201 protein-coding genes, 4 tRNA genes, 1 other RNA gene, 2 pseudogenes and 1 CRISPR repeat array (1 of these 209 running past the window's edge) are annotated in these 230686 nt (G+C 69.9%); of the genes and pseudogenes, 99 read left to right on the top strand and 109 right to left on the bottom strand.

What is annotated here, in order from left to right; all coding sequences use genetic code 11:
- A protein-coding gene (locus QM779_RS15415; RefSeq protein WP_428536868.1) for a hypothetical protein crosses the window boundary here: on the bottom strand, positions 1 to 317 show its 5' portion. Its footprint begins 16 nt before the window's first position; the window shows 317 of its 333 coding nt (coding positions 1-317); its start codon is at positions 315 to 317; its stop codon lies off the left edge, out of view.
- Between the two features lie 170 nt (positions 318 to 487).
- Here QM779_RS15415 and QM779_RS15410 point away from each other — a divergent pair, with 170 nt between their 5' ends.
- The 11 genes from QM779_RS15410 to QM779_RS15360 all read left to right on the top strand — a co-directional run bounded on the left by QM779_RS15410 (position 488) and on the right by QM779_RS15360 (position 16459).
- On the top strand, positions 488 to 1267 hold the full coding sequence (locus QM779_RS15410) for a HEPN domain-containing protein (RefSeq protein ID WP_428536865.1): 780 nt from the start codon (positions 488 to 490) through the stop codon (positions 1265 to 1267).
- A gap of 233 nt (positions 1268 to 1500) precedes the next feature.
- Positions 1501 to 6927 carry a MobF family relaxase gene (mobF, locus tag QM779_RS15405; RefSeq protein ID WP_428536862.1) on the top strand — a complete coding sequence of 1809 codons (5427 nt, stop codon included), beginning with the start codon at positions 1501 to 1503 and terminating at the stop codon, positions 6925 to 6927.
- An 860-nt stretch (positions 6928 to 7787) separates the two neighbouring features.
- Positions 7788 to 8906, top strand: a complete 1119-nt coding sequence (locus QM779_RS15400) for a sensor histidine kinase (RefSeq protein ID WP_428536859.1) — start codon at positions 7788 to 7790, stop codon at positions 8904 to 8906.
- Positions 8864 to 9589 carry a response regulator gene (locus QM779_RS15395; RefSeq protein WP_428536856.1) on the top strand — a complete coding sequence of 242 codons (726 nt, stop codon included), beginning with the start codon at positions 8864 to 8866 and terminating at the stop codon, positions 9587 to 9589. Before QM779_RS15400 ends, QM779_RS15395 begins: the two co-directional genes overlap by 43 nt.
- Before the next feature lie 102 nt (positions 9590 to 9691).
- Positions 9692 to 9997, top strand: coding sequence for a lactococcin 972 family bacteriocin (locus tag QM779_RS15390; protein ID WP_428536853.1), 306 nt, complete (start codon positions 9692 to 9694; stop codon positions 9995 to 9997).
- 116 nt (positions 9998 to 10113) lie between these two features.
- A complete protein-coding gene (locus tag QM779_RS15385; RefSeq protein WP_428536851.1) occupies positions 10114 to 12375 on the top strand; it encodes a DUF1430 domain-containing protein in 2262 nt (753 codons plus the stop codon).
- On the top strand, positions 12375 to 13067 hold the full coding sequence (locus QM779_RS15380; RefSeq protein WP_428536848.1) for an ATP-binding cassette domain-containing protein: 693 nt from the start codon (positions 12375 to 12377) through the stop codon (positions 13065 to 13067). The genes QM779_RS15385 and QM779_RS15380 overlap by 1 nt, the downstream gene beginning before the upstream one ends.
- A gap of 50 nt (positions 13068 to 13117) precedes the next feature.
- Positions 13118 to 13771: a hypothetical protein gene (locus tag QM779_RS15375; RefSeq protein WP_428536845.1), complete on the top strand. Its 654-nt coding sequence runs from the start codon at positions 13118 to 13120 to the stop codon at positions 13769 to 13771.
- Between the two features lie 431 nt (positions 13772 to 14202).
- A complete protein-coding gene (locus QM779_RS15370; protein ID WP_428536842.1) occupies positions 14203 to 14328 on the top strand; it encodes a hypothetical protein in 126 nt (41 codons plus the stop codon).
- Positions 14329 to 14578: 250 nt separating this feature from the next.
- Positions 14579 to 15382, top strand: a complete 804-nt coding sequence (locus QM779_RS15365; protein ID WP_428536839.1) for a serine hydrolase — start codon at positions 14579 to 14581, stop codon at positions 15380 to 15382.
- A gap of 105 nt (positions 15383 to 15487) precedes the next feature.
- On the top strand, positions 15488 to 16459 hold the full coding sequence (locus QM779_RS15360) for an IS481 family transposase (protein ID WP_428531854.1): 972 nt from the start codon (positions 15488 to 15490) through the stop codon (positions 16457 to 16459).
- Between the two features lie 39 nt (positions 16460 to 16498).
- On the opposite strand, the gene QM779_RS15355 is transcribed toward QM779_RS15360, so the two are convergent.
- From QM779_RS15355 to QM779_RS15285, 15 genes are all read right to left on the bottom strand, one after another.
- Positions 16499 to 16987, bottom strand: coding sequence for a peptidoglycan-binding domain-containing protein (locus QM779_RS15355; RefSeq protein ID WP_428536836.1), 489 nt, complete (start codon positions 16985 to 16987; stop codon positions 16499 to 16501).
- Between the two features lie 178 nt (positions 16988 to 17165).
- Positions 17166 to 17468 carry a hypothetical protein gene (locus QM779_RS15350; RefSeq protein WP_428536833.1) on the bottom strand — a complete coding sequence of 101 codons (303 nt, stop codon included), beginning with the start codon at positions 17466 to 17468 and terminating at the stop codon, positions 17166 to 17168.
- A 105-nt stretch (positions 17469 to 17573) separates the two neighbouring features.
- Positions 17574 to 18101, bottom strand: coding sequence for a hypothetical protein (locus tag QM779_RS15345; RefSeq protein ID WP_428536830.1), 528 nt, complete (start codon positions 18099 to 18101; stop codon positions 17574 to 17576).
- 3 nt (positions 18102 to 18104) lie between these two features.
- Complete coding sequence (locus QM779_RS15340; RefSeq protein WP_428536827.1) at positions 18105 to 19541, bottom strand: type IV secretory system conjugative DNA transfer family protein; 1437 nt, start codon at positions 19539 to 19541, stop codon at positions 18105 to 18107.
- On the bottom strand, positions 19528 to 20004 hold the full coding sequence (locus QM779_RS15335) for a hypothetical protein (RefSeq protein ID WP_428536824.1): 477 nt from the start codon (positions 20002 to 20004) through the stop codon (positions 19528 to 19530). Before QM779_RS15335 ends, QM779_RS15340 begins: the two co-directional genes overlap by 14 nt.
- Positions 20001 to 20474, bottom strand: coding sequence for a hypothetical protein (locus QM779_RS15330; protein ID WP_428536821.1), 474 nt, complete (start codon positions 20472 to 20474; stop codon positions 20001 to 20003). The genes QM779_RS15335 and QM779_RS15330 overlap by 4 nt, the downstream gene beginning before the upstream one ends.
- Entirely contained in the window at positions 20471 to 21601 is a 1131-nt protein-coding gene (locus QM779_RS15325; protein ID WP_428536818.1) for a DUF4192 domain-containing protein, read from the bottom strand. Before QM779_RS15325 ends, QM779_RS15330 begins: the two co-directional genes overlap by 4 nt.
- 51 nt (positions 21602 to 21652) lie before the next feature.
- Positions 21653 to 22753 carry a lytic murein transglycosylase gene (locus QM779_RS15320; RefSeq protein ID WP_428536815.1) on the bottom strand — a complete coding sequence of 367 codons (1101 nt, stop codon included), beginning with the start codon at positions 22751 to 22753 and terminating at the stop codon, positions 21653 to 21655.
- Positions 22754 to 22768: 15 nt separating this feature from the next.
- Complete coding sequence (locus tag QM779_RS15315) at positions 22769 to 24286, bottom strand: ATP-binding protein (protein WP_428536812.1); 1518 nt, start codon at positions 24284 to 24286, stop codon at positions 22769 to 22771.
- A gap of 358 nt (positions 24287 to 24644) precedes the next feature.
- Positions 24645 to 26153, bottom strand: a complete 1509-nt coding sequence (locus tag QM779_RS15310; RefSeq protein WP_428536809.1) for an SCO6880 family protein — start codon at positions 26151 to 26153, stop codon at positions 24645 to 24647.
- 15 nt (positions 26154 to 26168) lie between these two features.
- A complete protein-coding gene (locus QM779_RS15305) occupies positions 26169 to 27551 on the bottom strand; it encodes a hypothetical protein (protein ID WP_428536806.1) in 1383 nt (460 codons plus the stop codon).
- A complete protein-coding gene (locus QM779_RS15300) occupies positions 27548 to 28375 on the bottom strand; it encodes a hypothetical protein (protein WP_428536803.1) in 828 nt (275 codons plus the stop codon). Before QM779_RS15300 ends, QM779_RS15305 begins: the two co-directional genes overlap by 4 nt.
- A 10-nt stretch (positions 28376 to 28385) precedes the next feature.
- Entirely contained in the window at positions 28386 to 28679 is a 294-nt protein-coding gene (locus tag QM779_RS15295) for a hypothetical protein (RefSeq protein ID WP_428536800.1), read from the bottom strand.
- Complete coding sequence (locus tag QM779_RS15290; RefSeq protein WP_428536797.1) at positions 28676 to 29488, bottom strand: hypothetical protein; 813 nt, start codon at positions 29486 to 29488, stop codon at positions 28676 to 28678. Before QM779_RS15290 ends, QM779_RS15295 begins: the two co-directional genes overlap by 4 nt.
- A gap of 45 nt (positions 29489 to 29533) precedes the next feature.
- A complete protein-coding gene (locus QM779_RS15285; RefSeq protein WP_428536794.1) occupies positions 29534 to 30322 on the bottom strand; it encodes a hypothetical protein in 789 nt (262 codons plus the stop codon).
- 363 nt (positions 30323 to 30685) lie between these two features.
- Between QM779_RS15285 and QM779_RS15280 the strand changes: the two genes are divergently transcribed.
- The gene (locus QM779_RS15280; RefSeq protein ID WP_428536791.1) at positions 30686 to 31888 is read left to right on the top strand and encodes an AlbA family DNA-binding domain-containing protein; all 1203 of its coding nucleotides are present in this window, start codon (positions 30686 to 30688) and stop codon (positions 31886 to 31888) included.
- A gap of 177 nt (positions 31889 to 32065) precedes the next feature.
- On the opposite strand, the gene QM779_RS15275 is transcribed toward QM779_RS15280, so the two are convergent.
- The 13 genes from QM779_RS15275 to QM779_RS15215 all read right to left on the bottom strand — a co-directional run bounded on the left by QM779_RS15275 (position 32066) and on the right by QM779_RS15215 (position 42799).
- The gene (locus QM779_RS15275; RefSeq protein WP_428536788.1) at positions 32066 to 35020 is read right to left on the bottom strand and encodes a hypothetical protein; all 2955 of its coding nucleotides are present in this window, start codon (positions 35018 to 35020) and stop codon (positions 32066 to 32068) included.
- 2 nt (positions 35021 to 35022) lie between these two features.
- Positions 35023 to 35394 carry a hypothetical protein gene (locus tag QM779_RS15270; protein WP_428536785.1) on the bottom strand — a complete coding sequence of 124 codons (372 nt, stop codon included), beginning with the start codon at positions 35392 to 35394 and terminating at the stop codon, positions 35023 to 35025.
- 71 nt (positions 35395 to 35465) lie between these two features.
- Complete coding sequence (locus tag QM779_RS15265; protein WP_428536782.1) at positions 35466 to 35891, bottom strand: TadE/TadG family type IV pilus assembly protein; 426 nt, start codon at positions 35889 to 35891, stop codon at positions 35466 to 35468.
- Entirely contained in the window at positions 35888 to 36232 is a 345-nt protein-coding gene (locus tag QM779_RS15260) for a TadE/TadG family type IV pilus assembly protein (RefSeq protein WP_428536779.1), read from the bottom strand. Before QM779_RS15260 ends, QM779_RS15265 begins: the two co-directional genes overlap by 4 nt.
- A gap of 54 nt (positions 36233 to 36286) precedes the next feature.
- Positions 36287 to 36493, bottom strand: coding sequence for a hypothetical protein (locus tag QM779_RS15255; RefSeq protein WP_428536776.1), 207 nt, complete (start codon positions 36491 to 36493; stop codon positions 36287 to 36289).
- Positions 36494 to 36506: 13 nt separating this feature from the next.
- On the bottom strand, positions 36507 to 37403 hold the full coding sequence (locus QM779_RS15250; RefSeq protein WP_428536773.1) for a type II secretion system F family protein: 897 nt from the start codon (positions 37401 to 37403) through the stop codon (positions 36507 to 36509).
- On the bottom strand, positions 37400 to 38281 hold the full coding sequence (locus tag QM779_RS15245) for a type II secretion system F family protein (RefSeq protein WP_428536770.1): 882 nt from the start codon (positions 38279 to 38281) through the stop codon (positions 37400 to 37402). The genes QM779_RS15250 and QM779_RS15245 overlap by 4 nt, the downstream gene beginning before the upstream one ends.
- Positions 38278 to 39633, bottom strand: coding sequence for a CpaF family protein (locus QM779_RS15240; RefSeq protein WP_428536767.1), 1356 nt, complete (start codon positions 39631 to 39633; stop codon positions 38278 to 38280). The genes QM779_RS15245 and QM779_RS15240 overlap by 4 nt, the downstream gene beginning before the upstream one ends.
- 211 nt (positions 39634 to 39844) lie before the next feature.
- Entirely contained in the window at positions 39845 to 40645 is an 801-nt protein-coding gene (locus tag QM779_RS15235) for a hypothetical protein (RefSeq protein ID WP_428536764.1), read from the bottom strand.
- 42 nt (positions 40646 to 40687) lie between these two features.
- Positions 40688 to 41287, bottom strand: coding sequence for an SAF domain-containing protein (locus QM779_RS15230; protein WP_428536761.1), 600 nt, complete (start codon positions 41285 to 41287; stop codon positions 40688 to 40690).
- Positions 41288 to 41416: 129 nt separating this feature from the next.
- The gene (locus QM779_RS15225; protein WP_428536758.1) at positions 41417 to 42217 is read right to left on the bottom strand and encodes a hypothetical protein; all 801 of its coding nucleotides are present in this window, start codon (positions 42215 to 42217) and stop codon (positions 41417 to 41419) included.
- Positions 42214 to 42570: a hypothetical protein gene (locus QM779_RS15220; RefSeq protein ID WP_428536755.1), complete on the bottom strand. Its 357-nt coding sequence runs from the start codon at positions 42568 to 42570 to the stop codon at positions 42214 to 42216. The genes QM779_RS15225 and QM779_RS15220 overlap by 4 nt, the downstream gene beginning before the upstream one ends.
- A 40-nt stretch (positions 42571 to 42610) precedes the next feature.
- Complete coding sequence (locus QM779_RS15215) at positions 42611 to 42799, bottom strand: hypothetical protein (RefSeq protein WP_428536752.1); 189 nt, start codon at positions 42797 to 42799, stop codon at positions 42611 to 42613.
- A 272-nt stretch (positions 42800 to 43071) separates the two neighbouring features.
- Here QM779_RS15215 and QM779_RS15210 point away from each other — a divergent pair, with 272 nt between their 5' ends.
- Complete coding sequence (locus QM779_RS15210) at positions 43072 to 43344, top strand: excisionase family DNA-binding protein (protein WP_428536749.1); 273 nt, start codon at positions 43072 to 43074, stop codon at positions 43342 to 43344.
- Positions 43345 to 43872: 528 nt separating this feature from the next.
- Here QM779_RS15210 and QM779_RS15205 read toward each other — a convergent pair.
- From QM779_RS15205 to QM779_RS15180, 6 genes are all read right to left on the bottom strand, one after another.
- Positions 43873 to 44670 carry a hypothetical protein gene (locus tag QM779_RS15205; RefSeq protein ID WP_428536746.1) on the bottom strand — a complete coding sequence of 266 codons (798 nt, stop codon included), beginning with the start codon at positions 44668 to 44670 and terminating at the stop codon, positions 43873 to 43875.
- Positions 44667 to 47903, bottom strand: coding sequence for a hypothetical protein (locus QM779_RS15200; protein ID WP_428536743.1), 3237 nt, complete (start codon positions 47901 to 47903; stop codon positions 44667 to 44669). The genes QM779_RS15205 and QM779_RS15200 overlap by 4 nt, the downstream gene beginning before the upstream one ends.
- 216 nt (positions 47904 to 48119) lie before the next feature.
- Entirely contained in the window at positions 48120 to 48431 is a 312-nt protein-coding gene (locus tag QM779_RS15195; protein ID WP_428536740.1) for a hypothetical protein, read from the bottom strand.
- Positions 48432 to 48757: 326 nt separating this feature from the next.
- A tRNA-Ser gene (locus tag QM779_RS15190) sits at positions 48758 to 48845 on the bottom strand.
- 83 nt (positions 48846 to 48928) lie between these two features.
- A complete protein-coding gene (locus tag QM779_RS15185; protein WP_428536737.1) occupies positions 48929 to 50026 on the bottom strand; it encodes a hypothetical protein in 1098 nt (365 codons plus the stop codon).
- A complete protein-coding gene (locus tag QM779_RS15180) occupies positions 50026 to 50529 on the bottom strand; it encodes a SigE family RNA polymerase sigma factor (RefSeq protein WP_428536734.1) in 504 nt (167 codons plus the stop codon). The genes QM779_RS15185 and QM779_RS15180 overlap by 1 nt, the downstream gene beginning before the upstream one ends.
- Positions 50530 to 50689: 160 nt before the next feature.
- Between QM779_RS15180 and QM779_RS15175 the strand changes: the two genes are divergently transcribed.
- The 10 genes from QM779_RS15175 (at position 50690) to rarD (ending at position 62072) form a co-directional block, all read left to right on the top strand.
- Entirely contained in the window at positions 50690 to 51475 is a 786-nt protein-coding gene (locus tag QM779_RS15175) for a carbon-nitrogen hydrolase family protein (RefSeq protein WP_428536731.1), read from the top strand.
- 48 nt (positions 51476 to 51523) lie between these two features.
- An RNA gene (ffs, locus tag QM779_RS15170) (signal recognition particle sRNA small type) lies at positions 51524 to 51619 on the top strand.
- A 264-nt stretch (positions 51620 to 51883) separates the two neighbouring features.
- On the top strand, positions 51884 to 54097 hold the full coding sequence (locus tag QM779_RS15165) for a DNA polymerase III subunit gamma and tau (RefSeq protein WP_428538462.1): 2214 nt from the start codon (positions 51884 to 51886) through the stop codon (positions 54095 to 54097).
- Positions 54098 to 54148: 51 nt separating this feature from the next.
- On the top strand, positions 54149 to 54460 hold the full coding sequence (locus tag QM779_RS15160) for a YbaB/EbfC family nucleoid-associated protein (protein WP_428536728.1): 312 nt from the start codon (positions 54149 to 54151) through the stop codon (positions 54458 to 54460).
- A gap of 85 nt (positions 54461 to 54545) precedes the next feature.
- Entirely contained in the window at positions 54546 to 55145 is a 600-nt protein-coding gene (gene recR / locus QM779_RS15155) for a recombination mediator RecR (RefSeq protein WP_415154327.1), read from the top strand.
- Positions 55146 to 55157: 12 nt separating this feature from the next.
- Positions 55158 to 56102: an HAD family hydrolase gene (locus QM779_RS15150; protein WP_428536725.1), complete on the top strand. Its 945-nt coding sequence runs from the start codon at positions 55158 to 55160 to the stop codon at positions 56100 to 56102.
- Between the two features lie 270 nt (positions 56103 to 56372).
- A complete protein-coding gene (locus QM779_RS15145) occupies positions 56373 to 56735 on the top strand; it encodes a hypothetical protein (RefSeq protein WP_428536722.1) in 363 nt (120 codons plus the stop codon).
- Positions 56736 to 57225: 490 nt separating this feature from the next.
- Positions 57226 to 60417 carry an isoleucine--tRNA ligase gene (ileS, locus tag QM779_RS15140; protein WP_428536718.1) on the top strand — a complete coding sequence of 1064 codons (3192 nt, stop codon included), beginning with the start codon at positions 57226 to 57228 and terminating at the stop codon, positions 60415 to 60417.
- The gene (locus QM779_RS15135) at positions 60417 to 61079 is read left to right on the top strand and encodes an alpha/beta fold hydrolase (RefSeq protein WP_428536715.1); all 663 of its coding nucleotides are present in this window, start codon (positions 60417 to 60419) and stop codon (positions 61077 to 61079) included. Before ileS ends, QM779_RS15135 begins: the two co-directional genes overlap by 1 nt.
- A gap of 63 nt (positions 61080 to 61142) precedes the next feature.
- Positions 61143 to 62072: an EamA family transporter RarD gene (rarD, locus tag QM779_RS15130; protein WP_428536712.1), complete on the top strand. Its 930-nt coding sequence runs from the start codon at positions 61143 to 61145 to the stop codon at positions 62070 to 62072.
- A 21-nt stretch (positions 62073 to 62093) separates the two neighbouring features.
- Here rarD and QM779_RS15125 read toward each other — a convergent pair whose 3' ends face one another.
- Complete coding sequence (locus QM779_RS15125; RefSeq protein WP_428536709.1) at positions 62094 to 62504, bottom strand: VOC family protein; 411 nt, start codon at positions 62502 to 62504, stop codon at positions 62094 to 62096.
- Positions 62505 to 62564: 60 nt separating this feature from the next.
- Between QM779_RS15125 and QM779_RS15120 the strand changes: the two genes are divergently transcribed.
- Entirely contained in the window at positions 62565 to 63230 is a 666-nt protein-coding gene (locus QM779_RS15120) for a TetR/AcrR family transcriptional regulator (protein ID WP_428536706.1), read from the top strand.
- 355 nt (positions 63231 to 63585) lie between these two features.
- Here QM779_RS15120 and QM779_RS15115 read toward each other — a convergent pair whose 3' ends face one another.
- Genes QM779_RS15115 through QM779_RS15105 form a run of 3 tightly spaced genes read right to left on the bottom strand, consistent with a single transcriptional unit; the run spans position 63586 to position 65226 of the window.
- Positions 63586 to 64545 (bottom strand): Gfo/Idh/MocA family protein, encoded by a 960-nt coding sequence (locus tag QM779_RS15115; protein WP_428536703.1) that lies wholly within the window; start codon positions 64543 to 64545, stop codon positions 63586 to 63588.
- Entirely contained in the window at positions 64542 to 64883 is a 342-nt protein-coding gene (locus tag QM779_RS15110; RefSeq protein WP_428536700.1) for a hypothetical protein, read from the bottom strand. The genes QM779_RS15115 and QM779_RS15110 overlap by 4 nt, the downstream gene beginning before the upstream one ends.
- Before the next feature lie 19 nt (positions 64884 to 64902).
- Positions 64903 to 65226 carry a hypothetical protein gene (locus QM779_RS15105; protein ID WP_428536697.1) on the bottom strand — a complete coding sequence of 108 codons (324 nt, stop codon included), beginning with the start codon at positions 65224 to 65226 and terminating at the stop codon, positions 64903 to 64905.
- A 116-nt stretch (positions 65227 to 65342) separates the two neighbouring features.
- Here QM779_RS15105 and QM779_RS15100 point away from each other — a divergent pair, with 116 nt between their 5' ends.
- The 5 genes from QM779_RS15100 to QM779_RS15080 all read left to right on the top strand — a co-directional run bounded on the left by QM779_RS15100 (position 65343) and on the right by QM779_RS15080 (position 68430).
- Entirely contained in the window at positions 65343 to 65540 is a 198-nt protein-coding gene (locus QM779_RS15100; RefSeq protein ID WP_428536694.1) for a hypothetical protein, read from the top strand.
- Positions 65524 to 65862: a type II toxin-antitoxin system PemK/MazF family toxin gene (locus QM779_RS15095; RefSeq protein WP_428536691.1), complete on the top strand. Its 339-nt coding sequence runs from the start codon at positions 65524 to 65526 to the stop codon at positions 65860 to 65862. Before QM779_RS15100 ends, QM779_RS15095 begins: the two co-directional genes overlap by 17 nt.
- 104 nt (positions 65863 to 65966) lie before the next feature.
- Positions 65967 to 67232: an aspartate kinase gene (locus QM779_RS15090; RefSeq protein ID WP_428536688.1), complete on the top strand. Its 1266-nt coding sequence runs from the start codon at positions 65967 to 65969 to the stop codon at positions 67230 to 67232.
- Positions 67233 to 67512: 280 nt separating this feature from the next.
- On the top strand, positions 67513 to 67806 hold the full coding sequence (locus tag QM779_RS15085; RefSeq protein WP_428536685.1) for a type II toxin-antitoxin system VapB family antitoxin: 294 nt from the start codon (positions 67513 to 67515) through the stop codon (positions 67804 to 67806).
- A gap of 39 nt (positions 67807 to 67845) precedes the next feature.
- Positions 67846 to 68430 carry a LytR C-terminal domain-containing protein gene (locus QM779_RS15080; protein ID WP_428536683.1) on the top strand — a complete coding sequence of 195 codons (585 nt, stop codon included), beginning with the start codon at positions 67846 to 67848 and terminating at the stop codon, positions 68428 to 68430.
- Between the two features lie 67 nt (positions 68431 to 68497).
- Here QM779_RS15080 and QM779_RS15075 read toward each other — a convergent pair whose 3' ends face one another.
- The 7 genes from QM779_RS15075 to QM779_RS15045 form a co-directional block, all read right to left on the bottom strand.
- The gene (locus QM779_RS15075) at positions 68498 to 69976 is read right to left on the bottom strand and encodes a potassium/proton antiporter (protein ID WP_428536680.1); all 1479 of its coding nucleotides are present in this window, start codon (positions 69974 to 69976) and stop codon (positions 68498 to 68500) included.
- A gap of 184 nt (positions 69977 to 70160) precedes the next feature.
- Positions 70161 to 70556, bottom strand: a complete 396-nt coding sequence (dhaM, locus tag QM779_RS15070; RefSeq protein ID WP_428536677.1) for a dihydroxyacetone kinase phosphoryl donor subunit DhaM — start codon at positions 70554 to 70556, stop codon at positions 70161 to 70163.
- Complete coding sequence (gene dhaL, locus QM779_RS15065) at positions 70553 to 71188, bottom strand: dihydroxyacetone kinase subunit DhaL (protein ID WP_428536674.1); 636 nt, start codon at positions 71186 to 71188, stop codon at positions 70553 to 70555. The genes dhaM and dhaL (QM779_RS15065) overlap by 4 nt, the downstream gene beginning before the upstream one ends.
- A 13-nt stretch (positions 71189 to 71201) precedes the next feature.
- Positions 71202 to 72203, bottom strand: coding sequence for a dihydroxyacetone kinase subunit DhaK (dhaK, locus tag QM779_RS15060; RefSeq protein ID WP_428536671.1), 1002 nt, complete (start codon positions 72201 to 72203; stop codon positions 71202 to 71204).
- A gap of 211 nt (positions 72204 to 72414) precedes the next feature.
- Positions 72415 to 72499, bottom strand: a tRNA-Ser gene (locus QM779_RS15055).
- 119 nt (positions 72500 to 72618) lie between these two features.
- Positions 72619 to 73050 carry a tRNA adenosine(34) deaminase TadA gene (tadA, locus tag QM779_RS15050; RefSeq protein ID WP_428538459.1) on the bottom strand — a complete coding sequence of 144 codons (432 nt, stop codon included), beginning with the start codon at positions 73048 to 73050 and terminating at the stop codon, positions 72619 to 72621.
- Positions 73051 to 73067: 17 nt separating this feature from the next.
- Positions 73068 to 73685, bottom strand: a complete 618-nt coding sequence (locus QM779_RS15045) for a tRNA adenosine deaminase-associated protein (RefSeq protein ID WP_428538456.1) — start codon at positions 73683 to 73685, stop codon at positions 73068 to 73070.
- Positions 73686 to 73837: 152 nt separating this feature from the next.
- On the opposite strand from QM779_RS15045, the gene upp reads away from it, so the two are divergent.
- Both upp and QM779_RS15035 read left to right on the top strand, forming a co-directional pair.
- The gene (gene upp / locus QM779_RS15040) at positions 73838 to 74464 is read left to right on the top strand and encodes a uracil phosphoribosyltransferase (RefSeq protein WP_428538453.1); all 627 of its coding nucleotides are present in this window, start codon (positions 73838 to 73840) and stop codon (positions 74462 to 74464) included.
- A gap of 2 nt (positions 74465 to 74466) precedes the next feature.
- Complete coding sequence (locus QM779_RS15035; protein WP_428536668.1) at positions 74467 to 75135, top strand: GNAT family N-acetyltransferase; 669 nt, start codon at positions 74467 to 74469, stop codon at positions 75133 to 75135.
- Positions 75136 to 75245: 110 nt separating this feature from the next.
- Here the strand turns inward: QM779_RS15035 and QM779_RS15030 are convergent, their stop codons facing one another.
- Positions 75246 to 75779 (bottom strand): YbaK/EbsC family protein, encoded by a 534-nt coding sequence (locus QM779_RS15030; protein ID WP_428536666.1) that lies wholly within the window; start codon positions 75777 to 75779, stop codon positions 75246 to 75248.
- Positions 75780 to 76054: 275 nt separating this feature from the next.
- Between QM779_RS15030 and QM779_RS15025 the strand changes: the two genes are divergently transcribed.
- Entirely contained in the window at positions 76055 to 77239 is a 1185-nt protein-coding gene (locus tag QM779_RS15025; RefSeq protein WP_428536663.1) for an AI-2E family transporter, read from the top strand.
- A 12-nt stretch (positions 77240 to 77251) separates the two neighbouring features.
- Here QM779_RS15025 and QM779_RS15020 read toward each other — a convergent pair whose 3' ends face one another.
- The 3 genes from QM779_RS15020 to QM779_RS15010 all read right to left on the bottom strand — a co-directional run bounded on the left by QM779_RS15020 (position 77252) and on the right by QM779_RS15010 (position 80140).
- Positions 77252 to 78253, bottom strand: a complete 1002-nt coding sequence (locus tag QM779_RS15020) for a TIGR00341 family protein (RefSeq protein ID WP_428536660.1) — start codon at positions 78251 to 78253, stop codon at positions 77252 to 77254.
- Between the two features lie 239 nt (positions 78254 to 78492).
- Entirely contained in the window at positions 78493 to 79401 is a 909-nt protein-coding gene (locus QM779_RS15015; protein WP_428536657.1) for a 1,4-dihydroxy-2-naphthoyl-CoA synthase, read from the bottom strand.
- A gap of 4 nt (positions 79402 to 79405) precedes the next feature.
- On the bottom strand, positions 79406 to 80140 hold the full coding sequence (locus tag QM779_RS15010; protein WP_428536654.1) for a glycerophosphodiester phosphodiesterase: 735 nt from the start codon (positions 80138 to 80140) through the stop codon (positions 79406 to 79408).
- A gap of 27 nt (positions 80141 to 80167) precedes the next feature.
- Here QM779_RS15010 and QM779_RS15005 point away from each other — a divergent pair, with 27 nt between their 5' ends.
- On the top strand, positions 80168 to 81862 hold the full coding sequence (locus tag QM779_RS15005) for a DUF885 domain-containing protein (RefSeq protein ID WP_428536651.1): 1695 nt from the start codon (positions 80168 to 80170) through the stop codon (positions 81860 to 81862).
- Here the strand turns inward: QM779_RS15005 and QM779_RS15000 are convergent.
- Positions 81815 to 82534 carry a Crp/Fnr family transcriptional regulator gene (locus QM779_RS15000; protein WP_428536648.1) on the bottom strand — a complete coding sequence of 240 codons (720 nt, stop codon included), beginning with the start codon at positions 82532 to 82534 and terminating at the stop codon, positions 81815 to 81817. The genes QM779_RS15005 and QM779_RS15000 overlap by 48 nt on opposite strands.
- 234 nt (positions 82535 to 82768) lie before the next feature.
- Between QM779_RS15000 and QM779_RS14995 the strand changes: the two genes are divergently transcribed.
- A complete protein-coding gene (locus tag QM779_RS14995) occupies positions 82769 to 84154 on the top strand; it encodes a collagen-binding domain-containing protein (RefSeq protein WP_428536645.1) in 1386 nt (461 codons plus the stop codon).
- A 100-nt stretch (positions 84155 to 84254) separates the two neighbouring features.
- On the opposite strand, the gene dhaK (QM779_RS14990) is transcribed toward QM779_RS14995, so the two are convergent.
- The 6 genes from dhaK (QM779_RS14990) to QM779_RS14965 all read right to left on the bottom strand — a co-directional run bounded on the left by dhaK (QM779_RS14990) (position 84255) and on the right by QM779_RS14965 (position 90561).
- Positions 84255 to 85250 carry a dihydroxyacetone kinase subunit DhaK gene (dhaK, locus tag QM779_RS14990; RefSeq protein WP_428536642.1) on the bottom strand — a complete coding sequence of 332 codons (996 nt, stop codon included), beginning with the start codon at positions 85248 to 85250 and terminating at the stop codon, positions 84255 to 84257.
- Between the two features lie 219 nt (positions 85251 to 85469).
- On the bottom strand, positions 85470 to 86102 hold the full coding sequence (gene dhaL, locus QM779_RS14985) for a dihydroxyacetone kinase subunit DhaL (protein ID WP_428536639.1): 633 nt from the start codon (positions 86100 to 86102) through the stop codon (positions 85470 to 85472).
- Positions 86099 to 86845, bottom strand: a complete 747-nt coding sequence (locus tag QM779_RS14980; protein ID WP_428536636.1) for an HAD-IA family hydrolase — start codon at positions 86843 to 86845, stop codon at positions 86099 to 86101. The genes dhaL (QM779_RS14985) and QM779_RS14980 overlap by 4 nt, the downstream gene beginning before the upstream one ends.
- Position 86846: 1 nt before the next feature.
- The gene (locus QM779_RS14975) at positions 86847 to 87704 is read right to left on the bottom strand and encodes a class II fructose-bisphosphate aldolase (RefSeq protein WP_428536633.1); all 858 of its coding nucleotides are present in this window, start codon (positions 87702 to 87704) and stop codon (positions 86847 to 86849) included.
- 106 nt (positions 87705 to 87810) lie between these two features.
- Entirely contained in the window at positions 87811 to 89583 is a 1773-nt protein-coding gene (locus tag QM779_RS14970) for a GAF domain-containing protein (protein ID WP_428536630.1), read from the bottom strand.
- 63 nt (positions 89584 to 89646) lie between these two features.
- Positions 89647 to 90561: a DNA-3-methyladenine glycosylase family protein gene (locus QM779_RS14965; RefSeq protein ID WP_428536627.1), complete on the bottom strand. Its 915-nt coding sequence runs from the start codon at positions 90559 to 90561 to the stop codon at positions 89647 to 89649.
- Positions 90562 to 90651: 90 nt separating this feature from the next.
- On the opposite strand from QM779_RS14965, the gene QM779_RS14960 reads away from it, so the two are divergent.
- From QM779_RS14960 to QM779_RS14940, 5 genes are all read left to right on the top strand, one after another.
- Positions 90652 to 91779 (top strand): hypothetical protein, encoded by a 1128-nt coding sequence (locus QM779_RS14960; protein ID WP_428536624.1) that lies wholly within the window; start codon positions 90652 to 90654, stop codon positions 91777 to 91779.
- A 26-nt stretch (positions 91780 to 91805) separates the two neighbouring features.
- Positions 91806 to 92927: a hypothetical protein gene (locus QM779_RS14955; protein WP_428536621.1), complete on the top strand. Its 1122-nt coding sequence runs from the start codon at positions 91806 to 91808 to the stop codon at positions 92925 to 92927.
- A gap of 7 nt (positions 92928 to 92934) precedes the next feature.
- Complete coding sequence (locus QM779_RS14950; protein WP_428536618.1) at positions 92935 to 94440, top strand: ATP-dependent DNA ligase; 1506 nt, start codon at positions 92935 to 92937, stop codon at positions 94438 to 94440.
- Between the two features lie 82 nt (positions 94441 to 94522).
- On the top strand, positions 94523 to 95011 hold the full coding sequence (locus QM779_RS14945) for a hypothetical protein (protein WP_428536615.1): 489 nt from the start codon (positions 94523 to 94525) through the stop codon (positions 95009 to 95011).
- Between the two features lie 53 nt (positions 95012 to 95064).
- On the top strand, positions 95065 to 95526 hold the full coding sequence (locus QM779_RS14940) for a hypothetical protein (protein ID WP_428536612.1): 462 nt from the start codon (positions 95065 to 95067) through the stop codon (positions 95524 to 95526).
- A 9-nt stretch (positions 95527 to 95535) separates the two neighbouring features.
- Here the strand turns inward: QM779_RS14940 and QM779_RS14935 are convergent, their stop codons facing one another.
- The gene (locus QM779_RS14935; protein WP_428536609.1) at positions 95536 to 96150 is read right to left on the bottom strand and encodes a LysE/ArgO family amino acid transporter; all 615 of its coding nucleotides are present in this window, start codon (positions 96148 to 96150) and stop codon (positions 95536 to 95538) included.
- A gap of 79 nt (positions 96151 to 96229) precedes the next feature.
- Between QM779_RS14935 and QM779_RS14930 the strand changes: the two genes are divergently transcribed.
- Both QM779_RS14930 and QM779_RS14925 read left to right on the top strand, forming a co-directional pair.
- Positions 96230 to 97117, top strand: a complete 888-nt coding sequence (locus QM779_RS14930; RefSeq protein ID WP_428536606.1) for an ArgP/LysG family DNA-binding transcriptional regulator — start codon at positions 96230 to 96232, stop codon at positions 97115 to 97117.
- Positions 97118 to 97223: 106 nt separating this feature from the next.
- The gene (locus QM779_RS14925) at positions 97224 to 98219 is read left to right on the top strand and encodes a glutathione S-transferase family protein (protein WP_428536603.1); all 996 of its coding nucleotides are present in this window, start codon (positions 97224 to 97226) and stop codon (positions 98217 to 98219) included.
- Between the two features lie 15 nt (positions 98220 to 98234).
- Here QM779_RS14925 and QM779_RS14920 read toward each other — a convergent pair whose 3' ends face one another.
- The 3 genes from QM779_RS14920 to QM779_RS14910 form a co-directional block, all read right to left on the bottom strand.
- Entirely contained in the window at positions 98235 to 99629 is a 1395-nt protein-coding gene (locus QM779_RS14920; RefSeq protein ID WP_428536600.1) for a hypothetical protein, read from the bottom strand.
- Positions 99630 to 99684: 55 nt separating this feature from the next.
- Positions 99685 to 100758 carry a type I restriction endonuclease gene (locus QM779_RS14915; RefSeq protein WP_428536597.1) on the bottom strand — a complete coding sequence of 358 codons (1074 nt, stop codon included), beginning with the start codon at positions 100756 to 100758 and terminating at the stop codon, positions 99685 to 99687.
- Positions 100759 to 100839: 81 nt separating this feature from the next.
- Positions 100840 to 101658 carry a rhomboid family intramembrane serine protease gene (locus QM779_RS14910; RefSeq protein WP_428536594.1) on the bottom strand — a complete coding sequence of 273 codons (819 nt, stop codon included), beginning with the start codon at positions 101656 to 101658 and terminating at the stop codon, positions 100840 to 100842.
- A 200-nt stretch (positions 101659 to 101858) separates the two neighbouring features.
- Between QM779_RS14910 and QM779_RS14905 the strand changes: the two genes are divergently transcribed.
- Both QM779_RS14905 and QM779_RS14900 read left to right on the top strand, forming a co-directional pair.
- On the top strand, positions 101859 to 103508 hold the full coding sequence (locus QM779_RS14905) for an FAD-dependent oxidoreductase (protein ID WP_428536591.1): 1650 nt from the start codon (positions 101859 to 101861) through the stop codon (positions 103506 to 103508).
- Complete coding sequence (locus QM779_RS14900) at positions 103508 to 104914, top strand: ATP-binding protein (RefSeq protein WP_428536588.1); 1407 nt, start codon at positions 103508 to 103510, stop codon at positions 104912 to 104914. Before QM779_RS14905 ends, QM779_RS14900 begins: the two co-directional genes overlap by 1 nt.
- 83 nt (positions 104915 to 104997) lie before the next feature.
- A CRISPR array of direct repeats spans positions 104998 to 107828; the repeat unit is 37 nt; unit sequence GTTGGGACTCCCTGGCCGACGGTACGACGGCCAGCAC.
- Positions 107829 to 107958: 130 nt separating this feature from the next.
- On the opposite strand, the gene cas2 is transcribed toward QM779_RS14900, so the two are convergent.
- The 7 genes from cas2 to cas3 all read right to left on the bottom strand — a co-directional run bounded on the left by cas2 (position 107959) and on the right by cas3 (position 115617).
- Positions 107959 to 108249, bottom strand: coding sequence for a CRISPR-associated endonuclease Cas2 (cas2, locus tag QM779_RS14895; RefSeq protein WP_428536585.1), 291 nt, complete (start codon positions 108247 to 108249; stop codon positions 107959 to 107961).
- Entirely contained in the window at positions 108246 to 109268 is a 1023-nt protein-coding gene (cas1, locus tag QM779_RS14890) for a CRISPR-associated endonuclease Cas1 (RefSeq protein WP_428536584.1), read from the bottom strand. The genes cas2 and cas1 overlap by 4 nt, the downstream gene beginning before the upstream one ends.
- Complete coding sequence (cas4, locus tag QM779_RS14885) at positions 109265 to 109813, bottom strand: CRISPR-associated protein Cas4 (protein ID WP_428538450.1); 549 nt, start codon at positions 109811 to 109813, stop codon at positions 109265 to 109267. Before cas4 ends, cas1 begins: the two co-directional genes overlap by 4 nt.
- A gap of 19 nt (positions 109814 to 109832) precedes the next feature.
- Positions 109833 to 110720 (bottom strand): type I-C CRISPR-associated protein Cas7/Csd2, encoded by an 888-nt coding sequence (gene cas7c, locus QM779_RS14880; protein ID WP_428536582.1) that lies wholly within the window; start codon positions 110718 to 110720, stop codon positions 109833 to 109835.
- A 1-nt stretch (position 110721) separates the two neighbouring features.
- Positions 110722 to 112536 carry a type I-C CRISPR-associated protein Cas8c/Csd1 gene (gene cas8c / locus QM779_RS14875; protein ID WP_428536580.1) on the bottom strand — a complete coding sequence of 605 codons (1815 nt, stop codon included), beginning with the start codon at positions 112534 to 112536 and terminating at the stop codon, positions 110722 to 110724.
- Positions 112533 to 113213, bottom strand: coding sequence for a type I-C CRISPR-associated protein Cas5c (gene cas5c, locus QM779_RS14870; RefSeq protein ID WP_428536578.1), 681 nt, complete (start codon positions 113211 to 113213; stop codon positions 112533 to 112535). The genes cas8c and cas5c overlap by 4 nt, the downstream gene beginning before the upstream one ends.
- 145 nt (positions 113214 to 113358) lie before the next feature.
- On the bottom strand, positions 113359 to 115617 hold the full coding sequence (gene cas3, locus QM779_RS14865) for a CRISPR-associated helicase Cas3' (protein WP_428536576.1): 2259 nt from the start codon (positions 115615 to 115617) through the stop codon (positions 113359 to 113361).
- A gap of 151 nt (positions 115618 to 115768) precedes the next feature.
- Between cas3 and QM779_RS14860 the strand changes: the two genes are divergently transcribed.
- The gene (locus QM779_RS14860; protein ID WP_428536574.1) at positions 115769 to 115933 is read left to right on the top strand and encodes a hypothetical protein; all 165 of its coding nucleotides are present in this window, start codon (positions 115769 to 115771) and stop codon (positions 115931 to 115933) included.
- An 18-nt stretch (positions 115934 to 115951) separates the two neighbouring features.
- On the opposite strand, the gene QM779_RS14855 is transcribed toward QM779_RS14860, so the two are convergent.
- A tRNA-Arg gene (locus QM779_RS14855) sits at positions 115952 to 116024 on the bottom strand.
- Positions 116025 to 116316: 292 nt separating this feature from the next.
- On the opposite strand from QM779_RS14855, the gene QM779_RS14850 reads away from it, so the two are divergent.
- Positions 116317 to 118164: a phosphoenolpyruvate carboxykinase (GTP) gene (locus QM779_RS14850; RefSeq protein WP_428536572.1), complete on the top strand. Its 1848-nt coding sequence runs from the start codon at positions 116317 to 116319 to the stop codon at positions 118162 to 118164.
- A gap of 288 nt (positions 118165 to 118452) precedes the next feature.
- Here the strand turns inward: QM779_RS14850 and QM779_RS14845 are convergent, their stop codons facing one another.
- Positions 118453 to 119367, bottom strand: a complete 915-nt coding sequence (locus QM779_RS14845) for a DMT family transporter (protein ID WP_428536570.1) — start codon at positions 119365 to 119367, stop codon at positions 118453 to 118455.
- 214 nt (positions 119368 to 119581) lie between these two features.
- Here QM779_RS14845 and QM779_RS14840 point away from each other — a divergent pair, with 214 nt between their 5' ends.
- From QM779_RS14840 to QM779_RS14810, 7 genes are read left to right on the top strand one after another with little or no spacing between them, the layout of a single operon-like run.
- Positions 119582 to 120631: a nucleoside hydrolase gene (locus QM779_RS14840; protein WP_428536568.1), complete on the top strand. Its 1050-nt coding sequence runs from the start codon at positions 119582 to 119584 to the stop codon at positions 120629 to 120631.
- Between the two features lie 41 nt (positions 120632 to 120672).
- On the top strand, positions 120673 to 121491 hold the full coding sequence (locus QM779_RS14835; protein ID WP_428536566.1) for a hypothetical protein: 819 nt from the start codon (positions 120673 to 120675) through the stop codon (positions 121489 to 121491).
- Positions 121492 to 121498: 7 nt separating this feature from the next.
- The gene (locus QM779_RS14830) at positions 121499 to 122278 is read left to right on the top strand and encodes an energy-coupling factor transporter transmembrane component T family protein (RefSeq protein ID WP_428536564.1); all 780 of its coding nucleotides are present in this window, start codon (positions 121499 to 121501) and stop codon (positions 122276 to 122278) included.
- Positions 122275 to 123123: an energy-coupling factor ABC transporter ATP-binding protein gene (locus QM779_RS14825; protein WP_428536562.1), complete on the top strand. Its 849-nt coding sequence runs from the start codon at positions 122275 to 122277 to the stop codon at positions 123121 to 123123. The genes QM779_RS14830 and QM779_RS14825 overlap by 4 nt, the downstream gene beginning before the upstream one ends.
- On the top strand, positions 123123 to 123935 hold the full coding sequence (locus QM779_RS14820; protein ID WP_428536560.1) for an energy-coupling factor ABC transporter ATP-binding protein: 813 nt from the start codon (positions 123123 to 123125) through the stop codon (positions 123933 to 123935). Before QM779_RS14825 ends, QM779_RS14820 begins: the two co-directional genes overlap by 1 nt.
- The gene (locus tag QM779_RS14815) at positions 123935 to 124786 is read left to right on the top strand and encodes a DMT family transporter (protein WP_428536558.1); all 852 of its coding nucleotides are present in this window, start codon (positions 123935 to 123937) and stop codon (positions 124784 to 124786) included. Before QM779_RS14820 ends, QM779_RS14815 begins: the two co-directional genes overlap by 1 nt.
- Positions 124787 to 124798: 12 nt before the next feature.
- The gene (locus QM779_RS14810) at positions 124799 to 125737 is read left to right on the top strand and encodes a family 43 glycosylhydrolase (RefSeq protein ID WP_428536556.1); all 939 of its coding nucleotides are present in this window, start codon (positions 124799 to 124801) and stop codon (positions 125735 to 125737) included.
- Positions 125738 to 126224: 487 nt separating this feature from the next.
- Here the strand turns inward: QM779_RS14810 and QM779_RS14805 are convergent, their stop codons facing one another.
- A complete protein-coding gene (locus QM779_RS14805) occupies positions 126225 to 127319 on the bottom strand; it encodes an NADH:flavin oxidoreductase/NADH oxidase (protein ID WP_428536554.1) in 1095 nt (364 codons plus the stop codon).
- Positions 127320 to 127399: 80 nt separating this feature from the next.
- On the opposite strand from QM779_RS14805, the gene QM779_RS14800 reads away from it, so the two are divergent.
- Both QM779_RS14800 and QM779_RS14795 read left to right on the top strand, forming a co-directional pair.
- Positions 127400 to 128011 (top strand): class I SAM-dependent methyltransferase, encoded by a 612-nt coding sequence (locus QM779_RS14800; protein ID WP_428536552.1) that lies wholly within the window; start codon positions 127400 to 127402, stop codon positions 128009 to 128011.
- Complete coding sequence (locus QM779_RS14795; protein ID WP_428536550.1) at positions 128008 to 128247, top strand: hypothetical protein; 240 nt, start codon at positions 128008 to 128010, stop codon at positions 128245 to 128247. Before QM779_RS14800 ends, QM779_RS14795 begins: the two co-directional genes overlap by 4 nt.
- Before the next feature lie 46 nt (positions 128248 to 128293).
- Here the strand turns inward: QM779_RS14795 and QM779_RS14790 are convergent, their stop codons facing one another.
- On the bottom strand, positions 128294 to 128656 hold the full coding sequence (locus QM779_RS14790; protein ID WP_428538447.1) for a winged helix-turn-helix transcriptional regulator: 363 nt from the start codon (positions 128654 to 128656) through the stop codon (positions 128294 to 128296).
- A gap of 116 nt (positions 128657 to 128772) precedes the next feature.
- Here QM779_RS14790 and QM779_RS14785 point away from each other — a divergent pair, with 116 nt between their 5' ends.
- The 3 genes from QM779_RS14785 to rnhA all read left to right on the top strand — a co-directional run bounded on the left by QM779_RS14785 (position 128773) and on the right by rnhA (position 131563).
- Positions 128773 to 129417, top strand: a complete 645-nt coding sequence (locus QM779_RS14785) for an NAD(P)-dependent oxidoreductase (RefSeq protein ID WP_428536548.1) — start codon at positions 128773 to 128775, stop codon at positions 129415 to 129417.
- Positions 129418 to 130079: 662 nt separating this feature from the next.
- Positions 130080 to 131111 (top strand): FUSC family protein, encoded by a 1032-nt coding sequence (locus QM779_RS14780; RefSeq protein ID WP_428536546.1) that lies wholly within the window; start codon positions 130080 to 130082, stop codon positions 131109 to 131111.
- Positions 131112 to 131116: 5 nt separating this feature from the next.
- The gene (rnhA, locus tag QM779_RS14775; protein ID WP_428536544.1) at positions 131117 to 131563 is read left to right on the top strand and encodes a ribonuclease HI; all 447 of its coding nucleotides are present in this window, start codon (positions 131117 to 131119) and stop codon (positions 131561 to 131563) included.
- 19 nt (positions 131564 to 131582) lie between these two features.
- Here the strand turns inward: rnhA and QM779_RS14770 are convergent, their stop codons facing one another.
- The 6 genes from QM779_RS14770 to QM779_RS14745 all read right to left on the bottom strand — a co-directional run bounded on the left by QM779_RS14770 (position 131583) and on the right by QM779_RS14745 (position 140329).
- On the bottom strand, positions 131583 to 133016 hold the full coding sequence (locus tag QM779_RS14770) for an MFS transporter (protein WP_428536542.1): 1434 nt from the start codon (positions 133014 to 133016) through the stop codon (positions 131583 to 131585).
- Positions 133017 to 133423: 407 nt separating this feature from the next.
- Entirely contained in the window at positions 133424 to 134917 is a 1494-nt protein-coding gene (locus QM779_RS14765; protein WP_428536540.1) for a C-glycoside deglycosidase beta subunit domain-containing protein, read from the bottom strand.
- A 25-nt stretch (positions 134918 to 134942) separates the two neighbouring features.
- The gene (locus QM779_RS14760; protein WP_428536538.1) at positions 134943 to 136247 is read right to left on the bottom strand and encodes a C-glycoside deglycosidase beta subunit domain-containing protein; all 1305 of its coding nucleotides are present in this window, start codon (positions 136245 to 136247) and stop codon (positions 134943 to 134945) included.
- A gap of 119 nt (positions 136248 to 136366) precedes the next feature.
- On the bottom strand, positions 136367 to 137548 hold the full coding sequence (locus tag QM779_RS14755; RefSeq protein ID WP_428536536.1) for an ROK family transcriptional regulator: 1182 nt from the start codon (positions 137546 to 137548) through the stop codon (positions 136367 to 136369).
- Between the two features lie 90 nt (positions 137549 to 137638).
- Positions 137639 to 139054, bottom strand: coding sequence for an MFS transporter (locus tag QM779_RS14750; RefSeq protein WP_428536534.1), 1416 nt, complete (start codon positions 139052 to 139054; stop codon positions 137639 to 137641).
- 162 nt (positions 139055 to 139216) lie between these two features.
- Entirely contained in the window at positions 139217 to 140329 is a 1113-nt protein-coding gene (locus QM779_RS14745) for a Gfo/Idh/MocA family protein (RefSeq protein ID WP_428536532.1), read from the bottom strand.
- A 125-nt stretch (positions 140330 to 140454) separates the two neighbouring features.
- On the opposite strand from QM779_RS14745, the gene QM779_RS14740 reads away from it, so the two are divergent.
- From QM779_RS14740 to QM779_RS14710, 7 genes are all read left to right on the top strand, one after another.
- Positions 140455 to 141726 carry an ROK family protein gene (locus QM779_RS14740; protein WP_428536530.1) on the top strand — a complete coding sequence of 424 codons (1272 nt, stop codon included), beginning with the start codon at positions 140455 to 140457 and terminating at the stop codon, positions 141724 to 141726.
- A gap of 282 nt (positions 141727 to 142008) precedes the next feature.
- The gene (locus tag QM779_RS14735; RefSeq protein ID WP_428536528.1) at positions 142009 to 143097 is read left to right on the top strand and encodes a sugar phosphate isomerase/epimerase family protein; all 1089 of its coding nucleotides are present in this window, start codon (positions 142009 to 142011) and stop codon (positions 143095 to 143097) included.
- Between the two features lie 10 nt (positions 143098 to 143107).
- Entirely contained in the window at positions 143108 to 144073 is a 966-nt protein-coding gene (locus tag QM779_RS14730; protein WP_428536526.1) for an ROK family glucokinase, read from the top strand.
- A 9-nt stretch (positions 144074 to 144082) separates the two neighbouring features.
- Positions 144083 to 145099, top strand: coding sequence for a sugar phosphate isomerase/epimerase family protein (locus QM779_RS14725; protein WP_428536524.1), 1017 nt, complete (start codon positions 144083 to 144085; stop codon positions 145097 to 145099).
- A gap of 2 nt (positions 145100 to 145101) precedes the next feature.
- The gene (locus QM779_RS14720; RefSeq protein WP_428536522.1) at positions 145102 to 145485 is read left to right on the top strand and encodes a C-glycoside deglycosidase beta subunit domain-containing protein; all 384 of its coding nucleotides are present in this window, start codon (positions 145102 to 145104) and stop codon (positions 145483 to 145485) included.
- 14 nt (positions 145486 to 145499) lie between these two features.
- Complete coding sequence (locus QM779_RS14715; protein ID WP_428536520.1) at positions 145500 to 147206, top strand: GMC oxidoreductase; 1707 nt, start codon at positions 145500 to 145502, stop codon at positions 147204 to 147206.
- Between the two features lie 112 nt (positions 147207 to 147318).
- A complete protein-coding gene (locus QM779_RS14710; protein ID WP_428536518.1) occupies positions 147319 to 148101 on the top strand; it encodes an SDR family oxidoreductase in 783 nt (260 codons plus the stop codon).
- 785 nt (positions 148102 to 148886) lie between these two features.
- Here the strand turns inward: QM779_RS14710 and QM779_RS14705 are convergent.
- The 6 genes from QM779_RS14705 to QM779_RS14680 all read right to left on the bottom strand — a co-directional run bounded on the left by QM779_RS14705 (position 148887) and on the right by QM779_RS14680 (position 156522).
- Positions 148887 to 150233 (bottom strand): anaerobic C4-dicarboxylate transporter family protein, encoded by a 1347-nt coding sequence (locus QM779_RS14705; RefSeq protein ID WP_428536516.1) that lies wholly within the window; start codon positions 150231 to 150233, stop codon positions 148887 to 148889.
- A 1-nt stretch (position 150234) separates the two neighbouring features.
- Positions 150235 to 151578 (bottom strand): M20/M25/M40 family metallo-hydrolase, encoded by a 1344-nt coding sequence (locus tag QM779_RS14700; RefSeq protein ID WP_428536514.1) that lies wholly within the window; start codon positions 151576 to 151578, stop codon positions 150235 to 150237.
- Between the two features lie 180 nt (positions 151579 to 151758).
- Positions 151759 to 154260, bottom strand: a complete 2502-nt coding sequence (locus QM779_RS14695) for a PKD domain-containing protein (protein ID WP_428536512.1) — start codon at positions 154258 to 154260, stop codon at positions 151759 to 151761.
- 258 nt (positions 154261 to 154518) lie between these two features.
- Positions 154519 to 155265 carry a hypothetical protein gene (locus QM779_RS14690; protein ID WP_428536510.1) on the bottom strand — a complete coding sequence of 249 codons (747 nt, stop codon included), beginning with the start codon at positions 155263 to 155265 and terminating at the stop codon, positions 154519 to 154521.
- Positions 155255 to 155824, bottom strand: a complete 570-nt coding sequence (locus QM779_RS14685; RefSeq protein WP_428536508.1) for an RNA polymerase sigma factor — start codon at positions 155822 to 155824, stop codon at positions 155255 to 155257. Before QM779_RS14685 ends, QM779_RS14690 begins: the two co-directional genes overlap by 11 nt.
- A gap of 47 nt (positions 155825 to 155871) precedes the next feature.
- A complete protein-coding gene (locus tag QM779_RS14680) occupies positions 155872 to 156522 on the bottom strand; it encodes a fasciclin domain-containing protein (RefSeq protein ID WP_428536506.1) in 651 nt (216 codons plus the stop codon).
- Positions 156523 to 156821: 299 nt separating this feature from the next.
- Between QM779_RS14680 and QM779_RS14675 the strand changes: the two genes are divergently transcribed.
- A complete protein-coding gene (locus QM779_RS14675; RefSeq protein ID WP_428536504.1) occupies positions 156822 to 157277 on the top strand; it encodes a fasciclin domain-containing protein in 456 nt (151 codons plus the stop codon).
- 534 nt (positions 157278 to 157811) lie between these two features.
- On the opposite strand, the gene QM779_RS14670 is transcribed toward QM779_RS14675, so the two are convergent.
- Positions 157812 to 157994, bottom strand: a complete 183-nt coding sequence (locus QM779_RS14670) for a hypothetical protein (protein ID WP_428536502.1) — start codon at positions 157992 to 157994, stop codon at positions 157812 to 157814.
- A 228-nt stretch (positions 157995 to 158222) separates the two neighbouring features.
- On the opposite strand from QM779_RS14670, the gene QM779_RS14665 reads away from it, so the two are divergent.
- Positions 158223 to 159437, top strand: coding sequence for an ATP-binding protein (locus tag QM779_RS14665; protein WP_428536500.1), 1215 nt, complete (start codon positions 158223 to 158225; stop codon positions 159435 to 159437).
- Between the two features lie 1077 nt (positions 159438 to 160514).
- On the opposite strand, the gene QM779_RS14660 is transcribed toward QM779_RS14665, so the two are convergent.
- The 3 genes from QM779_RS14660 to QM779_RS14650 form a co-directional block, all read right to left on the bottom strand.
- Positions 160515 to 162284 (bottom strand): ABC1 kinase family protein, encoded by a 1770-nt coding sequence (locus QM779_RS14660; RefSeq protein WP_428536498.1) that lies wholly within the window; start codon positions 162282 to 162284, stop codon positions 160515 to 160517.
- A gap of 79 nt (positions 162285 to 162363) precedes the next feature.
- Positions 162364 to 163137 (bottom strand): polyphosphate kinase 2, encoded by a 774-nt coding sequence (gene ppk2, locus QM779_RS14655; RefSeq protein ID WP_428536496.1) that lies wholly within the window; start codon positions 163135 to 163137, stop codon positions 162364 to 162366.
- Between the two features lie 20 nt (positions 163138 to 163157).
- A complete protein-coding gene (locus QM779_RS14650; RefSeq protein ID WP_428536494.1) occupies positions 163158 to 165953 on the bottom strand; it encodes a cation-translocating P-type ATPase in 2796 nt (931 codons plus the stop codon).
- Positions 165954 to 166253: 300 nt separating this feature from the next.
- Here QM779_RS14650 and QM779_RS14645 point away from each other — a divergent pair, with 300 nt between their 5' ends.
- Positions 166254 to 166904, top strand: a complete 651-nt coding sequence (locus tag QM779_RS14645; protein WP_428536492.1) for a DNA-binding response regulator — start codon at positions 166254 to 166256, stop codon at positions 166902 to 166904.
- Positions 166901 to 169087, top strand: coding sequence for an ATP-binding protein (locus QM779_RS14640; RefSeq protein ID WP_428536490.1), 2187 nt, complete (start codon positions 166901 to 166903; stop codon positions 169085 to 169087). The genes QM779_RS14645 and QM779_RS14640 overlap by 4 nt, the downstream gene beginning before the upstream one ends.
- A 132-nt stretch (positions 169088 to 169219) precedes the next feature.
- Here the strand turns inward: QM779_RS14640 and QM779_RS14635 are convergent, their stop codons facing one another.
- The 3 genes from QM779_RS14635 to QM779_RS14625 are packed head-to-tail and all read right to left on the bottom strand — an operon-like array spanning position 169220 to position 173266.
- Entirely contained in the window at positions 169220 to 171373 is a 2154-nt protein-coding gene (locus QM779_RS14635) for an alpha/beta fold hydrolase (protein ID WP_428536488.1), read from the bottom strand.
- 34 nt (positions 171374 to 171407) lie between these two features.
- Complete coding sequence (locus QM779_RS14630) at positions 171408 to 172184, bottom strand: DUF1269 domain-containing protein (RefSeq protein ID WP_428536486.1); 777 nt, start codon at positions 172182 to 172184, stop codon at positions 171408 to 171410.
- An 11-nt stretch (positions 172185 to 172195) separates the two neighbouring features.
- Positions 172196 to 173266: a zinc-binding metallopeptidase family protein gene (locus tag QM779_RS14625; RefSeq protein WP_428536484.1), complete on the bottom strand. Its 1071-nt coding sequence runs from the start codon at positions 173264 to 173266 to the stop codon at positions 172196 to 172198.
- Positions 173267 to 173418: 152 nt separating this feature from the next.
- Between QM779_RS14625 and QM779_RS14620 the strand changes: the two genes are divergently transcribed.
- From QM779_RS14620 to glsA, 3 genes are read left to right on the top strand one after another with little or no spacing between them, the layout of a single operon-like run.
- Complete coding sequence (locus QM779_RS14620) at positions 173419 to 174861, top strand: amidase (protein ID WP_428536482.1); 1443 nt, start codon at positions 173419 to 173421, stop codon at positions 174859 to 174861.
- Between the two features lie 47 nt (positions 174862 to 174908).
- Positions 174909 to 176102: a hypothetical protein gene (locus tag QM779_RS14615; protein ID WP_428536480.1), complete on the top strand. Its 1194-nt coding sequence runs from the start codon at positions 174909 to 174911 to the stop codon at positions 176100 to 176102.
- A gap of 5 nt (positions 176103 to 176107) precedes the next feature.
- Positions 176108 to 177103 carry a glutaminase A gene (gene glsA, locus QM779_RS14610; RefSeq protein ID WP_428536478.1) on the top strand — a complete coding sequence of 332 codons (996 nt, stop codon included), beginning with the start codon at positions 176108 to 176110 and terminating at the stop codon, positions 177101 to 177103.
- Between the two features lie 31 nt (positions 177104 to 177134).
- Here the strand turns inward: glsA and QM779_RS14605 are convergent, their stop codons facing one another.
- Both QM779_RS14605 and QM779_RS14600 read right to left on the bottom strand, forming a co-directional pair.
- Positions 177135 to 177521 (bottom strand): SHOCT domain-containing protein, encoded by a 387-nt coding sequence (locus tag QM779_RS14605; protein ID WP_428536476.1) that lies wholly within the window; start codon positions 177519 to 177521, stop codon positions 177135 to 177137.
- Positions 177522 to 178048: 527 nt separating this feature from the next.
- Positions 178049 to 178131: transfer RNA gene (locus tag QM779_RS14600), tRNA-Leu, on the bottom strand.
- A gap of 197 nt (positions 178132 to 178328) precedes the next feature.
- Here QM779_RS14600 and QM779_RS14595 point away from each other — a divergent pair.
- From QM779_RS14595 to pknB, 6 genes and pseudogenes are all read left to right on the top strand, one after another.
- Positions 178329 to 179042, top strand: coding sequence for an FhaA domain-containing protein (locus QM779_RS14595; RefSeq protein ID WP_428536474.1), 714 nt, complete (start codon positions 178329 to 178331; stop codon positions 179040 to 179042).
- On the top strand, positions 179035 to 179526 hold the full coding sequence (locus QM779_RS14590; protein WP_428536472.1) for an FHA domain-containing protein FhaB/FipA: 492 nt from the start codon (positions 179035 to 179037) through the stop codon (positions 179524 to 179526). Before QM779_RS14595 ends, QM779_RS14590 begins: the two co-directional genes overlap by 8 nt.
- Positions 179527 to 180912, top strand: a complete 1386-nt coding sequence (locus QM779_RS14585; protein ID WP_428536470.1) for a protein phosphatase 2C domain-containing protein — start codon at positions 179527 to 179529, stop codon at positions 180910 to 180912.
- Positions 180912 to 182234, top strand: a pseudogene (locus QM779_RS14580) (FtsW/RodA/SpoVE family cell cycle protein); the annotation flags it as partial. The gene QM779_RS14585 and the pseudogene QM779_RS14580, both read left to right, overlap by 1 nt.
- Positions 182235 to 182452: 218 nt before the next feature.
- Positions 182453 to 183871 carry a peptidoglycan D,D-transpeptidase FtsI family protein gene (locus QM779_RS14575; protein ID WP_428536468.1) on the top strand — a complete coding sequence of 473 codons (1419 nt, stop codon included), beginning with the start codon at positions 182453 to 182455 and terminating at the stop codon, positions 183869 to 183871.
- Between the two features lie 94 nt (positions 183872 to 183965).
- Positions 183966 to 185711 (top strand): Stk1 family PASTA domain-containing Ser/Thr kinase, encoded by a 1746-nt coding sequence (gene pknB, locus QM779_RS14570; RefSeq protein WP_428536466.1) that lies wholly within the window; start codon positions 183966 to 183968, stop codon positions 185709 to 185711.
- 42 nt (positions 185712 to 185753) lie between these two features.
- Here the strand turns inward: pknB and QM779_RS14565 are convergent, their stop codons facing one another.
- On the bottom strand, positions 185754 to 186392 hold the full coding sequence (locus QM779_RS14565; RefSeq protein ID WP_428536464.1) for an aminodeoxychorismate/anthranilate synthase component II: 639 nt from the start codon (positions 186390 to 186392) through the stop codon (positions 185754 to 185756).
- A 104-nt stretch (positions 186393 to 186496) separates the two neighbouring features.
- Here QM779_RS14565 and QM779_RS14560 point away from each other — a divergent pair, with 104 nt between their 5' ends.
- On the top strand, positions 186497 to 186796 hold the full coding sequence (locus tag QM779_RS14560) for a cell division protein CrgA (protein ID WP_428536462.1): 300 nt from the start codon (positions 186497 to 186499) through the stop codon (positions 186794 to 186796).
- 114 nt (positions 186797 to 186910) lie between these two features.
- Here the strand turns inward: QM779_RS14560 and lysS are convergent, their stop codons facing one another.
- Both lysS and QM779_RS14550 read right to left on the bottom strand, forming a co-directional pair.
- Positions 186911 to 188422: a lysine--tRNA ligase gene (gene lysS / locus QM779_RS14555; protein WP_428536460.1), complete on the bottom strand. Its 1512-nt coding sequence runs from the start codon at positions 188420 to 188422 to the stop codon at positions 186911 to 186913.
- 131 nt (positions 188423 to 188553) lie between these two features.
- Positions 188554 to 190548: a S9 family peptidase gene (locus QM779_RS14550; RefSeq protein WP_428536458.1), complete on the bottom strand. Its 1995-nt coding sequence runs from the start codon at positions 190546 to 190548 to the stop codon at positions 188554 to 188556.
- A gap of 152 nt (positions 190549 to 190700) precedes the next feature.
- On the opposite strand from QM779_RS14550, the gene QM779_RS14545 reads away from it, so the two are divergent.
- The 5 genes from QM779_RS14545 (at position 190701) to QM779_RS14525 (ending at position 196515) form a co-directional block, all read left to right on the top strand.
- Positions 190701 to 191294 (top strand): TetR/AcrR family transcriptional regulator, encoded by a 594-nt coding sequence (locus QM779_RS14545; protein WP_428536456.1) that lies wholly within the window; start codon positions 190701 to 190703, stop codon positions 191292 to 191294.
- On the top strand, positions 191291 to 193021 hold the full coding sequence (locus tag QM779_RS14540) for an ABC transporter ATP-binding protein (RefSeq protein ID WP_428536454.1): 1731 nt from the start codon (positions 191291 to 191293) through the stop codon (positions 193019 to 193021). Before QM779_RS14545 ends, QM779_RS14540 begins: the two co-directional genes overlap by 4 nt.
- Positions 193018 to 194949, top strand: coding sequence for an ABC transporter ATP-binding protein (locus QM779_RS14535; RefSeq protein WP_428536452.1), 1932 nt, complete (start codon positions 193018 to 193020; stop codon positions 194947 to 194949). The genes QM779_RS14540 and QM779_RS14535 overlap by 4 nt, the downstream gene beginning before the upstream one ends.
- A gap of 79 nt (positions 194950 to 195028) precedes the next feature.
- Complete coding sequence (locus QM779_RS14530) at positions 195029 to 196111, top strand: HEAT repeat domain-containing protein (protein ID WP_428536450.1); 1083 nt, start codon at positions 195029 to 195031, stop codon at positions 196109 to 196111.
- A 38-nt stretch (positions 196112 to 196149) separates the two neighbouring features.
- Complete coding sequence (locus QM779_RS14525) at positions 196150 to 196515, top strand: hypothetical protein (RefSeq protein ID WP_428536448.1); 366 nt, start codon at positions 196150 to 196152, stop codon at positions 196513 to 196515.
- A gap of 211 nt (positions 196516 to 196726) precedes the next feature.
- Here QM779_RS14525 and QM779_RS14520 read toward each other — a convergent pair whose 3' ends face one another.
- On the bottom strand, positions 196727 to 197293 hold the full coding sequence (locus QM779_RS14520) for a DUF421 domain-containing protein (protein ID WP_428536446.1): 567 nt from the start codon (positions 197291 to 197293) through the stop codon (positions 196727 to 196729).
- Between the two features lie 72 nt (positions 197294 to 197365).
- Positions 197366 to 197707, bottom strand: a complete 342-nt coding sequence (locus QM779_RS14515) for a BlaI/MecI/CopY family transcriptional regulator (protein WP_428536444.1) — start codon at positions 197705 to 197707, stop codon at positions 197366 to 197368.
- A gap of 58 nt (positions 197708 to 197765) precedes the next feature.
- On the opposite strand from QM779_RS14515, the gene QM779_RS14510 reads away from it, so the two are divergent.
- The 8 genes and pseudogenes from QM779_RS14510 (at position 197766) to QM779_RS14475 (ending at position 207167) form a co-directional block, all read left to right on the top strand.
- Entirely contained in the window at positions 197766 to 199247 is a 1482-nt protein-coding gene (locus QM779_RS14510) for a cytochrome ubiquinol oxidase subunit I (protein WP_428536442.1), read from the top strand.
- A gap of 22 nt (positions 199248 to 199269) precedes the next feature.
- Positions 199270 to 200355, top strand: coding sequence for a cytochrome d ubiquinol oxidase subunit II (gene cydB / locus QM779_RS14505; protein ID WP_428538444.1), 1086 nt, complete (start codon positions 199270 to 199272; stop codon positions 200353 to 200355).
- Positions 200355 to 202004, top strand: a pseudogene (gene cydD / locus QM779_RS14500) (thiol reductant ABC exporter subunit CydD); the annotation flags it as partial. The gene cydB and the pseudogene cydD, both read left to right, overlap by 1 nt.
- 303 nt (positions 202005 to 202307) lie before the next feature.
- On the top strand, positions 202308 to 203852 hold the full coding sequence (gene cydC / locus QM779_RS14495) for a thiol reductant ABC exporter subunit CydC (RefSeq protein ID WP_428538441.1): 1545 nt from the start codon (positions 202308 to 202310) through the stop codon (positions 203850 to 203852).
- A 163-nt stretch (positions 203853 to 204015) separates the two neighbouring features.
- Positions 204016 to 204978: a metal ABC transporter substrate-binding protein gene (locus QM779_RS14490; protein ID WP_428536440.1), complete on the top strand. Its 963-nt coding sequence runs from the start codon at positions 204016 to 204018 to the stop codon at positions 204976 to 204978.
- A complete protein-coding gene (locus tag QM779_RS14485) occupies positions 204969 to 205787 on the top strand; it encodes a metal ABC transporter ATP-binding protein (protein WP_428536438.1) in 819 nt (272 codons plus the stop codon). The genes QM779_RS14490 and QM779_RS14485 overlap by 10 nt, the downstream gene beginning before the upstream one ends.
- Positions 205787 to 206773, top strand: coding sequence for a metal ABC transporter permease (locus QM779_RS14480; protein ID WP_428536435.1), 987 nt, complete (start codon positions 205787 to 205789; stop codon positions 206771 to 206773). The genes QM779_RS14485 and QM779_RS14480 overlap by 1 nt, the downstream gene beginning before the upstream one ends.
- Positions 206760 to 207167: a Fur family transcriptional regulator gene (locus QM779_RS14475; RefSeq protein WP_428536433.1), complete on the top strand. Its 408-nt coding sequence runs from the start codon at positions 206760 to 206762 to the stop codon at positions 207165 to 207167. The genes QM779_RS14480 and QM779_RS14475 overlap by 14 nt, the downstream gene beginning before the upstream one ends.
- Before the next feature lie 329 nt (positions 207168 to 207496).
- Here the strand turns inward: QM779_RS14475 and QM779_RS14470 are convergent, their stop codons facing one another.
- Positions 207497 to 208498 carry an alpha/beta hydrolase gene (locus QM779_RS14470; protein ID WP_428536431.1) on the bottom strand — a complete coding sequence of 334 codons (1002 nt, stop codon included), beginning with the start codon at positions 208496 to 208498 and terminating at the stop codon, positions 207497 to 207499.
- Positions 208499 to 208679: 181 nt separating this feature from the next.
- Between QM779_RS14470 and QM779_RS14465 the strand changes: the two genes are divergently transcribed.
- From QM779_RS14465 to QM779_RS14445, 5 genes are all read left to right on the top strand, one after another.
- Positions 208680 to 209066, top strand: a complete 387-nt coding sequence (locus QM779_RS14465) for a PLDc N-terminal domain-containing protein (RefSeq protein ID WP_428536429.1) — start codon at positions 208680 to 208682, stop codon at positions 209064 to 209066.
- Between the two features lie 224 nt (positions 209067 to 209290).
- Entirely contained in the window at positions 209291 to 210916 is a 1626-nt protein-coding gene (locus tag QM779_RS14460; RefSeq protein WP_428536427.1) for an NAD(P)-binding protein, read from the top strand.
- Positions 210913 to 214479: a pyruvate:ferredoxin (flavodoxin) oxidoreductase gene (gene nifJ / locus QM779_RS14455; protein WP_428536425.1), complete on the top strand. Its 3567-nt coding sequence runs from the start codon at positions 210913 to 210915 to the stop codon at positions 214477 to 214479. Before QM779_RS14460 ends, nifJ begins: the two co-directional genes overlap by 4 nt.
- 3 nt (positions 214480 to 214482) lie before the next feature.
- Complete coding sequence (locus tag QM779_RS14450) at positions 214483 to 215496, top strand: dihydroorotate dehydrogenase-like protein (protein ID WP_428536423.1); 1014 nt, start codon at positions 214483 to 214485, stop codon at positions 215494 to 215496.
- A gap of 120 nt (positions 215497 to 215616) precedes the next feature.
- The gene (locus QM779_RS14445) at positions 215617 to 216654 is read left to right on the top strand and encodes a hypothetical protein (protein ID WP_428536421.1); all 1038 of its coding nucleotides are present in this window, start codon (positions 215617 to 215619) and stop codon (positions 216652 to 216654) included.
- On the opposite strand, the gene QM779_RS14440 is transcribed toward QM779_RS14445, so the two are convergent.
- Positions 216549 to 218162: an MFS transporter gene (locus QM779_RS14440; RefSeq protein WP_428536419.1), complete on the bottom strand. Its 1614-nt coding sequence runs from the start codon at positions 218160 to 218162 to the stop codon at positions 216549 to 216551. The genes QM779_RS14445 and QM779_RS14440 overlap by 106 nt on opposite strands.
- Before the next feature lie 104 nt (positions 218163 to 218266).
- Here QM779_RS14440 and QM779_RS14435 point away from each other — a divergent pair, with 104 nt between their 5' ends.
- Positions 218267 to 219103, top strand: coding sequence for a TetR/AcrR family transcriptional regulator (locus tag QM779_RS14435; RefSeq protein WP_428536417.1), 837 nt, complete (start codon positions 218267 to 218269; stop codon positions 219101 to 219103).
- A gap of 23 nt (positions 219104 to 219126) precedes the next feature.
- Here the strand turns inward: QM779_RS14435 and QM779_RS14430 are convergent, their stop codons facing one another.
- The 8 genes from QM779_RS14430 to QM779_RS14395 form a co-directional block, all read right to left on the bottom strand.
- On the bottom strand, positions 219127 to 220212 hold the full coding sequence (locus QM779_RS14430; RefSeq protein ID WP_428536415.1) for a glycosyltransferase: 1086 nt from the start codon (positions 220210 to 220212) through the stop codon (positions 219127 to 219129).
- Between the two features lie 4 nt (positions 220213 to 220216).
- Positions 220217 to 221251: a phosphodiester glycosidase family protein gene (locus QM779_RS14425; RefSeq protein ID WP_428536413.1), complete on the bottom strand. Its 1035-nt coding sequence runs from the start codon at positions 221249 to 221251 to the stop codon at positions 220217 to 220219.
- 218 nt (positions 221252 to 221469) lie between these two features.
- Complete coding sequence (locus QM779_RS14420; protein WP_428536411.1) at positions 221470 to 223071, bottom strand: carbohydrate-binding domain-containing protein; 1602 nt, start codon at positions 223069 to 223071, stop codon at positions 221470 to 221472.
- Positions 223068 to 223916, bottom strand: coding sequence for a polyphosphate polymerase domain-containing protein (locus tag QM779_RS14415; RefSeq protein WP_428536409.1), 849 nt, complete (start codon positions 223914 to 223916; stop codon positions 223068 to 223070). Before QM779_RS14415 ends, QM779_RS14420 begins: the two co-directional genes overlap by 4 nt.
- A complete protein-coding gene (locus QM779_RS14410; protein WP_428536407.1) occupies positions 223913 to 224485 on the bottom strand; it encodes a DUF4956 domain-containing protein in 573 nt (190 codons plus the stop codon). The genes QM779_RS14415 and QM779_RS14410 overlap by 4 nt, the downstream gene beginning before the upstream one ends.
- A 110-nt stretch (positions 224486 to 224595) precedes the next feature.
- Complete coding sequence (locus QM779_RS14405) at positions 224596 to 226770, bottom strand: heavy metal translocating P-type ATPase (protein WP_428538438.1); 2175 nt, start codon at positions 226768 to 226770, stop codon at positions 224596 to 224598.
- 106 nt (positions 226771 to 226876) lie between these two features.
- Entirely contained in the window at positions 226877 to 227083 is a 207-nt protein-coding gene (locus tag QM779_RS14400) for a heavy-metal-associated domain-containing protein (RefSeq protein WP_428536405.1), read from the bottom strand.
- Positions 227084 to 227135: 52 nt separating this feature from the next.
- Positions 227136 to 227468 carry a metal-sensitive transcriptional regulator gene (locus QM779_RS14395; RefSeq protein ID WP_428536403.1) on the bottom strand — a complete coding sequence of 111 codons (333 nt, stop codon included), beginning with the start codon at positions 227466 to 227468 and terminating at the stop codon, positions 227136 to 227138.
- Between the two features lie 485 nt (positions 227469 to 227953).
- Between QM779_RS14395 and dnaB the strand changes: the two genes are divergently transcribed.
- Positions 227954 to 229297, top strand: a complete 1344-nt coding sequence (dnaB, locus tag QM779_RS14390) for a replicative DNA helicase (protein ID WP_428538435.1) — start codon at positions 227954 to 227956, stop codon at positions 229295 to 229297.
- A 10-nt stretch (positions 229298 to 229307) separates the two neighbouring features.
- Positions 229308 to 230102 carry an alpha/beta fold hydrolase gene (locus QM779_RS14385; RefSeq protein ID WP_428536401.1) on the top strand — a complete coding sequence of 265 codons (795 nt, stop codon included), beginning with the start codon at positions 229308 to 229310 and terminating at the stop codon, positions 230100 to 230102.
- Between the two features lie 3 nt (positions 230103 to 230105).
- On the opposite strand, the gene QM779_RS14380 is transcribed toward QM779_RS14385, so the two are convergent.
- On the bottom strand, positions 230106 to 230615 hold the full coding sequence (locus tag QM779_RS14380) for an asparaginase domain-containing protein (RefSeq protein WP_428536399.1): 510 nt from the start codon (positions 230613 to 230615) through the stop codon (positions 230106 to 230108).
- Between the last annotated feature and the right edge of the window lie 71 nt (positions 230616 to 230686).

Raw genomic sequence — 230686 nt, 5'->3', positions numbered from 1 at the left:
TCCTGCGCGACTGCCACGTCCGAGATCGGACGGGCACCGGACGGTTCCGCATCGAGGTAGGTGCGCTTCAGCCGGGCGACCTCCTTCAGCGACAGCCCGCACCGGTCACTGATCTCGGTCAGGTTGACGTGCTCCTTCGCCATATCAGCGATCGCGTTCGCCGCCGCCTCCTCGGCCCGGTCCCGGGCCACGAGCGCTGTTACCACCTCGACCGCGGCCTCAGCCAGCCGAGCTTCGCGCTCCGCGAACTCACGCTTGCGGGTCGCCGTGGCCTCGTTCACCTGCCTGCGAGCCTGCTGCCGCAACGTCTGCGCCATCACCGTCACCTCCACCGAAAAAGGGGGACCTCTCACTTCCCTAGGCCCACGAGGTAGGGCGATCGGGACGTCGCCTCGAAGGAACTTCGCGACGATCAGTGGGTCGCGCAGTCCCACGCCCGTCTAGGAACCTCTGGCGAGGAAGCGACGGGCCGCCGAGAATTGGCGTCGTGACCGACGAAGAGCCGACCGAACAGCAGAGCTTCGGGTCGACCCTGCTTGAGCAGATGTTCGAGCTGTGGATTGGGCCGGAGCTAGCCCGACGAGGTCTCAACCTCGCGCGAGACGAGATCCGAAAGGTCGTGGCAGAGCTTGACCCGACCGCGAGCGGACCAATCGTCACGATCAATGACGAAGCTGCCGTTGTTGCGAGAGTCAGGGCCACGCGAGCGATCGCCGCCGGCGAGGACGTGACCGAGGACGACTTCGACCAGGTCGACAGTGTCCGTCCGGGCGGGATCGGCGAGAACAGCGGATGGATCTGCTTCGCAGTGATCAAGGGCCAACAGGTAGTGGCATTCGACTTCCGCTACAACAGGGCGCGAGCGGCAGTGTTGGTCGAGCGAGCTCGCGAGTTTCTGAACTCGGCGCGCCGTGACGCTGACGCCGCTCCCGCGGTCGCGTGCGATACCGCCTTCTCGGCGGCTGAGCTTGCGGTGCAAGCGCAGATGCTTCTGCTGCAGCAAAGCACCAAGCGGCATTGGGACCGACAGAGATGGATCGAGACCTGGACCGACAACGAGAACGCGCCGGCGAGCCATGCGATCGCGCTACGTGATCTCCACAGCTACCGAGCCGCCGGACGGTACGCCGATGAGGACCTCGTGCTGCCGGATGGCCGCCTGGACGAGCTGCTCGACGTGGCCGAGGAGATGATCGACCAGGCGGAGGCTGCCGCGGGTCGTCCGGATGACTGGCCGAGAGGCGAGCTTCCGGAGTCCAGCACCTGATGGCCGCCGGGGCTTGCTTTGGTCGCGGCACCTGATGCGCTTCCGGCTGTCATGCCGTTCGATCGCTCCGGATACCGCGACCTTCCCCTGAAAGCCCCCTGCCCAAGGTCAGAGTCCATTGCAAGTGGCACACACCTTCGGCACTGAGCTCTCAACCATCGCGAATAGCCCGTGCCCCACGGGCGACTGGGTGTCCCGATCGGCCACCCTCGTGGGCCTAGGGAAGTGTGACGATGTCTTTGCACCGGATCACTGCCGGGTCGGGATATGACTACCTGACCAGGCAGGTCGCGGCCATGGACTCGACCGAGCGCGGCCATACCGGGCTGGCGTCCTACTACACCGAGAAGGGCGAGGTCCCCGGGCAGTGGGTCGGCTCCGGGCTGGCCGGGGTCGACGGGCTTGACGCCGGCGACATCGTCACCGCCGAGCAGATGCTGGCCCTGTTCGGCTCCGGCCACCACCCGCTCGCCGCCGAGCTCTCAGCAGCGCTGGAGGCCGACCCGAACGCGACCGAGCAGGACGTGCTGGACGCGATCCGGCTCGGCAAGCCGTTCGCCGTGCACGCTGACGACGTCAGCGGTTACCGCATCGAGGTCGCCCGTCGCCTCCACGCGCTGAACGTCGCCGCCGGCCGGCCCAGGGATGCTGCGGTCGGGATCGAGGAGCGTGCCCGGGTGCGCACCGAGGTCGGCCTGGAGTGGTTCCGGCGCGACTTCGGACGCGCCCCGCTCAACCAGCGCGACCTGTCCGGGCACATCGCCCGGCTGTCGCGGCAGAAGACCACTGCGGTGGCCGGGTTCGACCTCACGTTCTCGCCGGTCAAGTCGGTCTCGGCCTTGTGGGCGTTGGCCGACCCACACCTCGCAGCCACGATCGAGCGCGCCCACCACGCGGCGGTGGCGGACGCCCTGCGGTTCATCGAGACCCACGCCCTATTCTCCCGGACCGGAGCCCACGGGGTTCGGCAGGTCGATGTTCAGGGCTTGATTGGTGGCACGTTCACCCATCGCGACAGCCGGGCCGGCGACCCTGATTTGCACACCCACGTCGCGGTCGCGAACAAGGTCCAGACCCTCGACGGCAAGTGGCTCTCCATCGACAGCCGCGTCCTGCACAAGGCCATCACCGCCGCCTCCGAGGCCTATAACACCGCCTTGGAGACCCACCTCAGCCGGACGGTTGGCGTCCGCTTCGAACCCCGCGCCGGCGGCGACCCGCGCAAGCGGCCTGTGCGGGAGATCGTCGGCGTCGAACCGGCGCTGCTCGAGCGCTGGTCGGTCCGTAGGCACCGAATCGTGGCCCGTCAGGCCGAATTGGCCACCGCCTTCCAGCGCGACCACGGACGCCCACCCACCCCCGTCGAGGCGATCGCTCTCGCCCAACAAGCGACTCTCGAAACCCGGGAGGCCAAGCACGAGCCGCGCAGCCTGGCCGAGCAGCGCGCGGCCTGGCTAGCCCAGGCCCACGAGGTGCTCGGCGGCGACGGCGCGATTGCCGTCATGATCCACCGCGCCCTCCACCCCACGCCGGCCGAACAGGCCAGTCTCACCCCGGGCTGGTTCGACCAAGCGTCTGAACGCATCCTGTCCCGGGTCGAACTCGACCGCTCCGCCTGGCAGAGCTGGCACGTGACGGCCGAAGCGCTGCGCCACGTCCGGGCCGAGAACGTGCCCGCTGATCGGGTGGACGAGATCGTCGACTGGCTCACCAACGACGTCCTCGACCGCTTCTCCATCCCGCTCAGCCCCGCCACGGACGGGGTCGAGGAGCCCGAGCCGCTGCGCCGCCTCGACGGCGCCAGCGTCTACACCGTGGCCGGGAACCGGCTCTACACCTCCACCCGCATCCTCGCCGCCGAGCAACGCATCCTCAGCCACGCCGCCCGCCACGACGGACGCACTGTGCCCGACACCGCCGTCGACCTCGCCCTGCTCGAAACCGCCGCCAACGGCGTCCAGCTCAACACCGGCCAGATCGCCCTCGTGCGCGCCATGTCCAGTTCAGCCGCCCGCGTCCAGCTCGCGATCGCTCCCGCTGGCGCCGGGAAGACCACCGCAATGCAAGCCCTCGCCCGCGCCTGGACCAACAGCGGCGGCACCGTCATCGGCCTCGCCCCGTCAGCGGTCGCCGCAGCCGGGCTCGGCGAGCAGATCGGAGCCCACTCCGACACCATCGCCAAGCTCGCCTGGCACCTGACCAACGGCAACCCACCCGCCTGGATGAACCAAATCGGACCCACCAGCCTCGTCGTGATCGACGAAGCTGGCATGGCCGACACCCTCTCCCTCGACGCCGTCATCAACCACGTAATCCAGGCCGGCGGCAGCGTCCGGCTCATCGGCGACGACCAACAACTCGCCGCGATCGGCGCCGGCGGCGTCCTGCGCGACATCCAAGCCACCCACGGCGCCCTGCACCTCAACGAACTCGTCCGGTTCACCGACCCCGCCGAAGGCTCCGCCTCGCTCGCCCTCCGCGAAGGTCACACCGAAGCGCTCGGGTTCTATCTCGACCGCGACCGCATCCACGTCGGCACACCCGACACCATGCTCGACCAACTCTTCGAACACTGGGCCGGCGACCGCGCCGCCGGCCTCGACAGCGTCATGCTCGCCCCCACCCGAGACCTCGTCTCCCAACTCAACCAGCGCGCCCGCGACCACCGCCTGGGCGGCGACACCCCGGACGGCGAAGTCAAACTCGCCGACGGTAACAGCGCGAGTGCCGGGGACGTGATCATCACCCGACGCAACAACCGGAAGCTCGCGCTGAACGCCACCGACTGGGTCAAGAACGGCGACCGCTGGACCATCCAGACCATCACCGCAGCCGGTGTCCGCGTCCGCCACACCCAGACCGCACGCCACATCACCCTGCCCCACGACTACATCGCCGAATGGGCCGAACTCGGCTACGCCACCACCACCCACACCGCCCAAGGCGTCACCGCCGACACCTGCCACGGCATGCTCACCGGCGACGAAACCCGCCAGCAGGCCTACACCATGCTGACCCGCGGACGCCGCACCAACACCTGCTACCTCACCGTCACCGGCGACGGCGACCCCCACACGCTCATCCACCCCGAAGTCGTCCACCCCGCCACCGCCGTCGACCAACTCGAGCGCATCCTCACCCGCGACGAATCACCCCTGTCCGCCACCACCACCCTGCGACACGCCGACGACCCCGCCCTGCTGCTCGGCGACGCCACCGCCCGCTACGCCGATGCGATCGTGTTCGCCGCCGACCACACCACCAGCCCCGCCGACCGGCACACCATCGAAGTCGCAGCCAGTCGGCTGCTGCCCGGAATCACCAGAGCAGACGCCTGGCCTGCCCTGTTCGCCCAACTCCTCAGCATCAACGCCGACCACCGCGACCCCATCCAGGCACTCACCCGCGCCGCCGCCGAACCCATCGTGGCCGGACGCGACCCGGCCGCCATCCTGGCGTCCCGGCTCGACGGCACGAGCCGCCGCAACGGCCCGCTGCCCTGGCTCAACCCCATCCCGGCCAGCCTCACCCGTCACCCCGTCTGGGGCGACTACCTGACCGCCCGCGCCGGGCTCGTCCGCGACCTCGCCGACCAACTCCGGACCCAGGTCGAACAGCGCACGACGCCGCCAGCGTGGGCCACAAACGGCATCCGGCCACCCACCGAACTCATCGCCGACATCGAGATCTGGCGAGCCAGCAACCAGATCCTCGACACCGACCGACGCCCCACCGGCGAACCCCAACCCGGCACCCGCGCCCGACGCTGCAAAGACCGCTTCGACCGGCAGCTCGGCCGGCTCACCAACCCCGCCCTCGACGAATGGGGCAGCCTGCTCTGCAGCCTCGAACCCCTCCTGGCCTGCGACCCCTACCTGCCGGTCCTCGCCACCCGCGTCGGGCAGGTCGCAAGCGCCGGGATCGACATCCAGCAGCTCCTGCGCCGGACGGCAGCAGCGGGGCTGCTGCCCGAGGAACACACCGCAGCCGCGCTATGGTGGCGGATCAGCGGCCAGCTCACCCCCGCTGTCAGCCAAGATCTCGACTCAGACCATCACCTGGTGACGACCTGGCTGCCCAAACTCGGCGAGACCCTCGGACGCCACGCGACCGACGACCTGCAGCACAGCACCTGGTGGCCCGCCCTCGTCACCATCATCGAGCACGCCCTCCAGCGAGGCTGGACCCTCGACCAGCTCATCGGCGAAGCACCCACCGAGCAGGCCGGATCGATCGATGCCTGTCGAACGTGGGTCTGGCGGCTCTCGATCGCCACCCAGAACATGCCCGACGAGCACCACGACGACCCACGCGACGAGCCCCCGCACGACCTCGCCGAAGGCTGGACGCCACCCGAGCGCCTCATCGACATGGTCCAAAGCGTCTCCGCGGCCACCGATCACAACGAGCCCGACCCGGCCGGCTTCCAGGCCGAGTTCGAGGACCCTGACGCCGAAGCCGAACGCATCCTCGCGATCGAAGCTCTGGTCCGGAAGACCATTGGCCCGCCTGAGCCGTCCGCAGCTGAGATCCGCCGCCAGCAGGACCGCGCCGACGCCTGGCGCGAATGCCCCTACACCCCCGAACGGCTTGCCCAAATCAACGAACTCATCACCCAGTTCTACGAAGCCCGCCTACCGGAGAGCTGGGCACAGCCCTACCTCACCGGACGACTCCGCCAAGACATCACCGGCCACCCCCAAATCCGGCCCGGCTACGCCCCCGACGGCTGGACCAGCCTCGTCCAGCACCTCCACCAGTACGGCGTCACCGACGACGAAATGCTCACCGCCGGCGTCGCCACCCGAGCCAGCACCGGCAAGCTAATCGACCGCTTCCGCGACCGACTCGTGTTCCCCATCAGTCACGACAGGCAGATCCTCGGGTTCGTCGGCCGACGCAACCCGGGCTACGAGGACGACACCAAGCACGGTCCGAAGTACCTCAACACCGCCGACACACCCCTGTTCCACAAAGGCGACCAGCTCTACGTCGTCGGACAGACGGAGGCGACACCGGTCCTCGTCGAAGGTCCGATTGACGCCATCGCCGTCAGCCTCGCGACCAACGGCCGCTACATCGGCGCAGCGCCGCTCGGCACCAGTCTCACCCAACCCCAAGTTGTCGAGTTGCTGGGCTGGCATCACGATCCAATCGTCGCAACCGACGCCGACCAGGCTGGCCGAGCCGCAGCCGAACGCGACTACTGGATCCTCACCGTCAACCGACTCAACCCACTCCACGCAGAACTGCCCGATGGCACCGACCCCGCCGGCCTGCTCGCGGAAGGAAGACAGATCCAGCTCATCGAGGCACTGGACGGAGCGGGTTCACTCGCGGACCGCCTCCTGGCCGAACAGCTCGAGACAGGCACAGCACCCGAGGACGTCCTGCGCTGCGCGAGGATCATCGCCGCCGGACCACCCAGGGACTGGAACACTGCCTCGACTGCCGTCGCGCAAGCGGCGGAACTCCCGATCGGCCTGGTCCGGATCGCCCTCGCATCAGCAGTCCAGAACTGGAACGCCGATCCGAGAGCGGCGGCAACCAACACTCCGGAGGCCGCGATCGCCGCGAGGCCGAACGCGCAGCCATCCGCCAGGCCGTTCACAAGACACCCGAAGCCGGTCATGCAACGAGGGCTGCAGCGCGCTCGCTGATCTGCACCGCCGGCTTGGGCCAGCCAAAGCTGGCGGTAGGTGCGCCCGACCCCGGTCAGAGCGAGCGTCGCCGTCAAGGAGCGACCCGCCGGGCGGTTGGCAAGTCGATCATCGAGCCGTCGAGCATCTTGCCGTTCCAGCAGTTGGTCACCTCGACGATTGCGTCGCCGCGGGCGACCCACATCGCCAGATCCGGCTCTGATCTTGGGTCTTTGCGTCGACGCCCGTTCGGAGGCGGTCGGGTTCACCACCCAGTCCTGGCAGACCCGGCTGGGTTCACTAGTCCACGCCGCCGGCCTTCGTGCGCTGTCCGAGGTCGACCGGACCCTCCTGCTCGCCATGGCCCAGGACCAGAGCAGCTCGCGCACCGCCGACATCGCCCAACGGATCGGCAAGGAGGCCCAGTACACCAACGTCCACCGGGCACGCCTCATGGCCGCCGGCCATGGTCACCCCCGCCGGCTACGGCAAAGTCCAGTTCACGATCTCCTACCTGCGCCGGTATCTCGTCGGGCACGCAGCACACCAAGCCATGGCCAGCAACGACCCGCCATGCCTCACATGAACCGCTACCTCGGGGGGCAACCCGGCCACTTGGGCAGGTAGTCGCAGATCGAGGCCGGGGCCGCTGCGGCGTTTCCGGTCCTGGCCGGCCTGACAACAGGGCCACCAAGAGGAATGGCGATCGCCAACGCGATCGCGACGAGAGACCTATACATGCTGTTGACGATGACATTCGCAAATCACCGCCGACGAGCCACCTCTGAAAGTTGGCACTACTGGCCATGAAGTCGGCCCTATGGTCGCATCCTGCGGCCCAATCAGCCACCCTCACCTCATTTGCCGGCAGGATGGTGCCTGTGGCCGGACTACCGGTAGTGAGGGATCGCCAAAGCGGGCTTTCAACGCTGCTTGCCAGTGGGCGACTAGAAGTCGTTCTGGCAGCGCTGCTCGCGATGTTGGCTGTGCTACTGGGCGAGTCTGCGGGGGCCGGTTGGTGGATTCTCCTCGACGTCCTTGCTGCAGTCCTGGCCGGGCTGACTGCCCGCTGTCCGGTGTGGGCAGGGCTTTCGCTCGGGCTGCTCCTCATCGGGTACCTGTTCCTTCCGGACAACGCACCCACGATGGGAGAGTACGCACCGCTTATCCCGATCCTGGGTTCTGGGATGAGAGGGCAGCGGCGGCAACGCGCGTGGATGAGTGCTGGCTTCGGGATCGTACTGGGCGCTCTGACCTATCGCGACTATCCCGCCGACCCACAGTTCTTCCTCGGAGTCATGGTGTGGTTCGCCCTTATCGGAGTGCTGTGGCTAATCGGGAACTTGTTCACCGCATACAAGAGGGCGCAGTTCGACGCCGCCGCCTACGCAGTTCTGCAGGAGCGCCTTGTATTGGCCCGCGAGCTTCACGACACGACTGCACGGACGCTGGCTCGGGTCCTGCTCGACGCCCAACGCGCACAGATCGACGGGACTGGAGGTCCGGCGTTCGAAGAACTCGCGACCGGCGTTCGGTTGGCCTCAGACCAACTGCGGAGGTCACTGGACTTGCTGCGCGCCGCCGAGCCGCTTACCGGGCCAGACCGGGACGATCCCTTCTTGACCGCAACCGAAAGAGCACGCGACTCACTAGAGCGGCGCGGGTTTCCCACCAGCATCACCATCGACGGTGACCTCGGTCTGCTACCCGGATCTGTCCGCAGCACCCTCTCCGCCGCTCTCGGGGAGGCAGTCGCAAACGTGGAACGCCACGGCCTGGTCGACCAACCCTGCGCAATCAGCGTGCGCGTCAACGAGCGCGAGGCTGTCGTCGTGGTGATGAACGAGGTCGGCGATCGGCATGCAGAGCCAGGCCGAGCCCGGCTGGGGCTCGTCGGACTTAGTGAACGGCTGTCACCGCTGGGTGGCGAGTTGGAGGCACAACAGGAAGGCTCAACATGGCTGATGCACATCACGATCCCACTCAACCGAACGCCATGATCAAGGTCTTCATCGTCGATGACGACCTGTACGTCCGCTCGAACCTCTCCGAACTCCTCCCGAGATTCGGTGCATTCGAAGTCACAGGGGTCCTGGCTGACGGGGCCGACGCCGTGGCCGCAGCCGCTGTTGAGCCGCCCGACGTGATCTTGATGGACATCACCATGCCGGGCATGGACGGCATCGAGGCGACCCGACGCATCTTCCGCGACGCCCCACAAGTCAAGATCCTGGCGCTCACCTCGCTGCCCGAACCGGCAATGGTAGCTCGGATGCAGGCGGCCGGCGCCGCCGGCTACCTGTTCAAGGACACTCCCGTTCCGGCGATGGCCCGGGCCATCGAGGCCGCGCACCTCGGCTTGGCCGTGATGTCCCCCCAAGCCGTCGCCGGCCCCCCGGCGGAAAGGCCTGACGGGCTGCCCCACCTGAACCAGATGGAGATGGAGAATCCTCGACCTCATCTGCCTGGGCCTCACCAACCCCCAGATCGCAAAACGGGTCTCTCTCGCGCCGTCCACGGTGAAGCATTACGTGTCGCTGCTGATGGAACGGATGGGCGTCACCAACCGCACCATGCTCGCCATCCACGCCGGGCCCTACCTTCGCTCCAGGAGATGACCCACCGTCGCGCATCAGCCACGCCTGGCACAGCTCCCCCACGGATCGGCCCTGATGGCCGGTGACTTTCGACTGTTGGCCTGCCTACCGTGCCCATAACAGGCCGGAGAGACGCTCCAGCCCGGTGAGGACGAGCCAGTTCTCGCACGACCGAGAGGAACGGTGACATGGGCAAGTTCAAGAAGATGGCGATCGGAGTCGGAGCCGCGTTGGCGCTGTCCATCGGCGCGGCAGCACCGGCCTTCGCGACGGTCGTGAACGTCGGCGGCGGCACCTGGAACTACGGCACCTCGGTGACCGGCAGCTCGAAGTACGTGTGGTCGAACTACGTCCACCCCACCAAGTACCACTCCTCCACGGCAATCATCGGCTCCAAGAACGTGAAGAAGTTCGCCAACGCCACGGTGTGGTCCAACGCCAACGCGACCGACAGCAGCTCCTACACCGGCTACACCTACTGGTCGACCTACTGATCGGTGGTGATCGCCGGCACAGCTGAGACAACAGCCAGCATCACGACGGCACGGGTGACCAGCGCCCGTGCCGTCCCGATGTGTCCCCATCTTCCCCACCAGAGCAGGGCGGCCCGATGCTGTTGAAACGCCTCCTCATCGCAGCACTCATCGGGCTCGCGGCAGCCGCTCTCGCCGTGGGTGTGACCGATGCCGACCGGGCCGAACGCGTCCAGCTGCAGCAAGCCGGGACCAGCATCGGCACCCGCTTCACCATCCCCGTACAGCCCGCCCTGTCCGACCCCGACCTCGTCCTGCGTGTGCTCCAACACGCCGCCGACACCAGCCAGGTCAACGTGCTGCGCACCTCATGGGGTTACGACACCAACGACCAGCCCCTGACCACCCACTACGCCTACATCGCCGCCGACAAGAGCCACCTCTTCGATGTTCTGCGGCTCCGAGACGGCCGATTCCCCACCGCTGCCGAAACCCGCACGGGAACTGCGTTCCTGGCCAGCCGGCCCACCGGGCAACCAGAGCAAGTAGGTGTCGTCGACGACATCGGACACAACGACACGATCTACCTCCGGCCGCTCGCAGCAGCGCTGGCCTCCCTCCCCGCCCCCGGCGAATACGGCGTCGAATGCCCACAACCCGAGGCCTGCACGCGATTCCTCGACCAAGTCGCCGGAGAGTTCACCCGACTCGGCGCGCACCTCGAGCACAACGGCCTCGAGCAAACCACAAACACCGTCCGCGGCGAGATCTCACCCGCAGCAACCCCCTGGACCTGGGCACTGATCTGGGCGATCGTTGCAGCCGTCGCCATCCTGGCCGCGTTCCGCCAGCTGTACGAAGCCAAGCGCACCGCGATCCTCACGCTCCACGGCCACAGCGCACTCCACGCCTGGTTCACCGTCTCAGGGCGACTCACCCTCACTACCATGCTCATCGCTGGTGTGTGTGCGACCATCGCCGCAGCCCTCGTACCCGGCGTCACCACCTCCACCGTGGTCACCGTCGCCGCCAATGTTGCTGGCGCCAGCTCTCTTGCGGTCATCGCAACCCTCGCCTCCACCGCCTACATCAAGGGACTGAACCTCGCCCAGGCCCTGAAGAACCGCAAAGACACCCGGCTCCTCGCCTGGCTCAGCCTCGCCCTCAAGTTCGTCATGGCCGCGGCCCTGATCGTCATGGGAACCGCGGCCGCCGACCGATACGCCACCATGAACGCCGCCCAAGCCAAACTCGGCAGCTGGCAAGCCACCAGCCAATACGGGGTGTTCGTTCCCAAAAGCGTCGGCCTCGACCTGGACGAACTCCAAACCGGCGGACTGGCCTCCACCTCGACCGAGGTGCACGACCTGTACCCCGCACTCGACAACCGCGGCGCCCTCTACGTGGACGCCACCCAGTACGAAACCCAGACATTGGCCGAAGGGCCCGTCGACGGCTACCGATCCATCACCGTCAACCCGAACTACTTGGCGGTCTACCCGATCACCGGCCAAGACGGCAACGCTGTCGCCGTCGACGACCACACCACCGACTGGGTCCTACTGGTTCCCTCCAGCCTCCACGACCAGGCAGCGGCCATCACAACCTCGTTCCAGGCATCACGCACCGGCGGCGCCGACGCCCCCGAATCCGTGATGTCCCTGGAGAAGCGCCTGTTCGGCGTTGACCCGCCTGCAGCGATCCGCAACCAAAAGGTGCGCATCGTGTGGACCGCCGACCACCAGGACATCTTCAGCTTCGACCCCGACGTCGGCCCCGACCAGGGCAACCGGATCACCGACCCCATAGTGGCCGTCATGACCACCTCCAACAGCGTCGGCATCGACCGCATGAACGGCATCTCCGGAAGCCCCGGCGCCGCGGTCAAGGTCAAGCTCGTCGACGCAGACCCCGCCACGACCCTCGCCCAGCTGCAGGGCAGCCTGCGCCAGCTCCGCCTCGACGACAATCTGACCCACCTGGTCACCCTGAACGACTACGCACTCGAGGAACTGCAACTCGCACAGCAAGGGCTCGCCGAAGCCATCTCCACCATGCTGCTCACCCTGTTGCTGTTCGGACTGGTCGCCGTCCAGTCAGCCACCCTGTTGTTTGAGCAGAACGCACGCCGCATCGTCGTCGGCCGGCTCCACGGGCTCGGGTTCGCACGCAGGCACCGCCGATTCTTGCTCATCCTCGCCCTGACCTGGGCTGTGCAGACCGGCGCAGCGACCGTAGCGATGAGCGTCGCGGACGGCCGGTGGGGACTACCCCAGCCGAACCTAAGCCTGATCCTCGCCGCCGCCGTGTTCGCCGGCGCCGAACTGCTGATCGCCGGCGTCACCCTCACCCTGACCGAACACCGCCGTGTGCCGGCAATCCTGAAAGGAGAGTTCTAGTGCACGCTGCAACCCTCGAAGTGGCCGAAGCCGAGACCCTCGGAGAACCAGACGGTACCCCCGTCGTCGAGTTCCTGGACGTGAGCAAGGCCTTCCGGACCCACCAGGTGATCAGACAGCTCAGCTTCGCCGTGCGCCAGGAAGAGATCGTGGCCCTTGTCGGCACGAGCGGGTCAGGGAAATCGACGGTGCTCAACATGGCCGGTCTCCTCGAACACCCCGATTCCGGCCAAATCCGCCTCTTCGGAGCGTCCGCACCCCGCATCGGCAGCCCTGCGGCGCTGCGCCTGCTGCGCACCAAGATCGGCTACCTGTTCCAGAACTCGGCACTGATAGACCAAGACAGCATCGAGGCCAACCTGAAACTCGCCCAGGCCTTCACCACTGCCCCGAAAGCCGAGCAGGCCCGACAGCGAACCAACGCACTCGCCGACGTCGGCCTAGACACCGCCCCCAGCCGCAGGGTGTACGAGCTGTCCGGCGGCGAGCAACAACGGCTGGCGATGGCGCGGCTTATGCTCAAGCCCAGCGACCTCGTCCTCGCCGACGAGCCCACAGGGTCCCTCGACTCGAGCAACCGCGACGTGATCCTCGCCCTGCTCGCCCGACTTCGCGACCACGGCAAGACCGTGCTCCTCGTCACCCACGATCCCGTCGTTGCCGCGGCCGCCGACCGCATAATCGAACTGTGACCAGCCAAACTCCCCAGCCCAACCGGCGAGGCCGCCGGCCGAGCTCCACCATGAGCAGGCTCATCGCTGCCGCACTGCTCGGCCTCTGCCTCGGCGCAGCCAACTCCCTGAGCAACTCCCTCGGCTCCCCCTACAGCCCCGTCAGCCTCAGCTCCGAAGGCATCCTGCCCCTCCAGGTCCTCGCCGCGGTGCTCGGCACCACCTGGGCGTGGTCGATCACCGCATTCCTTGCCGGCTGGCTCGCCCGCCGCATCTGGACGGGCCCCGTAGCCGGCATGATCTGCCTCCTGATCGCCGACCTCACCTACTACCTGGCGGACAGGACCTCCGGCTACACCGGCGGCCTCGACCGCGGAGGGCTGCTCTACTGGGGACTGCTCGCCATCCCGTGCGGCCTCGGCATGGGCCTGCTCGGAGCGCTCGCCGCACAACGACGCTGGTGGAGCCTCGCCCCCAGCCTCGCCGCCCCGGTGATCATCCTGCTCCTCGCCACCCCAACCGGCACCCCAGACATCCAGCCCTGGTCGACCATCGTCACCAACACCACCGCCCTTATCCTCGCCCTTGCCATGGCAGCAACCTGGACCCACCGCGTCCTCCTCACCCTCAACCACAGCCCCCACGCCGGCCCGGAACGCCAAGTGGTTCCCCGCCTGGGCGCACCCCACGCCACAACCAGGGGACCGGGCCAGCCGGAGGGGTAGCGGCTGGCGTCGGGGGGCTTCTAGAACCGGACGGGTAGCCCTAGCCTCGCGCCCGTTCCCACGGCCACTGGAGCACGCCGACGGCCGGCTCAATGGTGCCCAGGTCGACGCTCGACGCGACACCCGCTCTGCGGGACCAGCCAGGTCCCAGCACGCCGTAGTGCGACGAAGCGCACCGATCGGAACGCGGCGCAGCTCCACCGCTCCGGGTCGGCTAGCATCAGGGCCTATCACGGTCAGCACCATCCGCGGATCCCGATCGAAGAACACCAACACCTCCGGGTCGTGACCGTGAGGATCCAGCGCCCACCCGATCCAGCCGACCTTCGCCAGCAGCATGAATCGCCCCAGGCTTCGTACCGCTCATATGCGGGTTACGGCTCTGGGTTCGGGAGCAGCAGCCCGATAAGCCAGGTAGCCGACGATGGCTGGTGTGGATCAGCACCGCAGTGTGGGCCAGCCTCACCGTCAAGGCGAACTCTCCCCCACCCCCATCGGACCTGCTGGCGGTGGAGCCGCTGGCGATCGCCGGGCCCGGGCTCGCCGCCCTGCGCTAGTAGTCCCAAAGACCATTCCGGCTGATCGATCAAGATCGCAGCGCCACCGAGACAGCCACGTCGACTCGGCCCAGCGAGAAGGATGGCCAAACTTCACAAAGGTCGAGACCTTCGGGCGGGCGCTGGGCACCACGGGGCCGGGTTGTGAAGGGTCTGGCGTTGCTAGAATTGGGCCGATCCCTCCCACGACCCGCGAAAAGACACCGCACCTGTGATCAGCCGCCGTAACCTGCTCGCTGCTGGAGGCACCTTGGCTCTGGTCGCTCTCGCCGGCTGCTCCGGCGAGCCGAGCATTCCGCATCCGACCGCTTCCCCCACCGGTCCCATCAAGACGCAACTCGACCAGGTGATGACGATCATCGCCAACCGCAGCAGCACCTTCGGGGTCTATGTGGAGGACGTCCGCACCGGCGGGTCCTACAGCTTCAACGGTGACTACTCCAGCCAGAACGCTTCGATGGCGAAGCCGATGATCGTTGCGATGGCCCTCCGTGCGGCACGGGCCAGCGGTGGGCTGAGCACCGACAGCACCGCGAATGCGGAGAACGCCATCCGGCACTCCGACAACGACGCCGCTCAGGCGCTATGGGACGCCTCCGGCGGCGCCTCGGCGTACGCCGCGCTGGCCCGCGAGCTCCAGATGACCCACACCCACCTCGATCAGACCAGGGCGGATCAATGGAGCTGGACCTGGACCACTCCCGCCGACCAGGTACTGCTCGCAAAGACCCTTGCCACCGGCAAGACCGCTGCCTTGACCGCAGCCGAGTCCACCTTTATCTACGACCTGATGGGCCAGGTCGAGGACGACCAGGCATGGGGAGTTGGCCAACCGAAATCGGCCAACGTCCACGTCCACCTGAAGAACGGTTGGGTGCAGTTCAAGTCCACCGACAACCTGTGGGCGGTGAACTCAATGGGCAGCGTCGAGGGTGACGGACGCAACTACCGGTTGTGCGTGATGACTCGCGTTCCGGATTTCGCCACCGGCCGAGCGGTCACCAGTGAGGTCGGGAAGTGGGTCTTCGCGATTCTCGGCTCCGGTACCCTCTAGGTGTACTCGGCCGGGACGTTGGTGACAGTTTCTGGTTGACGAAGAGGAGAACCCCCACTGGGGTGTGACTTGCGAAGGTTCACTACTCCAGGAAGAGGTTCTCCCGTGTCTCAATGTAGGGCTCATCTGACCGTGTTCGGCAGGAGGCTGCTCGTCAGCCGGGTGGTGGAGCAGGGCTGGCCGGTCGCGCACGCCGCGAAAGCCCAAGGGGTGTCGCGTCAGTGTGCGCACCGCTGGATCGCGCGGTGGCGGGCCGAGGGCGAGGCTGGGCTGGTGGACCGGTCGTCACGGCCGCACACCAGCCCTGGGCGGACCAGCGCCGAGGTGGAGGCCAGGATCGTCGCTGCTCGTGTCGAGCATCGTCGTGGGCAGGACTGGCTCGGTGCCGAGCTCGGGGTGCCGGCCCGGACGGTGTCGCGGGTCCTGCGCCGCCACGAGCTGCCCTATCTGTGCAGCCTGGATCCGATCAGCGGAGCGGTCATCCGGTCCTCGAAGGCGACCGCGGTCCGGTACGAACGGGACCGGCCCGGTGAGTTGGTCCATGTGGACGTGAAGAAGCTCGGCAAGATCCCCGACGGCGGCGGCTGGCGACTCCACGGCCGTGCCGCCGACAAAGGTCGGCGCAAAGGGACCAAGATCGGCTACGACTACGTGCACTCGATGGTCGATGACCACAGCCGGCTGGCCTACTCAGAGATCCACGACGACGAGACCGCACCCACCTGCGCGGCGTTCCTGGCCCGGGCCGGCGCCTACTTCGCCGCCCACGGCATCACCCACATCGAACGAGTCATGACCGACAACGCGTTCGCCTACCGCTACGGCACCGCGTTCCTGGCCGTGATCGCGGATCTCGGTGCCCGCCAGAAGTTCATCCGAGCCCACTGCCCCTGGCAAAACGGGAAAGTGGAGAGGTTCAACCGCACCCTGCAAACCGAGTGGGCCTACCGGCAGCCCTTCACCAGCAACCAGGAACGCCGCGACGCCCTTGCCCCTTGGCTTGAGCAGTACAACACTCAACGCCGACACACCGCACTCGAAGGCAAACCCCCGACCAGCCGGGTGTCACCAACCTGATGGCCGAGTACATCTAGGCACTGCCTTAGCGGTGCGGCGCTACAGCGCCTCAACCTTGGCGCAGTAGGGCCCACCGTCGGCAGTGTCGTCCTCGTAGAACTTCATCTTGTTGTGGGTCTTCACACCGTAGATGCCGTCCGAGGTGACGCCGATCTTGGTCTGGGTTCGCTTGAGCGCGGCTGTGGTCTTCGATCCGAAGACGCCGTCGACGGTCAGACTCTCGCCGTAGCACTTGTTCATGGCGGTCTGAAGGGCCTTGGTGGCCCCCGATCCGTACTGGCTGGCGCTGAGCAGGCAGTTCTCTGACCCCGAAGAGGTCTCCGGCACGTGCATGGGGATACCGGATCCGAGCGCCAGCCCGTACCCGGACTTCGTGCACGTCGCTGTCGACTGGTCCACCGCATGGGCTGGGGTGGCACCTAGCCCAACCCCCACGACGGTGAGCACCAGCGCCGACAGGCCTGCGGCAAATGCTCTTCTGGCGCCCCGCGCGACGCCTCGGAACGATGTGGCTGTGTTGATGCGCATCTCGAACCTCCAGTTCTTGACTCGATGCGACGGGAGTGGCCCCGTGTGGGCCATAGTCATCACGCTGGCACCGGAAGTCTGCAGGCGCTGGAACGGTCACGAGCGAGGCACCTTCGGGCCCCAGGTCGGTCCCATCGGACCGGCCTGATCCAACTGGAGAGGTCTGGCGCGGAAGCGGCTATTCGCCTTCGCAGCCGATCGGCCCGGGTTTGTGGGTGAGCCTGGGGTCGTCAGCGGCAGTCGTGACCAGGGTGTCGCTCACCCAGTCGAGGGTTTGCCCGACCGTCTGCCTGCGGAAGCTGGTGGGGCGGTCGCCGGAACTCGCATTCTCCGCCCAGTAACCCTCGAACTCGCCCGACCCCAGGCGTCCTTCGAACGGCACGATCGCCTGTGCACCGAGCGGAGCCCACGTCGGTGGTGTCGGTTCGTCCTCCGGATCGATCCGGCCCGGGCATCCCCACTCGTACCAGCGCATAGCCATCAGATGGGTGTGACCGGGAAGCAGGTAGGGCCTTCCGGGGACACCGGTGCGGTGCTTCGAGTCCACCCCGTTGCTGAAGGCCCACCCGAAGTCGGTGCCCCCAGGCTAGGAGCTGTCCATAGCGATGTTCTGGGACCTGTTCGGCCGCTGGCTGGAATATCGGGAGAATCTTGCCTTCCCCGGCCACGCCTGATGCTGGTCGTCGCAGTGCTGCCTGACGCGTTCCGCCATGCGCTCGATAAAGGCCGGTACGGAATATCGGTGCCATTCTTCGAGGCTGTTGCTGTTCGTGGCCAGCGCCACGAGGCGGCGTTGGTCGGCGAGGACGCCGATGTCGTGGATGAGGTGGGGATGCTGTGTCCAGCATGGTGGGATCATGCCGGCGTTGGGATCCCAGACGTATTCGTGGTTGAACCAGGTGACGACGGCTTCGTACCACTCCCAGACATCACGGCGCAGGTCGGGGTCGGTGCAGGTGGCGATGTCCCAGGGTCGGGGTAGCCGGTCGGCTTCGCCGAGCCACTTCTTCTGGTTGTCGGTGCCTTCTTCGGACAGGTAGAGATCCCAGTAGGCCGATCGGATCCGGTCGCTGGTCGGCATCGGGAACGACTCGACGAGCGGTTCGGCGTCCATGGTCTATTCCTCCAGCAGGGTGTGGTCGCGGGCGGCCGCCAGTGCGGCGACGGCCCGGGCGGCGTCCCCCGGCTGAGTCGCTCGGCGTTGGGTGAGGACTCGTCGGACGGTCGCCTGCTGGGCGATGAGTAGGCGTCCTGGTCTGCCGTCAACGCAGCGTCGGAGTTTGGCGATGATCGGTCGGGTGTTCTCGGCGATGATGAGGGCGTGTCGTTCGGGGAGTTGGCGGATCTCTTCGGGCCTCAGGATGAGCATGTCGTCGCCGGACGCGGAGCGTCCGCCGCGGGAGCCGAGTTGCCAGGTGGTGCGGGCGACGCGGGTGGTGCCGACCAGATCGCTGACTTCCTTGTTGAATGCGACGTCCTTGCTGCCGCCGAACAGGGCCAGGACGTTGGTGAGTCCGAAGATGGCGCGGGCTTCGGTGTCGCCGAACAGGGAGGCGAGCTGCCGCCAGGTCTGGGTGGCGTAGATGATCGAGATCCCGAGCGCCCGCTCATTCGCCATCCGGGTCCGCAACGTGGGCAGCGGCGCGGTGGACGGTAGCTCGTCCAGGCAGGCCAGCATCGGTGGGCAGAGTCGTCCCCAGGGGCTGTCGTTGGCGAGCCGGAGGGCGGTGTCGAGGATGTGTTCGGTGAGGGCGGTCATCAGCGGAGAGGCGGACGCGTAGGGGTCTTCACGGCCGAGCAAGTAGAACGTGCCGCGGTCACGGATCACCTGAGCGATGTCGGTGGGCGGCCGTCCGGGGCCGGGGACGCAACGGTCTCGGATGGCGGGCTGGAAGAACAGCTCCATGGCCTGCTGGACGGTGGTGATGGTGTTGGCTGCGGTGCGGTCGTCGCCTTGGAGGGCGCCTTGGAGAAGGCCGTGCCAGTGGGGTGCGGCGTGAGGGTGTTCGCGCAAGATGTCGGCCGGCTCGGCCGTGCCGTGGGGGTTGGCGACCCAGCGCAGGACTCGGTCGAGGCGGTGCCCGACGAGGGCTGCGGCATGGAGGTAGCAGGCGACGACTTTGGCGGCCTCGGCTGCGTAGAAGCGGGCGGCGGAATCGCCGGAGCCACCTGTGGTGGCGTTGCGGATGGTGCCGTTGGTGAACGCTTTGGCGCGGCGTTCGGCGGTGAGCGGGTCGACGCAGCCGGCGATCGGGTCCCAGACGAGTTCGGGGAGCCCTTCGGCCTGTCCGAACGGGTCGAGCACGAGGCAGGGCCGTCCTTCGGCGCTGCGGGCGGTGAGGGTGAGGAGCAGGTCGTCGGTCTTGGTGAGGGTGACCAGGGCGGCGCCGGGTGCGGCGAGGAGGGCGGGGGTGAGCAGGTCGAGGGTCTTGCCGGAGCCTTGGGGGCCGATGACGCCACAGGTGCGGTCCCAGGGGCACCACAGTTGCCCCGCGTGGGGTTCGGCGGAGCGTCCGATCGGCCAGCCGAGCTGGCGGGGGTCAGGCCGGGTCATCGTGTTCTCCGGTAGGTGTGTGGTTGGTGTGGTCGGGGCGCAGCAGCGCGGCGCGTTGGCTGCGGAGGCGGCGTTTGGCGCCGGCGGTGGCGGCGGGTGGCCAGTCGGGCAGGCGGAGCGGGTCGTCGGCGTCGGCGCCGACGCCGAGGATGGGGCGGGTCTTGGCCAGGACGATGATGAGGCCGTCGGCCCAGATCTCGTAGCCCTTGATCGGGCCGCGGAGGGTGAGCTGGTCGCCCACGCTCACCTTGCTGGCCCAGCCGCTGCCGACGATGGTCTTCACGCGGACGCCGTGGTGCTCGACCTTGAGGCGCCGGTTGGAAATGCCGCGCTGGAAGCCGGGCAGCCAAGTCGATTCGGTTACCGTGCCGGAGAAGGTGAGAAAGGTGCCAATGCTGCCGATCAGGTCGGGCACCGACCCGCCTCCCGGCTGCGGTTCAGCCGAGTTGGCCTGGCTGGTCATGGGTTCCTCCGGTGCGAGCGGGTTGGGTAGAGGTCGGGGCGGACGATGTGGCGGTGCTTGCGCAGCCGGCTGAGCCCGAGGGCGGCTTCGGCTTCGGCCGGGGTGGCCATCCCTTTGAGCCGGGCCGGCCCCCAGCGACGCAGGCCGAGGATGGCGGCGGCGAACATCAGCAGCGCGAGGACGGCCTCGATGGCGATGATCCAGCCGGTCACTGCCGCGCTGCTGGCCGGGACCGGGGGTGTGGGGTCGAGGCCGGCGGTGGGGTGGCCGGTGAGGACGGCGGGGATGCTGGTGAGCAGGGCGCGTCCCCTCGGCCAGACCCAGCCGACGCCGGCTTGCCAGTGGGCGGCGGCTCGTCCGAGTTGGACGCCGAAGCCGGCGAGCGCGAGCGTCGCGACCAATCCCCCGAGGGGGAGCTCCCAGGTGAACGGGTAAGGGTCGCGGCGGCGTTCGGCCTGGAGGCCGGTCATGGCTGGAGTCCGATCCGGGGCGCGGGCGGGCGTCGCTGGTTGCGCTCGGTCTGCCGCGCGGTCGTGGCCGTCGGGGCTGGGGGCCAGCCGGCACGATCGGCCGGCCTATCGCGCAGTTCGGCTGCCAATGCTCGGCGGGCGACGGGGTCGACGTCAGCGCGGACGGCGGTCCGCAGCGATTCCCACGCGGATGGGGGGACGACTTGGTCGATCAGTCCTTCGAGGAGCCGGGCGGGGTGGGCATCGGTCGGGGGCGGGTCGGCATCCGAGATGCGTTCCAGGGCGATGGTGGCGCTCGCTCCGTCACCGCTGACCCAGGCGGCCATGCCGGCGAGGTAGAGCGGCATGTCGGCACCGTAGGCGGGGCTGGCTCGGACGACTTGCTGCCACAGCTGGAGGTGTTGGGGTGCGTTGTCCCGGCTGATCGACAGAAGCGCGAGGTCGCGGGCGGCAGGGTGCTGGGCGAGGACGGACAGCTGGATCGCGTCCGCGTCGGGCATGGCTCTTCCGGCCCTGGCCTCGGGGACGGCTTCGCCCGGTTCGCGTGCGGGGAGGTTGCGGGCCAGCAGTTCGGCGGTGAAGGCGACGATGGCTGCCTTGTCCTGGGCTGGGGGCAGGGTGGCGAGGGCGGCTCCGAGTCGCTGGTCGAGTTCGTCGCTGTCGGGTGGGCTGGCGAAGGCGGCAGCGAGGTCGGTACGGCGGTTGAGGGGCCGGAGTCCGGCGACGGCGGCCTGGACCGCGGTTTCGCCGTACCGGTCGACGGTGCCGGTGGTGCCGTCGAGGAGGTGCCAGGTGTCGCCGTCGATGAGCATCGACAGGCAGCCGTGGGGCAGGGTGTCCTCGCAGCGGATCAGGGTCTCCCAGCCGGTCTGGTGGTCGGCGGTGTAGACGACGGCGGTCGCTTCGGCGCCGGGGAACCGGCTCCAGATCCGGTCGAGGAGGTCTTCGAGCCTGCCGGGGGCGGTCACCTCGGCAAGGTCGACGCGGGCGGTGACCTGGACCCGTCCGCCCTCGATGGCGGAGACGACCAGGGATTCTTCGGGGGTGAAGCCCACGAGGTAGGGGACGAGTTGGGCGATGTCGCCGGGGCTGGAGACCCGGATCTGCATCGGCTCGGGCTGGTCCATGGTGTGGCTCCTCACTGGTGGGCTGGGTGGAGTGTCGTTCGGGCTGGCGGCTCAGTCGCTGAGGTTGCCGATGCGCCAGAATTGGTACATCCGGTGCCCGGCGAAGTCGGTGTAGTGGTAGATCCGGACGCCGCGTCCGCGGGCTTCCCAGCTGGTGTGTTTGTCGGGGTCGAAGACGAGCATCACGTGGCCGGCTTTGTGGGGTCCGCGCCAGGTGTTGGTGAACACCAGGTCGCCGGGCCGGGCCCGGGAGGCGGGGATCCGGTAGGCGTTCTTGTGGGCCCACAGCCGCATCGATTCGGCGGTACGCGGCAGCCGGATGCCGATCTGGCGGAACGCGGCACCGACGAACCCGGAGCAGTCATAGCCGCCCGGCCCGACACTGCCCCACACGTACGGCTTGCCCTTCTGCTTCGCGGCCCAGGCGAACATGACCGCGACCCGCGCGGAGGTCAGCGGGGGCAGGTCGGGGTTGCCGTCACCGAGGCCGTCGCCGCAGTCCTCATGGTCACCGGCCACGACGATGCTGCCGCCAGCGCCGGCGTAGCTCCACGCGTAGTAGAGGACGTCGTTGCGGTAGCTGATCGAGTGGTTGTAGGCCCACAGCGCCTTGATCACGCCTTGCGTGCCGCGACTCACGCCGGAAGCAGTGAGGTAGTTGGCGGCGGAGAAGATGCTGTCGGCGTCGTTGTGGATGTCGCGGCGTCCGTCGTGGTTGCCGTCGACGCCGTAGGCGGCGAAGGTGCGCGGCATGAACTGCATCAGCCCCTGCGCGCCCACGCTGGAGGTGGCGTTGTTGCGGCCGTGCCTGGTCTCGGCCATCCCGATCCCGGCCAGCAACTCCCACGGCACCTGATACTCGTCGCCAGCGGCCAGGTACAGCTTCCTCACCGCTGCCGGGATCGCTTGGGCGGGGCTGGTCAGCGACTGGTGGCGAGGACTGCCCCACTTGGGGAGTTCGAACCCGACGCCGGCTTCCTCGCCGCCGGTGAGGTCCAAGTTGGCCTGGTCGAGGTAAGCGCTGCACGGGTCGATCCGGACCTGCTCGGCCACGGCCGGGGCGACGACTGCGGTGGCGATGGCGATCGTCCCGATTGGGAGCCCGATGGTGAGGGCGAGGATCGGGCCGAGTAGCAGAGCGAGCGTCTTCATGGTCGTCTCGGAGTTCTAGGAGGCGGCGGCCAGCGCCTGGTTGGTCCAGGTGAGGGCGTGTTCGGCGGGGTGCAGGACGGTCTGCACCTTGTGGACGCTCTCGCCGACCAGCCAGACGGCGCGGCCGGGGGCTTGGCGGCACCAGTCGGTGACCAGCCCGGTGGCGATCGGCGGGAGGCCGAGGAGGGTTTGGAGTTCATCGGCGACCTTCTGGTCCTGGCCGTGGAGGATCTTGGTGTCGGCCAGGTGCAGCAGGTCCTTGGCGATGGCCGCAGCCTGGGAGGTCGCGTCCCCGGCTGAGAGCATGTCGGAGGGTTTGTGGGCGATCGCGAACTGGATGTCGCCGTCGCGCCGGGAGAGGCGCAGGTCGGCGTCGAAGCTCTTCACCGCTTCCACTCCGAGCCGCAGCTGCTTCCAGGATTCGTCGCGGACCACGATCCGCAGGTCGCCGGGTTCGGCGACTTCGCGCATCGCCCGGCCCCAGCTGTTGAGGCACATCAGCGCCATGCCGACTGCCTGGTCGCCGAGTCCCTCGAGCCGGGACAGCGACAGCGACTGGATCGGTGCGTCCCAGTCGAGGTCGATGGTGGTGTGGTCATCGAACAGGCCGCGCAGGCTGCCGCCGACCAGCTGACCGAGCGAGTCGCGCAGAAGCCGGGTCTCGTCGAGGAAGTGGCGGACGGACGCGAACCGGCACTCCTGGGCGAGTAGCGTTGGTGGTTCGTCGAGCAGGTGCCACAGGGCGGGGATGGTGGTCTCGGCCAGAGTGGTGTTGCCGGTGGCGTAGCCGGTGAGCAGGCGTAGGGCGGCGTCGAGGACGGCTTCTTCGCTGGGCCCTACCGGCACTCGATGCTCGCCGACGCGTTGGGAGCCGATCAGGCCGCGGAGCAGGGTGAGCCAACGGCTGAACACGATGGTGGCCCGTTGCCGGGCTTCGACGGGGTCGAGCTGCGCCCAGCCCTTGGCGAGCGGCCCGAACGCAAGCGGATTGATCCGGGCGTTGAGGCCCTGGCCGATGGCGATGGGTTCGACCCCGAGGGTGCGGCACAGGATCTCGTACTCGTCCTTGGGGTCGCCGAGCACCAGCGTGCGGTAACCGAACCCCATCATGCGCAGGCAGAACGCCTTCACCGTGGCGGACTTGCCCATGCCGGGCTTGCCGAAGCAGAACACGTTCGGATTGCTGACGGAGATGTTGGGGTCGAGCACCCACCCGTTGGGGTCGGCATAGAACGAGGTGCGGGAGAACAGGTCGATCCCCATCTGTGCGCCGCGCGGTGGCAGGGCGGGGCCGGCGACCAGTGGCCACAGCACTGGCGCCTGGTCGGCGGTCATCCGCCACACCGACACCGGCGCCGACGCCGGGGACCAGCCGCGGCCGCGCCGCCGGGGTCCGCGCGAGTTGGCGATCGTGAACAGCCTGCGCTCGCGTCCTGAGTCGGTCGGGGTGGGGCGGGTGGGTAGCTCGTGACCGAAGTCGGTCAGCAGCTCAGGTACTCCTCGGCCATCCAAGACCGGGTGCCTCTTCCTCACGATCTCGACCATTCGTGAGTAGGTGCGAGGCCGTCCTCGCGAGGCGACCCATCACCCTCCGAGCGCCAACTCCGGGCTCCAGGCACAGAGCCTGGCGTGAACGACCGATTCGACACCTTCCGGAGCCACGGCGCACGGATCTTGGGCCACTCGATGTTCTGGCTCGCTGAGCACGACACAGCTCTCGCTCGAGTCGAGCAGACTCTCGTAGCTGCTTCGGCACTGGCCGCGGGCACCCTTGTGCAGCCCCTTCTCACCGCGCTGCTCATCGCGGTGAGGCTGACACTATGCTGGACTTCCATCTCGCAGCCCACAGACCTCGCCTCGTAGGACCCGCGTTTCCCTCGCGGCGTGGACCTCACGATTCCGTCCTCAACAGGCTGGCGCCGAGCGGGGTGGCGGTGGCGGCGAACGCTGCGTCCTGGGCGAGGTCGAGGCGGAGTGGAGAGAAGCCGGCGTGGCGGATGGCTGAGTCGAGGCGGCGTCCGTATTCGGCGATGCGTTGGGTCTTGGGGGCGGTGACGGTGGCGACGGCGTAGGGCCGGATGAGCGCGTTGCCGGTGGCCAGGCGGGTGTCGAGGCTGCGGGTGCGGGCCAGCGCGATGCGGTCCTTAGCTCGGGTCTTGACCCCGGCTTTGGCGCGGAGTTCCTCGCCCATGTCGGCGGCCCATTCGGCGCTGGCGGTCTGCTTGTCGGCCGTGCTCTGGGCGAGGATCGGAAACGCGACAAGCAGGCAGCGACGTTCCTCTGGTTCGGTCGGTGCCAGGACCGGAGCGAGCGCGCCGATCACCGCGCCACGGGCGGGGAGCTTGATGGTGGCGCTGATGCTGTTCCACGCGTCGTGGCTGTAGTGCCGGATCGCCAGGTCGGCGCCGGACGGCCCGGCCATCGCCCACGGCACGTCCGGGTTCACATTCGGGTTGGCGGCGTGTGCGGTAAGTGCGTCCACGATCGAGGCCCGGTCGCCGGGGGCGAAGCCGGTGCGGACTGCGGCGGCAAGCTCGGGTGAGGTGAGCCACTCGACTTCGCGGATCCGCAGGCCCGCGCGCAGGTGGTCCTCGACTTCGTCCATCACCATCGCCAAAGCGCGAGCCCGTCCGTCCACGCCGCGGCCGTACTCGCGGGCTTCGCGGGCCAGGCGGCCTTCGGGCACCACGATGGTGACGAACGCTTCGGTGCGTACCGCGGCCCGGGTCAGCAGAGCCGCCAGGCCTTGGTTGACCTGCCGGGCGAGGTCGGGGGCGTGGGGTTGTTGGTGGCGGTTCATCCACTGGTCGCGTTCAGCGCCGTCGTCGGGCACGGAGCGGACGGTGAACAGCAGTTCGTTGACGAGTTCGGTGCGGGCGCACGCGTTGAGCAGTGCGGTGAGCCCGGCTCCTTGGCTGGCGCGCTCTGCTGCGTCGGCGGTGGCCAGGCCCGGGTGGGTGATGGCGGCGGTGACTGCCCAGGTGCGGGTGGCGTTGTGCTGGATGATCGCGACCCGCCGCTGCTCGATGCCTTGGGGCGGTCCGTCGTGGACGGTGATCGCAGCCAGCACCCCAGGCAGGTCGGCCTCATCCAGCTCGCCAGCCTGTCCGGTGGTGGCGCGGGCCCGGAACCGGGTCCAGCCAGCGACCCCGCCGGCTGTATGGCGCAGGGTGGCGGCGAGCCAGCCGATCGCGGTGCGTCCAGCGATCGGGACGAGCACCAGAGTCGCGGCCAGCGCCCAGGCGGCGAGGAAGCCGAGCAGGAGCCCCCACTGCTGGCGGCTGAGCGCCCACACCGCGGGGATGCCGGTGGCGACGGTGACGATCAGCTGCGGCCCGGACAGGCCGAAGAAGTAGCCGGTGCGGTCCTTGGCGTACTCGTCGTACACAACTGAACCCATGATCGGGTCTCCTTCCTAGACTGCAACCGCAGCCGCTTCGGCCGCGCTGGTGCCGCCGGCAGCGGTGCCACCGGTGGTGGCCGAGCCCGCGCCGCTGCCGCCACCCGGGCCCGCGCCAGGCCCGCCCTGGGTCGGGGTTCGAGGAGGTGGTGCGGTAGGCGGCTGGTTGCCGGCTTGGGCTTGCTGGTTGGCGCGGGCGCCACCACTGATGTTGCCGGTCTGGTCGGGGTAGTAGCTGTTGTTCCCGACCCCGGCCTGATTCGTGGTGTCGGCCATCACGGCCGCGGCGGTGGCACCGACCTTGGTCATGGCGCCGATCCCAGCGGCAGCGAATGCCCCGACCGGTCCGAGGACGCCGAGCCCTGACGAGACCCCACCGGCCGCGCGGCTGGTGGTGGTTGCTTCGGCGCTGGCCTCCCCGGCCGAGCGTCCTGAGTCATCGGCCTGAGCCGCGGTCGTATCGCCGCTCGCGGCCGGGTTGCCGCGCAACAGGCCCTGAAGTCCACCCGAGGCGGCCAGCCCGGCCCGCATCGCCGCACCCGACGCCGTCCCGGGGTCGACGAAGGCGAGCAGCTTGAACAGGGCCAGCGGGGCGAAGGAGGCGATGCAGATCAGGATCACCGCGGGGATGGCGGTGGCGATCGAGGCGAGCGCGCCGGCGGATTGGCCGGTGGCGACGCCGGTGGCGAACTTTGTGCCGATGCCGGTGACCATGACGGTGATGACGGGGGCGAGGGCGGCGGCGTGGAACCAGCGCAGCGACTTCCAGAACCAGACCCGGGTGGTTTCGGTGGCTAGCCCGGCGGCGGAGATCGGGGTGGTGGCGACGATCACCATCAGCGCGGCGGCGCGGGTGAGCATCATCACCACGTGGGCGATCGCGGCGATCCAAACCAGGATGCCGAGCACGCCCAGGATGGTGGCGGTCGCGGCGTCGGTGATGTCCTTCGCTTCGATCGGCGTCCAGGGCTGCCAGTCGCGCCAGCTGGTGACGTTCAGCAGCGACTCCATCAGGCTGCGCGACAAGCCACTTGAGGCAGCCACAATCAGGACGGTGTAGCCGATCCAGGCGGCCCACACCAGAGCGAACTGGACCAGGCCGATCAGGGCGCGGGCGAGTTCGCGTCCGTCCCGCTTGGCGGCGGCGATGCCGAGCTGCACCAGGCCGAGGATCAGCAGCAGCGCGGCGGCCAGCCAGAACGTCACCCGGTACAGCTCACCGGCCGGGCCGTTCTCCGAAAGGTCGGGGGTGAGCAGGGAGTCGACCCATCCCAGAATCAGCCGCAGCACCCACAGCCCGGAGTTCCACACCGCCAGCATCGCTGCGGTCCAGCCGTCGACCACGATCCGGCCCGCGATCGACCCCATCGTCTCGAAGGGGTTCGGCAGCGGGATCATCGCAGCGCCTCTTGCTCAGCACTCGACCAGGTCAGCCAGCCAGCAGCGACCGCGGCCTTCGAGCCGGGCCACGCGGACGGGGCAGTTGCGGGTGGTGTGCCGCGGGCGATCTGCCAGCGGCCGTCCGTCCACTGCATGCGGGCGCAGTGGCCCCAGCCCATCCGATAGTCGGCGGCGATGGTGGCGCGGACGTCGAGCAGGACGCAGGCCACCACCCAGTCCGGGCCATCGCTGCCCTTGACCATGCCACCGGCCGGCGCGACGGTGACGATCGTGGCCGCGTCCTTCACCGAGCCCTGCCGGGCGCCCCGCAGGAACCCGGCCACGTTCACGGCCAGATCCCACTCCTCCAGGGCAGGCCCGCCCGCCGTCACCCACGCCTGGTAGGTCTCGGCGGTGTAGGCGACGTCCATGGCCTCGAGGACGGCGACGTCGATCGCGGCGAGCTGGGCGACCGCTCCATCGGGGCTGTGTCCGTACACCGGGACGCCGGCCGGACCGCGACCCTCGACCGCGTTCGGCAGGTGGATCGCCGGCGCTGGGCTGAGGGCGGGATCGGGACGGGTCGCGGCTCCCGGGTCGAGGCTGGGCATCGGTGCGGCGGCGATGTCGTCGCGTGAATGTGCTGACGGCGGCGCACCCAACCCACCCCCAGGTGGCGCGCCGCCGTCAACGATCAGGGTCGGCCGCAACGAACTGGCGATCAGGATAGCCACCCCGGCGACCAGCACGACAGCAATCGCGACCGCTCCGATCAGGGCGCCCTGCAGGCGGGCGCGGCTCCACGGCTGCGCCGGTTCGGAAGGGCTCGTGTGGGTTCGCATGGTGACCAGCTCAGATGCAGCCGTTGCCGACGATGCTGTCGAGGGTGCCGGGCCAGATCATGTAGCAGATCGCGGCCAGCACGACGACGCACAGCCCGATCACGCCCCACTTGGAGGCGTTGTGCATGCTGAGCATCTTCCCGGCCGCGATCGCACCGATCGAGACCAGCCCGGCGAGGGCGAAGATCGCCAGCACACCCCAGGCGACGTTGCCGGTGACCTGATCGACGATGGCCTGCGCGCCGGGCGGCGCCTTCGGGCAAATCTCCAGGGGGATGAGTAGGAAGCGGTCGAGGGTGGTCATGGCAGGAGTCCTTCCAGCAACTGGTGGGCGGTCGCCGCAAAGGCGCGGGGCAACGGTTCGGTGGTGATCCCTGACATCGCCAGGACGGGGTTCGGCGGAAGCGAGAAAAGACGGCCCGAAGCGCGGAGCTGCACGGTCCGGGAGCCGAGCGAGCGCTCGACCGGACTCGGAAGCCGGTGAGGCGAGGCGACCACCACGGCCCAGCAACGTTCCGGCCCGAACGTCGCCAGGACGGCTTCGAGGCGGGCCATGCCGGGGATCGACGCTCGCGTCACCAACACCACCCGCGGGCAGGTGCGGGCCAGGTCGGCGAGCCAGCCTGCCTGAGTCAGGAGTTGGCGGGGCTCCCACCAGGAGTCGACCACGGTGAGCCAGCCGGGGTCGCCAGGCAGGGGCGCCGGGAGGCCTTGGGGTGTGGGCGGCTGGTCGTGGCGGCGCTGGATCAGGGTGGTGTCGCGGCGTCCGGCCAGCCAGCCGTTCGCGGCCTCCCCGAGTTCGGCGGTGCTTGCTCCGGCAAGCCCTGAGTGGGACGCGGGCGCGCAGTCCACCACCCGCGCCCGGTCGATGGCACCGGCCAACAGCAGCGCGACCGTCGAGGCGCCCACCGAGCCACCGCAGCCCACCACCAGGACGGGAACCTCGCCCGGCGCTGGCTGCCACGCGACGGTGGCAGGAGCTGGGACCGGCGGTGTGGCGGTGGAGTGCCGGAACTGGCCGCGCTGGACGGCGAGCCAGGCGTCGAGCAGCTCGCCGATGGGCACCGGGCGGGCGGGCGTCCGGACGCGGCCGCGGGTGATGGGTTGGGACATGTCGCGGAACTCCTCTCGCTTCCCTAGGCCCACGAGGGGGTGCGATCAGGACGCGAGCTGGTCGAGAACTTGAGTGATCTCGCTCGCCCGGGCGGCGAGCGCGTCCAAGGCGTGCCGGCTGCGGCGGCGTACCGTCCGCGGTGAGACGCCGAACTCGGGGCCGACCAGGATCGCCGAACCGAGCAACGGCCGGCGCGGGCTTCGATGCTTCGGGTCGACTACAGAGATCTCGACCAGCTCCAGCAGCAGATCACGGTCGAACGGCTCGATCGTGCCGGAATCCACACCCCAGTCCAGGGCCTGCATCAGCTCCTGCCGAGGGGTCAACACGGTCGCCATTGGCGCGTCGCACAGCTGGGCACGGACATCGATCCCCGCGCCCACCGTGGTTCTGGGCGGGCGGTCGGGGTCGAGGTTCCACTCGCGCAAGACGTTGCGGCGCAGGTTCGCGCAGATCGTGCCGGTGACCCGGGCGCAGCGCCGCCAGTTGTAGGTACGGATCTCGATCCACAGCTGCGAGGCGACCAGCTGGTCGACCTCGCGCGGGTCGACATCGGCCAGGTGGTTCGCGATCCGACAGGCCGACGGCAGCAGGCAGAACGCCAACAGCAGCGCCGCATCGGTGTCGTCACCGCCGTCCTTGGCGGCCAGCATCGCCAGGTCGAGCAGGGCGGCGTTGGCGTCAGGGGTGGGCGCGGCCCGCAACCATCGGCGCAGGTTCGCGTGGTCGGCCAAAGCCAGGCCGGGCCGGCCGGCGACCCAGTCGTTCCAGTGCTGATCGATGATCTGGGCGGCCATCCCGGCCGAAAGCCCAAGGGCTGTCTCGACACTCATGATCGGGTCCTTTCGTGGTCCTGAAGACCACTTCAACCGATCACAAGCACCTCCCCCCAGCGGTCCCCAGAACCCCGTGGAGCGACATTCGTTATCCACAGGCCGCGAGCGTTCGTCCTAGTCAAGCGAACCTCCCCTAACCTCCCTCAACCTCCCCCCGGATCAGGTCGACGAACGCGAGCTGGCTCGATTCGCGCCGCTAGCGAGCCGCCGAAAACGTACGAAACGGCCTGCGCCCAATTGTTCTCATGCGACAGTGGGCGGCCGTCGTCCGGTCCCGCCGCCGAGGTTGAGAGTGGCGACGCGACCACGGCGCCGACAACGGTGAGGTAGGGCCGGACCGAGGCTGGATACGCTTGGGCCGTGCACTACCTCGGCCCTGACCGTCCGCGTACCTCCTTGTCAACGTGGGACGAGGTGGCGGCGGCCGCTCAAGGTGGCCTGCTGGAGGAGAATCAGTGGTGTGAGCTGAAGCTGATGCTCCCCCCGTCCGACAAGAAGTCCAACCTGGAACTAGCCCGCGACTTGGCCTCGCTGTCGGTGTACGGCGGTGTGTTCATCGTCGGGATCGCCGACAAGACCTTCGAAGTCGTCGGTGTCGACTCCGACGGCGTCGAAGGACTGCGATCCCGGATCTCGCAGGTGGCGAAGCTGACTATCACCCCGCCGCTGTCCCCCGTGATTCACGATGCGGTTGGCACCCCTGGAGGCAAGTCGATCGTCATCGTGTCGGTGCCGGCGTCGCCGGTTGCCCCGCACATGGTTGACGGCTTCTACTGGGGTCGATCCAGCGACGGCAAGCGCAAGCTGTCGGACCCTGAGATCCGCGCACTGATGGCGGCGCGCGCATCCAGCGAGACCGACTTCCGTGCCCGACTGACCGACATGGTGAACCGTGACCCCCTTGCCGACTACACCGAGGGGCATCCAACAGGGCAGGGCCACATGTACTTCCTGGCCGAACCGTGTGCGCCACTTCCGCCACGACCCGCTGACCTCGATGTCGGGAAGCTGCGCTATGCGGGGAGTCAGTGGGCCGGCGACTGGAGCGGGACGCTACCTGACTGCACTTATCAAGCGTTCGACCCCGAAGGGCAAGCCTTCATGAGTAGCCGCTCGGTCGCCCCTGCCAAGTACGAACGCAGCCTGTGCTACTTCTCCGTGAAGGACAGGGACGACAGCATCGAAGTAGTCCAGGGCGGGGCGACCTTCATCCACGAAACGCCCTCTGGGCAGACTGGACATGACGTCCTGGACCGGTTGGTCGTCGTAATCACCCGACAAACGCTCGCCATGGTGCGGAAGTTCAGTGCGGAGATGGGCTACTCGGGGCAGTGGCGCATCGGTGCCTACGTGACCAGCCTCAGAGGAAAGCGTCGGAGCACCGGCCTGGCGTTCGGCAACTTCCCCCCGTTCGCCGCAGACACCTACACCCAGGCCATACTCACTACGGCTTCTAGGCTGGAGGACGACCTGGATGAGGCAGCCGACCTGCTGCTCCGGGGCTTCAAGCGTGGATTGGGTGTCGAGCAATGGACCCTCGATGACATCGCCAATCGCGGGTAGAAGCACCTCAGCAAGAGGTCTACGCCCTCCCGCGAGACCTGTCCCTCGTCGGACGGACTCAGGGCGGTCCCGAGAATCCTGGAGCTCCATTCATCACCCGGCGTGGCCGGCTGCGGCGTGAGTGCAACGCGGAGAACCGCGAGCCGCATCGGCGCCCTCAACATGCCCCTGCTCGTTCTAGCCCGTAGGCGATCTTCGTGCCCATCCTCGCGACTCCATCAGATCAACCGCACGTGGGCCTGGATCGACTGGTCCGTCTGCGTCTCTCTCTCGAACTAGATTGGAAAGGGACCCAGCGGCTGAACGAGAGTCGCCCGTGGCATCGCTTATCGCGATCAAATCGAGCTTTGGTATCGCCTCATCGGGTGCTGCTGTTGCGGCGACCGTAGCCGCCCTCCAAGCGAGTTCCATGTCTCCGGTCTGCATCGCCATGCTTACGGTGAGGTGGGCCAGGTCGACGATTCCAACGAGCAGGTTCTCGTCATCGCGTTCGGCGGCCATCCAGATTCCGCCGGTTGGTCGAAGCTCGGCGTACGGCCTGCCGGTCACAAGCCGGAGCGCTTGCAGGTAGTCGTCGATGCCTTGTTCACCGCGTGTTTGTCCGCGGGTTCGGAGGCGGCGGAACAGGTCTGCGTCGTAGAGCAAGTCGTGCAGGTGGTAGCGCCTGCGTCCGTCCTTGGAGGGGGCGGCGTCGGGTAGGTGCCGTTGACCGGTTTCGGGGTGGCAGTCGAGCCAGGCGCGGACGACGGAGAGGTCGCGCTGGATGCGTGCCGGGGTGGTGGCGAACGCGTCGCACAGCTGCTGGGTGGTCGCGCCCTCGGGCTTGGTGGCGAGGTAGGCGACAAGTTCGGTGTAGAACGGCTTGCGTCCGGCCGCTTCGGCGGGCTTTCCGGTAGGCCCGACCCGGACGCGAACTGGACCAAGGACGGAAAGCCTTGGCCGTTGGCAGGTCTTCGACCACCATTCATCCAGATCGGTGTCGAGCGTGGGGTCGGCATCGACGATCTGACGCGCCAGATGTTCGGGGATCTCGGGTGCGAGTACAGCAAGGTCGGCGCTGGTGGTCGCCGCGGTGGCCAAAATGGCGGCGTCGGGTTGGGGCAGGTTGCTCCGGGACGGGTAGGGGCTTCCGTTCGGGTTGCGTGGTTCTGTGAGGATCGGCCGGAGTCGTCCGGCTTGGTCGCCGAACTGGCGCCAGCTTCCGTCCTCGCCGTCGGTGGTCGGGACGTCGGTCTCGCTGAGTTCTTCGGCGGCCTGGATCAGTTGGACGCAGCCGGCGGCTTCGTCGCGGGTGATGCCGTTGGCGATCAGGTCCAGCCCGAGCGCCGGGACCAGTGCCCGGCCGTCGGCGCCGACGGTGATCTGGAGCGCCGGGCCGGAGCTGTCGGTCACGCCGATCAGCACCGCCGCCGTGCTCGTCCGGTGCGGCTGGTCGTGAATCAGCTTGGCGAGCTGGTCGAAGTGGCCGGTGGTGGTGTTGGCGATGAGGACGCGATTGAGCCAGATTTCGTCTCCGGCTTGGCTGGCGCGGGCGGCGGCGAGGTCGGTTTCGTGGAGTCGGCCGAGTCGGTCGATGGTGTCCACGGCGGCGCGGATGGTGTCGTCGATGCCGTTGGCAGTGTGGTGGCGGAGGCGTCGGGGGTCGAGGTCGGTGAGTTCGTCGAAGACGTCGATGAGGTCGACCCGGATGTCTCTGGACCAGGGGCTGGTGGCGAGTTCGGCGGCGAGGTAGCGGCCGAGATCTTCGGCGTAGTCGACGTCGCCGCCGATGGTGGTGATGCCGGCGGTTTCGAGATTGATCAGCCAGCGGTGGCCGGTGTCGTCGGCACCGACGGTGGCGAGGTGTGGCCAGGGAGCGGGCCCGTCGGGTTCCAGCGGTTCGAGGTCGTCTGGGACGTCGGCCACGTCCAGGCTCCACACGGTCGCGGCGTCTCCCTGCTGCCAGGGGTCGGGCAGCTTCGCGTCCTCGGCAAGGTGGATTCGCAGGACGGCCGGGGTGGCTTCGACGGCGAGCAGCACGGGGAGGGGTTGTCCGGCGGCGATCAGAGTGGCGGCGAGGCGGCGGAGGGATTCGTCGATGTGGAGGAGGTGGTCACCTAGGGGCGCTCCTTGGTGCCGGAGGGTCTTCTCGACCGGGATGGTGTGGGGTCGGGGTGGTGCGGTCGCGTAGCCCGGTCGGCGGTGGTGGTGCTGGATGGCGCGGCGGCGCAGAAGCACCAGCCACAGCGATCCGGCCAGCACGGCTCCTGCCCCGGCGAGCCCGGACAGCAGCCACGCCGGTTGGGCAATGCCCTCGTCGACTTCGACCTGGTCCCCGCCTGCGGCGGTGGTGCCAGTCGTGGGTGCGGCTGCCGCGCTGGTCGGCGGCTGGCTGGGAGTGGCGGGCGCGATCGGTCCAGAGGGGACGGTGACGGTTGGGTCGGGCTCGGCCGGTTCTGTTTCCGGTGCCCGGGTTCGTTTGGCGGGCTTCTCCGGCGCCTTGTCGTTGGTGGGAATGTTGAGCTTCCAGCCGATGTCGATGACGTCGGGGTCGGTGAGGTGGGCGCCGCCGGGTTGGCGCAGGTGTTTGGACGCGTCGAAGATCTCAGGATAGCGGCGGGCGTCGCCGAGGTGATCCAGGGCGAGCTGGCTGAGGATGTCGCCCTTCTTAACGATGTGACGCTCATAGGTCGGCTTGGCCTTCTCGACGGCTGCCGGGGCGGTATGGGGCTGGGTGGGCGCGTCAGGTGCGACGGCGGGTGCTGTTCCGTGGGCGGCGGCCGGGGGCGGTGCGGTGAGGGTGGTGTTGGTGTTGAGGAACAGCGCGACCGCTGCCGCGACCAGGGCGCGGGCGAGGCCTTGGGGAAGGCCGAGCCCGCGCAGGGTCGGCGCCGGGTGCTGTCGGATGACGACGGCGAGCTCGGTGAGGACCGCAATCGCCAGCAGCGCCCAGATGATCCAGCCGGCCGCCTTGACCAGAGTGAGGAACAGGGTGCCGTCGTCGGGCCGCAGCAGCGCCGTCCACAGCCCGGACAGCGTCGGTTCGACGTGAGGAAGGCCGACCGGCGCGATAGCGACCAGGACGATGGGGAGGCCGATCAGGAGCAGCGCCAGGAGGAGGATGGCGCCGATGCCGGTGAGGGTTCGTCGCATGGTCAGCGCTCGCTTCCGTCCTGGGCTCGTACGAGGCGAGCGGTCGATGTGCTGGTCACGGTGAGGGGTCCGACACCGATGGCTGCGAGGAAGACCGGGCGGTAAGTGGCGGTGGTGGTGATCTGGAGTTCGGTTCCGCTCGCGGCGATGGTGGCGGTGCCGGTCATGTCGGCACCGGCGATGTAGTCGAGTGCGGCTTGGCGGGCGCGGGTGGTGTCGACGGATACGGTGCGTCTGCCGGACATCAGGGCGTCGGGGTCGATCTGTTGGCCGGCGATCCGGGCGGCTTGGGCGGCGATGTCGGCTGCGTGTTGCTTGGCGGCGATCTGGCCGACCAGGTCGACCGAGATGCCGACGATCAGCGTGAACGCCAAGACGATCAGTACTGCCCAGACGCTGACCGAGCCGCGTTCGTCGCAGCGCAGCTCTCGACGACGTGCGGGTGTCATCGCCGGGCTCTTTCGCGGTAGGTATCGATGGGGCTGGTCAGGGTTGCCCGGATGGTGAGGTCGGGCAGGCCGGGAAGACCCAGGTCTGCGGTGGCGACGCGGCAGGACAGGGTGGCCGAGACTGATGCCGGGGTGCCGGGCGGGGTGGTGAAGCCGTCGAGGTCGAGGTCGAAGGTGTGGCTGGCGCAGGGCAGCTGCTGGTCGAGCCCGGCCTGGACGGCGGCCTGCGCGCTGGTGCGGGCTTCGGCCTGGGTGCGGGCCAGGGACGCGGCGCGGGCGGCGTCGGCGGCGACGGCCTGGACGCTCTGGTGGGTGAGGGCGACTCGTCCGCCGAACACGACCAGCAGGATTAGCAAGACGACGGCCGGGCCGGCGATCACGGCCTCAATGGAGGCCGAGCCGCGCTCATCGCGGAGGTTCATCGGGTGATCCTCTCGACCGGTTTAACGGCGACCTGCTCGGCCCGGGGTTGCCAGCCCGGGATGACGCTGAGGGTGGTGCCGGCCACTCTGACGGTGACGGTGGTGGCGTTGCGGGTACAGTCGATGCTTGGGTCGGTGAGCACGTCGCCGAGCTGGGCGAGGAACGCCTCCGCGGCCCGGTGGCAGGCGGTGGTGGTGCCGCGTTCGGCGGCGGCTGCGCGGGCGCCGGTGGTGGCGGCCGACAGGGCGGCGGAGCGTCCGTAGAAGAACAGCCCGGCTTGCATGCCGGTGAACGCGATGCCGAACAGCAGCGGCATCAGCACGACCATCTGGACACTCATCGAACCGCGCTCATCGAGAGCGCGGCGCCGGAGTGCCCTGGTCGTCATGGCCGGTCAGCGGATCTTGGCGATCTGGTTGTTGAGGTAGACGGTGATCGCGACGACGACGGCGGTGACGAACCCGATGGCGGCGGCGGCCCACAGTGCCTGTTCGACGGTGAACGAGCCGCGTTCGTCCTTCTTCAACTGGAGGAGCCGCTGACGGGTGGTGACGACGAGGGCGTGGGTGCGGGCTGCGAGCAGCTGGGCCAGTTCGGTCATGGTCGTTCCTTCGTTAGGTGGTGAACAGGCGGGCGATGGCGGGGATGATGAGGATGGCCAGGAACACGACGGCGGTGAGGCTGGCGGGGATGAACATGCGTTCGCCGACTTCGTTGGCCGCTCCGAGGTCGGCGGTGAGGATGGCGTTGCGTTCGGCTTCGGAGCGGGCGCGGAGCGTGTCGTAGACCTGTGCGCCCTCTTCGCCGCACAGCCGCATGATGTCCGCCAGGTCGTTGAGGTCGGGGATCGCGAGTTCGTCGGCGAGGTTCCGCAACGCGTCCCACGGCTGTTGCCCGGAGAACCGGGAGCGGGCCAGCTCTTCGCTGATCCGGCGGAACGGCCAACTGTCGCCGACCTCGGCGGCCAGCTCCATCGCCTGCCGCGACCCGGATCCGCCGCCGTGGCGTTCGAGGGCGACCAGGTCGGTGTAGGCGCCCAACGCCCGGCGGAACTCGACCCGGGCCTGGGCGGCGTCCTGGCGGACATTGAGGTCCGGCACGAACCAGCCGGCGACCATCGCGACGAGGGTGACGATCACCGGGATCGGGACTGGGATCGCCACCGCCCAGGAGATCAGCCAGGACAGCAGCGGCACCATCAGCGCAGCCAGGGCAGTGAAGGCCAGCTTGTCACTGAAGAACGACGCCACCGACTTGCGCAGCACCGCCAGATCCTGAACCGGTAGCCGCACCCACCCAGACGGGAATCGGCGCATCGCCCACAGCCCAGCCCGTTCGCCGCCGCTGGCGGGGATTGTGACGGTTGCCGGAGCGGTTGGTGTGCGGCGGGGTGAGAGCCGGTCGAACGCGTTGGCCAGGTCGGGTTCGGCGGGTGAGACCCACCAGATGAAGGTGCCGACGCCGGCCATGATCAGCATCCCGGACAGGATCAGCAGCTGGAGTGAGGTCATCGCCGGGCCTCAGCTTTCGCGAACTCGCTGCTCCCGGAGAGGAACCGGGGCGGGGGTGGCGCCGCGGCCATGCGCCGCATCCACGCCAGGCAGGCGGCGTAGCAGCCGAGCAGTACCAGCAGCACGGCCTGGCCGATCGGGCTGGCGTAGGGGGCGAGGAACTGGCCCGACAATGCCAGGACCGCCAGGACCCCGGCGGACAGGACCGTCACCCAGTGGGCGGTGGCGCGCGGCTTGGCCCGGTCGGCCTCGATCTGGCGGCGGGCGCGGACGTCGGCGGCGGTCGACTCCGCCAGACCGGTCAGGACCGCCGCCAGGCCGGGGCCACGCTTGCTCGCGCCGAGGATGAGCGCGGCGGCGACCAGGTCACCGGTGGCGTCATCGATGTCGGCGGCGAACGCCCGCAGCGCAGCTTCGGTGGGCCAGCGTCCCCTGAGCCGGGCCACCAGAACCGATACTTCCGGGCGCACCGCTTGCGGGGTCGAGCGCAGGCTGGCGATCAGCGCCTGCTCCAAGCCCTGACCGGCCGTCAGCACCCCGGACAGGTTCCGGGTCCATTCCGCGATCCCGTCCAGCCGGGCGATCCGCTGCGTCTCGGGCGAGGTGGCCAGAAGCACCGGCAACCCCAGCACGGCCCCCGGCAGCAGCACCGCCAGCACCAGCCACCCGGTCAGCAGCCCGGCCACCAAGCCAGCGGCCAGCGCCACCAGCACGGCGGCGCGCCGCCTGGCCGGCAGTGCGCGCCAGAAGGAGGCCACTCGCCGGGGCCGCCGCACAGGCTTCGGCGGCGGCTCGGGTGCGGGCCGCAGGCTGAGGATCACGCCGAGGACACCGGCGACGATCAGGGCCCCGGAGAAAGCGGCGAGGACGGCGATCATGACCGCACCCTTGGGTTGGCCTCGGCTTCGGCGAGGAAGCTGGCGTAGTCGAATCCGTGGTCGATGAGCCGGTCCAGCAGCCGTCGTGGCGGTGGGGTGTCGGCGACCCCGCACGCTCCGGGAACGTCCCGAAAGACGGAGGTGAGGCTGTAGCGGCGGTTGTCCTCGCCGGGTTCGACGGCCAGGATCTCGGCGACCTGGCGGACTTTCCGCGCCAGCCCGTCCGGGCTGGTCGGGCGGAGGATCAGGCAGCGGAGATGGACGATGAAGTCGATGGTGTCGGCCAGCTTTGCCGCGGCCAGTTCCATGGTGACGTGCGGCCCGGCTTCCATCGCGCAGGTGATCAGCTTGCGCATCGTCGCGTACGCATCGGCCGAATGGGTGGTCGACAGCGACCCGGCGCCGGACTCCATCAGCTTGATCATGCTCCACACCTCAGGGCCGCGGATCTCGCCGAGGATCTGGCGGGACAACGTGAACCGGAAGCTGTCGATCACCTGCTCAGGAGCGCGACGTTCGCCCGACGAGTGCCCGTTGGCGGTTCGCTCACCGGAGCCGGGGCGCTCCTCCCAGGCGTGGACGATCCGGTGCTGCTCGGGCAGGTCGTGGAGGAACAGTTCGTGTTCGGTCTCGAAGGTGCCGATCGACTCCCACGGGTCGATCTCGGCGCACAACGCCCTCACCAAGGTGGTCTTGCCGTCGCCCTGCCCACCGGACACCACGATCGAGCGGCGGGCTTTCACGGCGGCGGACAGGAAGCTGGCCATCACCGGCGTGATCGCGTGCCAGTCGACCAGATCGGCCAGCGTCACCCGGCGCACGCGGTGGCGCCGGATCAGCACCGACGGCCGGGCTGTGTCCTGGGCGGCGGCCAGCCGGGAGCCGTCCTCCAGCCGCAGGTGCAGGGACGGCTGGGACGAGCTGAACGGGCGCGGGTTGTCCGCCCTGCCGGCCACGAAGGACAAGAAGTCGAGCAGTTCCTCGTCGCTGTCGGCGACCGGCTCGGCGTCCACCAAGGTGCCGTCGGCATGCTCGACCACCACCCGGTCATGGCCGGTGATCACCACGTTCTCCACCGCCGGGTCGTCCAGCAACGGCTGCAACCGGCCCAGCCGGAACAACGCGTCGAACACCGCATCCGCCAAAGCGGCACGCTCTACCAGGGACCGCGCCTGACCGGTTTCAACGATCGTCACGGCGTCCTGGGCGTCCAGCAACTGGTCGATGATCCCGCGGCCGGCCTGCTGCTGCTCGTCGTGGCTCATGCCGGGCTGCCGGGCGATGGCGTCGGTCAGGGCTGCCGCGGCCTCGCCCCGTAACTGGGCGACTTCAGCCCAGTCGCGCGTCGACACCCTCCGTGGTTTCGGATGTAGCTGGGCCGGCACGCCGGATGCAGGCACCAAGGAGCTGGGCACGACAGGTCCGGTCGGCGGATCGGGTGCCGCAGGCTCGGGGACGGCCAGTCGGAAGGTCGATCGCACGCGACCCGGCCGCGGATGGCCGTTGCGGGCGGCTCCGGTGGCGAACATCGGCGGGTCCAGCGGGCCCGCCTCTCGCGCGTCGTCACTCATCACGCCTCCCTCCGGCCAACACCCTCAACTGCTCAGGCACTCCACGGATCGCGGCGTACGACAACCCGACCAGGGCCTCCGCGGTCGCCCGCAGCGACCGAACGTAGGCCGAGCCTGTGAACGCTTGTCCGGCCGCGTCCGGGCCGCGTCCGACGCGGCGCCACCACGGCGGGACCGATGGCGGCTGGCCGTGGGAGTAGACCCGCGCTTGGTCGGGCGCGAACTCCACAGACCCCAGCACTGGCACACCCAGCGACCGAGCCAACTCCTGGCGGCTGTAAGGACGCCCCTCGCCGACGACAAGCAGTCGGGTGGTGTGTCCGGGGGCCTCTTCTGCGGCAAGGGCCGCCGCCCAGGACCGGCTTGCTGCAAGGCAGGGCAGATCGCTGCCAACCAGCAGCAAGGCCACATCCGAACCGAACACCAGCGGCCTGGGCCAACCCGGCAGACCGAGCCGGCCGGCGTCCACGATCACGTCGGCCCCGGTCGCCTCCACCTCGCGCAGCGCGTCCAGCAACGGCTGCCATAACGCGGCGACCCCGCCGGCCTGCTCGTGGGACCGCGAGCCGAACAGCACAGACACCGACGAGTCCGGCACCGGATACAGCAGTCTCGGCAACGCCTCAGCCACCAGGTCGGAACGCTGGGCCAGCACCAGATCGACCAGCCCCGGCTGGTCCAGCTGGCCGCGGAAGAACCCCGCCAACAGCCCCGAGCCGCCCTTCGCGTCCGCCTCGACCAGCACAACCGGACGCGGCCAGTTCAACCCCAGCCCGAGCGCCGTCGCGGTCACCCCGGGAGCACCGGTAGCCGACGCCAGAGACACCAACACGGCTCAGCGCTCCCGCGAATCGAGCACCACCGCTACCCGGCCGGTCGCGGCCCGGGCAGCCACCTCCGCGGCCTTTGCCGACGGCACCACCACATCGACGACCACGAGCTGGCCGTCGGCGGAGTTCGTGACCGATTGCACGGCCGCGTCGATCGTCACCGGGGTCGTAGTCACCTCGGCCTGCTCCGCCGGGGTCTGCACCAGACGCACCCGATCCCCAGCGCGCAATGGCTCAGCCGGCAGCTGGCCCACCGCCAACGCCAGCCCAACCACCGACTCGCCGGTCCGCGGCAGCACGTCCGGCTGCACCTGGGCCGGGCTCAGCAGCGTGCCCGCCGATAGATCGCTCGCCGCCCGCTGACCCACCAGGGACTCCAGCTGGGACGAAGGAACCACCTGCACTGCCGGGTCCACCGACACCCGCACCACCATCAGGTCCTCGGTGGTGATCAGCTCGCCACGATCCACGCCGGCCCTGACCGCGACCACCTCACTGGAGGTCGTCGAGCCCATCCACACCACCACACCCAAGCCCGCGCCGAACAGCACCAGGCTCGCCCAGGCCAGCACCATCAACGGACGGCGGCGCAGCTTGCCCGGCACTGGGTGGGAACCGACAGAGTGCCCGTTCGGACCGGGGGTCGCCGTGACCGGCGCTGAACTTGTGGTGGTGGCTTGCATCAGTCCCCCTGGGGTAGAAGGCCAGCAGATGCGGGAGCTTGTCCCGCGGGGTCAGCGGTTCACGATCACCTGGATCTCGCCGACTTCGAGCGTCCGCTCCTGGGACAGGCTCAACGGGATCGCCCCGGACCTGCCATAACCCGACCACCGCGCAACCCAATGCACCGTCGCCGTCACCCGATACGTCCCCTGCCGCTCATACAGATAGCCGCAGGTCGGGGACGGCTCCGCGCCCATCCCCTTGCGCCACGGCGTGCCCTTGTTCGCACACCGAACCTCGTCACCGTTGCCCATCGACCACGTCACCGACTCCGCCCGCGCGGTCAACGACACCCCCGCCGCACTGATCGTCGCCGGCCCCCACGTCAACCGGCCCGGCTCGGCTACCCACAACCAAGTGGGGACGCCGACGTAACCCATCGCGCCCGTCGTCGTCGGCGTCCAACCCACCTTCGGCGGCTGCAGCTGCAACCGAGCCAGCAGCGTGCGGGCGATCGACTCGGCGTTCTCCGCCGGGTCGAACCACAACCACATCTCCTCACCAGCGATCAAGCAGGTCATGCGGACCCAGCCGGAGTGGTCACTGTCGTCCAACCCGAGGTCGGAGAGCGTCACCCCGAGCGGCGCGACCACACCGTCGGCCGCTATGTCGGCGCAGTCGGGAACGACCTTCTTCCTCGGCGTCCCCGGCTCGCCCGGCTTCGGATCGGACGGATCGCCTGGCTCGACGATCACGATCTCGCAGACGTCCACTTTGTCGTCGCAACCGGGGTCCTCCGCGCGAGCAACGCTCAGTGGCCCGAGCGTGAAGGTCAGCCCCAAGACGATCAGCCAAGCCATGAACCTGGTCATGACGGGCCGCACTCGCCCTTGGTGGGAGCCAATCCGTAGACACGGAACGTCTTGTCGTCCGTCCGCTTCTGCGCCGTGTACTGGCGAAGCAGGAACTGCGGGATCTTGTAGCCGAGTTCCGCCTCGCTCACCCCCTCACCGTCCTTGTCTAGGACTCGGGCCGGGCTCTGATCGATGCAGCGGGTGATCACCACCTCGGTGCCGTAGCCGACATCGGACGCCCTCGTCGCCGTGGTCGTCAGCACCTTCGTGCCGCTGTCGTAGCGGAAGCCCTGCTTCTTGAGCTTGAGGTAGGAGGCCACATTCGACCTCACCACCTCGGGACCCGCCCACTTGCCGAGCAACGTCCGCATCTGACTCTCGGTGAAGCCAGCCGGATTCGCGCCGATCTCGTCACTGGCGGCGCGGTAGCCGTCGACTGCAGCGATAGCTGCACTCTGTTCGGGGCTCCAGCTCGGCGTCGGTGTCGGTGGCGCGGAGACGGTGGGCGAGGGGGCCGAGGTGGACGGCGACGGTGCAGTCTGCGACGGCGCGGTAGAGGGCGTCGGGGTGGTCGAGGTGCAGCCGCACAGCAGAATGCACGTGGCCAAAGCAGCGATGCGCGCTGGGGTTGGCGCCATGGCCGGACTCCCTTCCTTCTACCTCCCTAGGCCCACGAGGGTCGACGATCGGGACATCCGAACGCATGCGATTTCTCGCGGATCTGGTTTTCAGAGTAAGTCGAGCGTCCGGATCTGGCTAGGCCTTGCGCAACCGGTCACGTCCGAGCGGGGCCGTCGTTCTGGCTCCAGGTGACCCGATCGCGACCCTTCGTGGGCCTAGGGAAGTGAAGGCCCGGCGGCGAAAGGAACGTCATGACCAACTTCTCCGAGCGACAGCTCAGGACGCTCCCCCTCTCGAGCCCGTTCTCGGGCCAGTCGACAATGCCTGCTCCAGAGTGGGTCTCACTCCAGCAGGCAGCTGTGCTGCACGGAGTGAGCGTTGACACGCTCAGGCGGCGTATCCGTGAGGGAAGGCTCCCCGCCTACCGCTTCGGCGACCGGCTCATCAAGGTCCGGATCGAAGACCTCGACAACCTCTTTCGTCCGATCCCCGTTGGCCAGCAGCTCCGACGCCGCGTCTCCTGACGCTGGTGCCGCGAGTTGGCCATTGGTGCCAAGCCATAGCTTCGGCGGGTCCATGTCGGTGTTCCCCGTCTGGTGAGGATTTGCCTAGCGGCACGGCGAAGCTGCGATCACTGCGGCGGCGGTCGGTATGCCGATCAGGAACAGATCAGTGATCTGACAGGCCGCGCCAGGATCTGATTGCCACGCACGCGTTTGTCGGTCGACGACAGCGCAAGAGGGATGCCGGTGAGGATGTCGATTGCGAACCCGAGGGCTGTGCTGAGGAAGGCGAGGATGTGGGCCTGGACATGGCGAGTCTTCGGGACAGCCGCGCTCCATCTAGCCGGCGTTGGGTGGGGCCCGCGAGGTCTACCCGTCTATGCACCGACACGGTTCCGCCTTCACGTGCGACGTACCGCACGTAGAAGGCCGGCGGCCATCTCCGTGCACGCCATCCACGCTGGCATCTCACCCATGGGCCTGAGATGGGACGCCGAACTGCTAGTCGGGGCTTTCGCGACTCGCAACCCGAACTCGGGTCTGGGAGCGCTACTTCGCGCCCGTCCATAGCTGCTCAACGCGATCCAGAAACTCGTCCGGACCGAGCCTTGTCGTTTGCGCCAGGCCGAAGGCCAACAGAAGCGCTCCCTTCGCCTCTCGTCTCCCCAGCACGCCCAGCCGGTCGAGCACGTCGTAGTACGCCACCGGGAGTCTCCTCGGCCGCTGAATCAACTCTTCGACCGCGAAGTCCTCAAGTGCCGCATGCACATCGTCATCTGGTCCGAGACGCTTCGCGCGCCTCGAGATGTCGCTGATCTTCATGCTCTGCACGTGAGCAGGCAGGTTGATCGCCATGTCTCGGGCGACTGCTGCGAACACGCTCGCTGGATCAACCACCGTGCGATCGCTCCAAGCCTGCTTCAATCTGCCGTCGATCCGGACCTTGCCACTGACGATTGCCAACGCGGCCAAAGCCGACTCGAGTTCCTGAAGTATCTGGCTCGCCGCACTTGACCAAGGCTTCCGCCGATCCACCCATACGCTCCGGATCTGTTTCGCCCTTGCTGCGCCAGAATGAAAGGAACCATTCCTGAGCGGGTCGATGAGGCCGTCGAAGTCGGTGATCCTGTCTCGCTCCGTGAAGGCGCAGAGTTCGCGCGCGGCGGTGGCCAGGAACGCAACATCGGCGCCGAGTTGCTCATGCCACAGCTGGTAGCACTGATTCACGACCTCGTTGAAGTCGGCCTCCGTCGAAACACTCGACGCCTCGACCATGCGGATGATCGGTCCTAGCCCCACCCCGGTACAGAGATACCGGTTGTGGTCGAGTGCCTCGAGCGGGTTCACTGCGCCGCCCGGCTCGCGAAGTGCCGAGGTTCGGCCACCGCGCCCCCGCGGAGCTTGAACCCGATATGGAACGGCGCCAGCGGCTGGTCTCGCGTGAACTCCTGATTCGGCGAAAAGGTTGCCGGCACAAAGGACACCTCGGTGGCCAGTTCATTCACCCATGCCGATGCCACGTTTCCCCTCGACCAGCGCACGCGGCCCGTGAAGACCCGCGGCTCACCGGTCGCCTGAGCCACCAGGTAGGCGGTGAAGATGCGGCGCTGAATCTGGCGAGTCGCCTGTTCAACATCCTGGAATACGTGCTTCGCCTCTACGAAGCGCCCAAGGTGGAACAACGCGAGACCCTGCATGAACCTCGGCCTGTATTGGTCGGGCATCGGGGTCTCGGCCAGTTCCGCCGCCATAGCCAGCACGCGCTCCCAATCGGCCAGACTGAGGCGCAAGAGTTCCCGCTCCCCGGCGAGGAACTTCGACCCAGTCAAGCTTCGCCAGAACAGGCCCGTGAGGAGTTGTGCGCAACGCCAGTCCGACTTCACCGTGGCTGGTGACTCCAAGAGCCGCTTGAGTGCCGCAGCCTCACCGGAGGGGCCAGCTTGCAGGTCGAATCTGCACAGGAAGTAGGTTGCGGCCGGATCGTCGCTTCTCGACAGGGACTGGAGGTGGCGATAAACCTCCTCCTGATTCCCGAGCAGCTGGTTGAGTTCGACACTTCTACGGTCCAGCTGGGCTGACTGACGTGAGGTCAGGACGCTGCGGTCGATGGAGTCTATGGATGCGACCGCATTCGCCAGTCGGTCGATCTGCTCATCACGACTCAGGGAGCCTGACTCCACTGCGTCCCGCGTCGACCAAGCCAGAACATCGACGGGGTACATGTTCTCTGGGTCGATCGCACGCGCCTCATTCACGACGTCCAGGATGTCGCTGAGCCGGGAGCTGATCTGGCCCTCCGCATCCGCGTGCCCAGCTGCCACCAATTCATGTGTCATCGCTCCGAGCGTGCTACCTAGCTCGACTGCGAGAGACAGCCGCATCGGACCCCTCACAGAAGGATCGTTCAGCGCCTCCTGAACGAGTTCTCTGTTGTCTTCGAGGATCCCCATTCGTTCGTCCAGGGATCCCGCGTGAGTGTTCTGCTGCCAGTGAACGTGGGCACGGGCGAAGTTGGACTCCTGCAAGACGAGGCGTGGGTTCACCACCCCCGAGCGCATGCGCAGATCCCGGAGTGCGTCAGCAATCTCGAGGTAGTGCGCTTGATAGGTTCCGCCGCGCGGGCTCTGGGGGCCAACTCGCTCCAACAGCGAGACCATGAACTGAACCTCGTCCTGGCCCGCACACCACCCCTGCGAAGCCCTCAACTCGCGAATCGCAGAGCAGATGACCTCCACCTCAACCTGTGGGGTCAGGTCCTCTCTGGCGGCGAGTTCGGCCTCCAGGCTCGTTCGGGCCGTGAGGAAGTACTCACCACTGTCGTCCTCCAACCAGCGGAGGATGTCAAAATGGCGGACGGCATCCCGCACCACGAGGGAACCGTTCCCGCCGACCACGCGGAGCGCAAGGTCCACCGGGACAGGTATGCCGTGGCGACCGGCGGTCAGAACCAAGCCGCTGAGTTGCTGCATGGCGCTCCGTGCGCCGAAACTCAACTCCGCAACAGGCTGGTCCGGATCAGAAGCGGGCCGCAAGTCCGCCAGCGAGACGCCCGCGGCCTGAAGCGCCTCGGCCATCGCCGTTAGGCGCTGCTCGGGTCGTAGAGCTGCCGCCTTCACCGCCTTGGCCGACTCCTCCATACTCTTCTCCGCCGCACGGATCTCCAGAGCGAGGCCTCGCTTCAACTGGTGTTCCGTCTCGGGCAGAACTCGGTAGAGAAGCGCCAGGAAGCTCGCGTCGAGCTTCGCGGGTTCAGCGATGCGGATGTCGAAACTAGCGAACCAGGGCACGAGCCCGTGGAGCTCGCCTCGCGTCAACTGCGCGGGCGCCTGAACCCAGTCTCGGGGGGCGTCCTGAGCGGGATAAGTCGACCCGACCACCAGCACTCGCCGACCTCGGGCACGCAGCTGCCTAGAGAGCGCGTCGTACTCGCTCGCCGGCACCATCCCGTCCCACACCAGCACGACCGCGTGGCCGCCATGACTCTCGACCCAATCGGCATAGGCGTCGATATCTTCAAGCGAGGGCCGCTCGCCTCTCCTCGCTTGGTGGAGAACGGCGGCATCGCCGGTCAGTGCGAGACTCGCCGCGAGCCTGGCCAGTGCAACGCTCTTGCCAGTAGCCGTCTGCCCGGCCAAGATGATGGGCCGCGGCAGGTCTGGCCCTGCCAGCGAATCGGCAACGCGCGTCGCGAGTTGCTGCTCGAACTCGCGGCGGTAGGGGATCCCCGCGGCGATCGCCTCCCACGGCGTTGCACCCTCGGAGGCACCCGTGAACTCTCTGAAGATTTGATACTTGGCAGCCTTCGAACCCAACACGGGCGGCTCGAGCAGCGCGATATCGATCGGGCGGGCGGACCGTCGCACCTCGTTCCACGTGTGGACGTCGACCTGCACAAACCCGCTGCCAAGCGCAATCACCCGGGTCCTGGACGACTGTCGGTCAACACTCGATCGCGGTAGGGCGCCTTCCTCGGCAAGGTCGGCCAAGACCATGGCCAGCGACTCTGAGTGCAACGTCAGTCCGCCGGAGGCAACCGCAGCCGCAACGTACGGGTTCTCGCCCAGATCGGGCTCTACCGAGAAGAGGTGCGCCTGGCCCGGCGGAAGACGCCTGATAAGCGGCATCAACTCCTGAGCGGAGAGCCAGTCGTCAGGTCGCCACCCTTCGATCGCGATCAGCCCGCGCGGGGTTACGGTCTCCGTTACGAGCCTCGCGACTGCCGAGCGAACTCTGACAAACCGGTCGCTCTCATCGATGAGGTCGGCAGGTGGCTGATCGTCAGGCGGAAGCGCGGACCCACCGAACAGGTACTGAATCTGAAGCGCGGCCGCATTGCGCGTGAGCACCGAGTCTGCCCCTACCGGGCCTACTGTGCGCCACGATCGTGCAAGGTCAGCGGCGAGTCGGGCATCGGTGCGAGATGTGGCGATTGCGTTCCAAGCGTAGCCGGCCAGCAACTCGTCCAAAGACGCGAACTGCGCGGAATCCAGACTGCCGGACGACTTCGCCCCCCTGCTCGGCAGGCCCTCCGACAGGTCCGCAGCGGCTTCTCCCACGGAGGCTTGCCCGAGTAGCAGCACGGCTGGTCCCTGCGCCAGCCGCGCAGCGAAGGTGCGCCAGCTCTCGCTCGCGAAGCTAGACAAAGGACCCCTCCCGTTCCGCCGTACTCGCCGCACCGTCGCGTCAGGAAGAAACGTACCGGCCCTACCCCCTACGCGGAGGCGAACAGGGCCGCACCTCCCGACGTCAGCACGCGTACAAGGTCAAGGCTCTCCTCATGCGCGGCGCGCGTAGTGCTACTCCTTATACTCGACCGCGGATGACCACACCCGGGCGCGAAGTTCGCGGCCGCCGACCGTGAATCGGATCCCGATCGCGCGTTCGGTCCAACGGCAGGACTCCGCGTCGACCCGAACAGCCGTCGGCCCGAACCGGACCCATGCGCGCACCGCCTGCGGACGTGGCGCAATCATCACCGGCTCGCGGTCCAACTCCAACTCTGCGTCCGTCAGCGACTGCAACGGTCCGGCGGTCGCAGCGATCCGGTCGACAATGCGGGCGTCCATGAGCCGGTCGTAGTGGTCCGCGTAGCGCTTGTTGCTGCCCACGACCGCCTCCTCTCCGGCCATCACCCAGAGTATCCCGAGGCGAACGCTTGTTCGATAACCGCCGCCTTGCGTACCCTCCTCAGCTTCAGCTGAGACTCCGCCCCACCCCAACCGCGCCTTGCACCCGCTCGGCCGCGCGATGCGGATCGGACGCCTCGATTGGGCCGTCCGGGGCCGAGCGCTGGATACGAGATCGGGCCCGCAGGTCGGCCGTCGCCTGAAAGCCGTCAAACTTTCGGGGCACTTTCGGGGCACAAAATCGGCTTCGGAAGCAAAGGGTTAGCCCAATTTCGGTGTATATGCCCTAGTCGGGATGGCAATCCCATTGGCGGAGGATACGAGATTCGAACTCGTGAGGGCGTGAACCCAACCCGCTTTCCAAGCGAGCGCCATAGGCCTCTAGGCGAATCCTCCGCCGAGAAGGATACCGGGTGAGCACCGTCCAACTCCAACCGGGGATCGGGCCTTGTCAGCGCCCGGTTCCCGACCGGGACCACTCACTTGGCCGGGTAGGTGTGCCGGACGCCCTTCGCGTCCGTGTATGCCAGCGACGTGACCGGATCGACGCTGTCATCGTCCGAGTTCAATACGGCGACCACCACGATCCAACCGTCCGGGAGCGCGGCCTGGGCCCAGTCCCCGTCCGCTGACGACAGGGTCACCGCGACATCGGTGGATCCGGGCTCGAGCATGCCGAGCTGGGTCAGCCGCCACTTCGCCTGCCCCGGCCCTCTGCTCCTCGCGATGCTCCCCTGGAGCATGTCGGACGGCTTCGCCCCCTTCACCGCGGTCGACCAATCACCCCAGACACCCTGCGAGTCCAGCGCCTCGCTCCGGAACACGGTGACCTCTTCCCCGCCAAGGTCCACGCTCGCGCTCGCGACCACCCCCACCGTGGACTGCAGGACACCGTTCCCGTCCTCCCACACCAGCTCCGGATCCTTCGACCCCACGGCGTGCTCAGTGAGGAACACCAGCGCCGTCGCCCCCAGCGGGTCCAGCGCGGCGCTGCCACCCTGCGAAGTGTCCGGCCCGTACAGGCTCTGCCCCTTCACCTCACCCGGCACCACCGCCACCACCCCGTGGCTGCCCAGCCGGACGAGTTCCGCACGCGCCTCGTCCAGCTTCCGCGTCACCGTGGCCTCCGCCACCTTCTCTCCGTCGTTCGTCGCCTGAAACCTGGTCGTGATCGTCGTGCCGTCCGACGTCGCCACAATCTCCACCTTGTCGAACGCCGCTGGCTCCCCGTTGAAGCTCGCCCCCATCGGGAGCTCCGCCTGCGCCGACCCCGGCGACGGAGCGACCGACGACGCCCGCGCCGTCGGAATCGGGGCCGTCGCGGACGGCGGGATCGGCGACGGCGTCGCCACCACCACCGCCGGCTGCTGCCCCCGGCCCACCACGCTGCCCACCCCGAACCAGCCGATCACTCCCACCGCCAGCACCGCCGCCACCGAGGCCGTGACCCTACGCGTCGTCCGGTTCCGCCGGACGCGGCGTCCCACGCTCAGCAGCGCCTCCGGATCGAGGTCAGAGTCGATGTCCCTCGTCGCGGTCTGCAGCTCCGCCCGGAGCCGATCCTCCAGCTCGTTCATCACCGTTCTCCTCCCACGCTCGCGTAGCGCGTCCGCAGTGTCGCCAGACCCCGCGACGCCGCCGACTTCACCGCACCCACGCTGATCCCCAGCTGGTGTGCGGTGTCGGCCTCGGTCAGGTCCTCGAAGTAGCGCAGCACGATCACCCTCCGCTGCTGCTCGGGCAACGTGGCGAGCATCCTCACCACCTCGTCCCTGTCGTCGCTGCGCCCGTGCCCGTCCCCCGGGTCGGGGCGGTCGGCCAGCTCCGTCGGGACCGGCGGGCGGCGCCGCCAACGGTCGATGTTCAGGTTCACCAGAACCCGCCGCGCGTACGCCGTCGCCTCCCCGTGGCGCACCCTGCGCCACGCCAGGTAGGTCCGCACCAGCGCCTCCTGCACCAGGTCGGACGCGAGCTCGCGGTCCCCGGTCAGCAGGTACGCCGTGCGCGTCAGCGAGCCGGACGCGACGCGCACGAACTCCACGTACTCCGCGTCCCGGCTGGGGGTGGGCGATGCGGCCATGGCGCCTCTCTCCTCGACCTACACCATGCACTACGCAGTGCCGCGGCCAAAGGTTGCAGGCCGTGAGCGGACTTGCCCTGTCGATGGCGATTCGGGGGCGAAATCGCCCCGGTGGGCGGATCGAGAGGGCAATTCCGCTCAGCCGTGCCACGCTGGGGGCGTGCGGATCGCCCTCGCCCAGTTCGCCGCCTCCACCGAGCCGGCCGACAACCTCGCCCGCGTCCGGTGGCTCGCCGCGGACGCCGCGGCGCAGGACGCCGAGCTCGTCGTGTTTCCCGAGGCCGCCATGTGCTCCTTCGCCCGGGCCAGGGCGGACGCGGCCGAACCCTTCGATGGCCCCTGGGCCACCGGCGTGCGCCAGACGGCCGCGGACCTCGGCGTCACCATCGTCGCCGGCATGTTCACCACCACCGGCGACGACCGCGTCCGCAACACCCTGCTCGTCACCGGCGCCGCCGAGGCCCGCTACGACAAGGTCCACCTCTTCGACGCCCTCGGCTACGCCGAGTCCGCCCAGATCGAGCCCGGCACCGAGGCCGGCGCCTTCACCCTCGGCACCCACATCATCGGCCTCGCCACCTGCTACGACATCCGCTTCCCCGGCCTGTTCACCCACCTCGCCCGCCTCGGCGCCGACCTGGTCGTCGTCCCCACCTCCTGGGCGCCCGGCCCCGGCAAGCTGCACCAGTGGCGGACACTGGCCACCGCCCGCGCCATGGACTCCACCGCCTTCATCGTAGGCGTCGACCAGTCCCTCTCCCCCTCCTCCGAGGGCTCCCGCAGGCCGACCGGAGTCGGTCACTCGATCGTCGTCGACCCCACCGGCGAGGTCCTCCTCGAGCTCGGGGACGCCGACGAACTGGCCCTCGTCGACCTCGACCTCGACCTTGTTGCTGACGTCCGCGAGCGCCTCCCCGTTCTCCGCCACGCCCGCCGCCTCGGGTGACCCGGGCACCCGGCTCGCGCACCAGCGACGCGGCCCGGTAAGCTGGTCCACGGTTCCCCGCGCGGCGGTACCTCGCCCAACTCCCCCAGGGTCGGAAGACAGCAAGGGTAAGTGAGCTCTACCGGGTGCGCGGGGGCCGCTGCATTTCCGGGGTCCACTTCGGTTCTGTCACCGGCTACCCGTAAGGTTCACACCGTGGACGACAGCGACGAAGACCTGTTCGCGGAGGACCCCCTGGACCTCTTCGACCAGGACCGCCCCGACCTCTTCGAGCAGGACGGTCCCGGCCTCTTCGACGAGGACGCGAGCGGTTCTCCCGCCGTCGAGGACCTCCCCTCCGATGCCACCGACACACCGGTCGAGGTCGGCCCCCACCGCCGCTCCGATGAGGAGGTCACCGCCTCCCTGATGGAGGTCGTGGACGCCCTCCGCCAGCCCTCCAGCGATCAGATCACCCGCCCCGAAACCCCGCTCGCGCTGTACCGCCGCTACCGTCCCGACGCCTTCGCCGACGTGATCGGCCAGGAGCACGTCACCGAGCCCCTGCAGCGCGCGCTCACCAACAACCGGGTCAACCACGCCTACCTGTTCTCCGGCCCGCGCGGCTGCGGCAAGACCACCAGCGCCCGCATCCTCGCCCGCTGCCTGAACTGCGCGGAGGGTCCCACCCCCACCCCGTGCGGAAAGTGCCAGTCGTGCCGCGACCTCGCCCGCGGCGGAGCCGGCGGCATCGACGTGATCGAGATCGACGCCGCGTCCCACGGCGGCGTGGACGACGCCCGCGACCTGCGCGAACGGGCCTTCTTCGCCCCCGTCCACTCGCGCTACAAGATCTACATCATCGACGAGGCCCACATGGTCACCCCGCAGGGCTTCAACGCCCTGCTGAAGGTCGTCGAGGAGCCGCCGCCCCACGTCCGGTTCGTGTTCGCCACTACAGAGCCCGACAAGGTGCTCGGCACGATCCGTTCGCGCACCCACCACTACCCGTTCCGGCTCGTGCCGCCGAAGACCCTTCAGGCCTACCTCGCCAAGCTCTGCGAGGCCGAGGGCATCGCCGTCGAGCCGGCCGTGCTCCCGCTCGTCGTGCGCGCGGGCGCCGGTTCGGTGCGTGACTCCCTGTCCGTGCTCGACCAGCTCCTCGGCGGCGCCGCCGACGACGGGGTCAGCTACAGCCAGGCCACGTCCCTGCTCGGCTACACCCCCGACGCCCTGCTCGACGAGATCGTGGACGCCTTCGCCGCCGGGGACGCCCAGGGTGTGTTCGCCGCCGTCGACAAGGTCATCGAGGTCGGCCAGGACCCCCGCCGCTTCGCCGAGGACCTGCTGCGTCGCCTACGCGACCTGATCATCGTCGCCGCCGTCCCCGAAGCCCTCAGCAGTGGGCTGGTGGACGTGGCCGGTGACCAGGCCGATCGCCTCGCCGCCCAGGCCAACGCGCTGGGCCCCGGCGAGCTCACCCGCGCCGCGGAGGTGATCGCCGTCGGCCTCACCGAGATGCGCGGCACCACTGCTCCCCGCCTCCACCTCGAGTTGATGTGCGCGCGCGTCCTGCTGCCCGGCGCCGACGTGGACGGACGCGGCCTGCACGCGCGCCTCGACCGCCTCGAGCGCCGCCTCAGCATGGGCGTCCCCGCCGGCGCAGAGCCAGGGGATCGACCCGTCGCCGCCGCGGCCGCCCCTTCCGCCACCGCGGAGCCGCAGCGGTCGGTGACCCCAGCCCCTTCCACGGTCCCTGAGGAGCCGCGGAACCGAGCGGCCGCGCCTTCCACGGTCCCTGAGGAGCCGCGGAACCGAGCGGCCGCACCTTCCACGGTCCCTGAGGAGCCGCGGGGTGAGGAACGAGCCCCGCGGCGTCACGAAGGGCCGCCGTCACCCGAACCCGCGGTGACAACCACCGACGCCCCACCCTGGGACGTCGACCCCGCACCCGCCGCTGCACCCGAACAATCCGGAAGCGCAGCAGCCACCCCGGCCCCTGAGGAGCCGCGGAGCGAGGAACGAGCCCCGCGGCGTCACGAAGGGCCGCCCGCGTCTCGTCCGGCCGAAGCGACCACGGCTCCCGAACCACCCGCGCCCGCCCCAACCGGCGACGCCGGCGGCCTTGGCACGGCGGACGTCCGCCGGTTCTGGCCGCAGATCCTCGACAACGTGAAGAACCGTCGCCGGTTCACCTGGATCCTGCTCAGCCAGAACGCGCAGGTGGTCGAGGTGCGCGACGGCGTCCTCACCCTGGGCCTGTCCAACGCGGGCGCCCGGGACAGCTTCGGCCGCGGCGGCAGCCCGGACGTGCTCCGCGAGGCGGTGATCGAGGTGCTGGGCGCGGCCCTCCACATCAACCCGATCGTGGACGCGACCGCCGAACCCACGCCCTCGCCCAGCGCTCCTGCGTCCGCACCCGCCGAGCCCCCCGCCTCGCCGGCCAGCCCGCCGCGTTCCGCCGCGGCGGAAGCGGCGCGCGCCAACCTGCGGGCGACCCGGTCGCAGGCGACGCCGACCGAGCCGGAGCCCGAGGAGGAGCCGAGCCGTGACGACGTCGCGGTCGCAGAGGACGCGGCGTCCGCCGACGAGCTGATCAGGAAGCACCTCGGCGCCGAGCTGATCGCCGAGGACGACGAGTGAGCACCCTTCGCGAACTACGATGAGCCACGTTCACCACGACAGGAGCACAGCATGTTCGATCCCGGCAGCATCGACCTCCAGGGCCTGATGGCCCAGGCGCAGGCGATGCAGGACCAGCTGGAGCAGGCGCAGGCCGAACTCGCGGCGAAGACGGTCAAGGGCACTGCCGGCGGCGACCTCGTCGAGGCCACCGTGACCGGCACCGGCGAGCTCGTCGGTCTCGTGATCAAGCCCGAGGCGTGCGACCCGACCGACACCGAGACGCTCGCCGACCTCGTCGTCGCGGCCGTCCGGGACGCCAACCACCAGGCGATGGCGCTCGCCCAGGCCACCATGCCGCCGCTGCCCGAACTGGGCCTGTAGCGGCTCCCCGGCCCCTGAGGAGCGCTCGCGAGAAACAGGCGAGCGCGCCACGAAGGGCCCTTCCGAGAACTGACGAGGAAACACTGTGTACGAAGGCCCGATCCAGGACCTGATCGACGAACTGGGCCGCCTGCCCGGGATCGGCCCGAAGGGTGCCCAGCGGATCGCGTTCCACATCCTCGCCACCGACAAGGCGGACGTGGAGCGCCTCGCCGCGACGCTGCGCGAGGTGACGGAGAAGGTGCGGTTCTGCGAGGTGTGCTTCAACATCTCCGAGGAGGAGACCTGCCGGGTCTGCCGCGACCCGCGCCGCGACCGGACCGCGATCTGTGTCGTCGAGGAGTCGAAGGACGTGATGGCGATCGAGCGGACGCACGAGTTCCGCGGCCTCTACCACGTGCTCGGCGGTGCGATCAGCCCCATCGACAACGTCGGCCCCGCCGACCTGCGGATCCGCGAGCTGTGCCAGCGCCTGGCCGACGGCACGGTGACGGAGGTTATCCTTGCCACAGACCCCAACCTGGAAGGTGAGGCGACGGCCACGTACATCTCGCGGCTGTTGATCCCGATGGGGGTCACCGTTTCCCGGCTGGCCAGCGGGCTGCCCGTCGGTGGCGACCTCGAGTACGCCGACGAGGTCACCCTCGGCCGCGCCTTCCAGGGACGCCGCCAACTGACCGCCTGACCAGAGAGCCGAATGACCTCCACCGCAGACCGCACCCACCTCCGCCTCCCCGACCTCGACCGCCCGATCCGGCTGGTCGCGTCCGACCTCGACGGCACGCTGCTGGTGGACCACCGCACGGTCAGCGCACGCTCGGTCGCGGCGATCGACGCCGCCGGTGCGGCGGGCGTGCCGGTCGTCGTCGCGACCGGACGGCAGGTTCCGCAGGTGCCGCCGCTGATCCGTCCCGCCGCCATCCGCTACGTCGTCGGCAGCAACGGCAGCATCGCGGGCGACCTGCACACCGGCGAGGTGCTGTTCGAGGACCTGCTGCCGGTGGCCACGCTGCTTGAACTCGCCGATTTCCTGACCAGTGCGGCACCCGGCGTCGGGTTCTCCGCGGTCCGTGACCACGGCGCGGGCCACGCCGCCGAACCCGGCTACCTCGACCTCCTCACGCCGCGCGAGCGCGACGGCGAATGGACGGTGGACGTGGCGCCGCTCCCCGACGTCCTGGGCGAGCCCACGTTGAAGCTCACCGCGCGGCACCCGCGGCTCAGTGCCGACGACCTGCTGGCCGTGCTGGCCGGGTCCGGCCTGACCGGCTTCCACGCCACGACGTCCGGCGCACCGTTCCTCGAGATCGGCAACGCCGGGGTGACCAAGGCGTCCGGCGTCGCCCGGCTGTGTGACCTGCTGGGCGTCGACCGGACGGAGGTCGCCGCGTTCGGCGACGCGAAGAACGACATCGAACTGCTCACCTGGGCGGGCCTCGGTGTGGCCATGGGCAACGCGGTTCCCGAGGCGCTGGCCGCCGCCGACTGGCAGACCGCGTCCAGCGACGACGACGGCGTCGCCCGCGGCATCGAGCTGATCCTCCGCGCTGCGCTGACCCGCGGAGGACGCCCTTCCTCCCGTCATCCCGGGCTTGACCCGGGATCTCAGAGAACGACCACTCCACCGTCATCCCGGGCCTGACCCGGGATCTCGGAGGCGAGCTGGCGGCTGGTCGTTGCCGAGATCCCGGCTTCCGCCGGGATGACAAGGAGAGCGTCGGGCGGGATGGCATCGCCGGTCACCCTCAGGGTGACTTCCGGGTGGCTCCTGCTCCGGCGACACTGGAGCCTGGTGTTCTCGGAACCTGAGACCGCACTCACAGTGCCAGCACAGGTTGGGCGGGCACCATGGATGGACTGCACGAACCAGAGGAGGTTTGGTATGCGTCACTTCCCCGGTCCGGGAGGCGGCATGGGCGGCAGCAGCATGCTGTGGGGCTTCATGGGGTTCATCGGCACGCTGGTGGTGCTGGCCCTCCTGGCCCTGCTCGTCGTCTTCCTGGTCAAGAAGGCCAAGCAGAAGAAGTTCGGACCCGGCGGTTCCGGCCCGATGGGCCACCACCCGCACCACCGTCCGTTCCTGCCGCCGGCCCTGCAGATCCTGGACGAACGGCTCGCCCGTGGCGAGATCGAGGTCGAGGACTACATGACCCGCAAGGCCGCGCTGCTGGGGTCCCAGGGGCCCGCCACCAACGAGTGGACGCCGCAGGCGCCCACCCCGCCGAAGCCGGCGGACGAACCGACGTCGGACGCGGGGGACGACCCCGGCATCTGACGACCACCGAAGCGGGTGACGGACGCCACCTCCTCCCCGCCCCCGCCTCGGCGGAAAGGACCCGGACGACTGGACCGTCCGGGTCCTTTCCTTTGCGGAAGCCGGCGTGGTGCACCCCGAGCCGACAAGGTGGACCCTCGAGCCGCGTACTCGCGACCTTCCGTCCACCTTGTTGTGGACTGAACTCGGTCCCCCGCCCTCTCGCGGCACGTTAGGAACCGTCCCCATCGTTCCATGGAACGATGGGGACGGTTCCTGACGTGCCGGCCGACGGCTTGGAGCGGGCTGTGCCGGACGCCTAGACTGGCCGGGTCCGCACGGCGACGATGGGGCCATCACCCCGGAGCTGCCGGAAGAACAGGGCGCGAGCCCCCACTAGAACCGGCGGCGGACGGTAACGAAGTGGGGCGCCTCAGGGCGTCCAAGAAGGGTGGTACCGCGGGCCTCCGGCTCGTCCCTTCGTCGCACGGATCGACGACGAAGGATGACCATGACCACCGAATCCTCCTCCCGCGGCACTGCGGAAGACGCGCGGACGGGCCAGTACCGCGCGGTGCCCGCCATGCTCGACCTGCCGGCGATGGAACACGAGATCCTGGACTTCTGGTCCGAGAACGGCACCTTCGCCGCGTCGCTGGAGCGCACCGCCACCGGCAAGCCGTGGACGTTCTACGAGGGCCCGCCCACCGCCAACGGCATGCCCGGCACCCACCACATCGAGGCCCGCGTCTTCAAGGACGTGTTCCCCCGGTTCAAGACCATGCAGGGGTACCGCGTCGACCGCAAGGCCGGCTGGGACTGCCACGGCCTGCCCGTCGAGCTGGCGGTGGAGAAGGAACTCGGCTTCAACGGCAAGCCCGACATCGAGGCCTTCGGCGTCGAGGCGTTCAACGCGAAGTGCCGCGCGTCCGTCTCGCGCCACGTGGACGCGTTCACCGAGCTCACCACGCGGATGGGCTACTGGGTGAACCTCGACGAGGCGTACTGGACGATGGACCCCGGCTTCGTCGAGTCGGTCTGGTGGGCGCTCAAGCAGATCCACTCCAAGGGCCTGCTCGTCGAGGACTACCGGGTCGCTCCCTACTGCCCGCGCTGCGGCACCACGCTGAGCGACCACGAGCTCGCCCAGGGCTACGAGGACGTCACCGACCCCAGCGTCTACGTCCGGTTCCCCGTCACCTCCGGCCCGCTCGCCGGCCGCGCGTCCCTGCTGGTGTGGACGACCACGCCGTGGACGCTGGTCAGCAACACGGCGGTCGCCGTCCACCCCGACGTCACCTACGTCGTCGCGACGAAGGACGCCGCCGAGGGCGAGACCCTCGTCGTCGCCGAACCGCTGGTCGAGAAGGTCCTGGGCGACGGCTGGGCACTCGGCCAGACGTTCACCGGAGCCGAGCTGGAGCACTGGCGGTACGCGCGTCCGCTGGACCTCGTCGAGTTCCCCGACGTCGTGGGCGGCGTGAACTACGTCGTGCTGGCCGACTACGTGACCACCGAGGACGGCACCGGCCTCGTCCACCAGGCGCCGGCCTTCGGCGAGGATGACATGGCGGTCTGCCGCGCCTACGGGCTGCCGCTGGTGAACCCGATCCTCCCCGACGGCACCTTCGAGGCCGACCTCGACCTCGTCGGCGGCCTGTTCTTCAAGGCCGCCGACGCCGTGATCGTCGACGACCTGACCACGCGCGGCCTGATGTACCGGGTCCTGCCGTACGACCACTCCTACCCGCACTGCTGGCGCTGCCACACGCCGCTGCTGTACTACGCGCAGCCGTCCTGGTACATCCGCACGACCGCGATCAAGGACGCGTTGCTGCGCGAGAACGCCAACACCAGCTGGTACCCCGAGACGATCAAGTGGGGACGCTACGGCGACTGGCTGAACAACAACATCGACTGGGCTCTGTCGCGCTCGCGCTACTGGGGGACGCCGCTGCCGATCTGGCGGTGCGCGAACAAGCACCAGACCTGCGTGGGCTCGAGGGAGGAGCTCTCGGCGTTGACCGGACGCGACCTGTCCGCGCTCGACCCGCACCGTCCGTTCGTTGACGACGTGGTGTTCGCCTGCCCCGAATGCGGCGAGCCGTCGCACCGGGTGCCCGAGGTGATCGACGCGTGGTTCGACAGCGGCTCGATGCCGTTCGCCCAGTGGGGCTACCCGTGGGCAGAGGGCTCGAAGGACGCGTTCGGCGCGGCCTATCCCGCCGACTTCATCTGCGAGGCGATCGACCAGACCCGCGGGTGGTTCTACTCTCTGATGGCCGTCGGGACGCTGGTGTTCGACCAGTCGTCGTACAAGAACGTGCTGTGCCTGGGCCACATCCTCGCCGAGGACGGCCGCAAGATGAGCAAGCACCTCGGCAACATCCTCGAGCCGATCCCGCTGATGGACAAGCACGGGGCGGACGCGGTGCGCTGGTTCATGGCCGCGGGCGGCTCGCCGTGGGCGTCCCGGCGGGTGGGCCACCAGACGATCCAGGAGACCGTCCGGAAGGTCCTGATGACCTACCTGAACACGGTGTCCTTCCAGAGCCTGTACGCGCGGGCGAACGGGTGGACGCCCGCCTCCGGTGCGGCGGCCGCCTCGCACGTGCTCGATCGCTGGCTGGTCAGCGCCCGCAACGTGCTCGTGCAGCAGGTCACCGACGCGCTGGAGGACTTCGACACCCAGCGCGCGGGCGCCCTGCTGGCGAGCTTCGTCGACGACCTGTCGAACTGGTACGTGCGGCGCTCCCGCCGGCGGTTCTGGGACGGAGACCCGGGCGCGCTGCAGACGCTGCACGACACGATCGACGTCGTCACGCGGCTGATGGCGCCGCTGGTGCCGTTCCTCACCGAGCGGGTGTGGCAGGACCTGGTCGTGTCCACCGACCCCGGCGCGCCCGCGTCCGTGCACCTGGCGAGCTGGCCGGTGGCCGACCCGCTGGCTGTCGACGAGAGGCTCGACGAGGCCATGCAGTTGACCCGCCGGATCGTCGAGCTGGGCCGCTCGGCCCGCAGCGAGGCGAAGGTGAAGACGCGCCAGCCGCTGCGGCGCGCGCTGATCCCCTCCAGCGCGTTCGGGCTGCTTGACGCGGACCTGCGCGCGGAGGTGATGGCGGAGCTGAACGTCGAGCGGGTGGAGTCGTTCGCGTCCGCCGGTGACCTCGTCGACCACTCGGCGAAGGGCAACTTCCGGGCGCTCGGCAAGCGGTTCGGCAAGCAGACGCCGCTGGTCGCCGGCGCGATCGCGTCCGCGGACGCCGCGGTGCTGGCCGCCGACCTGGCCACCCACGGCAGGGCGAACGTGCTGGTCACCGAGATCGGCGAGGTGGAGGTGTCGCCGGAGGAGGTGATCGTCTCCGAGCGCCCGCGCGAGGGCTGGTCGGTGGTGAACGAGCAGGGCGAGACGGTTGCGCTCGACCTGGAGCTGACCCCCGAACTGGTCCGGGCCGGGGTGGCGCGGGAGTTCATCCGGGCCGTGCAGGATGCGCGGAAGGCGTCGGGCTTCGAGGTGTCCGACCGGATCCGGCTCGCCTGGTCCGCGTCCGACCCCGACACGGCGGACGCGCTGCGCACCCACTCGGCGCTGATCGGCGAGGAGGTGCTGGCCGTCGAGGTCACCGAGTCGGACGCGGCCGAGGGGTTCGCCGACGACGACCTGGGCTTCCGGTTCTCGGTCGCGAAGGTGGCGCGGTCCTGATGGGCCAGGCCCCGACGCCGGTCGTCTTCCTGCACTCCGCAGGGCTCACGCCGCAGATGTGGCAGAGCCAGGTGGAGGCGGTCGCGACGCTCCTGCAGCCCGACGACGGCACGGACGTGCGCGCGATCGCACCGTGGCTGGCGGGGCTGCGTCCCGGGCGACCGGGGGAGCTGTCGCTGAACCTCGCCGCGGCGGAGGTGGTCAGCACGCTCGACCGCTACGGGATGGAGAGCGCGCGCCTGGTCGGGCACCAGCTCGGCGCGATGGTGGCACTGGAGGTCGCCTCCGCCGAGCCGGAACGGGTGGCCGCGCTCGTGCTGTCCGGGGCGTTCGCCACGCCCGGAAAGGTCGCCCTCGCCCTGCAGAAGTCGCTGATCCGGGTGATGCCGAACCGGGCGCTGGCCGATTCGGGGGCGACCAAGGAGGACCTCGTCCGGGCGCTCGACCTGATGGCGACCGCCGACTTCGGCTCCCACCTGAAGGACATCACGGTGCCGGTGCTGATCGTCGCGGGCGCGGCGGACCCGGGGCTGCCCGCCGCGCGGCAGTTGGCGTCCCAGCTGCCGAACGCGCGGCTGGAGGAGCTGGCCGGCGCGGCGGCGAACCCCAGCCTCGAGGCGCCGGACGCGTACAACCGGCTGCTGGTCGACTTCCTCTCCTGATCCGCGGGACGCGGCCGGCAGACGGCGACCGGCGGCAGCGCCGGCGTCCCTTAGGGTGAGCGCGTGCCAGACCGACCACCCGCGCTCGACTCGAAGGGGTTGGCGCTCGCCTTCTCCGCGTACCTGCTGTGGGGCGCGTTCCCGCTCTACTTCGAGCTGCTCTCCCCCGCCGGCGCGTTCGAGATCATCGGCCACCGCATCCTGTGGACGTTCCTGTTCTGCGTGATCGGGGTCCTGGTCTGGCGCGAGTGGGGGCACCTCCGCGAGGTGATGGCGAACCGGAAGCTCTTCTGGGGGCTCACCGGTGCCGGCGTCCTCGTCTCGGCCAACTGGACGATCTACGTGTGGGGCGTGCTGAACGACCACATCGTCGACGCGGCCCTCGGCTACTTCATCAACCCGCTCGTGACGGTCACGCTCGCCGTGCTGGTGCTGAAGGAGAAGCTGCGGACCGCCCAGAAGGTGGCGGTCGGGATCGGGCTGGTCGCGGTGGTCGTGATCGCGGTCGGGTACGGGCAGGTGCCGTGGGTGGCGCTGTCGCTGGCTGCCACCTTCGGGCTGTACGGGCTGGTGAAGAAGCAGGTCGGCGGCATCGTCTCGCCGCTGGCCGGCCTCACCATCGAGACCATGCTGCTGGCCCCGGTCGCGCTGGTGTTCCTCGGCTGGCTGCAGCTCTCCGGCGCCGGCCACTACCTCTCCGAGGGGTCGGGCCTGACGATCGGGCTGACGCTCGCCGGGGTGGTGACGGCGATTCCGCTGCTGCTGTTCGCGGCCGCGTCCAGCCGGATCCCGCTGAGCATGATGGGGCTGATCCAGTACCTGACGCCGGTGATCCAGTTCTCGATCGGGGTGTGGCTGAACCACGAGGTGATGCCGACGCCGCGCTGGATCGGCTTCGGGCTGGTCTGGGTGGCGCTGGTCGTCCTGACCGTTGACAGCCTGCGGGCCGCCCGCGGTCGCGACCTCGTGATCGAGCCCGAGGTGATGGACTGAGGCGGCCCGCTCCTCAGGCGCTCAGGCGGGCGTGGAGATGTTGAACATCCACTCCAGGCCGTACTTGTCCATCAGGATGCCGTAGGTGTCGCCCCACACCTGCTTCTCCAGCGGCATGCCGACCGAGCCGTCGGCGGCCAGCGCGTCGAACCAGCCGGTCAGCGTTGCGACGTCATCACCCATCAGCGCCAAGTAGATCCGCGTCCCGCCCCAGGTCGACTCCGCGCCCGGCATGGCGTCCGAGGCCATCAGCGAGAAGTGGTCGGTGATCAGCTGGCTGTGCATGACGCCGTCGGCGGGCATGCCCTCCATACCGAAGTCGCCGAACGTCGAGATCTCCAGCTTCCCGCCGAAGATCCCCTGGTAGTAGTTCATCGCCTCCCCGGTCTTGCCGGAGGGGAAGTTGGCGTAGGCGGTGAGTGCGAGCGACATGGACGTCCTCCCGTGTTGACATCGTTCACATTGCAATGTTGACACCGTACACTTCGCTGTGTGGGGCCGACAGGGGACGCCAGTACGCGCAGTTACCACCATGGCGACCTGCGTCCTGCCCTGCTCCGGGCCGGGTACGAGCTTGCCCGTGAGGGTGGCCCCGCGGCGGTGACCCTGCGCGCGGCCACCCGCAGGGCGGGCGTGACCGCGACGGCCGCCTACCGGCACTTCGCGTCCCACGACGACCTGCTTCGGGCGGTCGGTGCCCGCGCCCTCGGCGACCTCGCGCGATCGATGGAGGAGTACCAGGCCCGGGTGGTCGCCACCGATCCCGCCGAGCGGGCGCACGAGCGCCTGGTCGCGGTCGGGGACGGCTACCTCGCGCTCGCCCTCGACGAGCCCGGCGTGTTCGGCACCGCGATGTTCGGCCTCCGCACGCTGGCGGACGCCCGGGATCCCGACTCCGCCGGCGGCAGCGGACGCACCCCCTTCGAGCTCCTCACGGACGCGATCGCCGACCTCACGACCCACGGGCGCATCGACGCGGGCCGGACCCAGGAGATCGCCGTCACCTGCTGGTCGACCGTCCACGGCTTCGCCGACCTGGCCACGCGCGGCCCGTTCCGGACGCTGCCACGGGCGGACCGCGACGCGATCGGACGCCGCCTCGTCCGCGACCTGGTGGACGGGCTGCCGGTGCCGTCCGGTGGCGGCGGCCCTTCGTGACGCGGCCGGGCTCGTCCCTCACCCGCCCGCTCCTCAGGGACCGTTGACGACGGCGGCCCACCGCCCACCTGTCATCCCGGGCGTGACCCGGGATGCCGGTGTAGGTGCGATCAGCGTTGTCGTCGAGATCCCGGCTTTCGCCGGGATGACAGGAAAGGGGAGATGCCATCCCGGGCTTGACCCGGGATCTCGGTGTAGGTGCGATCAGGGTCGTCGCCGAGATCCCGGCTTTCGCCGGGATGACAGGAAAGGGGAGATGTCATCCCGGGCTTGACCCGGGATCTCGGTGTAGGTGCGATCAGGGTCGTCGCCGAGATCCCCGGTTTCTGCGGGAAGAAAGGGGTCGCCAGGGAGTTCAGCGGCCGAGCTGGCTGAGCACCTCGGCCATCACCTGCTGGACGGCGAGGGTGTCGGCGAGCGGCATCACCGGGCTCTCCGTGAGTCGGTCCGCCAGGCACTCGCACACGTGGGCGAGTTCATGGCTGTAGCCGGTGCCCGTCTTGGGGAACACCAGCTCCTGCGCGGGCTCGCCGAGCAGGTGGACGGACAACTCCTCGGCACGATGGAACCGCGGCTTCACCTCCACCCAGCCCTTCGTGCCGGCGACGACCTGGCGTCCCGGGCCGGGCGCAGTGAAGCCGATCGCCTGGGTGGAGTAGCGGCCGTCCGGCCAGCCGAGCAGGATCCCGGCCTCGGCCTCGACCCCGTTCGGGAAAACCCCACCGACCGCGTGCACGACCTCCGGGGTACCGAGGAACTGCTGGGCGAACGAGATGACGTAGACGCCGAGGTCGAGCACCGCGCCGCCGCCGAGCGCGGGGTTGAACAGCCGGTCGGACGGGTCGAACTCACGGAAGGCGAGCAGGTCGCCGTACACCGACCGCACCTCCCCGAGCGCGCCGGACGCGACCAGCCCGCGCAGGTGCGTGATCGCCGGCAGGAACCGCGTCCACATCGCCTCCATCACGAAGACGCCACGGGTGCGCGACGCGTCGATGATCGCTGCGGTGTCCTCGACCGTCGCGGTGAACGACTTCTCAACCAGCAGTGCCTTGCCCGCGGCGATCGCGGCCAGCGCCAGCTCGGTGTGCTGCGCGTGCGGGGTGGCCAGGTAGATCGCGTCCACGTCGGACGCGAACAGCTCGTCGTAGCTGCCGAACGCCCGCGGGATGCCGTACCGGTCGGCGAACAGCTGCGCCCGGTCCGCCGACCGTGACCCGACCGCCACCAGCTCTGCGTCCGGGACGTGGGCGAACTCGGCCGCCATCGTCGCGGCGATGCGTCCCGGCCCTGCGATCCCCCAGCGAACGGTCATCTGAGCTCCTCCTGATCGGGCGGTCGTGGCACGGGTGACCCAGCGCGGGCAAGCCGTTGCCTGCGCAGGTCCCGACGGATGTGGTTCAGCACGAAGCCGGCCACCGTGGCGACGACAACCGTCGCGACAAGGGACGTGTGGATGAAGATCACGAGCGCGATGGCGATCACCCAGACCAACCCGTGAAGTCGCCCCGCGAGCTTTTCGACCGTCCCCGGCGGCTCTGGCGCCACGGGCACCGGCAGCGCCGGGACGGGCTGCGCACCGGACACGGGCTCACCGAACGCGGGCTGCTGCCAGCGTTGCTCGGGCTCCCAGGTCGGAGGTGTGCCACTCACCCCCTCATCGTAGGACCGGTCAGCGCAGGTCCGGCGCCGTCCGCAGCCGCTGCACGCGCAGCTGCCAGAGCCGACGACGCAGGATCCCGCCGACCACGATGGCGAGGACGAGCGGCCCGAGCCAGTTGCCGGTGACGATCGCGAGCACCAGGGCCACTGGCCAGAGCAGCCGTCGGATCGTGGCGATGGTCTGCTCCTCCTGGGTGGGCGGGGCGACGAGCACCCGGGCACCCGCGCCGGGGACACCCTGGACGCCCGTGAGCACGACGCCGGTCACCGGCGGTTCTGCGGGGTCGAAGGTCGGCTGTTCCCAGCGCTGCTCCTCGGTGCGGTCTGCGGTCATGGACCAAGGCTAGGTCGCGGCTCCGTCCCACCCAATGGGGTGGAGCCCGTAGGCGTCCCTGAACAGCGGCCCCATGGCTGTAGACAGCCTTGTCTACACCACCTAACCTGAAGGACATGGGCGACACCACGACGATTCGGGTCAGCCGCGCCACGAGGGATGCCCTCAACGACCTGGCGGCCAGACGGGGCGCGACCCTCGCCGACACCGTCCTGCGTGCGGCGCGGCTGCTCGAACAGGACACCATCGGGCGAGACCTCGCCACCCCGCTGCGCGACGACGAACTCGACTGGCTCGATGCTGACGCCGGGTGACGTGGTCGAACTCGACCTCGGCACACCTGCCGGCTCCGAGGCCGGCCTGCGCAGGCCGGCCGTGGTGATCACCGCGGGACAGCTCCTTCGCGGCGGACCCAACGTCGTCCAGGTCGTGCCGCTGACCAGCACGACTCGCGAGAGCGGCGCGGAGGTCGTCATCGAGCCCGACCCCCACAACGGGCTCAGCGGACCGTCCGCCGCGCAGTGCCAGCACATCCGATCCGTCGCCACGACCCGCGTCAGTGCACGGATCGGAAACGTCGGCCCGGTCGCGCTCCGACAGATCCGGGGCGTCGTCGCGACCATCATCGACGCCTGAGCCCCGAACGGATCCCCTTCCTGGCCAGACGCGGTGCCGATGTCAGCCCTCCCGGTCCGTGAGTCCGTTCGCGGTCCGCGTCCCGACTCTGGCAGAGTGGAACGGTGCGGGTGGTTCAGAAGTTCGGCGGCTCCTCCGTTGCGGACGCCGAGAGCATCAAGCGGGTGGCGCGACGGATCGTCGCTGCCCAGGCCGAGGGCAACGAGGTCGTCGTCGTCATCTCCGCGATGGGCGACACGACCGACGAGCTGATGGACCTGGCGCTCCAGGTGTCGCCGGAGCCCCGTCCCCGCGAACTCGACATGCTGCTCACCGCCGGTGAGCGGATGAGCGCCGCGCTGCTCGCGATGGCGATCAACGACCTCGGTGCGACCGCCCGGTCGTTCACCGGCTCGCAGGCCGGCGTGATCACGACAGGGACGCACGGCAACGCCCGGATCATCGACATCACCCCCGGCCGGATCGTGAACGCCCTCGCCGAGGGCGACGTCGTGATCGTGGCCGGCTTCCAGGGCGTCTCGCAGACCACGAAGGACGTGACCACGCTCGGCCGCGGCGCGTCCGACACCACGGCCGTCGCGCTGGCGGCCGCGCTGGACGCCGCGTACTGCGAGATCTACTCCGACGTGGACGGGGTGTTCACCGCCGACCCGCGGATCGTGCCGGGAGCGAAGCAGATCCCGCAGATCGGCTACGAGGACATGCTGGAACTGGCGGCCAACGGCGCCAAGATCCTGCACCTGCGCTGCGTCGAGTACGCGCGCCGCGAGCACGTCCCCGTGCACGTCCGCTCGTCCTTCTCGGACAAGCCGGGCACCTGGGTGAAGGACATCGACTACGAGGAGACGGGCATGGAGCAGCCGCTCATCGAAGGCATCGCGCACGACCGCAGCGAGGCCAAGATCACGATCGTCGGAGTGCCCGACCGGGTCGGCGAGGCCGCCGACATCTTCACGGTGATCGCGGACGCGGACGTGAACATCGACATGATCGTGCAGAACGTGTCCCGTGAGCACGAGCAGGCCACCGACATCTCCTTCACCCTCGCGCAGGCGGACGGGGCGCGGGCGATCGCCGCGCTGAAGGCCGCGCAGGAGCGGATCGGCTTCGCCGACGTCATCTACGACGACAAGGTCGGCAAGGTGTCGGTCGTGGGTGTCGGCATGCGCTCGCACCCGGGCGTGACGGCACGCTTCTTCCGCGCGCTCGCCGCGGCGGACGTCAACATCGGCATGATCTCCACCTCCGAGATCCGGATCTCTGTGGTGGTCGACATCGACGACGTCGACCGTGCCGTCCGTGCCGGCCACACCGCCTTCGGCCTGGACGCCGACGGCGAGGCGATCGTCTACGCCGGCACCGGCCGCTGAGGCCGCCGTCCGGAGTCGCTGACCAGCTCCTGCCGGGCGCAACCGCCACGTTGCCCGGCTTATCGGGCCCGTGTCGAGGACGCACCAACCTGACCGCGACGTTGCCCGGTTTATGGGGCGTCGGAGCCTCGCCATAAGCCGGGCAACATCGCGGTGTTCTCCACCAGCTCCGGAAACGAGGCCCATAAGCCGGGAAACCTCGCTGTCACGGCGGCCCGGCCGTGTGGGGGCCGAGCGGAGCACCCGGAGCGCAGGCGTGCGCGTCCCGTAGACTCGGGGCGTGATCTTCAAGCGCGTGGGTGACTCCCGTCCGTACCCCGAGCACGGCTATGTGCAGAAGCAGTGGGCGGCGATCGCCCCGCAGCAGGTGCGGCTGGACGAGCTGGTCACCACTAAGCGCACGCTCGACCTGGAGGCGCTGCTCGAGGAGGACTCCACCTTCTACGGGGACCTGTTCGCCCACGTCGTGAAGTACAACGGCGAGCTGTTCCTGGAGGACGGGCTGCACCGCGCCCTGCGCGCCGCGCTCCAGCAGCGCCAGACCATGCACGCCCGCATTCTCGAGCTGGCGTAGGCTGGGCCGGGTTCGTCGCCACCAAGGAGAGGAGTGCCGGTGCGGAAGGTGATCCGGGTCTTGAAGACCCCGGTGACACTGCTGCTGCTCCTGGCCATCCTCGGCTACGGCGCGTACTGGGGCTACCACCAGGTCACGCTGGACACGGCCAGTCCCGAGACCGTCTGTGTCGTGCAGGACGTGGGCGGCGAACTCACCTCGGACAAGGTCTCCGTCCGCGTGTTGAACGGTGGTGAGCAGGGCGGCGCAGCAAAGACGACGCGGTTCACGCTCCTGAGCTGGGGCTACCACATCGTCTCGTACAACAATTCCGACCGAGAGGTCGATCAGGTGACGATCATCGGCAACTCCGCGGACGACCCCGAGGTGAAGCTGGTCGCGCAGGCGTTCAAGGCGCCGGTGGCCACCGAGGGCGACGGCCGCGTTGACCACATCGTCGACGTCATCCTCCCGACCCGCTTCGGGATGGTCGACAAGATCCCGACCAGCATCCCCGTGGTCGGCCCGGTCTGCCTGCCCCCGATCACGGCCTCCGCGACGGAGTCCGCGTCCCCGTCGGCGTCGGCGTCGGAGACCCCAACCGCGTCCACCACGCCGACCGCGAAGTCGACCAAGAAGAAGTAGCCACCGCACGATAGGAACCGTCCCCGTCGTTCCATGGCACGCTGGGGACGGTTCCTGTCGTGCCGCCTCAGCGCGACCAGCCGCCCAGCCGGCCGCCGGAGGAGATGCTGCGCAGCCGTGACTCCACCTTGCGGCGGTCCGCGCCGTTGGTGACGATCAGCAGGTCGTCGCCGGTGCGGACAATCTGGTCGGGCTTCGGCGTGAACGGCTCGTTCTCGCGGACGATCAGCGAGACCACGGAGTTCTTCGGCAACCGCAGCTCGCGGATCGTCACGCCGTGCAGGCGCGAACCGTCCGGGACGTGCACCTGCATCATGTCGGCCTTGATCGTGTCCAGCGGCGCGAACTCGATCTCGACGTCGGTCGCGTCCTCGCCCGTGCTCACCTCGAGCAGCCGGGCCACCCACGGCAGGGTCGGCGACTGCAGCAGCGTGAACACCACCACGAACGCGAACACCATGTCGAACAGCTCGCTCGCCCGCGGCGCGCCCGCGGCCAGCGGCACGGTCGCCATGATGATCGGGACCGCCCCGCGCAGCCCCGCCCACGAGATGAACGCCTGTTCCCGCCACGGCACCTTGAACCACGCCAGGCACAGCACCACCGACAGTGGACGCGCGACGAACGTCAGCACCGCACCCGCCGCGACGCCGGCCAGCACGGCCGGGCCGGACACGTCCACCGGGTCGGCCAGCATGCCCAGCATCACGAACAGGCCGATCTGCGCGATCCAGCCGATGCCCTCGGCGAACGACCGGGTGGCGTGCCGGTGCGGCAACTCGCCGTTGCCCAGCACCAGCGCCGTGACGTAGACCGCAGCGAAACCGGACAGGTGCAGCCAGCTGCCCAGCCCGTAGGCGAGGACGGCCCAGCCGATCGCCGCCAGTGGATACAGGCCGGACGCGGGCAGCGCGATCCGCCGCATCGCCTGCACGGCCACCCAGCCGATCGCGACGCCGACGGCCACGCCGCCGACCAGCTCGAGGATGACCAGCGCCACCATCCACACGGGGCCGCCGTCGATGCCCTGGCCGAGCGACCAGCTCGTCGCGGTCGCGACCAGCAGCACGATCGGGGCGTCGTTGAGGCCCGACTCCGCCTCGATCGTCGCCCGTAGCTTCGCGGGCAGCGGGACGCGCCTCAGCACGGAGAAGATCGCGGCCGCGTCCGTCGGTGAGGTGATCGCGCCGAGCAGGACGGCGGTCGCCCAGTCCAGCCCGAGCACGTAGTGCGCGAAGGCGCCCACGACGGCGACCGAGATTCCGACGCCGATCGTGGCGAGCAGGATCGCACTCGGCAGCGCGCCCTTGATCTCCACCCAGCGGGTCGTGAAACCGCCCTCGGCCAGGATCAGGACGAGGGCGGCGAAGCCGAGCGAGTGGGCGAGGCCCGCGTCGTGGAAGTCCAGTCCGAGCTCCCCGACCAGCACCCCGAGCCCGAGGAACAGCAGCAGCGACGGCAGGCCGAGCCGGGTGCCCAGCCGGGCGGCACCGATGGAGACGAGCAGGACGACCGAACCCAGCAACAACACCTGGTCCAGTTCCACGCGGCCCCCTTTCCCGGGATTCTAACGGCCCGAACTCCGGGATGCGGCCCGGCCCGGAACAGGCAAACGCTCCCGAAACACGCAAACGCTCCCGAAATTTCGGGAGCGTTTGCGTGTTTCGGGAGCGTTTGTGGGAGGGCGCGGATCCCGGACGCGGGCCGAGCTGGACGGCCGCGGTGACCACCTACCCCTGCGTGAACAGCTCCCTGGCCTTGGCTGCGACGACGACGGCGTCGAGGTCGCCCCCCACCTGGGCGGTGACGGCTGCGGCCACGGCGCCCTCGACGAGCGGGCCGTCGGCGAACTTCACGTGCTCGGCCTCGTCCTCGTCGAGGAAGTCGAGGACCGACTCCACCGTCATGGTCGCCGAGCCGAGGTCGGTCAGGATCGCGACGTCGTGACCGGCTGCGCGCAGCTCGGTCATGGCGTCGTTGACCTTGTCGAAGGACGTGCCGATGCGGCCGTCCTCGGTGCCGCCGGCCGCCCGGATGGCGACGTCCTTCGCCATCTGGGAGGCCAGCTCCACCACGCCCTCCGCGAGCTTCACGGAGTGCGAGACGATCACCAGCGCGACGCTCACACTGCCTCCGCCGTGTCTGCGGCCGCGCCGAGGATGTACGCGGTCGACGTGGCACCCGGATCCTGGTGGCCTATCGACCGCTCGCCCAGGTAGGACGCGCGACCCTTCGTGGCCTGCAGCGGGATCGTGTCCTCGGCACCCTTGGCCGCCGCATCCGCGGCAGCCCGCAGGGTCGCCGCGGGGGTCGCCCCGCTGTCGGCGGCCTCCCGGGCCGCCTCCAGCGCGGGCGTCCACGCGTCCACCATGGTCTTCTCGCCCGTGGTCGCCTTGCCGCGGGAGACGATCCCGTCCAGGGCGCCCTCGATGACCGCCACCACCCCTGCCGAGTCCAGATCGCCTTCGGCCGCCTTCGCCGCCCGCAGGAACGCCGTCCCGTAGAGCGGACCGGCGGCGCCGCCGACCTTGGACATCAGGGTGGACGCGACCAGCTTCAGCACGCCCTGGACGTCGGTGATGCCACCCTCGTCCAGCTTGGCCACCACGGCCTTGAAGCCGCGGTCCATGTTCTCGCCGTGGTCACCGTCGCCGATGGCGCGGTCGAGGTCGATCAGCTCCATCCGGTGTTCGGCCAGGACGGCCTGGGCCTTGCGGATCCAGGCCTCGGCCCAGGCGTAGGACAGTGTGTCGCTCACGAGGCTCCTTACCTCACAGCCCGCGACGGAATGCCGGGGTCAGGACAGGAGCGTCCCACAGCTCGGTCAGTTCGTCGTCCAGCACCAGGACGGTGATCGAGCAGCCCTGCATCTCCAGCGAGGTGATGTAGTTGCCGACCAGCGAGCGGGTGACGTCCAGCCCTGCGTCGACGAGGCGCTGACGGGCGTGGTTGTAGACGATGAACAGCTCGGCCTCGGGCGTGCCGCCCATGCCGTTCACGAACAGCAGCACCTTGCTGCCCGCGGCGGGCTTGAGGTCGGCCAGGATCGGGTCGACCAGCTGGTCGGTGATCGAGTCGGCCGGGGCCATCGGGATGCGGTGGCGTCCGGGCTCGCCGTGGATGCCGATGCCGATCTCGATCTCGTCCTCACCGAGCTCGAACGACGGCTTGCCGGCGTGCGGGACGGTGCAGGCGGTGAGCGCGACGCCCATCGAACGCACCTGGGCGTTCACCTTCTCGGCGATCGCGACGACGCCGTCCAGGTCGTCTCCGCGCTCGGCGGCCGCACCGGCGATCTTCTCCACCAGGACGGTGCCCGCGACGCCACGGCGGCCGGCGGTCCAGGTCGAGTCCTCGACGGCGACGTCGTCGTTGATGACGACGGCCTTGACGGTGATGCCCTCCATGTCGGCCATCTCGGCTGCGGTCTCGAAGTTGAGGACGTCGCCGGTGTAGTTCTTCACGATGTGCAGCACGCCCGCGCCGCCGTCGACGGCCTTCGTGGCCTCGAGGATCGGGTCGGGGGTCGGGGAGGTGAAGACCGCGCCCGGCACGGCAGCGTCCAGCATGCCCTTGCCCACGTAGCCGGCGTGCAGCGGTTCGTGACCCGAGCCGCCGCCGGACACCAGGCCCACCTTGCCCTTCACCGGCGCGTCCGCGCGAACCACGTAGTCAGGGTCGAAATGGACGGTGACCAGATCGGCGAATGCGGCCTGGAAGCCGGCCAGGGTCTCGGCGACCACGTTCTCGGGGTCATTGATGAGTTTCTTCACAGGGCTCTCCTTTGAGACGCGTTGTGGGTGGGCAGTGCCAACTCTGCCGCGTCCGGGGTCGGCGCAAAAGGTCTGCCGACGCGCACTTTCGTTCACGCGCACCCCGACCCGTGAACGGGTGACCGGCCACCGCGTGGTGGCCGCGGCACGGGCGAGCCCTGCTCCGGAGACACGAGGACCGGAAGGGGATGATCCCCTTCCGGTCCAGCGGCGGTGGCGGAGGGATTTGAACCCTCGGAGGGTTTCCCCTCACGCGCTTTCGAGGCGCGCTCTTTAGGCCGCTCAGACACGCCACCGCGGAGGAGTGTACCGAGCCGGGGGCGGGCAGGGCCAATCGGGGGCGGCACGGCAGGAACCGTCCCCATCGTGCCGGGCACGGGAGAACCGTCCCCGCGGACCGGGTGCGGGGAGGCCGTCAGCGGTGGCCGGCGAAGAAGTCCCGCAGGACGGCGGCACAGGCGTCCGCCTCGATGCCGCCGACGACCTCCACACGGTGGTTCAGGCGGGGGTCGCGCACCACGTCCCACAGGGACGCGATCGCGCCCGCCTTCGGGTCGTAGGCGCCGAACACCACGCGCTGCACGCGGGACAGGACCAGGGCGCCCGCGCACATCGTGCACGGCTCGAGGGTGACGACCAGCGTGTGGTCGTCCAGCCGCCAACCGCCGGCAGCGTCCGCGGCCCTGCGCAGTGCCAGCACCTCGGCGTGGGCCGTCGGGTCGCCGGTCAGCTCGCGCTCGTTGTGGGCCCGGGCCACCACTGCCCCGGACGCGTCCACCACCACCGCACCGATCGGCACGTCACCGTGGACGGGAGCCAGCGCGGCCTCGGCGAGCGCCGCGGCCATGGCGGCGTCCCAGCGGCTCACTCGAAGGACGCGAGCGCCTTGCCGAACTGGGCCTTGAAGCCCAGCTTCACGGCGATCCGCTCCAGCAGGGTGGCCGAGTCGACGTCGACGTCCTCGGCCATCGCCTCCAGTTCGAAGTCGGGCAGGCCGGCGTCGGACAGGATGTCGGCGTCGCCCAGCGGGTACGGGTCGTCGCTGTCGTCGTCGGGGAGTTCGGCGTCGAGGAAGTCGACCACGTCGTGCACGATCGGCCAGTCGTCGGCTGCCAGACCGTCGGAGCAGAACACCTGCACGCGCTTGCCGCGCACCCGCACGATCACGAACACGTCGCCGGCCACCGAGACCATGCCGACCGCGCCCGCGTCCCCGGGGATCCGCCGCAGCTGGTCGATCAGCCCGTCCAGGTCGTTCGCCAGGTCGAGTTCGAGCGGCACGGCGACCGGCAGCCCGTCCTCGCGGTAGCAGGCGATCACGAGGTCGATGTCGTCCTCGGTCGCGTCCTCGGGGTATTCGTCCTCGTCCTCGGCCTCATCGGCGTCGTCCTCGTCGAGGTCGTCGTCCGCGTCCAGCTCCTCGCCGGTGACCAGGTCGTCGAGATCGTCAAGGCCCGGGCGGTCGTCCCCACGATTCGGCATCTCGAACTCCACCTCATCGGACGTGCTCACCACCGCCTCCTCACCCCGTACACCTCCCCATCGTGTCAGAAGTCGGCGACGGAGCACAGTCCGGGCAGGGCATTCACCCCACCCCGAGGTGTGGGAACCTATCGGACGTGGAACTACGTGTCATCGAGCATCCCCTGGTCGCGCACAAGGTCAGTCTCCTGAGGGACGAGAACACCGCGAGCGCCACGTTCCGCCAGCTCGTCGAGGAGCTGGTCACCCTGCTGGCCTACGAGGCGACCCGCGAGGTGCGGGTGGACGAGGTCAAGGTGAAGACCCCGATCACGACGACGACGGGCGTCGAGCTGAGCCGTCCGCGCCCGCTGGTCGTGCCCATCCTGCGCGCGGGCCTCGGCATGCTCGAGGGCATGATGCGGCTGATCCCGACCGCGGAGGTCGGCTTCGTCGGCATGGTGCGCGACGAGGAGACCCTGCAGCCGTTCACCTACGCCGAGCGGCTGCCGAAGGACCTGTCCGGACGGCAGTGCTACGTGCTCGACCCGATGCTGGCCACCGGCGGCTCGCTCGGCGGCACCGTGAAGTTCCTCGTCGACCGCGGCGCGGACCACATCACCTGCATCTGCCTGATCGCCGCACCCGAGGGCGTGCAGCGGATGCGCGAGCTGGTCGACCCGATCGGTGTCCCGTGCACCCTGGTGTGCGCGGCGCTGGACGAGCGCCTGAACGAGGTCGGCTACATCGTGCCGGGGCTCGGGGACGCGGGCGACCGCCTGTACGGGCTCGCCCAGTAGCCATGGAACTGGCCGACATCTTCCCGCCGATCGGCCTCCGGGTCGAGGCGGGGCCGCTGGTGCTGCGTCCGATCACCGACGAGCTGCTGCCCGCCCTGGTGGAGCTGTCGATGCGCGGCATCCACGACCCCGACGCGATGCCGTTCTTCTACCCCTGGACGAACGCGCCGGTCGAGGACCAGCCGCTGAACTACGCGCGCTTCCACTGGGGCGTCCGCTCGAACTGGAACCGGGACCTGTGGGACCTGGAGTTCGCCGTCGAGCACGAGGGCCGGCTGGTCGGCTGCCAGGGGTTCATGACCGGGTCCTACCTGGTCACACGGACCGGCGAGACCGGCTCGTGGCTGGGGCGGGAGTTCCAGGGCCGCGGGATCGGGACGGAGATGCGCCAGGCGATCTGCGCGTTCGTGTTCGACCACCTCGACGCGGAGGAGATCACGTCGGCCGCCTACACCGACAACCCCGCGTCGAACGCGGTCAGCCGGAAGGTCGGCTACCAACCGAACGGCGTGCTGCGGAAGACCCGCCGCCTCGGCGAGTGGCACCCCAGCCAGCAGTGGGTGCTGACGCGGGAGACGTTCGTCCGCGGCCCCGAGCTCACCGTGACCGGCGTGGAGGCGTTCCGCAGGTTCATCGGCCTCGACCAGGACGGTCCCGCGACGGACAGCTGAGGACGCAACCCAGGGCCGCCAGCTGACGACGCCCTGCGGAAACGCGCGCTGGATGCGTTCCACGGCCGCGGGCCGCCCCCTCCGGCGATCCACGGGGCGATTCCGCAGGCTCAGCCGAGGTCGCGGGCGAGATCGTCCACGCGTTCCGCGGTGGGCAGGTTCAACAGGTCGGCCCCCGGCAGGAGCAGCTTGGCGCCACGGATGCCCGCGCCGATGCAGACCAGTTCGGTGTCGGCGACCGCCCCGTCGACCCACACCGGCCAGTCGGACGGCAGCCCCACCGGCGTGATGCCGCCGTACTCCATGCCGGACACCTCGACCGCGTAGTCCATCGGGGCGAAGGAGGCCTTGCGGACGTCGAGGCGGCGGCGGACGACGTTGTTCACGTCCACCCTTCGGTGGGCGAGGGTCATGCAGCACGCGTAACGGTCGTCTCCTCCGCGGCGGCCCAGCACGAGGACGGCGTTCGCCATCACGTCCAGGGGAAGGTCGTACACGCGGCACAGCGTCTCGGTGTCGGCGTGGGCGGGGTCGACGGGGAACACCTGCGCGGAAGGGACGTGGTCGCGGACCGCGGCGTACACCGCCGGCGGCAGCAGGTCGGGGCGCTCGAGCGCGGGGACGGGGTTGAGGCTGGCGAACATGTCCGGAGTCTAGGCAGCCCCCTGCGGACGCCGGCCCGCTCTCACCGACGCAATGCCATCGGTCACGGCGCGGCAGAACCGGCTTCGCACACCTTCCGGCCGGACTCCGCCGGGCCTAGGGTGGCGCCATGGCCGGCCGCCGCCCCCGTCCGGGTTCACCCCAACCCCTGCGGACGGTGCCCGTGTCGCGAAGGATCGCCACCCCGACCCGTGCGAGGCCAGCACGACCGGCTCTGCGCGGAGACGGGGTAGCGACACCGAAAGAGGACTGACCCATGGACGAACAGGATCGACCCCCCACCGACGACAGCCACGAGTCCGACCTCCCAGCGGCATCGGCACCGTCGGAGGAGCGCCGTCCACTGGCCGTCCTCGCGCGGCTGACCAACCCGTTCGCGTGGGCCTTCGCGGGCACGATCGGCGTGCTGCTGGGGCTGGCGCTCGGCGGCGCGGCCGTGTCCCTCAGCGACGTGTTCGTCACGATCACGGTGTCGCTGTTCCTCGCCCTGGCGCTGGACCCGCCCGTGAAGGGCCTGCAGCGACGAGGCCTCTCCCGGGGCCAGAGCATCCTGATCGTGTCCGGCTGCGTCCTCGCGGTGGCAGGGATCGGGCTGGCCGTCGTGGTGCCCGCTGCCGTCGACCAGGTGATCGCCTTCGCCCGGGCGGCCCCTGGCTACCTGGCGGCTCTCCAGGAGCAGGCCTGGTTCCAGTCCTGGACGGGCGGCATCGGCGGCAGCGAGGCCTACGCCGGCGTCCTCGCCCGGCTGCAGGCCTGGCTGTCCGACCCCTCGCACCTGCTGGCGGTCGGCGGCGGGGTGATCTCGCTGGGCACCGGGCTGATCAACGGCATCTCGGGGACAGCGATCGTGACCGCCCTCACGCTGTACTTCCTGGTCTCGATGGAGTCGATGAAGCAGGCGTTCTACAACCTCCTGCCGGCCTACCGCCGGACGAAGGCCGCCCAGCTCACGGAGCAGATCACGACGTCGGTCGGCGCCTTCATCGGTGGCGGCATCCAGCAGTCCGTGCTGAACGCGGGGTTCTCGCTCATCCTGCTGGCCCTGCTCGGCACGCCCTACCTCGTCCTGCTCACCTTCATCTGCCTGCTGGTGACCCTGATACCGATGATCGGCTCGATCCTCTTCTGGATCATCGGCACCGCGTTCTGCCTGCTGGACTCCTGGGTGAGCGCGCTCATCTTCGCCGTGGTCTATCTGGTCTACACCCAGCTCGAGGCCTACGTGATCACACCGCGGATCATGAGCAAGGCGGTCTCGGTGCCCGGGTCCCTGGTCCTGATCGGCGCCATGGTCGGCGCGACCCTGCTGGGCCTCCTCGGCGCGCTGCTCGCCGTCCCGCTCACCGCGTCCCTGCTCATCCTGCTGAAGAACGTCTACGTCCCGCGCCAGGACGCGAGGACGGCGCCGCCGCCCACCGCGGACGACCCGGTGCCCGAGTAGCGGCGGTCCTCGTCAGCGCCCGCCGGACAGCACGACGCTGCCGCCCAGGACGAGGGTGACGCGGACGTCCACGCTGCGCAGGCCCGCCGCGTCCAGCCGGTCGCGCAGGCCGGCGTCCTGGATGGTCGGCGGGGGGCCGAGCGCGACGATGTGCAGGGTGCCCTGCCGGACGCTGATGTCCTGGATCTGCCAGCCCTGCGCCTCCGCCCACTCCTTGGCGACCGGGGCGGCGCGGGCCGTGATCAACTCCTGCTGGACGACGACCGCGCTGCCGATCCCCAGCGGCACCGTGAGCAGCAGCACCGCGCCGATCACCACCGCGAGCGTCCCTGCCCGGAGGCGACCCACATCCGTGTGCAGCTCGATCGCCGCGCGGCGGACGCCGTAGGCGAGGAACACCACCGTGCCGGTCGCGATGATCGCGGTGACGTTCGTGCCGAACAGCAGCAGCGCGCCGAGCGCCTGCTCGGGGGCACCCGACTCCAGGGTCAGGCCGACCACCGCCAGCGGCGGCACCAGCGAGATCGCGATCGCGACGCCGGGGAGGGTGTCGGAGATGTCGGAGCGGACCATGGCGAACGCGCCCACGACGCCCGTGGCGAGGGCGGCCAGCAGGTCGATCAGCCGGGGCGTGACCCGAGCGGCGATCTGGGAGTTGGTGTCGGCGACGAGGTGCACCTGGTTGGTCATTCCCAGCAGGAAGGCGATCGCCACGACGCAGGCAGCGCCGGCCACGACCATGCCGAGGTTGACCAGGATCAGGCGTCGCCGGGACAGCACGACCGAGAGCGCCGTGCCGAGGATGGGGGTCATCAGCGGGGCGACGATCATGGCGCCGATCACGGTTGCCGTGGAGTCGGCCATCACGCCGGCGCTGGCGATCACCGTCGCGAGGATGATCAGCACCCAGAACGCGGACAGCTTCCGCTGCCGGTCGTCACCCTCGGTGAGGAGCAGCCGGCTCATCATGCGCTCGACGTCCTCCGCCGTCACCCGCGTCAGCAGTCCCGACATCACACGCGCCTCCCACCTCGTCAGAGGCTCGTCAGAGCCTGGCCGATCACAGGGAACCCATCACGAGCATCGAACCACATCGCGCGGCCATCCGAAGCCGCCCCGGCCAGGTACGTGCACCTCACCCGTCCGGCCAGAGATCCGACGAACCTCGGATTTCACGCACGACGAATCCTGGATTTCAGAAAGCGACGGATCCGGGATCTGGCCATGCAGCCAGACCGCCGGCGACCGCCGCTTCAGTAGTAGTAGGGGAAGGCCGTCCAGTCCGGGGAGCGCTTCTCCAGGAAGGCGTCGCGGCCCTCGACGGCCTCGTCGGTCATGTACGCGAGCCGGGTGGTCTCGCCGGCGAAGACCTGCTGGCCGACCAGGCCGTCGTCGATGGCGTTGAACGCGAACTTCAGCATCCGCTGCGCTGTCGGTGACTTCTGGCAGATCTTCGCCGCCCACTCCAGGCCGACGGTCTCCAGGTCGGCGTGCGGGACGACCCGGTTCACCGTCCCCATCTCGTAGGCCCGCTGCGCGTCGTAGGTCTCACCGAGGAAGAAGATCTCCCGGGCCACCTTCTGCCCCACCTGCCGGGCGAGGTACGCCGAGCCGAAACCGGCGTCGAAGGAGCCGACGTCGGCATCGGTCTGCTTGAACCGCGCGTGCTCCGCGGACGCCAGCGTCAGGTCGCAGACCACGTGCAGGGAGTGCCCGCCGCCGGCCGCCCAGCCGCTGACGAGGGCGATCACCACCTTGGGCATGAACCGGATCAGCCGCTGCACCTCGAGGATGTGCAGGCGTCCCCCCTCGGCGGCGGCCCGCCGAGCGTCCACGGTCTCCGCGGTCTCCCCGTCGGCGTACTGGTAGCCCGAACGCCCGCGAATGCGCTGGTCGCCGCCGGAGCAGAACGCCCAGCCGCCGTCCTTCGGGGACGGCCCGTTCCCGGTGAGCAGGACGCAACCGACATCGGAACTCATCCGGGCGTGGTCGAGCGCGGTGTACAGCTCGTCGACCGTGTGCGGACGGAACGCGTTGCGCACCTCGGGCCGGTTGAACGCCACCCGCACGGCCGGGACGTCCACGGCCCGGTGGTAGGTGATGTCGGTGAACGCGAAGCCGTCGACGGGCTGCCAGCGCTCGGGCTGCCAGGGGTTGGTCATGCGCTCAGGCTAGCGACCCGGCGTCCCGCAGCCGCAGCGCGACGTCGGGGACGTCGGTGAACACCGCGTCGACCCCCCAGCGGAACATCTGGGAGAGCCGGTACTCGCTGTTCACCACCCAGGGACGGATCGCCATCCCGTGCTTGTGCACCTTCTTCACCGTCCGTTCCCGGACGACGTAGCGCGCCGGCGGGTGGATGGCGGCGACCCCGAGGTCCTCCGCGTACCGCCACGGGCGGTACAGCGGGTCGGTGTACAGCATCGCGACCTCGCAGGTGGTGCCGAGGTCGAGCAGGTGCTTCAGCGAGTAGTGGTTGAAGCTGGACAGCACCACGCGGTCGGCGATCCCGTAGGCGGCGACCGCCGCCAGGACCTTCTCCTCCAGGCCCGGGTACTCCTCCACCGAGTTCTTCAGCTCGATGTTGAGCAACACCCCGGACGGCGCGACGACGTCCAGCACCTCGGCGAGCGTCGGGATCGGCACGCCGGCGAAACCCTCGATCCCCGCGGAGGCGTCCAGGCGCTGCAGCTGCGCGAGGCTGAAGCTGTTCACGTGGCCGTTGCCGGACGTCGTGCGCTCGACGGTCTCGTCGTGGATCACCACCAGCTCGCCGTCGGCGGTGAGCTGGACGTCGAACTCGACCCCGTCGACCCCCAGCTCGAGCGCCCGGCGGAAGGAGGACACGGTGTTCTCCGGCGCCTCACGCCGGGCTCCACGATGGCCCCAGACCTGCGTCATGGCACTCCTGTCGCCTATGGTCGGACCGTGACTGTACGCCAACCCACCCCTGTCGACGCCATCGCCGACTCCTACACCCGGCGCCTCGCTGAACTGGACCCGCTGGAGGCCACCGGCATGGGGATCCCCGGCCATGACCACCAGATGACCGACCACTCCCCCTCCGGCTACGCCGAACGGGCCGATCTCGACAGGGCCACGCTGGCGGCGCTGGCCGCTGCCGCACCGCTCGACGAGGTGGACCGGGTCACGATCGCCGCGATGACCGACCGGCTCGGCCTGGCCCTCGAACTCGACGAGGCGGGCGAGTCGCTGGCCAGCCTGAACGTGATCGCCTCCCCGGTCCAGGGCCTGCGCGACATCCTCGACATCATGCCGACCGCGACGACCGACGACTGGGCGAACATCGCCGCCCGGGTCAGCCAGGTGCCGTGGGCCGTGCAGGGCTACATCGAGTCGCTGCGGACGGCGGCGGCGCGCGGTCTGGTCGCGGCGCAACTCCAGGTCAGCGAGTGCATCAAGCAGGCGTCCGAGCTGGCCGACCCTTCGTCCAGCTTCTTCGTGACGTTCCTCGCGTCCGCCACACCGGACGGGACTCCCGCGTCCGGGCCGCTGGCGAACGACCTGGCGATGGCCGGACGCAAGGCGGCCGCGGCCTACGGCGAACTGGTCACCTTCCTCGAGGACGAACTCGGCCCGCAGGCCCCCGCCGACGACGCCGTCGGACGCGACCGCTACGCCCTGTGGTCGCGGGCGTTCGTCGGCGCGTCCATCGATCTCGACGAGACCTACGAGTGGGGGCTGGACGAGCTCGCCCGGATGGCGGCGGAGCAGGACGCGGTCGTCGCAGAGATCGCCGGGCCGGGGGCGTCCATCCACGACGCGGTGGCGAAGCTGGAGGCCGACCCGTCCCGTGCCCTGCACGGCAAGGCCGCGCTGCAGGAGTGGATGCAGGCCACCGCCGACGAGGCGACCCGCGCCCTCGACGGCGTCCACTTCGACATCCCCGAGGCGATGCGGCGGATCGAGTGCATGATCGCTCCGACCGAGACCGGAGGCATCTACTACACCGGCCCGAGCGACGACTTCTCCCGTCCCGGCCGGATGTGGTGGTCGGTGCCGCCGGGCGTGACCGAGTTCAGCACCTGGCGGGAGAAGACGACCGTCTACCACGAGGGCGTCCCCGGCCACCACCTCCAGATCGCGCAGGCGGTGCTCAACCGCGACGAACTGAACCTGTGGCGCCGACTGGCGAGCTGGAGCTCCGGCCACGGCGAGGGCTGGGCGCTGTACGCCGAGCGGCTGATGGAGGAGTTCGGCTTCATGGACGACCTCGGCGACCGGCTCGGGCTGGTCGACGGCCAACGGATGCGGGCGACCCGCGTCGTGCTCGACATCGGGGTGCACCTGCGCAAGCCGGCGCCCGCGCAATGGGGCGGCGGCACGTGGGACGCGGCGAAGGCCTGGGACTGCTTCAAGGCCAACGTGAACATGGACGAGGCGTTCCTGCGGTTCGAGCTGAATCGCTACCTCGGCTGGCCGGGCCAGGCGCCGTCCTACAAGGTGGGACAGCGGCTGTGGGAGACCTACCGCGCCCAGTCGAAGGCTGCCGCGGAGGCATCCGGGCGGGAGTTCAGCCTCAAGGACTTCCACACCCGCGCGTTGAACCTCGGGTCAGTGCCCCTGTCCGTGCTCCCGCTGGCGCTGGGGCTGCGCGACTGAGCGCTGTGTCGCCCGGTCGCGCAGCCGGGCGGTGACCCGGCTCAGCGTCACCGGCGAGACATCCAGGAGCAGCGCGAGCTCCTTCTGGCTCACCCGACGGGTGAGGTCGGGGAACTCCGACACGAAGCGCTCGTAACGCTGCTCTGCCGAGCCGGCGCGCAACCACAGCGCCAGCCGGGTGAAGAACGCCAGCTCCGCGTTGAGCGCCAGGTTCACCAACTGGCCCCACGCGATGTTGCGGCCGGCCAGCGTCTCGATCTTCGCGAGGTCCATCCGGAGCGCCGTTGTCGGCTCGACGGCCACCAGCTCCAGCGGCAGGTCCCCGGACCTCCGTCGCGGCAGCGGGTAGTGGCCGTGGGCGAGGTTCAGGTCGAACACCTGCCCGGGCAGGGACAGGGGGTTCGCGCCGAACAGCGTGACCACCTGGCCCTCGGCGGCCAGCCACAGGGTGGACGGGTTCCGTCCGGCCCGGGCGAGCTTCACCAGCCCGGTGTCGATGAGGTAGGCGTAGCGATGGCGCGCGCCGGCCTCGACGATGGTCTCGCGCGCACCGTACGCCACGACATCGCACGCGTCCTCGAACTCGTCCCACCCGTCGTCGACCCCGCCGCCGACCGCTGCCACCGCCAGGGCACGGAGGGTCACCAGCGCCCGCCGCCGGGTGCCGTCCATCTCTCCCCCCACCTTCCGCCGCAGGGCTTCCCGCGGTGACAAACGCCAACGAACCCCGGGCGCGACCCTGCAGCTGTGTGTTTCCTGAGCGCCTCGGTGAACCTCTGATGCTAGCCGCCGATCGGTCCGCGGGCAGCCGCTGACAGGGTGAGTCGGGAACCCGCTGAGGGGGCGGATGGAGGGAGGAGTGTCGTGGGCCAGGCGAATCACGCGAGTGGTGGTGCAGGGAGATGGGTGCGGACGGGGGCGCCAGCGGGAGCTGCGGTCACCCTGGCGCTGCTACTTCTCGTCCAGACCGCGCCGACGGCCAGCGCGGCGGGGACGAACCCGTTCGACGACGCCGGAGCGTTCAGCGTCTACGTCCGCGAGGATGCCGTGCTGAACAACCACGAGACCGAAGGGGCGATCGCCGTCGGCGGCACGCTCACCGTCCGCAGTGACGGCGGCGCCTACGCGCTGGTGCACGTGATCGCTGGAACCGGTGACTACCCGGTGCCCACGGTGGACGGTGACCCCACCCGCCTGCTCATCGGCTCGTACTCTGCCGCGTCCGGCGTGGTCCAGGTCAAGGGCACCGGCGGCACGGCCGGTACGGCGCTCGGGTACGCGAAGATCGTCTCGCCCGACGCCCCGTTCGGCTTCGCGGAGCGTGGTGGATACACGCAGTACCGCGACCTGGGCAACGCGAACTCGGCCGCGCAGGGTCCTGCCATCGACGGGATCAACCAGCCGTGGTCGCAGAACCAGGCCGGCGAGACCTTCCGCACCGCGCGGGACAGCGTCGCCGCCTACGTCGAGGAGGGCCCGGGATTCGCCGCGGGCGCAGCCTGCCTCGCCGGTCTCGCCGACCCGTCCGGTTCCCGGGCGCACCGCGTCCGCGTGACCGAGGACGGCGGAAAGGCGCGCCTCGAGTTGGTGGCGGGCGTCCCCAACGTGGTCGACTACGCGGACCTCCTGGTCGGCTGGCAGGGCGCCATGGCGTCCCAGGTCGTCTACGCCGGTGCGACGCCGGCGGCCGACACGCCGCTCATCGTCCGGGTCGCCCCGGGGACGACAACGGTGGCCGGGTCCACCTTCGGCGGCTCCGGCGAGTACGCGTCCTTCGTGATGTGGGACTTGTCGGCCCTCAGCGGGCCGGTCGCATTCGGCTCGCCGTCGCGGGTGGACGGCTCGGTGTACGGTCCCGAGGTCGACCTCACCGCCAGCTTCGCCCCCCTCGACGGCCAGATCCTGACCCGCAACCTGGTCACGACGCCGGGCTCCGGCGAGACGCACGCGTACCTGTTCCGCGGCCACCTGGACTGCTCCGGCACCGAGCCGACGACCCAGCCCACCAGCGAGCCGACCACCGGACCGACCATCGAACCGACCGATGGCCCGACGACGGAACCCACCGGCGAACCCAGCAGCGGTCCGACGACCCAGCCCACCAGCGAACCCACGACCGATCCCACGGGGACGACCTCCCCGACGAGCGGGGCCGCCGGCTCCGGCGGTGACGATCCCGACGACACCCTGGCCTTCACCGGTGTCGGGGCAGGGGTGGGCGTGGCCGGCATCCTCGGCCTCACCGCCATCACCGCCGGCGCGATCCTCCTCCGGCTGCGCCGCCAGGCCTGAGGCGGGCTCCCCCGTCGCAGACGCTCCCGAAACGCGCAAACGCTCCCGAAATTTCGGGAGCGTTTGCGGCTTTCGGGAGCGTTTGTGGCGGGTCGCCGGATCAGAAGATGCGGTTCACGATGGACGCCGGGGCGTTCAGCAGCTCCTCGATCTCGTCGTCCAGCTTGACCAGCGTCAGGGAGGCGCCGGCCATCTCCAGGCTCGTGCAGTACTCGCCGACGTAGCTCTTCGCCACGGTGATGCCCTGGTCGGCCAGCTTCTCCGCCGCGATGCCGAACAGCAGGTACAGCTCGCTGATCGGCGTACCGCCGAGGCCGTTGATCATCAGGGCGACCCGGTCACCGGAAGAGAACGGCAGGTCGGGGACGACCGCGCCGAGCAGTTCGTCGACGATCTCGTTCGCGCTGACCAGCTTGGCGCGGCGGCGTCCGGGCTCGCCGTGGATGCCCACGCCGACCTCCATCTCGTCGTCGGCCAGCTCGAACAGCGGGCTGCCCTTCGCCGGCGGGGTGCACGCGGTGAGCGCGATGCCCATCGTCCGGGTCACCGAGTTCACCTTCTCGCCGATCGCCTTGACCTCCTCCAGCGACCCGCCCTGCTCGGCCTTCGCGCCGACCGCCTTCATCACGAAGAAGTTGCCGGCCACGCCGCGGCGTCCGACCGTCCACGTGGAGTCCTGGACCGCGACGTCGTCGTTGATGAACAGCGTGTCGACCTTCATGCCCTCGGCCTCGGCCAGCTCCTGCGCCATCTCGAACGCCATCCGGTCACCGGTGTAGTTGTTCACCAGCAGCAGGACGCCCTTCTCGGACTCGACGAGCTTGGCGGTCTGGTACACGTAGTCGGACGGCGGCGCGGCGAACACGTCGCCGGGGCAGGCGGCGTCCAGCATGCCGGGGCCGACCACCATCACGTGCGCCGGCTCGTGGCCGGAGCCGGACCCCTGCACAATGCTCACCTTGTCGTTGTTCGGGGCATCGGCCCGCATGATCAGGTTGTACTCGGGCACGTACTTGATCGTGTCGGGGTTCGCGAGCGCGATGCCCTTGAGCATCTCGGGGACGAACTGCTTGGGGTCGTTGACGAACTTCTTCATTGCACTTCCCTTCGTTGGGTTGGTGTTGTGATGGCGGCCCTTCGTGACGCTCGCTGCGCTCGCTCCTCAGGGACCGTTCGGTGTGACGGCGGCCCTTCGTGACGCTCGCTGCGCTCGCTCCTCAGGGACCGTTCGGTGTGACGGCGGCCCTTCGTGACGCTCGCTGCGCTCGCTCCTCAGGGACCGTTCGGTGTGACGCTCGCTCCTCGGGGACCGTTCCTATTCGGGCCAGGCGTCGGACAGGGACCTGAGCAGGACGGCGACCGCCTTCGCGCCCGCGTCCACGGAGCCGATGCTGCGTTCGCCGGTGTAGGACGCCCGACCACGCATGGCCTGCAACGCCTTGGTGTTCTCCGCCGCCTCGTCGGCGGTCCTCGCCATCGCCGCCACGGTCTCCTTCGCCCCGTGGCCGGCGGCGACCTCCGCCTCGAGGGTGTCGACGGCGGGGACGAGCGCGTCGAGGAGCGTCTTGTCGCCGAGATCGGCCTTGCCACGGGCCTTGATCCCCTCGATGGACGCCCGCAGGGCCCGCACGATGTCGGTCCCCTCGATCTCGGGGTGCTCCTTCAACTGGACGCCCGCCCGCAGCATCGCCGTCCCCCAGATCGGGCCGGACGTGCCGCCGATCCGGGCCGAGGTCGCCGCGGCGATCTTGGTCAGGAAGACCCCGGGGTCGCTGCGGTCGAAGTCGTCCCACTGGTCGAGGACGATCTCGAAGCCGCGGGCGAGCGAGTAGCCGAAGTCGCCGTCGCCGACGACCGCGTCCAACTCCCCGAAGTACTGCTCGTTCGCGACGATGTTCTCGGCGAGGTTGCGCATCACGAACTCGACGTCGGTGATGGATCCGCTCATCTGGCTTCCTCCTGGTTGGTTGCGAGCAGCTGGGAGAGGGTGTCGATCGTGACCATCCCTTCGGGGCGGACACCGGCCGGCGCGGCGACGACCGTTGCGGGTGCGCCCGGGTCGCCGAGGTCGGACAGGACGAGGGCCGCGCCGGTGAAGTCGTCCCCACCGGTGTAGGCGCTGACCGTCACGACCGTGGTGAGGCCCGCCCCCGTGGCCGCCCGGACGCCGATGCCGGAGTCCTCCACGACCACACACGCGGACGGGTCGAGGTGGAGGTCCTCGAGCACCTTCAGGTAGATGTCCGGGGCGGGCTTCTTGCGGGGCACGATGTCGCCGGCGAAGACATGGACGCGGGCGGCGGCGTCCGGCCCGGCGGCGTGTTCGAGCACCGCCCGCACGGACGGCTCGGCCGAAGTGGACGCGACGGCCACCGTCCAGCCGGCAGCGAGGGTTTCCGTGATCAGGCGGTGGATGCCGGGGCGTCCGGGCAGCCGGCCCTCCGCGACCAGGGCCCTGAATCGCTCGGTCTTGGCCAGGTGCATCCGCTTGAGCAGGTCGGCGTCCGCGTCCGGCAGCTCGGAGGCCATCCGCTCCTTGCCGCCGCCGATCTTCACCTTCTCCGCGTACGTGGCGTCGTCCCAGCGGACGGGCAGGCCGAACTCGGCGAACGTTTCGTTGAAGGCGGGCAGGTGGCCGTACTTCTCGGTGTCGGCGAGCACGCCGTCGCAGTCGAAGACCAGGGCGGGCATCTCAGGCCCTGCCCGCGCTTCCGAAGACCTCGGCGAAGTGCCGGGTCATCGCGCGCACGTCCGCGGCGACGTGGGAGAACAGCGAGGGCGGGTCCCACTTGCCGGCGGCCTCGGCGTCCTTCAGGAACGCGAGGTTCGAGCGCATGTAGGTCTCCTTGAGCGCCGTGGAGATGTTCACCTTCGCGCAGCCGCGGGCGATGCAGTCGCGGAACTGCTCGTCGCTCAGCCCGCTGCCGCCGTGCAGCGCGATCGGGACGGGGTGCGCGGCGACGAGGTCGGAGACCCGCTGGAAGTCGAGGACCGGCGCCCGCTTGTAGGTGCCGTGGGCGTTGCCGATGGCGGGCGCGAACACGTCCACGCCGGTCGCCTCCAGGTAGCGCAGCTGGACCTCCAGGGTCTGGCGCTTCGACTCCTCGTCGGAGCCGACGCCGTCCTCCTGGCCGGTGATCGACTCGATCTCGCCCTCGACGTCCGCGCCGTAGCGGCGGGCCTCGGCGACGACCTCGACGGTCTGGCGCTGGTTCTCCTCCACGGGCAGGGCGGACGCGTCGAACAGCACGGAGTTCCAGCCGGCGGCCAGGCAGTCGCTGATCACCTGCCGGTCGGGACAGTGGTCGAGGTGCAGGGCGCACGGGACCTCGATGCCGGCGGTCATCGACGTCCACATCGCGAACAGCACGTCCACCCCGATCTGGCGGACGGTCTTCACCGAGGTCTGCAGGATCACCGGCGAGGACGCCTCCACGGCACCCGCGAGCACGTTCTCGATCGTGAGGTCGTTGACGATGTTGATCGCCGGCACCCCGTAGCGCTGCTCGAAGGCAGGCCGGAGGATCTCCGATAGAGGCTGGACGGCCATCCGTGGCTCCTCTCGACACTGAGGGACGTGCCCACGCTAGGTGCCGTCCCCCGCCCCCGGTATGGGGTGTTCCCCCCACCCCCTCTGGGGGTCGGGGGTGGGGGCGTCAGGCGCGGGCGAGGAGCTCGGTGCGGGAGCGGACGCCGCCCTTGCGCAGGATCGCGCTGACGTGCTTCTCCACCGTCTTCACCGAGATGCCCAGGCGGGACGCGATCTGCTTGTCGGGCAGGCCCTGGTCGATCAGGCGACGCACCTCCAGCTCACGGCCGGTGAGGCGGTCGCCGTCGACCGCCGGCAGCCCGCCGAGCTGGGCGAGCACGCCGCCGAACACCAGGACGTCGCCGCGCGCGACCCCCACCACCACGCGGCCCAGCGTGGTCGCGTCCGCGTCCGCCTGCACGAAGCCGCGGACGCCCGCCGCCGCCCAGTCGCGCAGTTCGGTCTCGGGCGTGCCGGCGTCGATCACGCCCACCACCCCGGCCGAGGGGGACGCGGCGCGCAGCCCTGCGACCAGCTCCGCCCCGCTCGCCCCGTCCACGTGGGTGCCCGCGAGCACCACGTCCGGACGAAGCAGCCGCACGGCCTCCACCGCCTGCTCGAAGCCCGCCACCTCCGCGACCACCTGGACGCCGGGTTCGCTGGCGTCCAGCAGCCGCACCAGGCCCGCGCGCATCGCCGGCAGCGGGTGCACCACGACCACCCGCAGCCGGGGGCTGCCGACGTGGTCGTTGACGACCTCGCGGTACGGGAGGTCGGCCCGGATCCGGGTCCCCCACCCCGCCGTGGAGTCGATCCGTACGCGCCCGCCGACCTGCGCGGATCGGGCGACGAGCCCCGTCAGCCCCACGCCGTGGCCGGCGACCGCCTCCGCGTCGAAGCCGCAGCCGTCGTCCTCCACGATCAGCGCCAGCCCGTCCCCGCCGTAGACCAGGCCCACCCGCACCGAGGACGCCCGCGCGTGCTGCACGACGTTGGTGAGCGACTCCTGGACGATCCGCAGCACCTGGCCCTCCACCGCCCGGGACAGCGGCTGCGGGTCGCCGAACACCCGGAAGGTCGCGGTCAGGTCGGACGTCGCCCGCACCCAGTCGAGCTCGAGGCCGATCGTCTCCTCGATCGGACGCCCGGCCATCCCGGCCGGCCCCAGCCCCCAGACCGCCCTGCGGCCCTCGTTCATCGTCTCCTGGGCGGCGACCTGGGCCTCGATCAGGGCCGGGGACGGGTCGGCGCCCCTGCTCACGGCGGAGTGGGCGTCCGCGATCCGCAGCGCGACCGTGGCCAGGCCGCGTCCGATGCTGTCGTGGACCTCGAGCATCGCCCGTTCACGCTCGGCGGCGACCGCGGCAGCCTTGGCGCGCTCGGACGACTCCGCATGCAGCCGCGAGTTGGTGATCGCGATCGCGGCGTGGGTCGCGAACCGCTGCAACAGCTGGGCGTCCGCGGCGTCGAACCGCTGCTCGTCGGTGGCCGCGAACACGATGCAGGCCCCGATCAGGTTCGTCCGGACGAGGATCGGGACGCCGATCACCGCCCGGTGGTAGCGCGCCTCGTCCGGGCGGATGTGACCCTTGCCGATCCGGGAGTAGCTGTCGAAGACCACTGGCTTGCCCGCCCGCGCGACCGCGCCCGTGCAGCCCTCGTCGAGCGGGAAGATCCGGCCGGCCTGGCAGCCCGCGTCGAGGTCGATCTCCTTGCGGTAGGTCTGGCTGGACGCGTCGATCAGGCACAACGACCCGCTGTGGCAGCCGAGCAGCTCGACCGCGCTGCGCAGGATGCGCTCCAGCAGGGGCTGCAGCCGGAACTCCCCGGCGAGGTCGTTGGCCACGGCGGCCAGCGCATCGTCCACCGATGCCCGTTCCAGGGCGTCCGCCTGCGTCATCGCTGCCCTCCCGGACGTGCCTTGCGCCAGCTTAGGCGCGCCCTTCCGCCCTCCGACAGGCCCTCACGGCAGGTGTGTCCGGGGGGCGAGCCGCGGGCCGCGGCGCGGCACCGCGATCCCCGCCATCCCGACCAGGCGCTGGACGCGGAGGCGGTGCGGACGGTACGGCTCCAGCAGGTCGGCCAGCCCGGCGTCGTCGACGGGCTCCCCGGTCAGCGCCCAGCCGATGTCGCGGGCGATGTGGTAGTCGCCGAAGCTGATCGCGTCCGCGTCGCCGAGCGCCCGGGCCCGGACCTCCGCGCTCGTCCACACCCCGATGCCGGGCAGGCTGCGCAGCCGCGCGTCCGCCCGGTCCGGCTCGGCGGCCAGGACGCGTTCGAGGCTGTCGGCCACCTTCGCCGCCCCGACCAACGTCCGGGAGCGGGCGGGGTCGATGTGCAGGCCCAGCCAGTCCCACGACGGGATCAGCGCGACCGCCCGCGGGGTCGGGAAGGTGCGCAGGCCGAGGTCGGCGCCCGGCCCGGGGGCGGGGACGCCGTGCCGGCCGAGCAGCGAGCGGATCCCGAAGGTGGCCTCCTGCCCGGTCACCTTCTGCTCGATGACGACCGGCACCAGCGCGTCCCACACGCTGGCGGTCCGTCCGATCCGCCAGTGCGGACGCTGCCGGTGCAGCTCCGCGACGAGCGGGTGGACGGGACGGAAGCCCGACGGGTCGTCGTCCGCCCCCAGCAGGACGGGGAACCGTTCGATCGCCCACTCCGCGCCCTCGCCCCAGGCCTCGGCGGCGATCACGCCGGAGGCGCCGAGCGGACGGACGGCCAGCGTCGCCACGCCGGACGGCGTGTTCAGCGCGCGCCAGTGGCGTCCCTCGTGGACCCGATAGGTGGGGTCGGTGACACCGCGCCGGAACGTGCCCCACACCTGGCCGACCGGGCAGGGCCAGTCGGGACGCCAGTCGCGGCGCAGGGATGCGGGCACGCGGCCACGGTAGCCCCCGGCTCCCACAGGCGGATTCCCACCCGTCTGGTAAGCATGAAAGACCACGGGCCAACCACCGAAGGAGAAGCCGTGATCCGTTACGACCTGCCGACCACCGACGACCTGGTCCGCCTGGGCGAACCCCACGCCCACGCGGTGACCATCTATGTCCCCACCTCGCCGACGCCCGCGGGGCGCGCGCAATCCGCGACCGCGCTGAAGAGCGCGGTCGACGACGCGATCCGACAGTTGCGTGCCGCCGGCGCGGACGCGGACGTCCAGGAGGCCGTCCGCCTGCACGGCGAGGTGCTGTCCGCCGACACCCACCTGTGGGGCAACCTCTCGGGCTCGCTGGCGGTGTTCGTCTCGCCCGAACTGGCCGAGGACTGGGTGCTGCCCAACGACCTCGAGCCGCAGACCCAGGTCGGCGACTGGTTCGACATCGGGCAGCTCGTCCGTGCGGTGACCACGCCGCAGGAGGCGTTCGCGCTCACCCTCTCCGGCAACGGCTGGAACCTGTGGCGCGCGTCCGCGACCGCGCGGGCGGCAGAACTCGACCTCGGTGAGGCGTACGCGGAGGACGCCGCCGACGCGACCAACCGGATGACCATCCGCGGCCGCGGGCACGAGCGCCGACTGGTCGGTGACGAGGGCAGGAAGGTACTGCTGGAGCGGTACGCCCGCACGGTCGCCGACGCGGTGAGGACGGAGCTCGGCCGGCTCGACCCGAACGCGGCCCGCCCGCTGTTCGTGTTCGCGACCGAGCCGCTGCTGTCGATGATCCAGGCCGAGAACCTGGCCTGGCCTGTGGTCGCGGTGCCGGGCGCGCCGGACGAGCTGCGACCCGACCAGGTCGACGAGGCCATCCGGGCGCGGATCGGCGAGATCACGTCGAAGCGGCTGAGCGGGCGTGCGGAGCAGATCGGGAACGGGTTCGCGTCCGGCCTGGCCGCGACCGACCTCGCCCAGATCGCGAAGGCCGCGTGCGCGGGCGCGGTGGGGACGCTGATCTACGACTTCACCGTCGACGTGCTCGGCACGCTGGACGAGTCCACGGGCGAGCTGCGCTACGCCGAGGACGGCTACGACCTGCTGTCGCGGATCGCCGTGCTGGTGCTGCGGTTCGGCGGCGAGGCGATCGCCGTCCGTCCCGACGAGGTGTGGGCGGACATCTGGGACGGGCGCGCGCTCGCGCAGCTGCGGCACCCGCTGGTCTGAGCGGCGGCGACCGGTAGCCTGCCGCCGTGCTCCACGTCGGCAGGCCCACCGTCCCGCAACTGGTCGACCTCAGCCGCCCGCAGCCGCAGGCGGTGACCGTCTACCAGCCGCTCGAACCGCACCGCACCGACGGCACTGATGTCGCCGCGGCGATCCGCGAACCCCTGCGGCTCGCCCTGCACCGGTTGGCCGGGACGGGCGTCCCCTCGTCCGCCCGGCGCGCCATCGCGGACCACGTGGAGGCGCTCGGTCGCACCGCCAGCGAGGGCCACTGCGTGGCGGTGTTCGCCTGTCCCGAGCGGGCGGAGGCCTTCGTCCTGCCCGACCACCTCGCCGCCGAGTGGCGCGCCGGCGACAGGTTCGACCTCGGCCCGCTGGTGCGCGCGGTCAGCTCCCCTCAGACCGCCTACGCCGTCACCGTCGGTGAGGAGGACTGGGGCCTGTGGTGGGCCTCCGGGACCGCGCCCGTGCAGGCCGTGACGAGCGGCACCAGGGAGAACATGGCCAGCTTCGCCGGCGGCGTCCGGTACCGGCTGGGCCAGTTGTGGCGCGCGCTCACCTGGAGCAGGGCGTTCCTGATGACCCGTCGGTCCTACCTGTCCGCCGTGGCACGCACCGTCCGGGCACGCCTCGAACCGTTCGACCCCGATTACTCCGCCCCGATGGTCGTGTTCGGCCCTCCGCCGCTCGGCGACCAGCTCGCTGCCCGCCTGCCGTGGCGCGCGACCGTGTCGCCCCACGATCCGGCGACGCTGCGCACCAGCGACATCGGACGGACGCTGCGGGGGTACGCCGAGGCACGAGTCCGCCGCCAGCTGAGCGAGCACCTGGCACGGATCTCGGACGAGAGCCTTCCCGGCCTGCCGAGCAGGGACGTCGACGAGGTGGCCAGAGCCGCGCAGCACGGTCGGGTCGACCTGCTGGTGTACGACAGCACGGCGTCGCTGCGAGACGCGTCCGGGGCGGACGTGCTCGCGCGGATCGCCGTCGACGTCCTCGCCCGCGGCGGCGAGGTGCTGGCTATGGAGCCCGACGAACTGCACAGGGGCGCGCTGGACGGACCGCTGCTCGCGCACCTGCGCGCCGACGTCCCGGACGAGCCCGACGACACCTGGCCGTTGACGGCTCGGCCGGGCCGTCCCGCATAGTGGTGCCGTGCTCTTCGACGAGGTGGTCCGGGCGTCGGCCCGGGTGGCGGCCACGCGGTCGCGGACGGCGAAGGTCGCCGCGCTGGCCGACGCGCTCGCCGCGGCGGAGCCCGACGAGCTGGAGGTTGTCGCGTTCTACCTGTCCGGGTCGCTGAGGCAGCGCCGCACCGGGGTCGGCTGGCGCTCGCTGGTCGACCGGCCGCCGGCTGCCGACGTCCCGACGCTGACCGTGCTCGAGGTGGACGCGGCCTTCGCCGAACTGGCCCAGCTCGCCGGCGCGGGTTCGCAGGTCGCGCGGCAGGGCCTGCTGGCCGAGCTGATGGGCGCCGCGACCGCCGCGGAGCAGACCTTCCTCGCCGGTCTGGTCACCGGGGAGACGAGGCAGGGCGCGCTGGAGGGCCTGCTGCTGGCCGCCGTCGCCGAGGCCAACTCCGTCCCGCTGGACGCCGTGCGCAGGGCGGCGATGTTCGCCGGGTCGATCCCGGTGGTGGCGGTGGCCGCACGGGCGGGCGGCGAGACCGCGCTGGCGGCGATCACCCTGCAGGTGGGACGCCCGGTGCTGCCGATGCTGGCGTCCAGCGCGCCCACGGTCGCGGAGGCCCTCGACCGGTTCGGCGCGGGGACGCCGGTGGCCGTGGAGGCCAAGCTGGACGGCATCCGGATCCAGGTGCACCGCGACGGGGAGGCCATCGCCGTCCACAGCCGCAGCCTCGACGACATCACCGCCCGGCTGCCCGCGGTCGTGGCCGCTGTCGCCGCGCTGCCGGCCCGCCGGCTGGTGCTGGACGGGGAGGCGCTCGCGCTGCGTCCGGACGGGCGGCCGATGCTGTTCCAGGACACCGCGTCCGCGCAGGCGGAGCTGGTCCCGTTCTTCTTCGACCTGCTGCACGTCGACGACCGCGATCTGGTGGACGAACCGACCGCGATCCGTCAGGAACAGCTGGCCCGGGTGGTCCCGGACGACCTGCGGGTCGAGCGGCTGGTGACGTCCGACGTCGCGGAGGCCGAGGCGTTCTCGCGTCGGGTGCTCGCCGCGGGCCACGAGGGTGTCGTGATCAAGGCGCTGGACGGCGGCTACGCCGCGGGACGTCGGGGGGCGAACTGGGTGAAGGTGAAGCCCGTGCACACCCTCGACCTGGTCGTGCTCGCCGTCGAGTGGGGCAGTGGACGCCGCCAGGGCTGGCTGTCGAACATCCACCTCGGCGCCCGGGACCCGGCGACGGGCGGCTTCGTGATGCTCGGCAAGACGTTCAAGGGCATGACCGACGAGATGCTCGCGTGGCAGACCGAGCGGTTCCTCGGCCTGGAGACGTCCCGGGAGGGCCACGTCGTCCACGTCCGGCCCGAACAGGTGGTCGAGATCGCGTTCGACGGCCTCCAGCGCTCGACGCGGTACCAGGGCGGGATCGCCCTGCGGTTCGCGCGCGTGGTGCGCTACCGCGACGACAAACGGGCCGAGGAGGCCGACACGATCGACACCGTGCGCGCGCTCGCCGCGCCGTCCGCGTCCTGACCGGAGGAATCCGGCGCAGCCGGTGCAGGACGCTCGACTCCTCTAGAGTCGTGGGCAGGAACCACCCTCACAGGAGACCCACATGTCCGTTCTGACCCGCGTGGCCACCTGCCTCGCGTCCGCCCTGCTGCTGGTCGGTTGCTCTGCGACCGCGCCCGCCACCGCGCCGACGACGGCCGCGTCGAGCGAGTCGGCGACGCCGACCGCGGCGACCTCCGAAGCGACGTCCGGCACCGGCACGCAGAGCATCTCCGAGGCGTGCAACGCGCTGAACGCCGCGATGGCCGATGCGACCAGCACCATGCAGTCCGCGATGTCCGAGATCGGCTCCGACCCCAGCCAGGCCGTGAAGGCGCTCGAGGCGTTCGAGCAGACCTTCGCCGACTCGGTCGCGTCCGTGGACAACGCCGAGGTGAAGGCCCAGGCCGAGAAGGCGCTCGCCGCGACGAAGAAGATGGTGTCCGCGCTCGAGGCCGTGATCAAGGATCCGACGAAGGCCGCGTCGCTCCAGGACGTCGTGACCGAGTTCCAGTCGGAGATGACCGAGCTCGGCACCGTCTGCACCGGCTGATCGGGGGCGTCCTCGCCTACAGTTGCTCCCGCAGCTTTCGGGGGAGGAGCGCCATGACTGGTCGCAGAGCGTTCGTCGGTGTGATCGGCGTCACGGCGTCGGCCGTCCTGCTGGCCGGGTGCTCGGGGGTCGCGATCCCGGGGCTGGGCAGCAGCCCCACCCCCACGGCGAGCGTCAGTGCCAACCCGCAGGTGAAGGCGGCCTGCGCGGCGATCAGCACGGAGTTGCAGGGCGCCTACTCCGACCTCCAGACCGCGATCTCCGTGGCCGCGACGAACCCCGCCAAGGCGCAGAAGATCATGGAGAAGCGGCAGAAGAGCCTGGCCAAGGTCGCGAAGAAGCTGGACAACGCGCAGGTGCGGGCACAGCTCGAGAAGCTGGCCGCCTCGGTGCAGTCGCTGGTCGACAGCCTGGGCGAGGTGGTCAAGGACCCGACCAAGGTGGGGACGGTGACGAGCGCCGCAGGCGGGCTGCTGCAGGACGTGTCGTCGCTGCAGGCCCTGTGCGCGTCCTGACCGACCGGGTCAGGCCACCGTTCGCAGGCTGAGCAGGAGGCCGGCGGCCACGCTCACCATGATCGCGGCCACGCACAGGTCGAACACCCGCCAGGCGAGCGGCCGGGCGAACAACGGACGCAGCACGCGCGCGCCGAAGCCGAGCAGCGAGAACCACACGACGCTGGCGGCCATCGCGCCGACGGCGAACACCCACGGTGCCGGATAGGTCGAGGCGATCGAGCCGAGCAGGACGAGGGTGTCCAGGTACACGTGCGGGTTGAGCCAGGTGAAGCCGAGCGCGGCCAGCGCCACCGGAAGCAGCCGCGCGGGCTCGCCCGTCCCGTCCGCGACCAGGACCTCTGTACGCAGCGCGCGGCGCAGGGCGGCGACCGCGTACCAGAGCAGGACCGCACTGCCGAGCACGGTGACGGTGACCAGGACGGCGGAGTGGGCGGCGATGACTGCGCCGACCCCCGCGGTGCCGAGGCTGATCAGGATCACGTCGCTCAGTGCGCAGATCGCCACGACCATGCCGACGTGCTCGCGGCGCAGGCCCTGCCGCATCACGTAGGCGTTCTGGGCGCCGATGGCGACGATGAGGCTGGAGCCGAAGCCGAACCCGGACAGGGCGGTGGTGAGCACGGTTCGACGCTACGGGTGGATTCTCGTGCAGTCCAGCGAATGTTTCTTGGGTATCTGTAGCGCTGCTTAAGATGTGAACATGGAGTGGGACCTCGCCCAGTTGCGGGCACTCGCCGCGGTGGCCGACCACGGGACGCTGGAGGCGGCGTCCAGGGAGCTGCACCTGACGCCGTCGGCAGTGAGCCAGCGGCTGAAGGCGCTGGAGCGGTCGGTGGGCGCGGTGCTGCTGCGCCGGACGCGGCCGGTGACACCGACGGACGCGGGGCGCCCGGTCCTGCTGCTGGCCCGGCAGCTGGCCGCGCTGACGACCGACGCCGAGGCGGTGCTGGAGTCCGCGGCGACGACGCGTCCGGTGGTGCGGCTGGCGGTCAACGCGGACTCGCTGGCGACGTGGGTGCTGCCGGCGCTGGCGTCGGTGGCGGGCGAGGTGCGGATCACGTTCGTCCGGGAGGACCAGGACCACACGGCCGACCTGCTCCGGGACGGGTCAGTGATGGCGGCGATCACGAGCCAGCGGACCCCGGTGCAGGGCTGCACGGTGGAGAGCCTGGGGGCGATGCGGTACCGACCGATCGCGTCGCGGGAGTTCGCGGCGCGGTGGTTCGCCGACGGGGTGGGTCCGGCCGCGCTGGCGGCCGCTCCGGTGGTGGTGTTCGACGACCACGACCGGCTGCAGACCGAGCGGCTGGAGGAGGCCGGGGTGGCGTGGGGCACCGCGCCGTGGCACATGGTTCCGGCCAGCACGCAGTTCTCGGAGGCGGTCCGCTACGGGTACGGGTGGGGGATGCTGCCGGACCTCGAGGGGCGGGTGTGGGACGGGGTCGACCTGGCGGCGGTGCCGGGTTCGTGCCTGGCGAACCACGACGTGGCGCTGTACTGGCAGCAGTGGTCGCTGCAGACCGCGAGCCTCGACGCGGTGGCCGCGGCGGTCCGGGCGGGCGCGGCCGCGTCCCTGCGGCATCCGTGACGCGATCCCGCCACTCCTCGCGTCCCACGAGCTTCCTGGTGTCCCAGCTGGGCGGACGTGTGGCCGGATCGCGTCACATCGGGTAAGCAGGAGGAGAGGAGGAGCGATGGCGAAGGGTTATGTGGAGCCGGAGTACCAGCGCGACACGAGGTACATCCCGGACCGGATCACGCGGGACGCGCGCGACGGCTGGCCGGTGGAGGCCGGACGGTACCGGCTGGTGGCGGCGCGGGCATGCCCGTGGGCGAGCCGGGCGATCATCGTCCGGCGGTTGCTGGGACTGGAGGACGCGATCAGCCAGGGCCTGTGCGGGCCGACGCACGACCCACGGTCTTGGACGTTCGACCTGGACCCGGGCGGTGTTGACCCGGTGCTGGGGATCGAGCGGCTCCAGCAGGCGTACTTCGCGCGGTTCCCCGACTACCCGAAGGGGATCACGGTGCCGGCGATCGTGGACGTCCCGAGCGGCGGGGTGGTGACGAATGACTTCCCGTGGATCACGATCGACTTCGAGCTCGAGTGGACGCAGTTCCACCGCGAAGGGGCGCCGCAGCTGTACCCGGAGCACCTGCGGGCACAGATCGACGAGGTGAACTCGTGGGTGTACACCGAGGTGAACAACGGGGTGTACCGGTGTGGCTTCGCGGGCAAGCAGGCGTCCTACGACGCGGCGTACGACCGGCTGTTCGCGGCGCTGGACCGGCTGGAGGAGCGGCTGGCGACGCGGCGGTACCTGGTCGGGGACCAGCTCACCGAGGCGGACGTGCGGCTGTTCACGACGCTGGTGCGGTTCGACCCGGTGTACCACGGCCACTTCAAGTGCAACCGGAACACGCTGGACGAGATGCCGGTGCTGTGGGCGTACGCGCGCGACCTGTTCCAGACACCGGGGTTCGGCGACACGGTGGACTTCAGCCAGATCAAGACGCACTACTACGTGGTGCACCGCGACATCAATCCGACCGGCATCGTGCCGAAGGGGCCGGACCTGTCCGGCTGGCTCGAGCCGCACGGACGCGAGGAACTCGGCGGCCGGCCGTTCGGTGACGGCGCTCCCCCGGGCCCGGTGCGTCCGGGCGAGGAGGTGCCGCCGATCGGGTGAGCCGGGACGCCGAGGTCAGGCGGCGCCGGCCGTCGGTTCGGCGATCGTGCCGTGCGGTCCGACGAGATAGTGGAACCCGGCCGGCGACGTCCACGCGAAGAAGCCGGGAGCCGGCTGGCGCACTCTCCACCCGGTGTGGGTCTTGGCGCGATGGACGCGGCGTCCGAGCGGCCCCAGGTTGTCGGGCCGCGTCTGGCCCGGCGGAGCGTCACGGCCCCACGCGTAGGGCACGGTGTGGTCGAGGTCGAGGCCGGTCGAGGTTCTCGAGGCGTAGGGGAACACCTCGTGCGGGTCCCGCAGCAGCACCGCGGTGCGCATCCGGTCCGGGATCTCGTAGCAGTCGACCGGAGCAACCCTCGAAGGGTCGAAGACCGGGCGAACGGTGAGGCGGGTGTCGCCCAGGAGCGCGCGGAGCCGCTGCAGTGGCACCGGGCCCAGCTTCTCTGCGCGGGCGACCCCCGTTCCGGTCATCAGGGCGGTGTCGCTGAGGTGGACGACGAGGGTGGCGCTCGGTAACAGCCGGTCGGGGTCGACGGTGATCGTGCCGCAGGTGTGCCCTGCGCAGGCGGTCAGGCCGGGCAGTTCGGGCTCGCTCCCGTCCCCGAAGGTGGCGTGCCCGTCGGCCTCGTTCGCGGGCACGGCGGACTGCAGCAGCGCGAGGGCCCGGGCAGGGCTCGCCATGATCCCGAACGCCTGCGCACGCCGGACGTCCACGTCGTCGCTGTCGCCGCGGGAGCCGAGGATCTCCGCCACGCGGGCCACCATGGCCTCGAAGCGGAGCGCGTCGCCCTGGTCGAGGCGGGCCACGATGGTGGACAGGCCGTCGACCGGGTCGGTGCGATGGACGAATCGAGCGCGCGCGTACTCGCTCTCACGACGGGCCGCCGCCTGGGGGTCCTCGGCCACGATCAGGCCCTTCAGCAGGCGCCGGGCGCGCGTCCAGCCGACGCGCTCGACGGCGTCGGCCATCGCGTCGTCGATCCGCCGGGCGGACGCCTGGTCGAGCTCGGCCCGCGCGACGAGCGAGACCACCTCGCGGGCCTGCCAGAACCGGACGCTTCCTTCCTGCACGGCTTGCCACAACCGGGGGTGCCGTGCCCGACAATTCAGCACATCGACGAGAAAGAGGCCTGCTGCCATCGGCGAGAGCCGCAGGATCGGCGCGATCTCCAGAGCGAGGAACTCCGAGATCGGCGGGGTTCCGTCCGCCCCGAGCTGGACAGCCGCGGCCCCGTGCACGGCGAGCCGCTCCAGCCCCGAACTCGCCTCGTCCGCGCTCAGCGGGCCGTACACGTCTGCCAGGTGCGCGATCGCGCGGACCTGCTCGGCCTCGATCGCCGCCTGCGCGCGGACCAGCTCCCCGAGGCGACCCAGCGTCCCCCGCGCATCCGCTCCGCAGAATTCATCCACAAAGACAGGCTAGAGGTCGCCTCTGACACTACGCGTTGGGCCCCCAATCGAGGCGTCAGTACTGGCGCGCGGTCTCCCGGAGCCGGTCGGCGTAGCGGTAGATGTCGCCCACACGATCGATCGGTATGCGCTCCTCGACCTTGTTCTCATCGAAGAGGCCCAGGTACTTCTGCGTCCGGTTGAAGTGCAGCCGGCAGAGAGGCTTCCTGTTGTTGTCGTCGAGAAGAATGCCGCAGTACGACTTCGTGTCTCTGGCCACCACCCGCGCGTAGTCGACGTCGCTCACAACGATGGCCCGGACGATGTTGAAGCCATCGACCTCTTCCATGGTCGTTTCGATCTCGTCGCGCAAGGAGTCCGGAGCGTCGCCGGCTCGCTCGACGGGCGTGGCGGTCACTCCGACGGCGGGCGCATGCCCCTGGAGGGCGGTCTTGAGCCTGTCGTTGACTCGGTCATTGACGAACTGCGCGAGCGACTTGCGGACGATGCCGGTGAACAACTCCCGCACCTTCGCCGTGATCGGTCCTTGATAGACCCTCGAGACAAGAAGGCGGACGAAATCGTCGGGCGGCTCGACGAACATGTCGTTGACCGCCCGCTTGACCGCGCTGACGTACTTGAGTTCCTCCGCCGCCGCGAGAACGGAGTCGAGGTCGAACTCGTCCTTGGTGAGCTTGCGGAGTTCGGGCAGCGCATAGGGGTCGATGTTGAGGAGGTCCAGACGGAGGAACGGTTGCTCGTCCATCAGGTTCGGCCGGTCCAGGTCGGTGTAGAAGTGCCACAGCTGGCCGTTCGTCAGGACGGCGATGCGCGCGTTCGACACGTGAAAGTAGCGAACCAACTGGCCCGCGTGCGCGAGGTTGAGCGGCTCACCGATCTTCTTCGCTTCGACGAGGACCTGGACCTTTCCGTCGCGGACGATCGCGTAGTCGATCTTCTCGCCCTTCTTGGTCCCCACGTCGCAGACGAACTCGGGCACAACCTCGGCCGGGTTGAAGACGTCATAACCCAGCACGCGACTGATGAAGGGCAGGACCACCGCCGTCTTGGTCGCCTCTTCGGTGGTCAGCGTCGCCACATAGTCGGCCACCTTGGTGGACAGGTCGCCCAGTGCATCCTCGAACGCCATCGTTCCTCCTGCATCGTCAACAGAAGGATCATTTCGCGCCATCGCTGACGCCGCAGGAGAAGCCGGACATTCGCCAGCGACTCAGCCCTTGCGCAGCCGCTCGCGCAGCTTCATCAGCTCCTTGCGCTGGGCGTCGGTGAGGCTCTGGATGCCCTTGGCGTTGATCTGGTCGAGCAGGGCGTCCAGCTGCTCGCGGTCGGACAGGCGGCGCATCTCCTGGCGGACCTCGGAGCGGGGGACGTGCCGCGTCCGCGCGGGGGCGGGCTTGCGGGTGACCGGGCGTCCGGGGATCCAGTCGTAGGCGCCGAGGAGGCCGAAGCGGCGGGCCATCACGGCGACGAGGATGAGGCTGAACACGAGGCTCAGCAGGGATCCGAAGTCGCGGTAGGCGATCATGCTGAGCGCCTGGACGGCGACGATCGCCATGCCGAAGACCCACGCGGGGATGCCGAAGAAGAACGGCCGGTTGGGGTACTCCGCGATCCACAGCAGGAGCACGGCGAGCTGGATGAGCCCGAGTCCCGCGAGGACGGTGCCGCTCAGCCCGGGGATCAGGCTCACCAGCGTGGACGCGATCGTCAGCCCGGCCCACGCCCCGACGAGCAGCCAGAGCATGCGCGTGCGTCCGATCAGGCGCTCGAGTTCCGTCCCGAAGTACCACAGCATGAGGGACGTGAACACGACGCTGATCGTGTTGGCGAGCGGCCAGGTGAGGATGCGCCAAGGTTCGCCGGCGACCACGGCGCCCGGCCAGTAAGCGAGGGCGTAGATGATCTCGGGGCTGACCACCCACACGATGCCGGACACCAGCCCGATCGCCGCGACGAGCACGGACGTCGACACGTCCACGCTGCCGATCCGGAACCAGGGATCCTCCGGGGACGCGAAGTGTCGACTCACAGGATCTAGGTTGCCAGATGGCGAGGCGCGGGGCACGGCACCGACTCGGGAGCCGCCCCGCGCACCCGGCGCGGACGCCCGGCGGGCGGCCCCTCGAAGCGGCGGCGACGAGCCACTATGCTCGGCCGAAGTCGGTCACCGGGGGCCCATCGCGGGCCAGGTCCCTCCCGCGGAAGGGCCGGCGGGAGGCGTCCCCGTCCATGGCGAAACCGGTCATCCTCACCGTCGACGACGATGCGGCCGTCTCCTCGGCCATCAGCCGCGACCTGGCCGAACGGTACGGAGAGACCTACCGGGTGATCGGGGTGACCTCCGGCGCGGAGGCACTCGACGTGCTGGCCAGGGTCGCGCTGCGTGACGAGCCGGTGGCCCTGCTCGTGGCCGACCAGCGGATGCCGCGGATGACCGGCACCGAGTTGATGGCCGCGTCCCGCACCCACGCCCCGGACGCGAAGCTGTTGCTGCTGACCGCGTACGCCGACACCGACGTGGCGATCACCGCCATCAACGAGATCGGCCTCGACTACTACCTGCTGAAGCCGTGGGACCCGCCGGAGGACCGCCTCTACCCGGTCGTGGACGACCTGCTGGGCGACTGGCAGGCCGCGCACCCCGACCAGACCTCGGAACTGCGCATCGTCGGCAACCGGTGGTCGGAGCGCGCCCACGACCTGAAGATGTTCCTGACCCGCAACCACGTCCCCTACCGCTGGTACGACGTGGAGAAGGACGACGAGGGCGAACGCCTGCGCGCGCTGGCCGACGCGACCCCCGACGACCTGCCGCTCGTGCTGCCGGCCGGGGGCAGGCCGATGCGCGCCCCCACGCTGGTCGAGCTGGCCACCGCGCTGGGGCTGAACACGACGGCGAAGCAGCCGATCTACGACGTGTGCATCGTCGGTGGCGGGCCGGCCGGGCTGGCGGCCGCCGTCTACGCGGCGTCCGAGGGCCTCTCGACCGTGGTTGTGGAGCGGGAGGCGCCCGGCGGCCAGGCCGGGCAGAGTGCCGCGATCGAGAACTACCTCGGCTTCCCGCGCGGGCTGAGCGGCGGCGACCTCGCGCAGCGGGCGCTCGCGCAGGTGTCCCGCTTCGGCGCGGAGATGGTGCTCGCCCGTTCCGTGACCGCGCTGGAGACGCGCGGGCCGGTGCGCGCCGTCCGGCTCGATGCCGGCGAGATCGAGGCCCGGTCGGTGATCGTGGCGAGCGGGGTGTCGTACCGCCGGCTGGACGCGCCCGGCGCGGGGGACCTGGTGGGACGCGGCGTCTTCTACGGCGCGACGGCCGCCGAGGCCCCGCAGACGGCCGGCGACGAGGTCTTCCTGGTCGGCGCGGCCAACTCCGCCGGTCAGGCGGCGCTGAACTTCGCGAGGTACGCCAGCAGGGTGACGATGCTGGTCCGCGGGCCGTCGCTGGAGGCGACGATGTCGCAGTACCTGATCGCGCGGATCGAGGCCGCGCCGAACATCGACGTCCGGGTCCGGACGGAGGTCGTGGCCGCCGACGGCACCGGGCACCTGGAAACGATCACGGTTCGCCATCGCGACACCGGGGACGAGGCGGCGCTTCCCGCCACCTGGCTGTACGTGTTCATCGGCGCTGTCCCGCGCACCGAGTGGCTGGGCGAGGACGTGCTCCGCGACGAGCATGGGTTCGTGGTCACCGGGCCGGAGATGGCCGCGGTCGAGGGACGGTGGCGCGAGGCGCGGGCGCCGTTCGCGCTCGAGACGAGCGTGCCCGGGGTGTTCGCCGCGGGCGACGTCCGCCTCGACTCGATGAAGCGGGTCGCGTCGGCCGTCGGCGAGGGTGCGATGGCCGTGCACCTGGTCCACCGCTACCTGGCGACCATCTGATGAGCGAGGGCGCGGGGACGTCGGGGGTGACGCTCGCGGACCTGCGTCCGCTGCCGCTGTTCACCGGGTTGAGCGACGAGCAGTTGGTCGAGCTCGCGTCCGCGGGAGAGGCCGTGCGGATCACGGCGGGTGTCGACCTGTTCGTCCAGGGGCAGCCGGCGGAGGCGTGGTGGGTGCTGCTGGACGGCACGATCGAGCTGGTCCGCCACATCGGGCGCGAGGACGTCGTGGTGGCCCGGATGGACGTGCCGGGCCGGTGGGCGGGTGGCTTCCGCGCGTGGGACGAGCAGGGCACCTACCTGGCGACCGGACGGGGCGGGACGCCGGGGCGGGTGTTCCGGCTGCCGGCGGAGGTGCTGCGCGACCGGTTCGCGGCGTGGTTCCCGTTCGGCGCGCACCTGATCGGAGGGGTGTACCACACGGCGCGCTCGATCGAGTCGACGGCGCTGCAGCGCAGTTCGCTGATCACGCTGGGCACGCTGGCCGCGGGGCTCGCGCACGAGCTGAACAACCCGGCGGCGGCCGCGACGAGGGCCGCGGACGCGCTGGCGACGTCCAGCCGAGGGCTGCTGGATGCGCTCGGCCGGCTGGCCGGACGCGACATCACGGCCGCCCAGTTCGCGGCGCTGGAGCAGCTCCGCGGCCAGTTGCAGCCGGGCGCGACGCACCTGGACGCTCTGGAGCTGGCCGATCGCGAGGAGGAGCTGCAGGCCTGGCTGGAGCGGCGCCGGGTGGGCGGGGCGTGGCGGCTGGCGAGGGCGCTGGCCAGGGCACAGGCCGACGTGGCCTGGTGCGACCGCGTGGCGGAGGAGCTACCGGGCGAGGCCACGGAGCCGGCGCTGCAGTGGGTCGTCCACACCGTCGAGGCGGAAGGGCTGCTCGGAGAGGTGCGGGAGTCGACCCATCGGGTGTCGGAACTGGTGGCGTCCGTCCGTTCATACTCGCAGATGGACCGGGCGTCGAGGCAGCGGGTGCTGGTCACCGAAGGCCTCGACAACACGGTGGTGATGCTCGGCCACAAGCTCACGGCGGGCATCACAGTGGTCCGCGAGTACGCCCCCGACCTGCCGGAGATCGAGGCGTTCCCCGGCGAGCTGAACCAGGTGTGGACCAACCTGATCGACAACGCCGCCGACGCGATGGACGGTTCGGGCACGTTGCGGATCACCGCGAGCGCCGACGACACCCACGTGGTCGTCGAGATCGGCGACACCGGTCCCGGCATGCCGCCGGAGGTCGCCGGACGCGCGTTCGAGCCGTTCTTCACCACCAAGGAGGTCGGCTCGGGCACCGGCCTCGGCCTGGACATCGCCCGCCGGATCGTGGTGGAACGCCACGACGGCACGATCGAGATCACTTCGGTCCCGGGTGACACCATGGTGAGGGTGCGACTGCCACGGGGGTAGGAAGGGAGGGATCTGCGCCTTCGGCGGCACCGAGCTTCGCCTCGCCAGCCCGGGATCGTGTAGTCCGAGGGCGCCGTTCCGGCGTCGGGACTCCAGCGCCGACGGTACAACGGCCGGCACGGGCGGCTGCGTCGATCACCCCGCCCACCATCACCGTGTTGGGATTCCCTGGCCGACGATACGACGACCAGCACCCCACGGTGAGGCTGCCGTCCGGGACGGGCACGAGCTTGTTGGGACTCCCTGGCCGACGTTACGACGGCCAGCACCGTCCCGGCTCATCCCCATCGCCGTGGCCGCCTTGATGTTGGGACTCCCTGGCCGACGGTACGACGGCCAGCACGCCCAGGACTTCTTCTCGAGGATCCCGACCATGTGCAGGTTGGGACTCCCTGGCCGACGGTACGACGGCCAGCACCAGGGACGGGCTTGGTGGTCACTGCTCCACCCACGAGTTGGGACTCCCTGGCCGACGGTACGACGGCCAGCACGGGGAAACGGCATGAGCGCAACCGCCGCCACCACCACCACGTTGGGACTCCCTGGCCGACGGTACGACGGCCAGCACTGCTGAGTGGCGGCCGCGTGGCGTTGCGCAGGACGTGTTGGGACTCCCTGGCCGACGGTACGACGGCCAGCACTACGACGGCCAGACCTACACGGCGACCCGCTCTGACGGGTTGGGACTCCCTGGCCGACGGTACGACGGCCAGCACGGCCCGGCGGGGGGTCGGGCCAGCCAACCCCCAATCGTTGGGACTCCCTGGCCGACGGTACGACGGCCAGCACAGCCGACGCACGATCCAGCCGACGATCCCGGCGCCGGGTTGGGACTCCCTGGCCGACGGTACGACGGCCAGCACCGTTGGCGAAGGCGAAAGCTCGCGTCGCCTGAAGTCGAGTTGGGACTCCCTGGCCGACGGTACGACGGCCAGCACTCCAAGGTCGCCGAATGGATCGGCGGGATCAAGGGGTTGGGACTCCCTGGCCGACGGTACGACGGCCAGCACAGCTGCTGTGGATAGCCGACCCAGCCGCCTAAGACAGGTTGGGACTCCCTGGCCGACGGTACGACGGCCAGCACGGTGGGCATCGGCGTGCAGGTCCCCGACTCGTGGATGGGGTTGGGACTCCCTGGCCGACGGTACGACGGCCAGCACGGCGTCAGGCCGTGACCCGCTCGGGCTTTTCGAGGTGTTGGGACTCCCTGGCCGACGGTACGACGGCCAACACCCAGCGCGGCCAGTTCAGCACTCACCAGGTCGGCGGAGTTGGGACTCCCTGGCCGACGGTACGACGGCCAGCACCCCGTCGGGCAGCACGATCACGATCACCCACACCACGTTGGGACTCCCTGGCCGACGGTACGACGGCCAGCACACGCCCAGCACGAGCACGCCCTCGGAGAGCCGGTAGCGGTTGGGACTCCCTGGCCGACGGTACGACGGCCAGCACCCGCCGTCGTGACTTTACGCACCGCCACCCCCTGTTGGGACTCCCTAGCCGACGGTACGACGGCCAGCACTCACGGCAGCCGAGGCGGACTGGGGGCTTCGTGGAGTTGGGACTCCCTGGCCGACGGTACGACGGCCAGCACCAGGACAACACGGGCGGGCCGTCGGCAGGCAAGGTGTTGGGACTCCCTGGCCGACGGTACGACGGCCAGCACGGCAGCGGCGAGGTCACCGATCGGGGTGCCGTTGCGTCCGTTGGGACTCCCTGGCCGACGGTACGACGGCCAGCACCGACGGGCCGACAGGTGGCCGTCGATCGCCCCCGGGTTGGGACTCCCTGGCCGACGGTACGACGGCCAGCACTGGCAGGCCACTGACGTGGAGCTGGCGGCCCTGGCGTTGGGACTCCCTGGCCGACGGTACGACGGCCAGCACCTGCGCGCCGACCGGTACGACTACGGCCACACCTGGGCGTTGGGACTCCCTGGCCGACGGTACGACGGCCAGCACGCAGGCCACACCGCCTAGACCGAGGAGCCCGGCAAAGTTGGGACTCCCTGGCCGACGGTACGACGGCCAGCACGATCGCAGCCGCGAGGGACTGGGTGGCGGTGCGGATGTTGGGACTCCCTGGCCGACGGTACGACGGCCAGCACCGTTGTGGGCGGCGATGGCCTGCTCGAGGTCGGTGCGGTTGGGACTCCCTGGCCGACGGTACGACGGCCAGCACGGCTCATCCGGCAACACTGGTACGCCGTGATCCGTCAAGTTGGGACTCCCTGGCCGACGGTACGACGGCCAGCACATGATCCGGAGGCGTGTGCTCCCCGAGCACCAGCCAGTTGGGACTCCCTGGCCGACGGTACGACGGCCAGCACCCGTCGTGGTCGTGGCTGCTCACCAAGGTCTGCGACCTGTTGGGACTCCCTGGCCGACGGTACGACGGCCAGCACATGCGGAACCGGCGGGCGGTCAGGACGCCGCTGTTGGGACTCCCTGGCCGACGGTACGACGGCCAGCACATGTCGTCGTGCGTCTCGTAGATCATCAGGGCCTTGTTGGGACTCCCTGGCCGACGGTACGACGGCCAGCACGTGCACTGAGGCCAGCCGCCCCGGTTCCGGCCCCGGTTGGGACTCCCTGGCCGACGGTACGACGGCCAGCACCAGCGCGGCCTCGAGCGTCTGGAAGAAGCTCACGTGGGCGTTGGGACTCCCTGGCCGACGGTACGACGGCCAGCACCCGTCCGGGCACCGGTGCGTCATCATGGCGTGGCACGTTGGGACTCCCTGGCCGACGGTACGACGGCCAGCACGGCAGCTCCTCGAACGCCCTGATGTCGTTGGTGGAGTTGGGACTCCCTGGCCGACGGTACGACGGCCAGCACGCCGCAGTAGTCCGCGACCACGTCCATGTCCTCGAGGTTGGGACTCCCTGGCCGACGGTACGACGGCCAGCACGGCAAACGGCTAGGCCGGATGCGCCGGCAAGCTGCTCTGACGAGCGCCGCCTGTGACGCGATAGTACAAGAGCGACGCGAGGGACGTAGTTGGGCGAGCGTGCAGGTGCATCACGGCTGGTCCCCCATCGCTAGACGGTCCACGCGTCGCGTGGTCCGAACGACAACTGCCGGCCAATCCGCACCACGTCGTCGAAGCCATTGCGATCGAAATGATAGATCCGCAGGCTGTCCTCATCTTCCTTCATCGCAGAGCGAAGTGCGCTCAGCAGCCTCAGATAGTCCGCTCTGGAACAACTCACCTCGAACACGGAGTACTGGACCCGCTGTCCATACCCCTCGCATATCTTCGCAACCCGTTGAAGACGACGCTTTCCCGGCTCGTCGGTCGTCCCGACGTCGTACGCCACGAGCACGTTCATGACACAACCAACCTGTGAGCAGCATAGGGCGATCCGTAACGGATAGCGTTCGCCATGGCGTTTGCCTGCACGAGCGGCAGAACGGCACGGGGGACCGACTCAACGATGCCGGAAACCTCCACGTTGGACATGCGGTGGGCGTGCCACGCGTCCATCACAACCTCACGACCCGCCTTGCTCAGCGTCACGGCTCCGAGGGCATCCGACTCGAAATGCTCGTCCCTCAGTTGGCGCTTGTTGAACAGACCGACGACCAAACGATCCACACCAGGCCGAAACTCCTCCATGAGATCCAGCACCAATGACGGCTGGGCGTCGGCGTCGCCGTGCAGGAAGCCACAGTAGGGATCGAGTCCAGCGACGTGGATGCCACCGTGAACTGCTATCCGAGCCATCCCATAGAGGAAGGACAATGCGGCGTTCACAGGATCTGTCGTGGGTCTTCGCCGTCGCCCTGACCACGTCCGATCCCTCAGCGCCCAGCCCATGCCCTCGAAGTAGCTTCGGCTCGCCACTCCCTCGATACCGAGGAGCTGCCCTCGAGAGAGCAGCGAGTCCGCCTTCTCACGATGACCTGCGAGGGCCGTGGCCTGGGCACGAAGCCGCCCAGCCGTCGCGCCGTCATCCATGTCCCGCGCCCATTGGCGGAGCGCCCACGACATCTGCGCAATCTTGCCCGACACAAGCGCACCGCTCATCCGGTCCCGAGCCCCCGGGTCCGCATGGAGGCCGTACTGCTGTCGCCGAAGCCGTCCCCGTCCATCGAATGGCCCCTCAACCACTGCTCGTGGTCTGCCGAACCTGCTGAGGAAGGCCACCAAGCGTCCGTCATCCGCGCAACGGAGCAGAAGCGGGTTGGACACGTCCACCCCCGCGGTGACAACGATCGAGTCGATCGACAAGAGCGGGAGGCGCTTCGTTGGCGCGTCCTCTCGCAGCGCTCTCACCGCGTCGCCGTCGAGAACGAGCCGAGTTCCCGGCGTGTGAACGAAGAGTGTTCGGAGCAAGTACTCGCTCACATCCAGATCGCTCCTTTCGGTTGGCATGCGTTGAGGACGCTGCACGATCGGCAACGCCGCGCCACGTACACGGGCCGCGGGGGTACCCCGGCCAGATCCTTACGTGCCGCCACGATGAGGTTCTCGACGGCGTCGCGGTGCGCATCGACGTCCACCGGCTCGCGGATGCGCTCCTGCACGACGAACACAGCGCACTCTCGGACATGACGCCCAGTCATCTCCTCTAGGCAGAGCGCCTGAGCCACGACCTGGGCAATCGTCGGAAACAGGTCCTTGGCTCCGCGGCCCCATTTGTGCTCGACGGGCGATAGCTGTCCGAAGTCGTCCTCCTCAATGGTGTCGGCGATCCCGTGTATCCCAAGTCTGTGGCTGACGAGTGAAACCCGGTGATGAGCGCGCTTCCCTCGCCGTCGATCCGTACCCAACTGGTCCACTCGCTCGTGTGCCAGGTCACCACTGACCGTCAGGTGGTTGTCGAGCCAGACACCGTCCCGGATCAGAGATGCCTGACTAGGGCAATAGGCGTAGTGCTGAAGAGACGAGATCAGAAGCCACTCGCGCTCATCATGCGAGTCGGACGTATGTCACCCCCGGTGGAAGGTCGGTGGGCTCTGTAATCACGTAGTCCTCGAACCGGGTGGGGGGTTTTGTGTCGGCAAGGTCGACGCGCTGGATTACGACCTTGTCAAGGAGACTCCGAGCAGGGGCGCTGCCCAACGCGCTGTCGTGACTGAACACGAACACGCCTCGCGTGTTGACATCCGGCCGTGCTGCGCTGCGAGTCACCTCGAACAGGGAAATGAGGCTCCGCCACAGGACTTGGAGGTCCTCCGCTGTGACCTGGTTGTTCCGCGTCGGTTGGTAGTGGACTCGAGCAGCGTACAGACCGTAGGGAACCACGGACTTCGAGCCCATCTGGGATGCGTTGTCCTTGGCCTCCTCCTTCGTCGAGGCTGTCCTCGTGATCCCCATCTCCATCGGCAGGACGGGATCGAACGATCGCCCCAGACCCACGGTGACAGGCCCGGTCACCTTCCCCGCTGAAGCCTGGCCCGTCGACATGACGGCACCGAAGCATCGCACGTCGAAGTACCTGTCAATCATGTAGCCCGCAGCATTCTCGATCTGCTCGGCGGAGTTCTTATTCTTGGCGTCGGCGAGCGGCTGCCTCAGTTGGCGATATGCCTCCTCCAACTGCTCATTGAGCGACACTCCGCGCCGAATGAAGATCCCGTAGCGCTCCGGTGCGAGCATGCCCTGATCCACCTGGAACTGAACCGTGTCGCGGATCTTTCGCTTCAGGCTCGCATCCGAGACGACACCCTGGCCGGTATCGAGATCGGTGCGTGGCTTGCCAGCGTTGTCCGGGTCACCGTTCGGATTTGAGTCGATAGCGTCGAACACGAACAGCGCGTCGTGTTTGACCGCCGGGTTCAGGTGTGCGTCAGACATGTCAGCCTTCCTCAATCATGCGGTCCGCGTCATCGCGGCCCTTGGTTTGTGTGCGATCGCTCGCCTTCGCAGAGCTGAATGCGGACTCACGTTGCTGGAAGTACCCCGCGATCCATGCCGCCTGCTCGGCGAGACCGAGTCGACCGGGCGCATCGCCCATTCGGGCTCGCAACTCTCCGATGCGAACCTCGTAGCTGTGCGCGAGGGCACCACTGCCCTTTCTCCGAAGGGATGCGGTGTGCTGCATCTGGAGGGTCGCCAGAACCGCGTCCACGCTTGCCGGGTGCTGGACAGCGCGGGCGAAGTATCGGTCGACAATGGATGCGTTGACGTCGCCCAGAGCCGCGCGCTGAAGACTCTGGCCGATAGCAAAGATCCTCCCGCTGAGGTAGGCAGGATCGCTTCGGGCGTCATCGAGAAGCGCGGTCATTATGTGCCCCTTGTTCGTTGGAGTTCTGTTGAGGATCAAGCGAATGACAGCCAGGCGGTCCATGGCTCGTTGACGTGCTGCCCACGGGTCGTCGCCATCCAGCCGACGCACTTCCGCAACCGATCGTGCGACCGCGGACCGCAGGTACTCGGCCGGGGGAGACGCTCCAGCGAGCGCAGCCATCAGGAACGAAGCGAAAGCGCCGTCGGGCGCGGTCTCGTTGTGGTCGCCCACAGGGAAGGGGCCCAGCGATCGAGCCATCGCCGATGGTGTTCGATAGGGCCGCTCGCGATCGGCCACTTCGACATCGTCGAACCACCTCGCAACATTGGCCTCGAAGCCGCTGAGCTCCAAGCTGACCCAACGTCGAACCACCAGACGGGCGACATTCCCCGAGAACACCAGCAGGAAGAACTCACCCTTCGGCTTGTGCGCCTTGGTTCCGCCATGGATCGACGCCAACAGTTCGCGTACTTGCTGCGGATCACCAACTCCGTCGATCTGACGAATCCAGTCGTCGACTTCAGCGGCCGTCGACCACCAGATCGCTGCCTCACGGTCGCTCAGCCGGAATCGATGAGCAGAGTTCGATGCCAAGTCATTGAACGCAGCTACCGCACGGCCAGCGCAGGACGCACAGATCGGCACCGACTTCAGCCCCGACCCGCTGGCCCCACGCATTGCAGCCGCGAAGTTCGCGCTCACCAGTGCCACCTGCGCGGTGTCTGTTCCTGGAATCCAGCGACCGGAGAGCGCCTGGGGCAGGGTGTCGACAACCGGAGCGACCTGCCCACAGCACAGGCAGACTCTTGATTCGCCACCACCCTTCGCCAATGCCGCCCGGCGAGCCCAGAAGGCCTGGGCTCGCACCTTGTCGACAATGAGGGTGTCCGATTCTTCGGCCTTGACTGCGATCAGGTCTAGGTCCAAACGCTTCGCAGCGTGTGGCGGAAGGGCTTCCACCTGCGCATCGAGCCCCGGCATTCCTCCCTGAACCCACTGGAGATAGGCATCTGCGTCAGCGTCACCGGAGTCATCGCGATACTCCGCAAGCAGCTGGACGAACTGCCCATGCTTCTTGGCTGCCGACTCACGCTGGCGATCAGTGCCCGCGTCTGCACCTGGCTTCGGCCGTCCCAGGACGAACGCCGCATTGTCGCAAGCAAGCAGGGGCGGTGGATTGTTCGACCTGGTCATGTCTGGCACGGCCCTGACATGCGCAGCCCAGCTCTTCTTTCCGTCCTGCTGTTCCGTGTAGAGACTCTCCAGCCTGCAGCCCGCTCCACGGTCCGTGATCACGAGTTGGAACCCGAGCGGTTTCCGCGCGTAGCCCGGTGGGACGATGCCGGTCTCGGGCTGATACCTCGACAGTGCGTTCAGAATCATTGTTGATGTGCCCCCACCGAAATCCCGCGCCGGGGGACACGAAGTACCCCATGGTCGACCTGAGCGTTGAACCATTCGTAGGTCTCGCTGCCGCGCTGGTCGTAGTGGATCGAATGGAGCATGATGCCGAGATCCTCCGTCCAGTCGATCGGCGGAGTGTCATCCACGGGGACGATGTCCGCATGGAACTCGCGCATGCCGAGGAATGGCGTGCGGAAGGTCTGTCCGCGCTGGAGACGCCGGTGGAACTGAGCGCGCCATTTGGCAGGATCACGCTCGGTCGCATCTGGGTGCACCCACACGTGCGCGTGAACACGGTAGTGGACGTCGCGAAGGAGGGTGGTCATGCGTTGCTGAACTGCTCCGTCCACATCGAGGTAGCCCTGTCGGATGCCTTCTCTCGTGATCGGGATCGCCGCCTCGTTGCGGCGAATGCTGACCCAGCGCACGCGCGCCAGGACGTCGATCTGTTCGATCACCCAGCGCATCTGTGGCTTCCAGAAAATTGCCGACAACAGGCCGATTGCCGCGGTTGGCGTGGGCACCGGATAGCCGACCCGTTCGCTTGCGAATTCGGGCCTGGTGAAGGCGGCGTAGTCGCCCTTCACCTGCAAGACCACAGGCGGGTATCTGAAGGTCTTGGGGACCTCCAGCCCGGACCAGTCATGGACGTCCATGTCCATTCCTTCCCTTACTGTGAGTGGAGCCTACATGATCGGTGGACACGAAAGAACCCCGGGCCAGGTCTGACCCGGGGCGTACTCTCGGACACCCACAGATAAGGGTTGGGACTCCCAGCGACGGGCGCTGCGTCCATCGATCTCACCAGATCGTCCCAACCGAATCCAGAACCAGCCCACGGTCGGGATGGTAATCACCGCCCCAGACAGTCACTCCCGCCAGGCTTTCGATCTCCGGCCTCTCGTCAGCGCGGAACCGCGACACCGCGGCGCTGTACCGCTGGAGTAGCTGGCGCTCGGCGGCCCAGAGGACTGTCGCAGGTTGAGTTCTGAGTCGGTTCAGCAGCGCGGCCACCGCCTCACGATCACCAACAGGTCCGTAGTCGGTGACGACGACCGAGATGCTCTTGTCGTCGATCATCTGGAAGTTCTCCCGAACCGTCGGGAAGTCCCAGGCCGGCCGGGCTTCATCCACAAGGCGCGATCGCTCGCTGCCGGCAGCCACTCCGCTGTAGAACTGAATGTAGTACTCGGTGAGGGCCCGCGGATCGGCGAGGCTTCGGCCTCGCCGGGCGAAGAGGTCTCTTGTGATGGTTGTGGCACGTTGGTAGATACCGCCGGGGATCTGCCCGTCGGCCGGGTCGAACACGACGACGCGGCCGCCGCACACACCGAGGGAGCCTTCGCGGTTGCAGCGGCCGGCGCTCTGGACCAAGGACTCCGCTGGCGCCATGGCCCGGAAGACGACGGGGAAGTCGATGTCGACGCCGGCCTCGATCAGCTGTGTCGAAACCAGGATCACCGGTTCGCCCGCCGCCAGAAGGCTCCGAACCCGTGCCAGCACATCGGTGCGGTGCTGCCCACACATTCTCGTCGAGAGGTGGAGAACGTGGGCATGGCGCCCCTCGGCGACCAGTCGATGCAGGAGTTGCGCGTCGCCGGTTGAGTTGACAATGACCAACGCTTGCCTGAGCGAGCTCACCTCTTCGGCGATCGATTCCCATGTGCATGGATCGGGCCTGACGTCATAGGCCGCCCGCTGGCTCACCGCCGCAACCGAGTCCACCGGAAGGATGTCGAGGTGCGGTACGTCCTGCCAGACGGGCAGCTTCCAGAACGCAGGCTGGGTGGCCGAGGCAAGCAGCACTGTGACCCCGAAGTTCTCCGTGAGCTGCCGTAGCACCTGGAGAATCGTCGGCAGGAATTCGTACGGAAGCGCCTGGATCTCGTCGAACACGATGACGGAGTTGGCGATCCGGTGGAGCTTTCGCGCCGAGGCCGGCGTACCGCTGAAGATCGACTCGAACAACTGCACCGTTGTCGTGACGATGAACTCGGCGTCCCAGTTCTCTGAGCTCAGCCGTCGCCACCTGTCCTCAGCGATCTCGGGGTCAACGACGTTGCTGTGGTGTTCGAGCACCACCTGTACGTCCAAGTGCTCGAAAGCTCGTCGATACTCCGCGGCGTTCTGCGTTGTGATGGATGTGAACGGCACGGCGACGATAACCCGGTCTTGGCCCAAGACTGCTGCGTGGTTGAGCGCGAAGGCCGCCGCGGCCATCGTCTTGCCCGATCCCGTCGGGGCCGGCAGCCTGAACACCTTCGCGTCCATTGCTTGCGTCGCAGCGGCAACGCATCTTGCGAACACGCCGGTTCGTAGCTCGTTGAGCGCCGACGCCGGCGCCGACGCGTAGCGGTCCGCGTGCCAGGCCATGAAGTGATCTCTCAGGCACGTCATACCTCGCGGCGACGACACCCGCGGGGTCGACAGACTCGCGAAGTGCGCGGCGGTGTCGAGGAAGTCCGCATCGACGAGAGCGGAGTGAACCATGCGAACGAACAACTCGATGTCACGACGGGTGTCGACCGAGTGGTCACGCGTCAGGAACGCCGGCACAGCTACACCGCTGATAGCCGACGTCAGACAATCGGCCAACTCACACGCCGTGCGGCTCGCGACCGGCTCGAGCCCCGTCGGGAAGGCGATTGCCGCGTCAGCCGCATCGAGTACCTCTGCGCCATAGCGCGACAGAGCGTGGTGATGACCCCAGATCACCTGCTCGACGACGACCCTTGCCACCACGTTCTCTTGCAGGTATCGAGCAGCGAGACCAACACCCTCCCGCTTGTGCGGCACCCCAAGGCGTGGGCCGCCGTCAACGGCTCGACGGCGCAGGGCGTTCTGAACGTCAGCGCTCAACTTGCCAGCATCGTGCAACAGACCGGCGAGGTAAGCGACGCGCTCGCCACCAAATGCCAGGGCGAACTCGGCTGCGAGCTGAGCTGTGGAAAGTGAGTGCGCGGCGAAGTCGTGCCAAGTTCCGTTATGGCCGGGCGTGTGCGCGTAGACAGGCTCGTCCGGCGGCCAGGCCTCTCTCCAGCCCCCTCTGGGCTCCCCCATGACGACATGGTTTCATCCGCCATCCGACTACGTGCTCGAAGTCGGAATCTCGTACGCCATCACTACAACGAATCGATTGGTCTGTTCCGTGGGTCACGATTCGGATTTCTTGTCACGCCGGGCCCGGGGCCGGCGATCGTAGGATTCGACCATGTCAGAGACCACATCCTGGGAGGAACTGCGTGACCAGCGCCTCGCCCAGATGAGCGCGACCGAGAGGGCGGAGTACAACGCCGCCGCGCGCAAGGCCGAATCGCAACTCCGGCACTCTGAAGATCGAGATCGCCGCCGGAATGCACGAAGGGCCGGGCGTTGACGCCCAGCCCTTGCAACGCGCGCCTGGAGGGACTCGAACCCCCAACCTTCTGATCCGTAGTCAGATGCTCTATCCATTGAGCCACAGGCGCCGGTAAGCGTCGTCCAGACTACTCGACTGCGTCGGGGGGCGTCCAACCGGGCCCGGGCGGACGGCCGACGCCGGGTCTGGATCCCCGTCCCTGCCAGAGCTACCGTGGACGAAGCAACCCCCAGAGGCTGACCGGCGACACCGCCCAGCTTATAGCGCATCGACGCGCAAAATGGAAGATGCGCGAGAAGAACTGCACGAATGACCAAAGGCCTGCCACACGGCGTGCACGAATGCGACATTGGCGCATCGAACTCCGCCGCACAGCAGCGGCCAACGCCGAGGAGACGCCCGTGACTCTGCAGGACATCACGATCACCCAGAACGCCCCCGCGAACACCCCCGCCGATCTGCTCGCCTGGGTCTCCGAGATCGCCGCCCTCACCCGTCCCGACGCCGTCCAGTGGTGCGACGGGTCCGAGGCCGAGCGGGACCGGCTGTACGACGAGATGGTCACCTCCGGCACCTTCATCAAGCTGAACCCCGCCCTGCGTCCGGACTCCTACCTCACCCGCTCCGACCCCGCCGACGTCGCCCGCGTCGAGGCCCGCACCTTCATCTGCTCGGAGAACCCCGAGGACGCCGGCCCCACCAACAACTGGGCCGAGCCCGCCGCCATGAAGCAGACCCTGACCGAGCTGTTCAGCGGTGCGATGCGCGGACGCACCATGTACGTCATCCCCTTCACGATGGGCCCCCTCGGCGGCGACATCACCCGGCTCGGCGTCGAGATCACCGACAGCCCCTACGTCGTCGTCAGCATGCGCATGATGACCCGGATCGGCACCCCCGCCCTGGACGCGATCGCCGCCGGCGCCGCCTGGGTGCCCGCCGTCCACACGGTCGGCTACCCGCTCGTCGACGCCGAGGGCACCGCCCGTCCCGACGTGCCCTGGCCCTGCAGTGACACCAAGTACATCACCCACTTCCCCGAGACCCGCGAGATCTGGTCCTACGGCTCCGGCTACGGCGGCAACGCCCTCCTCGGCAAGAAGTGCTACGCCCTGCGGATCGCCTCGGTGATGGCCCGCGACGAGGGCTGGATGGCCGAGCACATGCTGATCCTCAAGATCACCTCCCCCGCCGGCAAGGAGTTCCACCTCACCGCCGCCTTCCCCTCCGCCTGCGGCAAGACCAACCTCGCCATGCTGCGTCCCACCATCCCCGGCTGGAAGGTCGAGACCGTCGGCGACGACATCGCCTGGATGCGCCCCGGCCCGGACGGACGCCTCTACGCGATCAACCCCGAGGCCGGCTTCTTCGGCGTCGCCCCCGGCACCTCCGAGGAGACCAACCCCACCTGCCTGCACGCCCTGCGCCACAACACGATCTTCACCAACACCGCCCTCACTGACGACGGCGACGTCTGGTGGGAGGGGCTCACCGCCGAGCCGCCCGCCCACCTCCTCGACTGGCAGGGCAACGACTGGACGCCCGGCTGCGGCCGTCCCGCCGCCCACCCCAACGCCCGGTTCACCGTCCCGGCCGCCCAGGCCGAGTCGATCGCCCCCGACTGGGAGGCCCCCGCCGGCGTCCCGATCGACGTGATCCTCTTCGGCGGACGCCGCGCCCGCAACGTCCCCCTGATCAGCGAGGCCTACGACTGGGAGCACGGCGTCTTCGTCGGCGCTACCGTCTCCTCCGAACAGACCGCCGCCGCCGAGGGCACCGTCGGCGCCCTGCGCCGCGACCCCTTCGCCATGCTGCCCTTCTGCGGCTACAACATGGCCGACTACTGGGCCCACTGGCTCGACATGGGCGCCACCCTCGGGGAGGCGGCGCCCCGCATCTTCCAGGTGAACTGGTTCCGCAAGGACGAGAACGGCAAGTGGCTGTGGCCCGGCTTCGGCGAGAACTCCCGTCCGATCGAGTGGGCCCTGCGCCGCGTCGCCGGCGAGATCGACGCCCTCGACGCGATCTCCGGACGCATCCCCGCCCCCGGCGACCTCAACCTCGACGGACTCGACATCAGCGACGACGACCTCGCCGCCCTGTTCGCCCTCGACCCGCAGGCCTGGGGCAAGGAGGCCGACCTCACCGAGGAGTACTTCGCCCAGTTCGGCGACAAGGTGCCCGCCGCCCTCACCGACCAGCTCGCCAACCTCCGCGCCCGCATCGCCGAGGCGATGGACGCCGAGTAGCGCGGGACGCTGCGGACGGCGTTCTCCCGGAGATCCCGGGTTACGCGCACCCCCTCCTGTCATCCCGGCGAAAGCCGGGATCTCGCGGACACAGCCGACGGCATCAACACGGAGATCCCGGGTCAAGCCCGGGATAACAAGCCCACTTCACCCCGTCATCCCGGCGAAAGCCGGGATCTCGCGGACACAGCCGACGGCAACCACACGGAGATCCCGGGTCAAGCCCGGGATGACAGAGCAACCCACCAGTCATCCCGCGGAGATCCCGGGTCAAGCCCGGGATGACGATCAGCCGAAGCGGACGAGGGCGACGCCGAGGACGACGAGGGCGGCGCCGACGATGCGCAGTGGCGTCACCGGGCGGCGGGGGACGCCCATCCATCCGCCGTGGTCGAACAGCAGGCCGGTGACCACCTGGCCGAGCAGCGTGATGCTGACCGCCAGCGACGTCCCGATCATCGGGGCGTTGTAGGCGTTCACCAGCACGAACATCGCGCCGAGCAGGCCGCCGGTGAAGTGCCACGGCTTAAACTCCCCCGACCGGCGGACGCGCTGCCGCGTGACGACGCAGATCACCGCCAGGCCCACCGCCCCGACCAGGAACGAGACCATCGCCGCGGCGAGCGCCGACCCCATCGACTGGCCCAGCCGGCCGTTCACCGTCGTCTGGATCGCGCCGAGCGACCCCGCCAGCACGGCCACCACCCACAGCACCACGTGGCTGCGCGCGTGGCCCGGCTGCGGCTGCGTCCCCGCCGGTCGGCCCGCGAGGTTCACCAGCACCGCCCCACCCACCACCAGCGCTGCGCCCAGCGCCCGCACCCACGTCAACGGGTGCACGCCGGCGCCGAAGGCGCCCGTCCCGTCAATCAACAGCCCGCCGAACACCTGGCCCACCAGCGGCAGCACCACCGTCGCCGACGCGCCGATCCGCGGCAACAGGACGATGTTCAGCGTCAGGAAGACCAGCCCGCACAGGCCGCCGACCCAGATCCACCACGGCTGGGACGCGGCCGTCGCCGCCCACGGCACCGCCGTCCCCGTCACCAGCACGGCCGCAGCCAGCGCGAGCGTCCCCACCGTGAACGAGACCAGCGACGCGGGCAGGATCGCCCCCAGCCGACCCGACAGCCGGGAGTTGATCGAGGTCTGCAGGGGGATGACCCCGCCAGCGACCAACCCCAGCACCAGCGCGAGCAGCACGTCCGATCTCCCTTCCGGCTCCGCGCAGCGACCCTAGACCCTCACCGCGGGCGTCTGTATGGTGATCCCGCGGTCGGCGGTGGCCGCCACGATGACAGGGGAGTCATTGTCTGGATAGGTCGGAGCCGACACGCGCGGGACGCACCGTGCGCAGGCCGAGACCGTACAGCATGATCCAGACCATTCCGCTCGCCCTCACGTCCCAGGAGAGACCGTGGCCGAACCCCGCCGTACCCGAGTGCCCCTGATCGCCGACGTCGACACCGGCATCGACGACTCCCTCGCGCTGCTGTACCTGATGGCCAGCCCCGAGGCCGAACTGCTCGCCATCACCTGCACCGCCGGCAACGTCGCGGCCCGCCAGGTGGCGAAGAACAACCTCGCTTGGCTCGAGTTGTGCGACTACGCGGACGTGGAGGTCGCCCTCGGCGCCGAGGTCCCGATCGTCCAGCCGCTGGTGACCACGGAGGAGACCCACGGCCCCCAGGGCATCGGCTATGCCGAGCTGCCCGAGCCGACCCGCCCGCTCTCGTCCCGGCACGCCACCGAGGTCTGGATCGACAACGCCCGCCGGCGTCCGGGCGAGATCACGGGCCTGATCACCGGCCCGCTGACCAACCTCGCGCTCGCCGTGAAGCTCGAACCCGAACTTCCCCTCCTGCTCAAGCGGATCGTGATCATGGGCGGCGCGTTCAACCACCCCGGCAACACCCGTCCCACCACCGAGTGGAACATCGCCGTCGACCCGGACGCGGCCAAGATCGTCTTCGACGCGTTCTCCGTCGTCCCCGAGGACCGGCGGCCCGTGGTGTGCGCGCTGGACGTCACCGAGCGGATCGTCATGACGCCCGCCCACATCGCCGAACTCGCCGAGGTGGCCGGCAGCACGCCGGCGGAGGTCGTCTCGCCGGACGACGAGCCGGGCACCCGCTCGACGGCGTCCAACCCCGTCGTGCGGCACCTCAGCGACGCGGTGCGCTTCTACATGGAGTTCCACCGCGCCTACGACCAGGGCGGCTTCATCGCCCACATGCACGACCCGTTCGCCGCGGCGGTCGCGCTCGACCCCTCCCTGGCCACCACCCGCGCCGCGACCGTCGACCTCGAGCTGGCCGGAACGCTCACCCGCGGCCAGACCGTCGCCGACTGGCGTGGCATGTGGGGACGGGGCCCGAACGCTGACATCGTTGTCGACACCGACCCCGACGAGTTCTTCCGTCGCACCATCGAGCGCGTCGGGGCCCTCGCCCGCAGCATCGCCTGATCCCTGTTCACCCGATCGACCAGATGCAAGGAGGAACACCAATGACCACCACGACTCCCGACCCGGCCCGGACCCGAAACCTCATCCTCGTCACGGCCGGCACGATCATCGTCGTCGCGACCTACCTCTACCTCGTCCTCGGCCAGCCCGCGGAGGTGGCCGAGTCCAGCACCAGCCGCGCGTCGCTGATCGCGATCGCCGGCTACCTGATCGGCGCCGTCCTGCTCGCCGCCGGCTCGATCCACCGGCTGCCCACGACCACGATCGCCATGATCCCGGTCGCGATCGCCCTCAACATCGTCGTCGGCCAGATCGTCGCCACCCTCGGGCTCCCGGTCTACCTCGATTCGATCGGGACGGTGCTCGTCTCCGCGCTGGCCGGACCAGCGGCCGGTGTCGTCACCGGCATCCTCACCAACGTGATCTGGGGCCTCACGCTCAGCCCGATCGCCCTGCCGTACGCGGTCGTCCAGGTCGCCATCGGCGTCCTCGCCGGCAACGCGGCCCGGCTCGGCATGTTCCGCAAGGTCTACCTCGCGCCGATCGCCGGCGCGATCACCGGCGTCGTCGCGGCCATGATCTCCGCCCCGATCTCCGCCTTCATCTACGGCGGCGCGACGGGCGGCGGCACCGGCGCGATCGTGGGCGCGTTCCAGGCGATGGGCCAGTCGCTGCTCGCCGCGACGACCCTGCAGGGCCTGCTGTCCGACCCGCTCGACAAGCTGATCACGTTCACGGTCGTCGCGCTCATCCTCACCGCGCTGCCGACCCGGTTCCTGCAACGGTTCCCGTTCGTCCGCGAGCACAGGGTGTTCAGCAGGAAGGCCGCCGCGCCCGCCGAGACGACCACGCAGGCCTGAGCCGGACGTGGCCTCGACCCTCTACGTCGACCAGCCCTCCCCGGTCCACCGGCTCAACCCGGTGACCAAGCTGGTCGCGCTGCTGTGCATCATCGTGATCGTCTTCGCGATCCCGGTGTGGTGGGCGGCGGCGATCGTGCTGGTCGTGGTCATCGTCCCCGCCGCCGTGGCGTCCCGCTGCGGCGGCAGGCTGGCCCGGATCGGCGGGCAGATCCTGCTCCCGATCGTGCTCGTGCTGGTCATCGTGCAGGGCCTCACGTTCCCCGGCGGCGAGACGCCGGTGTGGCAGTGGGGCGTCCTGACCGTCACCTCGGAGGGGCTGGTCTTCGCGCTGAACATCGGGGCGCGGATCATCTGCCTCGTGCTCGCGTCCGTGCTGCTCGTGCTGACCACGCACCCGGGCGACCTGATGTCGGCGCTCACCGAGCGCGGCATGTCGCCGAAGTTCAGCTACATCATCAGCTCGACGCTGCAGCTGATCCCCGCCTTCCGCGACCGGGCCGACAGCATCCTGCTCGCCCAGCAGGCGCGCGGCCTGACCGTGCCGAAGAACCCCGTCCGGCGGCTGCCGGTGCTGATGCCGCTGCTCGGGCCACTCGTCCTCGGCATGTTCACCGACGTCGAGGAGCGCTCCACGGCCATGGAGGCGCGCGGCTTCGGTTCCACCGCGCGGCGCACGTCCCTCGTCCCCGTCGCCGACAGCCCCGCCCAGCGCGTCGCGCGCTGGATCATGCCCCTGATCGCGCTCGCAGCGATCGTCGTCCCGCTCATCCTGGAAGCCCTGTGATCCGCCTCACCGACGTCACCTACACCTATCCGGACGCCCCCCGGCCCACGCTCGAGCATGTCAGCCTCGAGGTCGAGAAGGGGACGATCACCGGCGTCCTCGGCGCGTCCGGGGCCGGCAAGACGACGCTGGCCAAGATCATCGCCGGGTTCATCCCGCAGGTGGACGGCGGGGACCTGACCGGGGCGATCGAGGTGGACGGACGCGACCTCACCGGGCTGACGCTCGTCGAGGCGGTGTCGCGGGTGGGGCTGGTGATCCAGAACCCCTTCAACCAGATCTCCGGCGCCCGCTACTCGGTGCGAGAGGAGATCGCGTTCGGCCTGGAGAACTTCGGGACACCGCGGGAGGAGATGGCCGAGCGGGTCGCCGAGGTCGCCGAGCTGCTGCGGATCACGCCGCTGCTCGACCGGTCCCCCTACGCACTGTCAGGCGGGCAGATGCAGCTGGTCGCGATCGCGTCCATGCTCGTCCTGCGCACGCCCGTGCTGGTGATGGACGAGCCCACGTCCCAGCTGGACCCCGCCGGCACCCGGCTGGTCTTCGACGTGCTGTCGAGGCTGACCGACGCGGGCGTGACCGTGATCATCTTCGAGCACAAGCTCGAACTGCTGCACGAGCACGCGTCGCGGCTGCTGGTGGTCGCCGACCGCACGATCGCCGCGTCCGGCGAGCCGACCGCGATCCTCGCCGACCCCCGCACGGCCGAGTGGGGGGTGGGCGCCACCCGCTACACCCGCGCCGGACGGCTCGCCCGCGAGCGGGGGCTGCTGCCCGCGTCCACCCCGCTGCCGGTCTCGTTCGACCAGGCGGTGGCCACCTTCTCGCGCGACGGGAGGTCGTGATGAGCATCGGCGTCCGCTTCGAGGACCTGCGCTTCCGCTACCCGAGCGGTGTCGAGGCGATCCAGGGCGTGACCCTGGCGGTCGGGCCGGGCGAGCGGGTCGCGATCGTCGGCCAGAACGGCGCAGGCAAGACCACGCTGGTGCGGCACCTCAACGGCATCTTCCGGCCCACGTCCGGGACCGTGGTGGTCGGGGACGCGCCCACCACCGACCGCTCGATCGCGCAGCTGGCCGCGCAGGTCGGGTACGTGTTCCAGAACCCCGACGAGCAGATCTTCGCCAGCACCGTCCGCGCCGACGTCGAGTTCGGGCCGCGCAACCTCGGGATGAGCGCCTCGGAGACCACCGAGCGGGCGATGGCCGCGCTGGCCACCGTCGGGCTGGCCGCGGAGGCGGAGAACCACCCGCTGCACCTGTCGCTCAGCGAGCGCAAGCGGGTCGCGCTGGCCGGCGTGCTGGCGATGGCGACCCCGGTCGTCGTGCTGGACGAGCCCACCACCGGCCAGGACGCGCGCGGCATCGACATGATCGCCGGCGTCGTCGAGGGCCTGGAGGCCGAGGGACGCACGGTGATCGCGATCACCCACGACATGGACTTCTGCGCCGAGCACTTCGACCGCGTGATCGTGATGGCGCAGGGGCAGGTGCAGGCCGACGGCCACCCCGAGGACGTGTTCGGACAGTCGGGGGCGCTGGCGCTCGCCGCAGTGGAGCCGCCCCAGCTGTTCCGGCTGGCCGACCACCTGGGCTGGACGCGGCGCCCGCTGCGGGTGGAGGCCTTCGTGGACGCCTTCGCCGACGAAGCCGGCTGATGACCGGGGTCCTCCTGCTCGGCCTGCTCGCCTCGGTGTGCTTCGGCACGTCCGACTTCCTCGGGGGGACGCTGAGCCGGCGCGTGCCGCTGCTCACCGTCCTGCTGCTCTCGCAGGTGGTCGGGGTGCTGGTGACGTTGACCCGGCTGGGCAGCGGCGAGGCGCCCGGCGATGTGGGGCCGGCGCTGCTGTGGGGAGTCGTCGGCGGGCTGGCGGTCGCGGTCGGGGTCTCCTGCCTCTACGAGGCGCTCGCGACGGGGACGATGGGCGTCGTCGCCCCGATCGCCGCGCTGAGCGTGGTCGTGCCGGTGGTGGCGGGGGTGGCCGGCGGCGACCCGGTCACGCCGGCGCTGGTGGCGGGGATCGTCGTCGCGGTGGCGGGGACGGTGCTGGCCAGCGGGCCGGAACTGCGGGCGGGAACGGGGCGGAAGGGCTCGGGCGCCCGTCCGATCGTGCTGGCGCTGCTGTCCGCGCTCGGCTTCGGCGTCTCCAACCTCACGATCGCGCTGGGCAGCAGCCACCACGTCACCACGACGCTGCTGGCCAACATGGTCACGACGCTGGTCGTGTACGTCGTCGTCGCGCTCGTCCGGCGGCACGTGCCGCGGGCGTCCGGACGCGACCTGGCCGGGATCGCCGCGATCGGCGTCCTCGGGTTCGGCGCGAACCTGTGCTTCGCGCTGGCCAGCCGGTCCGGGGCGCTGTCGGTGGTGGCGGTGTTCGCGTCCCTGTTCCCCGTGGTGACCGCCCTGCTCGGCTGGTGGGTGCACCACGAGAGGCTGCGCGCCGTGCAGGTGGTCGGCGTCATCATGGTGTTCGCGGGAGTCGGCGTCCTCGCCGCGACGAGTTGAAAGGGGTTCGGGGTGTTCGCACTGCCCGATTCATGGGTCTGGGACTTCTGGACGGCCGACGACGGTGAGCGGTACCACCTGTTCTTCCTTTTCGCGTCCCGGGCGCTGCACGATCCGGACGCTCGGCACTTCCGGGCGGGGATCGGCCACGCGGTCTCGACCGACCTGACCACGTGGACGCGGGTCGAGGACGCGCTCGTCCACGGGGAGGCCGGGACGTTCGACGACGTCGCCACGTGGACCGGGTCGGTGATCCGGCACCCGGACGGCACGTGGTACCTCTTCTACACGGGGACGTCCTTCGCCGCGTCCGGCAGCAACATGCAGCGGGTGGGGCTGGCCACGTCCCCCGACCTGTTCACGTGGACGCGACAGGGCATGGTCGCGGAGGCCGACCCGCGCTGGTACGAGGAGCTGGACGGCGGCTGGAACGACTGGGCGTTCCGTGACCCGTGGGTGTTCGCCGACCCCGGCGGGGACGGCTGGCACCTGCTGGTGACCGCGCGCGGGAGCACCGGCCCGATCGACGACCGTGGCGTGGCCGGACACTGCTGGAGCCCCGACCTGCGCACGTGGGAGGTCCGTCCGCCCGCCTCAGAGGTGGGTCAGGGGTTCGGCCAGCTCGAGGTGATGCACACCGTCGAGGTGGACGGGCAGTGGTTCCTGCTGTTCAGTTGCCTCGGCAAGGACGTCTCCGACGCCCGCAAGGGCACGACCCCCGGCGGCAGCTGGGCGGCGCGCGCGGACGGCCCACTCGGACCCTTCGACCTCGCCGGCGCCGAGGTGATCTCGCCGCCCGGGCTCTACGTGGGACGCCTCGTCCAGCTGCGCGACACCGGGGAGTGGCGGTTCCTCGCGTTCGTCGACCAGGAGCCCGACGGCAGCTTCGGCGGCCGCATCATCGACCCCCTCCCCGTCCGCGTCGAGGACGGACGCCTGGTCGTCGGCTGACGGCGGGCGACGGTACGAGGGGACGGTTCCTTCGTGCCGGGTCCGAGGGGACGGTTCCTTCGTGCGGGCGGCCCTTCGTGACGGCCGGCGGGTTCGTTCCTCACCCGTCAGCCTCCTCAGGGACCGTTGCTTCAGGCCGGGCTCCTCATTGGTGGCGCCTGGCGCGGTGCCGTCCAGAGGCGGGTGCGGGGATGGCGATCTCTCTGGGCGGTCCCTGAGGAGCGGTCGTGAGGGACGAGCGAACGCGTCACGAAGGGCGCCCGCCCGAGACGTCGAGGGCCACCGTTCGTGTCCGAGAGCCCGCGTTCCCGTCGAGGGCCCCGCGTCCAGACAAGGGCCCTCGACGGGAACGGTGGCTCTCGGCGATGTCGAGGTGGAGCCGAACCGGTCGTCGGCTCACCGCGATCCCCCAATGCGGCACGTTAGGAACCGTCCCCATCGTGCCGTCCCGCGTACTGGCACGATGGGGACGGTTCCTAGCGTGCCGTCAGCGGACGGGTTCGGCGGCCGGCCAGCGGCCGCGGAGGTAGGACGCGGGGTAGCGGGCGCCCCGCTCGCAGTCGAGTTCGGCGGCGGCGCGCAGCGGCCAGGACGGCTCGCGCAGCGCGACGCGGGCGAGTGCGACCGCGTCCGCCGAACCCTCGTCGAGGATCGCCTGCGCCTGCGCGGGCTCGGTGATCAGGCCGACAGCGCACACCGGCAGCCCGGCCTTGCGGACGGCGCGGGCCAGCGGCACCTGGTAGCCGGGTCCGGCCGGGATGTGCGCGACCACGTTGCCGCCCGACGACACGTGCACCAGGTCGACGCCGTGGCCGGCCAGGATTCCGGCGAGCTCGGTGGTCTCCTCGACCCCGAGGCCGCCCTCGGTCCACTCGGTCGCCGACAACCGCACGAACAGCGGCTTGTCCTCCGGCCAGGCCGCGCGCACCGCGTCCACCACCTCAACGAGCAGCCGGGACCGTCCGGCGAGGTCGCCGCCGTAGCCGTCGGTGCGGTGGTTCGACAGCGGCGAGAGGAACTCGTGCAGCAGGTAGCCGTGCGCGGCATGGACCTCGACCACGTCGAAGCCCGCCTCGTCCGCCCGCCGTGCCGCCGCGGCGAACCCGTCCACCACGCGGGCCAGGTAGGAGTCGTCGGCCGCGGTCGGCGTCACCAGCCCAGGGAACGGGATCGCCGACGGCCCGAACGTCTCCCAGCCCCCGTCCGACAGCGGCACCGAACCCGACCCGGGCGCGTCGAAGTCGCGATACGTGGACGCCTTGCGCCCCGCGTGCGCGAGCTGGATGCCCATCGTCGCGCCCTGCCCGTGGCAGAAGCCGACGATGCGCGCCCACGCGTCCCGCTGCCGGTCGTCCCAGATCCCCGTGCACTGCGGCGTGATCCGGCCCTCGGGCAGCACGCCGGTCGCCTCGGCGATCAACAGGCCGAAGCCGCCGCACGCCCGCGCGCCGAGGTGGACGAGGTGCCAGTCGGTCGGCACCCCGTCCTTCCCCTCGCACTGGTACTGGCACATCGGCGCCAGGAAGATCCGGTTCGGGATGGTGAGGCCGCGCAGCGTCAGCGGGTCGAAAAGGGACGACATGGTTACAGGTTAGGTACGGCTCTGTTGCAGGAGGCGTGCCGTCCGCTTTTCCCGCCTAGCCTCGCCGCAGGAAGGTGGGCATGACGGACGCAGCGAGCTGGCGGGACAGCCTCGCCGCAGCCGCGACGGCCTGGGAGATCACCCCCAACCCGTTCGTGGTGGCGGCGTGCCGACGCCTGCGTCCGGGACGTGCCCTCGACCTCGGCGCCGGCGAGGGCGGCAACGCCATCTGGCTGGCCGGACGCGGCTGGCACGTCACCGCCGTCGACCGTGCCACCGTCTCCATCGGACGCATCCAGGGCCGCTCCGCGCTGCTCAACCGGCCGGTGGACGCCATCGTCGCGGACGCGCTGGCGTACCAGCCGCGTCCGGACAGCTTCGACCTGATCCTGCTCAGCTACCTCGAGCTGCCCGAGCCGCAGTTGCGCCGCGTCCTCGGCCACACCGTCCCTGCGCTCGCGGTGGGCGGCACCGTCCTGGTCGTCGGCTGCGACTCGGCCAACCTCGAGGGCGGCTGGGGCGGCCCGCAGGACCCCGACCTGCTCACCACGCCCGACCGTCTCGCCGCGATGCTCACCGACCTGGGCCTGGACGTGCGCCGCGCGGAGGTCGTGCGCCGGGAGGTCGCGTCCGACGTGGGCTTCCACACCGCCCTCGACCACGTCGTGGAGGCGGTACGGTCGGCGGCGTGACCGACGAGCAGACGTTGCGGGCGTGGTGGGACAGCCTCAGCGCGGAGCAGAGGGCGCGGGCGGCCGTGATCGCCGCGCGTCCGGCACCCCGCGGGATGGCCGTCGACGACCTGTCCGCGTCCATGATCGTGGCCGGGTTGCCCACCTCGCGTCCGGTGTGGACGGGGCAGCCCGAGCACCTGGTCGAGATGCTCGACGAGGTCGCGGCCTTCGTGGCGCGGGCGTCGGCGGGCTGAGTTGCTGCCGGACGCCCCGCTCTCGCCCGGCGTCCGGGGTGTGGCGCTACCGCTCGTCGTAGCTGCGCTGCGCGCTGAGCACGCCGTCGGCGTGGGCGACCGCCCACTCCTCCAGCGCGTGCAGCGGCTCGCGGAGCGAATGGCCGGCGGCGGTCAGCTCGTACTCCACCCGCGGCGGCACCTCGGCGTGGACAGTGCGGGTGGCCAGGCCGTCGCGCTCCAGGTTGCGCAGGGTCTGGGTGAGCATCTTCTGCGAGATGCCGCCGATCCGACGGGTGATCTCCGAGAACCGCAGTGGTCCGTCCGCGAGCGTGCCGACGACGAGCACCGTCCAGCGGTCGCCGATCAGGTCGAGCAGGCGCCGGCTGGGACATTCGCGGGCGTACGGGTCGAAGGCCGGTCGGGTCATGGTCACCGAACTGTTCATTGGTTACCTTCAGGTGCCTTCTTGCTCACGGTTAGTTGGTTACCTATCGTAAGTAGTGAAGTCACAGATGTGAAGACCACTCGGAAGGAAGCAGCAGAATGGCAAAGATCACCGTCCTCGGAGGCACCGGTTACGCGGGCGCCCACATCGTCGCCGAGGCCGCAGCGCGCGGCCACGAGGTGACGTCGTGGTCGCGCCACGAGCCCGCGCAGCCCGTCGAAGGCGTGACCTACCGCACCGGTTCCGTGCTCGAGGACGGGACGCTGGCCGCTGTCGTCGAGGGCGCGGATGTCGTCGTCGAGACGTTGTCGCCGCGTGGCGAACTGGTCGGGAAGGTGCGCGGGCTGGCTGCGCAGCTGGCCGATCTCGCCGCGCAGGCGGGCGCCCGGCTCGGCGTGGTCGGCGGCGCCGGGTCGCTGCTGGTCGAGGAGGGCGGCCCGCGACTGGTCGACACCGACGCGTTCGCCGAGGAGTACCGTCCGGAGGCCCTGCAGCTGGCCGGCGTCCTGGACGACCTGCGCGCCCGCGAGGACGCGCTGGACTGGTTCTTCGTCAGCCCGGCCGTCGAGTTCGGCCCGTGGGCGGACGGCCCGCGCACCGGCGCGTACCGCAGCGGTGGCGACCTGGTCGTGGCCGACGCCGACGGCCGCTCCACGATCACCGGCTCCGACTTCGCGGTCGCCCTCGTCGACGAGATCGAGACTCCGAAGCACTCCCGCCAGCGCTTCACCGTCGCTTACTGATCTCTGACCCGTCCGCGGCACGATGGGGACGGTTCCTGTCGTGCCGCGCTTGGGTGCCTGTGCGGTCGCGTCCACCACAAAGTGGACGGTTCTGCGGCGAACTCACGACTTTCCGTCCACCTTGACGGCTACCGCGGTCGCGTCCACCACAAGGTGGACCGTTCTGCGGCGAACTCGCGACTTTCCGTCCACCACAACGTGGACCGGGCCGACGCCCCCACCACCGCGGCACCCGTCCACCACAGAGTGGACGCTTCCGCGGTGAACTCGCGGTTTTCCGTCCACTTTGACGCCGCCCCGGCCCCGTCCACTACAAGGTGGACGGTTGTGCGGCGAACTCACGACTATCCGTCCACCACAACGTGGACCGGGCCGACGCCCAGCGCACCTCGAGCCAGCCCCCGTCCACCACAACGTGGACGGGAAGGCGAGACCCCGGGTCAAGCCCGGGGTGACAGTGGCGGCGGCGCCCACCACAACAGGGGCCAGCTCCTGTCCACTACAAGGTGGACGCTTCTGCGGCGAACTCACGACTATCCGTCCACCTTGACGGCGGCCCGGCCCCCGTCCACCACAAAGTGGACCGTTCCGCGGCGAACTCACGAGTTTCCGTTCACCTTGTGGTGGACGGGGCGGGGGCGGGATCTGGCGATAATGGCGGCGTGGGAGCGGACGGGGCGTGGCGGCGGGCCGGTGGGCGGCTGCGGACGGCGCTGTTCACGTGGCGCGAGGCTCCGGGCGCGCACCGGGTGGCGGCGCGGGTGATGCTCGTGCTGCTCGTGGCGCTGTCCACGCTGCTCGCGCTCGGCCGCATCGACCTCGCCCCCTACGCCAGCTTCGGCGCGTTCGCGTCCCTCTACGGCGGAGCCCTTCGCCGCCACGACCGGTGGCCGTTCCAGGCCCGCCAGGGCGTCCTGCTCACCCTCGCCGTCACCAGCGGCTGCCTCGTCGCCACCACGCCGATCGCCGCCTGGCTGGTGATCCCCGTGGCCGGAGCATGGACGGCGCTGGCCGCGGCGCTGTCCGACCGGTACCGCTGGCGTCCGCCCGGCCCGCTGTTCTTCGTGTTCGCCGTCGCCACCAGTGCGGCCATCCCGGTCAGCGCAACCACCGTCGGCCTTGCCGCGCTGGCCTGCGCGGCCACCGCCACACTCGCCGTCCTCCTCGGCGCGGCAGAGGTCGCGATCTGGGGCGGCACCGACGACGACCACCCGGCCTGGGCCATCCGCTGGGAGCGCTGGCGCGTCCAGGCCGTCCGCTGCAGCATGGCGGTGATGGTGGCGGGCCTCATCTCCACGCTCGCCGGCATCGAGCGTCCCTACTGGGCGATGATCGCCGCCGTCGTCCCCCTCACCGTGCCCGGGTTGGGCCACCAGCTCACCCGCGCCCTGCACCGGGTTCTCGGGACGCTTGTCGGCGTCCTGTTGGCCGGCGTGCTGCTCGCCCTGCAGCTGCCCGGGCCGGCCGTGGTCGTCGCCGTCGTCCTCCTGCAGGGCGCCGCCGAACTCCTGGTCGTGCGCCACTACGGGCTCGCGCTGGTGTTCATCACCCCGCTCGCCCTTCTGCTGGGATCGCTGGGGCACACCGGTCCCGTCCTGCCCGTGCTCGAGGCCCGGCTCGTCGAGACCCTGATCGGCACCGCGGTCGGCGCACTGGCCGCGTTCCTCACCCGCGAGCGCGGACGGCTAGGGTGACGGCGATGACTGACCAGACCACCGTCCACATGTGGACCGACGGCGCCTGCAAGGGCAACCCCGGGCCGGGCGGCTGGGGCGTCCTGATGACCTACGGCGAGCACACCAAGGAGATGTTCGGCGGCGACCCGCTGACCACCAACAACCGGATGGAACTGCTGGCGGTGATCCGCGGGCTGGAGTCGCTGACCCGGCCCAGCGACGTGCACCTCCACGTCGACTCGTCCTACGTCATGAACGGCATGACGAAGTGGATCCACGGCTGGAAGCGCAACGGCTGGCGCACCGCCGACAAGAAGCCGGTCAAGAACGCCGAACTGTGGCAGGAGCTCGAGGCCCTGATCGGGAAGCACCAGGTGCGCTGGGAGTGGGTGAAGGGCCACGCCGGCGACCCCGGCAACGAGCGCGCCGACCAGCTGGCCAACCTCGGGGTGGACCAGGTTCGCGGCTGAGGACGCAGCCCCGGACGGCCTAGCCGAGGACGGGCGCGACCGGTTCGCCCACCTCGGCCACGGCCTCGCGGCTGGGCTTGAGCAGCAGCGCTGCGGTGACGGCAGCAGCGACGAAGACCACCGCGCCCGCCGTGAACACCGCCGAATAGCCCGCGACCATCGCCGCCACGCCCTCGCCCGCCTTGCCTGCCACCGCGACGTAGAGCGCCGTGAGCGCGGCCAGCCCGATCGAGCCGCCGAGCTGGTTCGTCGCCGTGGCTGTGGCGGACGCGACGCCCGCGTCGTGCGGGTCGATCCCCGCCAGCGCCAGGTTGTTCAGCGGCACGACGGTGAAGCCCATGCCCAGCCCCATCAGGACGACGCCGGGCAGCACCTGCGTCCAGTAGTCGCCGCCGACGGTGATCCGGCTGAGCAGGAAGACGCCGATCGCGCTGATCAGCGGGCCGAAGATCATCTGGCGACGCGGCCCGAACCGGTCGATGAGGCGGATCGCGAACGGCACCGCGGTCATCAGGGAGAGCGTGAACGGCAGCGTCCCCAGCCCGGCGAGCAGCGGCGGCAGCTTCAGCACGAGCTGGAGGTGCAGCGCGAGGTAGACCATCGCCCCGACGCCCACCACGCCGAGCAGCGCCTGCACGGTGAAGGACGCGGCGCGCGTCCGGTGGGTGAGGATGCGCAGCGGCAGCAGCGGGTGGGCGACCCGTCCCTCGATCACGACGAAGCCGGCGATCAGGACCAGGCCGAGCACGATCGAGCCGACCGTCCACACCGAGGTCCACGACTGCTCGGCCAGCGTGAGCCCGTAGACCAGCGCGCCGAAGCCGAGGGTTGCGGTGAGCGCGCCCGCGATGTCGTAGCGCCGGTCGCCCTGGGCGCGGCTCTCGGGCAGCAGGACGAAGCCCGCGACCAGCCCTGCGATGGCGAAGGGGACGTTGACGAGCAGGCACCAGCGCCACGAGAAGAACTCGGTGAGGACGCCGCCGAGCAGCATGCCGATCGCCGACCCGGCGCCGGCGAGCGACCCGAAGATGGCGAACGCCTTGTTGCGCTCGTTGCCGTCGGGGAACGTGAGGGTGACGAAGGCGAGCGCCGCGGGAGCCATGAAGGCGGCGGCGAGGCCCTGCAGCCCGCGGGCGGCGAGGAGTTCCGCGCCGCTGTGGGTCAGGCCGCCCCACGCGGAGCCGATCGCGAACACGGCGAGGCCGGCGAGGAACACCCGCTTGCGGCCGACGAAGTCCGCGACGCGTCCGCCGAGCAGGAGGAACGAGCCGAACGCGAGCGCGTAGGCGGTGACCACCCACTGGCGGCTCGCGTCGGTGAAGCCGAGGTCGGCCTGCGCGCTCGGCAGGGCGACGTTGACGATGGTGCCGTCGAGCACCATCAGCAGCTGGGTGAGCGAGACGGTGGCGAGCGTCCACCACCGACGCGACGTGGAAGTAGAAGGTCCTGGCATTGTGAAATCCCTTGTCGAGACGGGATGTCAGGCGGGTTTCGAGCCCTCGATCGGCACGCTCACCGCGTCCGACCACCACCGGGATCCGCCCGGCCAAGACATTGAAGATTCTATCAGATCAGCAGGTTCAACGGTCCCTGAGGAGCCCACCCCGTCATCCCGGGCTTGACCCGGGATCTCCACGACCACCATGGCGACCATGACGCCGAGATCCCGGCCTTCGCCGGGATGACAGACCAAGCCCCACTCTGTCATCCCGGGCTTGACCCGGGATCCCCACGACAACCATGGCGACCATGACGCCGAGATCCCGGCCTCCGCCGGGATGACAGACCGGAAGTCGTGGCGGCGGCCCTTCGTGACGCCGGCTCGTTCCTCGCCGGCTCCTCAGGGACCGTTGCCGGAGCTCAGGCCAGGGCGGTGAGGACCTTCTGCTCGAGCTTCAGGTGGCGGGCGAGCTGCTCGTGGGCGTCGTTGAGGTGGAACGCGTGGCCCTCGTACTCGCTCAGCAGGACGCCGGAGAAGCCGGACTCGACGATCGCGGCGAGCAGCTTCTCCACCGGGATCTGCGGGTCGGTCAGGTCCTCGGTCACGTGGTAGAACTTCGAGTGGAAGTACTGGACGCGGTGCAGCAGGGTCTTGAAGCCCTCGATGTCGGCCGGCCCGAAGGACAGGAACCCGAACATCTCGCTGATCGCCCACTTCTCGGCCTCGCCGCCGCCCATCTCGGCGATCTTCGCCTGCATCCCGGCCTCGTCCAGGCCGTCGTGGCGGTGCGCGATCACGTAGTCGAGCAGCTCGGGGCTGGCCCCGTTCGCGATGTGCCGGTCCAGCGCCGGCTGCGCCGGGCGCTCGATGAAGCAGCCGAAGTCCGGCACCAGGCCGAGGTAGGGGCTGTCGATCTCGTCCATCTTCGCCAGCATCGCCTGGACGCTCGCGTCGCTCGGCGTGTGCGGCGCGTGCACCTCGATGCCGATCCGGACGCCGTAGCGCTCGGCCATCGCGGCGGACGCCTCCAGCAGGTGCAGCGGGATGTCCCCCGAGCGCAGGAAGGTCGCGCCGAGGTCACGGGCGGTCATCAGGTCCGAGGTGATGTCGAGGATCAGGTCGGCGTCGGTCGCGTCGTGCCCGGTGATCCGACCCTTGTCGAGGTAGCCGCCGTAGCTGTTGATCTGGACGCCGTACTGCTCCGACAGCGCCCGGACGGCTGCGATCTCGGCCTGGGTCGGGTGCGGGTACTGGCTGAACACCATCGAGCCGATCAGCTCGTACTTCTTCACGCCGAGGGAGTTCAGCTCGGCGAACATGTCGGCCAGCCCGAAGTCGGGGTCGTCGACGAGCCGCTCCTCGAAGCCGTACAGCGACACCGCCTGCTCGATCGTCCCGATCGTGGCCGTCGCGACGCCCTCCTCGCGGGGCACCGTCACGCCGGTGCTCGCCTCGATCACCGAGCGCTGCGGCGCGGCGGGGCCGTGCTCCAGGGTCAGGGTGCGGGTGGCCGACCCGTCCACCATGCCGTAGGCGCCCAGCCCGAACTGCATGTAGACGTTGCGCACGTGCAGCTCCACGCCGACCTCGTGATCGCCCTCGGCCAGGCCGCCGTTGTAGACGTTGACGCGCAGGTCGTGCTTGATGTCCCAGAACTCGGTGAACGCCAGGCTCAGCTGGTCGGGCATGAACAGCTTCTCGTTGTACTCGAACAGCATCAGCTCGGCCGGCACCGGCGTGCCGTCGACGGTCAGCTCCAGCTTCTCGACCGACGACAGCGGCATGCCGCGGTAGTAGTTGAGGCCGATGTCGAGGGTGAACCCGGCCACCGCCTCACCGAGGCGCAGCTCGCGCAGCGACCCGGGGTGCAGCACCTTCTCCTCGTGGGGGAGCTTCATGAACAGCGTGGGCATGGTCTTCTCTTCTCTTCCTTGTGGGTCAGTGCTGGAACAGCTCGCGCTCGAGCTGACCGAACATGGCGTGCTGGCGACGGACCTGCTCGATGCCGCGGTACGGGGAGCGGTCGCCCTCGTACTCGCTGGACAGGTAGCCGGTGTAGCCGGTCTCGGCGAGGACGCGGAACACGTCCCGCCACGGGATGTGCGGATCGACGAGGTCGGTCCCCACGTCGTAGAACTTGGCCTGGATGAACACGACGTACTTCATGATGTCGACCAGGTCGGACGCCGGCACCGAGAGCGGACGCAGCGGCACCGGCACGTCGTCCTCGGACTCCGGAGGCAGCCCGTCCCAGCCGAGGAACGCGGTCTTGGTCATGAAGATGCCGGTGTCGATGAGCAGGCCGAAGTTGGTCGTCCCCGTCCGCTCGATGAAGTCGATGTAGCTGTCCACCACCGGGTGCCGGATCGGGGTCGGGCTGTGGATCTCGGGGCAGATCACGATGCCGAGGTCGTGGGCGAGGTCGAGGGTGCGCTCGACGGCCTCGTCCCAGATCGGGTGCGGCACCAGGTCCTCGGTGATCACGCCGATCTTGGGACGCACCGTGCTGAAGCCGAGTTCGTGCGCGAGCCGCACGTCGTGGGCGAGCTGGGCCGCCCCCTCCTGCGCGGTCAGGTCGCGGTCGAGCCACATCCGGGAGTCGATCCACGAGCCGTAGTTGGTGGGGGTGAGGGAGTACTTCGCCAGCAGCCGCTGCCACTCGTCGATCCAGGCCGGGGACGGGTCGGGGTAGCCGGGGATGTTGCCCTCGCCGAGGATCTCGATGCCGGTCGCGCCGAGGTCGGCGATCTCGGCCATCGCGTCCTCCAGCGTCAGCAGCGTGTACATGTCGCCGGTGTAGCTGTACAGCGAGACGCCGTAGGAGAACGTCGGGGACGCGATCGGGGCCACCAGCGCGAGGTCGCGTTCGGCGTGGGTGATGCCGGGCTGGAACTCGATCGGGATGTACGGCGCCCGCAGCCGGACGTCGACGGCGACCCGGTGGACGCCGGCGGCGAGCCCTCCGGGCAGCGGGACGCGGACGACCATGGCGTCCATCAGCGACCAACGGACGCCCGAGGAGTGCCGCAGGGTGTCGAGGTCGTAGCTGGTGCCCTGCAGGACGAGGGTCGTGTCCTCGTGCGACCAGGTGTGGCCGTCGACGGTCACGTCCACCCCGTCGACGAGGCTGCCGGATAGGCCGCGGTAGTTGGGGTTGCGCAGGACGAGCTGGAAGCCGGTGACGGCACCGTCCTCGACGGTGTTGGTGAAGCCGGTGTTCTGGATGATGTCGCGGTTGAGCATGGGGTTCTCCTTGGGGGAACTCCCCCGGCGGCGTCGCTGCCGCCAGTGGGAGGACGCCGGGTCGGGCGTCGAGTGGTCGGTGGGGTCGGGGAGGGCGGACGGAGTGGTTCAGGCGGACGTCAGCCGACGGCCGCCGGCTCTCTGTCCAGCGCCGCCTCGAGGAACGGGGGTGAGAACACCGCGTCGATCGCCAGGTGGGCAGCACCGATGACGCCGCCGAGCGCGCCGGACTGGGCGACCGTCACCCGGAGGTTGCGGCTGGCCAGCGGCAGCGCGCGCGAGTAGACGGACTCCCGGACGCCGGCCAGCAGCGGCTCGCCGACCTCGACGATCTCGCCACCGATCACGATCACCCGCGGGTTCAGCAGCGCCGTGCACGCGGCGAGGACCTCGCCGAGCGCGCGGCCGGCGTCCCGCAGCGCCACCACGGCCTCGATGTTGCCCGCGCGGACGAGTTCGACGATGTCCCGCGGCGAGCTGGCCGGGACGCCTTGGGCGGTGAGGGTCGCGGCGATGCTCATCCCGCCGGCCAGGGACTCCAGGCAGCCGCGGTTGCCGCACCGGCAGGGACGGTCCCCAGCCGCGGCGGTGTACACGTGGCCGAGGTCTCCGGCCGCGCCCTCCGCGCCGTGCAGCAGGTGGCCGCCGCTGAAGATGCCCGCGCCGATGCCGGTGGCCACCTTCACGTAGATCAGGTCCTGCACGCCGGGCCAGGCCAGCGCCCGCTCGCCGAGGGCGAGCACGTTGGCGTCGTTGTCGACGAACACCGGGCAGCCGTAGCGCTCGGAGAGCACCGCCCGGACGTCGTAGCCGTCCCAGCCGGGCATGATCGGAGGGCTGGTGGGACGGCCCGAGCCCTGCTCGACCGGGCCCGGCAGGCCGATCCCGACGGCGATGACCTCGCGTCCGGCTACCGCCGGGTCGACGCGGAGCGCGTCGAGCCGGGTGAGGACCAGGTCCATGACCCGTCCCGGCCCCTCGCTGATCCGGACGTCGTCCCCGGCATGGGCGAGGACGGTGCCGAACAGGTCGGTGACGGCGTAGGCGGCGTGGTTCGCGCCGAGGTCGACGGCGAGGACGACCTTGTCGGCGGCGTTGAACGCGAAGGCTGCGGACGGGCGTCCGCCGGTCGAGGCGGCTTCGTCCGTCTCGCGGACCAGGCCGGCGTCCTCGAGGACGGCCAGCCGCTGTGCGACCGTCGTACGGGCCTGCCCTGTGAGCAGGGCGAGGTCGCGCTTCGTCCGTGCCCTGCCGTCCCTCAGGATCGTCAGGATCTCCCCTGCGCTACCCGGCTGGTGCATCTGTGGACCCTGCCCTTCCCGTACGTTCGTGTGCACTGCTACTGCAATCGTGGGTCGGGGGCCGGACCGAACCGGCCCCCGACGTTGCGATCAGGCTTCCGCCGCGGCCCGCTTGGCCTCGAGCCGTGCCCGAATCTCCTCGTACTTCTTCTCGGTGATCGGGTACAGCGCCACCGGGATGATCGCGAGGAGGCTGAAGGCCGCCGGCACGATGTTCACGGTGAAGTTGATGCCCGTCGCCGCCAGCGCGGACTGCTCGTGGGCGTTGGCCACGTAGCCGAACGCCCCCAGCAGGATCGCGCCCATCGCCGCGCCGACCGCCGAGGCGATCTTCGTGCCGAGACTGACCGCGGCGTACGCCGTGCCGTCGCTGCGCACGCCGGTGGAGTCCTCGGCGTAGTCGATCGCGTCCGGAACCATCGACATGATCACGGGGGCGGCGAAGTTGCCCAGGCCGTAGAGGGCGGTGAGCACGAACACCATCGGCACGTTCGACGGGTCGACGAAGAACAGGATGATCGTCGGCACGGCAGTCACGATCATCGAGATGTTGATCGTCTTCTTCTTGCCGAGCGTCTTCGACAGCCGGGCGAACAGCGCGATGCCGATGGCTCCGGCGATCGAGGGCAGCATCATCAGCCAGGCGATCAGGTCGAACCGGTGCATCATGTAGATGTAGTAGTAGACCGCCACCGCGAGGCGTCCGAAGAGGCCGGTGAGGACGAAGAACAGCGCCAGGGCCACCAGCATCAGCGGCTTGTTGCCGAGCACGACCTTGAGGGTGGTCGACAGGGGGACCTTGGTCGCGGTGATGTCGGGCTGGATGACCTCCTTGCACTTGGCGTAGACGATCCAGAACATCGGGACGGCCACGAGGGCCATGATCCCCGCCGTGATCGTGTAGCCCATGACGTTGGTGGTCTGGCCGTCGCCCACCCCGCTGAAGTGCAGGATCAGCGGCATCGTGAACGCGCTCAGTGCGACAGCGCCGAGGTTGGTGCCGATCATGCGGAACGAGTTCAGCGAGACGCGCTCGCCGGGGTCGCGGGTCATGACGGTGGAGAGCGCGCCGTAGGGCAGGTTCACCGCGGAGTACATGAAGCCCATGAACAGGTAGGTCACGCCCGCCCAGATCATCTTGCCGACGTCACCGGTCGGGATGGTCATGAAGGTGAGGATCACGCTCACGGCCAGGATCGGGGAGCCGAACAGCAGCCAGGGACGGAAGCGTCCCCACCGGGTCGGGTGCCGCTCGGCGAAGGCGCCGAGCATCGGGTCGAAGATCGCGTCGGCGACACGGGCGACGAGCATCAGGATGCCGACGGACGCGGCCGCGAGGCCGACGTTGTCGGTGTAGAAGAGGACGAGGTAGCTGGACGCGAGCGTCCACATCAGCTGGCTGGCGAAGTCGCCGAGACCGTAGGCCAGCTTGGTGCCGAAGGTGAGCTTGTCACCGGCAGCGACGGAGGTGGCCACCCGGGCCCCCACGGTTTGCTGTTCAGCCATTTCGAGTGTTTCTCTTTCTCGTAACACCACATTGTGTTGCCGGCTCCTGCCGGCCGGATCGAGCGGCGCTGGATCCGTTGGGGTGAGGGCCCGCCACGTCCGTTGCCGCGGACGTGGCGGGTTCGCCGAAGCGACCTCGGGGAGCCCTGGCGGGCCCGTGGACTACTTGGTGAAGACGACCGGCTGGCCGGTCTCGGCGGAGGTGTAGATCGCGTCCAGGATCTCGGTGACCACGCACGCCTGCTTCGCGGTCACGTAGGGCTCGGTGTCGTTGATGATCGCGTTCAGCCAGGACTCGGCCTCCAGGCCGCCCATGTAGGCGAACCCGCTCAGCGGCACGCCGCCCGCGCCGAAGTAGCCCGAGCCGGTGTCCGGCTTGGTCTTGACCAGCTCGCCGCCCTGGACGTTGTTCAGGGTGACCAGCAGGTCGGAGGTGCCGGGGTTCTGGATGGTGTCCGCGCCGCCCTCGGTGCCGCACAGGGTCACGCAGGCCTCGCGGGAGTCCTGCACGTTCAGCGCCCAGGCCGCCTCGACGAACATCGACGCGCCGTTGGTGAACTTCACGAAGCCGAAGGCGGAGTCCTCGACCGTGTAGGTCTCGGGGTCCCACGGGCCGGCCATGTTGCCCTCGGGCTTGTCGCCCAGCTTGTAGTTCACGACACCGGTGACCGACTCGACGTCGTAGTTGTCCATGTACCACAGGGTCAGGTCGATCGCGTGGCCGCCGAGGTCGATCAGCGGGCCGCCGCCCTGCTTGGACTTGTCGGTGAACACGCCCCAGATCGGGACGCCACGACGACGCACCGCGTGGGCCTTCGACGCGTAGATCTCGCCGAACCGGCCCTCGTCCACCGCCTTGCGCAGGAACTGGGACTCGTTGCGGAACCGGTACTGGAAGCCGACCGACAGCTTCTTGCCGGTGCGCTCGGCGGTGTCACGCATCTTGCGGGCGTCCGCACCGGTGACCGCCATCGGCTTCTCGACCAGCACGTGCTTGCCGGCCTCCAGGGCCGCGCAGGTGATCTCGCAGTGCGACACGTTCCAGGTGCAGACGTGGATCACGTCGATGGTCGGGTCGTTGAGGAGGTCGTGGTAGTCGGTGGTCACGTAGGAGTCCGGCGAACCGTGGGAGTCCTTGGCCGCCTGCGCCCGCTCGACGTCGAGGTCGCAGAAACCCACGATCTCGCACTTGTCGAGGTGCTGGGAGAGGCCGACGAGGTGCTTCTGGGTTCCGATGAAGCCCAGGCCCACGATGCCGATCCGAAGTTTCGTCATTGAAGTACCTTCCAAAGCCGTTTCTTATGATCGTTCGGATCATAACGGTGGTAACCATATGCATCCGTCGTGCGTAAGTCAAGACCCTTATGATGAAGTCCCCAGCTGACAGAGGAAGAGGCGACGTGTACCCCGTATCGCCGCAGGACCCGTGGGTGCAGGTGGCCGAGGTCGTCCGGCTGATCCGCACCGGCGAGGCCCAGACCCGTCCAGAGCTCGCCGACGCCACCCGGCTCGGGCGCAACATCATCACGCAGCGCGTCCAGGCCGCCCAGGAGCTCGACCTGGTCCGCCCGTCGGGCACCCAGCGCTCACGGGGCGGGCGAGCGGCGGACGTGTGGGAGTTCAGCGGCCACGAGGGCCGCGTCCTCACCGGGCTGATCGGCCTGACCGGGCTGCGGGTGACCCTGAGCGACCTCGCCAACCGGGTCATCGAGGACCGGCGGATCCCGTCCCCGCTGACCATCGATCCGATCCAGAGTTGCGAGCTGATGGCCACCGAGATGGAGGGCATGCTCGCCCGCCACCACGCCGGCGGACGCGCGTGGGGGATCGGCCTCGGCGTGCTGGCGCCGGTCGACTTCTCCACCGGAAGGAGCGCGGACCCCGTCACGTCGAGCACTCCGAACATCCGCTGGCCGAGGGAGTTCGACGTCCGCACCTGGCTCACCCGGAGGATGCAGGCCCCGGTCTGGGTGGAATCGGTGTCCAACCTCGCCGCGCTCGGGGCGGCCGCCGAGCCGGGAGCGCCGTCGGACCTCGTCTTCGTCCGCCTCGACCGTGGCGTCGGCAGCGGGATCATCTCGGACGGACGGCTGCACCGCGGCGCCGACTGGATCGCGGGCGAGATCACCCACATCGTGGTGAACCCCGACTCCGACCGGATCTGCCTGTGCGGACGCGTCGGCTGCCTGGACGCCTACGCGTCCCGGTGGGCGATCGAGGCCGACGCCCGGCGCGCCGTGGCGGAGGGCCGGAGCCCCCACCTCGCGGCCGTGGACGCGTCCGCCCTCACTCTGGCCGACGTCGTCGCGGGGGCGGACGCAGGCGATCCCACCTGCACCGAGCTCGTGGTCAGGGCTGCGGACGCGATGGGCCGGGCACTCGCCTCGGTCGTCACGTGGTTCAACCCGCGCCGGGTCGTGGTCGGCGGCAACGAACTGGCCGACAGCAGCCTCTTCCTCGGCACGGTGAGCCGCACCCTGCACGCGCAGGCGCTCGCGGCGTCCGTGCAGAACCTCGAACTGCGGCAGGGCAGGTCGGACCGGTTCGAGGAGGTCACCGGCGCGAACACGATGGTGGTCGACGCCCTGCTGTCCCCCGACTACCTCGCGGAGTGGGGTCCCGAGGGCTTCCCGATCGACGTGGAGGTGCTGCTGGCGCGCCAGTCGCGCTGACGCCGGCCGAGGTCGGTCCGTCGGATCGGTCGCGACTTTCGGCACCGAATCCCGGCCGGGCCGGGCCTCCTGGAAGCGAAGTGCGGAGTTCGGCCCCGTCCGCACCCTGTCAGCGCGCCTTCATCGGGGCCGAAAGCCGCGAGTCTGTGGATCGCCCGGCGGGCGGGCCACCATTCGGTGCGGAAACTCGCGGTCGCCGGGCCGCGACGCCCGATCGCCAGGATCCGTCGGGCTCGGGACTTACTTGCGGACCTCCTGTACTTATGCATACTATGTGCACAAGTGCAGGAGATCATCGACCTCTTGCGCCGCAGCAGCAGCCAACATCGGCAGCGCCTGCCGCTCACCGAAGAGTTCCGGAGGTTCCTGATGTCTCGTCCTGTCACCCTGTTCACTGGCCAGTGGGCGGATCTGCCGTTCGAGGAGGTGTGCCGGCTCGCCTCTGAGTGGGGGTTCGACGGTCTGGAGATCGCGTGTTCTGGTGATCACCTGGACGTGTTCGCCGCCGCCGAGGACGACGACTACCTGGCGGCGAAGAAGGCGACGCTGGAGCGGTACGGCCTGTCGGTGTACGCGATCTCAAACCATCTGACCGGGCAGTGCGTGTGTGACGACCCGATCGATTCCCGGCACCAGGGCATCGTGTCGGCCCGCACGTGGGGTGATGGTGACCCCGAGGGGGTGCGGCAGCGGGCCGCGGAGGAGTTGAAGGTGACCGCGGTGGCCGCGGCCCGGCTGGGCGCGAAGGTCGTGACCGGGTTCACCGGGTCGAAGATCTGGAAGTACGTGGCGATGTTCCCGCCGGCGTCGGCGGAGATGATCGCTGACGGCTACGCCGACTTCGCCGAGCGGTGGAACCCGATCATGGACACCTACGAACAGCAGGGCGTGAAGTTCGCCCTCGAGGTGCACCCCTCCGAGATCGCGTACGACTATTGGACGAGCAAGGCCACGTTGGAGGCGATCGGGCACCGGGAGGTGTTCGGGCTGAACTTCGACCCGTCCCACATGAACTGGCAGCAGATCGACCCGGCCGGGTTCCTGGTCGACTTCGCCGACCGGATCTACCACGTGCACTGCAAGGACTCCAAGCGCCGCTTCAACGGCCGCAACGCCCCGCTCGGTTCGCACCTGGCCTGGGGTGACCCGCGGCGCGGCTGGGACTTCGTGTCGGCCGGACGCGGCGACATCGACTGGGAAGCGATCTTCCGCACCATCGAGGGCATCGGCTACACGGGCCCGATCTCGGTGGAGTGGGAGGACGCCGCCATGGACCGCCTCCAGGGCGCCCCCCAGGCCCTCGCGTTCGTCCGCGAACACCTGTTCACCCCGCCCAGCGCGGCCTTCGACGCCGCCTTCTCCCAGCACTGAGGACCCTGTGATGACTGAACTGACCATTGGTGTCGACATCGGCGGCACGAACATCCTGGCCGGGGTCGTCACCCCGACCGGGGAGATCGTGGCGACGACCCGCCGGGCGACCGACCCGTCCGACCCCACCCAGATCGAGGAGGCGGTCGCCGAGGCCGTCGCCGAACTGATGGCCTCCTACGAGGTGGCCGGGGTGGGGGTCGCGGCGGCCGGGTTCGTGTCGGCCGACCGCAGGAAGCTGCTGTTCGCCCCGAACATCGCCTGGCGTGACCACCCTTTGGCTGACCGGCTCGAAGCCCTGATCGGGCACCCGGTCGTGATCGAGAACGACGCCAACGCCGCCGCGTGGGCCGAGTACCGGTTCGGCAACGGAGCGGGCACCACCGAGATGGTGATGCTCACCCTGGGCACCGGCCTGGGCGGGGCCGTGATCAGCAACGGCCAACTCGTCCGGGGCGCGTTCGGAGCCGCCGCCGAACTCGGGCATGTGAAGATCGTGCCCGACGGTCACGTGTGCGGCTGCGGGCAGCGGGGCTGCTGGGAGGCCTACGCGTCCGGCACCGCCCTGGCGAGAGCCGCGCAACGGTTCGCCTACGAGTACATCCCGGCCGCCAAGACCATGCTCGACCAGGCCGCCGGCCAGCCGCTCACCGGCGCCCACGTCGGCGCGGCCGCCCGGCTCGGCGACCCGGCCGCGCTCGGGCTGCTGGCCGAGTTCGGACGCTGGCTCGGCTACGGGATGGCGACCCTCACCGCCGTCACCGACCCCGAGGTGTTCGTGATCGGCGGGGGGATCACCACCGCGGCCGGCGACCTGATCCTGCCGACCGCCCGCGAGCACTACCTGGCCAACCTGTCCGGACGCGGCTACCGCGGCGAACCCGCGATCCTCACCGCGAAGCTCGCCAACAACGCCGGGATCATCGGCGCCGCCGACTCAGCCCGCACCCCCGCCGCCCAACCCGTCCACGCCTGAGGAGCACCCATGAGCCAGATCAAGACAGCGGTCAGCTGCTACAGCCTGCAGGACTCCTACGCCCGCGGCCGGCTCGACCTGCCCAGCGTGCTGGAGTTCATCGCGTCCACCGGCGCGCAGGGCGTCGAGCTGATCAGCGACCAGATGATCCCCAGCACCCCGCACCCGAGCGAGGAGACCGTCCGCACCTGGCGCACGGCGCTGGAGGCGTCCGGGCTGGTGCCGGTCTGCAACGACATCTTTATCAACTCCACCATCTATCGGAACCGGACGCTGCGCGTCCCCGAGCAGGTCGAACTCCTCCAGCGTGACCTGGACGTCAGCAAGCTGCTCGGCTTCGACCTCGTCCGCCTCGTCTCCGACACCTCCGCCGAGGTGACGCTGGCCGCGCTCCCCTACGCCGAGAGCATCGGCGTCACCATGGCGCTGGAGATCCACGCAGGGATGAGCTTCGCCGGCACCCTCACCGCGCAGTGGATCGACATGATGAAGAAGGCACAGTCCGAGCGCCTCGGGCTCGTCATCGACTTCGGCATCTTCTGCGAGCGGCACCCGCGGGTCTCGACGAACTACTTCACGAGCATCGGGCTGACGCCGGCCGTCGCCGACAAGATCGACGAACTGTACGCCGCCAACGGCGACACCCTCCGGGCGTTCGGAGACGGTTCCGACCACGGCATGAACTTCCCGCCCGAGCTGACCAGCCTGTTCCGCGGCGAGGTGGACGGGGAGTACTCCTTCTTCTCCACCGGCTACGAGAACACGCCCCTGGAGTGCCTGGACGAGCACATCAACTACATCCGCCACTTCCACGGCAAGTTCTACGAGATGCTCCCCGACGGCACCGAGTACTCGATTGACTACCCGAAGGTGATCACCCGGCTGAACCAGCTCGGCTACGACGGCTACATCGCCAGCGAGTACGAGGGCAACCGCTTCACCCCGATCGACGTCCCCGTCGACGACCAGGGGCAGGTCCGGTCGCACCAGGCCATGCTCGCCGCCCACCTCAACGACGGGAAGTAACCATGTTCGACAGCTATGTGTTCACCGAGGGCTCGGCCCGCAACACCACCCTGGCCGACGGCAGCGCCGCCTTCCAGCTGGAGACGCTGATCACCTACTACCGCGGCATCCCGCTGTCGATGGTGCACGACGTGCAGCTGGTCATCGACGGCACCGACGTCCCCCGCGAGGAGATCACCATCTCGCCCAACGGCACCGACTGGTTCACGCTCGACGAGGCCACGACCGTCACGACCTACCGTTGGGAGTACGGCACCCCGCTGTCCATCCGCCGGACGGGCGCGCTGCCCCAGGGCGACCACGAGGTCACCCTGCGCCTGAAGATCCGCGTCGCCTACATCCCCGTCCCCTTCGGCGGGGAGCGCACCCGCACCGTCGCGGTCTAGGAAGGAAGAGAGCCATGGCCAACATCGAGCGCCGCTTCGACGCCGTCGTGATCGGCTCGGGGCCGGGTGGCAGCAGTGCGGCCAAGGAGCTCACCGAGCGTGGGCTGGACGTGCTCCTGCTGGACGCCGGCCGCGAGTTGCGCGAGGAGGACTTCGTCCCGCCGGACTACTCGAAGAAGAAGCCGGCGCCGATGGGCATGGACCTGCTGCCGCGGGCGAAGGCGATGGCCGGGGGCCAGTTCCGGCAGGCGTGCCGCCCGTACTTCTCCGAGTCGTCCAACCGCTTCCTCGTGAACGACTTCGAGGACCCCTACTCGACGCCGCTGACCCGGCCCTACCTGTGGGTGCGCTCCAAGCTGCTCGGCGGACGGATGCACAGCTACGGGCGCGTCCTGCAGCGGATGTCGGACGCCGACTTCCACGCCGCCAGCCTGGACGGGTACGGCACCGACTGGCCGATCTCGTACGCCGATCTGGAGCCCTGGTACGACCGGGTCGAGGAGACCGTCGGCGTCTACGGGGACGCGGACGGCCTCGTCCACCCGCCGGACGGCAGGTACCGCGGCCCCGGCTTCCTCTCCACCGTGGAGAAGGACTTCAAGGAGAAGGTCGAGGGTCGCTGGCCCGAGCGGAAGGTGATCTCCTGGCGCGTCCAGGCGCCGTTCCCCGACCGCGTCCCGCCGGGCATCGCGGACGCGAAGGCCACCGGCCGACTGACGATCCGCACCGAGGCCGAGGTCGTCCGGATCACCACCGACGAGACCACCGGCCTGGCCACCGGAGCGGTCTTCGTCGACCGCAACACGAAGCGCGAGCACCGGGTCTTCGCCGACGTCGTCGTGCTCTGCGCGTCCACGATCGAGTCGATCCGGCTGCTGCTGAACTCCGGCTCGGCGAAGCACCCGAACGGTCTGGGCAACTCCTCCGGCATCCTCGGCCACTACTTCATGGACCAGACGATCAGCGTCGGCTTCTTCGATGCCCCGCGGTTCGCCGGCACGTGGGACTCCCCCGACAACATGCCGGCCGACCCCTTCTACGGGGTTCCCGGCGGCATCCTGATCCCGCGCTGGGAGAACCTCGGCGCCGAGCAGTCGGGCCAGTTCAAGCGGGGCATCTCGTTCCAGGGGCTCGGCGGCCGCTTCCCCACCCCGCCCGACCACGGCCCGATGTTCGGCCTGGGCGGCTCCGGGGAGATGCTGGCCCGGTTCGACAACCACGTCCGGCTCGATCGCGTCCGCAAGGACAAGTGGGGCATGCCGCTGCCGTACATCGACCTGTCGATGGGCGAGAACGACCGGCTGCTGCTGGAACGGACCATGACGATGCTGCGGGAGATGGCCGACGAGACCGGCCTGCGGGTGAACTTCATCGGCTCGGCCGCAGGACTGGAGTCGAAGGACGTGTGGCCCGACTTCAACCCGCTGCAGCGCGCGATCTTCAAGCAGGGCATCAAGCTGTCGATCATCCTCGGCGCCGCCATCCACGAGACCGGCGGCGCCCGGATGGGCAACGACCCGAAGATGGCCGTCACCAACGGGGTGAACCAGCTGTGGGACGTCCCCAACGTGTTCGTCCCCGACGCCGCGTCGTTCGTGTCGGGCAGCACCGTCGGGCCCGCCCTGACGATCATGGCGCTGTCCGCCCGCGCGTCCGCCTTCATCGCCGAGCACCACGGTGACGGCACGCTCACGCGTCCGACGGAGGCGGCCTCGCTGTAGGCGGGCGGCGCCCCGACAGGGGTACTGGCAGTCACTCCTCCGCGGCGCGGGAGCGGGTTAGCGTCGGGACATGGAATCGGACCCGAGGGACAACCGAACCCCAGGAGACCCCATGACCCCGCTCACCGTCCTCGTCGTCGGCGCCACCGGCAGCATCGGAGCCCACGTCGTCACCGAGGCGCTCGCCGCCGGGCACCGGGTGCGGGCACTGGTCCGCAGCGCGGCGAAGGCGGGGACGCTCCCCGCCGGCGCGGAGGCGGTGATCGGGGACGTCACCCGTCCTTCGACGCTCGTTGCGGCCGTGGAGGGCATCGACGCGGTCGTCCTCACCCTCGGCTCGGACGGCCAGGGGGCGACCGGCGCGCGGACGATCGACTACGAGGGCGTCCGCAACGTCCTGGCCGCCCTCGACGGGCGGCCCGTCCGGGTGGCGCTGATGACGGCGATCGGGGTGACGAACCGCGAGGGCAGCTACAACCGCTCGACGCAGGCGCACGACTGGAAGCGTCGTTCGGAACGGCTGGTGCGGGCGAGCGGGTGCGAGTACACGATCGTTCGCCCGGGCTGGTTCGACGACAACGATGCCGGCCAGGACCGGCTGGTGTTCCTGCAGGGCGACCGCCGCCAGGCCGGCACGCCCGCGGACGGGGTGGTCGCGCGCAGTGGGATCGCGCGCGTCCTCGTCAGCGCACTGACCAGCGACGCCGCCCGGCACAAGACGCTGGAACTGGTGTCGGAGGACGGTCCGGCCCAGGCCGACCTCGACCCGGCGTTCGCCGCGTTGGCCGCCGACCCGTCCGGTGCGCTGGACGCGGTCTCGGACGCCCCGAACATGCCCCTGACCGAGGAGCCCGCCGAGGTCCGCGCCGACCTGGCCGCGATCTCCGTCCGCTGACCACGCCGCACGCCCGGCAGAGGGCGGACGATCACAACGACCCCTCCCTGTCATCCCGGGCTTGACCCGGGATCTCCGGAAGACAGCTCAGCCACCCTCACCGAGATCCCGGCTTTCGCCGGGATGACAGGACGGGACGACCGCGCACCCGTCACACCCTCGCGCCGAGAGCCCCCCTTCCCGTCGACAGCCCCTGTCCAGACACAGGCCCTCGACCGGAACAGTGGCCCTCGACGCGGGACGGTGGCCCTCGACGAGAGCGACCGGCAGCCCCTCCCTTGTCATCCCGGGCTTGACCCGGGATCCCCGGTAGACAGCCGAGCCACCCTCACCGAGATCCCGGCTTTCGCCGGGATGACAGGACGGGACGACCGCGCACCCGTCCACCTACCCGCTCGAAAGCCACCCTTCCCGTCGACAGCCCTTGTCCAGACACAGGCCCTCGACGGGAACAGTGGCCCTCGACGACAACCCGACAGAGGGCGGACGACCACGGCAGCCCCATCCCCTGTCATCCCGGGCTTGACCCGGGATCCCCGGAAGACAGCCGAGCCACCCTCACCGAGATCCCGGCCTTCGCCGGGATGACAGGAAAGGGCAACCGCACACCCGTCACACCCTCGCGCCGAGAGCCACCCTTCCCGTCGACAGCCCCTGTCCAGACACATGCCCTCGACCGCAACAGTGGCCCTCGATGACCACGACCGGCAGAGGGCGAACGATCACTGATTGCCCCCGAACCGCCCGCCCCGAGCGACGACTCTCCGTCGGGAGCCCGCCCACGCTCAGTGGACGAGCGAGGCGATCCCGATGGCCACGGCGACCGAGACCGCACAGCTGACCAGCGTGGGCACGATGAACGAGTGGTTCACCACGTACTTGCCGATCCGGGTGCTGCCGGTGCGGTCAATCTCGACAGCCGCCAGCTGCGAGCCGTTCGCCGGCAGCGTCATCACCCCGCCCATCGCCGGCAGGTACGCGGCCAGGAACCCGACCGGGATGCCCAGGCTGAGCCCCAGCGGGATCATCGAGTTCACGGACGCCGACTGGCTCGTCGTCATCGCCGCGACCAGGAAGATGCCGACCGCGAGGAACCACGGTGCGTGCTCGGTCAGGTCGCTCAGCCCGCCGATGATGAACGTCGAGTTGGAGTCGATGAACGTGTTGGCCAGCCACGCGATGCCCAGCAGCGCGATGATCGCGGTCAGCCCCGACTTCGTCAGCGGGGCGTCCAGGATGTCGGCCGGCTTGATCTGCCCGACCACCATCACGGCGAGCGCCACGCCCAGCATCACCATGATCAGCAGGCTCGTCATGTCGAGGCGGACGGTCGATCCGTTCACGTCCCAGCTCGGCAGCAGGGACCCGAACGCGCCCAGGACGACGACCAGCAGCACGCCACCGAGGAACACCAGCGACGCCGGCTTCGCGCGCGGGCGCAGCGGCGTGTCCCCGGTCTCGGCGGCGGACGGGGCGTCCAGCTCGCCGCTGGCCAGCCGCTGCTGGTAGACCGGGTCATCGGCGAGGTCCGGACCCCACTTCAGGTAGACGAGCGCCGACACCAGCGTCCCCACGATCGCCGCGGGGAGCGTGATCAGCATGATCTGGCCGAGCGCCAGCGCGCCGTCCGCCCCGGACGTGAGTCCGATGAACGCCGCCATCGCCGCCGACACCGGGCTCGCGGCCAGCGCCACCCCGGACGCCGCGACCGCCGGCCCGAGCACCCGTTCGGGACGGATGCCGCGTCCGTAGGCGACCTCGTAGATCACCGGCAGCAGCGGGAAGACGATGTTGCCGGTCCCCGCGGCCGCGCAGAACAGCAGCGCGGTCAGCGGCGCGAGGAAGTTCACGAGCCTCGGCTGCGAGCGGATCACCCGCTCCGCGACGCTGACCAGGTAGTCGATGCCGCCGGCGGCCTGCATCGCCGACGCCGCCGTGATCACCGCGATGATGACCAGGATCGCGCTGGACGGGATCGAGCCGGGCTGGGCGTGGAACACGAACACCAGCACGAGGACGCCCACCGCACCCCACAGGCCGAGCCCGACCCCGCCGGTGCGGACGCCCATGTAGATCGCGCCGACGACCACCAGCGCCTCGGCGATCATCACGACGAGCTGCACGGTGGTCATGTCAGCGATCCCCGAGCCTGGCCAGCAGCAACGCCTGGGCGAGCGCCATGTGCTCGATCTCGGTCACGTCCACGCTCTCGTTCGGCCCGTGGATCCGGGAGAGTTCGGCGTCCTCGGCTCCGATGAGCAGGAAGTCGGCGTCCGGGCTGGCCTTGCGGAGTTCGTCCAGCAGCGGGATCGAGCCGCCCGACCCGACCTGGCCCACCTCGGTGCCGTACGCCTCGGCCAGTGCCTCGCGCATCGCGGCGAACGCGGTGCCGTCTGTCCCCTGGCTGAACGGCGGCGACTTCTTGTTCGGCGTCACCGTCACCTTCGCGTGCCACGGGACGTTCGCCTCCAGGAAGCCGACCAGCGCGTCCATCGCGGCGTCCGGGTCCTGGCCGGGCGGGATCCGCATCGCGACCACCGCCCGCGCCCGCGGCTGGAGGACGTTGCCGCCCTCGTCCACGCTGGGGGCGTCGATGCCCAGCACCGAGATGGACGGACGGCTCCACAGCCGGGACGCGATCGGTCCGGAGCCGACCAGTTCGACCCCGTCCAGCACGCCGGCGTTGGCGCGCAGCATCTCCTCGCTGTAGTCGGCGCCCTCCCACTCGAACCCGCTGATGCCGGGAATCGCGGAGGCGCCGTCGTCCCCGGCCACCGTCGCGAGCAGCTTGATCAGGGCCATCAGGGCATCCGGGGCGGCGCCGCCGAACAGGCCTGAGTGCACCGGGTCGGCGAGCGTCTCGACCTCGACGATCGCCTTCACGTGGCCGCGCAGCCCGGTCGAGAGCACCGGCTCGCCGACGGTCAGGTTGCCCATGTCGGCCACCAGCATCACGTCCGCGGCGAAGCGCTCGGGGTGCGCGGCGACGAAGGCCTCCAGGTGCGAGACCGTCTCCTCCTCGCCCTCCAGGACGAGCGTGATGTTCACCGGCGGCCGGCCGCCGAACGCGGCCAGCGTGGCCAGGTGGATCGCGATGCCCGACTTGTCGTCGGCGGCGCCGCGTCCGAAGATGCGTCCGTCCTTCTCGGTGGGCACCCACGGGTCGGAGTCCCAGCCGTCGGCCGGCGCCGGCTGGACGTCGTAGTGCCCGTACAGCAGGACGGTCGGGGCTCCCGGCGGCCCGGCGATCTCGGCCCAGACGGCCGGGTACCCGTCCGGGATCTCCTCCAGGTGGGCGTCGACGCCGTAGCGGGCGAAGGCGTCCACGGCCCGTTGCGCCATCGCGAGCACGGGCTCGGAAGGGAAGGCAGGGAAGGCGACGGACGGGATCGCCACCATCGCCTTCAACTCCTCGATGATCTCGGGCATCAGCCCCGAGATCGCAGTGCGTAGCTGTTCGGCAGACGGTGTACCCATGGTCACCTCACTGTGGGATCGTCGGGCACGTGCAACGCCGTGGAGGGTGGTGCGCAACCCGCTCAGCATGAACCTAACCGGACCGGTGCTCCGCGGCAACGGATTCGCCGTCCGGATCACCACAGGTGACGATGACGCGTCTGCGCCGTCGGGCGGGCGCGTTCGCCGCCTGAGCCGGCCTCAGCCCTCCGGCGCGAGCACCACGGTCCAGGTCACTCCGTAGCTGCTGGTAGCCGCGGCCGTGGCCGACTTGCCGCCGTAGCTGCCGGTCGCGACCGACCCGGCGGAGTCGGCCAGCAGCGTGGTCACCCGACCGCCTCCGCTCTGGGTTCCGGTGCTCCGGGGCTGCACGTCCGTCGGCGGCACGAGCGCCGTCGTGGAACCGTCCCGGTGCGCCCAGTACGACACCGCCCAGGAGCCGGCCACCGCGACCGGGGCGTCCGGGGTGGTTCGCACGGCGCTGTCCCCCGCGCTGACCGCACTCCGGAAGAGGGGGGCCCGGGGCGCCACGCCGCGATAGGCCGCCACCATCAGGTTGCCCTTGGCGGACGCCCCGAGCCCGACCGACACGGACGCGCCCGCATCGGACGCCGCTGCCGTCTTCCACCAGACGCTGGTGCGCAGCTTGTCGTTGTCGACCGTGTCGAGCCGCTGCCAGCCCCCGGCCGGGTCGGTGATCGTCGATGCGGAGGCGATCCCCAGGTAGAGCAGGAGGGTGTCCCCTGCCCGCACCGCGGCCGGCACGGTCACGGTGTGGGTGCTGGCGGTCGCGTTCGCGCTGGCGGCGGCCACGAAGTCCACGGAACTCGGCTCCGGCGGCGGGGCGGACACGTCGAAGGTTCGTGTCGTGCCGTCGGTCAGCCCTCCGTCGTCGGTGACCACGAGCCGCGCCTCGTAGCTGCCCGCCGCGGCGTAGGTGTGCGACACGGTGGAGTTCGAGGTCGTCCTGGTGTCGCCGTCGCCGAACTCCCAGGCGTAGGACGCCAGCGCGCCGTCGGGGTCGTTGGAGGCGGAACCGTCGAAGGTGCAGGTCAGGTCGGCGCAGTCCACCTGGAACGACGCCGTCGGCGGCTCGTTCTGCGTCCCGCCGTCGTCGGGCCGCAGGATCACCGTCCACGTGGTGTTGGTCGTGCTGGCGGTCGCCCCCGTCGCGACCTTGCCGCCGTACGGGGCCGTCGGCAGGCCTGCCGCCGTGTCCGCGAGCAGGCCGGTGACCCGCCCACTTCCGGTCTGGGAGCCGTTGCTGCGCACCGCGACGTCGGACGGGGGAGCCAGGCTGGTGGACGTGGAGTCGCCGTGCATCCAGTACGACACCGCCCAACTCCGGGCGTGCGTCACCGCAGACATCGGCGTCACCCGGGCGGCCGAACTCACCGGATCGCCCATCCCCGCGAACGCGTCGACGGGCGCGCCGGGATCGGTGCCGTGGTAGGCGGCCAGCACGACGTTGGCCTTCGAGGTGCTGGAGAAGCTGACCCGGGCGGCGGCCCCGGCGTCACCAGCCGCGGCCACCTTCACCCAGGCGGTCGTGGCCCCGTAGCCCTGCGCCACCCGGTCCAGCCGGGTCCAGCCGGTGACGCCGGTGGGGCCGCTGAGGGTCGCCGAGTTGTTCTGGCTGACGAACAGCAGCAGGGTGTCCCCGGCCCTGACCGCGCCGGGCACGACGACGCTGTGGGTGGTCGCGTTGGCGTTGCTCGTGGACTGGCCGACGAAGGAGATGGTCTCCGCGGCAGGCGCAACGGAGACCTGTCGCGTCGTCGCGGACGACGCGCCCCTGTCGTCGGTGACGGTCAGCGTCACCGTGTAGGTGCCTGCGGACGCGTAGGTGTGCGTGACGGTCGGGACGCTGACGCCGTCGTAGGCGGAACCGTCACCGAAGCTCCAGGCGTAGCGCTGGATCGCCCCGTCGGAGTCGGTGGACGCCGATCCGCTCATCGCGCAGATGAGGCCCGTGCAGTCCACGTCCGAGACCGCGACGGGTGGGACGTTCGCTGTGGTGGCGGCGCCCTTCTCGATCCGCACGTAGTCGATGTCGCCGACGAAGTAGTCACAGGTGACCGTCACCCCGTCGCACTCACCCTTGCCGCCGATGGAGAGGCCCCACGAGTTGGAGATCGTCCCCGTGGATCCGGTGAGACGGCTCTGGCGCACGCCGTCGACGTACATCTCGACGAAGGTCGACGTGCGGTTGCAGTGGATCACGTGCCACTGGCCGTCATCGATCTCGACCGTGGAGTAGCCCGTCCGGGACTCGCCGTTGCTGCCCCGGAACAGGCAGCGCGGCTTGCCCGCCGGGTTCTCCAGCTTCCAGTAGCCGCCAGCGGCCGTCCCCTGGCCCTTCTGCATGATGTTGCCGAACGGGTAGGTGGTGCGCAGTCGCACCTCGATCGAGAAGTCGCCGGTGTCGGGATTGAAGGCTGTGGTCGCCGGGACGCGGTCGACGTGGCCGGGGAAGGCGCCGTCACTGGGCAGGTGCGTGGCGAATCGCTGCGCGGTCGCGCCGGCCACGACCACGCCGGACGTCACGTCGGCGCCGATCGTCCCGTCGCGACCGTTCCCGGACGAGTCGCGCAGCACCGTCGCCCCCCGCGCCTCGTCCATGCTGTAGAACGCGACGGTGCGGGAGGCGATGGCATGGACGGGGGGCGCGAGCGCCACCGAGCCGGCCACGGCCATGGTCATGGCGACAGCCACTCTCGCCGCACCACGACGAAGCCGCCGTCTGCTCGCGGCGGTGGTTTCCCCGGCGACGCCGTTCACGGCCGCCTCCCTCTCCACGGGCTGGTTCCAGCCTAGGAAGCCCGGGCGTCTGGCGGTAGTGGTAAGAAAGGTCAGCGCCGTCATCCCCGGCTACGTCGCCACGACTTCAACGACCACACCGGCCACCGCACTCCCGCCCACGCCGCCGGCATCATCCTCACCCTCGCCACCTGGTCGACGTCAGGCCAGGGTGCCGCGGAGCAGGCTGTCGCCGGAGTGTTGCGGGCGGTCGTCGAACTGCTCGCGAGAGATGTCGATGATCCGGTAGCCCTGGTCCATCATCCCGGGCGCGACAAGGAACGTTGCTGTGGTGTCGTTGTTCGGCAGCACGCCGACCGACACCATCCGGGTGAGATCGGTGTTGATCAGCCAGACCTCGAGGTAGCCCCCCTTCGCGTCCAGGGGTTCCACGCTCAGCCTCAGGGTGAGCCCTGTCGGCTTGTCGACCAGTTCGGCGTCCCCGCCGAGCGTGGCGCCGTCCAGAGTCTTCAGTGGCGCGGACGCCACCACGGTCGGTTCAGGACTCCGCAGGGCGCCCACCACCTGAGTGCCGAGCACGCCGAGCGCTACGCCGGCCGCCGTTCCGGCGAGAACCCAGCGCCGTACCCCGCGTCGGCGGGCCCTGCGGACGGCGAGCTCGTCGCCAGCCACGCCAGGGATCCCGGAATCAGCCTGCTCGGTGTCGTCGCGTTCGAGCCCGGCCGGCTCGGACTGGTCGTTCGCGGTCCTGGCCGCGATCGCCGCCCACACCGAGGTCGGGGGAGCGAGCAGGTCGGCCTGACGGGACGCGCGGGCGAGGGCCGCGGTGTGCCGAAGTTCCGCCACCTCCGCTGCACACGTCGGACATTCGAGCGCGTGCGCGGCGGCCTCGGTGGGTATCGTCTCGCCCAATGCGAGGGCCGCCAGCAACTCTTGATCAGGATGCATCGTTCGCCACCTCCCCCATGATGCCGCGCAACTGGAGCAGGCCACGCCGTACATGGCTCTTCACCGTGCCCAGTGCCATCCCCAGTTCACTCGCTATCTGCTCATGCGTCCGTTCCTCCAGCACCGCCAGGCGCACCACGGTCCGCCGCGGTTCACCGAGTCTGGCGAGCGCGTGAGCGACCACGAGTTGCTGGACGACGGCAGCGTCCACGCCGCCAGCTGCCGGGGAATCTCCCCGCTCCGCGACGACCTGCAGGTTCCGGAGAGTGCGGGACCGCTGCCGGAGGGCGTCCGCGATCACATGCCGGGTGATGCCGACCAGCCAGCCGGCCAGGCTCCCCCGGGTCGAGTCCAGGTGTTCGCGTCCGCGCCACGCAGCGACGAACACCTGCTGGGTGGCCTCCTCGGCGTCGTCGGGCGAGCCGAGGCCGCGCAACGCCAAGCTGTAGACCAGCCGGCTGTGGGCGGCATACGCCTGCTCGAAAGCTTCGTGGTCCCCCGAACGCAGCCGAACGGCGAGGGCCTCGTCGCCGAGGTCCCCGCCGTCGTCGGTCTGCACGCACCCAGCCTAAGGTCCGATGGGGACGACCGGGTCCGTGGCACCGGTCACAGGTCCGACGGGCGCAGGACCAGAGCGATGCCGTGCGCGATCTGGACGTTGCCCCGATTGATGTCGAGCGCCCACGGCAGCACCACCGGGTTGGCGTCGTTGCGATCCCGATCCTTCAGCACGATCAGGGGCAGCCGCTTGCTCACCACGTCCACCGTGATGGTCGGGCCCAGAGCTGTGGTCAGCTTCGCACCGTCGGCGTTGACCGCGTCCTTCGCGGTGATGGTCGCACCCGGGACGACGTGGTAGAGCAGAACGCTCTCGATCGCGTCGATGCCGAGCTTGCCGGCCAGAACGGTGAACACCTTCTCCTCCGAGGTGTACCAGCGGCGGGTGACGTCGAACGCCAGGAGCTGGAACGCCCGGTCGTTCGGGAGAAACGCGGTCAGCGCCACCGAGCCGTCGGTGAGCACCTTCACCGGGCTGTCGGGCTTGGCTGCCAGAACAGCCAGCACGGCCTGGGTGACGATGTCGTAGTCACCCCAATTGCGGTCGAAGGTGCCGTTTCCTTCCGCCAGCAACACGGCCGCCAGGCTTTGCGTTCCCACCGGCTCGGCCGCCCGGGCGGGGGATGCGACCAGCCCGGAGGCGAGCGAGGCGCCCAGTAGCGAGACCAGCAGACCGGCCAGCATGCGTCGCAGTTTCATGGCTTCGTCCCTTCTGTGGTGGCTGCCCGGGTCGGGCAACTCATCCGGTCTTCGTTGTTGGGCTGGCCCACGGATGCACAGGTAAGCAAGATCACGAAGGAACTGGCCTGCGCGCATCTGCGGGGCCACCCGGCGGCGAAGTGCAGGCAAGACCGTCGACCAGAAAGGCTCTCGACATGAAGCGACTCCTCGCCGCTGGGGTTGTTCTCAGCATCACCGTGCTGTCCGGTTGCTCCGGCGGTACGCCAACGCCCTCCGTTTCGACGATGCCTCCGTCCGCGGCATCGTCGACTCCGACGATGACCCCTTCGCCGTCGCCATCGGCGCAGGCCAAGGACATCGTCGACACCACGATCGCGGCCGGCGACTTCACCACCCTGACGAAGGCGCTCACCGCGGCTGGCCTGGTCGACACCCTCAAGGGCCCGGGGCCGTTCACGGTGTTCGCGCCGACGGACGAGGCGTTCGCCACCCTGCCGAAGGGCACCCTCGACAAGGTCCTCGCGGACAAGAAGCTACTCACCAAGATCCTGACCTACCACGTGGTGGCCGGAGAAGTGACCGCGGATCAGGTGATGGGTCTGGACGGCAAGGAGGTGAAGACGCTGGAGGGCGGCACCTTCACCGTCAAGGTCGGCGATGACGGTGTCAGCCTTGTGGACGGCGCGGGCAACACCGTGAAGGTCACCCAGACCGACATCATGGCGAGCAACGGTGTCATTCACGTCGTCGACGCCGTGCTGATGCCCAACTGAGCCGACTTTCGCCGGCCACCGGACGCCGCGAGGCCTTGGCCAAGGTCGACCTCTCTGAGAGCTATTCACACGACCGCCCACCAACACATGGCGGCCTTGCCGAGGCGAGCCGTGGGCGCGACCGTCTCGCGACTACGCGTCGCGCCGGCGCCACCGAACCCGGAAAGAGTCGCAAGCCCCAGCGTGTGAGAGCCCCTGGGTCCGTGCGAATCCGTCCGGCGATGATCCGGGTCAGCCGGACGACAGCATCCTTCTGCCGACAACAGCGCCCCCGGCCCTCAGAGATGTTGAGCGCATGTTGTGAAAGGCCCCGGACATGGCGATGGCCCTGACTGTTTGCCCTAGTCAGCAGCACCTTACGGTGCGCGAGAGAGGAGTTGAACCTACCGCGGGGCACGAGCCAACCTGCGTTTGACTAGGCATTATGTACAGTTCGTCTGCTGTCGGACGAGGCGCGTGGGGCAGACGAGGGGCAGGATTTCGCGGTCGCCGACACGGAGAGTGCTGGCTAGGGTGCTCGTCAACCCGACCCAGCTACGGCACCAGAGCGAGCAAGGCGACATTCTTCACTCGAACCGCCCCCAGCCGCTCGGCGTCAGTATTGCGAACTTCGCGGCCGATGAAGGAGGCGCACTGAACCTGACCGGGAAGCCCCAGCATGTCCCAGGGCGACAGCGGCGAGCGACCCTCGTCGGACTCTGGCTGTTCTTCCGTCATGCTCACCTCCCCGCAGGACAACAACATAGGGGCTGCCTCGGACAAGTCACCCGAGTGCACACGCCGCTCCGCCCGGAACCAAAGAAGCCGCCAGGCCGAGGTATGGGTCCCTGAGGCCCCTCAGCCATCTGTTCAGGCGGGCGCCTCGTGCGACAGAACGCCCTTAACGGCTTTAGGGCGCTTTATCTTCTCTAGATAAAGTATCCTAAGACCTGTAAGGTCTCCGATGTGAAGGCCATCCTCAACCCGTACACGCCGAACGCGGGGGCGCAACCCCAGGCGCTCGTCGGACGGAACGACCAGCTGGAGTCTTTCGACCTGCTGCTGGCCCGGATCGAGAAGGGACGCAGCGAGCAGTCGATGATCGTCAGCGGCCTTCGCGGTGTCGGCAAGACCGTGCTGCTCGGGCTGTTCCGGCAAGAGGCGCTCGCCCGGGACTGGGTGGTCGTTGAACTCGAGGTCAGCAAGCACGACGACACCGAGTTCCGGCGCGACATCGCCGTCCGGATGCGTTCGGCCCTGCTCGAGCTGTCGCCACGCGTCCGGTGGACGGAGCGGGCCAGGCACGCTGCCGCTGTCCTGAAGTCGTTCTCGGTCAGCGTCGATCCGATGGGCACGTGGACCGCTGGGCTCGACGTTCAGGCCGCTGAGGGCTTCGCCGACCACCTCGACCTGACCCTGGACCTGACCGACCTGTTCCTGGCCGTCGGCGAGACCGCAAAGGAGCACGGCAAGGGCGTCGTCCTGCTGTTCGACGAGGTGCAGTTCCTGAAGCCGTCCCAGCTGGAGGCGCTCATCCAGGCCCTCCACAAAATGGTCCAGCGCGCGCTCCCGATCACGATGGTCGCGGCCGGACTGCCCCAGATCGCCGAACTCGCCGGCGACGCCAAGTCCTACGCCGAACGCCTGTTCACCTTCCCCCAGCTCGGCGACCTCGAACCCGTCTACGCCAAGGAGGCCCTCGTCCTGCCCGCCGCCGAGGAAGGGGTCAACTACACCCCGGAAGCCCTCGACGAGGCAGTCAGGATCACCGGCGGCTACCCGTACTTCATCCAGGAACTCGGCTACGCGACCTGGACGGTCGCCGAAGGGCCAGCCATCACCCGCGACGACATCCTCGCCGCCGAGCCGGGGTACGAGGCCAAGCTCGACGCGTCGTTCTTCCGCGTCCGCCTCGACCGGGCGACCGAACTGCAACGCGCCTACCTGCGCGCCATGGCCGAGCTCGGCAGCGCACCACAGAAGGCCAGCGACGTCGCCAACGTCATGGGACGGACCTCCACCAACCTCGGCCCAACCCGAGCCGAACTGATCAACATGGGCCTGCTCTACACTCCCGAACACGGCTACGCCGCGTTCACCGTCCCCCACTTCGACCGGTTCCTCCGTCGCGCCATCCCCACCCTTGAGGTACCACCCCTGCGCCGACGCAAGACGCGGTGAGTCAGAGCGCCACATGCCGTCAACACGGAAACGTCGACGAACGTGTGAACTCGTCCGCAGCACTCGGACGACATCAGACTGCGCATCTGGACGCTCCGTCATTGAGATTCTCGTCGCCAGTCCACGAAGCTCACCGGGCGAGGCCGTAGCAGCGCGATGGCCAGCAACGCCAGCCCTCGATCGCCGGCAAGACAAGGCTCTCCCCGCAGCCAGTGAGCCGTACCAGCCTTCGGCTGGCCGTGGGGCAGACGTGGGGCAGAGCGGCCCGTCCCGGGACGTCCAAACGCCTTCCGCACCTAGTCACAGGCGGCTTTCGCCGTGCCATTCCCGTGGGGTGAGAGTGGTCACGAGATGGCTCACCTGACCCGAGACGGCCAACCACGCCGAGCGAAAGCCCTAGCCAGACAGATTCGGGCCTAGTCAATAATGATCACGAGAGAGGATTCGCGTTTCTGTGTTTTCCCTTGTCAAGGGCACCTTACGATGCGCGAGGGAGGAGTCGAACCTACCGTGGGGCACGAGCCAACATGGCCCTCACTACGTGATTTGTACAGTTTTCGGGTCGCTGCGTCAGGCTCGTGGGGCAGATGAGGGGCAGAGCTTGGCCTCCGCCACCGGAACAGCGCCCGATGGCCCAGAGCGTGGCGGCCAGTCAGATGACGTATCGGTAGAAGAACCCTGCCCCGCGTCGGTTCGGCCACCGTCGCAGCCTTGGCCACCGCAACGCTCAGCTGGCGCTACCTCCGCAGATCCACGCATGCCACCCGCAGCTCCGACGCCCAGCGAGGTCTGCTCCCGAGCGAGCGAGCCGGCCTAGAGTTGTCGGCAGACTCGGGTGCCCCCGGACTGCCTCCACTCTGGCAACAATGAGAGTTTGTGTGCGCCAGAGCGTACGGACGTGCGGGGGACCCGAGACCGTTGGGCCTACTTCTTCTTGCCCTTCTTCTTGTCCTTCTTCTTGTCCTTCTTGCTCTTGCCCATCTTCGTATCCTTTCTGAATCCGCGGGGACCGTCCCCGCGAGACATCTCGGCCGTGAGGTGCGGCACAACAGGCTGGCTGTCAGCTTGTGCCCCTGGTCAGGAGCGCCCTGAGTCGGCCGCTCCGGGCGAATCCATCGGCCTCTTCCGGCGTGCGTGTCGAACTGCGCGGGTCACCGCTATCGGCACCGATGCCGCCTTCGTCCTGCCCTCGCCGCGCTGAGAGATCATTCCGAGCCACGTGCCGACGCCGATCCCGGTGGCGATCAGCCCAGGTAGCGGAAGGCCCTTCAACGTCGGTTTGGCACCGCTCGACCACAGGAACGCACCGGCGAGAAGCGCGCTGGCGGCCACCAGACCGTCGACCACGCGGTCAGCCACCCGGTCCGGGTCATGGAGCCGAATGTCCACCGCCGCCTCGCCACGGCTGAGCTGCCGCAGGACGTTGCTCAGATCGTTGGGGAACGATCGGGCAAGGCTGTGCCAGCTGCGCATCACCCCGGCCAGTTCACCGGCGATCCGGCGCGGATCGAGCCGATGCTGCACCATCCGGCTCAGGTAGGGCTGAAGCGCCCGGTCGATGGTCGTGCGCACGCCCATGCTCTGGGCGAGCCCCTGGAGCCGGACGAGGACCCGGAACACCAGCGCCATGTCCGGCGGCAGCTGCAGGCCGAACTTCCGCAGGATCGCCGAACTGGCGTTGATGGTGGCACGGACATCGCCTTCGCCCATGCCGACATAGACGTACTTGGCGAGCCAGAGATCGATCTCGCCGGCGAAGGTTTCGCGATCGATCGTCGCGGGAGCCTGACACATGGCGAGGACGAGATCCGCAAACCCCCGATTGTCGCGCACGGCCAGGGCGAGCATGACCTCCTCCAGCTGGGTCTGCCGCGTCGAGGTCAGCCGTCCGACGTCCCCGTAGTCGAGGAGAGCGATTCGGTCTGGACGCTGCAGCATGAAGTTGCCCGGGTGTGGATCGGCGTGGAAGACCCCGTCACGGAACAGCATCGTGAGGTAGATGTCCAGGACGCGGCCCACGACGGCGTCCACGTCGAAGCCTTCGGCCTCGAGGTCGCCCCGGTCGCGTACCGGGTACCCCTCGATCAGGTCCATCGTGAGCACGCCCCGGCTCGACAAGTCGGGGTGGGGATGCGGGATGGTGAGTTCGTCTTCCCCCGCGAACGCGGCCTCGAAGTGCTGCATCGAGGCAAGCTCGACCCGCAGGTCGATGGCGTCGCGCATCATGGTGGCGAACTGGGCGATCAGTTCGACCGGATGATGAGCCGCCAACCCGGGGTCGGCACCCGCGGCATACGCCGCCAGCGCGGACATCAGCTCGAGGTCGGCGATCACGTTCCGCTCAGCCCCTGAGTGCATCACCTTGACGACCACGCGGCGCGAGTCGACGAGCATTGCCCGGTGCACCTGGCCGATGGAGGCCGACGCGATCGGTACGGGCTCGAACTCGGCGAACAACTCGGTCACCGGCGCACCCAGTTCGTCCGCGATCCGCTGCTCCGCAGAGCCCGGCGGGTCGGCCGGCACCGATGCCTGAAGGGCCTCGAGCGCCTGCGCGATCTCGGAGCCCACCACGTCCGGTCTCTGTGAGAGCATCTGCCCGAGCTTCACGAAGGTCGGCCCCAGGGCGACCAGCGCTGCCCCAACACGCTCGCCCGGCGACATCGCTGCCACCACCGGGTCGACCGAGGCTGCCAGCCGGCGCTCGACCAGCAGTGTCCGATCTCCGCCGGCGGCGGCTGCGGCCGCGTGGTCAGCCAGTGCGCCCAAGCCGTAGCGGGCCAACACCTCGTAGACCTCACGGATCCGCGCCCTGTTGTCGAGCAGAACACGGGTGACGTCGCTCACCGTTGGCCCTCCCTCGCCGTCAGGCACGCTCTCAACAGACCGGCGTGAGCCCCTCGCAACAGGATGCGGGTACTGCCGGTCATGCTTGGTAGCGAGTCTCGACGAGCCGGCTGTCGACGATGTCGGGGTTGGGATCGGGTATGACCGAGCGCTTGGGAAGCGTGGTGACCGTCCTGTCCAGCGGCTGGTAGGGCACTCGCGAGAGGATGTCGGCAATGATGTTCAGACGCGCCGATTTCTTGTCGTCGCTGCGCACGGTGCGCCATGGCGCCCATTCGCTGTCGGTCTGCGTCAGCATGTCGTCGCGCGCCTTGGTGTACTGATCCCATCGGCGGTAGGAAGCGATGTCCATGTCGGAGAGCTTCCAGATCTTGCGCGGATCGTTGATCCGGCTCTCCAGCCGAAGCGTCTGCTGCTCGGGACTTACGTCAAGCCAGTACTTCAGCAGGATGATGCCGGAGTCGGTGATCAGTTTCTCGACGGACGGGACGAGGCCGAGGAACTCCCGGACCTCCTGCGTGGTGCAGAAGCCGAACACCCGTTCGACGCCGGCCCGGTTGTACCAGCTCCGGTCGAAGATCACCACCTCGCCCCCCGCCGGGAGATGCGGGAGGTAACGCTGAACGTACATCTGGCTCTTCTCGCGCTCGGTCGGTGCCGGGAGGGCCACCACCCTGAACACTCGCGGGCTCACCCGTTCGGTGATCGCCTTGATGACTCCACCCTTGCCCGCCGAGTCGCGACCCTCAAAGACGATGCAGACCTTCGCTCCCGACTGCTTGACCCATTCCTGCAACTCGACCAGTTCACCGTGGAGACGCTTGAGCTGCTTGGCGTATGCCTTGTTCTTCACTGCCGTTCCCTCTGCTTCCGTTACTTGCCGGCGTCGGTGGTCACGAGTGCCCGCTCGGGCAGGATGCTGCCCAGACCTGACGGCGAGTGACCAGCGGGGTTTGCCTTCGCGCGGCGGACCGCCTTGTAGATCTCGATGACCACAGGCAGGATCAGCGACCACCCGAGCACCGCGATCCACTGGTCGCTCGTGAGGGGAGCGGTGCCGAGGAGCCCGCGCAGCCAGCTCCACTCGACGCCTGCCACGAGGAGAAGCGTCGGGATCACCAGGATCCTGAGCGCGCCGACGACGGGTGCGGCGAGCCCGGAGGTCGGGAAGCGACGCAGCACCAGTGCGCTGAACACCGTCCCAAGGCCCATCACCGCGAACGCCATCGTCACCGGCACGTTCGGCTCTGTCGGGCTCATCGTTCCGGGCGTCGTCAACAGCGCCCCGATGGTGACGCCGAAGAGCACAACACCGTAGAACAGCCACTCGCCGATCGCCCGCTTGTTCGCGATGCCCTCTGCGACGTTGCGCGGGGGACGGTTCATGATGTCGTCCGGTGTCGGATCAAGCATGATCATGACGAGCGGTGCGACCGCGACGAAGAAGTTCAGGTAGAGCACCATCAACGGTGTCAGCGGCATGCCCTGATTGATGTTGAAAATGCTGGCGACGAGGAACAGCAGGATCAGCGAGAACAACTGGGTCATCTGAAAGCGGATGTACGCCGTGACCTTCTCGTAGATGCCTCTACCCAGCGTGATCGCGTGGACGAGCGTGCCGAAATTGTCGTCGGTCAGGATCATCTTGGCAGCCTGTTTGGTGACCTCGCTGCCCGATCCCATGGCAACGCCGATATCTGCCTGTTTGAGTGCTGCGGCGTCGTTCACGGCATCGCCGGTCATCGCGACCACCTCGCCGGTCTCCTGCATCAGCCGGGCAAGGCGGAGCTTGTCCTGCGGAGTGACCCGGCCGAAGACGTGCAACCGGGGCAGCGCCGCTTTCACTTCGTCGTCGTTCATCTGCTGGAGTTCGGCGCCGCTGATCGCGCCCTCACCCAGACCCAGCTCCGCCCCGATCGCGCCCGCGGTGATCGCGTGGTCACCGGTGATCATCCGGACGTCGATCCCGGCGGAATGGGCGACCCGGACCGCCTCCAGCGACGAGGGACGCAACGGGTCGATGATGCCCACCATGCCGACGAAGGAGAACTGCTCCACGTGGCCCATGGGATCGGCGGTCACGGCATCGGTCTGGCCGGTCACGTCACGCAGGCCGAAGGCGAGCACCCGCAAGCCCTGCTCAGACATCTCGCGGTTCGCGTCCAGAATCTGGTCGCGGACCTGTTCGATCGCAACCTCGCTGCCGTCGGCCCGCTGCACGTGGGAGCAGCGGTCGAGCACCACGTCCGGCCCGCCCTTGAGCAGTCCGACGAACCTCTCGCCTTCTGGCAGCAGCACGTCGTGGTAGGTGACCATGAATTTGTAGTCGGAGTCGAACGGCACCTCCGCGACGCGCGGGTACGCCCGGCGGGTCTCCTCGGCATCGACGCCCAGCTTGGCGGCCAGGACGACCAAGGCTGCCTCAGTGGGATCGCCGACCACGGCTCCGAGGTCGGAAACCGTCGCATCGGAGTCGAGGCACAGTGCGTACGCAAGACGGGTGAAGTCGGGGACGGGAACGCCAGCGATGCCGGTGATCTGGCCGGACTTCTCGTAGCCGTCGCCCGAGACGTTGAACCACTCCCCGCGGTAGTACAGCTTGCGGACCATCATCTCGTTGAGGGTGAGGGTGCCCGTCTTGTCGGAGTTGATCGCGCTGGTGGCGCCCAGTGTCTCGACGTCCCCCAGGTTCTTGACCACGGCCTTGGCCTCGGCGAGTTTCTTGGCCCCGAAGGCGAGCATCGCCTGCACAAAGGTCGGCATGCCCGTCGGGATCGCCGAGACTGCCATCGAGATGCCGAGCAGCAGCACGGCCTCGAGTCGCTGGCCGCGGACGAGACCGAGGATCACGATGATCGCCACGGCGATCCAGGCGATGATCCCCAGAACCTTGGTCAGAGACGCCAGTTCCCGCTGGAGCGGGGACTTCGACGGTGGGACCGCCGCAAGCATGGACGCGATCTGTCCCATCTCGGTGTTCATGCCGGTTTCGGTCACCACCATGACGGCCGTGCCCCGGGTGACCGAGGTGTTCTGGAACAGCATGGCGGTGCGATCGCCCAGCGCCACGTCACCGGCCGGGTTGGGCGCACTTCCCTTGGGGATCGGCGCGCTCTCGCCGGTGAGTGCGGCCTCCTGGGTCTCGCAGCTGGCGGAACGCAGGATGCGCCCGTCCGCGGGAACCAGGTCACCGGCTTCCAGCTGGACGATGTCGCCGGGCACCAGGTCGGTGGCGGCGATCTCGGCCAGGCTGCCGTCGCGGACGACCCGAACCCGCGGGGTCTGCATCTTCGACAGCGCATCGACGGCGGCGAGCGCCTTCAGTTCCTGCTGTGTCCCGAGCACGACGTTGAGGATGACCAGGACGGCCACCAGAATGCCCACCGGGCGCTGCCCGATGGCCAGGCTGATGACAGCGACTGCCACCAGCATGAGGTTCATCGGGTCGCCCAGCTCGCGGATCGCGATCGTCCAGCGCGTCGGCGGTGGCTCCGATGCGATCTTGTTCTCGCCGGCTTTCGCGCGGCTGGCCTGGACGCCTGCGGCGTCCAGGCCGAGTTCAGGGTTCACTCCCAGCGCGGCGGAAACGTCCTGCGGCGCCATCGAGTGCCACGCCTGACGGGCGACTTCCACGTTGGGAGAAAGGGTGGTGGTCTGGCTTTCGGTCACGCCTCATGGTGAGACGGCTGAGCCGACTTGCCTACCCCCCAGTTATGGGGATCCTCCTAGTCAGCACCGGGTCCCGGCTTCGCGCGCGGATGGGGAGATTCCGCTCTTGGGCGCGGCCGGGTGCCGGGTGCGAATCAGGAGTCTTCGTCGCAGACTGCCGCGGTAGTCCGGCGTCTGAGCTCGTCCGCCTTCGCTGTCAAGGCCGTCTCCGCAATGATCCCTGCGGAGCGGGAACTTCACGCGTCCCTGGGTTGAAGTTGCCACAATGGTCGCACACTGGACGCCCACGAAGACGACATGATGACTGAACCCACTCCCGGCAGCCGCATCGCTGTGATCGACGACCACGAGTTGATCGCCGAGGGGGTCGCCGCTGCCGTCGCCGACCTGGCCGACGTGCACCTGGTGGCCAGCGCACGGACGGTTGACGAGTTCCTCGCCCTCGGTGTGGATGTCGATCTCGTTCTGCTCGACCTACGGCTGGGGGACGCTACCCGTCCCGCCGAGAACGTCGGACGGCTGCGCGCGGCAGGCATCGAGGTGCTCGCCTACACATCGGCGGAGAGCCCGGCGCTGCTGCGCGAGGCCGCCCGGGCCGACATCATCGGCGTCGTCACGAAGAGCGAGTCGCGCGCAGAACTGATCCAGGCAGTCCGGCAGGCACTTCAGGGGTGCGTGGTCGCCTCCACCGACTGGGCTGCCGCTCTGGACGGCGACGGCGAGGTCGCGACGGTGGGGCTGACGCCCCGAGAGACCCAGGTGTTGCAGTTGTACGCGTCCGGGGAAAAGGCCGACCGCGTCGCCCGCCTGTTGGGCATCTCGCGGGACACCGTGCTTGACCACATTCAGAACGTGAGGACGAAGTACGCCGCGGCCTCGCGTCCGGCAGGGACGAAGATCGATCTGTACCGCCGCGCGGTGGAGGACGGCATCCTCGAAGGCCCGCAGTGAGCCTCGACCTCGGGTCGCTCGCCTGGCGGGAGGGCCCGCCGACGGCTGCGTCGGAGGCCGCCGAGACTATCTCGCGCCAGATCGCCTGGATCTTCTCGCTGGTGTACGGACTGCTGGAACTCATCGGCCTCGTCGGGGAGGTTCCGTCGGTCACCGACACGCCAGCCGGGTGGCAGGCCGCCTCCTTGCTGGTCGCTCTGGGCACCGTGGCCATCCTGGTCGGCACCCGCGCTCCGCGGGCGGTTCTGCGCGCCGGCTGGGCGATCTACCCGGTCGGGTGGGCGCTGTCCGCGATCGCGTGGACGGTGCTCGGCCCCTCGCAGGTTCCGGGCGCGTCTCTCATGCCCTGGACCTGGGACCTCGCGCCGCTGGCCATCGCAATCGCCGCCCTCCGCTGGAGCCTCGTCCCGGCCGTCGCGATCGGGATCGCGCCCATCCTCGTGGTGCTGGCCGTCGCCGTCTCCGGCGGCGTACTGACGCCGGGGCTTGCGTCCATGATCGCCCTGGGGCTGGGCAACTCGATCTTCGCCGTGCTGGTCGTCGCCGCCCGCAGCCACCTGCTGCAGACCTGGCATGCCGCCCGACGCCTCGCCGACGAGGAGCGGGCCGCCCTGCTCGAGCAGGCCTGGCGGGCTGAGCGGGATAGGTTGACAGCCCTCATCCACGACCAGGTCCTGGGCACCCTCAGCGCGGTCGGACGGGGTGGCGTGGGCCACGCGGACCTCGTCGCCGCGGCGGAGAACTCCCTCGAACTGCTCGCCGACCACCTGACCGTTACGGATGAGTCCCTCGTCATCCGGGACGATCTGCGGGCAGTGGCGCTGGCCAACCGCTTCGACTTCACGCTCGCCGCGCCCGCTGCCGAGGTGCGGTATCCGGGCGAGGTCGGAGAAGCCGTCATTGCCGCCACTGCCCAGGCTGCGCGCAACAGTGTCGAGCACGCCGGGACGGCAGCCGCCCGCACGATGCGAGTCGACCTCGCGCCCGCAAGCGTGGTGGTCGAGGTTGTGGACGACGGCGTGGGGTTCGACCCGGACGCGGTCCCCGAGACCCGGCTTGGCCTCCAGACCTCGGTGCTGGGCCGGATGCGCGCTCTGGACGGCGGCGACGCCGTGGTGGGATCCGCCCCCGGCGAGGGCACCACCGTGCGGATATCGTGGCGAGCCGCCGACCGGAAGCCGGCTCAGCGGACGCCGTCGCCGGTGGCTCTCCCCCTGCCCGACATCGGCACCGCGACGGGCGTCACCAGCCGCGCGGCCCGCGTGTGCCTCCTGCTCTGCTGGGGTGCCGGTCTGGCGTGGGTGGCGCAGTCCTGGCCCAGCCTGCCCGCACCTGCGTTGACAGTGGCTGCGGTCGCCTGGCTGCTGATCGCGCTGTTCATGGTGACGCGTCCGTCGACGACGCTGCCCGGCGCCCCCACGGTGGTCGTGGCGGCGCTGACGCCCGCGGTGACCGCCGCCTGCCTGCTTGTCCAGTGGACGCAGGTGTTGCCGGAGCAGGTCTGGCTGCTGCAACTCGGTGCGGACGTCGGCGCGCTCCTCGCGCTGCGTGGACGCGTCCGCGCCGGCGCGGCCGGAATCCTGCTCAGCGTCGCGGTCGTACTGCCCATGACCCTCGGAATGGGGCAGGTCGGAGCCGGCGTCGCCGTGCTGGTGTCGCCGGTAGTTGCCGTGATAGCGGCATCGCTGCTGTACCGGGTGGTGAGCCGCACGATGACGGCCACTCTTGCCGCCCGGGACGCTGAGGCGCAGGCGATTGCCGCTCAGCACGCCGCACGGGACGCAGCGGAGCGCGCCAGGGGCCTGCGGGTCGAGGTCGCCCGACTGAGCCTGCCCAGCCTCACCGCGGTGGTTGCTGGCGAGGCCGTGGACGCGGGGCTGGCCGAGTCGTGCCTGATCGCGGCGGCCTCCGTCCGCGACCTGCTGCGGGCCCCCGCCCTGGCTACCGGCAGTCTGGCCCGCATCTGCGCGGACGCCCGTGACCGCGGCGTCCGGGTCAGGCTCTTGGACGACAGTTCCGGGTTGCGTCCGCTGAGCGAGGCCACCATCCGGCGACTGGCCGAGGCGGTGGCCGCCGCCGCCGGCGGCCGCGTCACTATCCGCGTGCAGCCCGACGGACGCCGTCCGGCCGTCACCCTCGTCCTCGACGACGCCACGGTGACCCGGCTCGAGTTCGACGAGTAGTCAGCAGCGGGTCGCGGCTTCGCGCGGATGATGGGGTGAGAAGATCCGCTCTTGGGCGCGGCCGGGTGCCTGGTGAGGATCAGGACTGTTCGTCGCGGATCCCGCTGTCAGATCCTGCGTTCTCTCGGGTGGTCAGGGTGCTGGATCCAGGTACAGGTAGTGACGAAGTCGCGCGCGTGCGGCCCGCCGGCTGCCCGCGAAGGCGGCGAGCCCGGCGATGCCTGTTGCAGCCAGATAGCCGCCGATGGTGTATCGCAGCAGCCGGTTTCCCAGCGGCGGCCAGAAGATCATCGCGACGGCGATGGCGAGGGACAGTAAGCCATCGAGGACCAGGACCCCGCGCCCGACCGGGGCCGACGAGGCCGTTGCCGCCGCGATCAGCTGGGCCAGCCCGCGCAACCCGACGACGACCACCACGATCCACCGTGCGACGTCGATCGCGACCAGGTTGCCGATGGCCAGGGCCACCGCACAGACGACCGCTACGGCAGCCAGGACCGCCCACACCAGCCAGGGCTGGCCCCGACGCAATTCGGCGATCGCCCCGACAAGGGTGTGGACGGCTTCGGCGGCGAGCCAGATCGCGAGCATCACCGCCACCCAGGCGACAGGTATGGTGCCAGGCCAGACCAGGAGGGGGACGCCCACGAGCAGCGGGACGACACTGCGCAACAGCATCCGGACGTTGACCCGGCCCAGCCGGGCCGACAGCGGGTCGCGGCGAGCGGCTGGGAGACGACCGGTCAGCGCCCCCGCTGGCTGTGGCAGAGCCTCGCCCCGGATCGCCGAGACCGCGAAGCGGCTGTTCTCGCCCGGTCCCGGGACAACGGGGCAGCGCTCCAGCGCCACCCGCTCCGGCTCGGACGCCGCCCAGGAGGTGAGCCAGCCGGGCACACTCCCCGGCGCTTCGGGCATCACGAACCTCACCGGTACCGCCAACCGAGACATCAGCTGCCGGGCATCGGTGGCAGCGAGCCGGTCCACCGATCGAACCGTCGCCAGCAACTCGGACTCAAGACGACCGCCCGCCGCCCTGCGGAACCGCTCGTCGCCGGCGGCGGAAACCGCAGCATCCCGGCTCGCCAGCAGGCCGGCATACGCAGGATTGGGGCCAGACGCGTCAGGAGTGGGCAACGGCGGGGCGAGTGCGACCACGCCGGCGACGGCCTGCGGGTCGATGGCGGCGCAGGCGAGCGCGACATCCGCACCGAACCCGGTGCCCGCCACCGTGAACCGGCGGTCACCGAACACGATGCGGGCGGTGGCCAGCACAGCGCCCGCATGGTCCTCGAGGGAGTACGCGTTGGCTGTCGGCGCCGGCGAGTCGCCGAACCCGAGCAGGTCGAGGACGACCACTTCGTGGTCGGCGGCGAGATTGTCCGCCGCGTCCTGCCAGATCCGCCAGGTGTTTCCGAGGTCGGGCAGCAGCACCAACGGCTCGCCCGCGCCGGTGCGGAGCCCGACACTGAGCTGATTCTCCTCGGCCCGCCGGACCTCCTCCGCCACGCGGTCGGGCACGTTGACGATGAGCAGGTGATCGGCCGTCAGGCCCCCGATTCGACGAACGTCCAGATCGGGCTTGAGCCGCTGGAGGCCCAACAACTCGTAGGGCCGCACCAGTGGGTCCTTGACTCCGAGGGCGAAGGTTGTCGGCATGGTCAGCTTCGGGAGATCGTCCACGAGGGTCGTCGCAGTGATGGTGTTCTGCAGCGTCCTGGCCATCACCTCCCAGTGGATGGGGAGTTCCTCGGCCCGGATGTACTCCTCCACCGGTCCACGGAGCGGCCCTGCCGCGAGAGCGTAGAACGGGGTGTTGCGCTGCTTCTGGTCGCCGATGACCCGCCACAGCCACGTCCAGAACACCGCCTTGACATACGACGTGCCGAACCGGTGCTTCACGTAGTTCTCCGGCGGCAGGTAGAACGGCGTCGACAACAGGAAAAGGCGTCGCACTCGTTCGGGGTGGTGCGCGGCGTAGCGCGCCGCGATGTCACCGCCCAGCGAGTAGCCGAGCAACAGGAAGCGCCCCGGCAGATCCAGGTCATCCAGGGTTGCCGCCAGCACAGCCACGTGCTCATCGGTGGTGTAGTCGATGTCCAGCGGTTTCGGCGAACCCCCGAACCCCAGCAGGTCCGGGGCGATCACCCGGTAGTCCAGCGTCAGCAGCGCCACCAACGGACGCATGTCGTCGGCGGTCGAGTTGATCCCGTGCAGGAGCACGACCACAGGTCCGCTGCCCTCATCGATCCGCACTTTCAACCGGAGCTCGGCAACCTTGGTGGCCATCATCCCTACCGCTTCTGATGCCCGTTCCCGACGCTCAGTCGTCCGGCTCGCTCGTGGGCTTCGCCTGCTCGGCGGCGTCCACCCGGGAGGTGATCTCCTCCACCACCGCCCTGTCGACAGCGCGCTGAACGATCCGATCCGCCTTGGCCAGGGCTTTCTGCAACTCGACCATGGCAGGGTCGGAGACGAGCATCATGAGGCCGGAGTGACCGGGCTCGACCGCCGCGGACAGTTCCTCAGCGAGTTCGCCCGCCACCTGGTTGTGGCGCAGGCGGCCGACGCCGGCACCGACAGCGCCGCCCACGGCCAGGCCGGCCAGCAGTGAGGGCGGGAAGAGAAGTCCCACGATCGCACCGGTCACCAGCCCCCAGCGAAGACCGCGGCGGGTCCGAAGATCGGTGGCCTGGTCGATCGTCAGTTCTCCGTTCTGGTCCTTCGCCAGCACGAAGGCACCCTCGATGCGTAGCCGGTTCGCGTCCGCTGCCTGGCGGAGTTCGCTGTATGCCTCCAGGGCGAGGTGCTTCTCGGAGAAGTCCGCGACGAGCAGGCTCCAGGCGCCGTCGGAGAGCAACGCGCCGGCAACACTGGTGTCGCCGTCGGTCGCCTCGGCGACCACGAGATCGAGATCACCGTCCGTGGTCGCGGCGATCGAGACCCGATCGTCCCCACTGGCGGCGCCGAACGCAACAACAGGCACGCCGTCCGCGGTGACGCCGGACACGACCGTTGCGGTCGGCTCCACACCGGTTGCGGAACCAGGTGCGGCGGGGCCGACGGGAGTGGGCTCGGGAGGTGTGACGGCGTCGGACATGGTTGTTCCTTTCAACTCTTGGGGAGAGGTTCTCGTGCTTGGGCGTCGAGCCCGATGAAGGGTTCGTGGACGCGGGAGGCGACGACGACGCGGTGGACGAAGTCGAGTTTCTCGGCGACCGGTTGGGGGATGGTGAAGGGGTACAGGTCGCCTTTGCCCATGGCGTGGTTGGCGCGGTTGAGCAGGTGTGACACCCACGTCCAGTCGGTCAGGGCGTCCGCCATCGGGACGTCGGTGTAGTCGGTCCGCGGACGGATGTCGGACGGTAGCGCGGGCTGGGCCTGTCTGCTCATCAGCAGGCCGCCGTTCGCGGTGATGCCCAGCGTCGCCAGGATGTGCTGGTAGTGCGCGAACGTCTCGGCGAAGTCCTCCCACGGGTGCATCGTCGCGTAGGAGGAGATGTAGTTCTCCGGCCAGTCGGACGGGGCCCCGTCGCGATAGTGCCGTTCCAGCGCCTCCGCGTAGGACGCGCGCTCGTCCCCGAACAGCGTCCGGCACTCCTCCAGCAGCGTCCCGCCCGGCTCCTCGACCAGCTGCCACTGGTAGTAGTGGCCGACCTCGTGGCGGAAGTGGCCCAGCATCGTCCGGTACGGCTCACCCAGGGTGATCCGCAGCCGCTCGCGGTGGTCGTCCAGGCTCTCGGTCAGGTCGATCGTGATCACCCCGTCCGCGTGCCCGATGACCACCGGCACACCCTCCCGGGACGCGAGCAGGTCGAACGCCAGCCCACCGTCGGCCACCCACTGCGGCCGGATCGGCAACGCCAGATCCGCCAGGCCGATCAACAACCGGCGCTTCGCCGTCTCGGTGACCGCCAGCTTCCCCATCGCCACCGTGTCGTCGAGGTCAGGACGGCGGCGCGTCAGCCGGCACGAATAGCACTCCACGTGCGGGCCGCCCGCCCGGACAGCCCAGTTGCAGCCCCACCGCCGGTTGGCGCACGGCTCCAACCCCGGCTCGCCCAGCGCGTACGCCCGCTTCGTCACCGGATCCAGCAACACCGGCTGCGCACACGACCCGCACTCCAGACTCTCGATCCACAACGGGGTACCACACGCCGGGCAGTCCAGGACCGTTCTCACACCGGTCACGGTACCGGCCACCGGCCACCGTGCTGACCCCCCAGATGTGGGGATGGCTCGTCCGTGAGGGGCCTTCCTAGCCTCGGTGGTGAGCAACGTGCCCCCACCCCCGGGCGTCCGGTGGAGAAAGGTGACCATGCCGAGCCACACGAGTGAGGGCGAGGATCTCGCCTACCTGCCCGCATCGCGCCAGCTGGAACTGTTCAGCACGCGCCAGTTGTCTCCCGTCGACGTGCTGGAAGCGCAGAATCTCCCAGTACGAGCATCACAACGGACTGGTCAACGCGGTGACGTTCACCCACTTCGACAAGGCCAGGGCCGAGGCCAGGGAGTCCGAGGACCGCTGGCGACGCGGTGAGGCGCGGCCGCTGGAGGGCATCACCTGCGCGCTCAAGGACGAACACCACGAGGCCGGAATGACGATCACCAGCGGCTCGGCGCTGCTGGCCGACCAGGTGAAGGACTACACCGACGAGGTCACCGCACTCCTCAAGGACGCCGGCGTCGTCACACACCTGCAGACGACCGTTCCCGAGTTCTACCTGATCGGCCTGACCCACTCCGTGCACTGGGGCGTCACCCGCAACCCGTGGAACCTGTCCTTCACCGTCGGCGGGTCCTCCGGCGGCTCCGGCGCCGCGCTGGCTGCCGGCATGACGACTCTGGCGACCGGCTCCGACATGGGCGGCTCGGTCCGGCTGCCGTCGGCGTTCTGCGGGCTGTACGGCTTCAAGCCGCCCTACGGACGGGTGAGTACCGAGCTGCCGCTGGAGCAGTATGCCGGCACCGGGCCGTTGGCAAGGACTTTCGCCGACCTGGTCCGCTTCCAGAACGCCATGGCCGGGCCAACGACGTACGCCCCGATGACCCTGCCCAAGCAGACCTTGCCGCTGGACTACGACGGCGTGAATGGTCTGCGGATCGCCTACTCGCCCGATCTGGGACTGCTGCCGGTCAGCGTGGACACCAGGGAAGTCGCGGGCGCGGCAGCACTCCGGCTCCAGGAGCTCGGCGCAGAGGTGACCGGGATCGAGCTCGACCTTGGCACCTCGATGGACGACCTTGCCGACATGTTCTTCCGGGCGTTCTGGGCGGGCTCCATGGGCGGAGCGTTGGAGCAACTCAGCGACCACACCGAGGCGATGTCGCCGTACGCGGCGGCAATCTTCGACATGCTCAAGACCTCCCGCTACGGTGGGGCGGACAACGCCGCCTTCGAGCTGTGGATGCGCCGGCTCTACACACGTCTCGTCGATCAGGTCTGGAACCGAGGCTACGACGTCCTGGTCACGCCGACACTGGCCGACTCCCACGTGCCCGCGGACTTCGACCCATCACTGCACAGCTTCAGCATCGATGGCGTCCCGGCGCACCCCCAGTTCACCGCGGCCCTGACCGCACCCTGGAACATCCTCAACAGCCATCCGGTGATCTCCGTACCCGCCGGACGTACGGGACGCGGGATGCCGGTCGGCCTGCAGATCATCACCGCTCCGTACGCCGACGAGCTCGCCTTCCGGGTGGCCCACGCCTACGAGCTGGCAACCGAGCCGTTGTTCACGGCAGGTGCACGACCCGACTATCGATCCGCCTGAACCGTCCCCAGAACTGGGGATTCCGGTCGCCGTCTTCGGCTCCTAGTGTGGAACAGCCAGCGGCACCGACCGCCGGCCGCGCCCTGCCCGTCCCTCGGCCCCTGGAGTTCCGTGTGATCCGCTACACCCTGCCCAGCATCGACGACCTGCTCCGGCTCGGCGAGCCCCGGCTCGACGCGATGTCGGTCTACCTGCCCACCGAGCCGACCCCCGCCGGCCGCAACGCGGCCCTGACGGCCGTGAAGAGCGCCGTGGACGAGGCCATCCAGACACTGCGGGACAAGGGCCGGCCTCGGTCGGTGGAGGATGGGCTGCGCGCGGAGTGGGTGGCACTCACCGAAGACACCGGGCTGTGGGGCAACCTGGGACGGTCCCTTGCGGTCTTTCTGTCACCGGGCTTCAGTGAGGAATACGTCGTTGCCAACGCGTTCGACGAGCGCCGCAGCTTCGGGAAGCACTTCGACCTCGCCCCGTTGGTGCGCGCCGTGACTACTCCGCAGGACGCCTTCGCACTGACCCTGTCCAGTAACGGCTGGAACCTTTGGCGCGCCACCGCCGCGGCCCGGATCGCGGAGCTCGAACTGGTCGGCGACTACGCCGACGATGCCGCCGACGCCACCAACCGCATGAGCATCCGCGGACGAAAGCTGCTGCGCCGCCTGGGCGGCGACGAGGGCCAGAAGGTGCTGCTGGAGCGCTATGCCCAGGTGGTCGCGGACGCCGTCCGCAGCGAACTCGGACGGCTGGACCCGTCGGCAGGGCTGCCGCTGTTCGTGTTCGCCAACGATCCTCTCGGATCGCTGATCCAGAACCAGGACCTGCCCTGGCAGATCGAATTGGTGCGTGGCGCGCCCGACGAGCTGCGTCCCGACGAACTGGACGAGGCGGTTCGGGAGCGGATCGGAGCGCTGAACAGCGCCGAGGCGAGTCGGCGGGCCGACGAGATCGGCGACGGCTTTGCGCGCGGACTGGCCTCCATCGACACCGCGCAGGTCGCCCGTGCCGCCGTCGCGGGAGCCGTGGGAACACTGTTCTACGCGGTGGACGCCGACGCGAAGGGCTCGCTCGACCACGGCACCGGGGAGATCCGCTTCGAGCCGGATGGCGACGACCTGCTGACGCAGATCGCCCTCGCGGTCCTGCGCAACGGGGGCGAGGTCCGCGCCGTGCGGCCGAACGAGATCACCGCCGAGATCTGGAACGGACGCCTGCTCGCCGGTCTGCGGCATCCGCTGGCCTGAGGGTCATGTCCAGTCCCGTCCGGCCCGGCCGGTTCGTATCCACCGGCGTACTCCCCGCAGCGACCCATGTTGAGGATCTGATCGCCAGCGCCCGCGAAGAGTTCGCCGCCGTCTCCGAAGGTCAGCTGTCCAGCGTCTATCCAGCGCTGGCCGCAGCCGACCCCGACCAGTTCGGGATCGCGCTGGCCACGGTCGAAGGTGTCGTTCACCAGGTCGGCGACGCCGGAGTGGCCGTCACACTGATGAGCGTCTCCAAGCCGTTCGCTTTCGCCCTGGCGTGTGCCGATCGCGGCATCGACGAGGTGCGGCGTGTGATCGGGGTGAACGCCACCGGTATGCCGTTCAACTCGATCGAGGCGGTCGCCCGGGCGGAAGGCGGACGCACCAACCCGATGGTGAACTCCGGGGCGATCTCCACCACCAGCCTCGCCCCCGGGGCCACCGACGAGGATCGCTGGGCTTGGCTACGCGACGGCCTGGGGCGTTTCGCCGGTCACCCGCTTGACCTCGACGAGACCACGCTGGCCTCCGCCCGGGAGACCAACTTCCGCAACCGGGGGATCGCGACCCTCGTCCGGGATGCGGGAGGCCTGGCCGGCGACCCGCTCGAGGCCGTGGACCTGTACACCCGGCAGTGCTGCTTGCTGGTCAGCTGCGTGGACCTCGCCGTGATGGGCGCGACCCTCGCCGACGGCGGGGTGAACCCGGTCACCGGCGAACAGGTGGTCAGCGCAGATGTGGCGCGGGCGACTCTGGCGGTGATGAGCATCGCCGGAATGTACGAGACCTCCGGCGACTGGCTGCTCGATGTCGGTGTCCCCGCCAAGAGCGGGATCAGCGGCGGCCTGATGGCGGTCTCGCCCGGCAAGGGCGGCCTCGGGGTGTTCTCCCCGTTGCTCGACGGAGCCGGCAACTCCGTGCGTGGCCAGTTGGTCGCCCGACGGCTGGCTGCCGACCTGGGGCTGGACCTGCTCGGCTCGGCCTCGGAGCCGCGCTCATGATCGACCGCCTCGACCACCCTCGCCACGACGATCAAGCGAGGGCTTTGGCCTTCAGCGCGTCGAACTCGGCCGGCGAGATGGTGCCCGCGTCCAGCAGGGCTTTCGCCTGGGCGATCTCGCCGGCGGCGCCGCCCGAGACCGAGCGGATGTAGTCGTCGGCCGCTGCCTTCTGCGCACTAGCCTGCGCCGAAGCCCGCTCGGCCATCCCGGAGCCGCGAGCGATCAGGTAGACCAGAGCGGTCAGGAACGGCACGAAGATCAGGAACAGGAGCCAGACCGCCTTCGCCCAGCCGGACAGCGTCTTGTCCCGGAACAGGTCGGAGATGATGCTGAACAGTGCCATCAGCCACGCGAAGAGCACGAAGATCGTGAAGAACATCCAGATGAAGTCCCAGATGTGGGACAGGAAATCGCCCATGTGAATCCTTTGTCGCTCAGCGTGCAGCTGACACCGTCCGACGGACGCCGTCACGACACACTACGAGCTCGCCGGCGCGGTGCGATATCCCCAGTTCTGGGGAGCTCTGCGCCTGCCGGTCTACTCGGTGAACTCGAGCCTGCTGACGGGACCATCGTCGAGGACGGCGGCCACGGCCAGGCGGCGTCCCGCAGGCAGCATCCGGATGGTCACCTGTCCGCCCTTCGCTTCATCGACTGCGGCGATGATCCGGTCGATGGTGTCCTCTGCTGGTGGTTTCAGCCCGGGACTGTCGTCGACAGACTCACACGCGTACCCCGCGTCGCCTCGCGGCGGCACACGCCTCTGCCAGAGGTTCGTCGACGGATACCCTTGTGGGTATGCCATTTCGTGCCATTTCCGTGGGGCACGTGGGGCAGGAAGTGCCCCCGATAGGCTCTGGAGGGTACGTCTGAGCGGACCCCTGATCGGGGTGAAATCGCTTGTCAGATGCTGTTTGCCCTCGTCAGGGGCACTTGACCAATAAGTGCGCGAGAGAGGAGTTGAACCTCCACGTCCTTTCGGACACACGGACCTGAACCGTGCGCGTCTGCCATTCCGCCACTCGCGCCCGGCTCCCGGGGGAGCCAGCCGAAGAAGGCTAGCACGAGAAGGGGTTGTGCCCCGAATCCGCGGCGAAGGCTGTAGCGGGCGCCCCGGCGGGCACACCGGTCTCGCCACGCCACGGCGACCACAGTCCGTCGCGTAGGCTGGCGATTCGGGGCTGGATAGGCTTGTCCGCGCCGAGCGCATGGAGAGGAGGAGCGGATGGGGGTCTTCGACCGCGTCGAGAAGAAGCTCGAGAATGCTGTCAGCGGTGCCTTCGCCAGGGCGTTCAAGGGCGATGTCCAGCCCGTGGAGATCACCGCCCGGCTGCAGCGCGAACTCGACTCCGAGGCCAAGCTCCTCAGTCGTGACCGGAAGCTCGTTCCCAACGACTTCCGCGTCTCGCTCTCCACCCACGACTACGACCGGCTCACGCCGTACAGCAAGACGCTGAACGCCGAGATCGGCCCCCAGCTCCGCGAGTACGCCTCCGATGCCGGCTACATCTTCAACGGTCCCGTGACCATCGACTACGTCCTCGACGCCAGCCTCCCGGTCGGCCGGTTCACCGTCGCGTCCTCCGCCGTCGCAGGGGTGGACGCGGATGAGGACGCCAGCCCCAGCGAGATCCGCGCGGCGAACCTCGTCGTCGAGGTGAACGGCGTCCGCCACCCCCTCACCCCTCCCGGCCTCACCATCGGACGCGGCACCGAGGCCGACCTGCGGATCAACGATCCGGGCGTCTCCCGCCTGCACGCGCGGATCAACGTCATCGGTACCGGTGCCGGCCAGCAGCTCAGCATCGAGGACCTCGGCTCCACCAACGGGGTCACCGTCGACGGCCAGCGCACCCGGCAGGCGACCCTTGCCCTCGGCAGCCGCATCGAGATCGGCTCGACGAGGCTGGCGATCACCTCGCCGGTGTCCGATGTCTGAGCTGGTCGTCCTCGGCCTCAAAGTCGGGTTCCTGGCCCTGCTGTGGCTGTTCATCCTGTTCACGGGCAACGTGATCCGCACCGACCTGTTCGGACGCAAGGTGTCCGCGGCCGAACTCGCCCGCGCGCAGGCCGCGCCCACGCAGGGTGCGGCGGCGGCCAAGCCCCCCAAGGTCTCCCGACGCACCCTCAAGCAACTGCCGAAGACCCTGACCGTCACCCACGGCAAGCAGGCCGGCCTGCAACTCCCCCTGGGTGAAGCTGTCCTGATCGGACGCGCCAGTGACTGCCAACTGATCCTCGACGACGACTACGTCTCCACCCGCCACGCGAGGATCAGCCGCACCCCCGCCGGTTTCCAGGTCGAGGACCTCGGCTCGACCAACGGCACCTTCGTCAACAACCAGCGGATCAGCGCCCCCACCCCCTTCGGCGTCGACGACACCCTGCGCATCGGTCGGACCCTGATGGGCGTGGAGCGCTAGATGACCCTCGCCCTCCGCTACACCGCCCACTCCGAGGTCGGCCTCGTCCGGAAGAACAACCAGGACTCCGCCTACACCTCCCCGACGATGCTGATCGTCGCGGACGGAATGGGCGGCGCCGCCGCGGGCGACCTCGCCTCCGCCGTCGCCGTCCGCGAACTGCGGGCAGCGGACGCCCCCCGCAGCGGCGAGTTGATGCTCGACACCCTCTCGACAGCGATCGACGCCGCGTCCGACGCGATCAGTGACCTGGTCGACTCCGATCCCCGCCTCGACGGCATGGGCAGCACCGTGTGCGGCGTCATGTTCGACGGCGAGCAACTCGGCCTGGCCAATATCGGCGACTCGCGCGCCTACCGCTACCGCGACGGCCGGCTCACCCGGCTCACCCGCGACCACTCCTGGGTCCAGACCCTCGTCGACGAGGGACGGATCACCGAGGCCGAGGCCCTCGAGCACCCCCACCGCTCCCTGATCCTCAAGGTGATCAACGGCCAACCGCAGCACCAGCCCGACCTCGAACTCGTCGACGCGCTCGCCGGCGACCGCCTCCTGGTCTGCTCCGACGGCCTGTGCGGGTTCGTCACCGACGACGTCATCGCCGCCCGGATGGACGGCGACCGCGACGACGTCATGAACGCCCTCGTCGGCCTCGCCCACTCCGAGGGCGGCCAGGACAACATCACGATCATCCTCGCCGACATCGTCGAGGGAGAACCGGAGGGCGCCACCGAGGTCCTCGGCGCCGCGGCCCTGCTCGACCTCGACAACCTCAGCGAGGCCACCGCCCCGATCCCCGACCTCCCCGCCGACGGCACCCCCCGCCCCGACCCCGCCGCCGGTGAGGTCGCCCGGTACGCCCCGCTCGCCCGACGAAGGGCGTCGGTGTGGGTGAAGCTCACCCTGCTCGTGCTGCTCCCCCTCCTCGCCATCGGCGGGGCCGGCTGGGCGTGGTACGGCTACACCCAACGCCAGTTCTACGTGGGCGCCAACAACGAGCTCCTCGCGATCTTCCAGGGCATCCCGGAGCCGGTGTTCAACCTGCCGCTCTCCCACGTCGTCACCACCGACACCACGCGGGTCGCCGACCTTCCGCTCTACTACCAGGAGCAGGTCCGCGACACGCTGCCCGCCAACAGCTACGAGGCCGCGGAGGACGCTCTCGCCACCCTCCGGGTCAAGGCCGAGGCGTGCATCGCGCAGCGCGAGCAGCGGGAGACCGCCACCGCGACCCCGAGCCCCAGCGACAGCGCGACACCCAGCGACTCGGCGAGCCCGAAGGGCTCTGCGAGCCCCACCGGCAGCGCCTCGGTGACCCCGTCCAGCCCCACCGCGGCCCCGACCCCGTCGGACACCTCCACCCCGGCAGCACCCACGGAGTGCTGATGAGCGACGTCGTCGGTTACCGGAAGCGTCGTGGCGTGGAGGCGTTCATGCTCGCCTTCGCGATCGCGCTCGGGCTCGGCGGGTACCTGATCACCCACCTCAACCAGGACGCGAAGCTTCCCTCGGAGTGGCCGTGGGCGGTCGCGATCCTCGCCGGGATCGGCCTCGTCCTGCACCTCGTGATCCGTTGGCGCACCCCGTACGCCGACCCGCTCATCCTGCCGCTGGTCATGCTGCTGAACGGGCTGGGCCTGGCGATGATCCACCGGCTCGACCTCGCGTCCGACCCCCGCATGCACTCGGCCGAACTCCAGCTGATGTGGACGAGCATCGCCGTCGTCGCCTGCTGCACCGTCGTCATCGTCCTGCGCGACTACCGTGTACTACAGCGTTATACATACACGTTGTTCCTGTTCGGCATGGCCCTGCTCATGCTGCCGCTGGTCCCCGGCCTCGGCCTGGAGAAGAACGGCGCCCGGATCTGGATCCACCTCGGCCAGTACAGCTTCCAGCCGGCCGAGCTGGCGAAGCTCGTGCTCTCCATCGCCTTCGCGTCCTACCTCGTCGAGAAGCGGGAGGTGCTGGCCCTCGCCGGTGGCCGCTTCCTCGGCATCGAGCTCCCCCGCCCCCGCGACCTCGGCCCGATCCTGCTGATGTGGCTGGCCAGCCTGGCCGTCCTGGTCTTCCAGAAGGACCTCGGCACGTCGCTGCTGTTCTTCGGGCTCTTCGTGATGATGCTCTACGTCGCCACGGAGAAGCCCGCCTGGGCGATCCTCGGGACGCTGCTGTTCGCGATCGGCGCCTACCTGGGCTACCTGTTCTTCAGCCATGTGCAGGTCCGCGTGTCGTCGTGGCTGGACCCGTTCTCGAACTACCAGCAGAACTACCAGGTCATCAATGGCCAGTTCGGCATCGCCTGGGGCGGGGCCCTGGGCACCGGCTGGGGCCTCGGCCGCCCCAACCTCACCCCGCTCGCCAAGACCGACTTCATCGCCGCGGCGATCGGGGAGGAACTCGGCATCGCCGGGCTGACCGCGGTCATGCTCGTCTACGGGCTGATCGTCGCACGCGGGCTGCGGGCGTCCCTCGTCGCCAGGGACCCGTTCGGCAAGCTCCTGGCCGCCGGCCTGTCGTTCGTGTTCGCGATCCAGGTGTTCGCGATCCTCGGCGGGGTCACCCGGCTGCTGCCCCTGACCGGCCTGACCACGCCGTTCATGTCCCAGGGCGGCTCGTCCCTGGTCGCGAACTGGGTGATGGTCGGACTGCTGCTCGTGGTCACCCACCAGATCCGCAGCCCGATGGTCGAGGCCGCCGAACCCGTGCAGTGGCTCGGCGCAGAGACCACCCAGCTGATCCCGGTCGGCGCCCCGTCCACGTCGCCCGCGTCCCCGTCTCCCGCGTCCCCCACCTCCCCCGACCGGGCGACCGCTTCGGACGCGGACGAGCCCACCGCCGACGTCCCCTCTGTCGCCCCGGCCGCCGACCCAGACCCCGACCCCGGGGAGACGATCTTCCGTCCCCCGGTGAAGGAGGACCGACCGTGAACCGCCCGATCCGCGGCGTCGCCGTGACCGCGATGGTGATGTTCTTCGCCCTGATGGCGAACCTCAGCTACCTCTACGTCGGCCAGCAGGGCTACCTCAACGAACGTCCGGAGAACCGCAGGGTCGCCGACGCCCGGTTCGGCCAGGACCGCGGCCCGATCATGGTCGGCAACACCCCGGTCGCGCAGTCGGAGGCCGTCAAGGACCGCTACAAGTTCCAGCGCACCTATTCCTCCGGCAAGCTCTACGCCCCGGTCACCGGGTTCTACTCCTACCTGTACCGCACCTCTGCGCTGGAGTCGTCCTACTCGGCCCAGCTCGCCGGGGTGGACGACTCCCAGTTCCTGAACCGGCTGGTCAACACCCTGTCCGGTTCCAGCCAGCGCGGCGGGACCGTCGAGACCACCCTGGACGCCAAGGCCCAGAAGGCGGCGTGGGACGCGCTCGACGGCCGCAAGGGCGCCGTCGTCGCGATCGACTACAAGACCGGGGCGATCAAGGCGTTGGTGACCTACCCCAGCTACGACCCGAACGACCTCGCGACCCACGACCTCGCCGCGTCCACGAAGGCCTGGGACAAGCTCAACGCGGACAGCAGCAGGCCGCTGGCGAACCGCGCGACGAAGGAGATCTACGCCCCCGGCTCCACCTTCAAGCTCGTCACGGCCGCCGCGGCGCTCGACTCCGGCATGGACGCCGACACGATCCTGGACGCGTCCTCGTACAAGCTGCCGGGCTCGACCAAGGTGATCTCGCAGAACTGCGGCGGCACCAAGATCACCCTCACCCAGGCGCTGGAGACCTCGTGCAACCCCGCGTTCGCACGACTCGGCGCCGAGCTGGGGGACGACGCGATCCGCGAGCAGGCGGAGAAGTTCGGGTTCGGCACCGCGTTCCTCTCCGACATCGGCTCGTCGGCCAGCGTCTTCCCCGACGACCTCGACGCCGCCCAGACCGCGATGAGCGCCATCGGCGAGTACGAGACCCAGGCGTCCCCGCTGCAGATGGCGATGGTGTCCGCGGCGATCGCCAACGACGGCGTGGTGATGGACCCCTACATCGTCGACCAGGTGCTCGACAACGACCTGAAGGTGGTCAGCCAAACGCGTCCGCAGCAGCAGTCGGTCGCGCTCAGCTCGGGGAACTCCTCCGAGCTGAAGAAGATGATGGTGCAGGTCGTCGAGAACGGCACCGGTTACCGCGCCCAGATCCCCGGGGTGACCGTCGGGGGCAAGACCGGGACGGCCCGCACCAGCTCCGAGCGGAACCCGTACGCGTGGTTCACCGCGTGGGCCGACGACCCGTCCGTCGCGGTGTGCGCGTTCGTCGAGGACGCGGACATCCCCGCGACGGAGATCGCGGGCGGCGCGGTGGCCGCTCCCATCGCCAAGGCCGTGATCGAGGCGCTCAGGTGATTCTCATTCGGAACCTGACGCGGCTTCGGCCACAATGGGCACGGTGTGCAGCCGGGTGCCCTGAACGGGCCGCCGGGTGGAAAGGAATCGACGGATGACCGAAGAACCCAGGCTCCTCGGGGGCCGCTACCAGCTGGGCCCCGTGCTCGGCCGGGGCGGGATGGCCGAGGTGCGCCGGGCTCGTGACCTGCGGCTCGGACGCGACGTGGCGGTCAAGCAGCTGCGGATCGACCTGGCCTCCGATCCCACGTTCCAGGCCCGCTTCCGCCGGGAGGCCCAGGCCGCGGCCGGGCTCAACCACCCGAACATCGTCGCCGTCTACGACACCGGCGAGGAGGCCGACCCCCACTCCGGGGTCCAGGTGCCCTACATCGTGATGGAGCTGGTCGAGGGCCACACGCTCAGGGAGATCCTGCGCACCGGCCGCCAGATCGTTCCGGCCAAGGCGCTCGAGTTCACCCAGGGCGTGCTGGACGCCCTGAGCTACAGCCACAAGGCAGGCATCGTCCACCGCGACATCAAGCCGGCGAACGTCATGCTCACCTCGACCGGGCAGGTGAAGGTGATGGACTTCGGCATCGCCAGGGCCGTCGCCGACACGTCCGCCACCATGACCCAGACCGCTGCGGTGATCGGCACCGCCCAGTACCTCTCGCCCGAGCAGGCCCGCGGCGAGACGGTCGACTCCCGCAGTGACATCTACTCCGCCGGCTGCCTGCTGTACGAGCTGCTGGTCGGACGCCCGCCGTTCCAGGGCGACTCCCCCGTCAGCGTCGCCTACCAGCACGTGCGCGAGGCACCCGTCCCGCCCAGCCACCTCGACCCCGAGATCACGCCGGCGATGGACGCGATCACCCTGAAGGCGCTCGCCAAGGACCCCGCCGACCGCTACCAGACCGCGGCCGCCATGCGCGCCGACATCGGCCGGCTGCTGGCCGGCCAGGCCGTCGCCGCCACCGTCCCGGTCGTCGCAGCCGTCCCCTTGGCCGTCCCCGCCTCGGCCGGTGACGCGACCGCCGTCCTGCAGCCCGCAGAGCACACCGCCACCCGGGCGGTCGAGGACGAGGAGCCGCGCCGCCGCTGGGGGCTGATGGCCTTCCTGGTCGCCCTGGTCCTGCTGGCCGCCGGCATCGGGATCTATTTCATGGTGAACGCCAACCGGGTGGAGACCGTCGCCGTCCCCAACGTCGTCAACCGCCTCACCGCGGACGCCGAGCAGGTGCTGACCGACGCCAAGCTCCAGCCCGTCGAGGAACAGGTGAACGGCGCGGACGACGAGACCGTCGGGCGGGTCATCGCGCAGAGCGTCGCCGCGGAGACGTCGGTTCCGGTCGGCACCGAGGTGACGATCACCATCAACGTCGGCCCGAGCAAGGGCACGGTCCCGCAGGGGATCATCGGGATGGACGTCGACGACGCGAAGAAGCTGCTCGAGGACAACAGCTTCACCAACGTCCAGACCGCCCCGTCGCCGACGGAGTCCAGCGACGACACCGCGAACGAGGTGCTCAGCGTGGACCCCGGTGAGGGCACCAAGATCACCCTCGACACCGCGATCACGTTGTACTACGCGACCGGCAAGAGCAAGCTGCCCCAGGTGATCGGGTTCACCGAGTCCGCGGCCAGGTCGATGCTCGGTAACGCCGGTTTCTCGAACGTCACGGTCAAGTACGAGGAGTCGACCCAGACGGCGGGGACGGTGATCAGCCAGAGTCCTGACGCGCTCACGATGGTGAAGCGGACGGCGAAGATCACCCTCACCATCGCGACGGCGCCGAGCCCGAGCGCCACCCCGACGGACAGTGCCACCCCGGATCCCACGGACACGGCCACGCCCTGATTCCGGGGGTGCGGATCCCTCGACCCGACGCCCCGCGACGGGTCAGTCGGCGTGCAGCGCCATCAACGGCGTGAGCCCTTCCGCGCGGCGGGGCGCGTCCGCGTCCCCACACGCCGCGAGCCAGTTGGCGAGCAGCTGGTAGCCGCCCTCGGTGAGCACCGATTCGGGGTGGAACTGCACGCTCTCGATCGGTAGCGTGCGGTGCCGGACCGCCATGATCACACCCGATTCGGTGGACGCGCTCACCTCGAGGTCGTCGGGGACGGTGGCCGGATCGAGCGCGAGCGAGTGGTAGCGGGTCGCGCGGAGCGGATTGGGCAACCCGGCGAACACGCCGCGTCCGTCGTGGTGGACGAGCGAGGTCTTGCCGTGCAGCAGCTCGGGCGCCCGGTTGACGACTCCGCCCATCGCCACCGACATCGACTGCAGGCCCAGGCAGACGCCGAAGATCGGGACGCGTCCGCCCTGCTCGCGGACGATGTCGATGCACACGCCGGCGTCCTCGGGCGTGCCCGGACCGGGCGAGAGCAGGATGCCGTCGAAGCCGTCCGCCCAGCCGGGCGCGGCGAACCGCGGGTCGTCGTTGCGCCACACCTCGACGTCCGCGCCGATCTGGCCCAGGTACTGGACGAGGTTGTAGACGAACGAGTCGTAGTTGTCGACCACGAGGATCCGCGCCATGGCGTCCATTCTCCCCCATCGGCCGCGGTGCCCGCCGCTCCGGAGAGTCGGTGGTGCCGGGGTTGTCCGGTATCCTGAGGGGGTTTCCGTCCAGAGGAGTTCCCGTGCCCGAGTCGAAGACCCGCAAGGCCGCTGCCGAGAAGAAGAAGAACAGCGACCGCGCGCAGCTCGCCCAGAAGCGGGACGAGACGAAGCGGACGGTCGCCGCTCCCGGCAGCAGGCAGTGGGTGCCGCCGACCTTCATCACCGTCGGCCTGCTCGGCGTGCTCTGGCTGGTCGTGTACTACATCACGGCGTCGGTGGGCGTGACGATCCCCGTCATGACCGACCTCGGCGCCTGGAACGTCCTGATCGGCATGGGCGGCATGGCCGCAGCGTTCGCGATCGCCACCCTCTGGAAGTAGGCGCGCCCCTCGGGACGACCGCTGCGTCCACGACCACAAACGCTCCCGAAAACCACAGAAGCTCCCGGAACTTCGGGAGCTTCTGCGCGTTTCGGGAGCGTCTGCAGCGGACGGTCAGCCCTGCGGCTTGAGCAGCGGGAACAGGATCGTCTCGCGGATGCCGTGGCCGGTGAGCAGCATCATCACGCGGTCCAGGCCCAGGCCCATGCCGCCCATCGGCGGGGCGCCGAACTCCAGGGCAGCCAGGAAGTCCTCGTCCAGCTGCATGGCCTCGGGATCGCCCGCCGCAGCCTTCAGCGACTGGGCGACCAGCCGTTCGCGCTGGACCACCGGGTCGATCAGCTCGGAGAACCCCGTCGCCCGCTCGACGCCGCCGACGATCAGGTCCCACGCCTCGATCAGGTCGGGGTCGCTGCGGTGCTGGCGCGCCAGCGGCTGCGCGATCGGCGGGTAGTCGCACACGAAGGTCGGCTGCAGCAGCCCCGGCTCCACGATCTCGCCGAACAGCTCCATCACCAGCTTCTGCGCCGGCCACACCGGGTCGTACTCCACGCCACGGGCGTCCGCGATCCCGCGCAGCACGGACGCGTCCGTCGCCGGCGTGATCTCCTCGCCCACCGCCGCGGAGAGCGTCGGGTAGACCGGCTTCCACTCCCACTCACCGTCCAGGTCGATCTCCCCTGCCGGGGTCTGGAGCAGCCGCGTGCCGAGGGCCGCGTCCGCGGCGTTCTGGATCACCCGGCGGGTCAGGTCGGCGATCGAGAACTGGTCGCCCCACGCCTGGTAGGCCTCCAGCATGGTGAACTCCGCCGAGTGCGAGGAGTCGATGCCCTCGTTGCGGAAGATCCGTCCGATCTCGTAGACCCGGTCGGCCCCGCCGACCATCGCGCGCTTGAGGAACAGTTCGAGGGCGATCCGCATCGTCATGTCGATGTCGAACGCGTTCAGGTGGGTGTTGAACGGACGCGCGGCCGCGCCGCCGTGCACGAGCTGCAGGACGGGGGTCTCGATCTCGAGGTAGCCGTCCGCGTGCAGCGTCTCGCGGATGCTGCGGGTGACCGCCGCCCGCGTCCGCACCATGTCCCTGGCCTCCGGGCGCGCGACCAGGTCGGCGTACCGCTGCCGGACGCGGGTCTCCTCGCCGAGTTCCTTGTGCAGGGTCGGCAGCGGACGCAGCGCCTTCGACGCCAGCACCCAGCCGGTGGCCAGCACGCTGAGTTCGCCCCTCTTGGACGAGATCACGCGTCCGGTCACCGACACGAAGTCGCCCAGGTCGACGTCGGCCTTCCACGCGTCCAGCCGCGCCTGGCCGACCTCGGCCAGCGACAGCATCACCTGCAGGCGGACGCCGGAGTCGGCCTGCGTGAACCCGTCCTGGATCGTCGCGAAGCAGAGCTTGCCCGTGTTCCGGATGAAGACGACCCGTCCGCTCACGCTGACGACCTCGGCGGTCTCCTCACCCGCTGTCAGCTGCCCCCACCCTGCGTGCACCTGCGCGGCGCTGTGCGTCCGCGGGACGGTGATCGGGTACGGCGCAGTCCCGTCCGCGAGCAGCCGGGCGCGCTTGTCGTGGCGCACCTGCTCCTGCTCGGAGAGGGACGGGTTCGCGGGCGTCGGCTCAGTCACGGCGATTAGGTTACCGAGTCGCGCCGATCCCCCCGGACCAGGGCGCGGCGGGACGGCACGATAGGAACCGTCCCCAGCGTGCCGTCTTTCGGGTCCGGCACGATGGGGACGGTTCCTGGCGTGCCGCGGGGTCAGGACGCGGCGACCGGCAGGTGGTCACCCCACCAGCGCAGGATGTGCTCGAACCTCGCCCTGCGGTGGTGCGGGGTGCCGGACCGGGACAGTTCGTGGTCCTCGCCGGGGAAGACCAGCAGCTCCGCCTCGACGCCGTTGCGCTTCAGCTCGGTGAAGTAGCGCTGCGACGTGGCGATCGGGCAGCGCAGGTCCTGCTCGGAGTGGATCACCAGCGTCGGCGTCCGGACCCGGTCCACGAGCAGCAGCGGCGACTGCGCGTCCATCTGCTCGTAGCTGCCGTGGCAGCCGTCCGCGAAGTACCAGCCGATGTCGGACGGACCGATGAACGAGCGCGGATCGAGGTAGCCCCGCTCCACGACGGCCCCCCGGAACCGGTGATCGTGGGCGATCAGCCAGGCGGTGAGGTATCCGCCGTACGAGCCCCCCATCACCCCGACCCGGTCGGCGGCCAGGCCCGGCACGGTCGCCAGCGCGTGGTCGAGGAACGCCAGCACGTCCACCATGTCGCGGTCGCCGAACGCCTCGTGGATGGCCGCCGCGTGCGCCTGCCCATAGCCGGCCGAGCCGCGCGGGTTGCACATCACCACCGCATAGCCGGCCCCGGCGTACACCTGCGCCTCGTCGAAGAAGGACGGCCCGAACGCAGCGAAGGGCCCGCCGTGGATCAACAGCAGGACCGGGTGCGGACCCTCACCCTCCGGGCTCACCACCCAGCCGTGGACGGGGTAGCCGTCCGGGGCGGTCGCGACGAGTTCGAGCGGGGTGAGCGGCCTCGCCGACGCTTGCAGGGCGGACGCGAAGCTCGTGAGGGGGGAGATCCCGGCGTTGGCCGGGATGACAGCGTTGGGAGAGTCGAGCAGGAGGAGTTCGCCGGGGCTGGACGCGTCCGCGCAGACGGCGACCCGGACGCCACCGCCTGCGCCCAGGGACACCACGGAACCCGGCAGGTCCCAGCGCTGCTGCGCGCCGGAGGCGTCCACCCGGAACGCGACCCCGCTGCCCCGGACGAGGTCCACCCCGAGGACGCCGTCGCCGTCCGCGACCAGCGTCTCCACGTGCACGGTCTCGGCGTCGGTGAGCCGCAGCACGGGGCCCCCGGCGCGCGGGACGGCGAACACGCCGGGGTTCTGCGCGAAGAACGTCCGTCCGTCCGTGCCCGTGTGCCCGCCGATGAAGAAGAGGTGCTCCCCGGCCACCACCGGAGAGGAGATCACGCTGTCGCCCGCCGCGGAATCCGTGACGAGGATCGGCTCGCCCCCGCTCGGGTCGAACCGGTAGAGGTCGACCCGCAGGTCGGTGTCCCTGCTGTCGTGGCGGGACGCGGCGACCACCACCCGCTCGCCGTCCCACACCGGGCAGTAGTGGTCGACGTCCCCGGAGGAGACCTGGCGGGCCTCGGGCACCCCGCGGAACGGCTCCCCAGCCTTGGCGGCCCGTCCGACTGGCCGGACGGGCGGCTCGGCGCGCGGGTCCGGGACGTCGAGCACGAAGACGTGCGCGCGCCGGTCGGCCAGGAAGCCCGACCCGTTGAACTGGAACTGCAGGGAGCTGGTCAGCCGCGGGTCCTCGTGGTCGGCCGCCACCCCCTCGGTCGTGCCGAACCGCCCCGGCTCGGGCACCGGCGCGGTGTAGGCCAGTCGGGTGCCGTCCCCGCTGAAGGCGAACGAGCACACGCCGAGCCGCGCGTCGGTGACCACCACGGGCTCGCCCCCCTCGGCCGGCACCAGCGCCACCTGCGGCGGCCCATCGGGTTGGGCGCGGAGGAAGCCGAGGATCCGTCCGTCCGGGGAGAACTTCGGCGAGGTGTCACGAAAGCCCCGGGTGATCCGGAGCGGGGCGCCGTCGCCGACCAGCGGGACGCGCCACAGTTGTCCGACGTACGCGTCCGCGTCGAGGTCCGGCCGGACGACCGAGACCACGGCATGGGAGCCGTCGGGGTGGACGGCTGGTGCGGACGGCGAGTTGAGCAGGGGCAGGTTTTCGGCTCGCACGCTGGCAGCGTAACGCCTGGTGAATTCCTCCGGACGCCACGGCCTGTGATCCATACACCCAGGGTGCGAGGCCGCTCATGCCGGTGCGCAGAATTGCCCTGCGAGCCCGGCTCGCATTTGATGAGTGAGTGCTCACTCACTACAGTGGAGGGGTGAGCAGAGCAACACCCATGGCGCCCGACGAACGGCGCCAGGCCATCATCGGGGCCACCCTCCCGCTGCTGCTCGACCGTGGCCCCGACCTCACCACCCGCGAGATCGCCCAGGCGTCCGGGGTGGCCGAGGGAACGATCTTCCGGGTCTTCGAGACCAAGGACGACCTGATCCAGTCCGTGGTCGAGGAGGCGATGCAGCCGACCGCAACGCTCGCGTCGCTCGCCGCGCTCGGCCCGCAGCCGCTCGAGGACAGGGTGTCCGCCATCCTGGAGATCCTGTCCGCGGACCTGCAGCGGGTGCGCTCGTTGTTCGCCCACCTGGCCAAGGCCGGCTTCGACCCCCACCCCGGCGGCCCGCCGAAGCCGAAGCAGCACCACCACCACGACGGTCGCACCCGAGTGATCACGGCTGCGGCCGCGGCCCTGGACCCCTATGCCGACGAACTCGGCGTCCCGACCGCCACCGCGGCCCAACTGCTCAGCGCCCTCTCGTTCGCAACCAACTTCAGTCTGGGTATCGACCAGACCGGACCCGACCCCCACAACCTGGCCCGCCTGGTCCTCCACGGCATCGCCAAAGGAGACAAATGATCCGCCTGCTCATCCGCTACCTGCGGCCCTACGCGTGGCTCCTCGCCGCCGTCATCCTCCTCCAGCTCGTCCAGGTCGGCGCGTCCCTGTACCTGCCGAGCCTGAACGCCTCGATCATCGACGCCGGCGTCGCCACCGGTGACACCGGCTACATCTGGCGGACGGGCGGGCTGATGCTCGCCGTCTCGCTCCTCCAGGTCCTCGGCATGGTCGGCGCGACGTGGTTCGGCGCGCGCACGTCGATGAGCTTCGGCCGCGACCTGCGGCAGGGCATCTTCGACAAGGCGCTCACCTTCTCCGCCAAGGAGGTCAACACCTTCGGCGCACCGAGCCTGATCACCCGCAACACCAACGACGTGCAGCAGGTCCAGCAGCTCGTCCTGATGACCGCGACCATGATCCTGAGCGCTCCGCTGACCATGATCGGCGGCGTGTTCATGGCGTTGCGCGAGGACGTGGGGCTGAGCTGGCTGATCGTCGTCGCCGTCGCCGTGCTCGGCACGATCATCGGCATCCTGTTCAGCCAGATGACGCCGCTGTTCAAGTCGATGCAGGTGCGGATCGACACCCTCAACCGGGTGCTCCGCGAGCGCATCTCCGGCCTGCGGGTGATCAGGGCCTTCGTCCGCGAGGACACCGAGTCCGTCCGGTTCGACACGGCCAACCACGAGCTCGCCGACACCGCCACGCGAGTCGGTCGCCGGATGCAGACCATGTTCCCCTCGGTCTTCCTGGTGATGAACCTCTCCAGCGTCGCCGTGGTCTGGTTCGGCGCGTTCCGGATCGCTGACGGCGACCTGCAGGTGGGCCAGCTGACCGCCTACCTCTCCTACATCGCCCAGATCCTGATGAGCGTGATGATGGCCACGATGATGTTCATGATCGCGCCGCGGGCCACGGTCGCGGCCGACCGGATCAACCAGGTCCTCGACACCGACTCCTCCGTCGCGCCGCCGAGCGCCCCGGTGACGGCGGTCACCGAGCACGGCCGGCTGCGGTTCGACGCGGTCTCGTTCGCCTACCCAGGCGCGACGCACCCCGTTCTCAGCGGGATCAGCTTCGAGGCCCGGCCGGGCGAGACCACCGCGATCATCGGTTCGACCGGCGCGGGTAAGACCACGCTGGTGAACCTGATCCCCCGGCTGTTCGACACCACGGAGGGCGTCGTGAGCGTCGACGGCGTGGACGTGCGCGACCTCGACCCCGACCTGCTGTGGGGCCGGATCGGACTGGTGCCGCAGCGTCCCTACCTGTTCAGCGGGACGGTCGCGTCCAACCTGAGGATGGGCAAGCCGGACGCGACGGACGCCGAGCTGTGGCATGCGCTCGAGATCGCCCAGGCCCGGGACTTCGTCGAACGCATGCCCGACGGCATCGACTCGCCGATCAGCCAGGGCGGGACCAACGTCTCCGGCGGCCAGCGCCAACGACTGGCGATCGCCAGGGCGCTGGTCCGACGTCCGGAGATCTACGTGTTCGATGACTCGTTCTCCGCGCTCGACGTCGCGACCGACGCCGCCCTGCGCGCGGCGCTGGCCGTCGAGACCAGAGACGCGGCCGTCGTGGTCGTCGCCCAGCGGGTCTCCACGATCCGCAACGCCGAGCGGATCGTCGTCCTCGAGGGCGGCCAGATCGTCGGCACCGGCACCCACGACGAACTGCTGGAGAGCTGCCCGACCTACGCCGAGATCGTCGACAGCCAGTTCCGGACCGGGGTGGCGGCATGAGCGAGCAGCGGAAGGACGACACCATGACGACCCCGGCGACGACCGACGGCGCGGCATCCGGCGCGCCGGTCAAGAAGGCCAACGAGCGGCCCAAGTACGCGCCCCAGCACCGCGGGCCCGGCCCGGGTCACGGGCAGGGCACGGGCGAGAAGGCCGTCTCGTTCGTCCCGTCCCTCAAGCGGCTGCTGGGCCACCTGCGTCCCGAACGCACCTGGATCATCGCCGTCGTGGTGATGGTCGCGGTCGCGACCGTGATGAACTCGGTGGGCCCCGCCATCCTCGGCCAGGGCACCAACCTGATCTACGACGCGGTAGTGGTCACGCACACCGCCATCGACTTCACCGCGCTGTCCCGGGTGCTGCTGCTCGCGCTGGCGCTGTACCTGACCTACTTCCTGCTCAGCTGGCTGGCCGGCTTCATCATCAACGCCGTCGTGCAGCGCTCGGTGTACCGGATGCGCAAGCAGGTGAGCGAGAAGATCGACGGGCTGCCACTGAAGTACTTCGACGGCCAGCCTCGCGGCGAACTGCTCAGCCGGGTCACGAACGACGTCGACAACATCTCCCAGTCGCTGCAGCAGACGCTGTCGCAGATCCTGAACAACCTGTTCACGCTGATCGGCGTCCTGGTGATGATGTTCTACCTGTCGTGGACGCTGGCGCTGATCGCGCTGGTCACGATCCCGATCGGGATGGGCGTGACGGTGTTCATCGGGTCGCGGTCGCAGAAGCTGTTCGCCCAGACCTGGAAGTCGACCGGCGAACTGAACAGCCAGATCGAGGAGACCTACTCCGGGCACGACCTGGTCACGGTGTTCGGCCGCCGCCGCGAGGTGGCCGCCCGGTTCCGGGCGAAGAACGACGAACTGTTCGAGGCGTCGTTCGGCGCGCAGTTCATCTCCGGGATCATCATGCCGGTGATGTTCTTCGTCGGGAACCTCAACTACGTGGTGATCGCCGTCGTCGGCGGGCTGATGGTGACCGGCGGGTCGATGACCATCGGCGGCGTCCAGGCGTTCATCCAGTACTCGCGGATGTTCACCCAGCCGATCACCTCGCTGGCGTCCATGGCGAACCTGCTGCAGTCGGGCGTCGCGTCCGCGGAACGGGTGTTCGAGGTGCTGGACGCGGAGGAGGAGACCCCGGACGAGAACGGCACCCTGCCGTCCCCGGTGACCGGGCGCGTGGCGTTCGAGCACGTGACGTTCTCCTACCTGCCGACCAAGCCGCTGATCACCGACCTGAACCTGGTCGCGGAGCCCGGTTCCACGGTCGCGATCGTGGGGCCGACCGGCGCGGGCAAGACCACGCTGGTGAACCTGATCCTGCGCTTCTACGACGTGCAGGGCGGACGGATCACCATCGACGGCGTCGACGTCGCGTCCGTGCCCCGGCGGGTGCTGCGCGACGAGATCGGGATGGTGCTGCAGGACACCTGGCTGTTCGGCGGCACGATCCGGGACAACATCGCCTACGGCAAGGTGGGGGCGACCGAGGACGAGATCATCGCCGCGGCGAAGGCCACCTACGTGGACCGGTTCGTGCACGCGCTGCCGGACGGCTACGACACGGTGATCAACGAGGAGGCGTCCAACCTGTCTGCGGGCGAGAAGCAGCTGATCACCATTGCCCGGGCCTTCCTCTCCGACCCGTCCATCCTGATCCTGGACGAGGCGACCAGCTCGGTCGACACTCGCACCGAGGTGCTCGTGCAGAAGGCCATGGGCAAGCTGCGGGCCGACCGGACGAGCTTCGTGATCGCGCACCGGCTGAGCACGATCCGCGACGCCGACGTGATCCTGGTGATGGAGAACGGCGCCATCGTCGAGCAGGGCAACCATGACGAACTGCTCGCCGCGCACGGCGCCTACTACCGCCTGTACCAGTCGCAGTTCGCCGCCGCGATCACCGAGGAGGACGCCGCCTGACCCGGGCCGGCACGAGGGGACGGTTCCTTCGTGCCCGGCACGATGGGGACGGTTCCTGTCGTGCCGTTAGGCTCGCGGCGTGGGCAGGACGTGGCGGATCGGCGAGGTCGCGGAGCGGACGGGGCTGACCCGGCGGACGCTGCGGCACTACGACGAGCTCGGCCTGCTCGTGCCGTCCGCGCGCAGCTGGGGTGACTACCGGCTGTACGACGAGGCCGACCTGCTGCGGCTGCTGCAGATCCAGAACCTGAAGGCGCTCGGGCTCTCGCTGGCAGAGATCGCGGACGCCCTCGCCGACCCCGACCTCGACGCCGGGTCGACCCTGCGGTCGCACCTCGACCACCTCGAGCAGCGGATCGCCGCCGAGCAGTCGCTGGCCACCCGGCTGCGCCGGCTCGCGGCGGCGTCCGCACCGAGCTGGGACGAGGTCCTGGACGCGATCGCCGCAACCCGCCAGCTCGCCCACCCCGACCCGACCGTCCGGATCCGGGCCGCGTTCGACGCCACCGGGTCCGTGCCCGAGCTCCTCGCTGCTCTGACCGCCGAGCCCGACCCGGCCGTGCAGGAGGTCCTGATCTGGTCCCTCGCCCGGCAGCCCGACTCGGCGCCGGCCGCGGTGGCACGACTCTCCGACCCGAACCCCGACATCCGGTGCCTGATGGTGCGGCTGCTCGCCAAGCTGCACGACCCCACGTCCGTCTCCGCGCTGCTTCCTCTGCTGGCCGACTCCGAACCGCGGGTCGTGACCGCCACCGTCCGCGCCCTCGGGAGCATCGCCGCGCCCGCGTCGGCGTCCGCGCTGGTCGGGCTGCTCGGCAGTCCCGCCGTCCCCGAGGCCGACCTGGTGGACGCGATCGCCGCGGCTGGGTCGGCGGCCGTCGAGCCGCTGGCGATCGCGGCGGCGTCCCCCCTGGCAGATGTCCGATCGGCGACTGCGGACGCCCTGGGACGCCTGGCTGTGGGTTCGTCCACCGAACACGGTGGACGAATCCACAGTGTCCTGGCCGGGTTGCTCGCCGACCCGGAGTCGGACGTCCGGCTCGGCGCGCTCCTCGCGCTCGGAGAACTCGGTCCGTCCGCCCGGCCCGAGCTCGAGCGGGCGCTCGCCGACCCTGCCCTTCACGCCGTCGCGCAGCGGCTGCTTGACCTTCACGTTACGTGAGCCTTTAGCGTCCTTCGTACCGAGAAGAGGAGGACACGATGGACCTGATGACCTATCTGCGCGAGGACCTGGTGCGCCTGATGAAGCGCCGCGAGAAGGTCGCCCTGCGCGCCGTGAGGGACGCGATCGGCGCCATCCAGAACGCCGAGACCAGCTACGTGACGACGCCGGCCACCGTCGCGGCCGCGAGCGAGTTCGTCGCGGGCGGCGTGCGGTTCGGGCAGGCCGAGCGCGTCGTGCGAGCGCTGGACGACCAGCAGATGATGGCGCTCGCCCGCGGCGAGGTGACGCGGCGGCTCGAGGAGTCCGCCCGCTACCGCGACCTCGGGGACGTGGACGGCGCGCTGATGCTGAAGGCGGAGGCCCTCGCCCTCGCCGACCGCCTCGACGCCTACGCCGGCTGAGCGGACGCGTCCCGGGAGGAGCCGTCGCGGCTCGTCCCGGGGATCGCCGCGTCCCGTCGATGAGTTCCGGCGGCCATTTCCCCGGAGATCCCGGGTCAAGCCCGGGATGACACCCCACCCCTGTCATCCCGGCGAAAGCCGGGATCTCCGCGACACAGCCGACAGCAACCTCCCGGAGATCCCCGGTCAGGCCCGGGATGACAAGCCGCCGTCAGCGGGACGAGAGGATCAGCGCCTTCAGCTCGGCGACGGCGCGGTCGAGGTCGTTGCGGTTGACGGTGCGCTCGCCCGGCTTGAGGGAGACCACGATGTCGCCCTCGGGCTCCAGTGCGGCCTTCTGCACCTCGCTGACGGCGTCCGCGCCCTGGTGCCGCAACGCGAGGTCGAGTTCCGTGCGGGTGAGACCGAGCTTCGTCAGCGCCGCCTCGTCGAGTTCGCCGTCCACGATCAGGTCGGTGCCCTTCCCGACCAGCAACCAGCGCCAGAACGGACTGGCCCCGGAGAAGCGGTCGAGGAATCCGTTGAACGCAATCAGGACGATCGCGCCGACCACTCCGCCGAGGACCGAGTTGTCCGGGCCGATGATCGCGTTCTGTACGACGTTACTAAGTAGAAGTACCACCACGAGGTCGAGAGAGTTCATTTGGGCGAGCAGCCGTTTGCCCGCGACCCGCACGAGGATCGCGATGCCGAGGTACACCACAACGGTACGCAGGACCTTTTCCCACAGCGATATGTCCATGGTCAGGAACGGCGCCAACCAGTCCGGAATCGTCATACCGCCACGCTAGCGAGCAGCCCCCTCGCGGGCTCCGGACAGCGCCGCAAACGGGGACGTCGCGTCCCACGCTCAGCCGGAACTCACCACTGTGGACGGTGCGGCCGCCGCCCGGTTCAGCTCGGCCAGCACCTCCTTGCGCTCCCACTCGTCGAGCCGGGACAGCAGTTCGAGCGCTTCGGCCGCCACTTCCGCCACCTTTGACCGCGCCGGACGGTACAGCCAGGCCCGGCCGTCCAAATTCCTCACCACGGCGCCCTTCTTGGCGAGCCGGTCCAGCACCGTCATCACGGTGGTGTAGGCGAGGTCGCGATCAGCGGAGATCTGGTCGTGGACATCGCGCACGGAAAGGGCCCCGGCGTGGGACCAAAGAATGTCCATCACCGCCAGTTCCAACTCGCCGTTCACGACCACGACACCCATGCTAAGGCCTCGATTGCGGACTACGACACCCCGTAGTACATTGCGCGCCATGAGCGCGGAAACCCTTGCCAGATGGCAGTTCGGGATCACAACTGTCTATCACTACTTCTTCGTCCCCATCACGATCGCCCTGTCACTGCTGGTCGCGGTCATCCAGACAATTTGGGTACGCACCGGTGACGAAAAGTTCCTCCGGCTGACGAAGTTCTTCGGCAAGCTCTTCCTGATCAACTTCGCGATGGGCGTCGTCACCGGCATCGTCCAGGAGTTCCAGTTCGGCATGAACTGGAGCGAGTACTCCCGCTTCGTCGGCGACATCTTCGGTGCCCCGCTCGCGCTCGAGGCGCTGCTCGCCTTCTTCCTGGAGTCGGTCTTCATCGGCCTGTGGATCTTCGGCTGGGACCGCCTGCCCAAGAAGGTCCACCTGGCGATGATCTGGCTGGCCGCCATCGGCACCATGCTGTCGGCGATCTTCATCCTCGCCGCGAACTCGTGGATGCAGAACCCGCTCGGCGCCCACTACAACGCCACCACCGACCGCGCCGAGATGACCTCGCTCCTCGCCGTGCTCACCAACCCCGTCGCCCTCGTCACGCTGCCGCACGTGCTCACGGCCGCGTACCTGACCGCGGGCGGCCTGATCCTCGGCGTGGCCGGCTGGCACCTCGCGAAGATCGGCAAGCCTGAGACCGAGAAGCAGGTCAAGGACGCCGCCGCGTACCGCTGGGCGACGAAGTTCGGCGCCTGGGTGCTCCTGGCCGCCGGCGTCGGCAGCATCATCACCGGCGACATCCAGGGCAAGATCATGACCGAGGTCCAGCCCATGAAGATGGCGGCGGCCGAGGCACTGTGGACGACCGAGCAGCCCGCGTCCTTCTCGATCCTCACGATCGGCAGCCTCGACGGCAAGAGCGAGGTCTGGTCGTGGAAGGTGCCCTACGTGCTGTCCTTCCTGGCCACCGGCGACCCCAACGGCAAGGTCTACGGCATCAACGACCTCGTGAAGAAGATGGAGTCCGAGGCGTTCACGAACTCCGACGTCCAGCTGCAGAAGGAGGTCTCCGACCGGCTCGCCAAGGTGGGTGTCACCGACTGGGTGCCGAACCTGCCGGTCACCTACTGGAGCTTCCGCCTGATGATGGGGCTCGGCTTCCTGGCGATGGCGATCGGCCTGTGGGCGCTGTGGGCGACCCGCAAGGACAACGTCCCGAAGGCGGGCCCGCTGTGGACGGCGGCGATGTTCGCCGCCCCGCTCGCCCCGCTGTTCGGCAACTCCTTCGGCTGGATCTTCACCGAGATGGGACGCCAGCCGTTCATCGTCTACGGCGTCCTACCGACCGCGGCCGCGTCCTCCCCCGGCGTCTCGGCCTTCGAGGTCGGCCTGTCCATGGTGCTCTACACGGTGATCTACGGCGCCCTCGCCGTCGTCGAGGTCGGCCTGCTGATGCACTACATCAAGCTCGGGCTGCCCGACGTGGTGGAGCCACAAGTGCTCACCGACGACGACGCTCCCCTGACCTTCGCGTACTGAGAGGCGACGAACCATGAACATCATCCTGGAAGTTCCTCCCACCGGCGCGGCGTTCGGCCTGCAAGTCCTGTGGTTCATCCTCATCGCCGTGCTGTGGATCGGCTACCTCGTCCTCGAGGGCTTCGACTACGGCGTCGCGATGCTCATCCCGTTCCTCGGCAAGAACGAGAAGGAGCGCCGGGTCATCGTGAACACGATCGGTCCGGTCTGGGACGGCAACGAGGTCTGGCTGCTCACCGCGGGCGGCGCCACCTTCGCCGCCTTTCCCGCCTGGTACGCGACGCTCTTCTCCGGCCTGTACCTGCCGCTGTTCCTCGTCCTGGTCGGCCTGATCATCCGGGGCGTGGCGTTCGAGTACCGCGCCAAGCACCCGGACGCGAAGTGGCGCAACGCCTTCGACTGGATGGCGGCGATCGGCTCGTTCATCGTCCCGCTGGTCTTCGGCGTCGGCTTCGCGAACTTCATCCTCGGCCTCCCGGTCACCAACGACGCGGCCAGCCCCAACCTGTTCGTGCTCACCCCGAGCCCGTACTTCTGGCAGCTGTTCAGCTGGTTCGGCCTGCTCGGCGGGCTGTGCCTGGTCGCGCTGTTCCTGTTCCACGGCTCGCTGTTCCTCGCCCTGAAGACCAAGGGCGTCGTGCACGAGCGGGCGCAGGCGTTCGCCAGCAAGGTCGGCCTGGTCTCGATCGGCCTCGGCGCGATCTTCCTCGTCTCGCAGAACCTGCTGCACCCGACCGGCATCCTCGGCTGGGTGCTGCTGGTGCTGGCCGCCGCAGGGCTCGCGTCCGCGTGGTGGTTCAACGGCAAGGGACGCGACGGGATCGCGTTCGTCTCGACCACCGCGACCGTCCTGTTCGTCGCGGTCGGGATCTTCCTGACCATGTGGCCGGGGCTGGGCTTCATCGGCGTCGGCGGGGCGGCGTCCCCGATCAACGCGATGAACGCGTCGTCGAGCCAGCTGACCCTGGTACTGATGACCGTCGCGGCGTGCATCTTCGTCCCGATCGTCCTGGCCTACACGGCGTGGGCGTACACCGTGTTCCGCCGTCGGCTCGGCGTCGAGAACATCCCTGACGACGAGCCGGCCACGCCAGCGCTCGCTGGCTGATGGCGGGGCCGATCGACCCACGCCTCCTCCGCAGGGCCCGCGCGACCAGGGGTTACCTGGTCGCCGGGGTCGCGGTCGGCAGCGCAACAGCCATCCTGACCATCGGTCAGGCATGGCTGTTGTCGCGTTCCATCACCGACATCTTCGCGACCGGGACGCTGGCCACCCTCGGGTGGGCCGTCGCCGGACTCGCGCTGGTCTTCGGAGGCAAGGCCGTGCTGGCGTGGGCCAGCGAGTGGCTGGGCCAGCGGGCGTCCGCGGCGGTGAAGTCGCAACTGCGCCGCGACATCATGGCCGCACGCCTGGAGCGTCCGCTCGACGCGACGTCGTCCGGCGGCCTCGTCACGCTGGTCACCCAGGGCCTCGACGCGCTGGACGGCTACTTCAGCAAGTACCTGCCGCAGCTGCTGCTGGCGGTCACGGTGCCGCTGCTGATCGGTGTGGCCGTGCTCACCTCCGACCTGCTGTCGGCGGTCATCCTCGCGCTGACGCTGCCGCTGATCCCGCTGTTCATGGCGCTGGTCGGCTGGACGACCGAAGCCCTCACCAAGCGCCGCTGGGCCGTCCAGACCCGGCTGGCCAACCACTTCGCCGACCTGATCGCCGGGCTGCCCACCCTGCAGGTGTTCGGACGCGCGAAGGCACAGGCGGAGGGGCTGCGGCGCAGCGAGGCCGCCCACCGCTCGGAGACGATGCGGACGCTGCGGGTCTCGTTCCTCTCCGCGCTCGTGCTGGAACTGCTGGCCACCCTCAGCGTCGCGGTGATCGCCGTCACGATCGGCTTCCGGGTGGTCTACGGGCAGCTCGACCTGGCCACCGCGCTGTTCATCCTCGTGCTCGCGCCTGAGGCGTACCTGCCCGTCCGCCAGGTCGGCGTCCACTACCACGACGCCGCCGACGGCCTGGCCGCCGTCGAGTCGGCGTTCGCCCTGATCGACGAGGACGCCGACGCCCCCGCTGAGGGCACCCCGTCCCCGGTAGCGCCAGCCCGCGAGCCGGCGGGGGACCAGCCGGCGGCGTCGCGGGGCGCGGCGCTGCTCTCCGTCCGCGAGCTCACGCATACCTATCCCGGCGGCGCGGCACCGGCCCTCGCGGCCGTGTCGTTCGACGTCCGGGCCGGGGAGATCGTCGCGCTGGCCGGACCGAGCGGCGCGGGCAAGACCACCCTCCTGAACGCGGTGATGGGTTTCCTCGCGCCGACCGGGGGCGAGGTCCTGGGCGGCGGCGAGCCGATCGGGCGGCAGCCGCGCTGGCGCGACCAGCTGGCCTACGTCGGCCAGGAGCCGGGGCTGGTGTCCGGGACCGTCGCCGACAACGTCCGGCTCGGCTTCCCGCACGCGAGGGAGGCGGCCGTCGCCGACGCGCTGCGGCAGGCCGGGGCCGCCGACCTGCCCCCGGACCAGGTGATCGGGGACGACGCGGAGGGTGTGTCCGCCGGCGAACGGCGGCGGATCGCCGTGGCCCGGGCGCTGCTGCGGGTCACGCTGGGACGCGCGCGGCTCCTCGTCCTCGATGAACCGACCGCCGGCCTCGACGCCGACACCGAGGGCGCCCTGCTGGCCTCGCTGCGCCGGCTCGGGGTGGCGGCGCTGGTGGTGACCCACCGTCCGGCCGTGCTCGCTGAGGCCGACCGGGTGGTCCGGATCGAGCCGACGATGGTGACGGACGCCCTTCGTGACGCCGCCGGCCTCGCACGCTCGGCCGCCGGCTCCTCAGGGAGCGTGCACGCTCAACTGCCCGAGGCGGGCGGGGAACGAGCCCCCCAGCAACACCGGGCACCCGCCACCCGGACGGCCCCTGAGGAGCTGACCGGCGAGGAACCAGCCGGACAGCGTCACGAAGGGCCCGCCACGGCCCCTGAGGAGCTCCCGGGTGAGGGACGAACCCGGGAACGTCACGAAGGGCCGCCCGCCACGACGCCGGCGTCCGGGAAGCCGCTGCTGAAGCGCCTGATGGACGCTGTCCCGCGGGCGCGCGTGCAGCTGGCGGGGTCGATCGCGCTGGCCTTCAGTGCGACGGCGGCCTCGGTCGCGCTGATGGCGGTGTCGGCCTGGCTGCTGTCCTTCGCCGCCGAGCACCCGCCCGTCCTCTACCTCGAGGCGGCGGCGGTCGGCGTCCGCTTCTTCGGCATCTCCCGGGGGGCGTTCCGCTACACCGAGCGGCTGGTCAGCCACGACGTCGCGCTGAAGCTCCAGTCTGCGCTGCGCCTGGAGACCTACTCGACCCTCGCCCGCACCACCCTGCTCGGCACGCACCGGGGCGACCTGCTGTCCCGCGTGATCGCGGACGTGGAGGCGATCCAGGACCTGGTCGTGCGGGTGTGGATCCCGTTCTCGGCGTCGGCGGCCGTGCTCGTCGCAGCCACGATCGGGATCGCGTTCTTCTCGCCGGGCTCTGCCCTCGTCCTGCTGGCGACCTCGCTCGCGGCGGCGTTCCTCGTCCCCCGGATCGCGCAACGTGCCTCGGCACGGGCGGACGCGGCCGCGCTCCCCCTGCGCGGCGCACTCGCCGACTCGGCCCGCGAGCTGTCGCGGACAGCGACCGACCTGGTCGCCTACGGCGCGGCCGCCGACCGGCTGGCCCGCTTCACCGACATCGACGAGGAACTCCGGGTCGCATCGGCGAGGTCGGCGCTCGTGCGGGGGATCGGCGCGGGCGCGCAGGTGCTCGCCGCCGGTACGGCCGTGGTCGGCGCGCTGGCGATCGCCGGCCACCAGGTCGCGTCCGGAACGCTGAACCACACCATGCTCGCGGTCGCCGTCCTGACCCCGCTCGCGCTGCACGAGGCACTCTCGACCCTGATCGCGTCCGCCCAGACCCGCACCCGGGCCAGAGCCGCGCTGCAGCGCGTGGAGGAGGTGCTGGACGCGCCGGCGATCGGCGCCGGCGACCTCACCGACCCGGGCGTCGCCGTGGCGGATCCGTCCCTGGGCGTCGAGGGCCTTTCCGCGGGCTGGCCGGGCCAGCCGTCCGTGGTGGACGGGCTGTCGTTCACGGTGGCCGCAGGGGAGAAGGTCGCGCTGGTCGGGCCGAGCGGTGTCGGCAAGACGACCGTCGCTGCAACCGTGCTGGGGCTGATCCCCGCGCTCGCCGGACGGGTGGACGTCGAGGGACGCATCGGCTACCTCGCCCAGGACGCGCACATCTTCACCACCACGGTCGAGGAGAACGTCCGGATCGGGAAACGCGACGCGACCGCGTCCGACGTGGCCGAGGCGCTGGGCCGTGCCGGGCTGGCGCTCGACCCGAAGCGCATCGTCGGCGAGGGCGGTGAGGCGTTGTCGGGCGGCGAGGCCCGCAGGGTGGCGCTCGCCCGGCTGCTGGTCGGCCGCTACCAGGTGCTCCTGCTCGACGAGCCCACTGAGCACCTGGATGGCGCCACGGCCGCCGCCCTGATCGACGACATCTGGACAACCAGCGCCGCGCTCCCCGTCCTCGTGATCACCCACGACGCCGACCTCGTCGCCCGCTGCGACCGCGTGGTGGCGCTCGGCTGATCGCGCGCTCCTGCCCCAGCGACGGACGACCGATCGCGGCGATGGCACGTTGGGAACCGTCCCCATCGATCCCCCGGCACGATGGGGACGGTTCCTAACGTGCCATCGCGCGGGCCACCCCATCGGTTTGACAGGGCCGTAGATGATTATGAGAATGATTGTCATGAAGATGTGGAGAGCGGCACTGGCCGTCGCGACCGCCGGCTCGCTGTTCAGCCTCGCCTCCTGCGCGGCCTACTCGGACGCGCCCGCGACCTCGGCGTCCGCCCCCGGCACAGGGACGGGCACCGTGCAGGTGGCGGTGGCGTTCTACCCGTTCCAGTTCATCGCGGAGAGGATCGGCGGCGACCTGGTCGACGTCGAGAACCTCACCGCGCCGGGCGCCGAGCCGCACGACCTCGAGCTCACGCCGCAGCAGGTCGCCTCGCTGTCCACCGTCGACCTCGTCGTCTATCAGTCCGGCTTCCAGCCGGCCGTCGACACGGCGGTCGAACAGGCCAAGCCGGCGCGGACGGTCGACACCGCGTCCTTCCTGACGCTGCTCAAGGCCAGCAGCGACGGCGCAGAGGACGAGGACCACGACGCCGACGACCACGACCACGGCGCGGACGACCCGCACACCTGGCTCGACCCGACCAACATGGTCACGGTCGCAGAGCATGTCCGTGACGCCCTCACTGAGGCCCGTCCCGCCGACGCCGACGCGTTCGCCGCCAACACGACGGCCCTGATCGCCGACCTCACGGACCTCGACGCAACGCTCAAGGCCGACCTCACCGGCTGCCGGATCCAGCCGTTCATCACCTCCCACGCCGCCTTCGGCTACTTCGCCAAGCGCTACGGCCTCACCCAGATCGGCATCAACGGTGTCGAGCCGGACGTCGAACCCAGCGCGGCCCGGATCGCGCAGGTGCAGCAGATCGCGAAGGACAACGGCGTCACCACCATCTTCTTCGAGACGCTCGTCTCTCCCGTCGTCGCCCAGTCGGTCGCCGGCGACCTCGGCCTGAAGACCGCCGTCCTCGACCCGCTCGAGGGGATCACGTCCGCCTCGCCCGGCGCCGATTACCTTGAGGTCATGCGTGCCAACGGCTCTGCCCTGAAGGAGGCGAACCAGTGCTCCTGAACGAGGCCGGGGCGCCGGTCGATCCCGGCTCCCACCCCGGGGCGGACGGGGCTCCCGTCATCCACGCCGAGGCAGTCGACGTCGTCCTGAACGGCATCCCGATCGTGCGCGGCGCGTCCCTGGAGATCCACAAGGGCGAACTCGTCGCGATCATGGGCAACAACGGCTCGGGCAAGACCACGCTCATGCGGGCGCTGCTCGGCCTCGTGCCGCACCTCGGCGACCTGTCCCTGTTCGGGACGCCGCTCGCCCAGTTCCACCACTGGCGCCGGGTGGGCTACGTCCCGCAGCGCGGCGGCATCCTCGTCCAGCAGGCCACGGCCCGGGAGGTGGTGGCCAGTGGACGCCTCGGGCGCCGGCGCCCGTTCCTGCCCGCGTCCGCCGCCGACCGCAGGGCCGTCGACGACGCGCTGGCCGAGGTCGGGCTGGCCGATCGCACGCGCTACCCGTTCGTCCGGCTGTCGGGCGGCCAGCAGCAGCGCGTCCTGATCGCCAGAGCGCTCGCCACCGGCGCCGACCTGATGGCCTGGGACGAGCCGCTCGCCGGCGTCGACGCCCGCACCCAGGACCTGCTCGCCGGCGTCGCCGCCCGGCTGAAGGCACAGGGCACCACGATCGTGATGGTGCTGCACGAACTCGGCCCGTTCGCCGAGCTGATCGACCGCAGCATCGTGCTCGCGGACGGACGCGTCCTTCCGCCCGACCACGACCACCACGACCACGCGCACGCGCTCGGCGCCCACGGCGGCCACGAGGTGGACGAGGTCGAGCGTCCGCACACCCACCACACGGGACTGGAGGTCGGCTGATGGAGTGGCTCACCCTCGCGTTCATGCAGCGGGCGCTGATCGCCGCCCTGATCACCGGCGTCACCGCCCCCGCGATCGGGACGTTCCTCGTCCAGCGCAAGCTCAGCCTGCTCGGCGACGGCCTCGGGCACCTCGCCGTCGCCGGGGTCGGGCTGGCGATCCTGACCGGCACCGCCCCGCTGCCGCTGGCGGTGGCGATCTGCGTCCTCGGCTCGATCGGCATCGAACTGCTCCGCGAGTCCGGTCGCGCCAGCGGCGACGTGGGCCTGGCGATCCTGTTCTACGGCGGCCTGTCGGCGGGCCTGCTGCTGGCCGGGCTGGCGGGGCAGGGGACGGGGACGCTGTCGGCGTACCTGTTCGGCTCGCTGCTCACGATCAGCGCGGCCGACCTGTGGTACATCACGATCCTCGGGATCGTCGTGCTCAGCGTGACGATCGGGCTGCTCCCCCAGCTGTTCGCCGTCAGCGCGGACGAGCCGTTCGCCCGCTCGATCGGGCTGCCCGTCCGGCTGCTCAACATCGTCGTGGTGAGCCTCGCCGCGATCACTGTGACGGTGTCCATGCGGACGGTCGGCCTGCTGCTGGTCAGCGCGCTGATGGTGGTGCCGGTGGCGACGTCCAACCACCTCGTGGTGGGGTTCCGCAACGGGCTGTTCCTCGCGATGGGCCTCGGCGCGGTCGCCGCGGTGAGCGGAGCGGTCGGCTCCTACTACCTCAACACCGCGCCCGGGCCGCTGATCGTCGTGATCGCGATCGGCGTGTTCGCCCTCAGCTGGCCGCTGTCTCGGCTGCTGCAGCGGCGGCACCGTCCGCTCGTCGAACTGGTGGACGAGGGCGAGCCGCTTCCCCACGAGTCCGCGGGGACGCACCCGCACGAGCACAGCGACCACTGCGGCCACTTGGCCGTCCAGCACGCCGGGCATGTCGACTACATCCACGACGGCCACCGGCACGCCGCGCACGAGGACCACTATGACGAACACTGACCACACCGCCCCTCCGCGGAACACGCGGCAGCGCACCGAGATCCGGCAGGCGGTCGAGGCCCTGGCCAACTTCGCCACCGCCCAGGACATCCACGACCGGCTCCGGCACGAGGGCTCCGGCGTCGGGCTGGCGACCGTGTACCGGACGCTGCAGGCGCTCGCGTCCGCGGGCGAACTCGACGCGATCCGCACCCCCGACGGCCAGGTCGCCTACCGGACGTGCTCGCCGGGCCACCACCACCACCTGATCTGCCGCTCGTGCGGACGCACCGTCGAGGTGAGCATCCCCAGCCTGGAGGCGCAGGTGCGGACGCTGGCCGCCCAGGAGGGCTTCGCCCAGGTCGACCACGAGGTGGAGTTCTTCGGCACCTGCGCCGACTGCGCGTCCCGCTGAGCCCGTCCACCACAAGGTGGACGCAACGGCGGCGAACTCACGACAAAGCGTCCACCATGAGCCGGACGGACGACGAGACCCCGGGTCAAGCCCGGGGTGACAGTGGCGGCAACAGCGCCCCGGACACCACCCGTCCACCACAAGGTGGACGCAACTGCCGCGAACTCACGACAAAGCGTCCACCATGAGCCGGACGGACGACGAGACCCCGGGTCAAGCCCGGGGTGACAGTGGCGGCAACAGCGCCCCGGACACCACCCGTCCACCACAAAGTGGACGCAACTGCCGCGAACTCACGACAAACCGTCCACCTTGTGGTGGACGCGGCGTCAGGCGGGGAGCGGGGCGACCAGCGGGGGCACCAGGACGCCGCCGGCGGCGGGGTCGCCGGTGCCGAGGGACGCCAGCAGGACCGCGACGACCTGGTCGGTGGTGCCCGAGCCGTCCGAGCGGGGGTCGACGAAGTCGTGCATCCACTTCAGCTCGGGGTCGATCACCGCCTCGCCGAACGACGCCGCCCGCGGTGCGAACACCTCGGACGCGAACGCGCGCGCGGCGTCCTTGCGGATCGCGAAGTCGCTGGGGTTGGTGACCAGCACGGCGCGGTCGAGGTCGTGGCCCACCCGCACGGTGGCGTCGTAGAGCCACTCCGACAGGTGCAGGAACGGCATGATGCCGGGGAGCGGGAAGCCGGGGTAGGCGTACGGGCTGCCCTTGATCTCCGCCTTCACCCGCGGGTCCCACCACCAGTAGATCCGGGGCACGATCCGCGGGAACTTCGCGAACAGTCGGACCAGCCACATCGGGAACCCGACCGGCGCCACCAGCGGCGCTGCGAGCACCACGCGGCTGACCTCTGAACGGGTCGCCGCGGCCCAGCCGGCCATCGTCGCGCCCGCGGACAGCCCGACCACCCAGACCGGGTCGCCGAAGCCCACAGCGATGTCAATGACGGTGTGCAGGTGGTCGACGAGCATCGCGGGAGTGAGTTGCAGCATGTCCCGATTCAGGACATCGGATTCACCGTGGAACGGCATCCGCGGAACGAGGACGCGAAATCCGCGGTCGCGCAAGTACTCGGCGACGGCGCTGAATTGGGACGGCGCATTGGTGAATCCGTGCCAGATCACCAGCGTGGCGACGCACTCCCCGTCCGGCTCGTACAGGCGCGACCTCGTCGCGTCCGGGATCCCCTCGTCCAGCGCCGACAACTCCGCGAGCCGGGCGAGTGCGGATTCCGCATCCGCAGCCGGGTCCGGCTGCCCCGCCGGAGGCGCGGCGAGCGGCATCACCCTACGAAACCACGCCCTGTCGGGGACGGCGTCGGCCATGGCGACCTGCTCCTCTGCGTCCGGTTACGCGAGGAGGCTAGCACCGTGCCGCGAACCCGGACGGGGCAGCCTGACGGGTTGCTGAATGACCTCTTGGGCTACGTTGGGATTCTTCCGTTAAGCTCCCCGCGACGGGCGGTATTCGCCCGCGATTTCGCGTCCGCCAACGGAAAGGCATCCCGTGCCCGATTTCTTCGTCAACCTGGGCAGCATCATCTGGTACACCCTGACGATCGTCATCTTCATCTCCTACCTGTTCGCCCTGTTCTCGATCGTGGGCGACCTGTTCCGGGACAGCAAGCTGTCCGGCGGCATGAAGGCCGTCTGGATCTTCTTCCTGATCGTGTTCCCCTTCATCACCGCGCTGGTCTACCTGATCGCCCGCGGCGGCGGCATGGCCGAGCGCGCGCAGGCCCAGGCCAAGCAGGCCAAGGACGCCACCGACGACTACATCCGCTCTGTCGCCGGCAGCCCCGCCGACGAGATCGCCCGCGCCAAGGCCCTGCTGGACGCCGGCACCATCACCACCGAGGAGTACACGAAGCTGAAGGCGAAGGCGCTGTCCTGAGCCCTCACGGGGACTCCGACTGACGCCGCCCACGCGTCGTCGAGCGCCTCCGTCCGCACCGACCGCCACCACATCCGGGTGGCGCGATCGGCCCGGACGGAGGCGTTCGCAATTGTGAGTAATAACGATGCATTGACTTTGCGTAAATCCCCTTGTCAACAGGCAACTCCGAGCGGGGGTAGATTGCTGTCGACTACCACGCAAACCCAACGAAGGGCGTGCCCATGGCCCGCGATATCACCGGTCTTCCCGACCTGGCCACGGAAGGGGGACGGGTCGCCCCCGTCCGCACCCGGATGCCGATCTACGTCGACCTCCTGCCCCCGTGCAACAACGCCTGCCCCGCGGGCGAGAACATCCAGGAGTGGCTCCGGCTGGTGAAGGCCGGCCAGGAGGAGGCCGCCTGGCGCGAGATCACGAAGAACAACCCCTTCCCCGCGATCCACGGACGCGTCTGCTACCACCCGTGTGAAGCGGCCTGCAACCGGGAGGAGCTGGACGGCGCCGTCTCGATCCACTCCGTCGAGCGCTACCTCGGCGACCTCGCCATCGAGAGGGGCTGGACGTTCGAGAAGCCGCGCTTCTCCTCCGGCCGCCGCGTCCTCGTCATCGGCGCCGGCCCTTCCGGGCTGAGCGCGGCCTACCAGCTGGCCAAGATGGGCCACGAGGTGGAGATCCGCGACTCCTCCGACTCCCCCGGCGGCATGATGCGCTACGGCATCCCCGAGTACCGCCTCCCCCGCAACGTGCTGGACGCGGAGGTCGCCCGCCTCCTCGACCTCGGCGTGCGGATCGTGAACAACTACACGGTCAAGGACCTGCTCGCCGACCAGGCCGAGGGCGGCTTCGAGGCCGTCTTCGTCGCCATCGGGGCGCACCTGTCCAAGCGCGTCGACATCCCCAACCGCGACGCGTCCAGGATCGTGGACGCAGTCAGCTTCCTGCGCGACGTCGCGTCCGGCGAGCGCCCCATGATCGGACGTAAGGTCGCCGTCTACGGCGGCGGCAACACCGCCATGGACGCCGCGCGCGTGGCCCGCCGCCTCGGTGCCGAGGAGTCCATCGTGGTCTACCGACGCACTGAGGAGCAGATGCCCGCCCACGCCGAGGAGCGCGAGGGCGCGATGCGCGAGGGCGTCCGGATGAACTGGCTGCGCACGATCAGCTCGATGGACGAATCCGACCTGACCGTCGAGATCATGGAACTCGACGAGAACGGACGCGCCCGCGGCACCGGCCGGTTCGAGAAGCTCGAGGCGGACACGGTCATCCTGGCGCTCGGCCAGGAGACCGACTCCAACTTCCTGCGCCGGATCCCCGGCATGCACTTCGAGCACGACGTCGTGCGGGTCGACCCGCGCACGCTGATGACCGACGTCGACGGGATCTTCGCCGGCGGCGACGCCGTTCCTTCCGAGCGCACGGTCACGGTCGGCGTCGGCCACGGCAAGCGCGCCGCCCAGCAGATCGACGCCTGGCTCGGCCACCGGGAGTCCCCCGGACGCCCCAAGCACGACCTCGCCGACTTCGAGAAGCTCCACCTGTGGTACTTCGGCGACGCCCGCCGCAGCACCCAGCCCGAGCTGGAGCCGTCCGAGCGGATCACCGACTTCGACGAGATCGTCGGCGGCCTGTCCGACGACCAGGCCCACATGGAGGCCGCCCGCTGCCTGTCCTGCGGCAACTGCTTCGAGTGCGACGGGTGCCTCGGCGCCTGCCCCGAGGACGCGGTGATCAAGCTCGGCAAGGGCTTCCGCTACCGGTTCGACTACGACAAGTGCACCGGCTGCGCCACCTGCTACGAACAGTGCCCCGTGCACGCCATCGAGATGATCGAGGAGAACCGATGAGCCGCGTCATCATCGACGGCAACGAGGCGGCCGCCTCGGCCGCGTTCCGCCTGAACGAGCTGTGCAGCATCTACCCGATCACGCCCAGCTCGACAATGGCAGAACTCGCCGACGAGTGGTCGGCGCGCAGACGCCGAAACGTGTACGGCATGGTCCCCTCGGTCATCGAGATGCAGTCCGAGGGCGGCGCGGCCGGCGCCCTCCACGGCGCCCTGCAGGGCGGCGCGCTGAGCACGACGTTCACCGCGTCGCAGGGCCTGCTGCTGATGATCCCGAACATGTACAAGATCGCCGGCGAGCTCACCTCGACGGTGCTGCACGTCGCGGCCCGCTCGCTCGCCGCGCAGGGGCTGAGCATCTACGGCGACCACCAGGACGTGATGGCGGTCCGGCAGACCGGGTTCGCGATGCTGAGCTCCTCGAGCGTCCAGGAGGCGCACGACACCGCGGCGATCGCCCAGCTGGCCACCCTGCGCTCGCGGGTGCCGTTCGTGCACTTCTTCGACGGCTTCCGGACCAGCCACGAGGAGAACTCCGTCGAGCTGCTCACCGACGAGCAGCTGCTCACCCTGGTGCCGGAGGCGCTCGTCCGCGCCCACCGCCGCCGCGCGCTGTCGCCCGAGCACCCCTACATCCGTGGCACCGCCCAGAACCCCGACACCTACTTCCAGGGACGCGAGGCTGCCAACCCGTACTACACCGAAGTACCCGGCATCGTCGAGACCGCGATGGACGAGTTCGCCGCGCTGACCGGGCGCCGCTACGGCTTGGTCGAGTACTACGGCGACCCCGAGGCCGACCGCGTCCTCGTGATCATGGGCTCGGGCGCGCAGACCGTCCGTTCGACCGTGGATCACCTGGTCGCCCAGGGCGAGAAGGTCGGCGTGATCCAGCTGCGGCTGTACCGCCCCTTCCCGGTCGAGCAGATCCTCGCCGCGATCCCCGCGTCCGCCCGGGTCGTCGCGGTGATGGACCGCACCAAGGAGCCCGGCGCCGGCGGGGAGCCACTGTTCCTCGACATCGCCGCGGCCCTCGGCGAGGCGCACGCCGCGGGCAAGCGGGAGAAGTTGCCGCTGCTGGTCGGCGGCCGCTACGGCCTGTCCAGCAAGGAGTTCACCCCGGCCATGGTGGTGGGCGTGTTCGACGAGCTCGCCCAGGCCAGCCCCCGACCGCGGTTCACGATCGGCATCAACGACGACGTGACGATGCTGAGCCTGCCCTACGACCCAACCGTCGACCTCGAGGACCCGGCCACGCTGCGGGCGGTCTTCTACGGCCTCGGCTCGGACGGCACCGTCGGCGCGAACAAGAACTCCGTGAAGATCATCGGGGCGATCGAGGACACCTACGCGCAGGGCTACTACGTCTACGATTCGAAGAAGTCCGGCTCGCGGACGGTCTCGCACCTGCGCTTCGGGCCGCACCCGATCGAGGCGCCCTACCTGGTCAGCCAGGCCGGCTTCATCGGCTGCCACCACTGGTCGATTCTGGAGCGGGTGGACGTGCTGGAGTTCGCGCGCCCCGGCACCGTGCTGCTGATCAACACCCCGTACGAGCCGCGCGAGGTGTTCGAGCACCTGCCCGTGCCCATGCAGGAGAAGATCATCGCGCTCGGGGTCGAGCTGTGGGCGATCGACGCGAACATGGTGGCCCGCAAGGCCGGCATGGGCCGCCGCACCAACACCGTCCTGCAGACCTGCTTCTTCGCGATCTCGAAGGTGCTGCCGCGCGCAGAGGCGATCGAGGAGGTCAAGCGGACCATCCGCAAGACCTACGGCCGCAAGGGCGCCGACGTCGTGGTCAAGAACGAGGCCGCCGTCGACGCGTCGGTGGAGAACCTGCACCGGATCGAGGTGCCGGCCGCGCCGGTCGGCGCGACGGCGATGATCCCGCCGGTCCCGGACACCGCGCCCGAGTTCGTGCGCAGCGTGACCGCGTCCATGCTGCTCGGCACCGGCGACAGCCTGCCGGTCAGCGCGCTGCCGGTGGACGGCACGTACCCGTCCGGCACGACGAAGTTCGAGAAGCGGAACATCTCCGACGTCATCGCCGAGTGGGACCCGGACGCCTGCATCCAGTGCGGCAACTGCGCGTTCGTCTGCCCGCACGCCGTCCTGCGCGCGAAGTACTACACCGAGTCGTCCCTGGAGGGCGCCCCCGACGGCTTCCAGTCGGCGCCGCTGAACGCGGCCGGCTTCCCCGGCTCGCGGTACACCCTGCAGGTCTACGCGGAGGACTGCACGGGCTGCGGCCTGTGCGTGGAGGCGTGCCCGGTGAAGCCGCTCGGCTCGGGCGGCTCGCGCAAGGCGATCAACCTCGCCCCCGTGCTGGAGCGCACGAAGGAGAAGCAGAACGTCGCCTTCTTCGAGACGATCCCGGTGAACCGGCGCTCGCGCGTCGACTTCGCGAACGTCCGCGGCACCCAGTTCCTCGAGCCGCTGTTCGAGTTCTCCGGCGCGTGCTCGGGCTGCGGGGAGACGCCGTACCTGAAGCTGCTCACCCAGCTGTTCGGCGGCCGCGCGACCGTGGCGAACGCGACCGGCTGCTCGTCCATCTACGGCGGCAACCTGCCGACCACGCCGTGGGCGAGCAACAAGTACGGACGCGGCCCCGCGTGGTCGAACTCGCTGTTCGAGGACAACGCGGAGTTCGGCCTGGGACTGCGGCTCGCTGCCGACCTGCACACCCAGACCGCCCGGCGGCAGCTCGAGGCGCTGCGCGACGAACTGGGCGACGCGATCGTGGACGGGATCCTCAACGCGCCGCAGCAGTACGAGTCCGAGCTCAGCCAGCAGCGAGCCAGGGTGGACGCGCTGAAGGCGCTGCTCGACACCATGTCCGGGCCGCTGGTCGAGGACCTCCGCTCGGTCGCCGACCACCTGCTGCGCCGCTCGGTGTGGATCGTCGGCGGCGACGGCTGGGCCTACGACATCGGCTCGGCCGGCGTCGACCACGTGCTGGCGTCCGGACGCAACGTGAACGTGCTGGTGCTCGACACCGAGGTGTACTCCAACACCGGCGGCCAGGCGTCCAAGTCGACGCCGATGGGCGCGGTCGCGAAGTTCGCCGCCGCAGGCAAGGGCACGTCCAAGAAGGACATGGCACTGCAGGCGACCGCCTACGGCAACGTGTACGTGGCCAGGGTGGCGATGGGGGCCGACCCGCAGCAGACGCTGAAGGCGTTCCGCGAGGCGGAGGCGTACGAGGGGCCGAGCCTGATCCTGGCCTACAGCCACTGCATCGCCCACGGCATCGACATGCGCAAGGGCCTCGACCAGCAGTACGCGGCCGTCGCGTCCGGGCACTGGCCGCTGATGCGGTACAACCCGGTGCTGCGGGCGGCGGGCAAGAACCCGTTCCTGCTCGACTCGCCGCGTCCCCGGCTGCCGCTGCGGGAGTACCACATGAAGGAGCTGCGGTTCCGGATGCTGATGAACTCCGACCCCGAGAACGCTGAGCGCCTGCTCGACCTCGGCCAGGAGCAGGTCAACCGGCGCTGGGCGGAGTACGAGGAGATGGCCACGCGCGGCGCGGAGCGCTTCGCAGAGGTTGCGGGGAGCTGAACGATGGGCACGACGTATCTGGGCATGGAGCTGCGCAGCCCCCTGGTCGCCTCGGCCGGGCCGCTGTCGCAGACCGTGGACGGGGTCAAGGAACTCGCCGACACCGGGCTCGGCGCGGTGGTGCTCTACTCGCTGTTCGAGGAGCAGGTGCTCGCGCAGGCCGAGCGGGACACGCTGCTGGAGGAGCTGAACGACGAGTCGTTCCCCGAGGCCACCAGCTACTTCCCCGCCATTGCCGACCCCGAGGTGGTCAACCCGGCCGCCGCGTACCTCAGCCTGGTCGAGCGGGCCGCGTCCGCGATCGACATCCCGCTGATCGCCAGCCTGAACGCGTCCGGGACGGGGAGCTGGGTGGACTTCGCCCAGCAGCTGGCAGACGCGGGCGCCGCGGCGCTGGAGTGCAACATCTACTTCGTGCCCGGCGACCTCGCGCTCACCGGGGCGGACGTGGAGGAGCGGCACCTGGAGATCGTCGCCGCGGTGACGCAGGCGGTCGACATCCCGGTGGCGGTGAAGCTGTCGCCGTTCTTCTCCAGCCCCGGCAACTTCGCGCTGCGGCTGGTCGAGGCGGGCGCGGACGGGCTGGTCCTGTTCAACCGGTTCCTGCAGCCGGCGGTCGACGTCGAGCAGCTGGCGGTCGTCCCCGGGGTCACGCTCTCCTCGCCGGCGGACGCGCGCGTCCCCCGCACCTGGATCGCGTCCCTGCGCCACCGGACGACGGCCTCGCTGGCCGCGACGTCCGGGGTGGAGACGCCCGAGGACGTGGTCGCCTACCTGCTGGCCGGGGCGGACGTGGTGATGACCACGTCCTCGCTGGTCCGGCACGGCGCCGGCTACGCCCGCCGCCTGCTGGAGGGACTGGACGAGTGGATGGCGCGCAAGCAGTTCCGCTCGGTCTCGGACTTCCGCGGCCTGCTCGCCGTCCCGCCCGAGGCGGACGCGGGCGGCCTCGCCCGCTCCGGCTACGTCGCCGCCCTGGAGAAGGCGAAGGCGACGTACGGCTCGCTCCGCGCCTGACGGCACGACAGGAACCGTCCCCATCGTTCCCCCGGCACGCTGGGGACGGTTCCTGGCGTGCCGCGTCGTCGCGGGCGATACGGTGACCCGGACACCACCGGACGGCGAGGGGACGAGCGGATGACCGATCCCGCGTGGCCGGGGCGGACGGTGTCCCGGGCCCTGCTGGCCGGGCTCTGCGCGCTGATCCTCTGGGGAGTGTGGACGGCCGCCTCCGGCGGCACAGCCGGCCCCGGGGTGAAGGCGTTCGGCGACGTGGACCTGTACCGCGAGATCGCGCAGCGGGTCGCCGCCGGCAGCGACTACTACGCCGCGGCCATCGCGTCCCAACTCGCCCACGGCTACCCGACCACCCCGTTCCTCGCCGTACGCCTGCCCACGCTCACCTCCCTGCACCTCGCGCTCGGCGAGACCGGCGCGACCGTCCTGCTCGTCGCCCTCGGCGTCGCCGGTGTGCTCGCGATGGCGGTCCGGCTGGACCGGGACGGGCGGGGACGGGCCGAGCGGATCGCCGCCGTCGTCCTGCTCGGCCTGGGGGTCGCGCTCCTCGCGGTCGGGCCGGTCGCGTGGTTCCACGAAGCCTGGGCCGGAGTGCTGGTGCTGCTCGCGATCGCCGTCCACTCGCCCCGGCGGTGGTGGCCGAGCGTGCTGCTGGCGCTGGTGGCGGTCTGCTTCCGGGAGCTCGCGCTGCCGTACCTCGTGGTGATGGCCGTCCTCGCGTGGCCGCAGCGCCGCAGGGAGGCCTGGGCCTGGCTGGCGGCCATCGGGGTCTTCGCCGCGGTCCTCGCCGCCCACGCCCTCGCCGTCCAGGCCGCCCAGCCGCCCACGCCGGTGGCGTCCAACGGCTGGGTCGAGTTCGGCGGCTGGTCATTCGTGCTGGCCTGCGTGCGGACGGGCTCGCTCCTCTCCGCGCTCCCGTTGGCCGTCGCGGCCGTCGTGGTCCCCCTGGCCCTCTTCGGGTGGTGCTTCGCCGGCCCGCTGGCGCGTCCCGTGGTGGCGACGTGCGTCCTGCTCGCCGGGGCGCTCATGGTTGTCGGCCGCCCCGACAACACCTACTGGGGGCTGCTGTTCTCCACGGTGCTGCTGGCCGGGCTCGCGTTCGCTCCTCGCGGGCTGGTCGTGTCGGCGAGGGCCGCGTTCTCGAGGTCGGCGGGCTGAGCTTCCGCGTCCGCGGCGGGACGGTCGTCCCCGGGACGGTCCGGGGCCGGACGGTGCAGCACGGCTGCGGCCACGCCGACGGCCACCATCAGGACCGCCCCCACCCCGAGCGCGACGCTCGCCCCGTGGGCGAAGGCCGCCTGCGCCCTGGCGAACCAGGCCGGGTCGTTGGCCGCAGCCGCGAGCGAGGCCAGCACGGACGCGGGCGCGTCCGCGGGGAGCGCCGACCGGTACGCCTGGTTGAGCACCGCCCCGAGCAGGGCCACACCGATCGCGCCGCCGATCTCCTGGAACGTGTCGTTCAGCGCCGATCCCATGCCCATCCGCTCGCGCGGCAGCGCGTTGATCACCTCGATCGCCACCGTCGTCAGTGCGGCCCGGACGCCGACCATGATCACCGACATCCCCGCGATGATCGCCACGACGGACGTGGGCCAGAGCGCGATCACCAGCGTCCCGGACGCGACCACGGTCAGGCCGCCCGCGATCATGAACCGCGCGGGCACCCGCGTCCCGAGCCGCGCGATCAGGCTGTTGCCCGCCACCATCACGACCACCGGCGGCAGCGTGAGCAGGCCGGCCTGCAGCGGCGTGTAGCCGAGGACGAGCTGGACCAGCTGCGTCTGGATGAACAGGACGGACGAGACCGCGAGGAAGGCCGTCGCCTCGACGACCGCGGGCACCGCGAAGGCCCGCGTGGCCACGTGGCGCAGGTCGAGCATGGGCTGGGCGGCCGTGAGCTCCCGCCAGCAGAACAGGGCCAGCAGCGCCCCGGCGCCCGCGAAGGAGCCGAGGACGGGCAGGGATAGCCACCCCGCGTCCCCGCCGGTGCTCAGCGCGTAGATGAGGGCGGCGAGGACGCCGACCGAGAGCACGGCGCCGGCCAGGTCGACCCGTTCGCCGGTCGCCTCCCGCGACTCGGGAATCACCGCCAGGATCACCGGCACCGCCACGACCGCGACGGGAACGTTGATCAGGAACAGCCACTGCCAGGACAGGTGCGTGAGCATGAGCCCGGCGAGCACCGGGCCGATCACGAACCCCAGCATCGTGACCGCGCTCCACAGTCCGGCCGCCTTCAGCCGCGCCGCCCCGGTGAAGGTGGAGTAGATCAACGAGAGCGTGCTCGGCATCGCCAGCGCCGCTCCGACCCCGATCAGGCCCCGGATCAGCGCCAGCGCGGTGGCGGACTGGGCGAGCAGCACCAGCAGCGAGCCTGCGGCCATCACCACGAGTCCGGCGGCGAGCACCCGCTTGCGGCCCAGCCGGTCAGCGAGGTTGCCGGTGGTCAGCAGCAGGCCGCCGAACGTGAGCGAATAGGCGGTGACCACCCATTGCAGCTCGGCGGTGCCCGCGTGCAGGGCGCTGCCGATCGTCGGGAGGGCGACGTTCAGCACCGAGTTGTCGAGCATGATCACCATCGCCGCCAGCATCAGGGCGCCCAGGATCGGCCAGCGGTCACCGATCTTCCCCTCGTCCCGGGTTGCCACGCCCTGCGACTCGTCCATCGACTCCCCCTCCGTCGAACGTCGAACTGTTATCGAACACTGTTTGACTAACGAACACGGTACGACTGTCGTACGATGTTCGCAAGTGGACGGAGGGTGCAGGCATGGCGACGCAGGACGACCACGCGGACGAGCTCCGCGAACGCAGGCGGGACGCCATCGCGTCCGCCCGGGAGGCGCGCGAGGAGTTCGTGGCCTCCACCCGCGAGAAACGCAGGGAGGCCCTGGCCGCCGCGCGGCAGCGTCCGAGCGAGCGCCGGACGTCGTCACGAGGGACGCGGACGTCCCTGACCCTGGAGGCGATCCTCGCGCGCGCGACCCGCATCCTCGACGCCGACGGGACCGAAGGGCTGACCATCCGCAGGCTGGCGAGCGAGCTCGGCGCCGGCGCGGCGTCGGTGTACTGGCACGTCGACGACAAGGACGAACTGCTGCGGCTGGCCTACGAAGCCGTCGCCGGACCGCCCGTCCGTGAGGCGCTGGAGCGTCCGATCGACCCCTCGCACTGGCGAGAGGGCGTCCGGACGGCGGCCCTGGCGATCTTCGCGGTGTTCGAGGCCCACCCCTGGGTCGTGGAGCTCATGGCCGGGGAGCAGCGCGGGGAGATCGTGATCCTGGCCTGGGACCGGTTCGGGCAGCTCCTCACCACCCTCGGGCTGAGTGACGAGGCGGCGTTCGACGCGGGCACCGCGCTGATGGGCGTGTTCGGCGTGGCCGGGCTGGGCGCCGTCAACAACGCCCGGAGCACCGACGACAGGGACGCGCGGCTGAGCCGGGCGGCCGGCGAGTTCGCGTCCCTCGACCCCGCGGAGTTCCCCTTCGTCAGCCGCACGCTCTCCACCTACCGGCGGCACAGCGAGCGGGAGCAGTTCCTGGGCGGCCTCGAGTTCGTGATGGACGGGATCGAGGCCCGGCTCGCCGCGCAGCGGGGACGCCGCTGAGCAGCCCCGGGCACGGATCGCTCTCAGCGCGCGCCCGGTACCTGTTCGTGGAGGGCCGCCGACCGCTCCGGGAGCGGCACGACCGAACGCGCACGGTCGACCGGCGTCCGGGTGAACACCACCCTCCGCTGCACCACGTAGCCGGCCAGGAACAGTGACACCTCCGTGAGCAGCTTGGCCGCCACCACCCCGAGGACGGGCGTGAGCAGCTCCATCAGGCCGAGGTTGGCGAGCAGGACGGCTGCCGCCAGGAGGACGTAACGGCGGACCGACGGCCACAGCGGGACATCCGTCGCGGCGAAGACCAGGCGGCGGTTGAGCAGGAAGTTGACCGTGCCGCTGATCAGCCGGGCAGCCACCACCGAGAGCGCGAGGTTCGCCGTCAGCGCGTAGAGCGCGAACACCAGGGTCGCGTCCACGGCGAACCCGGCCAGCGAGGAGCCGGCGAACGCCAGCAGCGGACGGTAGATCCGCAGCGAGTCACGCACCGGCCGGAAGTGCGAGGACGCGTTGCCGGCCAGGTAGACCGTCGCGATCTCGACCTCGCGGACGCGCAGGCCCTCCCGGCTCGCGCGCAGCAGGAGCTCCAGCTCGTACTCGAAGCGGTCGCCCGGCACGGCCAGCAGCCAGCCGAGCATGCGGTGGGGGTAGCCGCGCAGGCCGGTCTGGGTGTCGTGCAGGCGCTTCCCGGTCACCAGCGCGAAGACGCCGCGCGTTACGGCGTTGCCGAACCGGCTGCGCAGCGGGACGCGTCCGGTGAACCGGCGGGCGCCGAGCACCATGTCGGACTCCCCGTCGATGGCCGCGGCGACCTTCAGGATGTCGAGCAGCGTGTGCTGGCCGTCGCTGTCCGCGCAGACCACCGGCTCGCCGGGGCGGGTGTCGAGGACGTGGGCGAAGCCCGTCCGCAACGCCGCGCCCTTGCCCCGGTTCCGCGGGTGGGTGAGCACCTCCGCGCCCGCGCGGCGGGCGGCGTCGAAGTGGGTGGCGTACGCGGGTCCGCTGCCGTCGTCCACGACGACCACGCGCAGCCCGTCGACGCCGGTCAGGTCGGCCACCAGCTGGGGCAGCCGCTCGTCCGGCTCGTAGCTCGGGATCAGGACGATCATGGCCTCACCCCGCCACGTAGAGGATGTCGGAGGTGCCGCGTTCCTGCTCGCGGCCGAGCGGGTTGTTGACGAGCTCGGCGTTGAACACCATCGCCGACGACCCGCCGCCGTCCAGGTTGTACGCGACGTCGGCGCCGAGGTCGACGAACAGCTGGGCGAACTCGCTCATGGTGACGCCGCGGCTGTAGCCGGTGCTGCGTCCGTCCACCACGACGAACAGGAAGTGGTTCTCCTCGATCACGCCGACGCCGGTGCGCGGCTGGCGGCCCTGGACGGAGTGGTTGCCGAAGTTGGTGTCGATCTCGACGTCGTCGATCCCGTCGATCACGGCGCCGTCCTCCACCAGGCCGGGGCCGAAGGAGAGCGTGTTCCACGCGCCGCCGGCAAGCAGCTTCGCCGCGTTGGTCGTGGTCTCGTCGTAGAGCCGCATCGACCCGTCCGTGCCGAACACCAGGCCCTGCCGGGCGCCGACGTCACGGTAGGCGACCCCGTTGCGGATCACGATGCCGGTGTCGCGGAAGCCGTAGTAGTCGCCGTTGATGGCGAGCACGGCGTTCACGTCGGCGGCGATGTCGGAGGGGTCGGCGATGATGTTCTCGCCGAACTCGTCGTTCGCGAACGCCGAGCGCACGATGGTCGCGTCGCTCACCGTGATGTCGGCGACGAACCAGGCCAGCGCGTCGTCGCCGGAGCCCGAGGTGTGCTTCGTGATCGTGATGGACGCGGTGTCGGAGGTGTAGCTGTTCGCCGTGCTCGTGCCGTCCGCGTCCGCCGTGGCGACGGTCACGTCCGCCTGCAGTGACGAGGTGTTGGTCACCTCGACGTGCTCGATGACGTAGCGGTCCAGCGCCCAGGCCGCGCCCCCGCCGACTGCGACGACGCCGCCGATCCCCGCCGTGAGGAAGGCCCGCCGCCGCAGCGGCCGGGGCTCACGCCCGGACGGTGGGGCCGCGTCCGGGCCGGCCGGTGGCGGGTCGGACGGACCGAACCCGGCGTCGGCCGGCGACTCGGGGGCCTGCGATCTGGTCGGTGCGGTCATGCCTCCAGTTCAGGCGCGTCCCTTGTGGACCCGCTGTGAGGCCGGCGTGCCGCCGGAGTGAATCGTCCGCGCCTGACCCGATCCCTCACCGTGCCTCCCTCACCAACGCGTTCCTCGCCCAAACGCTCCCGAAACTCGCAAACGCTCCCGAAATTTCGGTAGCTTCTGCGAGTTTCGGGAGCGTCTGTGAGAGAGCGCGCGGGGGCAGGGACGGGGCGTCAGCGGCCGCTGTCGCCGCCCTGGCCGCCTCCGCCGCCGGGGCCGCCGCCCTGACCGCCACCCATGCCGGTGGAGCCGCCCTCGCCGGCGGTCACGGACGTGTTCTTCGTCGCGCCGGAGATGTCGCCGGAGTCGGAGTAGGTGCCGACGGTCGTGCCGGCGAGCTTCCCGCCGACGTAGACGTCGTAGCTCTCGCCGGACGTGATGTCGGGGTCGGCGACGATCAGGGACGCCACCTGCTTCACCGTGGTGTAGGACGCGGTCACCGTCCCGTCCTTCACGATGCTGACGGTCTCACCGGCGGCCAGCTGCTCGCTGAAGGTGATCGACACCCAGCCGGTGGTCGAGTCCTCGCCGGGCGTCTCGGCCATGCCGGAGCTGCCGGCCGCGACGACCGTCCCGCCGGTCACCGTGATGCCGCCGTTGGAGTCGAGCGCGCCGTTGCCGTTGCCCGTGGGACCGGACACGACGGTCGTGCCGCCGGTGACCAGCAGGGAGCCGTTGGAGTCCAGGCCGTCGCCCTCGGCGTTCACGAGCAGGGTGCCACCGGTGATGGCCAGCAGCGAGCCGTCGTCCTGCATGCCGCCACCGCCCATGCCGCCGCTGTCGGAGCTGGTGCCCGCGGTGGCGTTCAGGCCGTCGTCGGACGCGGTCACGTCCGTCTCGCCGCCGGCGATGATCACGTTGGCGCCCTCGAGCGCCTCGTTCGAGGTCGTGACGGTGACCTTCCCGCCCTGGATCGCGAGGTCGCCCTCGGCGTGCATGCCGTCGTCGCCGGCCGAGACCTTCACCGTCCCGTCCTGGATCAGGATGTAGCCGACGGTGTCGTCGTCCTCGTTGTCGGACTTCAGCCCGTCGCCCTTCGCGGTCACGGTGACCGTGCCGTCGGTGACGATCAGGTAGTCCTTGCCGCGGATGCCGTCGTCCGCCGCGGTCACGGTGATCGTGCCGCTGAGGATGACCAGACCGTCCTTGCTGGCGATGCCGTCGTTCGTGTTGCCGGTGACGGTCAGCGAGCCGGTGCCGCCGATCGTGAGGTCGGCCATCGAGAACAGGGCCGCGTTCGGTGCGTCGTCGGCGGAGGTGTCGTAGCCCGTGCCGTCGGTGATGCTGTTGGACGTCCCGTCCGCGAGCACCACCACGGCCTCGTCGGCCTCGGTGATCACGACCGCGGAGCCCTTGGTGTTGGTGATGGACGCGTTGTCGAGCACGAGCTTCACCTTGCCGTCGTCGGCGCTGTTCACGACGACCTGGCCGTCGCTGAGCGTGCCGCTGAGGATGTAGGTACCGGGCGCCGTGATCGTGATCGTGTCGCCGTCGATCGTGACGCCGTCGTCCGAGCTGGTCGTGGACGCGCCGTCGGCGAGCGTGATCGTGGTGGCATCGGACGCGTCGTAGTCGGCGTCGTTGGAGTCGGCGTGGCTCTCGGCGTTGTCGGCCAGGAGCGCGTCCACGGTGGCGGACGTGGCCGTGACTGTCGTGGAGTCGGTGCTGGCGGACGTGGTGGCGCCGGTGATCGAGCAGCCGGCCAGCACCACCCCCGCGGCGATCGCGGCGATCGCGGCCGCCAGCTTCTTCATGGGCGTGCGGTCGGAGGTCATGGCTGGTTCCTTTCCGGAGGATTCGACAGGTAGTCGTTGACGATGCGGTGCCACTTCAGGGCGGGGAGGTCGTCCAGCGCGGCCAGGCCGACCCCGTACTTGCTGACCCGGGACGGCCGGACTCCCGCGTCCCACAGCGCGTGGTCGAAGACGGACGGCCGGGTGCCCCCCTTGGTCTCGACGACCACTTCGCCGGGCAGAGAGAGCCGCTCCTCCGAGCCCGGGCGGCGCCAGGCCAGCCCGGAGTCGATCGTGACGCGGCTGGCGTCCGGTGCGGCGACCAGACCCTGCCCGGGTCGGTCGGCGCGGGCGGTGACCAGGACGGTCGCGCGGCGATACCGGGTGTGCAGGACGGGGACGAGCGCGGTGGCGTCCACCTCACCGGCGGCGCGGTCCGCCACGATCCCGGCGACGAAGTCACGCCCCGCGTCGGTGAGGCGTCCGGCGTCGGCCAGGTCGTAGGGCAGGCGGTCCTTCACGGTCTCCCCACGGGCGGTGCGGGTCTTCACCTCCAGCCAGGTCTCGCCGGACTCGCGGTAGGTGCGGGTGCGCACCTTGAACCGGCGGCGGCGTCCGCGCCCCGCCCGGAGGAAGCCATCGAGCGCCGGGGTGTCGAAGTAGGTCGAGCGGTAGCCGAAGTCGCGACGTCCGTCGATCTCGAGGACGCGCAGGCTCCCGTCCACCGCTCCGAGGACCGCGGGCAGCCGGTCGGCACCCAGCAGGTACTTGCGGTCGACGCGCGTCTGCAGGGCAGCCCGCTCGAGCAGTTCGGGGAGGCCGACGGCGGGCAGGGCGTCGAGCGAGACCTCGGTCACGGTGTCCGGGTGGGGGGCGAGGGCTGTCATCGGGCCTCCACCTGCTCCCGAGCCGGCGTGGCGGAAGGCACGTAACGGACCTCCACGACGGTGGTGTCGTTGACGAGGTCGGTGCGCAGGACGCGGACGTCCTGCACCTGGCCGCCGACCAGCGCCTCGACGCGGGCCCGCAGGTCCGGGTCGTCGGGGTAGGCGTGGTCGAGGGTGAGCTGCTGACGGCTCGTCCGCTTGGCCACCCGCGGGTGGTCGCCGGCGAACAGGACGACCAGGACGGCGGCCATCAGGCCGAGCGTCACCTCGACGCCGAGCGCCGAACCGCCGGCGAGCAGGCCGAGCACCAGCGCGGCGAAGTAGTAGGCGACCTCGTGCTGGGCGAGTTCCTCCGAGCGCAGCCGGATGATCGACAGCACGCCGAACAGGCCGAGGCCGACGCCGACGCTGGTGGAGATGGAACTGAGGGTGGCCATCAGGGCGAGCACCCCCACGTTGACGATCAGGTAGGCCACCACCAGGTCCCGGCGCTTGTGCCGGGGTACGAACAGGCCGAAGACGAGGACGAGGATGGCGACGAGGTCGGCCGCGACGAGGATGGGGGACATCGGGTTCTCCTGGTGGTGTGCGCTGTGTTGTCCACCAGTTAGCCAGCCGTTCATGTCCGCAGACACAGGAGTCTCTTGTGAGGTTCCTGTGAAGGGTGGGGGCGACCGCCTCAGGCTGCGGGGCGGAACCCACGCAGCCGCAGGCTGTTCAGCACCACGAACACGCTCGAGAACGCCATGGCCGCGCCGGCGATCATCGGGTTGAGGAAGCCGAACGCGGCCAGCGGGATGGCGGCCACGTTGTACGCGAACGCCCAGAACAGGTTCGCCTTGATGGTGCCCAACGTGGCCCGCGACAGGCGGACCGCGTCCGCGGCCACCCGGAGGTCGCCCCGCATCAGCGTGAGGTCGGCGGCCTGGATCGCGGCGTCCGTGCCGGTGCCGAGCGCGATCCCGAGGTCGGCCTGCGCGAGCGCTGCCGAGTCGTTCACGCCGTCACCCACCATGGCCACCCGCCGTCCCTCGGCCTGCAGGCGACGGACCTCGGCCACCTTGTCCTGCGGCAGCACTTCTGCGATCACGTCGCTGATTCCGACCTCGGCGGCGACGGCTTCGGCGGTCGGCCGGTTGTCGCCGGTGAGCAGGACGGGGGCCAGGCCGAGTGCCCGGAAGCGACGGACGGCGTCCGCCGAGGTGGGTTTGACCGTGTCGGCGACCCGGATCGTGCCGCGCAGCTGTCCGTCCCAGGCGACGGCGACCTCGGTGGCCTGACGCGATTCCGCCACGGAAGGCCCGGATCGTGACGGGGGGGACGGGTGGGACGCGTCCGGCGGCAGGATCGCGTCATGGACCCAGCGGGGACGGCCGGCGAGGACCTCGCGTCCGTCGACCACCGCCCGGATGCCCTGGCCGGGGGTGTTGGTGAGTGCGGAGACCGTCAGGTCGCTGGCAGCCAGGGACGCGATCGCCCGCGCGACCGGGTGCTCGGAACCCGACTCGGCGGCGCCGGCGTACCGGAGCAGTTCGTCGGCCTCCACGCCCGACTCGGGCACGACCTCGACCACCGACATCTCGCCGGTCGTGACCGTGCCGGTCTTGTCCAGCACCACCACGTCGACGTCGCGGGCGCGCTCGAGAGCCTCCGCCCCGCGGATCACGATGCCGAGCTGGGCGCCGCGTCCGGTGCCGACCAGCAGCGCGGTCGGCGTGGCCAGGCCGAGCGCACAGGGGCAGGCGATGATCAGCACGGCGACGCCGGCGGCCGCGGCGAAGTACAGGCTCTCCCCGGCCAGCAGCCAGCCGAAGAATACGACCACCGACAGCGCGATCACGACCGGGACGAAGACCGCGGAGATCCGGTCGGCCAGCGCCTGCACGGGTGCCTTGCCGGTCTGCGCCTCCTCGACGAGCCGGGCGATGTGGGCGAGCTGGGTGTCCCTGCCGACGCGGGTCGCCCGCACCAGCAGCCGCCCGGTCGTGTTCAGGGTGGCGCCGATCACGGCGTCGCCCGGCACGACGTCCACCGGCACCGACTCCCCGGTGACCAGCGACGCGTCCACGGCGGAGTACCCCTCGACCACCTCACCGTCGGTGGCGACCTTCTCCCCCGGCTTCACCACGAAGGTGTCGCCGACCCGCAGCTGGTCGATCGGGACGCGGGCCTCGCGTCCGTCCCGCAGCACGGTGGCCTCGGTCGCCCCGAGGGTGAGCAGCGCGCGGACGGCCTCGCCCGCGGCAGCCTTCGAGCGGGCCTCGATGTAGCGGCCCAGCAGGAGGAAGACCACGATCCCGGCGACGGCCTCCAGGTAGATCGCCGCCGCCCCGTGCCCGCGCATGAGGGAGAGCTCGAACGGGTGGGTGTAGCCGATCCGTCCGGCGTCGGTGAACAGCAGCGCGTAGAGGGACCACCCGAAGGCCGCCGTGGTGCCGAGGCTGATCAGCGTGTCCATCGTGGTCGCGCCGTGGCGGGCGTTCACGAACGCGGAGCGGTGGAACGGCCAGGCCGCCCACCCGTACACGGGGACGGTGAGCGCCAGGCTCAGCCACTGCCAGCCCGGGAACTGCCAGGCCGACACCATCGCCAGCAGGACCACGGGGACGCCGAGGACCGCGGCCCAGACCAGCCGGGTCCGCAGGGCCGCGGCGTGGTCGACCGGCTCGGCGGCGGGATCGGGCAGGGACGCGTCGTAACCGGTGTTCTGGACGACCCTGATCAGGTCGTCCACGTGCACCGGCGCCGGGTACAGCACGAGCGCCTTCTCGGTGGCGTAGTTCACCGAGGCCTGGACGCCGTCGAGCTTGTTCAGCTTCTTCTCGATCCGGGCCGCGCACGAGGCGCAGGTCATGCCCTGGATGTCGAGTTCGACGGCTTCACGCTGCTGCGTGGTCACGCTCCTGCTCCCTGCTCTGTGTCGTGAGGACGTGCCCGAAGCCGGGCGCGCGGAATGCCGGTCAGGCGATGCTGTACTGCTCGCCGGCCTCGTAGACGGCCTCCACGAGGCGGTCGAAATCGACCGGGGCCTCGGAGGTGACGTCCATCTTCGCGTCCTCGAGCGAGACCTCCACTCCCGTGACGCCCGGGACAGCCGAGACCTCCTCGGTGATGGCGTTCGCGCAGTGGTGGCAGGTCATGCCGGAGACGGTGTAGCTGGTGATCATTGGTCTTCCTTCCATGGTTGGGAACAAGGGGGTATTCCGGGCCGGTGGCCGGTCAGGAGCGGACGAGGCGGGCGATCGCCTGGGACGCCTCACGGAGTTTCTCTTCGGCCTCGTCGCCACCGGCGCGGGCCGCGCGGACCACGCAGTGGCTGAGGTGTTCGTCGAGCATGGCCAGGGCGAGGGCCTCCAGCGCCTTCGTCATGGCCGACACCTGGGTGAGGATGTCGATGCAGTACTGCTCCTCGTCAACCATCCGCTGCAGGCCTCTCGCCTGCCCCTCGATGCGCTTCAGGCGGCGCAGGTACTCGTCCTTGTGGTCGAGATAGCCGTGCCCGGCGTCGTGGTGGCAGTCGCTCTCGTGTGACACCTGTTCCGTGTGTTCCATGCCCACCTCCATCTACCCTAGTCACTATACCCCCCATGGGTATGTGAGGGCGCCCATCGGGTGTGGAAACCGTGTGCATAACTTGGTCTGACCATGGCCTATACACCCCGCCCAGCGTCGCGTGTCAAGCCGCCCGACCAGACGTCCACGAGATCCGAAAAGTTCTTTGCGTCCACAAGCCAGGTCGACCATCACCCCTAGCCAGAGCGAAAGTGAACACCGTTCACCGACGCTGTCCACAGCCTCGGCACGTCGTCGTGCACAGGGCCAACGGCGCGCCTCCACACTTGTCCCCACGTTGTCCACAGGGCCTGTGGACAACGCCGTTGAGAGGAGCCTGAGAAGGGTCTAGTTTGGCGCGGGTCGGGACATCTGGAGCGACGGCGCAGGCGCCGTCCGGACCGACTGTCAGAGGCTCGTCCTAGCCTGTGCCACAGACGGATCGAGCCCTGGAGGGAGTGGGAGAAGTGTCGCTCGCGGAGGTCATGCCCTACGACAGCGAGGCTGAGTACGCAGGGCCCGACCGCACCCCGCCGCAGGACGTCGCCGCCGAGCAGAGCGTGCTCGGGGCGATGCTGCTGAGCAAGGACGCGATCGGCGACGTCGCCGAGATCGTCAAGGGCCGCGACTTCTACCGGCCCGCCCACGAGACGATCTACGACGCCATCCTCAACCTGTACGGCCGCGGCGAGCCGGCCGATGCGATCACCGTCGCCGACGAACTGGCGAAGCGGGGCGAGCTCGGCCGGGTCGGCGGGCACATCTACCTGCACGACCTGCTGTCGACGGTCTCGATCGCGTCCAACGCCGCGTACTACGCCGAGATCGTCCGGGAGAAGGCGATCCTTCGGCGGCTCGTCGAGGCGTCGATCAGGATCAGCCAGCTGGGGTACGCCGGCCAGGGCGACGTCGCCGGCATCGTGGACGCCGCGCAGCAGGCGATCTACGAGGTGGCCGAGGGCAAGGCCGGCGAGGACTACGAGCCGCTGAGCGCGCTGATGGAGTCCACGCTCGACGAGATCGAGGCGCTCAGCGCGCACGGCGTCATGGCGGGCGTCCCCACCGGCTTCGTCGACCTAGACGAGCTGACGAACGGCCTCCACCCCGGCCAGATGGTGATCGTCGCCGCGCGTCCGGGCGTCGGAAAGTCCACGCTGGGGCTCGACCTGGCGCGGGCGGCGGCGATCCAGCACGGCCTGTGCTCGGCGTTCTTCAGCCTGGAGATGACGAAGACCGAGATCGTGATGCGGCTGATCTCGGCCGAGGCCCAGGTGCCGTTGCAGGACATCCGCAAGGGCCACATGAGCGACGAGAACTGGGCGCGGATCGCCAGGAAGACCGCCGACGTGTCGAGCGCGCCGCTCTACATCGACGACTCGCCCAACCTCACGATGATGGAGATCAGGGCGAAGGCCCGCCGGCTCAAGCAGCGCAACGACCTGAAGCTCGTGATCGTCGACTACATGCAGCTGATGAGCTCGGGCAAGCGGGTGGAGAGCCGCCAGCTGGAGGTCTCGGAGTTCTCCCGGCAGATGAAGCTGCTGGCCAAGGAGCTCGAGGTGCCGGTCGTGGCGCTGTCGCAGCTGAACCGCGGTCCCGAGCAGCGCACCGACAAGAAGCCGATGCTGTCCGACCTGCGCGAGTCCGGCTCGCTGGAGCAGGACGCCGACATGGTGATCCTGTTGCACCGCGACGACATGTACAACAACGCGTCCGAGCGTTCCGGGGAGGCCGACTTCATCGTCGCCAAGCACCGCAACGGCCAGACCAAGACCGTGACCGTCGCCTTCCAGGGCCACTACAGCCGGTTCGTCGACATGCAGCACTGAGCCTGCCGCCGTGCGTCCCCTCGTCGACACCCGCCTGGCCCGCCCCGGCTGCGAGGTCCTCGTGCGCCGCAGGGACGCCCGCGACGGCCGCTGGGTCGTGTTCCTGCACGGCGCGGGCATGGACGGCGAGATGTTCGACGCCCAGTTCCCGGCCGTGCCTGACGACTGGGGCATCTGCGCGTGGGACGCCCGCGGGCACGGCGCGTCCACGCTCGCCGGCCGGTTCCGCTACGCCGACCTGGTCGACGACCTGACCGCGTTGCTGGCGAGTGTGGACGCGTCCGAGGTGGTGCTGGTCGGCCAGTCGATGGGCGGCAATCTCGCCCAGACCCTCGTCGCGTCCCGTCCGGACGCCGTGCAGCGGCTGGTGCTGATCGACTGCACCGACAACCACGGCCCGCTGAGCGGTGTCGAACGGTTCCTGCTCTCCCTCGCCGTGCCGATCCTGGCCTGCTACCCGTGGGAGCTCGCCGTCCGTCAGTCGGCCGAGGCGTGCGGTACCCGTGCGGAGACCCGTACGTACGCTGCGAACGCCCTCTCTGCGACCGGGCGGACGCGGTTCCTCGAGGTGATGGGGTTCGGACGGGAGGCCGTCACCCCGGACCTCGGCTATCGGCTTCCGGTGCCGACCCTGCTCGTGCTCGGCGAGCACGACCGCAGCGGGAACATCGCCGCCGCCCTCCGCCGCTGGCCGGAGCGGGACCCGCGGGCACGGCTCGTCGTCATCGCGGACGCCGCGCACAACGCGAACCAGGACGCTCCGGGCCCGGTGAACGAGGCGATCGGGGTGTTCCTCGGCTGGTGACGCTCAGGGCCGGAGGTCCTCGAATCGTCCCTCGGCGCGATTCTTGGTGACCTCGCCCGCGCGAAAGACCCGTCCGCTCATCACGAGGTAGATGCCGGGCGGCAGCGTCTGGGCGGCGATGACCGCGCCACCGAGGTTGAAGGGTGCGTCGCTGTCGCGCATGACGGCCGGCTGCATGGCGCCAGTGAGCACGACGGTCAGGCTGTCGGGCACGTCCGGGTGGGCGAGCAGGTACTCGGCGGTGACGGTCATGGTGTCGGTGCCGTGGGTGACCACCACGCCGACGTCGGCGAGCGCGGCGAGGTGCGCGACGAGCGCCTCACGATCGTCCGCGGTGAGGTCGGACGACTCCTTCGCCACCACGGAGGCGACCGGAACGCTTCCGGCCAGGCCGGCCGGCGCGAGGAGCGCGGGTGCAGCCGGAGGCCCGATCTCGAGTCGCCCGTCCCGGCTGTAGACGGTGTCGATGGTGCCCCCGGTGGCAAGGATCACCACCTCACGATGTACGGACACGAACCCTCCAGATCGGGTCGGAAACAGACGCTCGCCATGGTCCCACGCCCGCTGCCGACTCCTTGCCATCC

It is taken from the genome of Propionicimonas sp. (assembly GCF_049840635.1).
Taxonomy (GTDB): Bacteria; Actinomycetota; Actinomycetes; order Propionibacteriales; family Propionibacteriaceae; genus Propionicimonas.
Note: the sequence above shows the minus strand (reverse complement) of the source record. Positions and strands in the feature narration are given on the sequence as shown.

Excerpts from the sequence above, each read along its gene's own strand:
- mobF (WP_428536862.1), top strand. The coding sequence starts at position 1,501 with ATGTCTTTGCACCGGATCACTGCCGGGTCGGGATATGACTACCTGACC.
- QM779_RS15395 (WP_428536856.1), top strand. The coding sequence starts at position 8,864 with ATGGCTGATGCACATCACGATCCCACTCAACCGAACGCCATGATCAAG.
- QM779_RS15390 (WP_428536853.1), top strand. The coding sequence starts at position 9,692 with ATGGGCAAGTTCAAGAAGATGGCGATCGGAGTCGGAGCCGCGTTGGCG.
- QM779_RS15385 (WP_428536851.1), top strand. The coding sequence starts at position 10,114 with ATGCTGTTGAAACGCCTCCTCATCGCAGCACTCATCGGGCTCGCGGCA.
- QM779_RS15375 (WP_428536845.1), top strand. The coding sequence starts at position 13,118 with ATGAGCAGGCTCATCGCTGCCGCACTGCTCGGCCTCTGCCTCGGCGCA.
- QM779_RS15355 (WP_428536836.1), bottom strand. The coding sequence starts at position 16,987 with ATGCGCATCAACACAGCCACATCGTTCCGAGGCGTCGCGCGGGGCGCC.
- QM779_RS15350 (WP_428536833.1), bottom strand. The coding sequence starts at position 17,468 with ATGGCTATGCGCTGGTACGAGTGGGGATGCCCGGGCCGGATCGATCCG.
- QM779_RS15345 (WP_428536830.1), bottom strand. The coding sequence starts at position 18,101 with ATGGACGCCGAACCGCTCGTCGAGTCGTTCCCGATGCCGACCAGCGAC.
- QM779_RS15340 (WP_428536827.1), bottom strand. The coding sequence starts at position 19,541 with ATGACCCGGCCTGACCCCCGCCAGCTCGGCTGGCCGATCGGACGCTCC.
- QM779_RS15335 (WP_428536824.1), bottom strand. The coding sequence starts at position 20,004 with ATGACCAGCCAGGCCAACTCGGCTGAACCGCAGCCGGGAGGCGGGTCG.
- QM779_RS15330 (WP_428536821.1), bottom strand. The coding sequence starts at position 20,474 with ATGACCGGCCTCCAGGCCGAACGCCGCCGCGACCCTTACCCGTTCACC.
- QM779_RS15325 (WP_428536818.1), bottom strand. The coding sequence starts at position 21,601 with ATGGACCAGCCCGAGCCGATGCAGATCCGGGTCTCCAGCCCCGGCGAC.
- QM779_RS15320 (WP_428536815.1), bottom strand. The coding sequence starts at position 22,753 with ATGAAGACGCTCGCTCTGCTACTCGGCCCGATCCTCGCCCTCACCATC.
- QM779_RS15310 (WP_428536809.1), bottom strand. The coding sequence starts at position 26,153 with ATGGGTTCAGTTGTGTACGACGAGTACGCCAAGGACCGCACCGGCTAC.
- QM779_RS15305 (WP_428536806.1), bottom strand. The coding sequence starts at position 27,551 with ATGATCCCGCTGCCGAACCCCTTCGAGACGATGGGGTCGATCGCGGGC.
- QM779_RS15300 (WP_428536803.1), bottom strand. The coding sequence starts at position 28,375 with ATGCGAACCCACACGAGCCCTTCCGAACCGGCGCAGCCGTGGAGCCGC.
- QM779_RS15295 (WP_428536800.1), bottom strand. The coding sequence starts at position 28,679 with ATGACCACCCTCGACCGCTTCCTACTCATCCCCCTGGAGATTTGCCCG.
- QM779_RS15290 (WP_428536797.1), bottom strand. The coding sequence starts at position 29,488 with ATGTCCCAACCCATCACCCGCGGCCGCGTCCGGACGCCCGCCCGCCCG.
- QM779_RS15285 (WP_428536794.1), bottom strand. The coding sequence starts at position 30,322 with ATGAGTGTCGAGACAGCCCTTGGGCTTTCGGCCGGGATGGCCGCCCAG.
- QM779_RS15275 (WP_428536788.1), bottom strand. The coding sequence starts at position 35,020 with ATGCGACGAACCCTCACCGGCATCGGCGCCATCCTCCTCCTGGCGCTG.
- QM779_RS15265 (WP_428536782.1), bottom strand. The coding sequence starts at position 35,891 with ATGAACCTCCGCGATGAGCGCGGCTCGGCCTCCATTGAGGCCGTGATC.
- QM779_RS15260 (WP_428536779.1), bottom strand. The coding sequence starts at position 36,232 with ATGAGTGTCCAGATGGTCGTGCTGATGCCGCTGCTGTTCGGCATCGCG.
- QM779_RS15255 (WP_428536776.1), bottom strand. The coding sequence starts at position 36,493 with ATGACCGAACTGGCCCAGCTGCTCGCAGCCCGCACCCACGCCCTCGTC.
- QM779_RS15250 (WP_428536773.1), bottom strand. The coding sequence starts at position 37,403 with ATGACCTCACTCCAGCTGCTGATCCTGTCCGGGATGCTGATCATGGCC.
- QM779_RS15245 (WP_428536770.1), bottom strand. The coding sequence starts at position 38,281 with ATGATCGCCGTCCTCGCCGCTTTCTCCGGGGCCCTGATCGTCGCCGGT.
- QM779_RS15225 (WP_428536758.1), bottom strand. The coding sequence starts at position 42,217 with ATGACCAGGTTCATGGCTTGGCTGATCGTCTTGGGGCTGACCTTCACG.
- QM779_RS15220 (WP_428536755.1), bottom strand. The coding sequence starts at position 42,570 with ATGCGGACGTTGCTCGGCAAGTGGGCGGGTCCCGAGGTGGTGAGGTCG.
- QM779_RS15210 (WP_428536749.1), top strand. The coding sequence starts at position 43,072 with ATGACCAACTTCTCCGAGCGACAGCTCAGGACGCTCCCCCTCTCGAGC.
- QM779_RS15185 (WP_428536737.1), bottom strand. The coding sequence starts at position 50,026 with ATGAACGAGCTGGAGGATCGGCTCCGGGCGGAGCTGCAGACCGCGACG.
- QM779_RS15180 (WP_428536734.1), bottom strand. The coding sequence starts at position 50,529 with ATGGCCGCATCGCCCACCCCCAGCCGGGACGCGGAGTACGTGGAGTTC.
- QM779_RS15165 (WP_428538462.1), top strand. The coding sequence starts at position 51,884 with ATGGAGGTCGTGGACGCCCTCCGCCAGCCCTCCAGCGATCAGATCACC.
- QM779_RS15160 (WP_428536728.1), top strand. The coding sequence starts at position 54,149 with ATGTTCGATCCCGGCAGCATCGACCTCCAGGGCCTGATGGCCCAGGCG.
- QM779_RS15150 (WP_428536725.1), top strand. The coding sequence starts at position 55,158 with ATGACCTCCACCGCAGACCGCACCCACCTCCGCCTCCCCGACCTCGAC.
- QM779_RS15145 (WP_428536722.1), top strand. The coding sequence starts at position 56,373 with ATGGGCGGCAGCAGCATGCTGTGGGGCTTCATGGGGTTCATCGGCACG.
- ileS (WP_428536718.1), top strand. The coding sequence starts at position 57,226 with ATGACCACCGAATCCTCCTCCCGCGGCACTGCGGAAGACGCGCGGACG.
- QM779_RS15135 (WP_428536715.1), top strand. The coding sequence starts at position 60,417 with ATGGGCCAGGCCCCGACGCCGGTCGTCTTCCTGCACTCCGCAGGGCTC.
- QM779_RS15125 (WP_428536709.1), bottom strand. The coding sequence starts at position 62,504 with ATGTCGCTCGCACTCACCGCCTACGCCAACTTCCCCTCCGGCAAGACC.
- QM779_RS15115 (WP_428536703.1), bottom strand. The coding sequence starts at position 64,545 with ATGACCGTTCGCTGGGGGATCGCAGGGCCGGGACGCATCGCCGCGACG.
- QM779_RS15105 (WP_428536697.1), bottom strand. The coding sequence starts at position 65,226 with ATGACCGCAGACCGCACCGAGGAGCAGCGCTGGGAACAGCCGACCTTC.
- QM779_RS15100 (WP_428536694.1), top strand. The coding sequence starts at position 65,343 with ATGGGCGACACCACGACGATTCGGGTCAGCCGCGCCACGAGGGATGCC.
- QM779_RS15095 (WP_428536691.1), top strand. The coding sequence starts at position 65,524 with ATGCTGACGCCGGGTGACGTGGTCGAACTCGACCTCGGCACACCTGCC.
- tadA (WP_428538459.1), bottom strand. The coding sequence starts at position 73,050 with ATGGCCGCGGCGCTCGCCGAGGCCGCGCTGGCTCCCGTCCACGGTGAC.
- QM779_RS15045 (WP_428538456.1), bottom strand. The coding sequence starts at position 73,685 with ATGCCGAATCGTGGGGACGACCGCCCGGGCCTTGACGATCTCGACGAC.
- QM779_RS15035 (WP_428536668.1), top strand. The coding sequence starts at position 74,467 with ATGGAACTGGCCGACATCTTCCCGCCGATCGGCCTCCGGGTCGAGGCG.
- QM779_RS15030 (WP_428536666.1), bottom strand. The coding sequence starts at position 75,779 with ATGTTCGCCAGCCTCAACCCCGTCCCCGCGCTCGAGCGCCCCGACCTG.
- QM779_RS15025 (WP_428536663.1), top strand. The coding sequence starts at position 76,055 with ATGGACGAACAGGATCGACCCCCCACCGACGACAGCCACGAGTCCGAC.
- QM779_RS15020 (WP_428536660.1), bottom strand. The coding sequence starts at position 78,253 with ATGTCGGGACTGCTGACGCGGGTGACGGCGGAGGACGTCGAGCGCATG.
- QM779_RS15015 (WP_428536657.1), bottom strand. The coding sequence starts at position 79,401 with ATGACCAACCCCTGGCAGCCCGAGCGCTGGCAGCCCGTCGACGGCTTC.
- QM779_RS15010 (WP_428536654.1), bottom strand. The coding sequence starts at position 80,140 with ATGACGCAGGTCTGGGGCCATCGTGGAGCCCGGCGTGAGGCGCCGGAG.
- QM779_RS15000 (WP_428536648.1), bottom strand. The coding sequence starts at position 82,534 with ATGGACGGCACCCGGCGGCGGGCGCTGGTGACCCTCCGTGCCCTGGCG.
- dhaK (WP_428536642.1), bottom strand. The coding sequence starts at position 85,250 with ATGAAGAAGTTCGTCAACGACCCCAAGCAGTTCGTCCCCGAGATGCTC.
- dhaL (WP_428536639.1), bottom strand. The coding sequence starts at position 86,102 with ATGAGCGGATCCATCACCGACGTCGAGTTCGTGATGCGCAACCTCGCC.
- QM779_RS14980 (WP_428536636.1), bottom strand. The coding sequence starts at position 86,845 with ATGCCCGCCCTGGTCTTCGACTGCGACGGCGTGCTCGCCGACACCGAG.
- QM779_RS14975 (WP_428536633.1), bottom strand. The coding sequence starts at position 87,704 with ATGGCCGTCCAGCCTCTATCGGAGATCCTCCGGCCTGCCTTCGAGCAG.
- QM779_RS14970 (WP_428536630.1), bottom strand. The coding sequence starts at position 89,583 with ATGACGCAGGCGGACGCCCTGGAACGGGCATCGGTGGACGATGCGCTG.
- QM779_RS14945 (WP_428536615.1), top strand. The coding sequence starts at position 94,523 with ATGTCCGTTCTGACCCGCGTGGCCACCTGCCTCGCGTCCGCCCTGCTG.
- QM779_RS14940 (WP_428536612.1), top strand. The coding sequence starts at position 95,065 with ATGACTGGTCGCAGAGCGTTCGTCGGTGTGATCGGCGTCACGGCGTCG.
- QM779_RS14930 (WP_428536606.1), top strand. The coding sequence starts at position 96,230 with ATGGAGTGGGACCTCGCCCAGTTGCGGGCACTCGCCGCGGTGGCCGAC.
- QM779_RS14925 (WP_428536603.1), top strand. The coding sequence starts at position 97,224 with ATGGCGAAGGGTTATGTGGAGCCGGAGTACCAGCGCGACACGAGGTAC.
- QM779_RS14915 (WP_428536597.1), bottom strand. The coding sequence starts at position 100,758 with ATGGCGTTCGAGGATGCACTGGGCGACCTGTCCACCAAGGTGGCCGAC.
- QM779_RS14905 (WP_428536591.1), top strand. The coding sequence starts at position 101,859 with ATGGCGAAACCGGTCATCCTCACCGTCGACGACGATGCGGCCGTCTCC.
- QM779_RS14900 (WP_428536588.1), top strand. The coding sequence starts at position 103,508 with ATGAGCGAGGGCGCGGGGACGTCGGGGGTGACGCTCGCGGACCTGCGT.
- cas2 (WP_428536585.1), bottom strand. The coding sequence starts at position 108,249 with ATGAACGTGCTCGTGGCGTACGACGTCGGGACGACCGACGAGCCGGGA.
- cas7c (WP_428536582.1), bottom strand. The coding sequence starts at position 110,720 with ATGTCTGACGCACACCTGAACCCGGCGGTCAAACACGACGCGCTGTTC.
- cas8c (WP_428536580.1), bottom strand. The coding sequence starts at position 112,536 with ATGATTCTGAACGCACTGTCGAGGTATCAGCCCGAGACCGGCATCGTC.
- cas5c (WP_428536578.1), bottom strand. The coding sequence starts at position 113,213 with ATGGACGTCCATGACTGGTCCGGGCTGGAGGTCCCCAAGACCTTCAGA.
- cas3 (WP_428536576.1), bottom strand. The coding sequence starts at position 115,617 with ATGGGGGAGCCCAGAGGGGGCTGGAGAGAGGCCTGGCCGCCGGACGAG.
- QM779_RS14860 (WP_428536574.1), top strand. The coding sequence starts at position 115,769 with ATGTCAGAGACCACATCCTGGGAGGAACTGCGTGACCAGCGCCTCGCC.
- QM779_RS14835 (WP_428536566.1), top strand. The coding sequence starts at position 120,673 with ATGACCACCACGACTCCCGACCCGGCCCGGACCCGAAACCTCATCCTC.
- QM779_RS14820 (WP_428536560.1), top strand. The coding sequence starts at position 123,123 with ATGAGCATCGGCGTCCGCTTCGAGGACCTGCGCTTCCGCTACCCGAGC.
- QM779_RS14815 (WP_428536558.1), top strand. The coding sequence starts at position 123,935 with ATGACCGGGGTCCTCCTGCTCGGCCTGCTCGCCTCGGTGTGCTTCGGC.
- QM779_RS14805 (WP_428536554.1), bottom strand. The coding sequence starts at position 127,319 with ATGTCGTCCCTTTTCGACCCGCTGACGCTGCGCGGCCTCACCATCCCG.
- QM779_RS14800 (WP_428536552.1), top strand. The coding sequence starts at position 127,400 with ATGACGGACGCAGCGAGCTGGCGGGACAGCCTCGCCGCAGCCGCGACG.
- QM779_RS14790 (WP_428538447.1), bottom strand. The coding sequence starts at position 128,656 with ATGACCCGACCGGCCTTCGACCCGTACGCCCGCGAATGTCCCAGCCGG.
- QM779_RS14785 (WP_428536548.1), top strand. The coding sequence starts at position 128,773 with ATGGCAAAGATCACCGTCCTCGGAGGCACCGGTTACGCGGGCGCCCAC.
- rnhA (WP_428536544.1), top strand. The coding sequence starts at position 131,117 with ATGACTGACCAGACCACCGTCCACATGTGGACCGACGGCGCCTGCAAG.
- QM779_RS14770 (WP_428536542.1), bottom strand. The coding sequence starts at position 133,016 with ATGCCAGGACCTTCTACTTCCACGTCGCGTCGGTGGTGGACGCTCGCC.
- QM779_RS14765 (WP_428536540.1), bottom strand. The coding sequence starts at position 134,917 with ATGCCCACGCTGTTCATGAAGCTCCCCCACGAGGAGAAGGTGCTGCAC.
- QM779_RS14760 (WP_428536538.1), bottom strand. The coding sequence starts at position 136,247 with ATGCTCAACCGCGACATCATCCAGAACACCGGCTTCACCAACACCGTC.
- QM779_RS14755 (WP_428536536.1), bottom strand. The coding sequence starts at position 137,548 with ATGCACCAGCCGGGTAGCGCAGGGGAGATCCTGACGATCCTGAGGGAC.
- QM779_RS14750 (WP_428536534.1), bottom strand. The coding sequence starts at position 139,054 with ATGGCTGAACAGCAAACCGTGGGGGCCCGGGTGGCCACCTCCGTCGCT.
- QM779_RS14745 (WP_428536532.1), bottom strand. The coding sequence starts at position 140,329 with ATGACGAAACTTCGGATCGGCATCGTGGGCCTGGGCTTCATCGGAACC.
- QM779_RS14730 (WP_428536526.1), top strand. The coding sequence starts at position 143,108 with ATGACTGAACTGACCATTGGTGTCGACATCGGCGGCACGAACATCCTG.
- QM779_RS14725 (WP_428536524.1), top strand. The coding sequence starts at position 144,083 with ATGAGCCAGATCAAGACAGCGGTCAGCTGCTACAGCCTGCAGGACTCC.
- QM779_RS14720 (WP_428536522.1), top strand. The coding sequence starts at position 145,102 with ATGTTCGACAGCTATGTGTTCACCGAGGGCTCGGCCCGCAACACCACC.
- QM779_RS14715 (WP_428536520.1), top strand. The coding sequence starts at position 145,500 with ATGGCCAACATCGAGCGCCGCTTCGACGCCGTCGTGATCGGCTCGGGG.
- QM779_RS14710 (WP_428536518.1), top strand. The coding sequence starts at position 147,319 with ATGACCCCGCTCACCGTCCTCGTCGTCGGCGCCACCGGCAGCATCGGA.
- QM779_RS14705 (WP_428536516.1), bottom strand. The coding sequence starts at position 150,233 with ATGACCACCGTGCAGCTCGTCGTGATGATCGCCGAGGCGCTGGTGGTC.
- QM779_RS14700 (WP_428536514.1), bottom strand. The coding sequence starts at position 151,578 with ATGGGTACACCGTCTGCCGAACAGCTACGCACTGCGATCTCGGGGCTG.
- QM779_RS14695 (WP_428536512.1), bottom strand. The coding sequence starts at position 154,260 with ATGACCATGGCCGTGGCCGGCTCGGTGGCGCTCGCGCCCCCCGTCCAT.
- QM779_RS14690 (WP_428536510.1), bottom strand. The coding sequence starts at position 155,265 with ATGCATCCTGATCAAGAGTTGCTGGCGGCCCTCGCATTGGGCGAGACG.
- QM779_RS14680 (WP_428536506.1), bottom strand. The coding sequence starts at position 156,522 with ATGAAACTGCGACGCATGCTGGCCGGTCTGCTGGTCTCGCTACTGGGC.
- QM779_RS14675 (WP_428536504.1), top strand. The coding sequence starts at position 156,822 with ATGACCCCTTCGCCGTCGCCATCGGCGCAGGCCAAGGACATCGTCGAC.
- QM779_RS14670 (WP_428536502.1), bottom strand. The coding sequence starts at position 157,994 with ATGACGGAAGAACAGCCAGAGTCCGACGAGGGTCGCTCGCCGCTGTCG.
- QM779_RS14645 (WP_428536492.1), top strand. The coding sequence starts at position 166,254 with ATGACTGAACCCACTCCCGGCAGCCGCATCGCTGTGATCGACGACCAC.
- QM779_RS14635 (WP_428536488.1), bottom strand. The coding sequence starts at position 171,373 with ATGGCCACCAAGGTTGCCGAGCTCCGGTTGAAAGTGCGGATCGATGAG.
- QM779_RS14630 (WP_428536486.1), bottom strand. The coding sequence starts at position 172,184 with ATGTCCGACGCCGTCACACCTCCCGAGCCCACTCCCGTCGGCCCCGCC.
- glsA (WP_428536478.1), top strand. The coding sequence starts at position 176,108 with ATGTCCAGTCCCGTCCGGCCCGGCCGGTTCGTATCCACCGGCGTACTC.
- QM779_RS14605 (WP_428536476.1), bottom strand. The coding sequence starts at position 177,521 with ATGGGCGATTTCCTGTCCCACATCTGGGACTTCATCTGGATGTTCTTC.
- QM779_RS14595 (WP_428536474.1), top strand. The coding sequence starts at position 178,329 with ATGGGGGTCTTCGACCGCGTCGAGAAGAAGCTCGAGAATGCTGTCAGC.
- QM779_RS14590 (WP_428536472.1), top strand. The coding sequence starts at position 179,035 with ATGTCTGAGCTGGTCGTCCTCGGCCTCAAAGTCGGGTTCCTGGCCCTG.
- QM779_RS14585 (WP_428536470.1), top strand. The coding sequence starts at position 179,527 with ATGACCCTCGCCCTCCGCTACACCGCCCACTCCGAGGTCGGCCTCGTC.
- pknB (WP_428536466.1), top strand. The coding sequence starts at position 183,966 with ATGACCGAAGAACCCAGGCTCCTCGGGGGCCGCTACCAGCTGGGCCCC.
- QM779_RS14565 (WP_428536464.1), bottom strand. The coding sequence starts at position 186,392 with ATGGCGCGGATCCTCGTGGTCGACAACTACGACTCGTTCGTCTACAAC.
- QM779_RS14540 (WP_428536454.1), top strand. The coding sequence starts at position 191,291 with ATGATCCGCCTGCTCATCCGCTACCTGCGGCCCTACGCGTGGCTCCTC.
- QM779_RS14535 (WP_428536452.1), top strand. The coding sequence starts at position 193,018 with ATGAGCGAGCAGCGGAAGGACGACACCATGACGACCCCGGCGACGACC.
- QM779_RS14525 (WP_428536448.1), top strand. The coding sequence starts at position 196,150 with ATGGACCTGATGACCTATCTGCGCGAGGACCTGGTGCGCCTGATGAAG.
- QM779_RS14520 (WP_428536446.1), bottom strand. The coding sequence starts at position 197,293 with ATGACGATTCCGGACTGGTTGGCGCCGTTCCTGACCATGGACATATCG.
- QM779_RS14510 (WP_428536442.1), top strand. The coding sequence starts at position 197,766 with ATGAGCGCGGAAACCCTTGCCAGATGGCAGTTCGGGATCACAACTGTC.
- cydC (WP_428538441.1), top strand. The coding sequence starts at position 202,308 with ATGGACGCTGTCCCGCGGGCGCGCGTGCAGCTGGCGGGGTCGATCGCG.
- QM779_RS14490 (WP_428536440.1), top strand. The coding sequence starts at position 204,016 with ATGAAGATGTGGAGAGCGGCACTGGCCGTCGCGACCGCCGGCTCGCTG.
- QM779_RS14480 (WP_428536435.1), top strand. The coding sequence starts at position 205,787 with ATGGAGTGGCTCACCCTCGCGTTCATGCAGCGGGCGCTGATCGCCGCC.
- QM779_RS14475 (WP_428536433.1), top strand. The coding sequence starts at position 206,760 with ATGACGAACACTGACCACACCGCCCCTCCGCGGAACACGCGGCAGCGC.
- QM779_RS14470 (WP_428536431.1), bottom strand. The coding sequence starts at position 208,498 with ATGGCCGACGCCGTCCCCGACAGGGCGTGGTTTCGTAGGGTGATGCCG.
- QM779_RS14460 (WP_428536427.1), top strand. The coding sequence starts at position 209,291 with ATGGCCCGCGATATCACCGGTCTTCCCGACCTGGCCACGGAAGGGGGA.
- nifJ (WP_428536425.1), top strand. The coding sequence starts at position 210,913 with ATGAGCCGCGTCATCATCGACGGCAACGAGGCGGCCGCCTCGGCCGCG.
- QM779_RS14450 (WP_428536423.1), top strand. The coding sequence starts at position 214,483 with ATGGGCACGACGTATCTGGGCATGGAGCTGCGCAGCCCCCTGGTCGCC.
- QM779_RS14445 (WP_428536421.1), top strand. The coding sequence starts at position 215,617 with ATGACCGATCCCGCGTGGCCGGGGCGGACGGTGTCCCGGGCCCTGCTG.
- QM779_RS14440 (WP_428536419.1), bottom strand. The coding sequence starts at position 218,162 with ATGGACGAGTCGCAGGGCGTGGCAACCCGGGACGAGGGGAAGATCGGT.
- QM779_RS14435 (WP_428536417.1), top strand. The coding sequence starts at position 218,267 with ATGGCGACGCAGGACGACCACGCGGACGAGCTCCGCGAACGCAGGCGG.
- QM779_RS14430 (WP_428536415.1), bottom strand. The coding sequence starts at position 220,212 with ATGATCGTCCTGATCCCGAGCTACGAGCCGGACGAGCGGCTGCCCCAG.
- QM779_RS14425 (WP_428536413.1), bottom strand. The coding sequence starts at position 221,251 with ATGACCGCACCGACCAGATCGCAGGCCCCCGAGTCGCCGGCCGACGCC.
- QM779_RS14420 (WP_428536411.1), bottom strand. The coding sequence starts at position 223,071 with ATGACCTCCGACCGCACGCCCATGAAGAAGCTGGCGGCCGCGATCGCC.
- QM779_RS14415 (WP_428536409.1), bottom strand. The coding sequence starts at position 223,916 with ATGACAGCCCTCGCCCCCCACCCGGACACCGTGACCGAGGTCTCGCTC.
- QM779_RS14410 (WP_428536407.1), bottom strand. The coding sequence starts at position 224,485 with ATGTCCCCCATCCTCGTCGCGGCCGACCTCGTCGCCATCCTCGTCCTC.
- QM779_RS14405 (WP_428538438.1), bottom strand. The coding sequence starts at position 226,770 with ATGACCTGCGCCTCGTGCGCGGCCCGGATCGAGAAGAAGCTGAACAAG.
- QM779_RS14400 (WP_428536405.1), bottom strand. The coding sequence starts at position 227,083 with ATGATCACCAGCTACACCGTCTCCGGCATGACCTGCCACCACTGCGCG.
- QM779_RS14395 (WP_428536403.1), bottom strand. The coding sequence starts at position 227,468 with ATGGAACACACGGAACAGGTGTCACACGAGAGCGACTGCCACCACGAC.
- dnaB (WP_428538435.1), top strand. The coding sequence starts at position 227,954 with ATGCCCTACGACAGCGAGGCTGAGTACGCAGGGCCCGACCGCACCCCG.